The 217,081-nt window shown below is 42.9% G+C and carries 203 protein-coding genes and 1 pseudogene; 47 read left to right on the forward strand and 157 right to left on the reverse strand.

Annotation, left to right across the window (positions count from 1 at the left end):
* Nucleotides 1–174 precede the first annotated feature (174 nt).
* Nucleotides 175–333: a hypothetical protein gene (locus ACH0BF_RS04120; protein WP_182917028.1), complete on the forward strand. Its 159-nt coding sequence runs from the start codon at nt 175–177 to the stop codon at nt 331–333.
* Between the two features lie 177 nt (nt 334–510).
* Nucleotides 511–792: a late competence development ComFB family protein gene (locus ACH0BF_RS04125; RefSeq protein ID WP_120035044.1), complete on the forward strand. Its 282-nt coding sequence runs from the start codon at nt 511–513 to the stop codon at nt 790–792.
* Between the two features lie 61 nt (nt 793–853).
* Here ACH0BF_RS04125 and ACH0BF_RS04130 read toward each other — a convergent pair whose 3' ends face one another.
* Entirely contained in the window at nt 854–2,224 is a 1,371-nt protein-coding gene (locus ACH0BF_RS04130) for an aspartate kinase (protein WP_120035046.1), read from the reverse strand.
* A 229-nt stretch (nt 2,225–2,453) separates the two neighbouring features.
* Between ACH0BF_RS04130 and ACH0BF_RS04135 the strand changes: the two genes are divergently transcribed.
* Entirely contained in the window at nt 2,454–2,582 is a 129-nt protein-coding gene (locus ACH0BF_RS04135; protein WP_259455832.1) for a hypothetical protein, read from the forward strand.
* A gap of 145 nt (nt 2,583–2,727) precedes the next feature.
* On the opposite strand, the gene ACH0BF_RS04140 is transcribed toward ACH0BF_RS04135, so the two are convergent.
* On the reverse strand, nt 2,728–4,881 hold the full coding sequence (locus tag ACH0BF_RS04140) for a 5'-nucleotidase C-terminal domain-containing protein (RefSeq protein ID WP_406908907.1): 2,154 nt from the start codon (nt 4,879–4,881) through the stop codon (nt 2,728–2,730).
* 334 nt (nt 4,882–5,215) lie between these two features.
* Here ACH0BF_RS04140 and ACH0BF_RS04145 point away from each other — a divergent pair, with 334 nt between their 5' ends.
* Nucleotides 5,216–6,196 carry an S-layer homology domain-containing protein gene (locus tag ACH0BF_RS04145; protein ID WP_406908908.1) on the forward strand — a complete coding sequence of 327 codons (981 nt, stop codon included), beginning with the start codon at nt 5,216–5,218 and terminating at the stop codon, nt 6,194–6,196.
* Nucleotides 6,197–6,247: 51 nt separating this feature from the next.
* Here the strand turns inward: ACH0BF_RS04145 and ACH0BF_RS04150 are convergent, their stop codons facing one another.
* Nucleotides 6,248–7,084, reverse strand: coding sequence for a YihY/virulence factor BrkB family protein (locus ACH0BF_RS04150; protein WP_340852139.1), 837 nt, complete (start codon nt 7,082–7,084; stop codon nt 6,248–6,250).
* A gap of 277 nt (nt 7,085–7,361) precedes the next feature.
* Complete coding sequence (locus ACH0BF_RS04155; protein ID WP_406908909.1) at nt 7,362–8,753, reverse strand: O-antigen ligase family protein; 1,392 nt, start codon at nt 8,751–8,753, stop codon at nt 7,362–7,364.
* A 479-nt stretch (nt 8,754–9,232) separates the two neighbouring features.
* Here ACH0BF_RS04155 and ACH0BF_RS04160 point away from each other — a divergent pair, with 479 nt between their 5' ends.
* From ACH0BF_RS04160 to ACH0BF_RS04185, 6 genes are all read left to right on the forward strand, one after another.
* Nucleotides 9,233–10,303: a YARHG domain-containing protein gene (locus tag ACH0BF_RS04160; RefSeq protein WP_340852135.1), complete on the forward strand. Its 1,071-nt coding sequence runs from the start codon at nt 9,233–9,235 to the stop codon at nt 10,301–10,303.
* Between the two features lie 11 nt (nt 10,304–10,314).
* Nucleotides 10,315–11,262, forward strand: a complete 948-nt coding sequence (locus tag ACH0BF_RS04165) for an N-acetylmuramoyl-L-alanine amidase family protein (protein ID WP_340852133.1) — start codon at nt 10,315–10,317, stop codon at nt 11,260–11,262.
* A 124-nt stretch (nt 11,263–11,386) separates the two neighbouring features.
* A complete protein-coding gene (locus ACH0BF_RS04170; RefSeq protein ID WP_259455621.1) occupies nt 11,387–11,935 on the forward strand; it encodes a shikimate kinase in 549 nt (182 codons plus the stop codon).
* Nucleotides 11,936–12,381: 446 nt separating this feature from the next.
* The gene (locus tag ACH0BF_RS04175) at nt 12,382–13,812 is read left to right on the forward strand and encodes an S-layer homology domain-containing protein (RefSeq protein ID WP_406908910.1); all 1,431 of its coding nucleotides are present in this window, start codon (nt 12,382–12,384) and stop codon (nt 13,810–13,812) included.
* A 150-nt stretch (nt 13,813–13,962) separates the two neighbouring features.
* The gene (locus ACH0BF_RS04180; protein WP_120035064.1) at nt 13,963–14,424 is read left to right on the forward strand and encodes a competence protein ComK; all 462 of its coding nucleotides are present in this window, start codon (nt 13,963–13,965) and stop codon (nt 14,422–14,424) included.
* Between the two features lie 282 nt (nt 14,425–14,706).
* On the forward strand, nt 14,707–15,168 hold the full coding sequence (locus ACH0BF_RS04185) for a low molecular weight protein-tyrosine-phosphatase (RefSeq protein WP_406908911.1): 462 nt from the start codon (nt 14,707–14,709) through the stop codon (nt 15,166–15,168).
* A 96-nt stretch (nt 15,169–15,264) separates the two neighbouring features.
* Here ACH0BF_RS04185 and ACH0BF_RS04190 read toward each other — a convergent pair whose 3' ends face one another.
* The gene (locus tag ACH0BF_RS04190) at nt 15,265–15,639 is read right to left on the reverse strand and encodes a cytochrome-c oxidase (protein ID WP_340852128.1); all 375 of its coding nucleotides are present in this window, start codon (nt 15,637–15,639) and stop codon (nt 15,265–15,267) included.
* A 185-nt stretch (nt 15,640–15,824) separates the two neighbouring features.
* Here ACH0BF_RS04190 and ACH0BF_RS04195 point away from each other — a divergent pair, with 185 nt between their 5' ends.
* On the forward strand, nt 15,825–16,043 hold the full coding sequence (locus ACH0BF_RS04195) for a hypothetical protein (RefSeq protein WP_259455622.1): 219 nt from the start codon (nt 15,825–15,827) through the stop codon (nt 16,041–16,043).
* Nucleotides 16,044–16,131: 88 nt separating this feature from the next.
* On the opposite strand, the gene ACH0BF_RS04200 is transcribed toward ACH0BF_RS04195, so the two are convergent.
* The 4 genes from ACH0BF_RS04200 to ACH0BF_RS04215 all read right to left on the reverse strand — a co-directional run bounded on the left by ACH0BF_RS04200 (nt 16,132) and on the right by ACH0BF_RS04215 (nt 22,675).
* The gene (locus ACH0BF_RS04200; RefSeq protein WP_406908912.1) at nt 16,132–18,597 is read right to left on the reverse strand and encodes an S-layer homology domain-containing protein; all 2,466 of its coding nucleotides are present in this window, start codon (nt 18,595–18,597) and stop codon (nt 16,132–16,134) included.
* A gap of 296 nt (nt 18,598–18,893) precedes the next feature.
* Nucleotides 18,894–20,075, reverse strand: coding sequence for a M14 family metallopeptidase (locus ACH0BF_RS04205; protein WP_120035074.1), 1,182 nt, complete (start codon nt 20,073–20,075; stop codon nt 18,894–18,896).
* Nucleotides 20,076–20,193: 118 nt separating this feature from the next.
* Nucleotides 20,194–21,438 (reverse strand): polysaccharide deacetylase family protein, encoded by a 1,245-nt coding sequence (locus tag ACH0BF_RS04210; protein ID WP_406908913.1) that lies wholly within the window; start codon nt 21,436–21,438, stop codon nt 20,194–20,196.
* Nucleotides 21,439–21,736: 298 nt separating this feature from the next.
* The gene (locus ACH0BF_RS04215; protein ID WP_182917030.1) at nt 21,737–22,675 is read right to left on the reverse strand and encodes a lysozyme inhibitor LprI family protein; all 939 of its coding nucleotides are present in this window, start codon (nt 22,673–22,675) and stop codon (nt 21,737–21,739) included.
* Between the two features lie 570 nt (nt 22,676–23,245).
* On the opposite strand from ACH0BF_RS04215, the gene helD reads away from it, so the two are divergent.
* Complete coding sequence (helD, locus tag ACH0BF_RS04220) at nt 23,246–25,579, forward strand: RNA polymerase recycling motor HelD (protein WP_340852122.1); 2,334 nt, start codon at nt 23,246–23,248, stop codon at nt 25,577–25,579.
* 18 nt (nt 25,580–25,597) lie between these two features.
* A complete protein-coding gene (locus ACH0BF_RS04225; protein WP_340852120.1) occupies nt 25,598–26,218 on the forward strand; it encodes a metallophosphoesterase family protein in 621 nt (206 codons plus the stop codon).
* 200 nt (nt 26,219–26,418) lie between these two features.
* Here ACH0BF_RS04225 and ACH0BF_RS04230 read toward each other — a convergent pair whose 3' ends face one another.
* On the reverse strand, nt 26,419–27,825 hold the full coding sequence (locus ACH0BF_RS04230) for a purine-cytosine permease family protein (protein WP_120035083.1): 1,407 nt from the start codon (nt 27,823–27,825) through the stop codon (nt 26,419–26,421).
* A gap of 343 nt (nt 27,826–28,168) precedes the next feature.
* On the opposite strand from ACH0BF_RS04230, the gene speE (ACH0BF_RS04235) reads away from it, so the two are divergent.
* Both speE (ACH0BF_RS04235) and ACH0BF_RS04240 read left to right on the forward strand, forming a co-directional pair.
* Nucleotides 28,169–29,029: a polyamine aminopropyltransferase gene (gene speE / locus ACH0BF_RS04235; RefSeq protein ID WP_406908914.1), complete on the forward strand. Its 861-nt coding sequence runs from the start codon at nt 28,169–28,171 to the stop codon at nt 29,027–29,029.
* 74 nt (nt 29,030–29,103) lie between these two features.
* Entirely contained in the window at nt 29,104–29,661 is a 558-nt protein-coding gene (locus ACH0BF_RS04240; RefSeq protein ID WP_406908915.1) for an O-acetyl-ADP-ribose deacetylase, read from the forward strand.
* A 39-nt stretch (nt 29,662–29,700) separates the two neighbouring features.
* Here ACH0BF_RS04240 and ACH0BF_RS04245 read toward each other — a convergent pair whose 3' ends face one another.
* The 25 genes and pseudogenes from ACH0BF_RS04245 to ACH0BF_RS04365 all read right to left on the reverse strand — a co-directional run bounded on the left by ACH0BF_RS04245 (nt 29,701) and on the right by ACH0BF_RS04365 (nt 52,752).
* A complete protein-coding gene (locus ACH0BF_RS04245) occupies nt 29,701–30,498 on the reverse strand; it encodes a YwqG family protein (RefSeq protein ID WP_406908917.1) in 798 nt (265 codons plus the stop codon).
* A gap of 84 nt (nt 30,499–30,582) precedes the next feature.
* Nucleotides 30,583–31,359 (reverse strand): sulfite exporter TauE/SafE family protein, encoded by a 777-nt coding sequence (locus ACH0BF_RS04250; RefSeq protein WP_406908918.1) that lies wholly within the window; start codon nt 31,357–31,359, stop codon nt 30,583–30,585.
* Nucleotides 31,360–31,376: 17 nt separating this feature from the next.
* On the reverse strand, nt 31,377–31,475 hold the full coding sequence (gene cydS, locus ACH0BF_RS04255) for a cytochrome bd oxidase small subunit CydS family protein (protein ID WP_406908919.1): 99 nt from the start codon (nt 31,473–31,475) through the stop codon (nt 31,377–31,379).
* Between the two features lie 13 nt (nt 31,476–31,488).
* Nucleotides 31,489–32,502 (reverse strand): cytochrome d ubiquinol oxidase subunit II, encoded by a 1,014-nt coding sequence (locus tag ACH0BF_RS04260; RefSeq protein WP_406908921.1) that lies wholly within the window; start codon nt 32,500–32,502, stop codon nt 31,489–31,491.
* Nucleotides 32,492–33,829 (reverse strand): cytochrome ubiquinol oxidase subunit I, encoded by a 1,338-nt coding sequence (locus ACH0BF_RS04265; protein WP_406908922.1) that lies wholly within the window; start codon nt 33,827–33,829, stop codon nt 32,492–32,494. The genes ACH0BF_RS04260 and ACH0BF_RS04265 overlap by 11 nt, the downstream gene beginning before the upstream one ends.
* A 296-nt stretch (nt 33,830–34,125) precedes the next feature.
* Entirely contained in the window at nt 34,126–34,761 is a 636-nt protein-coding gene (locus ACH0BF_RS04270; RefSeq protein ID WP_406908924.1) for a response regulator, read from the reverse strand.
* Nucleotides 34,742–35,794 (reverse strand): PAS domain-containing sensor histidine kinase, encoded by a 1,053-nt coding sequence (locus ACH0BF_RS04275; protein WP_406908925.1) that lies wholly within the window; start codon nt 35,792–35,794, stop codon nt 34,742–34,744. The genes ACH0BF_RS04270 and ACH0BF_RS04275 overlap by 20 nt, the downstream gene beginning before the upstream one ends.
* Nucleotides 35,795–35,984: 190 nt before the next feature.
* On the reverse strand, nt 35,985–37,394 hold the full coding sequence (locus ACH0BF_RS04280) for a rhodanese-like domain-containing protein (protein WP_406908926.1): 1,410 nt from the start codon (nt 37,392–37,394) through the stop codon (nt 35,985–35,987).
* 27 nt (nt 37,395–37,421) lie between these two features.
* The gene (locus tag ACH0BF_RS04285) at nt 37,422–37,973 is read right to left on the reverse strand and encodes a helical membrane plugin domain-containing protein (RefSeq protein ID WP_406908927.1); all 552 of its coding nucleotides are present in this window, start codon (nt 37,971–37,973) and stop codon (nt 37,422–37,424) included.
* 23 nt (nt 37,974–37,996) lie between these two features.
* Nucleotides 37,997–39,190, reverse strand: a complete 1,194-nt coding sequence (locus ACH0BF_RS04290; RefSeq protein WP_406908928.1) for an NAD(P)/FAD-dependent oxidoreductase — start codon at nt 39,188–39,190, stop codon at nt 37,997–37,999.
* 283 nt (nt 39,191–39,473) lie between these two features.
* Entirely contained in the window at nt 39,474–40,415 is a 942-nt protein-coding gene (mdh, locus tag ACH0BF_RS04295) for a malate dehydrogenase (protein ID WP_340852104.1), read from the reverse strand.
* Between the two features lie 20 nt (nt 40,416–40,435).
* Nucleotides 40,436–40,819 carry a BMC domain-containing protein gene (locus ACH0BF_RS04300; RefSeq protein ID WP_406908930.1) on the reverse strand — a complete coding sequence of 128 codons (384 nt, stop codon included), beginning with the start codon at nt 40,817–40,819 and terminating at the stop codon, nt 40,436–40,438.
* A gap of 15 nt (nt 40,820–40,834) precedes the next feature.
* Nucleotides 40,835–41,107 (reverse strand): EutN/CcmL family microcompartment protein, encoded by a 273-nt coding sequence (locus ACH0BF_RS04305; protein WP_120035108.1) that lies wholly within the window; start codon nt 41,105–41,107, stop codon nt 40,835–40,837.
* 237 nt (nt 41,108–41,344) lie between these two features.
* Nucleotides 41,345–41,974, reverse strand: a pseudogene (pduL, locus tag ACH0BF_RS04310) (phosphate propanoyltransferase); the annotation flags it as partial.
* Nucleotides 41,975–42,006: 32 nt separating this feature from the next.
* Nucleotides 42,007–42,303, reverse strand: a complete 297-nt coding sequence (gene eutM / locus ACH0BF_RS04315; protein ID WP_041095247.1) for an ethanolamine utilization microcompartment protein EutM — start codon at nt 42,301–42,303, stop codon at nt 42,007–42,009.
* 19 nt (nt 42,304–42,322) lie between these two features.
* Complete coding sequence (locus ACH0BF_RS04320) at nt 42,323–43,849, reverse strand: aldehyde dehydrogenase family protein (protein WP_340852096.1); 1,527 nt, start codon at nt 43,847–43,849, stop codon at nt 42,323–42,325.
* A 38-nt stretch (nt 43,850–43,887) separates the two neighbouring features.
* Nucleotides 43,888–44,541, reverse strand: a complete 654-nt coding sequence (gene eutL / locus ACH0BF_RS04325; protein ID WP_120035114.1) for an ethanolamine utilization microcompartment protein EutL — start codon at nt 44,539–44,541, stop codon at nt 43,888–43,890.
* Nucleotides 44,542–44,556: 15 nt separating this feature from the next.
* The gene (eutC, locus tag ACH0BF_RS04330; protein WP_120035117.1) at nt 44,557–45,504 is read right to left on the reverse strand and encodes an ethanolamine ammonia-lyase subunit EutC; all 948 of its coding nucleotides are present in this window, start codon (nt 45,502–45,504) and stop codon (nt 44,557–44,559) included.
* A 12-nt stretch (nt 45,505–45,516) separates the two neighbouring features.
* Entirely contained in the window at nt 45,517–46,881 is a 1,365-nt protein-coding gene (locus ACH0BF_RS04335) for an ethanolamine ammonia-lyase subunit EutB (RefSeq protein ID WP_120035119.1), read from the reverse strand.
* Nucleotides 46,882–46,899: 18 nt separating this feature from the next.
* Complete coding sequence (locus tag ACH0BF_RS04340; RefSeq protein WP_406908931.1) at nt 46,900–48,345, reverse strand: ethanolamine ammonia-lyase reactivating factor EutA; 1,446 nt, start codon at nt 48,343–48,345, stop codon at nt 46,900–46,902.
* A 144-nt stretch (nt 48,346–48,489) separates the two neighbouring features.
* A complete protein-coding gene (locus tag ACH0BF_RS04345; RefSeq protein ID WP_340852094.1) occupies nt 48,490–48,984 on the reverse strand; it encodes a EutP/PduV family microcompartment system protein in 495 nt (164 codons plus the stop codon).
* Between the two features lie 13 nt (nt 48,985–48,997).
* Nucleotides 48,998–49,339, reverse strand: coding sequence for an ethanolamine utilization microcompartment protein EutS (gene eutS, locus ACH0BF_RS04350; protein WP_120035123.1), 342 nt, complete (start codon nt 49,337–49,339; stop codon nt 48,998–49,000).
* Nucleotides 49,340–49,350: 11 nt separating this feature from the next.
* Nucleotides 49,351–50,634 (reverse strand): ethanolamine utilization protein EutH, encoded by a 1,284-nt coding sequence (gene eutH / locus ACH0BF_RS04355; protein WP_120035125.1) that lies wholly within the window; start codon nt 50,632–50,634, stop codon nt 49,351–49,353.
* A 113-nt stretch (nt 50,635–50,747) separates the two neighbouring features.
* Nucleotides 50,748–51,323 carry an ANTAR domain-containing response regulator gene (locus tag ACH0BF_RS04360; RefSeq protein WP_120035127.1) on the reverse strand — a complete coding sequence of 192 codons (576 nt, stop codon included), beginning with the start codon at nt 51,321–51,323 and terminating at the stop codon, nt 50,748–50,750.
* Nucleotides 51,316–52,752, reverse strand: a complete 1,437-nt coding sequence (locus ACH0BF_RS04365; protein WP_120035129.1) for a sensor histidine kinase — start codon at nt 52,750–52,752, stop codon at nt 51,316–51,318. The genes ACH0BF_RS04360 and ACH0BF_RS04365 overlap by 8 nt, the downstream gene beginning before the upstream one ends.
* 731 nt (nt 52,753–53,483) lie before the next feature.
* On the opposite strand from ACH0BF_RS04365, the gene ACH0BF_RS04370 reads away from it, so the two are divergent.
* Together ACH0BF_RS04370 and ACH0BF_RS04375 are read left to right on the forward strand one after the other, a co-directional pair.
* Complete coding sequence (locus ACH0BF_RS04370; protein WP_120035131.1) at nt 53,484–53,978, forward strand: sigma-70 family RNA polymerase sigma factor; 495 nt, start codon at nt 53,484–53,486, stop codon at nt 53,976–53,978.
* A gap of 57 nt (nt 53,979–54,035) precedes the next feature.
* Nucleotides 54,036–54,581 (forward strand): methyl-accepting chemotaxis protein, encoded by a 546-nt coding sequence (locus ACH0BF_RS04375; RefSeq protein WP_182917031.1) that lies wholly within the window; start codon nt 54,036–54,038, stop codon nt 54,579–54,581.
* Nucleotides 54,582–54,624: 43 nt separating this feature from the next.
* Here ACH0BF_RS04375 and ACH0BF_RS04380 read toward each other — a convergent pair whose 3' ends face one another.
* The 6 genes from ACH0BF_RS04380 to ACH0BF_RS04405 all read right to left on the reverse strand — a co-directional run bounded on the left by ACH0BF_RS04380 (nt 54,625) and on the right by ACH0BF_RS04405 (nt 60,671).
* Nucleotides 54,625–55,494, reverse strand: a complete 870-nt coding sequence (locus tag ACH0BF_RS04380; RefSeq protein ID WP_120035135.1) for a LysR family transcriptional regulator — start codon at nt 55,492–55,494, stop codon at nt 54,625–54,627.
* 169 nt (nt 55,495–55,663) lie between these two features.
* Complete coding sequence (locus ACH0BF_RS04385; RefSeq protein ID WP_340852089.1) at nt 55,664–56,854, reverse strand: M20 metallopeptidase family protein; 1,191 nt, start codon at nt 56,852–56,854, stop codon at nt 55,664–55,666.
* Complete coding sequence (locus tag ACH0BF_RS04390) at nt 56,851–58,332, reverse strand: sodium:solute symporter family protein (RefSeq protein ID WP_340852087.1); 1,482 nt, start codon at nt 58,330–58,332, stop codon at nt 56,851–56,853. Before ACH0BF_RS04390 ends, ACH0BF_RS04385 begins: the two co-directional genes overlap by 4 nt.
* Nucleotides 58,329–58,529, reverse strand: a complete 201-nt coding sequence (locus ACH0BF_RS04395) for a DUF3311 domain-containing protein (RefSeq protein WP_120035139.1) — start codon at nt 58,527–58,529, stop codon at nt 58,329–58,331. Before ACH0BF_RS04395 ends, ACH0BF_RS04390 begins: the two co-directional genes overlap by 4 nt.
* Nucleotides 58,530–59,022: 493 nt before the next feature.
* Nucleotides 59,023–60,231, reverse strand: coding sequence for an MFS transporter (locus ACH0BF_RS04400; RefSeq protein ID WP_340852085.1), 1,209 nt, complete (start codon nt 60,229–60,231; stop codon nt 59,023–59,025).
* 11 nt (nt 60,232–60,242) lie between these two features.
* Nucleotides 60,243–60,671, reverse strand: coding sequence for a MarR family winged helix-turn-helix transcriptional regulator (locus ACH0BF_RS04405; protein WP_406908934.1), 429 nt, complete (start codon nt 60,669–60,671; stop codon nt 60,243–60,245).
* Nucleotides 60,672–61,035: 364 nt separating this feature from the next.
* On the opposite strand from ACH0BF_RS04405, the gene ACH0BF_RS04410 reads away from it, so the two are divergent.
* A complete protein-coding gene (locus tag ACH0BF_RS04410; protein ID WP_120035143.1) occupies nt 61,036–61,530 on the forward strand; it encodes a hypothetical protein in 495 nt (164 codons plus the stop codon).
* A gap of 141 nt (nt 61,531–61,671) precedes the next feature.
* Here ACH0BF_RS04410 and ACH0BF_RS04415 read toward each other — a convergent pair whose 3' ends face one another.
* On the reverse strand, nt 61,672–62,319 hold the full coding sequence (locus tag ACH0BF_RS04415) for a Bax inhibitor-1/YccA family protein (RefSeq protein ID WP_340852084.1): 648 nt from the start codon (nt 62,317–62,319) through the stop codon (nt 61,672–61,674).
* A 144-nt stretch (nt 62,320–62,463) separates the two neighbouring features.
* On the reverse strand, nt 62,464–62,976 hold the full coding sequence (locus tag ACH0BF_RS04420; protein ID WP_120035147.1) for a DoxX family protein: 513 nt from the start codon (nt 62,974–62,976) through the stop codon (nt 62,464–62,466).
* Between the two features lie 268 nt (nt 62,977–63,244).
* On the opposite strand from ACH0BF_RS04420, the gene ACH0BF_RS04425 reads away from it, so the two are divergent.
* On the forward strand, nt 63,245–64,690 hold the full coding sequence (locus ACH0BF_RS04425; protein ID WP_120035150.1) for an APC family permease: 1,446 nt from the start codon (nt 63,245–63,247) through the stop codon (nt 64,688–64,690).
* Nucleotides 64,691–64,764: 74 nt separating this feature from the next.
* Here the strand turns inward: ACH0BF_RS04425 and ACH0BF_RS04430 are convergent, their stop codons facing one another.
* Nucleotides 64,765–65,694: a helix-turn-helix transcriptional regulator gene (locus ACH0BF_RS04430; RefSeq protein ID WP_120035152.1), complete on the reverse strand. Its 930-nt coding sequence runs from the start codon at nt 65,692–65,694 to the stop codon at nt 64,765–64,767.
* A 94-nt stretch (nt 65,695–65,788) separates the two neighbouring features.
* On the opposite strand from ACH0BF_RS04430, the gene ACH0BF_RS04435 reads away from it, so the two are divergent.
* The 3 genes from ACH0BF_RS04435 to modB all read left to right on the forward strand — a co-directional run bounded on the left by ACH0BF_RS04435 (nt 65,789) and on the right by modB (nt 68,441).
* Nucleotides 65,789–66,880, forward strand: a complete 1,092-nt coding sequence (locus ACH0BF_RS04435; protein ID WP_120037978.1) for an ABC transporter ATP-binding protein — start codon at nt 65,789–65,791, stop codon at nt 66,878–66,880.
* A 96-nt stretch (nt 66,881–66,976) separates the two neighbouring features.
* The gene (modA, locus tag ACH0BF_RS04440; protein ID WP_120035155.1) at nt 66,977–67,783 is read left to right on the forward strand and encodes a molybdate ABC transporter substrate-binding protein; all 807 of its coding nucleotides are present in this window, start codon (nt 66,977–66,979) and stop codon (nt 67,781–67,783) included.
* The gene (gene modB, locus ACH0BF_RS04445; RefSeq protein WP_406908936.1) at nt 67,764–68,441 is read left to right on the forward strand and encodes a molybdate ABC transporter permease subunit; all 678 of its coding nucleotides are present in this window, start codon (nt 67,764–67,766) and stop codon (nt 68,439–68,441) included. The genes modA and modB overlap by 20 nt, the downstream gene beginning before the upstream one ends.
* 66 nt (nt 68,442–68,507) lie before the next feature.
* On the opposite strand, the gene ACH0BF_RS04450 is transcribed toward modB, so the two are convergent.
* The 20 genes from ACH0BF_RS04450 to ACH0BF_RS04545 form a co-directional block, all read right to left on the reverse strand.
* On the reverse strand, nt 68,508–69,842 hold the full coding sequence (locus tag ACH0BF_RS04450) for an ABC transporter permease (protein ID WP_406908938.1): 1,335 nt from the start codon (nt 69,840–69,842) through the stop codon (nt 68,508–68,510).
* On the reverse strand, nt 69,820–70,509 hold the full coding sequence (locus ACH0BF_RS04455) for an ABC transporter ATP-binding protein (protein WP_120035159.1): 690 nt from the start codon (nt 70,507–70,509) through the stop codon (nt 69,820–69,822). Before ACH0BF_RS04455 ends, ACH0BF_RS04450 begins: the two co-directional genes overlap by 23 nt.
* Before the next feature lie 118 nt (nt 70,510–70,627).
* Nucleotides 70,628–71,134 (reverse strand): VanZ family protein, encoded by a 507-nt coding sequence (locus ACH0BF_RS04460; protein WP_259455628.1) that lies wholly within the window; start codon nt 71,132–71,134, stop codon nt 70,628–70,630.
* A 71-nt stretch (nt 71,135–71,205) separates the two neighbouring features.
* Complete coding sequence (locus tag ACH0BF_RS04465) at nt 71,206–72,498, reverse strand: hypothetical protein (RefSeq protein ID WP_406908939.1); 1,293 nt, start codon at nt 72,496–72,498, stop codon at nt 71,206–71,208.
* A 79-nt stretch (nt 72,499–72,577) separates the two neighbouring features.
* A complete protein-coding gene (locus ACH0BF_RS04470) occupies nt 72,578–73,699 on the reverse strand; it encodes a DegT/DnrJ/EryC1/StrS family aminotransferase (RefSeq protein WP_340856325.1) in 1,122 nt (373 codons plus the stop codon).
* A 71-nt stretch (nt 73,700–73,770) separates the two neighbouring features.
* Nucleotides 73,771–74,418, reverse strand: coding sequence for an acetyltransferase (locus ACH0BF_RS04475; protein WP_340852071.1), 648 nt, complete (start codon nt 74,416–74,418; stop codon nt 73,771–73,773).
* The gene (locus ACH0BF_RS04480; RefSeq protein WP_120035165.1) at nt 74,415–75,017 is read right to left on the reverse strand and encodes a sugar transferase; all 603 of its coding nucleotides are present in this window, start codon (nt 75,015–75,017) and stop codon (nt 74,415–74,417) included. Before ACH0BF_RS04480 ends, ACH0BF_RS04475 begins: the two co-directional genes overlap by 4 nt.
* Complete coding sequence (locus tag ACH0BF_RS04485; RefSeq protein WP_340852069.1) at nt 75,001–76,257, reverse strand: glycosyltransferase family 4 protein; 1,257 nt, start codon at nt 76,255–76,257, stop codon at nt 75,001–75,003. Before ACH0BF_RS04485 ends, ACH0BF_RS04480 begins: the two co-directional genes overlap by 17 nt.
* Before the next feature lie 9 nt (nt 76,258–76,266).
* The gene (locus ACH0BF_RS04490) at nt 76,267–76,986 is read right to left on the reverse strand and encodes an acyltransferase (protein WP_120035169.1); all 720 of its coding nucleotides are present in this window, start codon (nt 76,984–76,986) and stop codon (nt 76,267–76,269) included.
* A 49-nt stretch (nt 76,987–77,035) separates the two neighbouring features.
* Nucleotides 77,036–78,199 (reverse strand): DegT/DnrJ/EryC1/StrS family aminotransferase, encoded by a 1,164-nt coding sequence (locus ACH0BF_RS04495; RefSeq protein WP_406908940.1) that lies wholly within the window; start codon nt 78,197–78,199, stop codon nt 77,036–77,038.
* A gap of 27 nt (nt 78,200–78,226) precedes the next feature.
* Nucleotides 78,227–79,330, reverse strand: coding sequence for a glycosyltransferase family 4 protein (locus ACH0BF_RS04500; protein WP_406908941.1), 1,104 nt, complete (start codon nt 79,328–79,330; stop codon nt 78,227–78,229).
* Complete coding sequence (locus tag ACH0BF_RS04505) at nt 79,327–80,619, reverse strand: oligosaccharide repeat unit polymerase (protein WP_340852065.1); 1,293 nt, start codon at nt 80,617–80,619, stop codon at nt 79,327–79,329. The genes ACH0BF_RS04500 and ACH0BF_RS04505 overlap by 4 nt, the downstream gene beginning before the upstream one ends.
* 29 nt (nt 80,620–80,648) lie before the next feature.
* On the reverse strand, nt 80,649–81,929 hold the full coding sequence (locus tag ACH0BF_RS04510; RefSeq protein WP_340852064.1) for a lipopolysaccharide biosynthesis protein: 1,281 nt from the start codon (nt 81,927–81,929) through the stop codon (nt 80,649–80,651).
* Nucleotides 81,930–81,950: 21 nt separating this feature from the next.
* Nucleotides 81,951–83,279 carry a nucleotide sugar dehydrogenase gene (locus tag ACH0BF_RS04515; RefSeq protein ID WP_406908943.1) on the reverse strand — a complete coding sequence of 443 codons (1,329 nt, stop codon included), beginning with the start codon at nt 83,277–83,279 and terminating at the stop codon, nt 81,951–81,953.
* 12 nt (nt 83,280–83,291) lie between these two features.
* Entirely contained in the window at nt 83,292–84,323 is a 1,032-nt protein-coding gene (locus tag ACH0BF_RS04520; protein ID WP_406908944.1) for a Gfo/Idh/MocA family protein, read from the reverse strand.
* Between the two features lie 17 nt (nt 84,324–84,340).
* Nucleotides 84,341–86,179 (reverse strand): polysaccharide biosynthesis protein, encoded by a 1,839-nt coding sequence (locus ACH0BF_RS04525; RefSeq protein WP_406908945.1) that lies wholly within the window; start codon nt 86,177–86,179, stop codon nt 84,341–84,343.
* Between the two features lie 15 nt (nt 86,180–86,194).
* Complete coding sequence (locus tag ACH0BF_RS04530) at nt 86,195–86,458, reverse strand: hypothetical protein (protein WP_406908946.1); 264 nt, start codon at nt 86,456–86,458, stop codon at nt 86,195–86,197.
* A 78-nt stretch (nt 86,459–86,536) separates the two neighbouring features.
* Nucleotides 86,537–87,307, reverse strand: a complete 771-nt coding sequence (locus ACH0BF_RS04535; protein WP_406908947.1) for a tyrosine-protein phosphatase — start codon at nt 87,305–87,307, stop codon at nt 86,537–86,539.
* A 112-nt stretch (nt 87,308–87,419) separates the two neighbouring features.
* Nucleotides 87,420–88,124 (reverse strand): CpsD/CapB family tyrosine-protein kinase, encoded by a 705-nt coding sequence (locus ACH0BF_RS04540; RefSeq protein ID WP_340852056.1) that lies wholly within the window; start codon nt 88,122–88,124, stop codon nt 87,420–87,422.
* On the reverse strand, nt 88,114–88,860 hold the full coding sequence (locus ACH0BF_RS04545) for a YveK family protein (RefSeq protein WP_120035190.1): 747 nt from the start codon (nt 88,858–88,860) through the stop codon (nt 88,114–88,116). Before ACH0BF_RS04545 ends, ACH0BF_RS04540 begins: the two co-directional genes overlap by 11 nt.
* 620 nt (nt 88,861–89,480) lie before the next feature.
* Between ACH0BF_RS04545 and ACH0BF_RS04550 the strand changes: the two genes are divergently transcribed.
* Nucleotides 89,481–90,161, forward strand: a complete 681-nt coding sequence (locus ACH0BF_RS04550; RefSeq protein ID WP_340852055.1) for a hypothetical protein — start codon at nt 89,481–89,483, stop codon at nt 90,159–90,161.
* A 175-nt stretch (nt 90,162–90,336) separates the two neighbouring features.
* Here the strand turns inward: ACH0BF_RS04550 and ACH0BF_RS04555 are convergent, their stop codons facing one another.
* From ACH0BF_RS04555 to ACH0BF_RS04580, 6 genes are all read right to left on the reverse strand, one after another.
* A complete protein-coding gene (locus ACH0BF_RS04555) occupies nt 90,337–91,266 on the reverse strand; it encodes an LCP family glycopolymer transferase (protein ID WP_120035194.1) in 930 nt (309 codons plus the stop codon).
* A 251-nt stretch (nt 91,267–91,517) separates the two neighbouring features.
* A complete protein-coding gene (locus ACH0BF_RS04560; RefSeq protein ID WP_406908948.1) occupies nt 91,518–93,587 on the reverse strand; it encodes a methyl-accepting chemotaxis protein in 2,070 nt (689 codons plus the stop codon).
* A 145-nt stretch (nt 93,588–93,732) separates the two neighbouring features.
* Complete coding sequence (locus ACH0BF_RS04565) at nt 93,733–95,568, reverse strand: WG repeat-containing protein (protein ID WP_406908949.1); 1,836 nt, start codon at nt 95,566–95,568, stop codon at nt 93,733–93,735.
* A gap of 226 nt (nt 95,569–95,794) precedes the next feature.
* On the reverse strand, nt 95,795–96,517 hold the full coding sequence (locus tag ACH0BF_RS04570) for an SH3 domain-containing protein (RefSeq protein ID WP_406908950.1): 723 nt from the start codon (nt 96,515–96,517) through the stop codon (nt 95,795–95,797).
* A gap of 303 nt (nt 96,518–96,820) precedes the next feature.
* Nucleotides 96,821–96,994, reverse strand: coding sequence for a superinfection immunity protein (locus tag ACH0BF_RS04575; RefSeq protein WP_340852049.1), 174 nt, complete (start codon nt 96,992–96,994; stop codon nt 96,821–96,823).
* A gap of 105 nt (nt 96,995–97,099) precedes the next feature.
* The gene (locus ACH0BF_RS04580) at nt 97,100–98,734 is read right to left on the reverse strand and encodes an S-layer homology domain-containing protein (RefSeq protein WP_406908951.1); all 1,635 of its coding nucleotides are present in this window, start codon (nt 98,732–98,734) and stop codon (nt 97,100–97,102) included.
* 395 nt (nt 98,735–99,129) lie between these two features.
* Here ACH0BF_RS04580 and ACH0BF_RS04585 point away from each other — a divergent pair, with 395 nt between their 5' ends.
* Nucleotides 99,130–99,630 (forward strand): competence protein ComK, encoded by a 501-nt coding sequence (locus ACH0BF_RS04585; protein WP_340852045.1) that lies wholly within the window; start codon nt 99,130–99,132, stop codon nt 99,628–99,630.
* 628 nt (nt 99,631–100,258) lie between these two features.
* On the opposite strand, the gene ACH0BF_RS04590 is transcribed toward ACH0BF_RS04585, so the two are convergent.
* The 8 genes from ACH0BF_RS04590 to ACH0BF_RS04625 all read right to left on the reverse strand — a co-directional run bounded on the left by ACH0BF_RS04590 (nt 100,259) and on the right by ACH0BF_RS04625 (nt 120,378).
* Complete coding sequence (locus tag ACH0BF_RS04590) at nt 100,259–100,468, reverse strand: hypothetical protein (protein ID WP_406908952.1); 210 nt, start codon at nt 100,466–100,468, stop codon at nt 100,259–100,261.
* A 132-nt stretch (nt 100,469–100,600) separates the two neighbouring features.
* Entirely contained in the window at nt 100,601–104,728 is a 4,128-nt protein-coding gene (locus ACH0BF_RS04595) for a S8 family serine peptidase (protein WP_406908953.1), read from the reverse strand.
* Between the two features lie 594 nt (nt 104,729–105,322).
* Nucleotides 105,323–108,379 (reverse strand): YhgE/Pip family protein, encoded by a 3,057-nt coding sequence (locus ACH0BF_RS04600; RefSeq protein WP_340852041.1) that lies wholly within the window; start codon nt 108,377–108,379, stop codon nt 105,323–105,325.
* A 1,651-nt stretch (nt 108,380–110,030) separates the two neighbouring features.
* On the reverse strand, nt 110,031–112,697 hold the full coding sequence (locus ACH0BF_RS04605) for an S-layer homology domain-containing protein (protein ID WP_406908954.1): 2,667 nt from the start codon (nt 112,695–112,697) through the stop codon (nt 110,031–110,033).
* A gap of 1,248 nt (nt 112,698–113,945) precedes the next feature.
* Nucleotides 113,946–116,690, reverse strand: a complete 2,745-nt coding sequence (locus ACH0BF_RS04610; RefSeq protein WP_406908955.1) for an S-layer homology domain-containing protein — start codon at nt 116,688–116,690, stop codon at nt 113,946–113,948.
* Between the two features lie 498 nt (nt 116,691–117,188).
* Nucleotides 117,189–118,298 carry a glycosyltransferase family 4 protein gene (locus ACH0BF_RS04615; protein ID WP_406908957.1) on the reverse strand — a complete coding sequence of 370 codons (1,110 nt, stop codon included), beginning with the start codon at nt 118,296–118,298 and terminating at the stop codon, nt 117,189–117,191.
* Nucleotides 118,299–118,354: 56 nt separating this feature from the next.
* Nucleotides 118,355–119,071, reverse strand: coding sequence for a WecB/TagA/CpsF family glycosyltransferase (locus ACH0BF_RS04620; protein WP_406908984.1), 717 nt, complete (start codon nt 119,069–119,071; stop codon nt 118,355–118,357).
* Between the two features lie 11 nt (nt 119,072–119,082).
* Nucleotides 119,083–120,378, reverse strand: coding sequence for a nucleotide sugar dehydrogenase (locus ACH0BF_RS04625; protein ID WP_120035216.1), 1,296 nt, complete (start codon nt 120,376–120,378; stop codon nt 119,083–119,085).
* Nucleotides 120,379–120,647: 269 nt separating this feature from the next.
* On the opposite strand from ACH0BF_RS04625, the gene csaB reads away from it, so the two are divergent.
* Nucleotides 120,648–121,754, forward strand: coding sequence for a polysaccharide pyruvyl transferase CsaB (gene csaB / locus ACH0BF_RS04630; RefSeq protein ID WP_406908958.1), 1,107 nt, complete (start codon nt 120,648–120,650; stop codon nt 121,752–121,754).
* Nucleotides 121,755–121,768: 14 nt separating this feature from the next.
* Complete coding sequence (locus tag ACH0BF_RS04635; RefSeq protein WP_406908960.1) at nt 121,769–122,935, forward strand: glycosyltransferase family 4 protein; 1,167 nt, start codon at nt 121,769–121,771, stop codon at nt 122,933–122,935.
* A 191-nt stretch (nt 122,936–123,126) separates the two neighbouring features.
* On the opposite strand, the gene ACH0BF_RS04640 is transcribed toward ACH0BF_RS04635, so the two are convergent.
* Complete coding sequence (locus ACH0BF_RS04640) at nt 123,127–123,951, reverse strand: STAS domain-containing protein (RefSeq protein WP_182917034.1); 825 nt, start codon at nt 123,949–123,951, stop codon at nt 123,127–123,129.
* 129 nt (nt 123,952–124,080) lie between these two features.
* On the opposite strand from ACH0BF_RS04640, the gene ACH0BF_RS04645 reads away from it, so the two are divergent.
* Nucleotides 124,081–124,563 carry a TspO/MBR family protein gene (locus tag ACH0BF_RS04645; RefSeq protein ID WP_120035221.1) on the forward strand — a complete coding sequence of 161 codons (483 nt, stop codon included), beginning with the start codon at nt 124,081–124,083 and terminating at the stop codon, nt 124,561–124,563.
* Here ACH0BF_RS04645 and ACH0BF_RS04650 read toward each other — a convergent pair.
* Nucleotides 124,544–124,816 (reverse strand): hypothetical protein, encoded by a 273-nt coding sequence (locus ACH0BF_RS04650; RefSeq protein ID WP_340852029.1) that lies wholly within the window; start codon nt 124,814–124,816, stop codon nt 124,544–124,546. The genes ACH0BF_RS04645 and ACH0BF_RS04650 overlap by 20 nt on opposite strands.
* A 199-nt stretch (nt 124,817–125,015) precedes the next feature.
* Here ACH0BF_RS04650 and murJ point away from each other — a divergent pair, with 199 nt between their 5' ends.
* On the forward strand, nt 125,016–126,542 hold the full coding sequence (gene murJ / locus ACH0BF_RS04655) for a murein biosynthesis integral membrane protein MurJ (RefSeq protein WP_340852028.1): 1,527 nt from the start codon (nt 125,016–125,018) through the stop codon (nt 126,540–126,542).
* A 5-nt stretch (nt 126,543–126,547) separates the two neighbouring features.
* Nucleotides 126,548–128,059 carry a hypothetical protein gene (locus tag ACH0BF_RS04660; RefSeq protein WP_340852026.1) on the forward strand — a complete coding sequence of 504 codons (1,512 nt, stop codon included), beginning with the start codon at nt 126,548–126,550 and terminating at the stop codon, nt 128,057–128,059.
* Nucleotides 128,060–128,155: 96 nt separating this feature from the next.
* Here the strand turns inward: ACH0BF_RS04660 and ACH0BF_RS04665 are convergent, their stop codons facing one another.
* The 5 genes from ACH0BF_RS04665 to ACH0BF_RS04685 all read right to left on the reverse strand — a co-directional run bounded on the left by ACH0BF_RS04665 (nt 128,156) and on the right by ACH0BF_RS04685 (nt 135,614).
* Nucleotides 128,156–130,144: an S-layer homology domain-containing protein gene (locus tag ACH0BF_RS04665; protein WP_340852024.1), complete on the reverse strand. Its 1,989-nt coding sequence runs from the start codon at nt 130,142–130,144 to the stop codon at nt 128,156–128,158.
* 147 nt (nt 130,145–130,291) lie between these two features.
* Entirely contained in the window at nt 130,292–131,314 is a 1,023-nt protein-coding gene (locus ACH0BF_RS04670; RefSeq protein ID WP_340852023.1) for a C40 family peptidase, read from the reverse strand.
* Between the two features lie 384 nt (nt 131,315–131,698).
* Entirely contained in the window at nt 131,699–133,636 is a 1,938-nt protein-coding gene (locus ACH0BF_RS04675; protein ID WP_406908961.1) for a S8 family serine peptidase, read from the reverse strand.
* Nucleotides 133,637–133,737: 101 nt separating this feature from the next.
* Entirely contained in the window at nt 133,738–135,147 is a 1,410-nt protein-coding gene (locus ACH0BF_RS04680) for an N-acetylmuramoyl-L-alanine amidase (RefSeq protein ID WP_259455631.1), read from the reverse strand.
* Nucleotides 135,148–135,419: 272 nt separating this feature from the next.
* The gene (locus tag ACH0BF_RS04685; RefSeq protein WP_120035233.1) at nt 135,420–135,614 is read right to left on the reverse strand and encodes a hypothetical protein; all 195 of its coding nucleotides are present in this window, start codon (nt 135,612–135,614) and stop codon (nt 135,420–135,422) included.
* Nucleotides 135,615–135,966: 352 nt separating this feature from the next.
* Here ACH0BF_RS04685 and ACH0BF_RS04690 point away from each other — a divergent pair, with 352 nt between their 5' ends.
* Together ACH0BF_RS04690 and ACH0BF_RS04695 are read left to right on the forward strand one after the other, a co-directional pair.
* Nucleotides 135,967–137,604, forward strand: a complete 1,638-nt coding sequence (locus tag ACH0BF_RS04690; RefSeq protein ID WP_406908963.1) for a hypothetical protein — start codon at nt 135,967–135,969, stop codon at nt 137,602–137,604.
* Nucleotides 137,597–140,386 carry a DEAD/DEAH box helicase gene (locus ACH0BF_RS04695; RefSeq protein WP_406908965.1) on the forward strand — a complete coding sequence of 930 codons (2,790 nt, stop codon included), beginning with the start codon at nt 137,597–137,599 and terminating at the stop codon, nt 140,384–140,386. The genes ACH0BF_RS04690 and ACH0BF_RS04695 overlap by 8 nt, the downstream gene beginning before the upstream one ends.
* 133 nt (nt 140,387–140,519) lie before the next feature.
* Here ACH0BF_RS04695 and ACH0BF_RS04700 read toward each other — a convergent pair whose 3' ends face one another.
* Nucleotides 140,520–140,669: a hypothetical protein gene (locus ACH0BF_RS04700; RefSeq protein WP_182917035.1), complete on the reverse strand. Its 150-nt coding sequence runs from the start codon at nt 140,667–140,669 to the stop codon at nt 140,520–140,522.
* Nucleotides 140,670–140,695: 26 nt separating this feature from the next.
* Entirely contained in the window at nt 140,696–141,061 is a 366-nt protein-coding gene (locus ACH0BF_RS04705; protein ID WP_120035239.1) for a single-stranded DNA-binding protein, read from the reverse strand.
* Between the two features lie 239 nt (nt 141,062–141,300).
* Here ACH0BF_RS04705 and ACH0BF_RS04710 point away from each other — a divergent pair, with 239 nt between their 5' ends.
* Nucleotides 141,301–141,735 (forward strand): YwpF family protein, encoded by a 435-nt coding sequence (locus tag ACH0BF_RS04710; RefSeq protein ID WP_406908966.1) that lies wholly within the window; start codon nt 141,301–141,303, stop codon nt 141,733–141,735.
* 123 nt (nt 141,736–141,858) lie between these two features.
* On the opposite strand, the gene ACH0BF_RS04715 is transcribed toward ACH0BF_RS04710, so the two are convergent.
* The 9 genes from ACH0BF_RS04715 to spoIIQ all read right to left on the reverse strand — a co-directional run bounded on the left by ACH0BF_RS04715 (nt 141,859) and on the right by spoIIQ (nt 147,997).
* Nucleotides 141,859–142,032 (reverse strand): hypothetical protein, encoded by a 174-nt coding sequence (locus ACH0BF_RS04715; protein ID WP_182917036.1) that lies wholly within the window; start codon nt 142,030–142,032, stop codon nt 141,859–141,861.
* Complete coding sequence (locus tag ACH0BF_RS04720; protein WP_406908967.1) at nt 142,032–142,430, reverse strand: hypothetical protein; 399 nt, start codon at nt 142,428–142,430, stop codon at nt 142,032–142,034. The genes ACH0BF_RS04715 and ACH0BF_RS04720 overlap by 1 nt, the downstream gene beginning before the upstream one ends.
* A gap of 258 nt (nt 142,431–142,688) precedes the next feature.
* Complete coding sequence (fabZ, locus tag ACH0BF_RS04725; RefSeq protein WP_120035246.1) at nt 142,689–143,111, reverse strand: 3-hydroxyacyl-ACP dehydratase FabZ; 423 nt, start codon at nt 143,109–143,111, stop codon at nt 142,689–142,691.
* A 14-nt stretch (nt 143,112–143,125) separates the two neighbouring features.
* Entirely contained in the window at nt 143,126–143,335 is a 210-nt protein-coding gene (locus ACH0BF_RS04730) for a DNA-directed RNA polymerase subunit beta (protein ID WP_120035248.1), read from the reverse strand.
* Between the two features lie 15 nt (nt 143,336–143,350).
* Nucleotides 143,351–144,169, reverse strand: a complete 819-nt coding sequence (locus ACH0BF_RS04735) for a flagellar hook-basal body protein (protein WP_120035250.1) — start codon at nt 144,167–144,169, stop codon at nt 143,351–143,353.
* 21 nt (nt 144,170–144,190) lie between these two features.
* The gene (locus ACH0BF_RS04740; RefSeq protein WP_340852012.1) at nt 144,191–145,027 is read right to left on the reverse strand and encodes a flagellar hook-basal body protein; all 837 of its coding nucleotides are present in this window, start codon (nt 145,025–145,027) and stop codon (nt 144,191–144,193) included.
* A 241-nt stretch (nt 145,028–145,268) separates the two neighbouring features.
* Nucleotides 145,269–146,270 carry a rod shape-determining protein gene (mreB, locus tag ACH0BF_RS04745; RefSeq protein ID WP_340852011.1) on the reverse strand — a complete coding sequence of 334 codons (1,002 nt, stop codon included), beginning with the start codon at nt 146,268–146,270 and terminating at the stop codon, nt 145,269–145,271.
* 208 nt (nt 146,271–146,478) lie between these two features.
* A complete protein-coding gene (spoIIID, locus tag ACH0BF_RS04750; RefSeq protein ID WP_120035257.1) occupies nt 146,479–146,760 on the reverse strand; it encodes a sporulation transcriptional regulator SpoIIID in 282 nt (93 codons plus the stop codon).
* A 322-nt stretch (nt 146,761–147,082) separates the two neighbouring features.
* Nucleotides 147,083–147,997, reverse strand: coding sequence for a stage II sporulation protein SpoIIQ (spoIIQ, locus tag ACH0BF_RS04755; protein WP_120035259.1), 915 nt, complete (start codon nt 147,995–147,997; stop codon nt 147,083–147,085).
* 175 nt (nt 147,998–148,172) lie between these two features.
* Here spoIIQ and ACH0BF_RS04760 point away from each other — a divergent pair, with 175 nt between their 5' ends.
* Nucleotides 148,173–148,607: a VanZ family protein gene (locus tag ACH0BF_RS04760; protein WP_259455632.1), complete on the forward strand. Its 435-nt coding sequence runs from the start codon at nt 148,173–148,175 to the stop codon at nt 148,605–148,607.
* Between the two features lie 24 nt (nt 148,608–148,631).
* On the opposite strand, the gene spoIID is transcribed toward ACH0BF_RS04760, so the two are convergent.
* From spoIID to atpD, 6 genes are all read right to left on the reverse strand, one after another.
* Nucleotides 148,632–149,642, reverse strand: coding sequence for a stage II sporulation protein D (gene spoIID / locus ACH0BF_RS04765; protein WP_406908985.1), 1,011 nt, complete (start codon nt 149,640–149,642; stop codon nt 148,632–148,634).
* Between the two features lie 276 nt (nt 149,643–149,918).
* Nucleotides 149,919–151,235 (reverse strand): UDP-N-acetylglucosamine 1-carboxyvinyltransferase, encoded by a 1,317-nt coding sequence (gene murA / locus ACH0BF_RS04770; protein WP_120035263.1) that lies wholly within the window; start codon nt 151,233–151,235, stop codon nt 149,919–149,921.
* Between the two features lie 29 nt (nt 151,236–151,264).
* A complete protein-coding gene (locus ACH0BF_RS04775) occupies nt 151,265–151,984 on the reverse strand; it encodes a YwmB family TATA-box binding protein (RefSeq protein ID WP_340852007.1) in 720 nt (239 codons plus the stop codon).
* Between the two features lie 210 nt (nt 151,985–152,194).
* Nucleotides 152,195–152,431, reverse strand: a complete 237-nt coding sequence (locus ACH0BF_RS04780; RefSeq protein WP_120035267.1) for a DUF1146 family protein — start codon at nt 152,429–152,431, stop codon at nt 152,195–152,197.
* Between the two features lie 118 nt (nt 152,432–152,549).
* Nucleotides 152,550–152,957, reverse strand: a complete 408-nt coding sequence (locus ACH0BF_RS04785; RefSeq protein ID WP_120035269.1) for a F0F1 ATP synthase subunit epsilon — start codon at nt 152,955–152,957, stop codon at nt 152,550–152,552.
* 22 nt (nt 152,958–152,979) lie between these two features.
* A complete protein-coding gene (gene atpD / locus ACH0BF_RS04790; protein WP_120035271.1) occupies nt 152,980–154,398 on the reverse strand; it encodes a F0F1 ATP synthase subunit beta in 1,419 nt (472 codons plus the stop codon).
* A 90-nt stretch (nt 154,399–154,488) separates the two neighbouring features.
* Between atpD and ACH0BF_RS04795 the strand changes: the two genes are divergently transcribed.
* Nucleotides 154,489–154,668, forward strand: coding sequence for a hypothetical protein (locus ACH0BF_RS04795; RefSeq protein WP_406908968.1), 180 nt, complete (start codon nt 154,489–154,491; stop codon nt 154,666–154,668).
* Nucleotides 154,669–154,735: 67 nt separating this feature from the next.
* On the opposite strand, the gene atpG is transcribed toward ACH0BF_RS04795, so the two are convergent.
* From atpG to ACH0BF_RS04875, 16 genes are all read right to left on the reverse strand, one after another.
* Entirely contained in the window at nt 154,736–155,596 is an 861-nt protein-coding gene (atpG, locus tag ACH0BF_RS04800; RefSeq protein WP_120035273.1) for an ATP synthase F1 subunit gamma, read from the reverse strand.
* 91 nt (nt 155,597–155,687) lie between these two features.
* The gene (gene atpA / locus ACH0BF_RS04805; protein WP_120035275.1) at nt 155,688–157,196 is read right to left on the reverse strand and encodes a F0F1 ATP synthase subunit alpha; all 1,509 of its coding nucleotides are present in this window, start codon (nt 157,194–157,196) and stop codon (nt 155,688–155,690) included.
* 76 nt (nt 157,197–157,272) lie between these two features.
* Entirely contained in the window at nt 157,273–157,812 is a 540-nt protein-coding gene (locus ACH0BF_RS04810) for a F0F1 ATP synthase subunit delta (RefSeq protein WP_120035277.1), read from the reverse strand.
* The gene (locus ACH0BF_RS04815) at nt 157,812–158,327 is read right to left on the reverse strand and encodes a F0F1 ATP synthase subunit B (RefSeq protein ID WP_120035279.1); all 516 of its coding nucleotides are present in this window, start codon (nt 158,325–158,327) and stop codon (nt 157,812–157,814) included. The genes ACH0BF_RS04810 and ACH0BF_RS04815 overlap by 1 nt, the downstream gene beginning before the upstream one ends.
* A gap of 284 nt (nt 158,328–158,611) precedes the next feature.
* The gene (gene atpE / locus ACH0BF_RS04820) at nt 158,612–158,824 is read right to left on the reverse strand and encodes a F0F1 ATP synthase subunit C (RefSeq protein WP_006838507.1); all 213 of its coding nucleotides are present in this window, start codon (nt 158,822–158,824) and stop codon (nt 158,612–158,614) included.
* Nucleotides 158,825–158,904: 80 nt separating this feature from the next.
* On the reverse strand, nt 158,905–159,630 hold the full coding sequence (atpB, locus tag ACH0BF_RS04825; RefSeq protein ID WP_120035281.1) for a F0F1 ATP synthase subunit A: 726 nt from the start codon (nt 159,628–159,630) through the stop codon (nt 158,905–158,907).
* Nucleotides 159,631–159,636: 6 nt separating this feature from the next.
* Nucleotides 159,637–160,026 (reverse strand): ATP synthase subunit I, encoded by a 390-nt coding sequence (locus tag ACH0BF_RS04830; RefSeq protein ID WP_340851983.1) that lies wholly within the window; start codon nt 160,024–160,026, stop codon nt 159,637–159,639.
* A gap of 6 nt (nt 160,027–160,032) precedes the next feature.
* Entirely contained in the window at nt 160,033–160,251 is a 219-nt protein-coding gene (locus ACH0BF_RS04835; RefSeq protein ID WP_120035285.1) for an AtpZ/AtpI family protein, read from the reverse strand.
* 527 nt (nt 160,252–160,778) lie between these two features.
* Nucleotides 160,779–161,918 (reverse strand): non-hydrolyzing UDP-N-acetylglucosamine 2-epimerase, encoded by a 1,140-nt coding sequence (gene wecB / locus ACH0BF_RS04840; protein WP_340851980.1) that lies wholly within the window; start codon nt 161,916–161,918, stop codon nt 160,779–160,781.
* Between the two features lie 21 nt (nt 161,919–161,939).
* Nucleotides 161,940–162,569: a uracil phosphoribosyltransferase gene (gene upp / locus ACH0BF_RS04845; protein WP_120035289.1), complete on the reverse strand. Its 630-nt coding sequence runs from the start codon at nt 162,567–162,569 to the stop codon at nt 161,940–161,942.
* Between the two features lie 198 nt (nt 162,570–162,767).
* On the reverse strand, nt 162,768–164,003 hold the full coding sequence (gene glyA / locus ACH0BF_RS04850; RefSeq protein ID WP_120035291.1) for a serine hydroxymethyltransferase: 1,236 nt from the start codon (nt 164,001–164,003) through the stop codon (nt 162,768–162,770).
* Between the two features lie 175 nt (nt 164,004–164,178).
* Nucleotides 164,179–164,754 carry a TIGR01440 family protein gene (locus ACH0BF_RS04855; protein ID WP_120035293.1) on the reverse strand — a complete coding sequence of 192 codons (576 nt, stop codon included), beginning with the start codon at nt 164,752–164,754 and terminating at the stop codon, nt 164,179–164,181.
* A gap of 16 nt (nt 164,755–164,770) precedes the next feature.
* Nucleotides 164,771–165,211 carry a ribose 5-phosphate isomerase B gene (rpiB, locus tag ACH0BF_RS04860; RefSeq protein ID WP_120035295.1) on the reverse strand — a complete coding sequence of 147 codons (441 nt, stop codon included), beginning with the start codon at nt 165,209–165,211 and terminating at the stop codon, nt 164,771–164,773.
* 77 nt (nt 165,212–165,288) lie between these two features.
* A complete protein-coding gene (locus ACH0BF_RS04865) occupies nt 165,289–166,581 on the reverse strand; it encodes a methyl-accepting chemotaxis protein (protein ID WP_182917037.1) in 1,293 nt (430 codons plus the stop codon).
* Nucleotides 166,568–167,038 (reverse strand): low molecular weight protein arginine phosphatase, encoded by a 471-nt coding sequence (locus ACH0BF_RS04870; protein ID WP_340851973.1) that lies wholly within the window; start codon nt 167,036–167,038, stop codon nt 166,568–166,570. Before ACH0BF_RS04870 ends, ACH0BF_RS04865 begins: the two co-directional genes overlap by 14 nt.
* An 87-nt stretch (nt 167,039–167,125) precedes the next feature.
* The gene (locus ACH0BF_RS04875; protein ID WP_406908986.1) at nt 167,126–167,665 is read right to left on the reverse strand and encodes a manganese efflux pump MntP; all 540 of its coding nucleotides are present in this window, start codon (nt 167,663–167,665) and stop codon (nt 167,126–167,128) included.
* A 197-nt stretch (nt 167,666–167,862) separates the two neighbouring features.
* On the opposite strand from ACH0BF_RS04875, the gene ACH0BF_RS04880 reads away from it, so the two are divergent.
* A complete protein-coding gene (locus ACH0BF_RS04880) occupies nt 167,863–168,636 on the forward strand; it encodes a DUF3891 family protein (protein ID WP_340851970.1) in 774 nt (257 codons plus the stop codon).
* A gap of 55 nt (nt 168,637–168,691) precedes the next feature.
* Here the strand turns inward: ACH0BF_RS04880 and ACH0BF_RS04885 are convergent, their stop codons facing one another.
* The 4 genes from ACH0BF_RS04885 to prfA form a co-directional block, all read right to left on the reverse strand.
* Complete coding sequence (locus ACH0BF_RS04885; protein WP_182917160.1) at nt 168,692–169,738, reverse strand: L-threonylcarbamoyladenylate synthase; 1,047 nt, start codon at nt 169,736–169,738, stop codon at nt 168,692–168,694.
* A gap of 226 nt (nt 169,739–169,964) precedes the next feature.
* On the reverse strand, nt 169,965–170,591 hold the full coding sequence (spoIIR, locus tag ACH0BF_RS04890; protein ID WP_120035304.1) for a stage II sporulation protein R: 627 nt from the start codon (nt 170,589–170,591) through the stop codon (nt 169,965–169,967).
* Between the two features lie 59 nt (nt 170,592–170,650).
* Nucleotides 170,651–171,514, reverse strand: a complete 864-nt coding sequence (gene prmC / locus ACH0BF_RS04895; RefSeq protein ID WP_406908987.1) for a peptide chain release factor N(5)-glutamine methyltransferase — start codon at nt 171,512–171,514, stop codon at nt 170,651–170,653.
* Nucleotides 171,510–172,580, reverse strand: coding sequence for a peptide chain release factor 1 (gene prfA / locus ACH0BF_RS04900; RefSeq protein ID WP_120035309.1), 1,071 nt, complete (start codon nt 172,578–172,580; stop codon nt 171,510–171,512). The genes prmC and prfA overlap by 5 nt, the downstream gene beginning before the upstream one ends.
* Nucleotides 172,581–172,715: 135 nt before the next feature.
* Between prfA and ACH0BF_RS04905 the strand changes: the two genes are divergently transcribed.
* Nucleotides 172,716–172,916, forward strand: coding sequence for a hypothetical protein (locus tag ACH0BF_RS04905; protein ID WP_406908971.1), 201 nt, complete (start codon nt 172,716–172,718; stop codon nt 172,914–172,916).
* A gap of 148 nt (nt 172,917–173,064) precedes the next feature.
* Here the strand turns inward: ACH0BF_RS04905 and ACH0BF_RS04910 are convergent, their stop codons facing one another.
* The 9 genes from ACH0BF_RS04910 to ACH0BF_RS04950 all read right to left on the reverse strand — a co-directional run bounded on the left by ACH0BF_RS04910 (nt 173,065) and on the right by ACH0BF_RS04950 (nt 180,579).
* Nucleotides 173,065–173,682 carry a thymidine kinase gene (locus ACH0BF_RS04910; RefSeq protein ID WP_120035313.1) on the reverse strand — a complete coding sequence of 206 codons (618 nt, stop codon included), beginning with the start codon at nt 173,680–173,682 and terminating at the stop codon, nt 173,065–173,067.
* A 103-nt stretch (nt 173,683–173,785) separates the two neighbouring features.
* Nucleotides 173,786–173,992, reverse strand: coding sequence for a 50S ribosomal protein L31 (gene rpmE / locus ACH0BF_RS04915; RefSeq protein WP_120035316.1), 207 nt, complete (start codon nt 173,990–173,992; stop codon nt 173,786–173,788).
* Between the two features lie 136 nt (nt 173,993–174,128).
* On the reverse strand, nt 174,129–175,412 hold the full coding sequence (rho, locus tag ACH0BF_RS04920) for a transcription termination factor Rho (protein WP_120035318.1): 1,284 nt from the start codon (nt 175,410–175,412) through the stop codon (nt 174,129–174,131).
* A gap of 365 nt (nt 175,413–175,777) precedes the next feature.
* Complete coding sequence (gene glpX / locus ACH0BF_RS04925) at nt 175,778–176,743, reverse strand: class II fructose-bisphosphatase (RefSeq protein ID WP_340851966.1); 966 nt, start codon at nt 176,741–176,743, stop codon at nt 175,778–175,780.
* Between the two features lie 105 nt (nt 176,744–176,848).
* Entirely contained in the window at nt 176,849–178,135 is a 1,287-nt protein-coding gene (locus ACH0BF_RS04930) for a UDP-N-acetylglucosamine 1-carboxyvinyltransferase (RefSeq protein ID WP_120035322.1), read from the reverse strand.
* A 119-nt stretch (nt 178,136–178,254) separates the two neighbouring features.
* A complete protein-coding gene (gene fsa / locus ACH0BF_RS04935) occupies nt 178,255–178,902 on the reverse strand; it encodes a fructose-6-phosphate aldolase (protein WP_120035324.1) in 648 nt (215 codons plus the stop codon).
* Between the two features lie 104 nt (nt 178,903–179,006).
* Complete coding sequence (locus tag ACH0BF_RS04940; RefSeq protein WP_406908972.1) at nt 179,007–179,147, reverse strand: hypothetical protein; 141 nt, start codon at nt 179,145–179,147, stop codon at nt 179,007–179,009.
* 85 nt (nt 179,148–179,232) lie between these two features.
* Entirely contained in the window at nt 179,233–180,096 is an 864-nt protein-coding gene (locus ACH0BF_RS04945) for a class II fructose-bisphosphate aldolase (RefSeq protein WP_340851964.1), read from the reverse strand.
* A gap of 120 nt (nt 180,097–180,216) precedes the next feature.
* Nucleotides 180,217–180,579 carry a response regulator gene (locus ACH0BF_RS04950; protein ID WP_120035326.1) on the reverse strand — a complete coding sequence of 121 codons (363 nt, stop codon included), beginning with the start codon at nt 180,577–180,579 and terminating at the stop codon, nt 180,217–180,219.
* A gap of 189 nt (nt 180,580–180,768) precedes the next feature.
* On the opposite strand from ACH0BF_RS04950, the gene ACH0BF_RS04955 reads away from it, so the two are divergent.
* Nucleotides 180,769–181,290: a DUF2529 family protein gene (locus tag ACH0BF_RS04955; RefSeq protein ID WP_340851962.1), complete on the forward strand. Its 522-nt coding sequence runs from the start codon at nt 180,769–180,771 to the stop codon at nt 181,288–181,290.
* Nucleotides 181,291–181,340: 50 nt separating this feature from the next.
* Here ACH0BF_RS04955 and ACH0BF_RS04960 read toward each other — a convergent pair whose 3' ends face one another.
* From ACH0BF_RS04960 to ACH0BF_RS05010, 11 genes are all read right to left on the reverse strand, one after another.
* Nucleotides 181,341–182,939 carry a CTP synthase gene (locus tag ACH0BF_RS04960; protein ID WP_120035333.1) on the reverse strand — a complete coding sequence of 533 codons (1,599 nt, stop codon included), beginning with the start codon at nt 182,937–182,939 and terminating at the stop codon, nt 181,341–181,343.
* Between the two features lie 196 nt (nt 182,940–183,135).
* Nucleotides 183,136–183,666: a DNA-directed RNA polymerase subunit delta gene (gene rpoE / locus ACH0BF_RS04965; protein ID WP_120035335.1), complete on the reverse strand. Its 531-nt coding sequence runs from the start codon at nt 183,664–183,666 to the stop codon at nt 183,136–183,138.
* 91 nt (nt 183,667–183,757) lie between these two features.
* On the reverse strand, nt 183,758–183,979 hold the full coding sequence (locus ACH0BF_RS04970; protein WP_120035337.1) for a hypothetical protein: 222 nt from the start codon (nt 183,977–183,979) through the stop codon (nt 183,758–183,760).
* A 212-nt stretch (nt 183,980–184,191) separates the two neighbouring features.
* Nucleotides 184,192–187,461, reverse strand: a complete 3,270-nt coding sequence (gene icmF / locus ACH0BF_RS04975) for a fused isobutyryl-CoA mutase/GTPase IcmF (protein ID WP_340851959.1) — start codon at nt 187,459–187,461, stop codon at nt 184,192–184,194.
* A gap of 12 nt (nt 187,462–187,473) precedes the next feature.
* Nucleotides 187,474–188,112, reverse strand: a complete 639-nt coding sequence (locus ACH0BF_RS04980) for a TetR/AcrR family transcriptional regulator (RefSeq protein WP_259455634.1) — start codon at nt 188,110–188,112, stop codon at nt 187,474–187,476.
* Nucleotides 188,113–188,255: 143 nt separating this feature from the next.
* Complete coding sequence (locus tag ACH0BF_RS04985) at nt 188,256–189,395, reverse strand: acyl-CoA dehydrogenase (RefSeq protein ID WP_120035341.1); 1,140 nt, start codon at nt 189,393–189,395, stop codon at nt 188,256–188,258.
* A 14-nt stretch (nt 189,396–189,409) separates the two neighbouring features.
* Nucleotides 189,410–190,546 carry an acyl-CoA dehydrogenase gene (locus tag ACH0BF_RS04990; protein ID WP_406908974.1) on the reverse strand — a complete coding sequence of 379 codons (1,137 nt, stop codon included), beginning with the start codon at nt 190,544–190,546 and terminating at the stop codon, nt 189,410–189,412.
* Nucleotides 190,547–190,579: 33 nt separating this feature from the next.
* On the reverse strand, nt 190,580–191,431 hold the full coding sequence (locus tag ACH0BF_RS04995; RefSeq protein WP_120035346.1) for a 3-hydroxybutyryl-CoA dehydrogenase: 852 nt from the start codon (nt 191,429–191,431) through the stop codon (nt 190,580–190,582).
* A gap of 18 nt (nt 191,432–191,449) precedes the next feature.
* Complete coding sequence (locus ACH0BF_RS05000) at nt 191,450–191,863, reverse strand: hypothetical protein (protein WP_406908975.1); 414 nt, start codon at nt 191,861–191,863, stop codon at nt 191,450–191,452.
* Nucleotides 191,853–193,031: an acetyl-CoA C-acetyltransferase gene (locus tag ACH0BF_RS05005; protein WP_120035350.1), complete on the reverse strand. Its 1,179-nt coding sequence runs from the start codon at nt 193,029–193,031 to the stop codon at nt 191,853–191,855. Before ACH0BF_RS05005 ends, ACH0BF_RS05000 begins: the two co-directional genes overlap by 11 nt.
* Nucleotides 193,032–193,239: 208 nt before the next feature.
* Nucleotides 193,240–195,420: a (Fe-S)-binding protein gene (locus ACH0BF_RS05010; RefSeq protein WP_406908977.1), complete on the reverse strand. Its 2,181-nt coding sequence runs from the start codon at nt 195,418–195,420 to the stop codon at nt 193,240–193,242.
* A gap of 212 nt (nt 195,421–195,632) precedes the next feature.
* Between ACH0BF_RS05010 and ACH0BF_RS05015 the strand changes: the two genes are divergently transcribed.
* The gene (locus ACH0BF_RS05015) at nt 195,633–196,826 is read left to right on the forward strand and encodes a phospholipase D-like domain-containing protein (protein WP_340851951.1); all 1,194 of its coding nucleotides are present in this window, start codon (nt 195,633–195,635) and stop codon (nt 196,824–196,826) included.
* A 43-nt stretch (nt 196,827–196,869) separates the two neighbouring features.
* Here ACH0BF_RS05015 and argS read toward each other — a convergent pair whose 3' ends face one another.
* Both argS and ACH0BF_RS05025 read right to left on the reverse strand, forming a co-directional pair.
* Entirely contained in the window at nt 196,870–198,540 is a 1,671-nt protein-coding gene (argS, locus tag ACH0BF_RS05020) for an arginine--tRNA ligase (RefSeq protein WP_406908978.1), read from the reverse strand.
* A gap of 83 nt (nt 198,541–198,623) precedes the next feature.
* Complete coding sequence (locus ACH0BF_RS05025; protein ID WP_340851949.1) at nt 198,624–199,067, reverse strand: YwiB family protein; 444 nt, start codon at nt 199,065–199,067, stop codon at nt 198,624–198,626.
* Nucleotides 199,068–199,227: 160 nt separating this feature from the next.
* On the opposite strand from ACH0BF_RS05025, the gene ACH0BF_RS05030 reads away from it, so the two are divergent.
* Nucleotides 199,228–199,569, forward strand: coding sequence for a hydrolase (locus tag ACH0BF_RS05030; RefSeq protein WP_120035360.1), 342 nt, complete (start codon nt 199,228–199,230; stop codon nt 199,567–199,569).
* 127 nt (nt 199,570–199,696) lie between these two features.
* Here ACH0BF_RS05030 and speB read toward each other — a convergent pair whose 3' ends face one another.
* Complete coding sequence (gene speB / locus ACH0BF_RS05035) at nt 199,697–200,584, reverse strand: agmatinase (RefSeq protein WP_340851948.1); 888 nt, start codon at nt 200,582–200,584, stop codon at nt 199,697–199,699.
* Nucleotides 200,585–200,616: 32 nt separating this feature from the next.
* Nucleotides 200,617–201,447 (reverse strand): spermidine synthase, encoded by an 831-nt coding sequence (gene speE / locus ACH0BF_RS05040; RefSeq protein ID WP_120035364.1) that lies wholly within the window; start codon nt 201,445–201,447, stop codon nt 200,617–200,619.
* Nucleotides 201,448–201,637: 190 nt separating this feature from the next.
* Between speE (ACH0BF_RS05040) and ACH0BF_RS05045 the strand changes: the two genes are divergently transcribed.
* Nucleotides 201,638–203,692, forward strand: a complete 2,055-nt coding sequence (locus ACH0BF_RS05045) for a transglycosylase domain-containing protein (protein WP_340851947.1) — start codon at nt 201,638–201,640, stop codon at nt 203,690–203,692.
* Between the two features lie 233 nt (nt 203,693–203,925).
* On the opposite strand, the gene ACH0BF_RS05050 is transcribed toward ACH0BF_RS05045, so the two are convergent.
* A complete protein-coding gene (locus ACH0BF_RS05050; protein ID WP_120035368.1) occupies nt 203,926–204,432 on the reverse strand; it encodes a YwhD family protein in 507 nt (168 codons plus the stop codon).
* A 27-nt stretch (nt 204,433–204,459) separates the two neighbouring features.
* Nucleotides 204,460–205,104 (reverse strand): site-2 protease family protein, encoded by a 645-nt coding sequence (locus ACH0BF_RS05055; protein WP_120035370.1) that lies wholly within the window; start codon nt 205,102–205,104, stop codon nt 204,460–204,462.
* Here ACH0BF_RS05055 and ACH0BF_RS05060 point away from each other — a divergent pair.
* Nucleotides 205,080–205,415 (forward strand): 2-hydroxymuconate tautomerase, encoded by a 336-nt coding sequence (locus tag ACH0BF_RS05060; protein ID WP_259455636.1) that lies wholly within the window; start codon nt 205,080–205,082, stop codon nt 205,413–205,415. The two genes, ACH0BF_RS05055 and ACH0BF_RS05060, sit on opposite strands and share 25 nt — an antisense overlap.
* A 167-nt stretch (nt 205,416–205,582) precedes the next feature.
* Here ACH0BF_RS05060 and ACH0BF_RS05065 read toward each other — a convergent pair whose 3' ends face one another.
* The 3 genes from ACH0BF_RS05065 to ACH0BF_RS05075 form a co-directional block, all read right to left on the reverse strand.
* Nucleotides 205,583–206,086, reverse strand: a complete 504-nt coding sequence (locus tag ACH0BF_RS05065) for a YwgA family protein (RefSeq protein WP_120035372.1) — start codon at nt 206,084–206,086, stop codon at nt 205,583–205,585.
* Nucleotides 206,087–206,119: 33 nt separating this feature from the next.
* A complete protein-coding gene (locus ACH0BF_RS05070; RefSeq protein ID WP_406908979.1) occupies nt 206,120–207,418 on the reverse strand; it encodes an HD domain-containing protein in 1,299 nt (432 codons plus the stop codon).
* Nucleotides 207,419–207,654: 236 nt separating this feature from the next.
* A complete protein-coding gene (locus tag ACH0BF_RS05075) occupies nt 207,655–207,879 on the reverse strand; it encodes a YuzB family protein (protein WP_340851945.1) in 225 nt (74 codons plus the stop codon).
* A gap of 218 nt (nt 207,880–208,097) precedes the next feature.
* Here ACH0BF_RS05075 and ACH0BF_RS05080 point away from each other — a divergent pair, with 218 nt between their 5' ends.
* Nucleotides 208,098–208,787, forward strand: coding sequence for an RsfA family transcriptional regulator (locus ACH0BF_RS05080; protein ID WP_120035376.1), 690 nt, complete (start codon nt 208,098–208,100; stop codon nt 208,785–208,787).
* 127 nt (nt 208,788–208,914) lie between these two features.
* On the opposite strand, the gene lipL is transcribed toward ACH0BF_RS05080, so the two are convergent.
* Together lipL and pta are read right to left on the reverse strand one after the other, a co-directional pair.
* The gene (lipL, locus tag ACH0BF_RS05085; protein WP_406908988.1) at nt 208,915–209,763 is read right to left on the reverse strand and encodes an octanoyl-[GcvH]:protein N-octanoyltransferase; all 849 of its coding nucleotides are present in this window, start codon (nt 209,761–209,763) and stop codon (nt 208,915–208,917) included.
* Nucleotides 209,764–209,851: 88 nt separating this feature from the next.
* Complete coding sequence (pta, locus tag ACH0BF_RS05090) at nt 209,852–210,826, reverse strand: phosphate acetyltransferase (protein WP_120035379.1); 975 nt, start codon at nt 210,824–210,826, stop codon at nt 209,852–209,854.
* Nucleotides 210,827–211,017: 191 nt separating this feature from the next.
* Between pta and hemQ the strand changes: the two genes are divergently transcribed.
* Both hemQ and gerQ read left to right on the forward strand, forming a co-directional pair.
* Nucleotides 211,018–211,764 (forward strand): hydrogen peroxide-dependent heme synthase, encoded by a 747-nt coding sequence (gene hemQ, locus ACH0BF_RS05095; protein ID WP_340851941.1) that lies wholly within the window; start codon nt 211,018–211,020, stop codon nt 211,762–211,764.
* Nucleotides 211,765–211,928: 164 nt separating this feature from the next.
* Nucleotides 211,929–212,345, forward strand: coding sequence for a spore coat protein GerQ (gene gerQ / locus ACH0BF_RS05100; RefSeq protein ID WP_120037997.1), 417 nt, complete (start codon nt 211,929–211,931; stop codon nt 212,343–212,345).
* 42 nt (nt 212,346–212,387) lie between these two features.
* On the opposite strand, the gene ACH0BF_RS05105 is transcribed toward gerQ, so the two are convergent.
* From ACH0BF_RS05105 to ACH0BF_RS05120, 4 genes are all read right to left on the reverse strand, one after another.
* A complete protein-coding gene (locus ACH0BF_RS05105; RefSeq protein ID WP_120035383.1) occupies nt 212,388–212,756 on the reverse strand; it encodes a DUF423 domain-containing protein in 369 nt (122 codons plus the stop codon).
* 10 nt (nt 212,757–212,766) lie between these two features.
* Complete coding sequence (locus tag ACH0BF_RS05110; protein ID WP_120035385.1) at nt 212,767–213,054, reverse strand: YwdI family protein; 288 nt, start codon at nt 213,052–213,054, stop codon at nt 212,767–212,769.
* A 317-nt stretch (nt 213,055–213,371) separates the two neighbouring features.
* Nucleotides 213,372–214,052 (reverse strand): uracil-DNA glycosylase, encoded by a 681-nt coding sequence (locus tag ACH0BF_RS05115; protein ID WP_120035390.1) that lies wholly within the window; start codon nt 214,050–214,052, stop codon nt 213,372–213,374.
* A 52-nt stretch (nt 214,053–214,104) separates the two neighbouring features.
* Nucleotides 214,105–214,830 carry a DUF4230 domain-containing protein gene (locus ACH0BF_RS05120; protein WP_406908981.1) on the reverse strand — a complete coding sequence of 242 codons (726 nt, stop codon included), beginning with the start codon at nt 214,828–214,830 and terminating at the stop codon, nt 214,105–214,107.
* Between the two features lie 137 nt (nt 214,831–214,967).
* Between ACH0BF_RS05120 and pdxK the strand changes: the two genes are divergently transcribed.
* From pdxK to bshB2, 3 genes are all read left to right on the forward strand, one after another.
* Nucleotides 214,968–215,777, forward strand: coding sequence for a pyridoxine/pyridoxal/pyridoxamine kinase (gene pdxK / locus ACH0BF_RS05125; RefSeq protein WP_120035394.1), 810 nt, complete (start codon nt 214,968–214,970; stop codon nt 215,775–215,777).
* A gap of 106 nt (nt 215,778–215,883) precedes the next feature.
* Entirely contained in the window at nt 215,884–216,237 is a 354-nt protein-coding gene (locus tag ACH0BF_RS05130; RefSeq protein WP_406908982.1) for a YojF family protein, read from the forward strand.
* A 38-nt stretch (nt 216,238–216,275) separates the two neighbouring features.
* Nucleotides 216,276–216,968, forward strand: coding sequence for a bacillithiol biosynthesis deacetylase BshB2 (bshB2, locus tag ACH0BF_RS05135; RefSeq protein ID WP_182917161.1), 693 nt, complete (start codon nt 216,276–216,278; stop codon nt 216,966–216,968).
* The last annotated feature ends 113 nt before the right edge of the window (nt 216,969–217,081 follow it).

A 217,081-nucleotide genomic window follows, 5' to 3' on the forward strand; every position in this document is an offset into this window, starting at 1 on the left:
ATTTCTTCCTGTTTATGTTATAATAGAAAGGAATGTAGTTTCACTGGCTTCTACCCGCTTTTTTAAAGCATTTTGCCCCTTTGTTACATACAGCAAAAGAAGATGAACGTTTCTATTTGATGGTCGTTGGGTAAATAGGATTAGACGAACTTTTAAGAACGGAGATGAAGAAAGATGAACGCAAAAAAATTATTGACTTATGGATTAGTAGTAGCGATCATGCTGCCAAAGATCAAAGAAAGATTGGAAACGCAACAGCTACGTAAATCCTATCAAAATGCGCATCGTGTGCGTATGAATCATAACAGCATTCTGGGGAAAATCTCCGGCTAAAACTAAAAATTAGGTAGTTGAACGGCAAACTCGGAAAGTACAAAAGTACTTTTCGAGTTTTTTATTTCTTTTCCAATGTTTGCTTTCCCTTTCACTTAGTAAAATGGTTTGTCAGTAAATTGCAGTTAATCTTTTTGAGACAAAGTGGTATAATTAGGAAAGATTGGAGGAGTACGTATGGCCCTGCATAACGTAATGGAGGATATTATAAGAGGAATCCTCTCGGATCAACTCGATCATTTGCATCTTTCCTGTAAATGCCAAAAGTGCCAGGAAGATATCTTAGCGCTTTCTCTAAATAAGGTGCCTTCAAGGTATATCGTCGACGACAAACGACAACCGTTAGTAAAAGCTAATTATATGATTAACACACAAGATCATGCCAATATAGTAGCGGCTGTTGCCCAGGCGGCGGCTGTTGTCTCTGCCAATAAACGCTGTACCATCCCAGAAGAATAGCCTATGGGTTAAAATGAAATATTTTCAAACAAAAAACCGCCCAAAAGGACGGGTTTTTTTGTTAGACGCCGAGAACAGCTGTTGTGCTAAAAAACTCTTTGTACAAGGCTTTTAAGACGTTATTCGTCTCTTCTTCCTTAATGCCAAAAACAAGGCTGACTTCAGATGAACCTTGGTTAATCATTTCAATATTTGCTCCAGCTTGCGAAATAGCAGTTGTCGCTCTTGCTGTTAAGCCTTTCGTATTGTTCATCCCTTCACCAACAAGAACAACCATAGCAAAATTATGTTCAATATGAACATCATCCACGTTTAATTCTTCGCGGCACTTTTTGATGATTCGTTCTTCTTTTGCTGGAGTGAGTTGGTGGCTGCGAACAATAACTGACAGATCGTCAATTCCTGAGGGAGTATGCTCATAGGAAATTTCTTCTTCCTCCAAGATTTGAAGCAGGCGTCGGCCAAAACCAAGTTCGCGGTTCATTAAATACTTGCTGACATAAATGGTAGAAAATCCACCATCTGCAGCGATTCCAATAACTGGACTGTTTGAATATTCACGCTCAGCTACAATCATCGTTCCTTCCGCAGAAGGATTGTTTGTATTTTTTATACAGACTGGAACAGAATGCTGGAATGCTGGCATTAACGCTTCATCATGAAAAACAGAGAATCCAGCATAAGATAGCTCTCGCATTTCCCGGTAAGTCATCCGTTTAATCTCGACCGGATGGTCAACAATCTTTGGATTAGCAGCAAAAACTGAATCTACATCTGTAAAGTTTTCATAAAGCTCCGCACGGATAGCTGCTGCTAAAATGGAACCGGTAATATCAGAGCCTCCGCGGGCAAACGTCATCATGATTCCATTCTTCGAGTAGCCAAAAAATCCTGGAAAAACAACAATCCCTTTGCGATCGCGCAAATTACGCAAATTCTCATATGCCTCAGGCAAAGCACGGGCTCGTCCAGGTTCATCGCTGACAATTAAGCCCGCTTCCTTCGGGTTAACATATTCAGCTTCCAGGCCGATGCTTGAGAAATAAGCAGCAATTAACTTGGCATTATTATCTTCTCCGCTCGCCTTCAATTGATCAACGAATAAATCCCGGTTTTCTTTGCTTTGTTTTACACGGTCACGCAAGTCTTGCTCAATTACTTCAACAATTTCGTTATCCAGACCGAGCTCGGCTGCTATATCTGCATACCGTTCTACGACCGCCTGTAATTCTTGCTCCGCATCCTTTTCAGAAAGGGAAGCTTCTGCCAGGCTGATCAGCAGGTCGGTTACTTTAATATCGTCATCAAAACGTTTACCTGGGGCGGAAACAACTACAATTTTTCGCGCAGCGTCTTCTTTAATAATGGCAGCAACCTTCTTGATCTGTGCTGCACTCGCTACGGAAGTCCCCCCAAATTTACATACCTTCATTCCCACTTCACTCCTTAATCGCTGTTAGATTTTCATGATGGAAAAAGTTTTATTTGAAAGATTATACCACTGTCTGCATTAAAAAAGAAGAAATAATCTGATATTTGCTCAAGCAATTAACAGTCCTCTCCCATGTCCCGCTTGTTTATTTCATTTAATTTAGGGAATATCTATTACATGTACGCTAGTATTGCTGCAAAACTGTCATAAAAGGAGAGTGCACACTAATATGAAAAAAAATAAATCTAGAGGCAATAAAGCAGCCATGACTGCTCTCGCTCTTGGCGCGGCCTACCTTCTCAGAAATGAAAAATCCCGAAGTAAACTGATGAATCAAATTAAGTCAATGGCAAAATAAATGTGCCTATATACTGCTGGAAAACAAAATATTCCCCACGGCTTGATCTGATTAAACCGAACGCCATCCGTCTGCTATCACACAATTTTTGCCAAGAATATTTTGTTACTTGAAAGCGCCGAGGAATGTCCCCGGCGCTTTTGTTTTATTGGTTACTATCTGTTATTCGATTTTCTAATCCCGGTGTGATATTTGGATGTGCTTGGAGATAATCTCTGAACATTTCCCAATCGACAAAGCCCGGTTCGCTGACACGGCCTTCTTCATATGCTTTGCCAAACATTTCGTAGCCGTCTCCACCTTTAGCTGTAAACGTGTTTGTCGCCACGACGTATGATTCATTGTCAGCAAGCGGCACATATCCTTCAGCTGTTTTCACTTCTGCTGTTTGCACCCGTTCACCGACCGGTTTGCTGCTGTCATAAGTAAATTTTAATCCAGACATTTGCAAAAAGCCACCGAACTGTGCTGGCGCTTCTTTAACGCTGTGTTCAAGAGCGGCACGAATTTCTGCTCCCGTCAAATTCATGATGGCAAGCGAATTGCCAAACGGCATAACTGTCAGTACTTCATCAAGCGTGATGTCGCCTTCATCAATAGAAGCACGGATGCCACCGCCGTTTTGCACAGCAATAACGGTATCTTTATTAATCGTTCTTGCTTTTTCGAGCATGCTATCTGTAACTAGATTGCCCAGATTGGTTTCTTTCGTCCGAGCATCGGCACGTTCACCGTTTAAAGCAACCGTTGTTTTACCAACGACTGTCTTTTTCTTTTCATCAATTGCCGGTTTATATTTGGCTAGAATTCCTGCTGCTTCCGCATCATCTTTGAGTACGTAGGTGCCATCTTCCTGCTTTGCATCAATTTCAATCAATTTGCCAGCATGCCCAATGACTTTCCCATTTTCATCAAACTTGACATCCAATGTGCCTAAATATTTATTGTATTCATTTGCTTGGACAATAACCGTCGGCTCTTTTCCTGTTGATTCCAACACAGGCTCTTCAAGCAGATCATGAGAATGGCCGCCAACAATAACGTCAATGCCTTCCACTTCTTTCGCCAGCGTCACATCATTATCGCCGCCCCCATCTTTAAAGCCAATATGCGTTAAAGCGATAATTTTATTGACTCCTTGCTTTTCAAATGCAGCAACGGTCTCTTTCGATCTTTCTAAATAATCTTCAAATGCAACCCCTGCACCAGGGCTAGAAATATCGACCGTTTCTGCTGTTGTTAAGCCAAAAATACCGATCTTTTCCCCATCCACCTCTTTGATAATACCATCGTACACTTTTCCATTATCCGGAAGAGCGGATATCCCGCCTTTAACAAATCCTTTAACATTTTCATCACTCGTAAAGTTGACGTTTGCACTTACAAAGGGAAACTTCGCCTTAGCAATAAAGTTAGCGAGCGGCTTTGTGCCTAAATCAAACTCATGGTTGCCGAATGTCATGGCATCGTAGTCGACTAAATTCATAAATTCTAAGTCAGCCTGACCTAAATACTCGTTAAAATAAAGGGTGCCGGAGAACACATCGCCAGCGTCTAACAACAAAGCATTCGGCTTAGCATTCCGCACTTCCTTAATAGCGGTTACTTTTCTAGCTATATTTTCGATGTGTGCATGTGTATCATTGCCATGCATAACTGTTAAATCAAATTCTTTAGCAGGCTTTTCAGACAAGCGATGGAGGAATAGTGCCCACTCTCCGCGCTTTAAATGATCATCTGCCCCGAAGCGGCTGCTCGTTTTTCCTTTTGTTACTCCGCTCTTAATAAGGACATCCACATACTTAGCCCATTTGCTGTTTACATCAGTGAATGAGGTTTTTGTAACGCTCTCATCAATGTTAAGGTTGTAAGCTAAAGCGAGCAGGCGGGCTGTCTCATTACGGGTAATAGGAGCAGCTGCACCAAATGTACCAGCTTTTTTCCCAGCTACAATCCCCTTCTCAGCGAGTGCATTGACTGCCCACTGACCTCGTTTTGGCACATCTGTAAATCCAGCATTTTTATATGTACCCTTTGGATCGATACCTAAAGCTAGAGCCAGCTGAATCGCTGCATCCACACGAGAAATTGAAACATCGGTGCCAAACTGACTAGCAGTTAATCCCTCTGTAATTCCCTTGTCCATTAAATAGGATACTGCTTCCGCATATCTAGCAGGCACATCCTTAAAGGAACTATTTTCGGCTGAAACCCCAATAGGGCTTACTGCCGGCACCACGATAGCAGCAGTTGCTGTTAAAGCTAGGAACTTTTGAGATGATGCATGTCTTTTTCCCAAATTCTACTCCTCCTTTTATGGAAAGAAACCTATATTAAAAGATTAGTAGTTTTCTGAAAAAAAGCAACCTATTAAGGATAAAACTTTAATTAGATGATTACTCTACTATAAACCATGATAATTTAACCAGGTATTTAGACTCTATATTTGCGTTTGAAGGATCATAAATCAAAAAAAAACATCTTTTTTCCTTGTTATCTTATTCATATATTTGTCTGCAACCTATTAACCTAGTGTTATCTGCTCATTTTGCAAAATAAGATATTAAAATATTTACTGTTTTGCTAAAATATGTATGTGACTAGACAGATTATACGTAAATGGGGTGTATCAAGTGAGAAAAGTAACAAAACTTTTAGTGGCTTCCTTATTGTCACTAACTCTTTTAGTGCCGTCTGTAAGTGCGGCATCGTCCGCAAGCCTGGAAGGAAGTTCAGAAGGCAAGACTTCGATGGATAGCCATGCGACAGCGGCAAACGCAACGAAAGCAGCATCATTTAGCGATGTGCCGAAAAATTTCTGGGCTAAGGATTCTATTGACTACCTTGTTCAAAATGGGATTATTTCCGGCTATAAAAATGGGAAATTTGGTGTGAATGATCCGATTAAACGCGAACATGCGGCAATCATTTTAGCAAAAGCACTTGGCGTGGATAAAGAATCTGCTCCAAATCCGGGATTTAGAGATATTCCTGTTACTCATCCTGCCTATGATGAAATTGCTGTTTTAACAAAATATGGTGTTTTCAGCAAGGCGAAATATTTTAACCCGAGCGGCAAGTTAAAACGCTCCCATATGGCTAAAATCATCACAGAAGGCTTTGGGTTTGACTATTCTTACCTAGTTTCCTTTAAAGATGTGAAAAGCAGTGATCCATTCTACAAATATATTGCTACTCTTGGCAGTGCTGGAATTGCTGGCGGCAGCAATGGCTATTTCATGCCAAATAAGACGCTTAACCGTACAGAGTTTTCCGTCTTTGTCGCTCGTGCTCTTGAACCGCGTTTCCGTACCGGCGTTCAAGTAGACGTTCAAAGCGTACAATATTTATCAGACGGCCGTTTGAAAATGAATCTGATCATGTATAACAATACTCGTCAGTCAGCGTTTAACATTAAAGGAAAATATGAACTTTATGCAGGCAGAACGCTCGTTGCCAAAACAAGCACAGCTAGAGAGTTCAAGAATGTAACTATCGGCGCTAACCAGAAAAAAGCCGTTACCTTCTATTTCTCAACAAGCGAGATAAAAAACAAAGTCAACTTGAAAGACATCTCTCTCGGCTATGAGCATTCTTGGAAATACTATCAGTAATCAAAAAGCAGGATCCATTCAGGATCCTGCTTTTTCTTTTTTAACAGCCTGTCAGTCCGGAGGGATAGGAGCCACTCCCCGTTCTCGTTCGGCATTGATAAGCCCGCCTATTAGAAGGACAATGGCAGTAAGATAAAACCACAGTGTAAGGATGATCACTCCAGCAAGCTGCCCATAAATACGCGTGTAGTTGACTGCACCGGCATATTCACCGAAGATAACAGACATAGCCTGCCAGCTGATCGCGGCAAAGACAGCGCCCGGAATCACAGATTTCAACTTTTGCTTGCCGCTCGGCAAAATTTTGTAAAACAAAATAAAAAAGCCAAATAAAAATAATGTTCCGAGCCCCCATTTGATCGCTGTCCAGGTTTTAAGAAAAGGGCTCGCGGTTTCAATCGTACCGATCACCTCTGCTGATATCAACAAATGAAGCAAATGCTCAGCCAAGGGAATAAGCAGGGAGAGCGGAACAAGAAACATAAAAATAAGCGTAACTCCTAGATCTCGTATCACCCCTTTTAAAAAACGAAGAGGGCGTTTGATTCGATACGCTTCATTTAATGAGCGAACTAGCGATTGAATAGCCATGGAAGACAGCCAAAATGTAGAAAAGAAGCTCAAAGAGATTAATTGACCTTTTCCTTTTTGCAAAATCGCTTCCACATTTTCATGAATGAGAGCATATGTGTTAGCCGGCGCATAAGGGCGTATAACACTGAGTATGTCGTTTTCCTTGATAGGAAGAAAGCTCACTAATGAAAGCATGAAAATTAGAAAAGGCACGATGGACAGCAATAAATAATAAGCTGTCTGAGCTGCATGGTCAAAAAACTGTTCAGTAAAAAAGCGAATGCCTAGCCGCTTTACGAACCTTATAAAACGCATGGATTCATCTCCCCCGCTTGCACTTTCTTAACAACAACTCTTCTCTAGTCAAATCTCTTATTTAAATTAGTATATCCCGGAAATTAACTGAACTAACGGCTATGTGATTGAATTTACTTAGAAGCATACAGGAAGAGTCCACGTATAGCTCCCACATACATTTAAGTATTTTGTTCTTTTAGCTCCGATATTTACCGTAAGCTCCACCACTAAGTATGAAAGAATATAAAAAGAGCAGAGAAATTCTCTCTGCTCTTTTATTAGTTCCGTTCATCTATTATCTTGGCTGGTCATCAATCGTTCCGCTGTGCACCATCAGCATGGACATCAGTGCAGCAACATAAATAGAGACCGCTGGTGCTGTCAGCACATGTCCCGCTGTTGTGGCAATGCCTAGCGCTAAAATAAAACCGACGCCATACATAACATAAGGGATGGTGAACGTTTCTCGTATTTGGGAAACGAAGTAAATGATAAAGCGAACAGCATAATATAATAGGGGGGCAATAAGATATAAAAAGCCGATAATGCCGAGTGAGAAGAAGAGATCGTAAAAATCCATCTCTATCATCTTAGGCTCTTTCCCTGGTTCCGGCATTTCATAGTTTCCGGCAAAGCCCATACCAAACATTTTCTGCAGGACGGGCGCTTCTGCAAAATCCTGCTTAAAATCGGCTAAGTATTTCTCCCGACTGCTGAATACAAGGTTTTGGAGCTGTTCCTCAGTAATCGTTGGCTCTTGCTGTGTATCTTCTGGCTCCTCTTCAGGCTCTTCTGTCACTTCCTTCTTCGGTTCCTCTTTGTTTATATCAATGTTCAGAATGCCAAGGTGAGCATACATATTATTAAAAACAGGTGTAAACGGAGTAGAAACCGCTAGTGCAGCAAGAAGAAGAAGAGAAACTAGCATATTTGCCCTCGTTTTTTTCGTCCGTTCCTTCGTTAAGTAAATAATCAAAAGAGAGATACACGCAGCGATTAGAACAATGACGATTCCCCCATAGCCTACTTTCGTACCGAGAAACAGCATAGAAATGGACAGTAAGATAAAGGGAATCCAGTAATAACTCGTTTTAAAAGATTTCGTTTTCTCGATCGCATAAACTGCGGTCACTGGTAAAATAATGGCCATGATGGCACCAATTTCATTTCCGGCAAAAAACCATCCAGTAAAACCGACTTTTGTATGGGAGTAGTTGGATAAGCTCGTACCAGTCAGAAAGGATACAATGAACACGGCACTGATAATAATGGAAGAATATAAGAAGTATGCTGTTGTTTTCTCTATCAATGGCACACGTTGCTTTTTCAGCTGTAAATACAACATATTAAAGCCTAAAAATAAGATTGGAAAGTAAATGACCTTATTGTAGAATTTTAATTCTTTAAATAAAAAGTATGGATCCTTTAAGTTCATGTTAACTGCAATATTGATCCCGATGACAACGGCTAGTCCAATTAAATAAAAAATGTACTTTTTTGCAAGCCGGCTTGAAAAAGCCAATTTCAGTAATATTAACAAAATTACCGCCATATAAAGTACGCGAACGATGACACCAACCGTAAGATTCACATTTAAAATCATGAGAGATGCCGTAGTCATTACGTCAATAACCGGCTGCAACACTAAAAATATAAGCAGCAGCAAAAATGTCTTCTGATTCAGCATGTTGATCTGTTCCTCTTCCCTTTCAATTTCCTTTTATATAAACGATTAAAATAATCTGTCAATCGTTGCTAATTTCTTATGTTGTTGCCATTCAAACCAGACAATAAAGCCTTAACGGCCCGGCCTATGTACAAAAAGCACCTTTTCCATTATATCACAAAAACGAAATAATCTTTCGCAAAATTTGAGCCCAAATTTAATTGCCGCCTTTGTATTCTATCATCTTTTTCTCTTCCATACTATCTATTTCATATGATAACTTTCACGTTTTAAACATCCTTTCTCTATCGTATTTTAAGATAAGGAGGCAGAGAATCGCCCGTTGCTCTTTTACGTCGCTTTTTGTCCTTTACAGCAACCATTCCCCCCTTTATTTCCCTAACATGCCACAGGAAAATCATTCAGTTTACAAGAGGCAATTGTAAGTTTTTCTATAATTTAGTAGTATAAATCTATCATGACAATCGGAGGGGAAGAAAATGAGAAAGTGTGGTGCTTGCGGGCATATAAATGAAGCAGACGGAGTATTCTGTTCCAAATGTGGAACTTCTCTAGATACCCAATCTTCACGCACTACCGGCCGTGAGGAAGCAAATAGCAAAAGAGGAAACTCGTCGAAAAAGAAAATCCCCCTTTTGCTGGCCTCAGTTGCCATTTTATTAATCATTCTATTTACCGGCTACCAAATGCTCAATAAAAAGTATAGTGAAGAAGCAGTCATTGAACAGTTCAAGACCGCTTTATCAAAAAAAGACAAAAATGCTTTAAAACAGCTGATCGTTCCAGCTGACTCTCGGATAAAGGTAAGCAGTGAAAGCTTAGACGCTTTATTCATGCTGATTGATAAGGAGCCTTCACTCGTTCAGGATATTGAAGAATCTCTACATAACGAAGGTCTGGGCAGTAACCTGTTTTATTTGCGGGAAGATGGCAAGCATTATGGCTTGTTCAAACGCTACGTCGTAGATACCCCCGGGTACTTTATTCATACAGATAGCACTAGTGAAGGAACCACTGTTTATTTAAATGATAATGAGATCGGCGTGTTGGATAAGGCAAAGGAAGCACAAGAGTTCGGTCCTTTTTTAGCAGGTTCTTATAAAGTAAAAGGAATGAAAAAATCCGCAGCTGGCTCAACAGAAGATGAAGTTGTCCTTGAACTGGCAGGGACGAAAACAGAAAAAGAAATCACCTTAAACACAGGCAATTCTGAAGAAGAAACAGAAAAGGAAGAAGTGAAGGAAAAAACAGTAGTAAAAGAAGTAATTAGGGAAGTTGCTCCCAAGTCATCACAGGCCAGCTATTCATACTATCTTATCCCTCATAGCGATTATGCCTACTTAACTTATGATGATTTATCCGGCTTATCCAAAAGCGAACTTCGACTCGCAAGAAATGAGATATATGCTCGACACGGTTATATCTTTAACTCAAAGGATTTGCAAAATTACTTTAGCAGTCAATCCTGGTACAGTCCAAACCCAGGATATGGCGGCAGCTTAAGTTCTGTAGAGAAGCACAATGTAGACTTCATCAAGTCATTTGAATAGGAGCTTTGCATATGAAAAAACTCTCTATCGCTGCCGTTTTGATCGCCTGTTTTCTATCATTTCTTCTTTTAAAAATAGATTCACGCTCGGAACAAGGACTTTTGAACAGCCTGTTCACTGAAGAATCGAAAGACAGCAGCCCGGCAATCGAAAAAAATGTGAACAACGAAACGAGCGAGAAAAATCAATCAATAGAAGAAACTCTCTCAGCTAATGAGCATCCGAAGGAAAACAAACACACGGAAGCTGTGGCAGAGGAACAAAAACCGAATGCCGCCACAAAGATTGACGATCCACCCGCACCTAAAGCGATTGATAAGCCGTTCCTTGTTGTTATCGACCCTGGCCATCAGGCAAAAGCAAACCTTGAGCAAGAACCCATTGGGCCAGGCGCCAAAGAAACGAAGTATAAAGTAACGGGCGGTACAACGGGGGCGGCTACAGGAAAACCAGAATATGTTCTTACTCTTGAAGCCTCTAACCTGCTCAAATCACAGTTAGAACAAAGAGGAATAAAAGTCATCATGACCCGCACCATGCATGAGGTAAACATTAGCAATCAGGAGCGAGCGGAAATTGCCAATAAAAACGGCGCCAATTTATTTGTCCGCATCCATGCAGATGGAGCAGAAAGCGCAGCTGTGAACGGATTTTCTGTTTTAGTGCCAGCAAAAGAAAGTCCGTACACTAAGTCCATTTTTGATAAAAGCTATCAAGCTGGCCAATCTGTATTGAAAAGCGTTTCCGCAGAGGTTCCTCTTCACCAGGGCGGTATTTTCTTCAGAAGCGATATGTCAGGCTTTAACTGGTCCCGCGTACCTGTCATTCTTCCAGAGATCGGATTCATGACGAATCCGGAAGAAGACCGAAAGTTATCCGACAGCGCCTACTTAACGAACTTAATGTCCTTGCTTGCCGACGGCATTAAAAATTATGCAAGCTCGACGGTTGATCAATAAATAATTAAAGCCGCCCTCTCCTTTAGAAAGAGGCGGCTTATTTTTTAACATTTCAAAAAATATTTACGTTGCCCCTTCCCTGTACTATACTAGAACAAAATAATGAGCAGAAAGAGTGTGTATTTTGAATAGTATACAAACGTCGTCCACAGAAAAAAGCATTGTATTTATCGGCTTCATGGGTGTGGGGAAAACAACCATTGGCTCCCTTGTCGCTAAAAAGCTGGGTCGCCCCTTTGTCGACATTGATGAAGAGATCGAAAAAGAATATAACATGTCCATCAATGAAATTTTTGCCGCACATGGAGAAAAAGGATTCCGCGAAATCGAGAAGCAAACCATCCGTTCCTTTTGCGAGCAGTCTTTAAAAGTCATCTCCCTCGGCGGCGGTGCCTTTATGCAGCCTGAAGTGCGAGAAATTTGTTTGGCCAATTGTCATGTTGTTTATCTGGATATGTCATGGGAACCATGGAAGGAAAGATTACATGATTTAATTGATAGCCGTCCGGTTCTTCAAGGCAAAGATCTGAAGGAAATCGAAGAGCTTTTTTATAAAAGAAAGAGCGCTTATGCCATTAACCATACCACTCTTCTTGTCGACTCACTAACCGCCGAGGAAGCGGCTGATTGCCTTATAGGCTCCCTGCAACTTGGAGAGAGTTTATCTAAATAAAGACCAATATCCGTTTGGAGCCATTCACTTTGATATTTGGTGTAGCTCAGGCGGGACGGGCTATGATGGCTCATATCCCGTTCTGCTCCCCTATAAAAAGCCCTCGACCACCTACCTATTCGTTTATTCATCCCCACAAGCTAAGATCATACCCAAAAATACCATATAACCGATCGTCCAGCAAAGCTTGTCTTTTGCACTCATGGCCGTCTTTATTTTCATAGGTTCTTCCCCCTCCCCTCTGGCTGCTTACTCGTTATTTCTAGGATGCAAATAACAACTGTAGTTTATGCGCATTTCTCCTTTCTCCACTACTTTTGGATGTTACTTAACTGTATAAAATTAGCGAATACCTAAATCTTTTTTCCTAACTCTCCCTATTATTTTTTGTAAAAATGTTCTATTATTACTATTGTTCGGCAAAAAAAGAGAGGAGAATTATTGAATTGAAAAAAGTTTTTGTTTCATTTTGTGCTTTTGTTTTAAGTTTTAGCCTGTTTATTCCTTTTGCTAAAGCCGCTCAATTTAACGATGTAACAAAAAATAATCGTTTCTATAAGGAGATCCTTTTTTTATCAGATCAAGGGATAATCAGTGGCTTTCCGGATGGAAATTTTAAACCCGGCCAAGAAGTCACCCGTGCAGCAGCAGCGATTATTATTGGCAAGGCATTGAATTTGAACGGTGAAAAACGACAAACCCAATTTAAAGATGTGACTCCTGCCAACATAGCAGCCGGTTACATTGCATCTGCTGTAGAAGAAGACATCATTTCTGGTTTCCCAGACGGTACTTTCCGACCAAATGAATTTGTCACACGAGGCCAGATGGCTATCTTGTTATCAAAAGCTTTTGAACTAACAGATGAAGACACCATTCAATTTTCTGATGTGCATCCTAAAATGGCTGCTTATCCTTATATAAAAAAAATGACGGCCGCTGGAATCGCCTCCGGTTATGAAGACAATACCTACAAACCTGATCTTGTACTCAAAAGAGAACAGTTCGCTGCATTTATGGCGCGTGCGCTCAATCCATTTTTCATTCCCGGCCAAGAAGCACCGGACTTTTCCGTCAGCTTTTTAAATGTAGGACAAGGAGACGCGACTTTGGTTGAATTTCCTGATGGAAAGACGATGCTCATTGATGCCGGTCCTTCTGAAGCAGCCATTAAGCAAGAGCTCGCTGCGCTCAATATAAAAAAAATCAATGTTTTTGTCGCTACGCATCCCGGTGATGATCACATTGGCGGCGCAGATTATGTCATTAATGAAATGAATGTCGAAAAAATATTTGACTCCGGTTTACCAGGAACAGATGAGGAATATCAGCAGTACGTTCAAGCAGCTGAGAGAAAAAAAATCGACCGGAAAATAACACAAACCGGTCAACAGCTCTCTCCTAACAGCCAGGTAGATGTTGAGGTTCTCCACGCTAATCGTCATGCCAAAAATATCGATGACGGTTCCTCTGTCATCCAGATCACTCATGGAGAGATTAGTTACTTATTAACTTCTGAAGCCGGAAAAGCGGTGGAAGACCAGTTGATGGCAAATGCTTCTCTCCAGGCAGATATCTTAAAGACGGCCAAGCATGGGGCGGAAGGAGCCACTTCACAGCCATTTATAAAAGCAGTCGATCCGCTTATTGCTATTTTTTCAACAGATGGACGCACAGGCTATCCTGACGAAAATGTAAAAAAACGACTCGAAGATCATAGGGCTGATCTCTTTTCTACTGCCAAGGGAACGATTGTTACTATGGGCTCTCAAAATAGCTTTTACATTTTTCAAGAAGATAGATCTAATGTAAGAAATAACGAATTTGCTAGTTTTTCAGCGTCCAGCTTAAAAAGATACACGCTGTCCGACAAGTAAAGCAGAAAAAAGCACTTTATCTGTAGTAAAGTGCTTTTTTTGTTAATTTAAAACATATTTTTACTTTTTTTAGATATTTCATCCTAGTAAAAATTGTTTATAACTGGTACAATGAAATAGTATAGTAGAATAAGGGGGATTTGATACAAAATGGAATTTATTGAAAATTACAAAATCACAACCAATACCATGGCGCTCGTAGAAGAATATCATCAAGACTATAACTCGATCGTTTATGACAAAAATGGCATCTACTACACAAAACAAACCGTACGTTCCCTATTGAACGAAGCTTGCATCGAGAGAATCTCTACCTATGATGGCAGGATTAAAGCGGTGCGCCAACGCTTTCCCTACCGCAAAAAAACACCTCTGGTTATTTGCCTTCAACAACGCATCTGCGCCTTCCCTACTACATCACCAGACAACTATGGCTGCAAATGGATCTTCCCGTATCATATTCATATGGGCACCATGAAAGATGGGCAGCTGGTCGCCTCTTTTAAAAATGGGGTCCAATTAACTCTCTCCTGTTCACTCTATGTTTTTAACCGCCAAAGAGAACGCACTGCCAACTGCCTTAATTATTTTGAAAGCAATTTATTGAGCTAAAAATAAGGGCCCGTCCTCTGCTGTTTTACAACTATGCAGGACGGGTCCTGCTGGATGTACGGATTAGCCGTTTACACAGGACCGCCTTCTTCCCCATTCCTCATATATTCGTCCGTACCCTTTGCTTTATAACCCCATGTAGTGTGGGAACCTTTTGCGGACAGGGACATTGCTTTAACATCCCTCTCTACTCTGACACTAAATAAACATAGAAAAATGACAGATTATGTATGGTTTGGTACGATTGTTTATTATGAATAGGGAAGAGAGGACTGTGTACACATGATCAATGTATTATTTGTTTGTCTCGGGAACATTTGCCGCTCTCCAATGGCAGAAGCATTGTTTAGGGATCTAGTAAAAAAAGAAGGCTTGAAGGATCAGATTGTTGTCGATTCTGCAGGCACTAGCGGATGGCATGTCGATTCTCCGCCACACGAAGGGACATTAAACATCTTACGAAAATATAAGGTTCCAGCAGAGGGACTTGCCGGCAGACAACTCAAAAAAGAGGATGCCGAAAAATTCGACTATATCATCGGCATGGATGAAAGCAACATACAAAATATTAAAAAGATGCTCGGCCAACCAAGACAGCCACATATCATTCGCCTGCTTGACCTAACAGACCATCAAAAAGATGTCCCTGATCCGTACTATACTGGCGACTTTCAAGAAACATATGATCTACTGAGTGAAGGTTGCAAGCGGTTATTAGAGAAAATTAAAGAAGAACAACTGTGAAACAGCCAAAGTTTCCTGCTGAGCTTTTAAGCTTTTAACGCATTTAAAGACAGCCGTCTGCTGCATAAAGCAGTGAACAGCTGTCCTCATTTATTTTTACCGGCTTGCTTTTAAGTTTTTTAGTATATTAATGACAAAGAGAAGGATACCTAGCACGGTCAGTGTAGCACCTGTGGCGACTCCTGCAGTGTAGGAAGAAGATTTTGTGGTAATCAGCAAGAATAAGGAGAGCATCATAATAGGCAAACCAATGTTGTGGAGCCAAACGTGGGCTTTTGCCATTCCATTATGAGCGAGAGCGGGGAAAAGATGATAAACAATACCTGCAAGCATTAAAGCAGTCCAGCCAAGAAGATTTACATGTACGTGCACACTCGTTAAGTCATAGGAATGAACGATAGACATGTAGTACCCCAATAGAACGCCTACCGCGAAGTACACAACAGAAATCTTAATTAACCGAATAGCCATTGTTACTCCTCCTTTCTTATCTTAATTTATTGTGAAAGTTCGCTATAAATGACTCATCTGAAAAAAATTTTTCATAAGAAACTGCCCTCGCTCATGCTTGTTTTAGTTAAAAAAGTAACCATCGTTAAACCTGTGCTAGACTATATATGTAAACAGCCGAAATTTAAATGAAAGGAAGCGAAGCATTGAAAAAGTTTACTTTTGTCATTCCCATCATGATTCTCGTTGGATCCCTCTCTTTGTGGATGCTTAACAAAGATTATTCGGAAATTCCCCTTCAAACAAGACTGTTAATTACAGCGGGTGCTGTCATTTTTTCAGGAATTATTTCTTATTTTTTACTGGGCAGCGATGGTGAGAATGCTACCTCTTCTTCCTCTGGAAAAAAAAGAAAAAGCAAATAGCCAATTCTTTATACGTAAAAAAGCGGACCCGAAGAATTTCGTGGTCCGCTTTTTATTCACCCTTTAACCTAGCAATCTACTCTGTCAGTTAGTTGACTTTCACATTGATTGATGAAGTAGCCAGCGCCACTTTTTCATCTTTTGGTGTAACATAAACCACTAACGTACCTTCCGCACCGTTAGCTATAGTACCTGCCACCATTCCTGAAGAAATGGCAGGAGCTACTGAGAAGTCAGAGGATTTGCCAGAATAACTAACCGTTAATTTTCCTAATACCTCTTCATTGTCTTTCTTTTTATTTTTATTGAGATCTACAAAGATATCTCCATTTGTATCTATCTGAGGCATTAACTCTCCATTGCTTAGCGTAACATTTTCTGGTTTTAGTACCACAACCTCTGTTAAAGCTCCTGCCTTCGTGATATCTTTCACTTCTTCAAATTTTACCGACTTAATTACAGGGGTAGAGTCCGTCACCGTAATTGTGACCGTTTCTCTTGTTACCGTTCCTTCTTTAACAATGATTTGAGCAGTTCCCGCTTTTTTGCCGGTAACGGTGACTGTCTTTTTGTCTTCGTTTACCGCAACACTTGCCACATCTTCATCTGAAGAAGAAACTGAGTAAGCTCCACCAGCTAAAGCTTCAGAACCAATTTTAAATCCGCCTTGATTATATGTGTTCCAAACCAGATTCACTTGATTGTCTCCAGAACCGAACGCCACGTCCAGCTTTAAGTCGTCTGTAGAATTAGCTGTTTCCAGCTTTCTGCTAGCGACTTTATTATCATCAGAAATCGAAACAGCAACAGTTTTTAAAACTTGCGCATTGTTGGCATCTTTGATTTCTAATGTTGTGTCTCCTTTAGCAGAAGCTTTTGATACCACCTTGAATTCAGCTTTGCCATCCTTTGCACTGATTGTTGGATTCTCAGCAGCTGCGATTTCTGGATTTTTAGATGATATATTCAACTTGCCTTCATATTCATCCCCATATTGGTCAGACACAGTAAGTGAAACTGTATCACTATTTTCATTGTATAGCTTAACAGAAGACACACTTGAAGCAGCCGTGGCAGCCGTACGCGCTCCACTTACAACCGTTAATGGAACTTCTACCTTGGCAGCATCAGCCGTGATTGTAAACACAACTGCACCGGGCTTGATTGGCGTGATTTTGCCATCGCCATCAATTGTAGCCACCGTAGGATTAGAAGACTTGTAAGTAAGCTTTGGTATGGCAATCGTAGCCCCACTTAGAGATGTGACCTTGCCTGCTGTCAATTGAGCCGCACCATCCTGGACAGATATCTTGCTGCTTTTTACAGTAACAGCCCCTTGGCTGACACCTGTTTCTTCAATAGACGATACATATTGATCAAAATTAAGGACTTTTGCTTCTTTCAGTTCAGACTCTACCTTCGTGTCTCCTTTTTTAAGGATAACTTTATACTTGAAAGTATCGCCTTCTTTAATTTTAGCTTCATCAATTTCACCCGTTGAAGCATCAGCTAATACTGAAGCAGTCGCTTGGAATTCTACTGTATATCCCGCTTGCTTTAATTGTTCAATATCAGCTGCTCCTGCCCCATTATTAATTGTAAAAGAAAGGTACTGTTTATCTTTAACTGCATCCAGACGAACATCAGCTACAGCAACGGAAGTAACCTTTAATGAGTAAGTAAACGGAAATTGAGTGACTTTGTCTGCTGCGCCTTCCACTTTCTCAATAAAGTTTAATTTTAATTCTTTATCGAGCTCGAACGGTTTTTCAAATGTGATGGTAGCCGATGATTTATTCTCACTTACTTTATAAGCTACAACATTGTTCCCTTCTAAATTAAAATTTTCAGATTTTAATTGATCAAGAGCAGAACCCGTAACTTTGATCTCCTTATTGCTTAATGCACTTATTTCTACTACTTCAGGAGCAGCTGGATTTTCGTCATTTAACGTTTCTAATTTATAAAGGAAGATAGCCAGTTCTCCGCGTGTGATCGGATCAGATGTACCAAATTTATTGTTTGCCTTTCCAGAAGTAATTTTGTTATCTACTAAAGCAGCCACAGCTTCAGTGTAACGGGAAGATACATCTGAGAATTTGACATTAGCTGTATTTCCTTTGACTTTATAGGCTTTCGCAAGCATAAGCGCTGCCTCGCCGCGTGTAATGGAAGCATCTGAGCCGAATGATGTAGCTGTTTTACCGTTGATAATGTTTTGTTCTTTTAACGCATCGACATAAGATTTGGCGCGGCCAGGAACATCTGTAAAACCAGAATCCTTCGCATTATTGATTTGCTCTTCAGTTAAAACGGCTTTCGCTACCATAGAAGCTACGTCTACACGCTTGATTTCTTTGGCTGTGCCAAACTGTGTCGAATTAATCCCATTTGTTATTTTATGGTCTACTAAATAATCAACTGCTTCCTTATAACGGCCGGAAACATCTGAGAAAGAGGCTGCTGCCATTGCAGGGGTAACAGCCGTTGCCACTAGCACAGCTGTTGCTGCTGTTGCAGTGAATTTTTGATACGATTTCGGTTGAAAAGCCATGTATACATTCCTCCAATATTATCTAACATTTTCACAAGTTACCATACATTCTACATTATACAACAACATGCAGTAGATTGTATTTGCTGCTTTATATCCCCAATTGCGGGTTAAACATAGACTTAATATGATACCTGTTCCTGCCTCTTGCTGCTTGTATTGATGATATTCTCCCTAATAAATGCATTTTTTAATAAATACATACAATGTTAGGTTTATAGTTTTTATCGACAATATTATAAATATTTAAAGGCCAGCTTTTCCCATTGTAAAGTAAGGAAAAACTGGCCTCTGTTCTATAGCAAGGAATGAATCAGTAATTTAGATACATCCTCGTAAATTTCATCAAATTGCGAAAGCGGAAGAGGATTTTCCCCTTCTCCGAGCTCAATTGTGAACCCTGGCTTGCGAAATTCCTGAATAAACCAATCTTTAAAGCCTGAATGGCTATCGACATAACGGACAGCTTTGTAGCCGCTCACCCGGGAAAATCGTTTGGCGAGCCCTTCAGATTCAGGAGGTTCTAATCCTTCATATCCCCAATAGAATTCTTTTCCTTGTGTATGGAGAGCAATTAGCCTCTCGAAGCTTTCCTTCCGCACTAAAGCAGCCATCGCTTTTGTCTCTGGTTCAGACAGTGGCTGGTCTCCCGGAAAATCCCGGGAGGACGGTGCCTTTGGCTTCCGTGTTGCTTCATATTCCCAATTAGCAGGAAATTGCTTATTTAAGTCTACCCCCCGTATGTTGGCTTTCCAGCCTGAGAAGTCATAGCCTCCTTTATTGATCGCCACTACTTTTTCCTCCACTTCAGGCTGTGGACCATTAAGCACTAAGTTTACTCCATCTGGATCAACCATCGGCACAGCTGATAGCTGTGTTTCCATATATACAGGAAGGGCCCTCACTTCTTTTATGGTTAATTGATTCGTTAACGAAAGCAAATATTCGTTTAAAAACTGCATCAAAATAGGAGTGGTAATCCATTCGTTCGCATGAAAAGAGGCGTTGATCTGTATCTTCCTATCTCCTCTGCCGATCCTCAAATCGTAAAGCGGCAAACCAAGGACACTTTTTCCAGCTTCCTTTCTTTTCATAAACGGATAAATGGTTAGCAGCCGATGCATATCCCTTCTCATCTGTTGAAAATCATAAGGTTGCTTGCCATTCACAATCAGTTCAGTAACTCTTACCGGAATACGCACTTTTTGTCCGATTTGCAGTTCATTAGGATTTATATGGGGGTTCAACAACAATAATGCATCTGCATCCATATCTTGAGCGGCAGCTAACTTCCAAAGCGTGTCCCCTTTTTGGATGGTCCGTATGGTTGCGGTGAACCCCGGAATTCGGATAGCCTGTCCAGGCTTCAATTTATTTATATCCATGTTTAGGTTTGAGTCAATGATCAGCGCAAGTGGAATGTCAAACAACTGGCTATAGTACCAGAAGGTGTCTCCTTTTCTCACAAGAATCTCCATACTGCCTTACAGCCCCCTTACAAAGACTTTTTACCATTGTATGTGGCCAACAGCAGAGCTATGACTAAGGGGTCGATCCTTCAACGCTTTATAGCGAGGAAGAATCGACCCCTTCTCTTCAATAAGTTCCTTCGATTTTTTTAATAAAGTCATCCATCGTATGAGCAGGGCTGATCCCCTGTCTTTTTAACGTATACGGATCATCCCCAAGCCTTACATTTCCTGTTTCGGTCGTAAAAGCAAGACGGATACCGGCTGCTTTGGCCGCTTCAATAGTATGAGGAGCGTATTGGCCCCACGGGTAAGCTAAATATTGGATAGAAGACGGGTCTTTAAGAGCTTGTCCAATATATTCCCGTCCCTTCACTAGATCCGCCTCAATTTCTGCCGGTGTTTTTGAAACTAAATAAGGTACTTGCGTATCTTTTTCTCTTAAATGCATCCCATGGGTATGATGTTGAAAACTGAAAACACCTTCTGTTTCACTTATTTCCTTATGGCCCATGTACTGCAAGGTCATCGGATCCCACGGCTGTGCCTGGGCTTTCACCTTTCCTCCGATAACAAATACAACTGCTTTTTGCTGATTTTGTTTCAAAATAGGGTACGCATACTTTTGAGTCGACAAGTAGTTATCATCAAATGTGACTACTGCGACTTTTCCAGGCAAGTTTTGATTGCGGGTTAAATAGGCATCCAATTCCTCCAGTGAAATCGTCCGCCATCCATTTTGTTTTAAATAATTCATTTGCTTTTCAAATTCCGCTACTTTGATGACCATAGAATTATTATAAAACGGCGTTTCCTGTGGATTCTCTACCATGTGGTGGTACATTAAAACCGGTATTCCCAAATCCTCTGTCACTTTATTCTTATGGATATAACCAACCTGACCAGCAAAATTTATAAGATACCAATCTCCTGATTTCCTTACGACCGGATAACGGATGTTGCCTTTAATTATAGCTATCCCTTTTTGCTCTTTATCGATTCTGTTATATACCACAGCTTCTGACTTTGTAATAATTGATAAATTGGTATTGCTTGCTGCTTTTGTCGGCAGGCTTTTTTGTACTTTCTTAGCCACTAAGAGGCTTGAACTTTTTTTAACAAAAGCCGTCCCATTTCCGAAAGAAATATAGTAATAGCCGTTGTCCTCTTTTAGCACTTCGTAAAATTGATTGGGTAAAAGTGTTCCGACGGCTAGCGGGTTGCCACTTACTTGTTCGTAAGCTGCAACTTGCTGTCTCGTAGTTATCCATTTTGAAGAATAAGCAGCTTCTCCCTTTTCAACGAAAAGGCTATTCATCAAGACAAAAGAAATACTAATAATTAAAGCGATTTTACTACATAACCCCTTCAAAATTCCCACTCTTTTCTATAAAATAGCTATATTTTATTAATCAAACAACCATACTATAGTAACATAAGAAACTACTAATAAAAAGAAGAACATGAAAATAATGCCTACCATCCCATTCCTCTCTTTTCTAGATTCTCTTAAAAAGCAAGGCTGTTTTTTCAATAATTGATTGGAGCAGAAAGCATCCGGCTGCAGGAAAAATCAACCACCGAATATAGCAGGGCCGTTAAATACATACATAAATAAACAAGGAGCCTGCTAATCAGACTCCTTGTTTATTCTTCCTCTATAATAGTAGTTATCTCATGTAAATATTAACGAGTTCATAGCATCTTTCCCTTGTGAGCCGTGCTTGCGTGATCACATATTGCACAGACGCAAAAGACCCTCCTTCATATGCCGCGGCTTCTGCATTGGCTGTACGATCTCTATATTTGATCCACTGGCGCTGCTTATCTCTCAAACTTTTCATTTCACTGGAAGAGAGCTGGGTCTTCAGCACACCATAAATCTCATTCAGCGCATCATCCCACTTTTTGTAGATAGCTCCCTGTGCTTCTTGCATTTCCGCTGTAGTACCGTTTTCATACATGTAGGTTAAATCTGCTAAGCTGCCGTCTATATTATATAACTTTTGCAGATACTTATCTTTTTTACTGGCAGCCGCCTCCGCCTCAGCACGCGCTCTTTCTTTTTCCTCTAAAGCCTCAGCTGCTTTCTGTTGTTGCAGCCGCTCATTGATAGATTCCTCAATGCTGCTTACCTCATCTGAAAATTGAGAGAGCTCTTGGTTTTTCTTCAGTTCATTGATAGAAGCCTGTGCATCATCATAATTGCCTTGCCCGATAGAATTCTTTATCTCTTCTAACTTTTTTGCTACCTCTCCAGATTGCTCTTTTTGACTCTTTGCTGTTTTAACATGCTGTTCTAATTCCTTTTTAATGCTTCCTGCCAAGTCTTCCTCTCTAAGCAGGCTATTTGCTTTCTTTATCGCATCTTCCCATTTAGCATCCTCTATCTCTTTCTTCACTTCATTATAAGCAGTCAAATCTTCATAAAGTCCTTTCGCTTCCTCATCTTTTGGCTTTTCATCCATCGCCAGTTCAAATGAAGCCTGCGCCTTATCAAACTCCCCGTTTGCCAATGCCAGTTTCCCCTGTTCCATTGCTTTATCATAGGTACCGTTACTGCATCCGGCTAACAAAATCAATGTCAATATTGCTCCTGCCCTCTTCATAAGTTCCTCCTGAATGATGATAATTGGTAAGTATAAAGTACCATAATCTATTAGCTGAGTATATAGGTTGTGATAAATTGGACACTTTCTGCAGCTGCCCTCCCAGCTCCTGCTATCATCTATACAAACGAGACTAGGAGGACAATCGATGACACCTCTCCTTCTGCCAAAACTGCAGCCGTTGAAGGCGGCAAAATCCTCACTGTCAGAAAAACCGTCAACTGGCTGGCTACCAGAAGAAAGCGGTTGATTTAACAGGAAAAGCATCGTGCTCCGATGGATTGCCGTGCACAGCCACTTTCCCGTCGCTGCCTTAAATGGCATAAAATAAGGGTTCAGCCTCCCTAGTCGCATGAAAACGATAGAAGACTAAACCCTTAATATCTCATATGCATGAATCGACAAGCATAGAAATCCATTCTAATACATTGAAAAAAATACGATCCTATGGTAAATTTATATAGATAAACATTGTATTATTAATTTAAGTATATTATCCCTATTTTAATTATATAATACAATCTGTTTGTTAGTCAACACTTATATTTATTTTTTTAAGGGGTGTTTGCTGTGAATTCAGAATTTCAGCAGGAGCAAAAACGAGTAGACAGTGTGATAGAAACGATTACGGAGCAAATCAGCAGATTGGAGAAAGAAACCTCCCGATACCGGAACGAAGTGGTTCAGATCCGCAAACACTTTTGGGATGAAGTCAAGGTGAATGTTGATACCTTCGACGATTTCCTCGAAACCATCATCGGCTTGAGGCAAGAAGCTCAAGCTCTGTCCGTAAGTCAAAGCACCCACAGACATGCATCGAAACGATTGTCTGCGCTACGACGTATGCAGGAGGTTCCCTACTTCGGCCGAATTGACTTTACGGAAGCTGGCACTTCCACTCCGGAACAAATTTATATTGGCATCTCCACCCTTACGGATGAAAGCGGTGATCATTTCCTGATCTACGACTGGAGAGCGCCGGTTTCGAGTGTCTACTACGATTGCCAGCCTGGCCCCGCTGAGTATGTGACACCGGGAGGCGTAATCGAAGGCAAACTGGAGAAAAAGTGGCAATATCTTATTCGCAGCGGCGTTCTCCATTCTATGTTCGATACCAGTCTCACCATTGGAGACGAGATTTTACAACAGGTGCTAGGTAAAGGTACTGACAAACATATGCACAATATAGTAGCGACGATTCAGCAGGAGCAAAACCGGATTATTCGTCATGATCGCGGAAGACTGCTCATTGTCCATGGAGCAGCTGGCAGTGGCAAAACATCAGCCGCCCTGCAAAGGATCGCTTATTTGCTCTACAAATATCGAGATAGCCTGAACGCTGATCAAATTATTTTATTTTCGCCTAATTCAATGTTTAACAGTTACGTGTCCAATGTGCTGCCAGAGCTCGGCGAAGAGAATATGCAGCAGGTCACATTCCAAGAATATTTGGACCATCGGCTAAGTAAACAGTTCCAAATTGAACATCCTTACGAGCAATTGGAATATGTGTTAACGGCAGAGAATACTCCTGCGCACAAGTCAAGGGTTGCGAGCATCCGCTTCAAAGCATCCACCGCTTTCTTCGAGGCGATCCACTCCTACAGGAAATCACTAGAGTTATCTGGAATGTTATTTAAAAGAATTAGCTTCAGAGGAAAGACCATTGTTACCGCTCAACAAATTGCCGACAGGTTTTATAGGAGCGACACCTCACTCCGCTTTCATAACAGACTGGAACAGTTGAAGGATTGGTTAATACAGCAAATAGATGAGGCCGAAAAAGCCGAACGGACGAAACCATGGGTACAAGAAGAAATCGAGCTGCTTAGCAACGAAGATTATCATAAGGCTTATACGTACTTAGCAAAAAAACGAGGCTTTAAAGAGGAAGCAATAGCCGATTATGATATGGAGCCTAAAGCACTCGCCCAGTTAATTGTTCGGCAGAAGTTTAAGCCTTTACGGAAACAAATTCGAGCCTTTCGTTTCATCGATATCAAGAGAATATACAAGCAGCTTTTTACCGATCCTCTGCGGATCAAACAGTGGCTGGAGGAAACACCCTTAGAGTGGATGGATATTTGCCGGTTGACGATGGACGCGCTGGACGAAGACAAACTATTATATGAAGATGCTACTCCATTCTTACTGATGAAAGAACTCATACTAGGCTTTCAGACGAATAGCTCCATCAAGCACATCATCGTTGACGAAGCGCAGGATTATTCTCCGTTTCAATTCGAGTTTCTAAAACGTTTGTTTCCTTTTGCAAGAATGACTGTGCTAGGTGACTTTAATCAGGCAATATTCGCTCATGCCAGCGAGATGGTTGATTTTCAAACGCTTGCCGGTTTATACGGATCGGCAGAAACAGAAGTGATCAACTTGACACGCAGCTATCGTTCCACAAAACCGATTATTGAATTTACACGAAAACTTATACCTAGCGGCGACCGGATTATCCCTTTCGAACGGGGCGGCGAGCTGCCTGTACTAACACCATTGTCTGATCACGCAGACCTGCACCGCTGCATCGCCTCCAAAGTCGCAGATTGGCGAAAGCTAGGCTATCACAGCATTGCCATTATCTGCAAATCAGCTGAGGAAAGTAATCATGCCTATGAAGCCTTGTCCAGCATCGAGGACATTAAGCTCTTGAAAAACGGCTCGATGGAATATGAACAAGGGGTGGTTGTCATACCTTCGTACTTGTCCAAAGGCATCGAATTTGACGCTGTCATCATTTATGATGCATCGAAGCAAGTATACGGCGATGAAAGCCTGCGCAGAGTTTTCTATACTGCTTGTACTAGGGCGATGCATGATTTACAGCTTTACAGCGTAGGTGAACCAAGCCCATTTTTACAAAACGCTTTGCAGGAAAATCTCATCCAAACTTGAGTTCATTGGTTTTTTACGATGAATAAGCAATCAAATGAACCGGCCGGCAATATGCCAGTTTTTCATCGCGACTTCCATACTGCCGGCTTTTTTATATGGAAAAAACAACATTATTCACTGGCTAAATACAGAATGGAGATGAAGACTTTGATAAAGATAGCTGTTTTATCGGATACGCATCTGCCGAAAAAGGGAAAACAACTTCCCGAAATAGTCATGGAGGGAATACAGGATGCCGATCTGATTCTTCATGCAGGAGATTGGACGAGCCTTGATGTATATGAGCAGCTACGGGAAATAGCCCCTGTTATTGGTGTCTTCGGGAATGTCGATCCGCCCGAGGTAAAAGATGTTTTTGAGGAAAAAAGAATCATCGAAGCTGGAAGGTTTCGTATCGGTATCACCCACGGCCATATCGGGAAAAAGAAAAAGACACCCGAACGCGCATGGGAGGCTTTCCAACAGGAAGAATTGGACGCCATTGTGTTCGGACACTCCCATATCCCTTACTCGCAAATGAACGATGACACGCTTTTGTTTAATCCCGGTTCCCCCACCGACAAGCGGTTTCAGCCCAGATTCTCTTATGGCATCATTGAAATAGGAGAAGCATTAGAAGCAAAGCATATCTATTTTTAAGAACAAAGGGACGGAGTCTGGGAATTTCCAAAAGTAGTTACTGTATACAGTCTGGATAAACAAGCCATCATTCTTGATAAATACTTCTTGATTCCAGATAAATAGCACTTCTTCCTAAATCTCCCCTCCAGTCTAGATAAATAGTACTTCACTCTTGATAAACACAAAAAGAGAGCAGGCCTAGCGCCTGCTCTTAACAGTTATGCGATATATTCATCTGCCTCTATGTCGTCAGCAGCTTTTTTGCTATAGTATTTGCCTTTTGTCACAATGGCGAGGACAATTGTCAGGACAAAGGCGATCACAGCCGCGAAGAAGGCAGCAACATTCTGCAAGAAGATTCCCATATATCCGAAGGCAGCTAAGGAGCCGATCACGCTAGCCACGATTAGAGAAACGACTCCAACCGGATTCCAGGCATACAAGTATTCCTGTCGATGTTCAAAATACCTCGGTCCGATTTTGAGTACCCTCTTCACAACGAAAGCATCGCATAAAAGCACAGCCGCCCAGGCAAGCAGGAAAACCCCCTGGAAAGTGAGCAAGCTTCCTAAATGATCCAACACACCGCCAAGCATTAAAACAATCGCTGCAATTGAAGTGAAAACCACCCAGAAATTCCGGCCCGGCTTAAATTTAAATACGTTCTCAAAAAAGTTAGCTAATGAAAGCGAACTGCTGTATAAGTTTGTAATGTTGATTCGGAGCTGTGTCAAGATCGTGAAGAGCGCCCCTCCAATGCCAAGAATTTGCACAAAGTAAACGCCCGGATTTTCTTCTCCCATCTGAACACCAAACCAAATCCCGATGACTCCCATAATAAAAAAGCAGACGAGCTGCGGTAAAAATCCTACAGCGAATACCCCAATTTTAAATTCTTCTTTTTTAATGAACCGCGCATAGTCTGACACGAGCAAAGCCATGATCCCCACGAGGCCATTCATAATCCCGATACAAGCAAGCAAAGAGGCTCCTCCGACTTCTCCTCCCTCCGGCAGAAACGTCCATATGCTTCCTGTGAAGGTAGATTTGTTTAGTACGATGAAAAAGCCTGCACCAAGCAAAAGAATGAAGAGAGGCAATGACCACTTTTGCAGCTTATCAAGTTGCTTAATCCCAAACCAGTTTAATGGAATAACAATCAAACCAAAAAAGATCATTAATCCCCATATAGGCACAAAGGAAATATATTCGTGGACAGCCGAAGCCATAATTGACCCTTCGATCGCACAGTACATAATAAAATTGAGTGCATAAATCAATGAAGTGATCGAAGCGCCAAAATAGCCAAATCCACCGCCTCTTGCCATTAAATTTACGTTTAACCCTGACTTCGCGGCATAAAAACAAATCCCTATTCCGACTCCCCCTGCTACGATTGTTGCATAAATCTCTGCCAGCAAGGCGTTCACTGCCCCAAATGAAATAGCCATTAAACTGCCCATTTGGATAAATAGCATAGCCGTTGCCACGCCTAGCGTGACATTTGTAATACTTGCCCAGCCCATCGTCCGGCCTTCTACAGGCACTTTTTCCAGTGAGAAGTCATCTTTTTTCTCTTCTCTGCTGATTTCTCCCTGCTCCGCTGGCTGTAATCTTTCTACCATCTCATCATCCCCCTACAAGCTTATTTGCATTTCTTCCTCATTTAAGAGTTAATTTCTATAAGCAAGTAACAAGCCAATTTATTGAATTTTCAAAATATATGTCAAATTATTTTTGATCCTTTCTTTGTACCTATTAAATAGCTCTTTTCTCTTGTTTTACATTTACAAAAATAGCAAGAACCGTTTCGTTTTCTTTCAAAATTGCAATCTCACTTTCAGTTTTGATGATTTTTCATGATGATAGAAGCCTATAATTTTTAAAACTAGGAAAAAGAATAGACATTGGACAAGGGATTGTATAAGATGGGCGGTAGAAACGAAAAAGTACTAGGAGGTTACCGTTATGAAGGAGGAAAAAGTTAACCAATACATAAAAAATATCGAGGGGGAAATGTGGCTTGTGGAAGATGATCGGGATAACTTAAAAGTAAGCTACCGTATCAAAGAGATCATTTTCACAGCGCAGTCTCCTTTCCAGCATATTATGGTTCTTGATACCTATGATTTTGGAAAAATGCTCGTGCTGGACGGAGTTGTACAATCAACTGAGAAAGATGGATACATTTATAATGAAATGATCACCCATGTTCCGCTCCATATCCATCCCGAACCGAAAAAAGTGTTAATTATTGGTGGCGGCGACTGCGGCGCAGCCAGAGAAATTATTAAGTATACAAGTGTTAAAGAGCTTTATTTCTGTGAAATTGATGAACTCGTTGTCAAAGCGAGCAAAGAGCACCTAAAAGGCGTTTCTGCCGGACTTGAAGACGATCGTGTCCATTATATTTTTGCAGATGGCATTCAATACATGAAAGAACACACAAACGAATTTGATGTGATCATTGTTGATTCATCTGATCCAGTCGGACCCGCAACTGAATTATTCGAATTCGGTTTTTATAAAAACGTCTTCGATGCATTGAAAGAAGACGGTTTGATGGTTTGCCAGAGTGAATCACCGATTTTCTATAAAGAAACAATGCAAAATACTTATCAATCTTTAAATCAGTTATTTCCTATTGTAAAACCATATACAGCTGTCGTTCCAACTTATCCCGGCGGCCTTTGGAGCTTTACTCTTGCCTCCAAAAAACATCAATCCTTTACTCAGCCAGACTATGAAGAAACGACGAAATATTTCAACAAGGGTATCTTAGAAGCAAGCTTTGCCCTGCCTCAATTCATGTTGAATGATAAAAAGTAATCAAACCGGGTACCGTTAAAATTAACGGTACCCGCTCTTTATTTCATGACAAAACTAATTAAGGGAGTGACACAATGGAAGTGAAGGTTAACGGCAATTCTCTGAAACTGGTGACAGGAGACATTACAAAACAAACGACAGAGGCTATCGTCAATGCGGCGAATGGAGCATTGCTCGGAGGCGGCGGTGTGGATGGAGCCATTCACCGTGCCGCTGGCAAAGAATTGCTTGAGGAATGCAGAAAAATTCGAGAAGAAGCATTAAAAGGAGCGTACTTACCGACAGGAGAAGCAGTTATTACAAACGGATATAACCTTCCCGCGCGCTATGTGATTCACACAGTTGGACCGATCTGGCACGAAAATACGCAGAATGAAGAAGCGCTGCTGTCAAACTGCTATCAAAACGCCTTACAGCTTGCTATGGAAAAGGAAATAACGAGCATTTCTTTTCCCTCTATCTCTACAGGCGTCTATCGGTTTCCTATTAGGCTGGCTTCAGCAACGGCTCTCCAAACGATCGTTCATTTTTTGCAAAATTATTCGTTTGGTGAGGTTGTAATGACGCTCTTCTCTCCTCAGGATTATCATGTGTACGAATCCGCACTTCAACCATTGATTGAGAAACATTAAAAAGAGATGAGGGGCTATTTAGCCTCTCATCTCCTTCAGTTAATAACAATCCCAGTTGTAGAGAACATTTGTGAAGTTAAGGTTCCGCAAATCTTCTTTTGTGATAAAAAAGTTTCCGACTCCACTGTCTCCCCACATGATATCAAGGTCCGTATCTGTATCCACCTGAAGCAGCAGCACATTGTGATTCCGATACTTTTCCCTGTAACTGCGCGGGTCTTCCTGAGTAAAAAAAGGATAGCCGCCGATTTTCGATCCTGTGGCTCCAAAGGCCTCTGCATAGATTTCACCCAATTCCGTGCCGCTGCTCATTTCCTCTAAATCAATGGAAAGTTGCTCCATGCGGTAATCACCTTCAGATATAGGCTCCTCATCTAATTCAAATGATAATTTAATTTCATGTGTCACCGGAAAGAATTCTTCTTCTCCGGGCTTTATGTAGTTAAAATCAGTTGTAAGCTTTGACCGATCATCCGTAACATCCGCATGGTAAAGAATTCGAAAATCCTTCTGGCTTGTTCCGTCCTCGAAATCCATTCCTAACAAATCATCCTCTGGCGCAATGTAAAATTGCAAGATGCCCTTCTTTGGAAAGTCCTTCATTGGCGGTACTTCGGCAAAGTTAATTTGAGCCAGCAGCTGGAGATAGACCCCGTTCTCATCTTTCGGATGCTCCATATTTTTAGGCAAATACGGATGACCGCCAAACTTACTATCAAGCAAACCCGTGCTCGTACGGAGGCCTGCAATCTTTACTACCGGCTCCACCGTCTGCTCCAGCTCTTCTCGATACGGTTCCAATTCTTTCGGCAAATTAAGGCTACGATCAGCAGACATAGAAAACACCCCTTCCCTGAATCACCAAATAGAAACATACGTTCCTATTTTATACTTGGAATTTTCCGATTGCAAGGAAAAGTTTTACAAAATATCGAGCCAAATTTTAATAGCTGTCGCGGCAATCAGGATCGCCAGCAGCCATTGTAAAGTTTTCGTATTCATTTTTTGGCCGGCTTTAGCGCCAAGCGGTGAGGCAATCACACTAGCAATAATCATAATAATGGCCGGCACGAACAGCACCTGGCCGGTCATGAGCTTTCCAGCCGTTGAGCCGATGGATGAAATAAAGGTGATAGCTAAAGAGCTAGCAATCGTCATCCGAGTCGGAATTCTCAAGATGACAAGCATAATCGGCACTAACAAAAATGCTCCGGCCGCTCCGACAATCCCCGCTCCAATGCCGACGACAAAAGCAAGACCGGCGGCGAGCCAGCCGTTAAACGTCACTTCACTCATCGGCCGGTCGTCCAGGTTCTTTTTCGGCACGAACATCATGATAGCAGCGAGTGCAGCCAACACGCCGTAAACGACATTGATGACTTCCTCTGACAATCTCTCAGAGCCAAAACCGCCGACAAAGCTTCCGAGCAGGACAGCCCCCCCCATGTATATAATCAACTTTTTATTTAAATACTCATTCTTTCGGTACGCCCAAACACCGGCAATGGTCGCAAAAAACACTTGCACCGCACTAATCCCCGACACTTCATGAGCGGTAAAAGCAGCAAATCCAAGAAGCGGCGGAATATACAGCAGCATCGGGTATTTAATAATCGAGCCACCAATTCCGACCATTCCCGAAATGAACGACCCGATAAAACCGATGAGAAAAATAACAAGCCAATAAGAAAGATCCATTTCTACCACTCCCATATTCAATCAAGTTTTTTCTGTTTCGCCCCCCAGACAAAAACGCTCACCAAGGAAGCGATCACTATAAGAACAGGAGTATACATAATCAAAAAATGATGCATGGGTCCATCCCTCCTATTCCATTCCTTTTACATATTGGCGGTTAAATAAAAACAGTCTCAGCAGCAGGTACAGCGCCGGAATTAAAAGCAGCAGTCCGGCAATAAACGCCACAACTAAATAAATCGCCATCGTTTTGTTCGTAAACCCATCGTAGATTGTCAGCACCGGGTACAGCAGATAAGGATAATGAGAGATCCCGTATGCCAGAAAAGCGGTGAAATACTGGAGCATGACCGCTAAAAAAGCAGTGCCGTATGCCTTTCGTTTGTAAAATAAAGCAAGCGCGGTAACGAAAAAGCCGAGCGAAGCAACGAACATCCAGGAAAAATCGACCATCCGGGCGAAGTGCTCAGAGTTATGTGAACGAAGAGCATAGAAGACGATAATCGCCGCGATGACCGAAGGAGCACTCCAGCCGAGCGTGTAGCGGCGGACAAGCTGTTCAGCCTTGTAATCCTCTGCCTTCCGTGCATAATATGTTAAAAAAGCAGCCGATATAAATAGCACACTTACAAGAGAAATCAACACAACGCTCCATGAGTATGAACTCGTTAACAGCTCTGTCATTTTCAAGTGAACACCGCTGTCCGTAATGTCCAAGAATCCCCCCTCGGAAATGGTTAACACTGTCGTCAGCGAAGCTGGGATTAATACACCGGTGATTCCGTATATAAAACTATAAAGCTTATTTTCTTTTGACCCGTACGTACCGAAGGCATAGTAGGAGCCGCGGATCGCCAGCAATATAATTGAAACGCTCGCTGGCACTAACAGGGCGGAACCAAAGTAATAGGCCGTCTTCGGAAAAAAGCCGACGATGCCCACAAAGAAGAAAACGAGAAACACATTCGTCACTTCCCATACCGGGGAAAGATAGCGCTGAATCATTTTGTGAAGAACATGCTTCTGTCCCGTCCAATCACTGTACAGACTAAAGAAACCAGCTCCAAAATCAACAGAAGCGACGATAACATAACCGAACAAAAAGAGCCACAACACACTGATACCTAACAACTCAAGAGACATGTAAATTCCCCCTTGCCTCTAGTTCCTCCTCTGCAGGATTGTTCTTAAACATGTTGCGCAGGACCACGACTGCCCCTACACCTAGAAGAACATATAAAGCACCGAATGCCATAATCATTGTATCCACATGAGGAGAAGACGTAGCCGCTTCCACTGTTTTCAAATAGCCACGTAAGATCCATGGCTGACGGCCCACTTCAGCGAAAATCCAGCCGACCTCAATGGCGATCAATGAAAGCGGAGCAGACAGTACAACCGCTCTCAGCAGCCATTTATTATACATCTTCTTTGGCTTCCATTTTGACAACACAACATAAGTGAAAGAAATCAAGAGCAACACCATGCCTAATGTGACCATAACATCGAACAAGTAATGAATATACAACGGCGGACGTTCATCTTCTGGAAACTCATTAAGCCCGACCACCTCCGTGCTTGGCAAGCTCCCTGCTAAAATGCTTAAAGCCCATGGAATTTTGACCGCACCGCTCACCTTTTGTTCTTCATCCAATTTCCCGAACAAAATTAGTGGGGCTTCTCCTTCCGTTTCAAAGTGCCACTCTGCGGCAGCAAGTTTCTCCGGCTGGTATTCTGCCAAGAACTTTCCGGATAAATCGCCGACAAGCGCCGTAGCGATTGAAAAAACTAATGCAGGAATTAATGTGATCCGCAACGCTTTTTTATAATAGCTATGCTTTCTGCCGCGAAGCAGATGATAAGCGGCAAGCGCCGCTAATATAAAGGCGGACGTCATGTATGCCGATACGAGCACATGCCCTACTTTCGTTGGGACGGCCGGATTAAACATTGCTTTAAGCGGTTTAACGTTCACAAACACTCCGTTGACAAGATCAAACCCTTGCGGTGTGTTCATAAACGCATTTACAGCTGTAATGAAAAAAGCGGACATGGAAGAGCCGATTACAACCGGAACAAGCAGCAGCAAATGAAGTTTCGGATTCTTGAACCGGTCCCATGTGTATAAGTAAATCCCTAAAAAGATCGCTTCAAAGAAAAAGGCGAACGTTTCCATAAAAAGCGGCAGCGCGATTAACTGTCCCGCTTGTTCCATAAAGGAAGGCCAGAGCAGACTGAGCTGCAGCCCAATCGCTGTCCCGGTTACAACTCCGACCGCAACGGTAATCGTAAATCCCCGTGTCCAGCGGCGGGCGAGCAATAAGTAGTGAGCATCATTATGCTTCAATCCCATCCACTGGGCGAGCGCGATCATCACCGGCACGCCGACACCGATCGTAGCGAACAAAATATGAAAAGCGAGTGTCATCTCGGTTAATATACGACTATATAAAACAGCATCATATGACATATTTCCCCCTCCTAGATCATCATCAAGCTGAGTATACTACCAAGAGCCACCATCATCGCTGTCCAGAAATAAGCTGTTTCTCTTTTTTTCATCGTATCTCTTCCTTTCTACTGTGATTGATAAGAAATCACCTTTCCCTTTCAGTATAGAAAGAAAGCGAGCACCGAGACATAGGGGCATCCCCCTATTCCTCTCGCGTTTTTGGCTACTTTATGAAGGTTTGGAGCGAAAGCATAAAAAGAGGATGTTCCTATGTTGCTTTGGAACACCCTCTTGAACACGATAGCCAGCGTTCTTTAATGAATATCGGAAAAATAGTTTTTAATGCCATATTGAATCATTTCATGTTTTTGCTTCAAATCCAGCTTGTTCATAATATTCGCTTTATGATTTTCGACGGTTTTTGCGCTAATATGCAGCTTTTCAGCGATTTCTTTATTCGTATAACCGAGCACCGTCAGCCGCAAAACCTCCTGCTCTCTTAGGGTTAACGGGGAAGACGGCTTTTCTTTTTCTTTCATCATCTTGTCAATTTGCTCTTCGCTTAAGTCGGTTCGGTAATAACGGTGCCCTTGATGCACATTATAAATTGCTTCATACAAATCACTCCCTTGGCTTTTCTTTAAAATATAGCCATGGGCTCCCGACTGGATCGCCTTGCGAATATACGCCTCTTCATCGTGCATCGTTAACAGCACGACTTTCATAGTTGGCTGCTGATGAAGAAGCTGTTTCGTTGTTGTAAACCCATCCAGTCCATTCGGCATGGAAATGTCCATCAAGACGACATCCGGCTCTTTCTGCATCGCCAGGACGAGCGCTTCGTGACCGTCTCCTGCATCAGCCACCACTTCAATATCCGCATAGCTTTCTAACAGTAAAATGATCCCTTTCCGGATTAAATCATGATCATCAACTACCATGACTTTCATCGATCTCTTCCCCGCTTTCATCTAACATCATTTTCGCTAAAATGGTTGTTCCTTTACCCGGTGCGGATTCAATATGAAAATGTCCGTTCAGCTGCTCGATCCGCTCACGCATATGTTCTAGCCCGAGCCCGCCTTTGGCCTGTTCTAGATCAAAGCCCTTCCCATCATCATGGACTTCTACAATCAATCGCCCTTGATCTTCTACGAGCAATAAATAGACTTTTTTCGCTTCTGCATACTTCACGACATTATGAAGACCCTCTTGTATAACTCGGTAGACATTGATCTCCACTGCCGAGGGCAACCGGCCGCTAATATTGGTCTTCAGTTCAATCGATAAAGAAGAAGTGGATTGAATTGTATGGATTAACGTTTCCAACGCGGAAACGAGTCCCAGCCCGTCCAAGCTCGTCGGCCGAAGCTGGTGGGAATACGCTTTAATGTCTGACATCGCGCGCTGGAGCTCTGCCCGCACCTCATTAACATAATCATGAAGCCGCTCATCAGCCTGAATGGTCGATTCAATCGCCTGCAATGCAACAGAGATAGTGTAGAGCGACTGACTGACGCCATCATGAAGCTCATGAGCCAGCCGCTTATGCTCCCGCTCCTGCACCTCGATCAAACGCTTAATCATCATTTTCGACAGCCGGACTTCCTCTTCCTTTTGCCGCAAGGTCTGATCGCGCAATACGAGCAAATACTCTTTTTCCTGGTGGTCCTGATCCTGGTAAATCAAAGCCGTGCTCATCTCGACGTCAAGCTTTTTTCCGTGGTAAACAGGCATTTGCGATAAAAAATATGGCACTTCATTGCGTGCAATTAAATAACAGCGGTTTTCGCCGGCTTCAGCCTTTCGTTCCTTACAATAAGAGCAAAAAGGAACATGCTCGCCGACCGCCCAGCCAGTGAGCCGACCGGCTGCAGGGTTCATCAGCAAGATTTCACGGTTTTGATCCATAACGATAATGCCGTCTTGAATATGTTCAAATATTTGATTCAAGTATTTTGGGTCTACCGGATACTGTTCCATTGGCCTGATCCTTTCATTTTTCTTTTCCACTATTGTAAGCGAAAAACCGCCGGTGATTCACGTCTGCCGGCGGTTTCGTTTATTCTTTTATGTCGGTCCTCCCAAGGAGAAGATTGATTTCCGCTTCTTGATCAACGATATGCTTTCTTAAAACTGATTGAACAAGCAACTGTCTTGTAGGAAAGAACCGTTATTTTACGAGCTGTGGCACGTCTTTCTTCCAGCGTGAAAAGCCCCCTAAAAGGTTTTTTACCTCTTTGAATCCCTTCGCCTGTAAAATGCTCGCCGCAATCGCAGACCGCACACCTGAACCGCATTGAATAAGAAGCGGCTGATCTTGCGGCACTTCCTCTAAGCGGTCCGGCAGTGTGCCGAGCATCATGTGAACGGCTCCCGGAATATGTCCGGCGTCCCATTCTGATTGATTCCGGACATCCAGTACAGCCACTTCTCCTTTTTCTACTGCTTCCTGCATTTCCACAGGCTCTACGTTCATATAACTTTCTAATTTAGAAGCTTGAGCTAAAGCAGTTTTCACATTCATATAGCCTTCTATACGGTCGATCCCAATGGAGCGAAGCCCTATTAATATCTCAGAAAGTTGACCTTCCTCAATCAACAGATAAAGCGGGGCTTCATAGTTCACGAGCCAGCCAGCCCAGTTTGTAAATGATTTATTAAACGGAATATTTACCGTTCCTGGAATATGTTCTTTAGCAAATTCAGCCGCTGAACGCGTATCAATAACCATATCTTGCTTAAGCCATTCATGAAGGGCAGAAGCATCCATCTCTTCAACAGGCACCGTCACATTCTTCAGCAAAGCCGGACCAACTTTGTTCACATGCTTCATGATAGCGAAATACTTAGGAGGCTCAGGCTGGCCATCGAGCAAAGCTTTCACAAAAGCCGCTTCATCGTTACATTTCATTGCCCAGTTAAACATCTTTTCATAGCCGACTGTCGAGGAGGGAATCGCCCCTAATGCTTTACCACACGCGCTTCCCGCTCCATGAGCCGGCCATACTTGTAAATAGTCAGGAAGCTGCTTAAAGCGTTGAATAGAGGTAAACATTTGCTTTGCCCCTTGATCTGCTGTTCCGCTGTACCCTGCTGCTTTTTCCAATAAGTCGGGGCGGCCCACATCACCGACAAACACAAAGTCGCCGGTAAAAATCCCCATTGGACGATCGGCACCGCCGCCGTGATCTGTCAGGATAAAAGAAATGCTTTCTGGTGTGTGCCCCGGTGTATGCATCACTTCCAATGTGATGTTTCCGACTTTGAACGTATCACCATCTTTCAACAGCTGATGATCAATCCTTTCAAGATTTTGGTATTTCCAATTTTCGTCCCCTTCATCGGATACATACATTTTTGCCCCAAACCGTTCGGCTATCTCACGAGAACCTGCCACAAAGTCCGCATGGATGTGTGTTTCTGCTGCAGCTGTCAGCTTCAGCCCTTCTTTGTTAGCCGTCTCGACATATTGTTCAATATTGCGGGATGCATCAATAACAAGTGATTCCCCTGTTTTTTGACAGCCGATTAAATACGAAGCATGAGCTAGCTTTTCATCATAAAAATAACGCAATAACATGTCCGTCACTCTCCCTGTTTTCTGCTTCTATTGAGTCTTTTTAGGCAATGTTTCAATCAGTGCTTGCACATAAGATAATACTCGCTGCACCGATGGATCTTTCATCCACTTTAATACGGTAAAGAGAGAAATATGCTGTGCATTCGCCTCTGCTTTTGCTTGTACTTCTTCCCATAGAGATTGACCTTTTTCCACTTTCTCACGAATCGGTTCTGTATATTCTTCCACACTATTTTGCAAATAAGCGATGGACTTTTCATCAGCTAATACATTTTCCACAAATTGAACAACTGTCTCCAGCTTTTCCATCAGTTCTAACAATAGAGGCAGTTTCTCCAGCAAACGAAGGGCAGCTTCCAGTGTGTTCATATCGATATTTATACCGTCAATCTTCTTTTTCACTTTTTCCATCGTATGTTCATCTTCCAGAACAGATTGTCCAAAGGTTAATAACTGGTCTGCCTGCTCTATCTTTGCTGTTAAATCAGGCAGTTTTTCAATCAGCTTTTGAAGAGAAGCCTGCACTTCCGGTTTGTTTAACTCATCGACCCAGTCCTGTTTTGAAATTGAAACCGTCATTTCTCTCCACTCCCTTCCCGCTGTTACATAATCCCTTTCAACATGCCATCCCAATATATAATGGGCAGCAAATCTTTTTTCATCATATACATACTGCGTCTTTCTTTCGCCTGATTGATCGGAAAAGATTCGCTCGGTATTTTTCCATATTTAAACTCCGCTAATACTAAGCTATTGTAGCCTGTTACAAGTGGACAAGAGCTATACCCATCATATGCTGCCTTCATCGGCTCTTCTTTTATGAGGGCAAGCATATTTTCCGCTACAACTGGAGCCTGCTTACGGATCGCTGCGCCGGTTTTGGACGTTGGCAGATCCGCACAATCGCCAAGGGCAAACACATTTTCATACTTATGGTGCTGAAGTGTATTTGGATGAACATCGACCCAGCCTGCTTCCCCTGCTAAAGAGCTTTCACGGATAAAGCCAGGCGCGCGCATGGGCGGAGTGACATGGAGCATGTCGTATTTCACTGTTGTTTGCTTTTTCGTATCTATATTTTCAAATACCGCTTCTTTTTGGGCTGACCGGATTTCAACTAAGTTTTCACGAAAGCGGGCATCAATTTTTTTGCGAGCCACCACTTTTTCTAATGTTTCACGGTATTTCTGAACATCAAAAATCGCCGGGTTGGCCGAACCAAAAATAACGTTTGTCTGTTCTCTCAGCCCCGTGCGGCTAAAATGATCTTCCGCCAAATACATAATTTTTTGCGGAGCTCCCCCGCATTTTACTGGTGTGGCCGGATGCGTAAACACAGCATTGCCGCCTTTAAATGTGCGGATCGCTTCCCACGTATAATCTGTATACTCATACGAATAGTTGCTGCAGACTCCGCCTTTGCCGAGGGCTTCTCTCAAGCCTTTCACGCCCTCCCAGTGGATTTCGATTCCAGCTGCTACAACTAAATAATCGTAAGAAAGAGACTCCCGATTCGCTAACTGAATCTTATTTTCTTCAGGAGTAAAAGAAGCAACGGCTTGTTGTATCCAAACGGCTCCTTCCGGAATAACCTCCTCCATGCTGCGTTCTGTATCTTCTTTCTTGGCTGCTCCCCCGCCAACTAACGTCCACAGCGGCTGATAATAATGCTTATCTGCTGGATCAATAATGGCTACATCGTTCGCAAGCGATTTCATTCCATTCAACAATCTAGCAGCGGTGCTAATGCCTGCTGAGCCCCCGCCAACGATGACAATACGATAGTGTTCACTCATCTTTATCTTCCTCCCAGTTAGAATAATGACAAGTACAAGCTCTGTCCCTGTGAGTAACTCTGTGCTTATATATTCATGATAGAAGATACTTATTCGTGATACTATAGGGGGTTCCCCCTATATTTAATAGGGCCAGCTTTTTCTGAAATAAAAAAACTCCTTTGTAGAAGTTGATTTGTTAATAACAAACAAATCTTCTACAAAGGAGTTTCCACTTTGACTATTAAACTGCAAGAGGGCCTTGATTTTCTGCTCTCCTCAACCATACTGCGAATAGTTTCTATCAATTTTCCAGAATAGCCATCACTTGTTTAACGGAATGAACCGATTTATCGAGAGCAGCTTTTTCTTCAGCGGTAAGCGGCAATTCAATGATGCTTTCAATGCCTTCTCCCCCGATAATCGTCGGCACACCCAGATATAAATCCCGGTAGCCGTATTCTCCCTCCAGATAAGCAATGGATGGAAGAATTCTTTTTTTATCACGGATGATCGCTTCCGCCATTGTCACAAGAGAAGCAGCCGGAGCATAGTACGCACTTCCGTTTCCAAGCAAGTTGACGATTTCGCCGCCGCCTTTTCTTGTTCTTTCCACAATGGCTTCCAGCCGATCACTCGGGATAATTTTTTCCAATGGAATGCCTCCCGCGTATGAATAACGGACGAGGGGAACCATATCATCTCCGTGTCCACCAAGGACAAATCCAGAAATGTCTTCCACAGAGATATTTAATTCTTCGGCAACAAATGTGTTGAATCTCGCTGTATCGAGTACTCCCGATTGACCAATCACCCTGTTTTTTGGAAAATTAGTTGTTTGGTAACAAACATATGTCATTGCATCGACTGGGTTACTTAACACGAGGATAAAGCTGTCCGGGGCATATTCCTTCACCTTTTGCGAGATGGAACGCATAATTTTAGCATTCGTCGAAACCAGGTCATCACGGCTCATACCTGGCTTTCTAGCAATGCCCGCCGTAATGATTACCATGTCTGCGCCTTGAATCTCCCTATAATCAGCTGTCCCTTTAATCTTCGCATTAAACTTTTGTACAGGGCCGGCTTCCAGCAAATCGAGCGCTTTTCCTTTTGTCGGATTGCTTTGTTCAGGTGTATCAACTAGAATAACGTCTCCCAACTCTTTTTGGGCGATCATTAAAGCAGTTGTTGCCCCGGTAAAGCCTGCACCGATCACCGCAATCTTTGGACGCTTAAATGCCATGGCATTTGCTCCTTTCTACCTTATTCTTCTTTTTTAGGGGCTGGTTCAGCTTTCTTCCGATTCGTACGATTAGAAGCAGGAGCCGGCTTAACAGCAGACTTTTCTTCTATTTCAGAAGCTTGATTTAGTTGCTTTCGTCGTTGAACCATCCCATATGTTTCTTCATCCATACGGGGGATGACATGGGCAGAAACCAACTCTCCAACACGTGCTGCTGCTTCTCTTCCAGCATCAACTGCTGCCTGGACAGCGCCTACGTCTCCTTCTACGAGAACGGTAACGAGGGCACCATCAATTTTTTCTTGATTGACTAATTCGACGTTTGCCGCTTTCAACATGGCGTCTGCCGCCTCAATTGAACCAACTAATCCGCGTGTCTCAATCATTCCAATAGCTTTTGGCATCCATCCCACTCCTTTCTACTGTTGTACAATCTCAGTGGAATCGACAATTCCAATAACGACAGCGTCAATCGGAAGAGGATTGTCCGGCATAATAAATCGGGCCGATCCTCCTTCTGTAATGATCACCTGATCACCTATGCCCGCTCCAATTCTATCAGCTGCAATAATTGGTGTATGGATAGATGAACCATCAGGATGGATAGGCTGGACAAACAATAGCTTTAATCCAGTAAGTCCATCTTCTTTTCTTGTCGCCCATACATTCCCAATAACAGTTCCCATTCTCATCTCCTCACCGCCTTACTTGTCGATCACCTGGATTTTTTTTCCTAACTCACGTGCTGTGTCTTTGGCTAAAGGGGTAACGATTGTTCCTTTTCCAACACGAATCACTTCTTCATTCATTTGTTTGACTTCATGCTGAGATAAGAGCTTGCCTTCAAAAACAGTGCTTAGCACTGGCTTTTCCTGCAGCACTACAGGAGCAGCTTGGACAGGCTGCCTTTGGCCTTCAACAATTATTTCGCCTACTTGTCCAGAGCGGATAAAGCCTGCATTGGCTTCATCAGTATCGATATGCATTTCTAAGCGGTAAGAAGGCGATACACGAATAAGTACCTTTTCAAAAGTGACCGGCCGTTCTGTTTCCGCCCTGACTTGAACGTACTGGCCATCCTGCACTTGAAAGCGCTCCGCATCCTCTGGCGCCATATGAATATGTGCCTGTGCAATAATCAATCCCTCTGGCAGATAGACACTGCCTTTCGGACCGATAACGGTAATTGGAGAAGATCCTTTAATATCACCAGATTGCCGGATCGGCGGCTTAAGTCCAAGTTTGAACGCATCTGTTTGACTTATTTCCACTTGGGTAAGATGGCGCGAAGGCCCGAGTACGCGAACCCGTTCGATCGCGCCTTTCGGACCTGATAAAATAACTGTTTCTTCTGCAGCAAACTGATTCGGCTGTGACAAATCACTTTTTTTCTTCAGTGCATAAGACGGGCCGAATAAAGCAGCCAAGTGCTGTTCAGACAGATGAACATGACGGGCCGATACAGCGATTGGAATGTGATTTGGCCTTTGTGCCAGCTCTTTTCTGCCCAACTGTTGGATTACCTCTTCCACAATGGATTGAATCCATTCTGAATCCATGAGCGTTCACCTCTCCTCTTACACTTCTTTGCTTACTCTACGATTTCTGGGGCTTTTGGCAAAATAGACTCCAATTCATTATGCGGGCGTGGGATAACGTGGACAGAATTCAACTCTCCAACACGCTGAGCAGCAGCTGCTCCTGCATCTGTTGCCGCTTTTACTGCGCCTACATCGCCGCGTACTAATACGGTAACGATACCGCCACCAACATGAACTTTTCCAACTAAGTGAACACTTGCTGCTTTCACCATTGCGTCTGCTGCTTCAATTGAAGCAACTAATCCTTTTGTTTCGATCATTCCTAATGCTGTCATTTCTCTTGCCATTTTACATTCCTCCTAATTTTTATTTGCTGTATTGTTCAATGACTTTATTGACTAGTTCCGCGACTTCTTCTACATTTACTTTTGCACTTTTTCCCATTGAAGCGATCACACTTTTTACAATCTGCTCGGTATCTGCGTTTCCTGTTGGCAAGCTGGATGATAATCCTCTTCCTTTTTTCGGAAGGTTCACCTCTTTAATTCCATAGGCCATCCGCTTAATATTGAGCAAATGACGGGCTGTGATATTGTCAGAGGTAATATTGCCACCAAATGACCCGCAGCCAAGTGTCATGGACGGGGCAAGCCCGGTCGTGCCGCCGACGGCTCCAACAGAAGATAATGTATTGACTAAAATTCTGGAGACTGGCATGTCAAGGGCAAATTCTCGTGCCAATGCGTCATCTTCTGTATGAATCGATAAGCTGTGGCCACGGCCACCTAAATCCAGAAGACGGCTGCATAATTGCTTTGCCTCGGCTTTGTTTTTTGCTGTATATAGCGCAAAAATAGGGGAGAGTTTCTCTAAAGAAAAAGGCACTTCCTTGCCAATTTCGGTTTCTTCTGCGACGAATAACCGAATGGAATCGTCAATATGAATACCGGCCAGTTCAGCAATGTATTGCGGGCTTCTGCCAACAATTTTCGGGTTGACCTTGCCAGGCACCGGAGAAATTACCTTTTCCATACGGGCCTTTTCTTCTTTATTCAATAAGTAAGCCCCATTGTTTTTTAACTCGCGCAGTGTGACAGCTAAGATGCTCTCGTCCACAATGATTGCCTGCTCTGTTGCACAAATCGTTCCGTAATCAAATGATTTGCTGTCTACAATCATAGCCACTGACTTTTCAATATTGGCTGTCTTTTCCAGATAGACCGGCACGTTTCCAGGCCCCACTCCGTAAGCTGGCTTTCCTGAGCTGTAAGCGGCTTTTACAAGCCCTCCGCCGCCTGTCGCCAAAATTAAGTGAACATCCGGATGCTTCATCAGTGACTGAGTTGCCTCCATCGATGCGTAGGATAGCCAGCCGATCAATCCCTCTGGTGCACCTGCTCCCACTGCTGCCTGCTCGCAAACCTTCAGCGCTTCAATCGTGCATTTCACCGCATAAGGATGAGGGCTAACAACGATGGCGTTGCGTGTTTTTAGCGCAATTAATGTTTTAAAGAAAGCGGTCGATGTCGGATTCGTTGTCGGAATAATAGCAGCCACTACGCCAAACGGTGCAGCAATTTCCACTACTTTCTTTTCCTTGTCTTCTCTGATGATGCCGACAGTCTTTTCATCCTTAATTGATTCATATACCGCTTTGGACCCTACTTCATTTTTTATCTTTTTATGTTCAGCTACCCCCATGCCCGTTTCCTCTACAGCCATCACAGCCAGCTCCTGAGACATGGCGAAAGCCGCATCGGCTACTGCTTTAACAATCTGGTCCACCTGTTCCTGTGAGTAAGACATATAACGTAACTGAGCTTCTTTTGCTTTCCTAACCGCTTCCCGCATTTCCTGAATGGCAAGCAAGTCGCGATCGATTGCTACAGACATACTTTCACACTCCTTCAAGGCTTTCCCTACTTAATCTGTCAGTAGCGAAGCGGATTTTTTGCCAGTTCGATAATCGTTTCCCGAAACGCATCGGCAGCTGCTCGGCAAGCTGATTGGCTTCCTGTTAACAAGCCGCCGCCATAATTCGTTTCCGAGGGAGGTTCGAACAGTTCGCAAATATCCACATCCGCTGCCTTCAATGCTGCATCCAGCCCGTAAATTGCTTCAAGAGGCGGAGCGATTAAATAGGCTAGCGCATCTCCTTCGTTAATTCCAGCTAAAGACGATAAATAGCTTCCGGTCCTTGAGACGACATGAGCGTATAATAGATGGCTTTCTTCCTCATTTAACGCTTCAAAGAAAGCGCCGGATTCAATTGTCGTCTCCACTGCTTCCAGTCCGCTTCTTACTTGCTCCGGCGTCGGTCCAGCCAGAATGCCGATCATTTCTCCAGATAATGGGCCAGACGAATAATTGGCTCCTGCATAAAAAGATTTGGCGTACACGACATCGACATCTGCGTACTTTGTCGCCTCGTCCAGTGCCGTGTAGCCAATGTCATCGCTCGTAACCGTAAACATTCCGAGGCTGCGGTGATGGCTTTTCAGCTTAAACTTTTCCGCCAAGCCTTGATCCACATTCGGAATAACCCGCACAGCGAGAATTTCAGCTTTTACACGAGGTAAGTGCATAGCTTGTTCCACCTCCTAGCCTTCTTTTTTGACGAGTGATACACCACTAGCTTGGTGTTTTAGGATTTTTTGAACGACGGTTCCGAGATAGGCACCTGCTTCAACCGGCGGAATGCCGCCTTTGTGAATATTGGAAACGACCATCCGGTCAGCTTCAATGACACCTTTTCTCGGCTTATAACACATGTAAGCACTCAGTGACTCTGCACTCACAAGACCTGGTCGTTCACCAATCAGCATAACGACCACATCAGGTGTTAGAATTTCACCGATTTCATCCATTAAAGCAACCCGGCCTTTGTCAACATAGAACGTCGTTCCTATATCGATCTTCAAGTTACTGAGCGACTGCTGTAAAGACAGGTAGACATCTTCTATATTTGCTTCCACCGCTTTAGCGCTCAATCCGTTAGAAATAACAATTTGTACCGTAGGCGAAGCTTGACAGCGTTCTTTAATTATCTCCCTCGCTTCGTCTGACAGCTGGCGGCCATAATCTGGACGACGAATATATTCTTCCTTATCCTTCACTCTCGTCTGAACAGAAAAAACGCCCAGGTTCTCTAATACATCGGGAGAGACTTCCCCGTATACCGCGTCTACTGCTGCTGCATGATCGAAACGAAACTGAAGCCATGTGCTCGTTCTTGGACGGCTGCCAGCCCGGCCAACAGCAATCCGCGATGGTGTTTTCTTGCGGAGCTCTTCAAGTTGCTGTTCCTTTTTTTCTAATTTTGCAGAATCAGAGAGCAGCTGCCTGGATACCGGATTGTCCCGCTTTGCCCGTTCCGCCTGAAGAGGTTTAAACTGAACCTTCTCCGGCCCTGATTGAACTGCTTCAGCTGGTGCAGGAGCTTTTGGCTTCTTGCTCCATAAAGAGATTTCGGGTTCTTCAGGCGGCTGTTCCTGGCTAAGCTTCTCTACAACGAGCTTCGTAATCGAAGCAATTAATTCTTCCTTCATTCCCCTCGCCCCCTATTTGAAAAATATTGTCGGATCACCTGCATATTTGCTCAGTCTGCCGTTCTCAAAAATCCCCATTTTCTCAAGCCATTCAGCAAATTCAGGAGAAGGCGATTTGCCGAGCGTCTGTCGCAATGTAGCGATGTCATGATAGCTCATTGACTGATAGTTCAGCATACAATCATCACCCATTGGAGTAGCAATAATGAAATTTACCCCCGCTGCTGTTAAGAGCACTCCGAGGTCTTCAATGTCGTTTTGATCGGCACGTATATGATTCGTATAACAAATGTCCACTCCCATTGGCAGGCCGTGCATTTTCCCCATAAAGTGGTCTTCAAGACCCGCGCGGATGACCTGCTTGTTGTTGTACAAATATTCTGGGCCAATAAAGCCGACAACCGTGTTTACAATATAAGGATTATAGTGTCTTGCAAATCCATAGTTTCTTGATTCAAGCGTCATTTGATCAATGCCGTAATGAGCTTCTGCTGATAACTCCGAGCCTTGTCCGGTTTCGAAGTAAAGACGCTCAGGACCCGAACTTGTTCCAAGTTTTTTGGCCATGTCTGCTGCTTCATGAAGGAGCGGAGCCGAGATGCCGAAGGAGCGGTTTGCCTTTTCCGTCCCAGCGATGCTTTGGAAAATCATATCAGCCGGGGCTCCTCTTTCGATGGCTTTCATTTGAGTAGTAACATGTGCAAGCACACAATTTTGTGTTGGAATCTTCCATTCCTCAATGAACTCGTGGCTCGCTTGCAACAGCCTTTTGACGCTTTCAACAGAATCGTCTACCGGGTTAATGCCGATTACCGCATCGCCAACTCCATAAGACAGACCATCCTTCAGCGAAGCAACCATTCCCTCGATGTTATCTGTTGGATGATTTGGCTGCAGTCTTGAAGCAAGTGTGCCTCGCTGTCCAATAGTAATATTACATGTAGATAAAATCTCCAATTTGCTTGCCGCATGAACAAGATCCAAATTGGACATTAACTTTGCGACGGCTGCGATCATTTCACTCGTTAGCCCCTGGCTGATACGCTTTAACTCCCTATCTCCGGTTTCGTCATCTAAAATATATTCACGTAGTTCAGCAACCGACCAGTTCTGCATGTGCTTATAAATGGGTTCATTTATATCTTTTTCAATAATGAAAGACACTTCATCTTTTTCTGCTTCAATAAGCGGATTGTTGCGAATATCAGCTAAAGTGATGTCACTTAAAACAGACTTAGCTGCTATCCGCTCTTGTACCGTTTCTGCTGCAATGCCTGCCAGCCGATCCCCGGATTTTTCCTCATTTGCTTTTGCGAAAAGATCTTTCAAATCGTTAAATTGAAAGGTCTTCCCGCCAATCGTTGTTTTAAGCTTCAATTTGCCTGCCTCCTTACTTTATGAATGGAAAGTGAGTGTTTTAATGACTACAGGCACTACTCCTGATTCAAGAACCTGGCCGATGTCCATGTAATCGCCTTGTTCCACCTCAATTTGATCGATGCACAGCACACTTTCATCCGGCTTTAACGCCTGCAATGTCTGTCCAAGAACTTTTGCATGATCACTCTGCAACGCAATAATGAACGGCTGCAGTGGGTTTGGCTTTAGCCACCGGCACCTGACAAGCTCCTGGGCAATAGACTGAACATCTCTAAATTTAAGATGCGGTAAATTAGTTAAGTAGAGGACAAAATTCTGCCCCTCGTTTCTAGGGTCATATATAGAAATGGCTTCTTCCATGCCGCTGCGCAACTTGGTTACCCCCGTTGAAGCTTCCCCTTCAAATGAAACTTCAAAGACCGGAAGATTTTTTTGAGGAAGCTGACTGCGCTCTACTTGAATGGTAGCTCCGCTAATATCAGTCGTTTGCGTCCCTGCTCCAAGAACAGTCGCCCGCACTGTTTCATCTGGCCTTCTCCACTCATAAAGCTTCAGGCTCTCTTCCTTCATCATCGCTTGGGCAATCTCTATGCCGATATCATCATAAACAGCAGGAGAAGCAGTTGGATCTTCTATTTGATACATGCACTCTGATACGCCGCCAGAAAAAATAATCGCGTCAATCTCGCCGGCCCATTGCGGAGGATGGCCTAACAAGAGAACTTCATCCCCGCTTATCATCGACTTGTTCAACACCCTTCCGATGACCGCTGCCATGTATTCTGTCACCTTATGAATATCAGGATGGTCTTTATTGTCACCCTCTTGCAGCGACCAGCCTTCCTGTCGGATCAGCCTTTCAACAGGTGGGGAAATGCTATGAACCTTTTTATCTTTGAACTCAATAAGTCGACCACCGATGTGAAGTGTGCACGTACCTGCCAGCTTGCCATCTTCATAGACAGCAAGATTGGCCGTTCCACCTCCAATGTCAATGTTAGCCACTGACTTCCCTGTTCGCTTCGAGTAGTTATAGGCTCCCGAGCCTTTAGCCGCAATGATGCCTTCTAAATCTGGACCAGCAGTTGCCACTAAAAACTCCCCAGCTACAGCAGACAAGTGATGAACCGTTTCCTCTGCGTTTTGCTTTGTAGCCGTTTCTCCGGTAATAATAACAGCGCCTGTTTGAATGTCATCTGGTTTTACACCCGCTTTCTCGTACTCGCTTTTCACGATGCTCTCAACTGCGTCCATATCGATGACTGTGGAGGACACTAACGGGGTCCGGAAAATCGGACTGTGGTATAGAACTTCTTTATCGATGATTTCAATTCTTGGCACGTGTGCTCCGCCGGCCATATTCATGAGCGAAAAACGGCTGATTACTAGTTTCGTTGTGCTTGTTCCCATATCAATGCCGGCACTTAGCAACGTTTCTACATGGGATGCTTGGCTTTTCACACTTTTGCACCACCTTAAAAAAACAAAAAACGCCCCTGAGAATCCGTTTGCAACGAATTCAACAGAGGCGCCTTTGCCTGTTTCTATACTTTTGTGAATGTAATATGTTAAATATAACTAAAAAGTCATCTGTTGTAAAGGTTTTCACCTGAAAATGAAATCAAGCTGCTGGTGTGCAGCGGCATACTCCTTCATTTCCTCCAGGGAGCAGCAGGCAGCAAGATCTCGTAATACATCGATGTTTTTTCCGGAAAGGGCGGATGTCACAATAATCGGCCCTTCCGCTATCGCTTGCTTTAGTTTCTGAATCGTGCTTTCTATATTAGCAGCAGGATGATCTGCTTTCGTAATCACCCCTACCGGCAACTTGGGAATTCCAGAGCTAAATCCTGGAGGGAACACCATTTTATCTCCTGTAGCATCCTGAATATAAAAGACGTGTGTCACTTCTAAAGCTGTCGCCATGATATTTTTATAGAATAAAGGATTCTCAGTATATTCACCAGGTGTATCTACTACCCAGTCATGGTAAACAAGAGCCTGCGTCTTCACCGCTTTCACTGGTTTATTTAACAAAGCATTGGTTAACGTAGATTTGCCTGCTCCGATGGAACCGATTAACATGACTCTATTTTTCATTCCACACCTCTCCTCACGATTTGGTTATTGGTGAAGAAGTGTAACCGAGCTGTTCGGAAAGAAAGCGATTAATTTCAATCATAGCCATTTCCACTTCCGACACACTGCCAACGATGACTAAACTGCCTGTAAAACGATCGAGAAAGCCAATCGACACACTGGCGGCCTTCGTAGCAAGGTCACCGGCGATGATGACTGTCTCGCTTGGCGTCAACGTCAGTATCCCTAAGGCGCCCGCTTCCTGGATCCCGAGCTTTGTATACATATCGGGGTCCGGATTGGCAATTAAGTGGCTGAGTGTTATTTGCTTGCCAGGAACGAATTCCTGGATAAATCGTTGTTTCTCTTCACCCATTTGTCTTCCTCCTATTGTGCTGTTTCTTGCGTTTGTGTATTCCCATCTACCACTACTTCTCCCTCTTCTAAATATTCACCCGGGCGGATCGTTCCGTTTGCACGGTCCTCTTCTTCCAGACGAAGGGCAGTCGGTACCGATAACCAGTAAGCCAGACCAATAGCAACGACCCCTGCAGAAATCTTCCCGATAAGAACAGGTAAAATTAAATTAGGCTGAAAGTTAGCTGTGAAAGATAAGTGATCACCTAAAAGAAAGGCTGCACAAACGGCAAAGGAAATGTTGATCACCTTGTCTTTTGGTCTCATGTAACGAACGAGCTGGAACATGGCCAATATATTGGCAATCGTCGCAAGCAGACCCGCGCTTCCGGTTGAACTAAGCCCAATTTTTCTGCCACCTGCTTCTAACGGCTTAGCTGCATATTTACGAAGCAAATATACCATTGGGAACGCTCCAGCCAGCATGATGCCAATGTACCCTGCTGTTTCTAAAGCACGGAATTGGTCTTTCTTATCAGCCATGATTGGATCAAAGCCCCATACGCCGAATAAAGTAGAGAAAAGACCAGTAAAGATTTCGACGATAGAGAAGACTAAGACAAGTTTAATTGCTGCATCCATCACTTTCCCAAAAATCATAAAGCCGCGAATCATTGCTTTTGGGAAGAATTTCAGCCCCGCTGCAATGGCCACTACAAAAATGAGCAACGGCAATAAATTCACTAATATTTTACCGTAAGATAAAGCAAACTCGTAAGTCGAATTACTAGTTGTATCAATGACATCACGAACTTTCGTATTAAATAAAAGCGTTAAGGCACTGGCGATAAATGCTCCAATCGGGATCGTTAATACTCCTGACATCACTCCGAGTGCCATGTATTTATGGTCTCGTTTATCCAGCATGGCAAGCCCCATTGGAATTGAAAACACAATGGTCGCGCCTGCCATGTAGCCGACGATCATAGCCATGATCCATCCTTCATATGTTTCCTTTAGCACGCTTGCTAATTGGTAGCCTCCCATGTCCGTTGCCAATATGGCAGTAGCTGCGAGAGCTGGATCCGCTCCGACAGAATTAAAAAGTGGCCCAATCACTGAATCAATAAATCGGGACAAAAATGGAATAGAGGCCATAATACCTGCAGCCGGGACAAAAATATGGCCGACAGTATGAAGGCCGTTCATAAATTCTTTTCCAAGCCCTTCCTCTGGATTGCGAATAGCTGCAAAAGCTCCCAGCACGGCACAGGTCATGATAATATACACGACAATATTTCCAATCATGCTCATATAACTCGCTCCTTTTTTAATAATTTAAATAAAATGCAATAAAAAAACAGACCCCTCCCGGTGGTTTCATACCATCGTTAAGCGTCTGTGCTTAATTATTTATTCACTTGTCATTAGACCTCTTTATATTTAGCAATAATTTTATCAGCTGTCTGGTTCATCGACAACCGGTGTTTCATGCTGAATTTCCTCATTTTCTGGTAGGCCTCTTCTTCGGAAATCACCAAGTTTTTCATGAGCAGCCCTTTCGCTCTCTCGACAAGCTTGCGTTTTTCCACCTGCTCATTCGCTGCTAAAATTGCTTCCTGCATCGATTTCATCTTAGCAGCCTGGTTCAGTGCCACTTCAACAGCTGGCAGCAAGTTCATCTCGGATACCGGCTTGACAAGATAGCCAACTACATTTGCCTGCTTGGACTTTTCCACAAACTCTCTTTGACTATAGGCGGTCACTAAAATAATAGGAACATCCAGCTTGCTGGAAATGATCTTCCCTGCTTTTAATCCATTTAATTTAGGCATTTTAATATCCATAATAATCAAATCCGGCTTGAGTGAAAAAGCTAGCTCCACCGCCTTCTCTCCGTCACCTGCTTCTCCGACTACTTCATACCCGTTATCTTGCAAAATAGAGGAAATATCTAAACGGATAAGCGACTCGTCTTCCACTAGTAAAATCCGTTTACTCATACTCTTTTACTCCCTCCTGCTCCAGTGTAAATGACACGATGACAGTGGTTCCTTGTGAGGAGGACCCGATATAATATTCTCCGGATAAATCATGCTCAATTAAGTTCTTTACAATATCTAATCCCAGTGACCGCTTTACTTCTTTCTTCATCCCCACTCCATTATCGGCTACCGTTAACGTGATCTTGCCATTCTGTTCAGTAAAGTTCACATCAATTGTTCCGGAAGTACGGTTTTTAAATGCATGTTTAATAGAATTTTGTACTAGCTCATTCACAACAAGTGCAATCGAGACAGCTTTTTTAGAATCAGCTAAGATCGGCTCTCCGCGACAATTCAACTGAAAATCCGCTTGGTCACAGCCGCCGTTTTGAATGATCATTTGGGCAATTTTGTTTGACAAGCCGACAATGTCTACTTCATCATCGTCCACGTTATCATTTGCCAAAATAATTTCATAAACAGAAGCAATGCTTAGCACGCGATTCAAGCTATCCGTTAAATAGCCTCGACTTTCTTCGGATACGCCTTTCCTGATTTGCAGTCGCAGCAAGCTCGCTACTGCCTGCAAGTTGTTTTTGACCCGATGGTGAATTTCTCTAATGACGACGGATTTAACAACGAGCTCTCTTTCTTTCATGCGCAAGTCTGTTACATCACGAATAAGGATCAACATGCCCGTCACGTTGTCATCCTTATAGATGTCTACTTTTTTTACCTCTAAAAAGAATTTAGATACTTGAATTTCCTTAATTACAAGGTCCTTATTAGAATGAATGACGGGTTGAATAAAAGGCAGGACCTGCTCTGCCGGTTCTCCTTCACACTTATCTAAGTTATAGACCTCAGTAATGAAACTTTTGGCCGATGGATTTGCATAGACTATTTTCATAGAAGAATCCACAAGGATAAAGTGCTCCTTCATAATATCTGACAAGGCAGGACGCTCATGATCCGTGCCGAAGAACAGCTCCCATAACATCTCGGTTGCATGAGAAAGCGATTTCATCTCCTGCACTTCCTTAGGATCATGCTCCTCTTTAATAAGCATGCCAATCACTTGGTTATCGTCATTTTTAATAGGGGCCACACTTTGTTTTACAAAAATCCCCCTTTGTGTCACGGCTTTATTAAAGAGAATGCTTTTTCCTGCTCTCATAGCCAAAAATACACTAGGCTCAAATTGCTCATAGACCACTGTACCAACATACGGCTCATGATAGAGCGTTTCACCAGTAGAAGGAGAAGCTTCCGCTACAACAATCGCATTAGTGGGTTCTTTCATCTGACAATCTATGAAGACATTCGTTCCTGTTAAATCGGCAATCAATTGAAGCTGCCGTGAAACTTCCTCAATCTTTTCGATATCCCTCTTGCCTAACAAAGTATGCTCGCGGCACAGCCTGCCAACTTGAGAACAATTTAACAATAGGACACAACCCTCTATTCCACCAATATTTATAAAATTCCAAATAATTATCCACAGTATAATTTAAAAATTAAGCAAGTGTCAATCATCCATTTTTAAAAAACTGACAAAATATGATGGGATGTTTTTTTGAATTTCTTCCTTATAAAAAGAAGATCCCCCTTCTCTCTTCTTTGCTGATAGTCATTCAAGCCTATAGAAACCTCTCCATCTGCGCCATAAATTCGCAAATACTCCAAAAAACAACAAAATATTATAAAACTATTTTATTATAAAAAATCATATATTTCCAGTTTTTTCGTACAGAAGACACCAAATGGCCATTCCTGTCGATTATGTAATTATTAGCATCTGCTATAAAAATATACCTTTATAAAAATACTTATGGAAAAGGAGAGAGCAATGAGATTTGAAAAAAATCGCCGTTATTTAAAATAGTTTTTCATTGTCGGATACTCTCTTAAAAACCGGCGCCAATATCTTCCGTGTATGTAATCTTTCTTAAACGGCCAGCACAATATTTGTGAGGAACTATGTTATTAGAGGACTTTTCTCCACTTCACATCACTTCGTTAACTTGCCATCATTAAAATCCCCATATCTCCCCACCGAATCTTACTATTGCTGATTGGAAACAACAGGTTAGCCGGGTCGATCTTAAAATATGATCCCGGCTATGCTTGTCTTGACCCGGGAATACGAGGATGCGCGCTTCCTAAAAGGAAGATTCAATGCCAAATTTTAATGAAACAGTGGCTCAGTTTACTCCCATGATTCATCATGTTATGAACACTCTGCACATCTATAAGGATAGAGATGAATTTATCCAAATCGGAAAAATTGCTCTTTGGCAAGCACAACAAAAATTCGATGAAAGCAAAGGCTTGTTTTCTAATTATGCTTATGCCTATATGAAAGGCGAGATGAAGAAGGCGATGACAAAAACCAACCAAATAGAAGAACGGCATGTGTATCCCGATGATCTTTTTTGGGAAGCAAGAGTAGATGAACAAGAGGAGAAATCACTTGAATTAGAATTATTGCTTTCTTATACAGAAGGCTTGAGCACAAAAGAAAAAAACTGGATTATCTATACTTTTTATTACCATTTGACTGCAAAAGAAATAGCTGCCCAAGAGAACGTATCTCTGTCCGCCGTCAAAAAGTGGCGCAAGCAAGCCATCGCAAAACTAAAAAGCAAAGGCTCCAGCCTGCTCACTGATTAAATAGCAAAAAGCTGGAGAGCAAGCTCTCCAGCTTTCTTCATGCGCCTGGTCTTTATTTTGCAACCGAATCCTTTATTTCTTGAATTGCAGTTTATTGCTGACAGCACCGAACAGCTTGGAAAAATCATCGGCGAGCTCAAATTTTCTTCTGACAAGATTACAAATATTATTGCCATAGTCAAACAAATGGCCGAGCAAACCAACTTGCTTGCTCTCAATGCTTCCATCGAGGCAGCACACGCTGGCATACATGGCAATGGCTTTGCCGTAGCGGCTCAAGAAGTCCGCAAGCTAGCTCAGCAATCCAAACAATCTGTCGAACAGATCACTACACTCGTTTATAATTCGGCTTCATTCACAAATCAGGCCGTTAGTACGACGGCCGACGTTAAACAAAAAGTTTCTCTCGGTTTAGAGAACTCGGCCCAAACCCAAAAGAAGTTTCGGCAGATTCTTTCGGCAATCGATCAAAATGACAAACACATTAATCGAGTGGAAGCAGATGTAACAGAGCTTATCCAAATTATTCATGCAATCAGCGGCGATACCCGCAAAGTAGCCGTAACTGCTGAAAGCCTATACCAAACGGCCAGTACCCTGTAAAATCAAAATCCTTCAAATGTTAGACACTTGAAGGATTTTCGTATTACCTGCTTATCGAATTCCACGTTTCCTTCACTAAACTGGAGAAGGTTTGAATGGGCCATTCCTTTTCCCGGCTTTTACGGTAAACGATAGACGTGTTGAGCTCTCTTGAAAAACGATGAAGAACCGTTAATGTTCCATCTTTTATTTCTTTTTCAACAGTGGCTGAGCCTAAAAGGCACACACCTATTTGATTGAGGACAGATCGTTTGATCGTCTCTTCACTGCTGCATTCAATAAGGGAAGGGGGAGAATAATTCATCTCCTCAAATAGTTTTTCTGATATGGCTTCCAGATTTTTATCGATTAAGATGGGGGAATGCTCAAGCACATGAGACACTCCCAACTTTTTCAATAATTCTGTTGAGGCAACAAATAAGAGAGCCTCTTTATCAATAATGACTGATTCAATGCCAGGAAGCTGATACTCAACCCCGACAATACCAATGTCCGCCTTCTTGTCATGAACCATCTTGATGGCTTCAACACTATTACAGGAAACCAGCTTAATATTGACCTGAGGATACCGGCTGACATAGTCTCTCATAATCAAATATAAATAGTGAGCACAATAAAATTCCGGGCTGGCGATAACAAGATTTCCCTGGAACTTATCTAGTTTGTTTAAATCCTCTTTCATCTCTTGCAGTTGAGTAAAAATCCTTTCTCCATGTTTCTTGAGCAGCTTTCCCGCTGGAGTTAGAAATGTTTTATTCCCTGAACGAGAGATTAAGGAGTGGCCAAGCTCTTCTTCTAATGCCTTGATTTGAATAGTAACAGTGGGCTGTGTATAGCCCAACTGTTCAGCTGCCTTCGAAAGATTCAATTGTTCAGAAACCACCATGAATGTTCTTAAATTTCTTAATTCCATCCTTCAGCACTCACTTTTCCTATCATAATGATTCATTTTACATGAGAAAAGGGAATAGCCAAACTTTTATTAACCGGCGCCCATACTGTAGGAAATTCGCTCACAAAGCTAAAAGGCCACACAGCTGGCTTTTTCCTTCTGTATGGCCTTTCTTTATTATTTATATTTTTTACGGACGGATACGGCCATCAGATAAATAATTCAGCGCAGCCGCGATAAATACTTTCCCAATCATTAGCATCGCTCTTTCATCTACATCAAACTTCGGATGATGGTGCGGAAATGTGGCGTTAATTTCCGGATTTTCTCCACCTGTAAAAAAGTAAGTGCCCGGGACTTCTTTTTGATAGTAGGCAAAATCTTCACTCCCCATCATTGGCGAAATCTTCTCTACTTTCTCTTCACCAAATAGCAGTGCAGCCATTTCTTCTACTCGGCTCGTTTCAGCAGGATCATTCCACATAGACGGCGCATCCCTATAATAAGTATACTCACAATCAGCCCCCGTTCCGTCACAAGTTGACCGAGCCACTTGACCGATTGTTTCTTCAATTAATGTGCGCGTCTCTTCGTCAAATGTGCGCACAGTTCCTTTGATAGTTGCCGCATCAGGGATTATATTGGGCGCACTTCCACAATTAATCGCGCCAACTGTTAGGACAGCCGACTTCAGCGGATCGACACGCCGGCTGATGATTTGCTGCAAATTCAGCACAAGCTGGCAGGCGGTAACGAGAGGGTCAACGGTTAAATGCGGCTGTGAGCCATGACCGCCTTTTCCTTGCACGATGATCTCAAACTCGTCTGCGGCAGTCGATGCATATCCTTCACACACCCCTACCTGTCCTACTGGAACGTCAGACATGACATGGGCTCCGTAAATCACATCCACTCCATCTAAACAACCGTCTTCAATCATTGGCTTTGCTCCACCCGGTGTAAGTTCCTCGGCAAATTGATGAATGAAAACAATGGTCCCGCTAATTTCTTCTTTTACTTCACTTAATACTTTTGCGACTCCAAGAAGGGCTGCCGTATGGAGGTCATGTCCGCAAGCATGCATCGCTCCCGGGATACGTGACTTGTATTCAACTTCCTTTTCGTCCTGAATGGGCAGCGCATCAAAATCTGCCCGCAAAGCGACCGTTTTCCCCGGCTTTCCGCCTCGCAACAAACCGACGACTCCTCTGCCGCCTACCTCCGTGCGAACTTCCAACCCTAACCCCTTTAAATAATCGCTAATTTTTTTAGGGGTCATTTCCTCTTGAAAAGAAATTTCAGGATACATATGGAGATCCCTTCGAAAAGTGACCATCTCAGGGTATATTTCATCTAATTTGGCTGATAATTGACCGATCATGACAAAGACTCCTTTCTGTCTGTTGCTTCTTTAGCGACAAAACCTTGCACTATAACACTAACAATAATCGTCACTAACGTATTTAATGCCAAGGCAACAATTCCGATATCCAAATCCTTAATAACTTGTGGCAGGGATGGGAAGAGTGTACCGAAAGACGAGTTGTTAAATGTTGTATACATAACAGCTGCTACACCGACGACCATTCCGGCAAATGCTCCGTATTTGTTCACAAAATTATGTTTCAAAAAGCTGAAAAGCAGAGCTGGAAGCAGCTGGGCAATAAATCCATAACCGAGCAAAAGCAGTGTAACGATTGTGTTGCCGCCATTCACAGTAAAATATGTGGCAGCTAGCGCAACGACCGGCACTAAATATTTCGCCACTTTTGTTACTTGCTTGCCTGTTGCAGATGGCACCATTGCCTTATATACGTTCAATGAAAGAGATGTACTCGTTGCCATGAGCAGCATCGACCCTGGAACAAGTGCTGTTAATAATCCGGCTGCGCCAATTAAGCCGATAAACCATGGATCAAATGTTTGAATCGATAACTTCAATAGGGCAAAATCGGTATCAGCTCCTGTTAATCCTGGTACTTGTCCGATAGCAGTAAATCCTACAAAAAAGACAAACAGCAGCATTAAAGAATAAATCGGTTGCATAATCGTATTTTTTCGTATCGCTCTGGAACTTTCAGAAGAATAGATGGCATTAAACAAATGCGGCCATACCATCCCCCCAATTGCACTCAATAACGTAGCAGAAATGAACCAGGAAATGCTCAGTCCCTCATCAGGCAAGTGAAAAAAGCCCGGCTTTATTTTTTCTACCGCCTCAAACATCGGCTGAACCCCGCCGTAATAATGAAGAGGTAAATAAATACCTAGAAAAAGAACAATAAAGAAAATCATAAAGTCCTTCAAAACAGCGGTCCAGGCAGAACCGTGGATCCCTGATACCATTACATAAACGGTAAGGGCTGCTGCTCCAATCACAACGGCAACGGAGGGTGAAATCGCTCCATAAGAAGCAGCCGAAACGATAATCCCGAGGCCCTTCAGCTGTAAAATGAGGTAGGGTACCATAGCAATGACACCGATTATAGCGACTAACACCCCTAAAAATGGACTATTATATTTGCTCGCAAAGAAATCTGGCTGAGATACTAATTTTTGAGACTTTGCATATTTCCAAATCGCTGGAGCAATCCAATACATCATAATAATGGAAAGCGGTAAATAAACGATCATATAAGCAGCAGGTGCCCCTTTGTCATATGCCCAGCCGCTTCCGCCGAGAAAAGTAAACGTCGTATTCATCTCACCAGCGAGCAAAATGAAAATAAGAAAAGCTCCAAAGCCCCGACCTCCAACCGCCCACTGGTCAAGATCCATCTGCTTGCCCTTTTTCGCTTTAATTCCTAAAAAGATGGACAGCACTAAAAATAATAAAATAACAATTAATGCACTATTCATTCGTCCACATCCTCCAGATTCCTAGGATCGAAGTGATAAATCAACCATAGAAACCCACTAATTAATACCGTCCATAGCACAACCCAAAAGAAAATAAACGGCATGCCAAGAATATACAAATCAACTTTGTTTACAAATGGCAATCCCCCTAATGATCCGATGAAAGGAATAATTGATAACAGGATAATTCGCTTCATACATGCGCTCCTCACGAAGTAATAAATTGATTGTTCCCTCACTCACATTATGCATAGAAATTGTATAAACCAAACTTCAGATAAATACCACTAACAGTTGTGAAGATTCAGTAAAGTCTGCTTATAGCCTACCGATGTAGCCGCTTACAACTATTGCGCAATAGCTTTCTGCTGTACAAGCTTTTACTCTGTAATCCTATCACAGTTTCTCAGGCTCCATCATTGAAGGTTTATATACTTGCTATAAAAAAAATTAATACTTACATAAACTTATTTTGAATCTATGAGAAAAATAGAGAGTTTTATCTGAATTTTAAATAAACAAACGAAAACCTGACTCCCCTGAACGAATAATCATTCTATAAAAATGTATATTTTTTCATTCAATCCTCCAAAGAAATGACACTCATCATTAACAAAAGAATGCTTAGAAGCTCAACAAGTCTTTTAAAATAAAAAAGAGTTCCAAACAAACGTTTGGAACTCTCCTTTATTACATTGCGGTCGATGCGCTCATTTCCTCTCTTAACTCCTTTTCCTTTCTGCCATATAGGAAGTAATAAAGAACAGAAAATGCAAGAACAGCAATGCCTAGAATCGTATAAAGTGCACTATAACCAGTATGCGGGATAACCAGCCCGAGCACATAAGGACCAAACCCAAGGCCGGCATCAAGAAAGATAAAGAAAGTCGATGTTGCCAGCCCCATCCGGTGAGGAGGTGTCAATTTTACGGCGATTGCCTGCGTGCTGGACTGCATGTTTCCAAAACCAAGCCCGATTAAGAAGCCTGCTGCCAGCAGAGCGAAGCCGTGTGCTGCGGTACTGAGCAGAAGCATTCCTGCTCCAAATAGCAAAAATGCAGGATACATGACAAAGTTAGCCCCTCTCACATCCATTAACCGGCCGGTAAATGGACGGGAGACTAAAACGGCTGCCGCATACACGATAAAGAAAAAGCTGGCCGCGTCCACCAGGTTGATCTCAATCGCATAAAAGTTAATAAACGAAAGAACGCTTGAGTAACAGAAAGCTACAGCCAGCGTGACGAAGGCAATGGGCAAAGCTCTTGGTTCAACAAAGCTCGAAAGCTTCAGACCTTTGGTTTCCGCTGCTTTTACAGCTGATTCTAACGGTGGAACCTTCACTAAAAAAGCAACGGCCAGGCTAATTAATCCGAGGACGAGACAAAAAGAGAAAATGATCGGAAAGCTTGTATGCTGGCTCATGAACAATCCGATAAAAGGACCGATCGCTGTGGCGAGCGTCGCACTCATCGTATAGTACCCGATCCCTTCTCCTTTTCGCGTTGCCGGTATAATTTGAGCTACAATTGTACCGGTAGCTGTACTTGCTATACCGAGTGTCAGACCGTGGACAAAGCGGTTAAACAACAGAAAAGTAATGCCTAAATCTACAAAATATAGAGCTGTTGCTAAAATGAAGAAAATTAGGCCAATAAATAATGTTCTCTTGCGGCCGATAGAATCAATCATCCGGCCGATAAATAAACGCCCGATCAACGTCCCGATAATGAAAATCCCTGTTACAAGCCCCGCCTGGCTGGTTGATGCCTCGAATTCATTGACGGCATAAACTGCGATAGTCACCATTAATAAATAAAAAATCAGCGTTAGGACAAAGTTAATAGAAGAAACAACAATAAAATCCTTGGTCCATAATTTTGGTTTTGATTGACTCACACTTTCATCCCCTATTTTAAAATGTTATGTTGAATGTCTTTCATCATACGAATGGCTGTTAACTGCTCTTCTTCAGAAATTCCCTCTAAAATCTCTTGTTCGAATGCATCTACAGTTGCCCGTACCTCCTTATACACCTCGTTGCCGAGCTCCGTCAGCTGCATTCTCTTTTCCCGTTTATCCTTTGTCGGCACAGCTTCTAAATATCCGAGCTCTTTTAAGCGATGAACCGTTCGGGTCATAGTCGGCTTCTCCACACTCTGATAGTTCGCTAGTTCCACAAGTGTGGCAGATCCAAAATTAAACAGATAATACAACACCGTCCATTGCGCCCTATAGAGCCCATGCTGGCCAAGAAGTGTGTTCAGCCGATTTTCAAACGGGCGGTATAGCATTAACAATTGATAAAAGAACTTTTGAAAAGTTTGAATTGAAATCACTTCCTACAAAAAATAGTTAGCTTAGGTAACTAATTTAATATAACAAATAGCCAAATCTTTGTCCAGTCCTCCATAAATATTTATAATAAGGATAAAAAAGGAAGGAAGATCAGAAGTGCCCTTCAGTGAAAAGAAAAAAAATCACCGTTATTCCCTGTCTAACCTTTTTCTCGATTTGCTCCTCGCCATTCCGGAATTGCTGCTGCTGGCTGTCCGCTCGCTCCTTATTGGATGTAGATATGCCGTGCGCTGGGTGTTAGAAATCCTCTAGTCCTCACTCTACTCCTTTTCATGGGCAGCAATCACAAAAAAACAAGGGATTGCATACTGTAAATGGAAGTTACTATGAAAGGAGATCAGATAGATGGATTATAGAGATTACTCTGATTACTATTCTTCCTTTCCTTTTGGAGGAGAAGATCAATTACTGGAAAGTGAAGCTTTATATGATTTTCCAGAAGACCGTCAATTTCTATTTCCAGGGTTTCCGGGAGTTTCCGGACCGACCGGCCAGCAGCCGACCTTCGGATTACCGGGAATGCCACCTGGTCCTCCTCCAGGAATTCCAGGAGGAGGGCCGGGTGGAGGAGCCCAGCCGGGTGGCCCGCCAACTTCACCGCCTCCCGCCTTTACCCCTCAGCTTCAACAAGGGGGCATTTCCCCCCTCGCCATTGATCCCGGCGCCATAAGAGGATGCTTGTTCCGCTACACTTATGTTTGGCTGACAAACGGTCAGAGTTTCTGGTACTATCCAACCTTTGTAGGAAGAAACTCTATAGCCGGATGGCGCTGGAGAAATTGGCGCTGGGTATATTTTGGCACAGACTTGCGAAGAATCCGTTCCTTCCAATGCTTTTGAGGATTCATATAGCCCAGAGCAGGCTGCCTTTAGGCAGTCTGTTTCTCCTGTTTGCAGCATCATACAACTCATTGGCTGCTATTCTCTTTTATGGAATATATACAAAAGGGTCAGTCTCTCTAAGAGACTGACCCTTTCTTTTTAATCTTCACTTAAAATTCCAATCACACGCAGTAGATTGATGAATAAGTTAACAAAGTCTAAATACAAGTTAAGTGCCAAGAGCGGAACCATATCTGCAGTAATAGTCATACGCTTCATTTGGTTAAAGTCATACATAACGTAAAGAGAAAAAAGGACGGTTCCAATGATAGAATAAACAAACATGGCAGTTGAAGAAAATGGCCAAAATAAGTTCATAATCGATAACGTAAGGAGTGCTAATAAAACCGTGAGCAACAAACCGCTTAAAAAGGATAAGTCTTTTTTTGTCTTCACGCCAGCAACGGCCATTGCCAAAAACACAACAAACGTAGAGGCTAAAGCCCCCAATACGACTTGTGCTCCGGAAGTCATTAAATAGTAAGCAACAATTGGATAAGTGGTGATTCCGGAAAGGAAAGTGAATACATATAAGAACGTATAACCTACCGCTTTTCTTTTACGCAGAAAAAAAGCACCAACCAACAAAAGAATTTCTAATACAGCCAAAGGTAAAAACAGCGCTGGCGGAACAACCGTACCGACGCTCATTCCAAAAAGCGCCACACCAAGAGACAGCACAAACGCCCGTAGAACAGCATTCATATGGTTATGATTCGACGCTTCAGGTATCGTATAAGACGACATTTCATGACCCCTCCATTAATTTTTACTAACCTATACGGCTTTTTTGCCAAAAAGTTTCAAAAAAGCAGGTAAAAAATAAAAATCATTTAGATTGCCTGAGGAATCATCTTCTCTTACGTCCAGAAGGAGTTGTATGATCCTGTCTCAGGCGCTTTTAGAAAGCGTGCCTGTCTCCGATTTTTTGGCAAATGCCTTTTTTGCATAAGGATAGATCCAGTGGTCAAAGCCTATTCTTCCAGCATTGATTCCAGCAGCCAAAATAAGCAACCCAATAATAACCATTTGCGGATTTGTACTTGTCGTGCCAGAAAGCATGTAAGAGAAATTCATAACAAGCCCCATCAATACTGCATAGGAAGTGAAGGCTCCTAAAATCAAACCGAGACCGACCAGAAATTCTCCCCAGGGCACCAGCACATTAAAAATTCCGATGTTCGGCAAGGCCACTTCTCTTAAAAACTCGCCCCACCACGGCTGTACAGCCGGGTGATCGCCGGACATTTGTCCAATTGCCCCGCTTAGGAAGCCTCCTGCATCAAACTGTCCGCCGCTGATTTTCTCCCAGCCGGCATGCAGCCACTGCCATCCAAGATATAAACGCAAAAAGAACAATAAACCGGCCGCATAACGATTCTCTTTCAAAAAATGAATAAACATAAAAATCCTCCTAAACTATTAATTGATAATGATTATCATTATCTTTTAAAGGGACAGTATCGTCAATATGAAAATGGTAGCAAAAACAATACGTGACTATTTGACGAAATATTTAGAATAAACAGAAACAATGTAATATAATAGAAGAAGACAACTTGTTTTACATATCTGGATACATATAGGGAAGGGGGTGCTGTTTAATTAGTAAAGTAATTCCAGTTCATTACCTCGTGTACGACTCTGTTAAATTTTGATTGGAGGAGAACGAATGAGTGAACAAAAATTTCTGAAGACGCTAGGAAACAGAGATGTGCTTTCTTTGGCATTCGGGGCGATGATTGGCTGGGGATGGGTCGTGACAACCGGGCTGTGGATCTCCGAAGCGGGTTCGTTAGGTGCCATTCTTGCTTTCGTCATTGGCGGAATCGTTGTGACGTTCGTCGGCTTAACTTACGCGGAGCTGGCTTCCTCTCTCCCGCTAGCCGGCGGCGAACATGTGTATAGCTATAAAGCGATGGGAAGAGTACCGAGCTTTATTACTACCTGGGCGATCGTACTCGGCTATGTATCCGTTGTTGCTTTTGAGGCGGTTGCTCTTCCAACTGTCTTTGAATATTTAATTCCAAACTACAGCAAAGGTTACTTATATACAATTGCGGGCTGGGATGTAACAATCACCTGGGCGGGTGTCGGCATTCTTGGATCGATTATTATCGCCTGGATTAATTACCGCGGCATTAAGTTCTCTATGGCCATTACCTTTATTCTCACACTCGTTATTGCCATTGCCGGAATCCTGTTAATCACTGGCAGCTCCATTTCAGGCAGCACTGCCAACATGCAGCCGTTTTTCGAAAAAGGGACGGCCGGATTATTAACCGTTATTATTATGACTCCTTTTATGTTTGTTGGATTTGATGTTATTCCGCAAGCTTCCGAAGAAATTAATCTCCCGCAAAAGCAAATTGGTAAATTGTTAATTTTTTCCGTTATGCTCGCTGTCGTTTGGTATGTTGCCGTTATATTCGGTGTTTCCCGCATATTAACCCCGGCTGAAATGGCCGAATCGAATCTCGTTACGGCTGATGCGATGGCAAAAGCGTTCGGAAACAGTCCAATGATGGGCAACATTCTTGTGCTTGGAGGAATCGGCGGCATTTTAACAAGCTGGATTGGATTTTATGTAGGCGGAAGCCGGGCCATTTATGCACTCGCCAAATCTGGCATGCTTCCGAAATCTCTCGGAGAACTGCATCCCAAGTATAATACGCCGCATAAAGCGATCCTCTTAATCGCTGTTTTGTCTACTGCCGCTCCGCTGCTCGGACGCCCGGCTTTAGTCTGGCTCGTTGACGCCGGCGGATTGGGATTAGTCGTCGCCTGGTTTATGGTTGCTGTGTCCTTTATTATCCTGCGTAAAAAGCTACCGACGATGCACCGGCCATTTAAGCTGCCCGGCGGCACCACACTCGGCTGGATTGCCGCTCTCATGGCGCTTGGAGTCTCGGTTCTCTATATGCCTGGCATGCCTTCTGCCCTTGTCTGGCCGTATGAATGGATCATCGTCTTCGCCTGGGTCATCATGGGCTTTGTGTTCTATAAAGTATCGATGTCTAAATACGGGACAGCTAACTCCGACAAGCATATGGACGAGGAAATTGACCGGGTGATTCAATATGAGGATGATCCTGAATTAGAAAAAAAGAGTCTTTAGACTGTCTGGGAGCTGCCCAAACCGGGCAGCTCCTCTTGGTGATCATGCAGCGGACAGATAAAGAGGGAGTTTCCCTACGATTCAAAAATGACCTTCCCTGTAAGACGAGTGTCGTAACCGTTTAACTGCTCTAGCTGAGATCGGTATTCAGGCGAAGAAACGGCTGCCTTTATGACTTTGATCAATTCTGCATTTTCTTTTGTTTTTAAAATCACTACATCATATTGCTCTGTAATGAGAGGAATAAAGTCAACATTGACCATTTTAGCGGCGCTTTCAATGCCTACGCCAGCATCAGCCTGCCCGCTGGCTACTGCGGAAGCAACGGAAAAGTGGCTCGTTACTTCTGTTTCATAGCCTTCGATTGACCTGGCAGAGAGGCCGTTTATTCGCAGCTGTTCATCGAGCAGCACTCTTGCCCCGGCTCCTTTTTCCCGATTGACAATCTTAACAGGCAGATGGGCCAGATCACTCCATGTGTTAATAGTTTTCGGGTTTCCTGGCTGTACATAAATCCCAGCCGTTCTGCAAACCAAATTAATAAGAATAAACGGCTGGCTGACTAATATGCGCTTTACATATGGGAGATTGTACTCGCCTGTGTCGCCATCATACAAATGCACACTTACGACATCACATTCTCCTTTATACATAGACATGAGGCTGTTTAAGCTGCCATTATACAGTCTTAAAGGCGTCAAAGAAGCATGAGATTCAATATATTTGCTCAGCATGTCCAGTACGATGTCCTGACCGCTGATGACTATTTGGCTTCTCGCTGGCCTAGCTTCCTGCCGCTCTGCAGAAGTCTCTCTTTCTTCACGGGCTGTACCTGTCCTTGTTTTCAATTTATACTCTTCAAGATCTTGTTCTTCTACCCTCATTTGCCGGCCAACCCGATAGGCAGGCAGCTCCTCTTTTTTGATTAAATCATAAACAGTCAGCTTTGATACTTTTAATAGCTTTGCCACTTCTTCAATTGTATATGATGAGTCAGAATTCATGCGCTCACCCCCTCTTTCTTCTAGTGACATGTTATTATAATAAGACATAAAGAGTAATAATTCATATAATTTAATATTCGAAAGGATTATGATGGTGGCTGAATTAAAATTACAACACATCTATAAAAACTACAATAGAAAGGTTACGGCTATAGAAGACTTTAACCTTGATATTAAAGAGAAAGAATTTATTGTATTCGTTGGCCCTTCAGGCTGCGGCAAATCGACTATTTTGCGAATGATTGCCGGACTTGAAACAATCTCACAAGGTGATTTGCTGTTAGATGGCAAACGAATGAACGATGTGCCCTCGAAAGAGCGCGACATTGCCTTGGTCTTCCAAAACTATGCACTCTACCCTCATATGAACGTCTATCAAAACATGGCATTTGGGCTAAAGCTTCGTAAATATGCAAAGGAGGAAATTGACCGCCGGGTGAAAGAAACAGCGTTCCTCCTTGGTCTTGAATCCTGCCTGGACCGCAAACCAAGTGCGCTCTCCGGGGGGCAATGCCAGCGGGTCGCACTCGGCCGTGCCATCGTTCGTGATGCTAAAGTTTTTTTAATGGACGAGCCTTTATCGAATCTTGATGCTAAGCTTCGCGTTCAGATGCGCGCAGAGATTATAAAGCTTCATGAACGCCTGCAAACAACGACCATTTATGTTACACACGACCAGACAGAGGCCATGACAATGGCTACCCGTCTCGTTGTTATGAAAGAGGGAACCATTCAACAGATTGGCTCCCCGAAAGAAGTATACGATAATCCAGTCAATACATTCGTCGGAGGTTTCATTGGTTCACCGGCCATGAACTTTTTTGCCGGTACTCTTTCAGAGCACGCCTTTCAGCTCGGAACGGTGTCCATTCCAATTCCTGAAAGAAAGCTGGCCTGCTTGCGAACGCAAGGATACGTAAATAAACCGATCATTCTTGGCGTCCGCCCGGAAGACTTTTATACAGAGCCTCACGGCGATGCGATGATTCAAGTAAAAGCGGAAGCCGTTGAATGGCTGGGAGCAGAAGCCGTGGTGCACGGAAAAATCTCCTCCCATTCCTTTGCTATCCGGTTTAATCCAAGAGCTGACTTTCAATCTGGCCAGACTTTGTCACTGTCAATCGATATGAACAAAGCTCATTTCTTCGACTCAAGTACAGAAACACGCATTCTCCTTGGCGAATAGAAAAAGCAATTTTTTAAAAAGTACAAAAAAACTATTTCCGTTTAGTTATAATTAGATATAATCTTTTATAACTAATTATAAAATAGGGGTGTGAGGATGAAAAAACATTTTAAGCTAACGGGCATTTTATTGTTTGTATTGATGCTAATGGCGGCATGCTCAAACAATAAGAGCGCTGAATCAGCGGACAAGAACGCTGTCACTGGAAAACAGAAAGAAGTAGAATTAACGATTTCCGCAGCTGCCAGTCTGAAGGATGCGATGGATGATATGCAGGCAGCCTATGAAAAGGAACATCCCAATATCAAGCTGAAATTCAACTTCGGCAGCTCTGGTTCCCTCCAGCAGCAAATCTCTCAAGGAGCGCCAGTGGACTTGTTTTTTTCCGCAGCAGAAGAGAAGTTTGACGCATTAGTGAAAAAAGGAAAGATCCGTAAGGAGGACGGACTGGATCTTCTCGGCAATGACCTTGTATTAATTGCTCCAAAACAAGAAAAGGCTCCTATTAAGAGCTTTAAAGATTTAGGAAAAGCCGGCAAGATTTCGATTGGTATGCCAGAATCCGTACCGGCTGGAGAGTATGCAAAGGAAACATTGGAAAAGATGAATCTGTGGAATACAGTGGAATCCAACATCGTTTACGCGAAGGATGTACGCCAGGTTCTCTCTTACGTTGAAACTGGAAATGTAGATGCAGGGATTGTCTATAAAACCGATGCCCTTGTTTCAAGCAAAGTAAAAATCGCGGCTACAGCTGATCCAAAAATGCATGGACCGATTATTTATCCGGTGGGGGTTATTAAAGACTCCAAACATTATAAAGAAGCCAAGAACTTCTATCATTATTTGCAAAGCGATGAAGCGCTAAAGGTGTTTAAAGACTATGGCTTCACTTCTCAATGAAGCATCCATCGAAGAATTCCTAAGTCCGATTTGTCTTTCTTTAAAAATAGCCATTACAGCCGGTGTTGTAGTGATCATAGCAGGAACATTAGCGGGACGGCTGTTAGCAAGAAAGAACTTTAAAGGACAAGCCGTTTTGGAAACCGTACTTATGCTGCCGATGGTGCTTCCTCCGACAGTGGTCGGCTTTTTTCTCATCGTTGTCTTTGGAAAAAACAGCCCAGCTGGAAGGGCCATTGAATGGCTCTTTCATCAACCGATTATTTTCACCTGGTGGGCCGGTGTGATGGCTTCGGCTATTGTCGCCTTTCCACTCATGTACCAATCCGCCAAATCTGGTTTTCAAGCTGTTAGCCGCGATATCGAAGATGCAGCAAGAGTCGACGGAGCGAGTGAATGGAAAGTCCTTCTATTCATTTCCATACCGCTCGCTTCTAAAGCCCTCATTTCTGGAAGCATCTTAAGTTTTGCCCGGGCTTTAGGAGAGTTTGGCGCTACCTTAATGTTCGCTGGCAACATACCCGGGGAAACCCAAACCATTCCGACAGCTATCTACATAGCCATCGATTCTGGCAATATGACCATGGCCTGGCTATGGGTGCTCTCCATCGTCCTCCTCTCTTTCGTTATGCTGCTCATCGTGCGGATGAGACAATAAGAAAATAGATCAATAGAGAGCTGTCTTACGAAAGTGGACAGCTCTCTTTTCACATCGCTTTCCTTATTACTCAAATCTCAATGCTTGGCTCGGATTCATTCTTGCCGCTTTCAATGCCGGATAAATGCCAAATAAAATACCAACGGCAAACGAAGAAGTCAAGGCCAGCTTCACAGCCCAGAGCGGCAGAACGAGCGAAAAGATAGAAATGGTGTCATTCCAGAGTTCAATAAATAAATAGCCGATCCCCAAACCAATCAGCCCGCCAAGAAAACAAAGAAGAAGCGTTTCAAAGAGAAACTGCACCATCACTTGAAATGTCGTCGCTCCCAGTGCTTTGCGAATGCCAATTTCCCGTGTCCTCTCCCTGACCGACATGACCATGACATTCATAATTCCTGTTCCACTAATAATGAGAGCTGTCACGGTAATCCCAGCGAGCATTGCTTGCAAAATCGCTGTGACTTTATTAAGTGCCTCCAACATCTGCTCTTGCTTCACGACGCTGAAGTCAATCTCCTTATGATTTTTTTTTATAGCCGCAAATACGTCACCGTCGACCCGGTCAATGACCGCGGTGCTATCCGCTTCCACGATCATTTTGTTTAAATTTTTCATATTTGTTTCCTGTAAAGCCGTTTCAATCGGCATCACGACATTGTTGTCAGTACTTGAACCAAGTGAGGCATTTGGCGCCATAACACCGATAACCTTGTAATTCGTCCCGTTCATCACGACTTCTTTGCCGATAAGTGAAGCTTCCTGCTTCTCGGCCGCTGCACTCTGTGGCGCAAGCGAAGAAAATAGCCGCTGCCACCATGGCTTGGTCGCTGCGTCTGCCGGTTCCCTTGTTTCTTCCGGCCTACTTTCTTTTCCAAGCAGCCCTTCATAAATATTGCTACCTAAGACGACAACTCTCGCTTTCGCTTTTTGCTCTTCCTTCGTAAAAAAGCGCCCTTCAGCAAGCTTGGCATGCTGCACTCTGCTGTATTGATCCGTGCTGCCGACGAGGACTGCCTGCAGCTTTTTTATATTCCTCCCTTCTCCCGTCTGTACGGTTGATACAGTTTCCAAGTGAGGTGTGACTGAGCGGACACGTTCCACTTTTTCTATCTCTTTCGCATCCTCATACGTCAGCGTGCTCGGCACGCTCGTTAATCCGCTCAAAAGATCTTTTTGCCCGCTCACGGTATCGAGCACTCGGCCGGGAATAACTAAAATTTGCTCCGCGCCAAGTCCCCCCATCTGCTTAAGTAGCGTATCTTTCACACCAATAGAAATCGAAGTCAGCACAATGACCGCAAACATTCCAATGACGACACCAGCCATTGAAAATAGCACCCGAAAACGATTCGCCCATAGCCCCAAACATGCCAGCTTAAATCCTGTAAGCAGCTTCATTGGCCGACTCCTTCAATATGCCGTTCTTCAATAAAAAAATACGTTCTGCCCGTTTGGCTACTTCTAAATCATGCGTAATCATCACGATGGTCGCCCCGTCTTTATGTACGTGTTCCATTAATTGCAATACTTCATCGGTGGTTTCTTCATCCAAGCTTCCCGTTGGTTCGTCTGCCAAAATCAAGCCTGGCTCATTAACAAGTGCCCTTGCAATCGCCACTCGCTGTTTTTCCCCGCCGGATAGCCGGTTCGGCTTTTGATTCTTTTTATGCAATAGCCCGACTGCGTCGAGCATTTGAAGCACCTTGGCTTTCTTTCCATTCCTTCTTTTCTCCCCATACGTAAGCGGCAAAAGCACATTTTGATAAACAGACAGATTGGGGATAAGGTGGAAGTGCTGAAAGATAAATCCAATCTCCTCATTGCGCAAAGCGGTCCGTCTGCGTGCACTCATTTGATGAACACCCTGCCCTGCCAACTCATATTCTCCACCATCAAGCACATCTAGCGTCCCTAACAAATTTAACAATGTACTCTTCCCCGATCCGGATTTGCCCATAATCGCCACATATTCACCTTTTTCAATATGCAGATTTACTCCTCGCAAGACGGGCAGCTTCTCTCCGCCGGAGCGGTAAACTTTTTGTCCGTTCCGCATTTCAATCATGACATAACCTCCTCTTCCTTTACTAAATATAAAAACCCCGTGATTATCCGGAGCTTATCCAGCATAATCACGGGGTTTTTTATTCGTCTCGATCATTGGCATTTGAAAAACTGTTCAATTACACGTTTATCTTGGGCAACAGTCTGTTTGGCCTTCTTATGTATAGAAATACATAAAGAGTGAGCGCTAACACTGCTCCAATCATATCCAAAAACACATCATTAAGAAGTGGTGTCCGCCCTCCTGTATAGAGCTGGTGCCATTCATCCATCCCGGCATACAGGAAGGTGCCAGCTAAAGCCACCAGTATGCCTTTCCTCACCCGATTCGGCTCCCATACTACGTATACCCGAAATAAGGCGACAGCTAATAAACCGAATAAAAACAGATGAGCAAACTTACGGATGAAAAACTCAAGAAAATAGTAGTATCCTTGCGTCTCAATAGATATCTCTTTTCCCCAATAGGTTACTCTGCAGGCGGACAGCACGCCGGAAAAAGGTTCTCCGGGAAGCACCTGCTCCAGAAAGGGCACAAGCGATTGCTCCTCATAGGTTTGTGAAGAAAAAGAATAAATGATCCCCGCCACAATCAGCAGCATCGCCATCCTTACTAAATACTTCATGAAAAACTCCTTCAGTATCATTGAGTATCCCATATCCTTCTATCATCTGCTGGACAACAATCGGTTGGCCATTATTTCATTTTTGAAGCCAGGACGGCTAAAATTTCCTTTAAGCCATTGTTATAAGTATTAGAAGCGGCAGCAGAGAAATGATTCGCCTTTGTCTTGGCAGGACCTGAATACAAGTCTACTGCCTCGTAAGGCAGTGGAAATTGTTTTGCCAAATCAGCGTATACGTATTTTATTCTGTCGGAGCCGAGAAATACCCACCAGCCCATCGTAAAAGTTCCTGACAGCTCGTATGGTCCGTATCCATTGTTCCGCGTAGTCGCATAATTCCATCTATACAGCCCGTTACGGCCATCCATGAAATTATTTAACTTGTAATAAGGCTTCTTGTCATCGGGATCAACAAGAACCTTATCAAAAAACTGCTTTTCGAGCCCTTGGCGAACGTTCAGAAATAACTCTCTTTGGGATGAGCCTTTCGGATAGGCCTTAATAAAACTTGTGATCCATAGCGGGAAACGGTGGAAATGGGATGAATCAGCCGCTATCCCCTCTACTGGCTTTGCTGCCTGAATATTTTTTTTGTTATGGTACCCAGCATATAAGTAATCCGGATGGTCACTCCATACGCCCGGCTGGAATAACCACCGTCCATCTGCGTAAAAATGACTCTCTTGCTGAAATACCTGATAGTTTATTTTTAAAATATCTTTAAGCACCGGATCATTTTGGAAGTGTCGGCTTAAATCAGCAGCAATCGCAAATGTAAAAAACTCTTCATCCACGAATGCCCGATAATAGTGACGGTCTACCTTTTCATTTTCAAGCTTCCATAATACCCGTTGTCTCATCCCGCCCCGAAAATCTTTTTCTCCCCATTGCCACGCGGGCACTTCCAGCCATAGCTGCTGGATTTCACTTAATAAGTAATCCGCCAAATCATTAATGTGCTGCTTGTCGGCACCTTTATTCTCTGCTAATACGATATATTGGCTGATTAAATAATAATACTGCAGGGTGGACAACCGCTCCCCTTCCGCATGAATATTCAGCTCTTTGTGCTCGGCTGGGTTAAAATGCTGGAAATATTCTTTAAAATCACTTGTAAGCTCCTCATTAGAAGAAGAGTAAGCATAATGAAGAGGAACCATGAGCAAGTGCCCTGCATCATAAAAATCACGGCCGGATTGCAAGTCCTTTTGTAAATACACACGGATTGTGCTGTTCCACAAACTCTGTTCCTTCTCATTTAGCTTGCGGTTCACATCTTCATCCTCATGCCTGTTAGTAAAGATCGTTATACAGGTGACTGCGAAAGTAACCAGTAAAATAAAAACTATTAACTTCTTATTCACGGTATTTAGTCCTTTTTATTTGGATCTATTACAGACGGAAACTGTTTCTGCTTTGATTCTCGTGAAAAGTATGCACTCGTCAGATGCTTATTTTTCCTTTTACTGTTTTCTTAATTGTATCAATCACTTTCTGTTGCTGGTCTTCAGTCATACTTGACCCTGAAGGCAGACATACACCCTTTTCAAATAGCTCATCTGAAACGCTTCTTCCTTTTTCATGGGGATAATAAGCTGCTCCTGCAAATACCGGCTGCAGGTGGAGCGGTTTCCAGACAGGGCGCGCTTCAATATTCTCCGCCGCTAACGCTTCTATTAGCTGTGAAGGGGACACTCCAAGCTGGTCCTCGTCCATTGTGAATGTTGTCAGCCAGCGGTTATGCACGGTTCCTTCAAGCTCAGGCATAAATTCCACCCCATTCACATGGCTAAGTTCTTGTACATACCGGTTGAAAATAGCTCTTCTTGCTGCTACACGTTCATCAAGCACCTCCAGCTGCGCTCTGCCGACCCCGGCTAAAATATTGCTTAGGCGGTAATTATGGCCTGTTTCGCTATGCTGGTAATGAGGCGCCGGATCGCGGGCCTGCGTCGCCAGAAAGCGTGCTCTGTGCAGTGCTTCCTCATCGTTTGATATAAGCATCCCCCCGCCGGACGTTGTAATAATTTTATTGCCGTTAAAAGAAAACACGCCGAATTTGCCGAACGTCCCGCTTTTTCTACCTTTATATTCAGCTCCAAGCGATTCTGCCGCATCTTCAATGACCGGCACGTGATAGTGATCACAAATCGCTAACAGCTCATCCATTTTTGCACTTTGGCCGTATAAGTTGACGATAACGACTGCTTTTGGCAAGCATCCGGCTTTCTCAGCATCAACAAAAGCACGCTTTAAAGCAGGCGGAGACATATTCCAGCTATCGGGCTCCGAATCAATAAATACCGGTTTTGCCCCTTCATATACAATCGGGTTTGCACTTGCTATAAAGGTCAGTGACGAGCAGAATACGATATCCCCTTTCTTCACATCAAGCAGGCGGAGAGCCAGATGAATCGCTGCTGTGCCTGAACTAAGCGCTACCGCTCCTCGCATACGCACATAATCCGCCAGCTCCTTTTCAAAGTTATCCACATTCGGACCAAGCGGGGCAATCCAGTTTGTTTCAAATGCTTCATTTATATACTTCTTCTCTCTTCCGCTCATGTGAGGCGGAGACAGAAGAATTTTCGATGACTGTACCAACGTTCTCCCTCCTTCTCTTATGTGTAAAACTTTTAATCAAGTGACTCATGTATATATTGAATAATCTTTGCCGGTGTACCGACTGCGGTTACTTCTTCTGGTATATCATTGATGACAGCGGCACCAGCCCCGACGACTGACCACGCCCCGATCCTTTTCCCCGGAATGACAACAGCCCCTGCCCCAATATGAACGCCTTCCTCGACATGCACACTCCCGGTAAGAGCGGCATTGGGAGAAATGTGGGCAAAATCTTCAATCTTGTTGTCATGCTCAATAACAGCCGCCGTATTAATGATGGCATGCCGGCCAACGAAAGTATCCGCATTTATGACGGCATAAGGCATGACAACTGTTCCTGCTTCTACAACAGCCGAGGGACTGATCACTGCCGAGGGGTGAATGAGTACGGCAAATTGCGCGTCTATAGATGCTAACCGTTCGGCCATTTGCTTTCTTATCCGGTTATCTCCAATTGCTATAACAAACCTCACCTCTTCTCCCGCTTGCTTGAGCTGTGATGCATACGAAACAGGAGCGAAAATCAATTCGCCCCTTTTCTCGGGAGACGGATATTTATCATCTAATAAAGCAACTATTTCATATTCTGCTCCCGCTCGAATAATATCCTGGATAACCTTGCTGTGCCCGCCTCCACCGACAATCGCAATTTTCTTCATTTCTCCACGCCTTTCGAACCTGTAAACTTCTCCATCGTCACATGCCCCGTCTGACTGATTCCTTCCGATTTAAATACTTTTAACACGGTCATGCCTAATATTTTCATATCCAGCCAGAAAGAACGATTGTCAACGTACCACACGTCCAGCAGGAATTTCTCTTCCCACGAAAGCGCGTTGCGGCCATTCACCTGCGCCCAACCGGTAATGCCGGGACGCACCTCGTGCCTCCTCGCTTGCTCCGGTGTGTAAAATTCTAAATACTCCATCAGTAATGGACGCGGACCGACCAGGCTGAGGTCACCTTTTAACACATTAAATAACTGCGGCAATTCATCGAGACTCAGCTTCCGAAGCAGCTGTCCAAAAGATGTCAGCCTCATATGATCAGGAAGCAACTGTCCGTTTTCATCATTCTCATCAGTCATTGTCCGAAATTTATAAACAAAAAAAGGCTTGCCATGCAAGCCGGGACGCTGTTGTTTAAAAAGGACGGGCGAACCCAGTTTTAAGCGGATCAAAAAAGCGGTCACCAAGAGAACCGGCGACAAGAACATTAGACCAAGGAAAGAACAAATAATATCAAACGATCTTTTCATTGATTTCTACTCCCTCTGTGTCTTGCAGCATGACAGCCTCGAGCTGACCGCCTAGCACTTCCCATGAATAATGCTCTTTCACGTATTCTCTCAGAAATCTGCCCTCTTCCTGGAGCTTCTTGGCAGAGTGGAAAGCGTCGACAATTACTTGCTTCAGCTTTTCTAAATCATCCTGTGCATGAACCCCTTTCACTCCGCTCAACGAACCTGAGAGATCCGGGTTAGCGATCATGACAATCGGAAGGCCAGCAGCCATATAATCATAAATCTTATTCATGCTGAACCCCCATTTGTAAAGCGGGGTATCCAATATTGAAATAATGCCCATCTGAACCTTGCTCAATAAATAAGGAATATGAGATTTCGGCACCGGGTCTTTGAAAGTGATATTGCGAAGGTTTTCTTTTTGCACCCGTTCCATTAATTCTTGCTTTTTTGCGCCTCCCCCGACTAACAGCAAATGAATATCCGGGTGATCTTGCAGCATGGAAAATAAATCAATAACAGGTTCTAAATGATTAGCGATTCCATGTGAACCGATATAGGCGACCACAAACTTGTTTTCCAGTCCCTTGAACATTTCATCGACATGAAGCGTCTTCTCTACTTGTTCATATGGAGACAAGTTCACTCCGTTAGGAAGATAGATGACCTTGTTCGGATCGACTCCCCTCGACTCTACGTAGTTTTTCGCCTTATCAAACAGCACGATAATCCGCTCGGCTTTTTCGTATAAAAAGCTTTCTAACTTATATAAAACGATGGCTAAAGGGTGAGTGGAAGAAATTTTTCCAAAGTCAACAAATGTTTGCGGCCATAAATCGCGCTCTTCAAAATAAAATTTACAATTCGCTTTTTTGGCTGTTAAATACCCGACAATGGCTGCTAAAGGATGAACGCTTGAACCGATCACGATATCAGGCGACTCTTCTGCACAGCTAGCTATAGCGATTTTATAGCTTTTTAACGTGTAGCTTAAAATGTTTTTCACTCGTCCTAGCGAATGGCGATAAGCCGGGGTGTTAATCCAGACATACTTTATTCCATTGATCCATTCCACTTCACTCGGCTTTTCTTTACTGTGGAAGACCATCTCCTTTTTGGAAAAGTGATTGAACGAAGATGCAAATATTGTGACCTGGTGCCCTCTGTCAGATAAATGCTTCGCCAAATCAAAATGCCTCGTTCCGCCAACATGCGCCGGAGTGGTTGCGTAATGATTAAAGATCCATATGTTCACTTTATACCCTCACTCTTGATTTCTTAATAATTGCCCGGCTGGCACTTCCCTTAATTTTTTGGCCGGTGAACCGACAACAAGCTCTTCCTTTTGTATATCCTTCGTTACGACGCTTGCCGCAGCCGCTGCCCCATCCTCATGAATAACTTTTCCCGGAAGAATGGTCGAATTTGCTCCGATGCGGCCGCCATCTTTAATCGTGACTCCCTTAAATTTATCGAATCTTTCCTTGCTTCTGCCCATATAGTTATCATTGGTTGTTACGACACAAGGAGCAACAAACACATCATCACCAAGTTCAGAATAAGCAGTAATATAACAATTGGTTTCCAGCTTGCATCGCTTCCCTACTTTACAGTCATTTTCCACTGCGACTCCGCGGCCAATAATCGTCCGCTCGCCAATCATCACTCGCTCACGAACAGTGGCTAAGTCAGCGATAAATACATCATTACTAATTTCTGCGTTCGCATAAATAATTGCCGATGTTCCAATCGTGACACCTGATCCAATGACAGCAGGCGGAAGCTGTGTCGTTTCCGGTAAGATCGAGGATTTTGCTCTCGTTGGCTGTTTTCCAATGACGGCATTATCCTGGATAATTACGTTGTTTCCAATCTGTGTTCCTTCATATATAACGACGTTATTGCCAAGCACTACATTGTCCCCAAAAGATACGTTCTTTCCAATAACAGAATTATGGCCTCTGCTTACGGACACATTCATCATTGATCTCTCCTTAGAAAAAACCGCCTGGTAAACAGGCGGTTTTGATAGTCTATTTTGTAAGTTCTTTTGTTGTTTCCACTGATTTCTGTTCCTTCTCAAAAGCATTCTCATAAAATGCCACTATCTTTTCAATGATATAATCTTGGTCGTCCTGCTTTAACTCGGGATACATCGGAAGCGAAAGGGCTTCTTTAGCCGCTTTCTCCGTTTCTGGCAAGTCCCCCTCCTCGTAGCCAAGCTCTTTAAATACCGGCTGAACATGAAGCGGCTGCGGATAATATACCATGGTAGCAACTCCCTGTTCCTTCAAGTATTGCTGCAATTCATCACGTTTCGGCACACGCAATGTGTACTGGTGGAACACATGGTAGTTCCCTTGTTTCTGGACTGGCGTTTGGACAATTCCTTCCAGTTTAGTCTCCAGCTGATCTGTATAATAAGCAGCGCGTTCGCGACGGCTATGAGACCACTTATCCAAATAAGGGAACTTTACATTCAAAATAGCAGCCTGCATCTCATCGAGACGGCTATTATAGCCTAAAACATGATGATAATATTTCGGCTTGCTGCCGTGTACTCGGATAACCCGGGCCTTTTCTGCAAGCTCTTCATCATTTGTGACAATCATTCCGCCGTCCCCGTAGCCTCCCAGGTTTTTTGTCGGAAAAAAACTGTACGTTGCGGCTGTGCCAAGCTCTCCGACGCTCTTGCCGTTTTGTTTGGCGCCAATAGCCTGGGCAGCATCCTCAATCACAACTAGATTATATTCATCAGCGATGTGCCTGATCGCTTCCATATCTGCCATTTGGCCGTATAAGTGAACAGGGATGATAGCTTTTGTCTTATCTGTAATGGCTGCTTCGATTTTGGCCGGATCAATATTAAAGGTAACCGGATCAATATCGACATACACAGGTACTGCGCCAGCGCGCGCGATAGCTCCCCCTGTTGCAAAAAATGTAAAAGCTGTGGTAATGACTTCATCGCCTGCTTCCACTCCTGCAGCCTGTAAGGCAATGTGAATTGCGTCACTGCCGTTACCGACACCCACTCCATAATTCACTCCGCTATACTTGGCTACATCGGCTTCGAGCTGTTTGACATTATCCCCTAAAATAAATTGAGAAGAGGACATCACTTCATCCAGCTTGGCCATAACTTCTTTTTTCATTGATTGATATTGTTCAGATAAATCGAGCATTTTAATCTTCATAACAAACTCCTTATGTATCTAAATTTATTAAGCGAGACTCTCATAAACCGCTAGCAGCTTCTCATTTTCCCTTTCCCAGTTATATTCTGTTTCCACCGCCTTGCGGCCATTTTCCCCCATTCGCTCTGCTTCCTCCGGATGATCTACTAACCATTGGATCGCAGAAGCAATTTGCCGCGGATTTAACGGGTCGACGCAAAGGCCGCATTTCCCTTTTTCCACGATAATCCCTTCCCATAGCGGGAAATTGGAGGCGATTACTGGCAAACCTGCTGCCATATACTCAAACATTTTTACTGGAAGGGCATCAACGTAGTTTATCGTCGGGTGCAAGACGACGAGTCCTGCCTTTGACTTCCGGTATATTTCTTTCACACCTTCCCGATTTACATAGCCCAACTCATCTACTTTTGCCCAGCCTGGCAGCGCAGCGACCATGTCTCTTTCCGAAGCAGTCACAAATTTTCCACCAAGCAGCAGGGAGACACTTTCTGTAAATTGAAGAGCCTCCACCATTTCACGAATCCCTCGGATAGCGGTGATGCCGCCAACATAGCAGGCTGCATTTTCTTTTTCTGCCCAGGAAACATTATCAATCTTCAACTCTTCCAGTATGGGATAGTTATTAACATCACGCGCTTGGCAGCCCAATGTTAGAAAACGGTCCCGAATATGAGGAGTAGCAGCTAAAATGGCATCAAATTTCCGTGCCGCCCTATTTTCAAATTGTTCAAAGGCAGCAGAGATCCCTTTTCGCAGATAACTCGGCAGCCATTTCTTTGATAAAATTTGCCGCGGCACATCTTCATGGACATCATAAATCACTTTTTTGCCAGCTTTTTTCAGCTTTAAGCCGGCAGGGATTAGTTCAGGGTCATGGAAGTGATAGACATCCGCATCTATTTCGAATCCCTTTTTCAACACACGGTCAACTGTTTTAGTCATCCGCCTTAAACGATTTCCATTTTCCTTGGATACGCCGTGCAGCTGTACTCCATCAATAACGGAGTCAGGCGCTCCCGGTACAACAAGATGCACCTCATATCCCGATACAGCAAGAGAGCGGCACTCTTTAATAAATATTCTTGTATCGTTATGAGGATGGACTGACGTTAAGTGACATATCTTCATTTTTTACTCCCTATCGTATTTATTTCATTTGTAAACAGACTGTTGGCAAGCCAAAGCATTAAAATGGCAAATAAAATTCCATGCGTCAGCAAGGAGGTGAAAAATGCCGCATTAATCAATGACATGGCAGGGATCACGAGAATAGACATGGCCAGAAAAGAAGGCACCGAAACAGATGCTGTATCGATGAGCTTTAATAAGAATGCAAGCAGCAATGAAAATCCTAGCACCCCTAACACTCCAAAATTCAAATAAGCGTCTCCAAAAAACCCGACGTTAGGGGCAAAGTTTTCCCTGTTGTAGTATGAGAGCGCCACTAATTGCACAGGCGTCATGTGATAGATGTTGTCATTGATAAAGCTTAAAAAAGAATGGGAAAGCTTGTACTTCTCTATCGGCTGAAAAAAGTGGTAATAGACATAATGCAAGTTGCTCGGTACGAAAAACAAACGTCGGATAAAAATGGATGCCATGTAAAACGAACCAAAAAAGTGATAAATCCCAATGCATATCGAGAGCAACAGTGAAGAGCCTAAAGACATAACGAGCAGCAAATTATCTCTTAGCTTCGTTTTCTCAAACAGTTGGAATCCAACCAAGACTAACGGCGCAAAAAGAAAGCTTTTAAAGTTAGTCATCGAAAAAAGAAATACTTGCAATAAGATAAATATCCCGGCAATCTTAAAATTCCGCTTGTACATCGCAACGGCGATAACCAGCATATTGACGACATGAGCCTGCCATGGCAGCAAATAGGCCAACACCTTGTTATTCGTATTGGCGTATGCCTCTCGCACTTGATAAATTTCCATTAAATTCAAATTAATTCGACCGAGGCCGCCTTGTGCAATTAACAGCCCATAAACGATAAGCGACATGCCGCCAATGATTATGAAAGTTAAGCTTTTTCCTTCCTTAAGCTTCACCAAGCGCACTTTTGAAAACGTGCTGACGATCAAAATGATGAGAGATAAGGAAATAGTAATTGAATAAATAAACGGCCGAGGCTGGTTTTGCAGCCAAAACAAGGCCGTTAAAGGAATATACAGCAGCACAATGATTAAATAGATAACAATTTTGCTCGGTGCTTTTTTGCTTTCCAACAAAGAGATAGCAACTAGGAAAATTATTGAAGCCAGTATGTAGGACTCAACCATTTTCGGAAAAGATTCATATAGAATGAAGCCCTCATAAGAGAAAATGGGATTAATAATCGTTGTATAGCTGTATTCCAAAAGAATTTTTAAAGCAAGTAAAGAAATGAATGTGACTGTCTTTGTTTTTATCATGTATCTCTCCAAACAACGAATATATTCATTTAGTCGCGCGTATGACCGGGATCCCGGCTAATGTTAAAAATGAAAAATAAATATAAGCTGTAAAAAAGCAGTTCGTGAATGGAATATACGAAGACCACTCCTTTTATATTCAAGTAGACCGAGCTAATCCAAAGCACCGAAAGGGTAGAAACTGCCCTTATTCCTTGAATGAGAGAAAGCAGCTTCACTTTTTGTTTCACAAAAAATACGACACTGAGCGGAGAGACAACAAACTTGGCGTAATAGCCAAAGGCTAAGATTTGCGACAGCTCTCCTGCCATCCGCCATTTTTCACCGAATACAAGCGCAAATCCCCACGGCCCCGCAACAACAAGCAGAATGACAGGAAGAACGCCAATACCTGCAAGCAGCATGAGAACTTTTTTTAACACATGCAAAAAAGATTTTCCTTCAGCGTGCAACTCAGCTACTTCACTTAAAAACACTTGCGCCACCGAAGCGGAGATAAGGGAAATCGGCATGGCCGCTACCCGTATCGTTAAACTGTAAAATCCAACAATGGCTTCGGAAAAAAAACGCATTAAAATAAACACCGGAGCCTGGACAGCCAGGTTGTCAAAAAAAGCGGATGAGCTGTTGTACAACGGATAATGCTTATGCTTTGCCGCCGTCTTCCATAATAATGGAAAGTCGTATTGGCGAAAATCAAATAAAGAACCGATCTTTTTTATTCTCGTCTGATACATATTGGAAACGACGTAACCAAGTACATTTCCTAAAATCAGCCCAACCGATTGAAGGCCTGTCCAGCCGAACACGATGGAGGCCCCGCTGGTGACAGAGCTCCGGAGCACCTTCCCTTTAGAAAGCACTCCGAATTCCTTATGCTTGTTCAAATAATAATTTAACCCCTGAGAAATCCCCATGACGAGAAGTGTGAGCGGGATATATAACAGGAGCGACGAGGCTTTCTCCAGCTTAAATAAGCGAAGTACCGGATCATGAAAGAGCTGTTCCACTGCCAACAGAAGAACAGTAAAAAGTATAGAAGAAACGAAGACTACCTTGAACAGCTGTTGGCTTTCTTCCTCTGATTTCACCGTATTGATGGCAAACTCATATCTGCCTGTTGTATACACAATCAATAAAGCGCAGACAGACAAATAAAAGCTAAAATAACCGAACTCCTCCGGGCTGTATATTCTTGTCAGCACCGGTGAAGCCACAATATTAATCAATTGAGCAAACAAGGTAGCGGAAAATAAAGCTGCAAAATTTTTAAGAAAACGATTGGCATTTAACCTTTCCATTGCTATCATTACAGGCACTTCCCCGGCTATTTACAATTTTAAATATTTGCTCTGTTCCTTATTTCTGTAAGTGTTGCGCGTATCAAATATAGCCTGTGACTTTCTCATAATCGTCTGATAATCAAACGAGCTATGGTTCGTGGCAATGACTGTCAAGTCAGCTTGCTCAAGCAACTCGTCCGTCAAATGCGCCGTGGTATGTAACTTTCCTTTTAGCTTAAATTCCCGGACATGCGGATCGACAGCAGTCCAGTTAGCCTCAGCCTGGGTCATTTTCTCAAGAATAGGCAAGACCGGTGATTCCCGGTAATCATCAATATCTTTCTTATAAGCCACACCTAACACAAGAATATTAGAGCCTTTTAAAGCTTTTCCGCGCTCGTTCAAAATTTCCATACAGCGCTGAATAACAAATTCCGGCATGCTGTCATTAATTTCACCGGCTGTCTCAATTAGCTTTGTATGATAGTTATATTCGCGCGCCTTCCAAGTGAGGTACCATGGATCAATCGGGATGCAGTGGCCGCCAAGCCCCGGTCCCGGATAAAATGGCATAAAGCCGTATGGTTTCGTTGCCGCAGCATCGATGACTTCCCAAACATCTATGCCCATCTTATTGCACAGGATCGCCATTTCATTTGCCAAAGCAATGTTAATGTTGCGGAACGTATTCTCAAGCAGTTTTTCCATTTCAGCCACAGCCGGACTGGACACTTCATGCACATCACCTTCCAATACAGAGCGGTACATCGTAGCCGCTACTTTTGTACAGGTTTCTGTCATGCCACCAACGACTTTCGGTGTGTTTTTCGTGTTAAAGTCTTTATTGCCGGGATCGACCCGCTCCGGAGAATAAGCAAGAAAAAAGTCTTCGCCGCACACTAATCCGTTCTCTTCAAGAATTGGCTTAATTAATTCCTCTGTCGTGCCCGGATAAGTCGTGCTTTCCAACACAACGAGCGTTCCTTTTTTAATATGCTTGGCAATAGCTGTGGCAGAGCTTTGGACATACTCCATGTTCGGCTGTTTATAAACGTCCAGCGGCGTCGGCACACAAATGGCCAAAGCATCTACTTCTTCAATAAATGAATAATTAGAAGTAGCTTTTAGCTTGCCGGAGTGAACAAGTTCCTCCAGATCCGCGGCGACTACATCGCCAATGTAATTCTCCCCTTGATTTACCTTCTTTACTTTCTCTTGCTGCACATCAAATCCGATAACATCGTAGCCGGCTTTTGCCTTCTCTACCGCCAGCGGCAGCCCTACATATCCAAGGCCGACAACCCCAATGACGGCTGTCTTGTTTTTCAGTTTGGTGATAAGCTGTTCGGCTGTATTAGTGATCGTTTGTGTTGTCATAATTACTCCCCTTTACATACATACTTTGACAGGCTTCATATAAATTGGTTCATTTCTCGCAGCTGATTCGTAAAAAGCAAGAACAAGCTCCAAGGCTCCCCTGCCGTCTTCTCCTGTAACAGCCGGTTCTTTATTCTCTTTTACTGATTCCATCATGTCCTCAATAATGCACTGATGTCCCGGTGTTCCCCACGGATCAGATTTAACTTTATTTAATATCTCTTCGGTTTCTTCCTCGGACATGCCCTCAATTGTTAAGCATTCAAAGTAGAGGGCATTCGGACCGCCAATTTTCACTGTGCCTTTCTCGCCAAAGATCGTAATCGATTCTTCAAAATTGCTTTGATACACCGTTGTAGAAGCTTCCACTGTTCCAAGGGCTCCTGATTCAAAACGGATCAATCCGGTTGACACATCTTCCGCTTCGATGTTCCGCAAGCGCGTCGCTTCCATGCTGAAGATTTGTTCAGGCTGTCCCATGAACCAAAGCAATAAATCGAGAGTGTGAATCGCTTGATTCATCAACACGCCGCCGTCATACTGTTTCGTGCCGCGCCACGGAGCCTGGTCATAATATGCCTGATTTCGGTTCCAGTTGACGGTAGCATTAGCATGGCTGATTTTCCCCAGCAGCCCCTTGTTCAAAATATGTTTCAGCTCTTGCACAGCTGGACGAAATCGGTTTGGGTGAACAACCGCCAGCTTGACGTTATGCTTCCTACAGGCATAAATGATTTGATCCGTCTCCCTTAAATTCATCGCCATCGGTTTTTCCAAAATAATATGCTTCCGTGCTCTCGCCGCCTCTTCAGCTAATGGCGCATGTAGGCCGCTCGGTGTGCAAATGCAGACAATATCTATGTCCTCTCTTTGCAGCATCTCCGCAAATTCGCTAAATGGCTCTGCCCCGTACGTGTCTGTATAATATTCCATAGCTTCTGGCACCTTATCGCACACAGCGACAAGCTTTGCCCCTTGTATGTTTTCAATAGCTCTAGCATGTTTTTTCGCAATAAAGCCACAGCCTGCAATAGCAAAATTCATGACTAAACTCCTTCTTTCTATATTAGTAATCCGCTAACTTCCTTCATTAACTGCTGCAGCCCGTCTTTCGCGTTCGCGATATCTATTAACTCTTTTTTCAGCATCCGGCTGTTTTTTGAAGGAAGAGTATCAATAAATTCCCACAGCACTTCCGGTTCCACCTGAGCTGCCTTGCCGACATGGATTTTCGGGAAGACCTGTTCGGGATGAATTTCATTTTTGTTCAGCAATTCCTCGTACATTTTTTCACCTGGGCGTATCCCGGAAAACTTAATGCCTACCTCTTCCACGCTGAATCCTGATAGTTTAATAAGGTTCTTGGCAAGATCCACGATTTTGACAGGCTCTCCCATATCAAGAACGAAAATTTCGCCCCCTTTAGCAAGCGCACCCGCTTGAATCACAAGCCTGGATGCTTCTGGAATGGTCATGAAGTAACGTGTCATTTCGGGATGGGTAACGGTGACCGGTCCCCCTGCCTGAATTTGTTTTTTGAACAGTGGAATGACGCTTCCTCTTGAACCGAGCACGTTGCCAAACCGGACAGCGACAAAGCATGTGTTGCTTTGTTTATCAAGCTGCTGAATGATCATTTCAGCAAGGCGCTTCGTTGCCCCCATCACATTTGTCGGGTTTACCGCCTTATCGGAAGAGATGAGGACAAACTTATTTACACCAGCAGCACAGGCCGCTTCTGCTAAATTTTTTGTGCCGAAGATATTATTTTTAACAGCTTCCTCCGGATTGTGTTCCATGAGTGGCACATGCTTATGAGCAGCGGCATGATAGACAACATCTGGACAGTAGTCCTCCATGACCCGGAACATGCGCTCACGATCCTGAATGTCGCCAATGATGGGGATAATTTCAATCGTTTCCTTGTAGCGAGTGCGCAATTCCAAATCAATTTGATAAATGCTGTTTTCTCCATGCCCGACAAGGATGATCTTCCGCGGCCGGAACGTGCTGATCTGGCGGCAAATCTCCGAACCGATCGACCCGCCTGCCCCTGTGACAAGCACGGTTCGGCCGGTTACATATTCTGCGATGCTTTCAATATTAAGCTCTACTGGGTCCCGACCAAGCAAATCTTCCACTTGCACTTCGCGAAACTGGCTAACCGGCACCCGGCCAGTGATGACATCTTCAATGAGCGGCATAATCTGGACCTTCGCGCTCGTCTTAGCGCATTGTTTGTAAATATGTTGAATTTCGGAGCGTTTCAATGAAGGAATCGCAATAATAATGTGGTCTATTTTCCACTGCTTCACCAATCTCGGTATATCCGCTGTTTTCCCTGCTACAGTGAGTCCATGAATTTGCAGCCGCTGTTTGTTGGTATCATCATCTACAAGCACAACCGGATGGAAATCAGCATCGTTATGATTAAGCAGCTGCCGGACGACCATGGAACCACCGGAGCCTGCTCCCACAATTAACGCTCTCTTTTTTCCCTTACCCCTTGCCATAAAATGATTGCGGTACAAGCGCCAGGAAAAACGGGAACCGCCGATTGATAAAATATGCAGCATCCACGTAATTAAAAGCACGCGCACATAAATATCCTGAAAAGCAACGAGTTGAATAACAGCTGTCGTTATAACGGATAAGGTGACCGCTTGTACAATAGCTATCAATTCATGGACACTCGCATATTCCCAAGCTTTCTGGTAGAGCCTGTAAAGAGCGGCAAACAAATGATGGCTCGCTAAAAGTGAAATCGAACTAATAGCTAAGGTGCCTGCATTATAGATGTTCATGTAAGGATGCAGCAGGAAATAGCCGATATAGATGGAGAATAAAACGATAGCTGAATCAAGCGCAGCTAACAGCGACAGCCTTTTTTGATACGTCAACGCCATTCACCTCTCTCAATTTTCAAAAGTCATAGTGTTATGCAAAACAACTAATAGAAAACCACTCTCCAAATGGGCTTTTATTAATTGTCTTTCCAAATGCTGATCGCCAAGCTGAATAGATGAAGCTTGTAAAGAAAATTGGGCATCTAACCCACCCTCACGCTGCACTATTGACGACTCGCGTCTAAGGTCCCGGATATTCCAAACCCACAGTACAGCCGAGTGCCTCCATTGATAACGGTTAGGAGGCATCACCAGTTTTAAACACAAATACATTTTTACTGCTTTTTTTGGATATTTATCCAATCGTTTCAGTGAAAAAAATAAGCTGGATGAAATCCTGCTATTTAAAAGTTAGAAAATGCCTAAAAGCTTCTTCTTTTTATAAATTTTCTCCGGTGGATTTTTATGAAGATGTTCCCCATTTACGAGCAGCTCAGCATTTTCCTGAAAATAAGCTACATAGTCGCTTCCCAGCTTGCCCGCTAGCCGTGTATAGGCCTCCGTCATTTTAAATGTGCGCGTAGTTGTATTGTGAGCGTCTGAAGCGAGCAAATGTGTTAAATTAGCTGTGATAAGCTGCTCGGTGAATTGTTGGACTTTCCTCCCAAACTTACCGATATAAGAAGCGGCAGTAATCTGTGTAGCTGCTCCGCTTTTCACGAGATCGTACAGCCGGTCTGGCTTCTGGATAAACTCAAAGTTGCGCTCCGGATGAACAATGATAGGAAGCAAGCCCTTCATTTGAATATCGTAGAATAGCTGTTCGGTGTAATGCGGGACGGTGCTGGCAGGGAATTCAATAAAAAGATAAGCAGAATTTCCCGAAGCAGTCAGAAGCTCCCCCTTTTCATAGTCCCCCAGCAATTCTCCGTAAATCCTGATTTCCTGTCCCGGCAGTATGTTCACGTTCACGCCGGCTTTCTTCAACTCCTCATTTAAGTGATCAACACTCGCCAATATGTGGGCCCTTGTATTGTCGTATGCGCCATTCTTATGATGAGGCGTAGCGATAATAGAGGTAATTCCTTCTCTTTCTGCCTCTTTTGCCATAGCAATACTTTCTGCAAGCGTGGAGGCTCCGTCATCAATACCGGGCAATATGTGACAATGGAGGTCAAACATATGCTCATTCCCTTCTTTTCTACTTGACAAACAATGAAAAAAATCACATAATTATCCTATTAGGACAGGTGTCTATTTGCTTAGTTTTTAGTTGGTTACCAATTTTAAAGGTTCACTTGTTCCCATAATAATAGTAGTAGTTGGTTTCCTTTAATTTCCGGTTGTTTAACACGACCCCAAGCGGCTTCGCTTTTGCAGCCTGAAGCAGCTCTTTCGCTTTAATAGCGCCATCTACTTCTGTTTTGCCGCTATTAATGACGAGCAACGTCCCATCGCATTGGTTTGCCAATACCTGGGCGTCAGTTACCGCAAGCACTGGCGGTGTATCAAAGATAATCGTTTCATAGGAACGATAAGCTTCTTTAAGAAACTCTGCCATCATGCGGGAACCTAGCAGTTCGGCCGGATTAGGCGGAATGGGACCTGACAGCAGAACAGCAAGGTCTTGCACAGTAGTTTCTTTTACTGCGGCAGCCAAACTCTTTTGTTTGGCAAGAACATTTGTTAATCCGACTGTATTCATAAAGTTAAATGTATAGTGCATAGTCGGCTTCCTCATATCTGCGTCGACAAGCAATACCTTCTTTCCTTGCTGGGCAAATACAATGGCCAGATTGGCCGCTGTTGTTGATTTTCCTTCACCGGGGCCAGCGGAAGTAACGAGCAGTGAACGGATTTCTTGATCAACTGCCGAAAATAAGATGTTTGTACGGATTGTTCGGTATTGTTCAGAAATCGGCGATCTCGGATCCATTTCAGTAATTAGGTTCCGTCTCGTCTGACCAGGAGTCTCATTTTTCTTTCTTTTAAGAACCAATGCTTTCACTCCTCACAACTGCTTTTTTCTCTATGGAAGCATGACCTTTTTCTTTTTTCGCTGCGTGAATTACGGTCACACTTCCAAGCACAGGAAGCTCAAGAAGCTTTTCAACATCCTGCTCGGTTTTTACAGTGTTATCCATGTACTCAAGCAAAAATGCAAGACCGATTCCCACCATTAATCCAACGACCAAAGCGATAACGATATTCAAAAGAGGTTTAGGTTTGACAGGCGATAAGCTGTCGCTCGCTTCTGCTTCAGCAAGAATGCTCACATTATCGACATTCATAATCTTAACGATCTCATTTTGAAATACACGAGCCGTTTCATTTGCGATATCGGCCGCGATAGTTGGATCTTCATCCTGTACAGCTACATTCACCACTTGTGAATCCTTTTCACTTTGAACGTTAATCTTCCCGTTTATTTCTGCTGCTGTCATATCCAAATCAAGATTTCGAACGACTTTATCCAAAATAGCCGGACTTTTAATAATGACATTATATGTATTAATTAACTGCAGATTTGTTTGAACCTCAGCCGGATTGTATAGCTGCTGCTCTGATTTCGCCTGGTTCACAAGCAACTGAGTAGATGCCTGATAAACAGGGCTAAGAACGAAATAACTGATGACTCCACTAATCAAAGCTGCCGCAAATGTAATAAGCAATATCAGCTTGAATCGCTTCTTTAACGTACCTACTAGTTCTCGCAAGCTAATGGTTTCTTCCATAAAATCCTCCTAAGTAATTGTCGAAAAAGGAATTAATTATCGAAATTGTAGCACATGAAGAATAAATTTCCATAAGTTATTATCTGAAGTTACGGAAAATTAATATTATTGTAATGTTTCTTGTAAATATTACATATACGGAAATTACGAGGGTACTGGAAAAAAAGATATTTTACTTAGAAATGAATCGCTCCACTTCCTTCTGTTAGCCTCTGAATGACTTGCTCTTCATCCTTAATCTGCGATGTTACCCACTAACAATTGTCCTTCTCTTCACAGCCCACAATCTTCGACAACACTTTTTCTCTTTCTCTTATCCGCTTTCTTGTTTAAGGATTTTTCTATATTACTGCCAAAAAGTCTCTCCCCCTCTCCTTCTTTCTTGCTCCTGCATGATTTACTAATTTTTTTATAATCAAATAAAGAATAATTGGAACGAAACCCGATTATTCCCATAAAAAACTATAGACATCGTATCTCATATTTTTATGAAATTCAAATATTAATAAATAAATAGTTATATACTACCAACTTTATGTATATATTACTTTTTGAACTATTATTTGCTAATAGCCATGCTATACTATGTTAAAAATTAATTGGCGGAGGCTGGTAATTGTATGAGGAAGTTTGTCAAACTCGCTTTAGCAGCTTTTCTGATACTGGCTATTGGCGCCGGAGCTGCAATCTATTACTTTATGAAGGTAAAACAGTACGATGTAGCGGATCGAAAAGTAGACGAAATTACTGAAAAACAGTATAGCATTCAACTGCCGAATGGGACCCCACTCCCGGAAGGAATTAAAACAGATGAGGATGGTAGTGTTTGGATCGATAAAAACGGTCATTATATACTAGAGGACGGCAGCACGGTGGATCCGCAATCATGGATGACAAAAGATCGTCCTGCAAATAATGGAAAAAGTCCCAATGAAACAGTTAAAAAAGCAACAGTCGAAGAAATTAAAAAACGCTATGCACCTACGTTCAGCCACTTAGAAAGGCAGGCAAAACAGCAACTAGGTGCTTTAGTCGGGCAAGCTAAAAATGAGTATTCGGAAAAGGCTGCTAAAGGGGAAAAAATTAACCCTGCTTATTTTTATCAAAAATATACCGGTGCAGCAGACACGGTCGAAGCTAAAACAGATGCAGCATTTAATACTGTATATCTTACACTGGAAAATGAATTAAAAAGCAATCACTATAGCGCTTCTCATGCCAAGTCATTTAAAACAAGCTATGAAAATGCCAAAAAACAACAGAAGGAGGCATTGCTGTCGAAGGTTGCTGGCCAGTCATGAGAATAGAGAAGGGAGCGTATCTCTATACAGAGATACGCTCCCTTCTCTTCATCGTTCTCTCACTTCAAAATAAAAATATAAAAATCAGGTAATTATATGTATTTTTATATGTAGAAAAAAGCCCCATAAAATGGGACTTTTTAAATAAAGACAAACATCTACAAAATAATTAGGTTTATTGCAGATTTAAGTGCTCTTTAAATATAGTAGACACTCTTTCTTTTTCTTCATCAGGCACAATATAATAGTAGATACCGTCTATTTTCTTTCCGGTTCCTTCTATCTGCTCCTGCTTAATGTTATTCCGGGCACCGGCATAGTTCTTTTGAATGGCTCTCATTTCATCTACGGACAAATTCGTTTCCATATTCGTTTTCAACGCATCTAATATGTCGTTATACTTCCAAATTGAATTGATGCTTGCCCCTTTATTAAGGATACCTTGTATCACCTGGCGCTGACGGGCTTGTCGACCAAAATCGCCTTGTGGGTCTTCTTTACGCATTCTTGTGTACTCCAAAGCCTGCTGGCCGGTTAAATGGATCGTTCCCTTGTCAAAGCTCTCGCCCCCATAAGAGAAGGCAAATGAATTTTCGACATCTACACCGCCGACGGCATCTACCATTTCCTTAAATCCGTCCATATTCATTTCTACATAGTAGTCTACTGGAATATCCAGAAACTCTTCCACTGTTTTTGCAGACATGTCTACTCCGCCAAAGGCATAAGCATGGTTAATCTTATCCTCTTTTCCTTTACCTGCAATATTTACGCGTGTGTCCCGAGGGATACTTAACATTTCCACAGAGTTTTTCTCACCATTTACGGACATTAAAAGCATCGTATCCGAGCGTCCCTTATCTCCTTCACGTTCGTCTACGCCAAGCAGCAAGACCGTAAAGGCATCTTTATTTTTCAAGGACACGTCCTTCTCACGCTTCTCCGATTTTTCCAGCGCTGATTTATTTACGATATTTTTAAGAGCACTGTTAAACGAAGAATATACATTAAATGCGAAAACCGCTCCAATGACTAATATGATCAATAATATAAGGCTAACAAACTTTCTCTTTTTTCGTTTCTGTCTGGTCCTTCTTCTTTCCATTTTTCCATTCTCCTTTTTAGTTTCCCCTATGCACAATTTACTACTTTTCTAGATTATCACGGAATTATGATTTAGCAAGAAAAAAGGACAGGAATCTTCTAAATAAAACAAAAAGACGCAGGCAAACGTTTGTCAACAACTCAGTTCCTTATGCCTATTCTTTTGGATAAGAAAAAGCAGAGACTGCCTATTTTCTCTGCTTATGAACATGGCCGTTTTTGAAAAACTCCCTCTCTCTCCAGAAAATTCTCCTAAATCTTAAATTGATGAATCGCTTCCTGTAACTGTTCGGTATGCTGGGCTAATTGAGCCGCATGCTGGGCCAACTCATTAGAGGAAGCTGCTTGTTCTTCCATAGAAGCAGCAATCTCTTCTGACGTAGCGGCGGTTTCTTGGGAAACGGCGGATATTCTTTCGATCGCTTTCACAATATGATCTTTTTGCACTTGCAGCTTATCGATGGAGTTTGTTTCCTTCTGAATGATCTGAATCATATTTTGCATAAATGCCATTAGTTGTTCATTAGATTGGGTAACTGATTGGACCGCCTTTTTTTGCTCATCACTAATCCGGTTTGTCTCAGCCATGACTTGAACCAGTTCCTCTGTTTCTACGAGCACGCGGTTGATCGTTTGCTGAATGTCTTCCGCCGAACTCTTAGACTGTTCCGCGAGGCTGCGAACTTCATGTGCGACAACCGCAAAGCCTTTCCCGTGTTCACCGGCTCTTGCCGCTTCAATCGAAGCATTTAGAGAAAGCAAATTGGTTTGCTCAGAAATTTGCGAGATAGCAGAAGTCACTTCCGATATCGACTTTGACTTTTCGTTTAAAGCTGCCACAAGTCTTGTTACCTTCTGAAATGCCTGTTCGAGAAGATTGGAAGAATCGCTTAATTGTCTTACCTTCCCACTGGCATTTTCCAGTTGTCCCGACGCAGCATCCAAAGCTCTTTCTGTTAATTGCGCTTGTTCCAGCAATTGGTCAATCTCCCAATTTAACGACTGAACAGTGCCAACGCCCCGTTCGATTTCCTCCGTTTGATGACCGGCTCCATTGGCAATTTCCTCAACAGAGCGGGAGGCGTTAGCAATAGCCGAACTGTTCTCAGCCGCAATCGTGTTCAGTCCAACGGTCGATTTATTGACACGCTGTACGTTCCGCTCGACTTGTTGAATAAGGCTTCTCATCTTATCAATCATCTGATTATAGCTAACGGACAAATCACCAATTTCATCATTGGATTGTACGATAAATTGTTCCTGTAAATTGCCTTCCGCCGTTTTATTTAACGTGCGTCTTAAGTTAGAAATAATTTGAACTAACTTTCTAGCTAAGAACATTGCAAAGAGGATGCCAATCAGCAAACCGACAGCCATGCTCAGCATACCCGTTTGTTGAATGTCCTTCATCTTGCTGGCAAATACACTCTGAGGAGTAAAAGAAATCACTTTCCAATTCAGCTCTGGAATAGTGGAGGTGTGTGCTTTGTATTCCTTTCCTTTCCATGTGAAAGTGTGGGGCCTGTCTTCTTTTTTATAAAGATCCGTAATCCAGCTGAATTGGGAATGGAAATCCGCTGAGTCTTTCATTACATCTTCTACACCCGCGATCTCGCCGCTTTTGGCAGGATTCATGTTCTTCCCTTCGGACCCCTCGATAAAAGAAGAAACAATTACCCCCTGGGCATCGAGAATCGCCAGTTTATTTCCTGTCGACTTTTCAATCTTCTCTCGAGCTTCCCCAATTGTAGACAGGTCTACATCATAGCCGAGACCGCCCACCATTTTGCCGTTAGACATAACGGGCGTAATAATAGATGTCATGACCTTATTAGACCCTTCTTCTCTGTATACATCCATCCATAGCGTTTTCTTATGCTTGGATAATTGTTTATACGTTCTTGTTTCACGCACATCTTTATTGAAGTCGGCGTACGGTGAAATATGAATCTTGCCTGTCTTCCAATCCATGAAATAAGCGGACATGATCAGCTCATTATTTTCCTCTACCGTCTTCATAAGAGCCTCAATGGCAGGAATGGCATTTTTCTCTTTTAATTGATTGGAAACGATAGCAGAAAATTCTTCAGCTGATTGCTCAAATGTTTGAAGATTCATTCTTACCTGATCCGCAGTCATACCCGCATTGCTCTTGTTTGATTGGTTATCGTCTTTTTCTAGCATATCGCCAACCGTTTTGTACATAAACAAAATAGTCGCTGCAAGCGATAAAAAAACAGCCAAACAAATAGCGAAACTCCATTTTACACGGAGAGGGATTCTTTTCTTTCTTTTCTTCTCTGATGTAGCTCGTGTGCGCATCTGTTCTTAAGCTCCTTGATGAAATTTCCTGCATGTTGTTACTTAGGATAAATGTTTTATCGGCCTGTCTCCTCACATTTAAAGTAGTTTTATCAAGGAATAAAAAATAAGAATTTTCTATACAAGGCAAAGAATCTTTCTTGCCTTAATTATTTTTTTTAAAGGACTTTTTAAATTCCAAATATTGATCTTTGTATTCTTCATATGTGTCCCAGCTGTCAAACTTCAGCCCTACGATTACTTGTGAGCCGTCGGGATATACTGTTCGCTCATAGACACGCGTGTATGATTGGTCGTTTGCATCTATTCGATACCACTGAACGTGAGCCTTTTCCGTTTTTTCATTCTTTACATCACTTAATGTCTCCAGTGATGGATTTAACGCTATTTCCTCGGGATCTTTTTCTGCTGATCCTGCGAAAGCGAAGAAGGAAACCGGTGAATGTTCTGCCACAAACGTAACCATTTCAAAACCCGAGCCTTCGTCATTTTCATACGGATAAGAAGGCTCTGCTTGGAAATGTTCAGGACAGTCAATCGAAAAATAACCGGCATCAAATTGTGTGCCTCCTTCTGAGGTAACGACTCTTGAATCGGTATCGCCCCTCTCTACTGCTGACTCCTCTTCCCTATCCATAATGTTTTGATACTCTCCTGTATAAGGATTAAAATCAAAGAAGCCGTACGTCGCAGTATGTCCTTCTCCTGTTTTTGAATCGTCAATAACAAACTCATGAACCCAAAAGCGGTAGTTTCCCTTTTCTGTCATTCCTTCAAAATAAACTTTATATTTAGACTCAGCTAATCTAAACTCTTGGTAAAGCCGTGTTGCCGCTTCTTCTTTGCTGATCGGTTCTTGCTCCTTTGTCTTTTCTGACGGCAAGTCGCTTAGTTTAATTACATATTTCCCTTTAGAATTAATGTAACCTGTGTTTTGTCCGACTGTTACTTCTGCCAATCCTCCTCGAAAGGGCTCAGCACTTGTAAATTGAGGAGAGATCACCATTTCTCCTGCCTCATTTGCATACCCCCATCTTCCGTCTATCTTTACTGCTGCTAACCCATCCGAGAAAGTGGAGGCTGATTCAAATGCCGGCTCTTTAATCCACTCGCCTTTTTTGTTGATGATCCCCCAGGAACCGCCTGATTGAGCAAGGCTCGCCTGATTGCCAAATTCAAGTGCATCATCATACTGAAAAGGTATCGCTTTTTCTCCTTGCTTATCAATATAGCCCCAGTGCTCCTCACCTGTAGCTTCATCTAGAATCATCGCTGGAGCTAAGCCGTTGTGGAATGATTGAATGACTTGGTAGGTGTCTTGGGAAAGGATTTTCCCCTCTTTATCTATTAAATAAGCGTGGGCATACTGGCTTGGAAGAATAACGGCCCGCCCTTCACTAAACGGCAAAACAGTCGTTGTATTTCCTGCAGACAGGTTCGGCAGCTTTTTCATATCTCCATTCGTATCAATCAAATGGACCTCCCACTCTTCCTCGGCATCATTAGGATACACTCCAAGAGCGAGCCCTTCCGAAAAAGAGGAAGCAGTAAAGTATACTGGATGAATCTGAAGATTCCCCTTCTTATCTATATATCCATAACGGGGCATCGTCTCATCTTTACCGGCATTTGCTGAAATGAGCGCATAGCCATTAGAAAAAGGTTCAACTGCCTCATACTTGGACGTGAAAACTTCATCTCCTTTCTTATTAATAAAGTACGTATCTCCCCCTTTCGATACTTGAGCCAGTCCGTTCGAAAACGGAGCGGCAGAGTCAAATGGCCCCGATATGGCGATTTTGCCGTTTCCATTCACATAATGATTTCCTGTATCTAATTGCACGGGAACAGGCAGCCGTTCTGCTCCCGCTCTGTCCTGTTCACCTTTCACTTGACTGCCTGAATGAGAAGCGCTCGATCCCTCTTCTCCACATCCTCCCAGTAGCAGAAAAGCTCCTAATGCTACATACAACCGTTTCATTTCATCCCACATCCTATTTTTTACTTAAAGCGGTGAATCAGAAGAATTCTCTGCTTTGCTGTCCTTGTATACTTTGGCGTAAAGTATGATCCTTTAAAAGCTTGATTCTTTCCATTCGATGTCTTTCAAATTGATTTCATACGCTAAACAAGCGGAGGGAGTCCCTCCGCTTGTTTCTCAGCAACCCATTATCGGCTATCCTTTTCTCTACAGGCTGCTATACTACTTACCACTGGTAACTATATATTTTCCAGCTCGATTTCGAATATTGTTTAATCAAAAAGAGCTTTTGCTCGTATTCGTACATATCATCTTCGCTATTTTGATACACATTTAAGTATTGAGCGCCATTTTTTGTGTAATATGTAACGGTTGGAGGTTTGGGTGCGTCTTGAGCATACCAGTCAAATCCCCATATTCTGAAGGCTGGAAAGTCTGTAGCAATCCATTCATATAAAGGGTTGCCATATTTATCTTTTTTGCCTGTCGGCCACATGTCGTATTTAATCAGTGCATCAATATAAGAAGCCGTGTAGCTAGTGGCCAGAACAGAATGGATTTGCTTTCTCGTGTAAGAGCGCTCATAGCTCAGTTTGTCCATTGTGCCAATAGCCCGGTCTGTAATCCGTTTTGCCTCTTGATTAGACATCTGACTATAAAAACGCAAATATCCGGTGGAAACATACCCTTTCTTGTTATTCACCCTTGTTTCTGACCAACCATTCTTTGTTTGTGAATAGATCGTCAGCTTCGTGTTATTTTTTAAGGTTGCTATTACTTTGTAACTGCCGCCTGGACCGCTGCGAACATTGAGAACCCCTGATTTAATATCCACATACCCTGTTTTTGTCCCCGCTGCTTCTACATTAGATGAAAATATAATTGAGAAAGCCAAGGCAGTCATCAGCATAGCCAGAACTGTTCTCTTTATTTGTTTGCTTATCCCCATTCTCTCTCCCCCTTAAAATTAATAATTCTATTTTACTAGTACCAATTATCTAAGTAAATATTAACTTTTCTTTATTTTTACACTTTTTAGTTTTCTATTCATTATCTTTTTACTTGTCTGCGTAAAAGGCTCCATTATACTTGTTTGTTGATTTTGCCCGCTGGCGGACGCCTTCTGCTACAATTAACTATCGAAAAACAATATTCTTCAAAAAGTCTTACATAATATTAGATTTTATCCCCTGATGTCCTACTCTCTATAACGACTAAGTTTTCTCATCAAAATTTTTTCGTTGATTAACTATTAGTCATGGGTTAATGCCCATACGAGCGATACGACCCAGCCAACGAGAGACCAGCCAAGGAAAAAATTTAATGCGAAGATCGCTACTTTGTTTCGCTTGTTTCTTATAAAGGCGATAATCGTAGGAATTAAATAAAAGCATAAAGCAATGAATGCAACAATAAATAACGACATGATTCTATCTCCCTCAACCTATTTATTTGACTAGCCTTACTAAAAAAGGGCTGTTCAAAGTCAGGGATTAACTGACTTCAAACAGTCCTTTCTAATCCTTATGCATTATTTTGTTGATAAACGGTACAGAAAAATCGCTAACTGGCCGCGTGTTAATTTTTGGGACACACCGAAGGATCTAGCAGAAATACCATTTGTCACTTTATTAGCTACAAGGGCATCTACTGCGTCTCTGTACCGGTCAGATACATCCGTAAAAGAAGAAGAGCCGTTTCCGGACAGCTGATACGCTCGCTGTAAGATAATTGCAATTTCACCGCGTGTTAACGAATCATACGCGCCAAATCTCGTGTCTGTTTTTCCGCCAACAATGCCTTCTTCTTTCAAAGCATTTACCGCGCCAACGGCTCTTGCTGGCACATCAGCAAACCCTGAGTCTCTAGCTGTTTCTGTATTTAAATTCAACGCTTTCGCTAACCAGACAGCTGCATCTGCACGGCTGATGTTTTTGGAAACACCGAATTCTGTTTTAGACAGGCCATTTGTAATTTGGTGGCGGACTAAATAATCAACAGCTGGCCGATAAGCAGAAGAGACATCCTTAAACTGAACCGTCACCGGCTTTAATTCAGGAATGTCTAATGTATAGATTCCTTGAGAATTTGAAGAGTAGCCGCCGACGCTCACAAAATAATCTTTGTTAGGCGTCAGGCTATACGTGATAATTTGTGTATGAGGATTGTCTTCCTCTCCATTATACGTAGTTACCCGGTCGAGCTGTTCCCCATTTTCGTCAAGCAGCAACACTTCCGAATAGAAAAATGCACTTGCTTTGATATTTACTTTCGTAGGGGATTTCACGCGCAATTTGTAATAATCAGCGCGGTCGTTCCAGCTGATCAGCCCTTTTACCGTACCGGTACTTGGAAATGGCTGGGCAGTCACTGTCCCGTTGTTCCCTTCCGTTTCTGTATTGCCGGCTGCTGTGTGCGAGACCTTTAATTTGTATTTCCCTGTGTAGCTGGATGAATACTTGCTCACTTTCGCGTAATACTTGCCTGGCTCAAGATAAACTGTGAAAAATTCCTTTTTAGGTGTTTCCGGTTTTCCTCCCCGAACGCTCGCATCATCCCACACTCTTTGATCTGTTGTGTGATTGATTAGGCTGAAGGAAACTGCTTCAAGATAAGAATCTAGCTGAATGGTTACTTTCCCAGCCTGTTTTACGTCGAATTCATAATAATCCTCAGCATCATTCCAGCTAAGAAAACCAGTAACCGGTTCATGAGGCAAGGTAATTTTTTGGGCAGCCTCTGTTCCATTATTAGGCTCCATTTCATTCGCTTGTGAGCTTACAAAATCAGCCGTGACTCGATAGCTTCCGTTATAGGAAGAAGAGTATCGTTCAACAATAACGGTGTAGCTCCCCTCTTCTAAATCGACAGCATAATTTTCCTTAGCTGGATTATCAGGTTTTCCACCGCGCACGCTGTGAGAAAATACTTCTTTGTTATTTTCATCTACTACTTCGATAGACACCGCTCCAAGATAAGATTGCAAATCGATCGTAAACGTACCCGAATGGGTCAATGTATATGTATAGCGATCCTCGGTATTCGTATCTGCAAGCGTTCCGCTGTATGCCTGTCCAAATTCATTCTGGGCTGCAGAAACGGGCCCTGCCTGAAAAAGCACAACCATAAACAATAAAGCAAAAAAAACAGCAAAATTTCTTTTCATCGTATCCCTCCCAAACTTTTATACTAGTTCTTTTTAACTAACAAGATTATTTTACATTAGTAGGGATATTTTGCAATACGAAATATTTTGAGGATTTGCATCGAATATTCTTCCTAATGAAACGAAAAAAGTTTCAACATAAATCAACAAGATGAGCAAATGCCTTCTATTTCTTACCATTATTTTCTTTAAAACGATAAATTTTTACACCAATAAAAGAAAAAGGGCTATTTAACTGCCAATTTGCTATGATGTCGAAATAAAAAGAATACGTATATTTACTTAGATAAAAGTATTTTATGTATTTTTTTCAAAATATTTGATGTTTTTATACTAGTAAAAATATACCAGTTTGTTATAATGAAGAGGATATTGTTAAGAAGGGGGTTATATTGATGAATATAATGAAAAATTATGAGATTTCAATGAACACCATGGCTCTCGTCGAAGAATATCATCTAGAGTACAACACGATTATTTATGATGTAAACGGCATTTATTACACAAAGCAGACCGTCAAGTCCTTGCTTGAAGAGGCTTGTATTAAGAGATTCTCCACTTATGAAGGCCGGCTGAAGCCTGTCCGCAAGCTGCTTGATTACGTCCAAAAGACACCTTTGCTTATTTGCCCCAACCAGCGCATTTGTGCTTTTCCAATCACATCGCCACAAAAATACGGCTGCCCCTGGATCCTGCCCTACCACGTACAATCCTATGAAATGAAGAACGGCAAACTGATCGTGACCTTCAATAATGGCATACAGCTGCCACTTAACTGTTCACTGCGGATCTTCAAAAATCAGCTGGAACGGACCGCTAATTGTCTTAATTACTATCAGCGGATGATGTCCATGTTAAGCAACTCTCCTTTTGATGAGCTGTCTACCCACTTATAATTAGCGTCGTATGAATAAGAGTGTTAAAAGGGCTTGCAATCTATTTTTTAGCGAAAACTTATACATACTAAATGAGAAATCTTGTTTTATTTAGAAGAAGAGCTATCGTCTTATAAAAATACTAAGAAAGCCGCTTTTATAAAAAAAGCAGCTTTCTTTTCCTAGCTTTATCTGTTCGTATTAACACCCTTAAATTCTTTAATTGTTCTGCTAACTGGCACCGTCTGTACTTTATGTTTTTATCTCTATAGGGAATGCTTCATATAAAAATAGAAAGAAAGGCTCTATTCCCTGCAGAGGCTTTCTTATAAAATAATTTTCTTCCGTCAGATTGAAGGGATAATAAGACGATCTATTACAAGCTCACATAGAATTATTTAAATTAAAAGACCAGCAATTTATGCTTTATTTACTGGAATACAATAATCCGGATTGCTTTTGTTCTGCTCTTCATCTTGGTCAACTGTACGGTTGATGATCGTGTTTACATTACCGTCCCTTCAATAGCCTTCAATAATAAAGACTTTGTTAAAAATAGAGCCTGCTATTTAGCAGTTTTTTATCGTGTTATCATCCGAATGGGTAAAAAAAACCTCACCTAAAAGGTGAGGTTACAATCTTCGAAAGATTAGAAGTGTTTACTTCCATTTGATTCTCTTACTTTGACAGTATCGTCAATTGAATTTCCATCTTTATTCTTTATTAATCTGTGTGGAGTAAACTCAATATAGAAATCCGCATTAGCATCACCATTGGCATCTGGAAAAACATTATATAGATTCCTTGTAGAATCAAGTTCTATATAGTCTACAGAAGGCTCATTGCTCTCTATAATCACATTTCCTACAACCCTAAATGTGAAGAGATTAAACTCACCAATCAAAGCTCATTGTGTCTGACCATTGGTTGATCCCGATTGCTAAATGATTAGTCCCCGCAATATCTAGTTGGTTTCTTATTACTTGGGAATTTATTCTATTTTTTTATTTACTGTAATAACTGTAGATCTTTTATTTCCTACCTTGTCCTTCGCTTCCATTGTTATTCTTGTGCCGGCTGCATACTCTCTATCCAGCTGGATCGTAAAACTGCCATCTTCATTCGTAGCCGTTTCACCTGCTACGTTGTTATTTACTTTCACTACAACCGTTCCAGGCTCATTCAGTTTACCGGAAATGGCCGTCATTTTTTCGCTTACTACAGGCATAATCAAAAATACAGGAGCAGCCATGTCTTTTAATACATTCGTATAGACTGGTTTGCTTTCCTGGCCCGCCTGGTCTTTCGCTTTTACCATCACCTTCGTGTTGGCAGGCAATTCAGTTTGCAAAGAAACGGTGAAATTCCCCTGCTCATCTGACAAACCTTCGCCCAGTTCTTCGACAATCTGAAGACGGGCATCAACCCGATAAAGTTTGACTGACGCTCTTTCGGATACCTTGCCGCTCACAAAGCTGGATGTATGATAGATCGGGTTTACTTTTGCAAGAATAGGGGCCGTTTTATCTTGAACGGTAAGCACTTCTTCTTTCTTCAATCCAGCATAGTCTGTGATAGCAACCGTTACGTTTGTTCCAGCCATCAGCTTTCCGACAGGAATTTTAAAATTCCCTTGTCCGTCTGTCGCAACCGGTGTTTTAGTCATCGGCAATGAACCGGCTTGCACATAAATTTTTGCTTCTTCGCTCACTTTTCCTTCAAAAAGGGAGCTAGCATCATTCAATTTAATAGTATCAGCAAGCAGTTGAGGAGCTACTGTATCTTTTTCTACTGTGACAGTCACTGTCTCACTTTCCAACGCTTTCGGTTTAGCCAGATCTTTAGCTATTAATGTAATTATAGTACCTGGAGCTCTTCGATTTACTAAAATATTGAATCGCCCAGTCGCATCCGTTTTAGCTGTGCCAACTGCTTTTCCATCAATCAAAGCTGTAACTGTAGCGGCTTCACTCACTTTTCCTTCTACATATTTAGAAGTTTCATAGATTGGCTGAACAGAGTTTGTTTGAATAACTGGATTGGTTCCATCCGTCACCGTAACCTTTTTCTCAGACTTGGCTGTGCCGCTGTCCCAGAAGATAAAAGTGACCGGTGTATTAGCAGCCAGCTGCGGCACTGTAACTGTGAAATTTCCATCTTTATCTGTCGTAACTGATTTAATCTTGTTCTCGCCCACCTTTACTTCCACCCGGCCTTCTTCACTTAATTGGCCGGTTATCACTTGCTCACCTTTATCGGTCAAAACAATAGTTTGCGGTGAAAGCAGCTTAGGCGGAATACGGTCTTCTATTACCACTGCACTCGTTAATTTGCTTTTGTTTTGTGCTGTATCTGTTGCCTCTAAAGAAAGCTTCGTGCCTTTTGGCAATTTTTCTACAAGTTGAAGTTTAAACGAATTATTTTCACTTGTTGCTGTTCCAAGTGTTTTTTGAACAATTCCTTTTGAATCGACGACAGAAATTTTAACTGTCGCTGCTTCATTTACACTGCCTTCAATGTAATTGGAAGTATTGTAGACAGGATTTACTTTTCCGATTACCGGAGCTGTTTCGTCTTTTACTTCAGTCTCAACGGTTGTTACATTTGGTTCTTTGGCATTATCTTTAATAATAAGTTTAACCTGATCGCCTGCTTTTAACTTGCCGGCCGCTAATTTAAAGTTGCCATTTGCATCGGTTGCTACTGGCGTTTTCGTCAAAAGCGTATTTCCTATTTGCGCCTGTACTTTTGCTTCTTCACTTACTTGCCCTTCAATCAACGTCTTTGCATCTGAAGCGAGGACCTTTTGCAATACAGGAGCTACTGTATCTTTTAAAACAGCCACTGTTTTTTCTTCTGTTTGTTTTGTACCGATGGCCGCTTTCACAGTAACCATTGAGCCAACAGGCAAATAGCCAATTTTAATTTTAAAGTGGCCCGCCACATCAGTATTCTGGGTAACTACTTTACCAGTACTATTGACTTTCACTGTCACTTTCGCTTTTGCACCGATGTCCCCTTCAACATACTGAGAACTGTCATACAGTTCATTCACTGCGATAATTTCAATAGGCAAGTAGGCTTCCAATGCTTTCTTGGCGTCAATCAATTTTCCGCTAGCAACATAAGCTCCTCCTGTTGTCATCGCCTTGCCGGTTGTTTTTAATGCATTCATTATTTCTGCAGGTGTACCGCTGGAATGGACGCCCATCATTAAAGCAGCAACACCTGTGACATGTGGAGCAGCCATTGACGTTCCATTCTTGTACTCATACTCATTAAATCTAATGACTCTCTCTGGATATTCTAAATTCACTTTTGTCGTTGCTGGATTTAGCGAAGAATAAAAATCAGCATAAGGAATAGAACGAACCTGATAATTGCTAGATTCATAGGCTGTTCCACTCACGCCTTCTACGTCACCGGCGTAAAACTCATCGATGACATGAATCCCTAACATATCGGTAACAAATGAGCTTTCTTCATTGCCCCAAATCGCATCACGACCTGAAAGCAGCAAGCTGCCCCCGTCATTCATATACGTTTCCAAGGAATAAGTATCTGTGCTGGTCAAAGGAAATTCATCAGCTGTCCCATAAGCATCACCGGTAAACCAAATGACTGTTTTATATTCCTTTAACGTGTTGGCATCTGGTCCATTTTCTGATTGGTTGATTGTTTGAGTTGTATACGTATAACCCAGAGACTTTAATAACTCTTGATAAATAGATAGGTAAGAGCCCATATCCGCATCTGATTCATCATCATCCACTAACAGTACTGGAGACGATTTGTCTCCCAAGAAATTCATTGCTTTTTGAAAAGCCGCTTTTCTCTCTGTGAGGCTGGCGATATGTTCAAAACCAAACCCATTGACGATTGCTTTGTAATTGCTTCCTTTTACTTCTACTCCTGCTCCGAGGCGGGGCAAAGAAACGGGATCACGATGAGGAACTGTACTTAATATTGATACGCCAGGAGCTGACACATCGACTGACGACTTGCCATAGTTGGAAAAGCCCGCTAGTCTCCCTTGATTATCAACTGCTGCTACCGTAAGGATATTTTCACTCTTGTAACTGGCTGGATAAGAAGGCATCGAATCAATATTGCGCCCATCATTTCCAGCGGCCGCAACAAATAACATTCCTGAATCAGCAATCGCCCGTTCTAATGCATCTCCCGCAGTGCCATCATCACCACCCCAACTATTGTTGGAAATTTTCACTCCCATACTCTGCGCATATTCAATGGCTTGAATGGCATCAAACGTTGACCCGCCATCGGGACCAAGAAATTTAAGCGGCATAATTTTAGCATTCGGCGCAATGCCGGCAACTCCTTGTGCATTATCCATGCTTGCTGCGATGGTGCCGGATACGTGCGTTCCATGTTCGTCCCCATCTTCTTCATCATAGACAGTATTATCATTATTAAAGAAGTCCCAGCCATGAATATCATCTACATACCCGTTGCCATCGTCATCGACATGAGGCTGGCCGTTCTTTTCCTTTTCATTCGTCCATATCTTATCGGCCAAATCTGGATGATTAATGTCTGTTCCTGTGTCAATCACAGCAACCACTGTTTCCTGCAAATGTTTATCCTTAATGAAATTCCAAGCTTCTGGCAGGTTAATATCCATGTCAGACTTACCTGTCTGCCCTAAAATTGTCTGTCCTGTATTATTTAATCCCCATAACTCATTGGAATAAGAATCATTTGTGAATCCCGCTGCCGCATACTGATAGTTAGGCTGCACATGGGCAATCGACTTATCCTGGATAAGAGTCTTCATTAGCCCTTTGGCCGTCTGTTTTTTTGCATCAAATGTAACGAGGGCTACATTCTTATTTTTAACCTTCTTATTTACTTTGAGGCCATGAGTCTTTAAGACACTTTCCGGCTTCATCCCTTTCTTAAACTGAACAATCAACTCTCCCGGAACGCTCTCTTGCTTTTTCTTCTCTCGATCCGGCAAAGATAAAGAATGCACGTTTCCTTCTTTTAATTTATCCATTGCTGTGTTCTCTTCTTCTGCTTTGACCGGACTGGCCCCTACAGAAAATGCAGAAAACAAAAGTACTCCCGCTAATGCCGCTGAATATATGTTTTTCACTGCCTTTCCTCTCTTTCAATTAGGAATAAAAGCTTTAAAGTTACTTATATATCGGCATATATATCTATTACTTTTAGCATTAGTTTCTTTTTATTTAATAAATATTTCGACAAATATATAAAAGAATGGTCAGCAATAAATAAAAACAGAGAGTTGATAAACAACTCTCTCTTTTTAAACTCCTATTTAATTGTAAATTGCCGCTAGTTGTCTAGTTTCGCTTGAATACGAATATAGTTATAAATATAGAAACTCATATAACTTGGCCATTATATATAGAAAGCTGCTTGGAAAAAATCCCCCAATAGATAAGATTACTGTAGAAGAGAGTTATGGTACCCGTACTATAATTTTAGCAGTAAACTCTAGAAAGTGTTGACCAAAACTGCAATCCTGATCTAGAATTGGCAACTATACATGAGGACCGCTTTAGTACTGGTTATCACAGCTAAGCCTCCCCTTCTTATTTGAACTTATTAGAGGATAAAGAGCTTTCCTCTGTATCTTGAAAGGCGCTCTATGTCCCTTGAAATAAAGCAGGTAGAGAAAAAGTTACTTTTTCTCTACCTGCTTTGAATTAATAAACGGATACGGCTAAATAACAATCTTACTTTTCTTGGCTTTTTCCATAAATTTATCACTAGACTTATTGAAGAATTTTTTCAATCCTATCCCCATGATCAAGGCAATGATAAAGTAAACCACTAGATAAATAATTTGCTTCCACGCAAATCCCCATATGATTCCTCCCACTGCCTCTCTTAAAAGGGCAATCGCATGTGTAAATGGCAAGAAGGAATGAATATGTTGAAAGAACGGCGGGGCCATTTGAACAGGGAAAGTTCCTCCTGATCCACCAAGCTGCATAACCATTAAAACAATAGCTAATACTTTCCCTGTGTTCCCGAATACAGAAACTAACGTGTATACAATTGTGACAAAGACTGCGCTTATCATAATGCCAAACAAGACATACAGAAATTTATCTACTACATAGGTGTGCATAATAAACAAATTTCCGGTTGTTACAATGAGGGCTTGTGTAATACCAATCCCCACAAAAGTCAATAATCTGCCAAGGTAAGTTTCGTAACTCTTAAATTCTGCCTTTTCGTCGATATCTACTTTTAACGACGAAACGAGAAGTAAAGCACCTACCCATAATGATAATACGCTATAAAAAGGATTCATTGCCGAACCATAGTTCGGGATTGGATAAAGTTTATGCTCATCTAATAATACAGGTTTTGCAAGGAAATTACTTACCCCTGACGGATCCTTTTTCAAAATATCAATTAATTGGTCTAAGTCTCCCTCTTCCTCTAACTTCCGAATCTTTTGAGCGATATCGCTGACTGTATCTTTTGCTTTAGGAAAATATTTATTGGCTAATTCAAGCTTTTCTTTTCCCTCATCTACCCCCTTAGATGCTTTTTCAAGTATGGTACGAACTTTAGGAATTTTTTTGTTTACTTCATCTAAAACATCAGATACATCATATAAAGCGCTTGTTGCATCTCTTGTTATAGCTTTATATTTTCTAGAAAGATCACCACTAATAAATTGGATCATATCTTCTATCGAACTATCGATTTTTCTTGATAATCGATTTACATCTTCTAATTTATCTTTACCTGTTGATTTAGCCTCTTTAATGCGGGCAATTACCTGATCAATAGACGTTTTTGTATTTTTAAGATTATCCTGTATGGTTTTAATTCGTTCAATTTCCTCTGTAACAGTATTTGAGTCAATAAAATCTTGAACGTTTTGCAATCCATTTTGAATAGAATCAATAGAAGTTAATCCGCGATCGACTCGACCGACCATTCTCTCTAAAACAGCGATGGTTTTCTCAGGATTTTCAGCCGTTTCTAACAAATTTGCTAATTTATTGTCTACGGTGGTTTGCGAATTTTGAAGTTGATTGAACTTTTCTCGCATATTTTTGTCTATTTTTTGCAATTCTGACACTGCCTGATCCAATGCATTTTTGCTGTTCACATCATACTTTTTAATTGCTTCATCTATACGCGCCTGCGTTGTTTTCAAACTTTCCTCAAGTTGAGTTAATATTGTCAGACTTGGGCTTTCTCCCTTTTCTGCCATCTCTAAAGCCTTATCAACAATTTGTTGAGCTTTCTGAAGTTGACTTTGTAAGGATTTGAAGTTTTCTTCTAATCCAGCTATCCGTTCACTGTTCGTAATGTCACTGGCAATTCCTAACAAGTTAACTATTTTATTTACTCTTTCTAAATTACTCTCAATCAAAGAAGAAGTGTTTTCAAGCTCTTGTTTTACTAATTCAGGGTCGATTTTCTCTCTGTTTTCTTTTAGTTTTTGCACTGCATTTAAGGCTGAATTATTTATCTTGCTAGCACGCTCCATAATATCGGCCATTCCAGTAGAAAGTTCGTTTAACTCTTTAATAAGTGTTTGCACTCGCGGATAAAGCGTTGTATCGTAGTTTTCACTTAATGTATCTAAATTATCGGCTAGCTTGTCAGAAAGACTTTGAGTTTGCTTGATTATATCCACAGCAGGGTTATTTCCTGACTTTAAATCTTTAATCATTTGTTGAAGATTAAGTTTTAATTGTTTTAAGTCCTCCTCATTTTGTTCCAACGATTTTTGTAAATCTTTTATTTTTGAAGAATTTTTGAGACTTTGATCTTGTTCTTTTAAATATTTATATATATCCTCCAAACGATTAGATGCTTCATCTAATTTATTTTGTTTTTCTCGGAGAGAACTAATGAGTTGGTCTAGATCCTCACCTTTTTCCGATAAGTCATTTGTAAATTGAGGAACTTTCCTAAACGCTTTTTGAGTACTGCGTAAATTAGTGGTAATGGCATCAATAGTCTCATTTACTGTCTCTTCATTGTCTTCCAGCTTTGTAATTAATTGCTTGTTCAGTCTCTGTGCTTTATCATGTATATCATCCATTCGCTCGAGTGACTCTCCCGATTTGTCAACCGCGGCATCAGCCAAATCTAAATCACGCCCTGCAAGTTGTAATTTAGAATAAATGTCTGGCATATCCTCTTCTAAACGAAAGATGGCATTTCTGACTTTTTCAATATTGTCCTGATTACTTTCTAGTTCAATCCCAAGTGAATTAAAAACCGTCATAATTGTTTTATTTGCTTCTTTAATAAAATTGCTTTGAATATTTTCAACTACGGCAGAGGCACCTGATTTTGTTACTTTAGGAGAAATTGCATTGACTTTTTCATTGATGTAGTATTCAATCTTCGGTTTTTCAATGTCATCTGTCGTTACACTGATCAATTTCTTGGAAAAATCTTTTGGAATGATAATAGCAGCATAGTAATCTCCATGCTTCACGCCTTTAACGGCTTCATCCTTAGAAACGAATTTCCAACCTAAATTTTTATTCTTTGTTAAAGAAACTATCACTTCATCTCCAATATTGAATTCCTTATCCTGAATTTTCGCTCCTTTATCTAAACTTACAACAGCAATGGGCACACCCTTTGTATTTGAGTAAGGATCCCAAGAGGCAGCGATATTAAGCCAAGCGTAAAGAGAAGGCAAAAAAGCAACGGCAGCGATAACAATCAACGCCGCCGGGTTTTTAACAATATTTCTAAAGTCTGTTTTAACGATATAGAAAATATTCTTCATATATAAACCTCATTTCAATAACATTTCTCTATAGCAATCTATGAGCTATCAATAGCCTTTAATGGCTGAGTGAAATAGCGCTAGATCCATTTCGATGATGGCTTAAAGCTCTTTTTCTAACATCTCTCACTCTCCTAATACTCTTTTCCATCGCCTCAGAAAAACCCACATATGAAAAAACTAGACCCAATTCTGCATTAGCCATTGGATTGTTCTAAATAAGAGAAAAACTATATACTCTTTTTACGAATAGACGTTCTGTAAATATGGATAGCGCTAGTAACCTTTGTTCAAACAAATCATTTCTTGTATAAATGAATCGGCTAAGGAATTCTTTACTAGAACATTCTTTTGACAAGTGGCCTCATCACAAAAAAACGTTAAAAAATGAGCTTATAGCTGTAAACCTGCCTAATGGTAAAAAGCATTAAGCCGATAGATAAAACGCATCAATTATGTAAAAAAGTTCATTAATCGTCCCATGCTGATAAATAAACGTTAAAAAGAAAGCTTTTGTCACTTTCGTGCTATTAGACGATTCCTCTTCTCGTTCATAATCTATATTAAAAAAACATTTCAGAAATACCTTCATTAAAACAATATGAAAATCACCTTAATCAACCTGTTGTAAATCTATGCCATTTACTTAGCGCTCTTATCATTCTATAATAAATCAATTAAAGAAACTAGTAAACCATCTTTAGGCTTTCGGAGGAGTGCCCTTATAGATTCAGTTATAAGGGTAATTAATAAGAAGCCATTTATTTTGAATAGCTAGGTTATAAAAGCAAACTTTTATATTAGTATAGAGTTGATGCATTCACATATAAATCAATTCATGTCCGTTTGTTTTTTTAAAATCCTCCCAGAAAAGTCAACTTGTAAAAAGGATTATTTTAAAATAAAAAGATAGAATGGTCTCGTCCATTTCATCTAGACGGCAAGATGTTATATGCGCATAAAGGATATCCGCATTTACACATTCTATTATGGATATGTAAGAATGCCCTATTGGCAAGGCACTAGCCTGCCTCTTCTCATAGGACTTCAAACGTTCCGTTCATTCTGTTCCTTCTTTATTTGTTGAATGAATTAGCTTATATGACAGCTATCAACTCCATTTGGTTGATTCTTTGTATCCAAACAATCTATCCACATATCACAAAATAACGACGATCCCCTTCATTATCTTTAAACTCACGATATTCGCTTGTTTGACCGGTATTCTTTTCTCTCTTTCCTTTATACTCAGCCACTCTATTTGTTCTATTTCCCGTTTTTCTATATGTTCATTCCTATTTTTTCTAAATATAGAAATACCCCTCACTCTACAATGGAGTCAGGGGTATATGATTAGTTCATAATTATTATATCTATTTAACTTTTTTATTGGTTCTGTTATATTTAATTGTTGATTTTCACTGCAGGAGAACGCTTTCCGTTACAATCAACGATTAAAAAAACAACATTTACCTTTAACAGAGCCTTTTTATTAAAGCGGTTTTTGAGCAAAAAACCCTGTAAAGATCTCTTCTTCTCCGTCAGGAAGATGCCATCAACACATATTAGGCGATGGCAGTGATTCTCTTTCTACCCACAGAACTTATCAAACGTCTTTCGATACATTTCAAAAAGCAACAGACACTTCTCCTCAACTTTGAGATATTTCATTGAGAATTCCTATAATATAATCTGATGCTTGTTCACGTTGCTCCAAATCTTGTACCGCATAATTTGAATTATGTGTGTAAATTAATTTAGCAGAGGAATAGTCCTTTTTTTTGAAGGTCTTACTAGTAAAGATAACGTCAAATACATTTCTCGCATCATTTTTAGCTAAAGCAATGGTAGATCCTGTGCCAAATGCATTTCTCTCTGTACCAATAACATTAAATTGTTTGGCTACCTCTGCAGCTGTTCCTGCTTTAGCATATACAGCTTCACTGTAAGTAATTTCAAGTGCTCCTGATGCCAAATCTATTACTTTTGCACCGATAATGATGGGAGCAGCATAATCGTATACGTTTGTATCGTTAACTGCCACTTTATACTCCATTCCTTCATTTTCAATCCCATTTACATCTTTAAGTGTATCTGCCCCGATTGATACTATGAGTTCTCCGCTTTCGACAGCACCCGTTTGGAATTTAACCGAATCAGAGGTCGGGGTAATCGTTAATGTATCTTCATTGACTACATACTTCAGCAAGCTTGAACCTGTTAATGTGGCTGATTGGAAACGCCCGCCTATAGATTTTATAAACCCTTCCACTTTAAGATTAGACTCATCTAACCCGGACGCTACAATCTTTTCATCAAATTGAACTGTCACTTTTTCAGCGGAATGTAATATTACCTTTTTTATTTTTGGGGCTTCTATATCAACCCCTTTAACAATCGTTTGTAAATCAGCTTGATTCGTTTTTCTATTAAAATCAGCTACAGGGGCAGTTGATTTCGTTACACCTCTTTCGATAAGAACCCGGTAGGATTTTTTAATATCTGGGATAAACTTAGTAGCAATATCTGTATGGTCCCTTGCAAAAGCACTAGCGACATCTTTAATTACTAGTGTTTTACCAGTAGGGTCTCCACCGTAAACGCTGACTGTAGTTCCACCCGCAATTAGGTATCTTTCTCCGTAACCATCGATGTTAATGTCCCCTGCCTCAACGTCTTCAATAGCCACTGGCTGATCAAATGTCAAACGTAAATCCGCCTTTTCTTTGTTATCCACCTGTTGGATAAATTCAGCATTCACGATCGTAGCTGCCTCGTTTTCAGCCGCCATGGCTTTTATGTTACGAATCTCATCATTTACAGCATTACGAAATCTATCATTAACCGCCACTCCAGATGGTAAAGAAATCGTATAAGTCAATCCCTCATCAAAGGTGTCTTCTTCATTTGTCGTTATTACTAAACTGTCACCTGAGAAACTGACTTTACTCACGTCCATAGTTGTACCGTTGGCTCTTTGAATCGTAAAAAGATATACATTTACCAAAACTGAATCAGAAAGGTCCTGATCAAACGCAACCGTTATTTCATTTGTCCCTGTTACACGCGCCAGTTCCACTTTAGGCTTCGCTTTAGAAATTGTAGGGGTATTGAATGTTATAACCAGTTGAGAAGGAGGCAATGCAGAGCCGTTATCCGCTTCTAAATTAGGATTCGTTTTGATTTTATATGTTGTACCAGCTTGCAATACGCCTGGGTTAATTTTGAACTTAACCGCTGTTTTTGTCGTTGCGTCTACCCATGCAGAATCTCCAAGTACACCATTTACTTTTACGCCATAAGCATCGAACACTTCATAATTTGCTATATTTCTTGCCTCTTCATCCATCTTTTGATCGAATTTCACGACCACATCATTTCCATCTACCTTTACTTCAGGCAGTTCCAGGCCTTTTAAAAGAACAGTCGGATCGGATTTCACCTTTACATCCACGAATTGTAAATATCCCGTGTGTTCGCCCACTAAAGCCACTGTGTATGCTTTGCCTTCCACCAGCTCCTGTTCACGTTGATTCAGCTTATTGGGTTTTAAAATAACAATCGCCGTCTTTCTGTCCTCACTAAAGCTGAGCATTTCAGAAACGAAGTTGGCTGTCCGAGCTGATTCAGAACCATCAAATGCAACTATCTGATTTCCAGCCTTTTCAATGTAGGCAGCCAGCTCTGCATCAACCGCTTCATCAAAAGTGACTTCAATTTGTCTTCCATTGATCGCCTTTACTGATTCAATTGCAGGAAGAAGGGCTTCATCTTTAATCTGAGCGGCTCTATATAAGAAAATAGCAAAGTCCCCACGGGTAGCATAATCACGTGTCCCAAACGTGGTTTCCGATGTTCCCTGTGTAATTCCATACTTTACTAAAGCCTTTACCGCATACATGTATTGGCCCCCTACGTCAGTAAAAACAAGTTCTGTATCATCCGCCTCTAGCTTAAAGGCATTTGCAAGCCATACAGCCAGTTCCCCGCGTGTGATATAATCTTGAGAACCAAAAGTAGCTTCTGTTTTTCCGTTGGTGATCCCCGCTGCTTTAAGAGCATTTACCTCTTTGATTGCACGAGCTGGTACATCAGTAAAACCGGAAGCCGGAGCAGATTCACTATCAAGTCCCAGTGTTTTCACAACAAATATGGCTGCATCAACACGTTTGATAGGTTCATAGGTTCCGAATGTCCCATCTATTTTTCCTTTCATTCCTTTAGCAACTAAAAAATCGACCGCTTCTTCATATCTGCCTCCCGCATCAGGAAAACTCGCAGCAAAGGCAGATAGAGATAGATGAGCTGATGCGATCATAACTATAACAACACTTATAAAAAGTTTATAAACAAATTTTTGGAAAAGCATTTATGTAAGAAAACCCTCCAATACTTTTCAAATTTATCTTCATTTTATTCATCGTGAAAACAAATCACTTACAACATAAAGATCGTTAGAGATAAAATAGAATCAACAGAATTAGATGAAGCATACATCCATTTTAATAATAAAAAACAGCATTTTTCCATGGTACATATATCCAGTGACAAGGAATAATTATTTATCTTATGGCCTTTGTCAATCTAGACATGAAGCTTGTCCTTTCCATCTCATTTCATTGTTATTCTCCAGTTTAGCCCAGTCACACTATCCAATTGTTCTTTACGTCCATACTTTTCGCTTAACAAAAAAGCAGCAGTCCAAATGAATGGCCCACTGCCTTATTAATTATCAAATATATGGAGGTTACCTGACACCCTATCTTTGTTCCTCCATAGAAACTGTGACATTTTCTTCTGCACACAGAAAATCATCTTCTGCTTTTCTAAACTTAATACAAACATTATATCCGTTACCGGTGTTAAGTCTCCTAATATTTGTCTTGAAGCTTGTCCTAGGTCTTCATTATACTTAATATTTTCAAAAAATTAGATATTGTTATAACCCTCACTATCATTTCAACTTACAGTAACTGAAATTGTTGTGGTCTCAGTGGACAATTCAATTAATATAACTGAAAGCTCACAAGTTTAGAAAAAGGAAACGGTAACTTCTCCACCATCTATAAATTATAGCATAACTCCCAAATTTTCTTTTTGAAAATAAACCACCACATACAGCGTATCATCAGGAATAGTTTACTTACTCTAAAATAATTTTATAAAAAAAGAGCAATCATAAAAGTATGATTGCTCTTTTAAAGCCTTTTATTCAAGAAACGAATTTTAGGGAAATAAGTTTCTTATAGAACACCACTGACTGGGTCCCTTCGCTCCCACATGTTTTCTCCTTCTCGTATGTTACCATACAAGTCCAAACGGCATGTGATCCACACTACTATGAACCCACTGCCATCTTATCAGTCTCAAAAGCCCTACTTCGCCCCCTTTGAGTTATTAGGCTCATAACCATAGGCCGTTGTTATTATTAGAGGTTTCAACTAATATTTAGAATAACAGTTAAAAATAACGCCCCACGAATAAACTTAGAGTTTAAACATGAGGCGTCATTTCCACTTCTTTGACTAGAATACTAGTTTATGAAGTAACGTTTCGTTTATTATGATCAAGAAGTAACCTTAGCTGCACCTGTAAGTGTTTGTGATTTAGCTTTATTAGTTTTGCTATCTTTCACCTCTACTCCTGTTTTTGGAGCATATTTAATGTTAAGGTTTGGATAGTTTTTATCTAGTTGTAGAACTTCTACAGCTGTGCCTTCAGCATCTTCAAAGCTGAATGTTGCTTCGTTAGAAGTAGTGCTTCCAGCAACTGTTCCATAATTTTTAAGCTCTAATCCTTCAAATGTGAATTGGCTTGCAAACTCTTTATTGTCAGTAACAATTGGTAAAATGTTTTCTGAGTACGTAACTGTTAAGCTAGATTTCGACTCAACTTCCGCACCTACCATTTCTGGTGCTGCATTATCTACGAATAAGTAATCCTCAGATGTACCATTCTGTCCAGCAGTTGTAGTAGCTGTAGCAGTGATCGCATTGTTTTCTACACCATTCGCACCGACAAACTTGTTAGCATCAATTGTGATCTGTTGTTCACCAGTATTGAATTTAAGGTCAGAACGGTTCGTTTTAATTGTAACTTTCTTACCGCTAGTTGACACTGAAATATAGTTCGAATCACTAATTGTATCTTCTATAGCCACGGCATTGCCATCACGCTCAATAAGATACGCTTTTGCAATTTTAACGTCTTTCGCTTTAAGATCTTTTACTTCTTTATCAAAAGTAAGAACAATTTCATTCGCTGATACTAATTCCATACGGTCTACCTTTGGAGCTGTAACATCAATGTTAGATGAAATTGTTGCTTTAAGGTCCTCGCGGTTTGTTGGTGCGTTTGCTGAATCTGTTGCGATCTTTCCAGCTTTTGCTACGATTTCGTATGATTGACCATTTTCAAGTTCTAAACCATCGAATGCTGTTGCAACATTTTTAATTTTTAATTGTTTGCCGTTTGCACCATATTCAACATCGGCTGAGTCAATGAGGCTGTATGTTTTTCCATTAACTTTAATTTCAATTGCACCTGCTCCAAGTACATCTTGAACGTTTTGGTCAAATGAAAGAACTAAGTTTGCTTCTTTATCATTCTTTACATCACGTTCAAAAGCAGCCTTCATTGATTTTACAGCTACGTCATCTTGAGATTCAGCTTTAACGCTACCAGCTTTGTTTAATGCATTGTAGAAATATGCGTTTGCTACTACGTTTTCTGGTAAGCTTACTGTGTAACTGATTGTTTTATCAAGGCTGTTCTTTTCATCACCAAGTGTAGTAATTGTAACTTTTTTACCATCTACAGCAATAGCACCTGATTCAGCCAGCTTGATTTCTGTACCTGTCGGTGTCTTTACTTTAACGAGCTTTGCTAAGCTATTGGTATCTAAATTTTCATCTAAATCTTTATCAAATACTAAATCAATTTTACCTGCTGTATTTGCTCCAGCTGTTGTTACAGTAGCAAATTTCACCGTTGGACGTGCATTATCTGCTGAAGGTGTTTTGAACTCAATTACTTGGTTCTTTTCAGATAATTTATCGCCGTCGTCTGTTAAGATTTTGTCAGCTGCAGCAGCAGCAACTTTAATTTTATATGTTTTACCTGCTTCTAAAACGGTATTTGGTTTGAGTTGGAATTCAACTTGGTCTTTTTTAATCTTGTCGACCCATTCACCATCAGCACCATTATCATTAACAACAACTAAATCAGCTAAATTAGTTTTGATTTCATTACCTTTTTCGTCATGTAATGAATAGCTTGCTGCCTCAAAGAGCTCTGCAACATTGCCATCCATTTTTTGCTTGAAGTTGATTACAAGTTTATCTTGATCAGCATTTACTGTAACGTCTGGAACTTCTGCACCTTTTACAAGCACTTGTGGTGAAGATTCATAAACAACCTTAGCTGTTGTATTGTTATCTCCATCCATTAATGCAACACGATAGTTAACATCTGTTTGAGGAGTAGCTTTTAAAACAATTGTTGCTACCGTTTTATCTGCATTAAATGTTACTGTTTCAGCTACAATTGCTGCACTTGAGTTAGCATTTTGTCCACCGTGGTAAGCGATGAAACGGCTAGGTTCTTTTTCAATTTCACGTGCTACGTCAGCATCGATTGCTTTACCGAATGTTACTTCGTAGCGTGTATCGTTAATCGACTTTACCCCTGTAATCCCAGTAACTATTGGATCTACCGGCGGGTTCTCAGCTTTAAATACGAAGATTGCGAACTCACCACGTTTGATTGGGTCAGCTGTGCCGAATTGAGTTGGTGTTTTACCTTGAGTGATGCCAGCTGCAACTAATTTAGATACGGCATCAGTATAGCGATCAGATACATCGGTAAATCCTACTTCAGCTTTGTCTGTTAATTTATAAGCTCTAGAGATAATGATAGCCATTTCTCCACGAGTTAATTCATCATCAGCACCGAATCGTGTATCAGTTTTACCGCTGATAATTCCAGCTGCTTTAAGCGCATTAACCGCACCTTGAGCACGCTTTGGAACATCTGTGAAGCCAGCGTTTGGAGCGGCTGTAGTGTTTAAGTTAAGAGCTTTAGCAAGCATAACTGCTGCGTCCACACGTTTGATTTGCATGTCAACACCAAATTTCCCATCAGGGAATCCTTGAGTGATGTCATTTTTCACTAAGTAATCAACCGCTTCTTTATAACGGTCAGATACATCCGGGAAATTTGCAGCAAATGCTGGAGTTACTGCAGATGCTACCATAGTAGCTGTTGCCGCAGTAGCAACAAATTTACGATAAGACTTTGGTTGGTAAGCCATGTAATAGTTCCTCCTGTTTTGTAAAATATTCTTTAAATTTATGAAACCAACTAGCAAAAAAACCAGTTGTTCATTACATCGGTTGATGTCGAGAAATCTTTAGTCCCAATTTAACAATATTACGTAATTTACGTAATGTTTGTATTGGTTGGAAGATTTAAACTCAAAATCTATTCTACCAAAGTGCTATTGTTTTTCAACCATTTTTTTGCTATTTCCATATTTTAATAAAATTGTTACATTTGATATAAATATGAAAATAACTCGCCTGTTTTTGGCGATTCTTGTAGATAAAATTATAATTTGTGGCATGAAAAACCATAGCTTTCTCATTATATACCAATTAAGCAGGAAATTGAAAGGATTTTTACCAATAATTTTGTCTCTTTTCTGTTACAGTTGTAGAAAACTTGGAAGGGAAAGCGTTTTTTTGGCGCTATCTTTCTTAAAAAATCACAGAAAAAAACCTGAAAGGATGTCTTTCAGGTTACGTTTATTTCACTTTTGCCGGGCTGCTAGCTTTGTATACAACGCCCGGGTTTGCTGTTCGAGCTGCTCTAAAGAATAATGACTGGACGCATATTGATATAATATTTCACCCATTGCCGCGAGCCGTCCTTCTTCCTGGCGGCTCATGGCCTGGCGCAGGGCTTCGGCATAGGCCGATGGGTCTCCTACCGGCACGATCCAGCCCGTCTTCCCTTCCTCAACTAGTTCTTTCACCCCGCCGACATCCGTCGTCACGATCGGTACGTGCTGATTGGCTGCTTCCAGAAGAGCGAGCGGAAAGCTCTCGCTGTAGGAAGCGAGCAGCGCCAGGTTGGAGGCGGCGTAGATTTGATCCACGTCGGAACGAAAGCCGAGAAAGTGGACATGGCTATTCAGCTGTCGCTTCTCCACTTCCTGCTCCAGCTCCTGTTTGATCGGCCCATCCCCTACAAGCAACAAGTGCGGACGCTTGGCTGCTTCCATTTTTTGCATTGCGTCAAAGACAACGGTATGGCCCTTGATCGGGTGAAGGCGGGCAACCATTGTCATGACGAAGTCCTCATCGGTCAGCCCCCATTCGGTACGCGGAAGCGGCTGGGCCGTTTCTTTCGTAAAATGGATGCCGTTGTAAACGGTGTGGATTTTATGGCCGTCGATGCCGAGCTTCATCAGGTTCTGCTTAAATCGCTCGGATACGGCAAAGTAGCTGTCCATTCTCTTGACGGCATACATGCTGAGCGCCGTGAAAACTTTCCCCTTTACTCCGGACTTCACAAAATCAAGGGACGGGTCGCTATGGACGGTCGTCACCCAGCGGATGCCGGCTTTCTTTTTTAAGTAAATGCCGAACAGGTTGGCGCGCGGACCGTGTGTATGTAAAATTGTGAACTTCTCTGATTGGATGAAGTGGACGAGCTTTTTCAAAATGGAGAGATCGTAACGAGAGCTCTGGGTAAACACTTCCGTACGGATGCCCTTCGCTCTCGCCTCCTCCGCAAACGGACCCTCTTGCATGAGCGCCAGAACCGCTTCCTCTTGAGCGAATTGCTCCAGCAGCGTAATGACATGCTTGCGCGAGCCGCCTGTTTCGGCTCCTGTAATAAGATGGAGTACTTTCATGACATGCCTCCTTAAAAAAAGTGCCTGGCCTCTGGAGAGATGCCGGGCACTTTGTATTATTTTTGAAATAAAATTTTGAGCAAAAACTGCGGAAGCGCCATTTGACGCTTGAGCCGCTTCGGCTCTTTCATGAGACGATACAGCCACTCCAGGCCGAATTTGCGGTAAAAAGCGGGTGCCCGCTTGACCTTGCCGGAATAGACATCGAAGCTGCCACCGACGCCCTGGAAGACCTTCACGTTCGGCAGCTTCGGCATGTTCTCTTTAATCCATAGCTCCTGGCGCGGACTGCCGAGTGCAACAAATAGCAGAGTTGCGCCGGATTCACGGATTTGCTTCACGAGAGCTTCCTGGTCCTGTACGTAGCCATTGGCATAGCCAGCCACACGCAAGGAAGGAATTTTCTCTTCCAGCTTCTCTTTCGCTGTCCGAACGACCTCTTCCTTTGCCCCGTAAAAAAAGACACTATGCCCTTCATCGGCGGCAAATTGCAGAAGGCGCCCCATCATATCCACACCAGTAACCCGCTCACGCAGCTGGCCCTTTTTCAGCTTGGAAGCGATGATCATGCCGATCCCGTCAGCAATCTGGTAGGTGGAATTGTTAATCAATTCTTTAACGAGCGGATCGCGGCCGGCGGTCATCACTTTTTCCGGATTTACCGCAATGACTGTAGACTGCTCCCCGTTGGCTATTCTCTTTTTCAAATCAGCGATAATCTGCTCATACGTGTAGGGCGAGACAGACACGCCTAAATATTGTTCTTTTTCCATTCCAGACATCCTCAGCTATTGATTGGCTTAACCGCAATGGCTTGCAGGCCAGTCACGTCACCGATGCGATAGACCGTAAGCCCTTCTTCCTGCTCCAGGTTCGTGCAGTTCTTCGTATCGAAGACAACTGCCGTTTCCATTTCGGACAGCAGGACGTTTTTGTCCATCTGTTTGAATTCATTGTGATCCGTTAATACGACGAGCAGATTCGCCCCTTTCACCGCTTCTTCGAAGGAAACGAGCGGGAACGGCACTTGTTCTTCTCTGACGTGCGGATCATGAACGCGCACATCATAGCGCGGGTTGGCCAGCACTTTTTCCACGATTTCGATTGCCGGGCTTTCGCGCACATCATCAATATTGCCTTTGTACGTTAAGCCGAACAGCGCAATTTTTGGCTCCTTCAATTCAGACGTCAGCTTGATGATCTGCTCGATCACAAAGTCCGGCATCGAATTATTAATATCGCGGGAAAGCTGGATCATCAGCGCTTCTTCTGGTGCTTTTTCCACGATAAAATACGGGTCAACAGCAAGACAGTGGCCGCCGACGCCTGGTCCCGGCTGGTGAATATTCACGCGTGGATGCTTATTGGCAAGCTCAATGACTTTATGGGCATCGACACCAAGACGGGCCGAAATCTTCGCCAATTCATTAGCAAGCGCAATGTTCACATCACGGAACGTATTTTCCATCAGCTTTGACATTTCCGCTGTCACCGCTTCTGTTTCAATAACATCGCCTGTGACGATTTGACGGTACACATTCGCTGCCTTTGTTGCGGCTTCCGGCGTAAGGCCGCCGACGATGCGTGTATTTTCTACCAGCTCAATTAAAATCCGGCCCGGCAATACGCGTTCCGGACAGTGGGCAATCGCCACATCCTCTTTCGGGTTAAATCCGGCCGCTTCGATGATCGGCGCTACTACATCATCCATGGTGCGCGGTGGAATCGTGGATTCGACGATAACGACGTTCCCTTTTTTCAAGTAAGGAACCACGGCTTCTGTCGCACTCCGAACATAGTCCACGTTTGCCGTGCAGTCCTCATGAATCGGCGTCGGTACAGAAATAATGAAGGCATCTGCTTCCTCCGGTTCCAGAGAAGCACGCAGCTTGCCGGAGTCCACTACCTCTTTCACCACTTCTGGAAGGCCGACCTCCTCAATAATAATCTCACCTTTATTTAAACGCTCAACAACTTGTTTGTTGACGTCTACTCCTACGACCGAAAAACCGGCACGCGCAAAAACAGCCGCTGTCGGCAGACCAATATATCCTAATCCAATGACGCAAATTTTTTGCATGTGAAAAAATCCTTTCTAACAGAAGTTGTTCAAAACGGGCGGATTACTATGAATGGTTCCCCTGTATTCCTACAGCCATCGCTAATTGCTTGAATTTCTTTTCCTGCCGTTTTGAACGTCTATCCTATGCCAGTATAATTGAATTTCATTGCTTCCAATAGTATAGCAAATTCACTTTCAGCTTGCACTAATTTCATTGAATGTCCTTGCTATCAATGATAGAATGATCTGTAGCTTTTTAAGCATTTGATTTGAAGGAGGACATCCGTTTGAAGGTTGTGATTTCGGGATTTTATGGATTAGGCAATACTGGTGATGAAGCGATCCTGGAAGCGATTGTAGATAATTTACGAAATGAGATAAAAGACATAGATATTACTGTGTTTTCCTTGTCGCCAGAGCAGACGGCAAAAGAGCACAATGTCAAGACCGTCTACCGCGGCTGGCGCCATGATAACAAAGGAAAAATCCGGGCGCTGCGGCAAGCGGATCTATTGATCAGCGGCGGCGGCGGCTTGCTGCAGGATACATATCCGACGAAGTTTTTGTTCGGCCCGCTTCCTTATTATTTGCTTATCGCTTTTTTAGCAAAGCTGTGCGGAGCGAAGGTCATGTTCTTTTCACAGGGCATTGGACCCGTCACTTCGACATGGGGCAAAATTTTAATGAAAGTGTTCGCCAACCGTGCTGATTTCGTGACAGTGCGCGACCAGTACTCCAAAGATTACTTGCATAACCTCGGTGTGAAGCGGCCGGAAACGGTTGTAACAGCGGATATCGTTTTTGCTTTCCAAAAGAAGCCGGACGATTCTTGCTTGAAGAGCCTGCCGCTGAAGGGCCATGAAAAGCTTGTAGCCGTATCGACACGGCCTTGGTTTGAACACGATGATTATTATGGCAAGCTCGCTGAAGTGCTAGATGAACTCATTGCGACAGAAGGCATCACCCCGGTATTCGTACCGATGGAAGGCCACCATGATGTGGATGCGTCCAAGCGCGTCATGCAGCTGATGACACGGGCGGATGACTGCTTCCTGCTCGGCGGGGACTTTACGCCGAACCAGTATTTGAATTTTATCGGCGAATGCGAAATGACGATTGGCCTGCGCCTGCATTCCTTGATCTTCTCGGCGCTTTCCCATGTGCCTCATATCGGCATCAGCTACGATAAAAAAGTGGAAAGCCTCTTAAAGCGCTCCGGCATGTGGGAATATTCTTTCCCTTTAGAAGCATTTGATCCGGCAAAAATGAAAGAAAATTCCCGTTACGTGCTTGCCAATCGCAGTGAGCTCAGTAAAGTGGTGGCCGGCAATGCAGCTGAAATGCGCAGAGAGGCCTTAGAAAATATCGAACTATTAAAGAAAAAATTTATGTGAAGCGAGGGTTTTTGATGAAGATTTTGCTTGCGACGGTCTACCATTATCCACATACAGGCGGCTTGTCGGTTCACGTGGCAACGCTGAAAGCCGGGTTAGAGGCGCGCGGCCATGAAGTGGATATTCTTTCTTTTTCTGATATACCCGAGTTTGAACAAAAAGCGAAGGTGCGCGGCCCAGGCTTTTTAATGAATAAACTATCTAAAGGAAAAGGCTTTGTGTACGGCTTGAAGGCACGGAAAAAAATGCTGCAAAAGCTGATGGAACAAGTGAAGCACAAAAATTACGACATTGTGAACGCCCAGGAAGTATATGCGACATTCGCAGCGCTCGATGCCGGGCTTCCAGTTGTATCCACAGTACACGGCTACCTAACATATGAGGCACTCAGTGCCGGCAACATTTTAAAGGATAGCCCGGAAGAACGCTTTTTAATGGAAGAAGAAGTAAAAGCTTACCGCAGTACGCGTGCGATCATTACAGTGGATACGCGCATTAAAGAATATGTAGAACGGGAGGCGGGCGTGACGGGTACCGCCATCCGCAATTTCATTAATGTAGACGACTTCCGCCCGGACACAGAAAACAAAGCGGCCTACCGCAAGAAGCACGGTGTATCCGACGACGCTCCTGTCTTTTTCGTGCCGCGGCGATTAACGAAGAAAAACGGCGTCATCTATCCGATTCTCTCCTTGCCGGCTGTATTGGAGAAATACCCGAACGCCCAGTTGATCTACGCGGGAACCGGTGAAGCAATGGATGAAATGAAGCGCTTGATCGCTGAAAGAAAGATTGAAAACAATGTGACATTGCTCGGAGCGATTCCGCATGATGTCATTAAAGAGTATTACGCACTGGCAGATGTTATTTTAGTGCCGAGTGTTCACTCTGCCGGCGTGGAAGAAGCTACATCGATTTCCGCCCTGGAAGCCATGGGCTCCGGCCAGCCGCTTATCGCCTGTGCTGTCGGCGGCTTAAAGGAAATCGTCGATCATAACGTGGACGGCCTTCTCGTCGAGGAAAAAAATGTGGAAGAGTTATCCGCTGCTATGGTTGAGCTGCTGGATGACCCAGAAAAAGGACGACAGCTCGCTGAACGGGCCCGTGCGAAGATTGAAGCTGAATACTCGCACCTTGCAGCTGCTGAAAAATATGAACAAATTTACCTTGGAGCAAAATAATGAATCCCCCGCGCCGATTGGCCGCGGGGGGTTTTCTTTAGTTCGTCCCTTTTCTAATAAAAAGGAAGCATGTTGTATAGCCAGGCTTCCAGTTTTTGAGTCCTTAACGGGATGACCCGCTTTTTATGATCGTTTTTTACTCTTTTCCTATAGAAAGAGCTCCGAAAGATCTCTCTTCCGGAGCCTGATGTTTAAAAATTAATCGCTCGTGCTAATGTGCTAACCGTATGAATAGCCTCAAAATCAAGCCCCAGCTGGACAGCTGTCTGGGCAATTTCTGGACGGATGCCAGATAGAGTGGATTTGACTCCAATCAAATTTAGGGCTTCAATCAATTGGAACAGCTGGTAAGCCACCATCGTGTCGATCATGACCACACCTGAGATATCAATCAGCAGGTGACTCACTCGCAGCTTCGCACACTGCTTTAATGTATTTTCTAAAATAAACTTGGCTCGTTGCGTGTCAATGTCACCGACTAGCGGCAACAGAGCTGTTCCGCCTTTTAGCATAATGACCGGCGAGCTAAGTTCATTAATCATTTCTCGCTGAGCCTTAAGCATTTTTGATTGATACATATACGTTTCTTCAGTAAATTTGAGGATAACGTTATCAAACGCTTTGACGAACTTGTCCTTCCACTGATCCACAAGCTCATCGCTGACATCCTCATTGTTTCTGGCGAATTCATGGATAAATTCCATATAGAGAAGGCGCACCCTCATAAACTCGCGGATAATAAAGTGAATCGGTGTATTGAGGTGTTCCTTGCTTCGGGATACTTCAAAAATCCAGTCATCAAACTTCTTATAAAAAACAGATTCCTCTTCAATGAGGAGATTGCACAAATATCCATGGAACTTAAAATTTTGTTCCTTTAACTCAGCAATCACATCAGGGTCATTGGAAGCGTACACACCGGATGGATCACTTTTATCTAGCGAATCATACCATTCTTCTGTCAGTTGTTTCGCCTTTCCTGTTAAGAAATCATACATTCTTTTATTTAATTCCACTCGTTTCCCCCCTAACCGGCATATTTCTCTATCGTTCATTATATATCAATTAAAAAGACGAAACCAAAGAAAAGTTTAAACAGGCCAAAAGAAAGAAATAGATAGAGTAACAACTGTAGGAGGGACTGTATGGAATTGTTAAAGGTAGACGGAAAAGTGAACGTGGGAAAACTAGCATCGAGTGTCCTATTGCCTGTGGTCGGCGGATCCATCGTCGGTTTTCTGGCGACAAGAAACGCCAAAAAAGAATATAAAAGCTTAAAAAAGCCAAGCTTTGCTCCTCCATCGTGGGTATTCCCAGCAGCCTGGACAGGGTTATACACAACGATGGGCATTGCGCGTTACCGGGCGTCAGCAAAGGTAGAACAGAAAGAGCGTCTTCTCCCCTATGATATCCAGCTCGGTCTGAACTTTCTCTGGTCGTTCTTGTTCTTTAAATGGGAACTGCGCGGGGCCGCTTTTGCAGAAATTGCACTGCTCCTCGGGATGATCACGTTAACCGCCTATGAGTTTTACCAATTGGACCACACTGCCGGAAATTTAATGATCCCTTATGCCGCCTGGGTCGCATTTGCCCTCAGCTTAAATTATTCTATGTGGAAAATGAACTAAAACGCCGCGCCATGCGGCGTTTTAGTTTGTCGACAAAAGGGGAGCGGAATAAGATCGTTCCAAACCCTGTTGGTTGGAATGGAAGGCGCAAAGACTCCTGCGGGATCAGCGGGACAGGTGAGACCCCGCAGGCACTTTCGCGGCGAGGAGGCTCACCGCCTGCCCCGCGGAAAGCGAAGCGCCTGGAACGAAAACCAACAGCCCGATTCACAAGCAAAATAAAAACGACTGCAGACAAACTCTCGAATTTCATTGAGTTTGTCTGCAGTCTGAAACGCCGCGCCATGCGGCTTTTTTTATGAACGGCCACCAGGAATGAAGATGCATTCTTTTGTTCATTATGAGCGAATCGATCTACTTGATGATCACAGCAGACGCTTAACTTCCCAGCTGATTTACGGTATTATTAAGTATTGGGTTTTTCATTCCTATTTTATATTGAGGTGGGTTTTGTGTCGTTGAAAAAGACGGCTCTCTGGCTTGGTTTGCTTGCGCTTGTTGTCAAGCTTTCCGGCTTTTTGAGAGAGAGTATTATTGCAAGGGAGTTTGGAGCCAGTCATTATACAGATGGATACTTGCTGGCATTTTCATTTATCACGCTTGTGATTGCTATGATTTCCGGCGGATTTAATAATGTGTTTTTGCCTATGTATGTCAAAAACCGGAAGGACGAGCCTGAGAAAACAGAACGAAACGCAAACGCGATCATGAACTTGACCGTTCTGCTCTTCCTTGTCATTTCTGTTGTCGGGTGGCTGCTGGCCCCTTACTTTGTGCCGGTCATCTATGGCAAAATGCCGCCGGCTACAGCTGAAATTGCCATTTCGGTTACCCGTTTCTTCTTCCTGTTTATGAGTGCGATCGCGCTCAACGGAATTCTCGATTCTTATTTGCAAGGACGGCGGATTTTTGTGCCTTCCCAAATCTCCAAGCTGTCCGCTACACTGATGGGCGCCATCTTTGCTTTGCTCTTTTCCGATCAGTGGGGCATTAACAGCCTGGCATACGGATTTATTTTCGGTACAGTTCTCGGTATTCTCATTCAGCTCTTCTTCCTTTGGAAAAAAGGCTGGCGCTGGCACCCTGCATTGAAAGTCGAGGAGCAATTTCAGCGGGCTTTTCTCGTATTGCTCGTTCCTTCTTTGCTTAATTCAGTAGTTGGCCAGATTAATATGTTTGTCAATAAATCGTTTGCTGTTAGTACCATTCCCGGGGCAGCCACTTATTTAAATAACGCGTCCCTGATTACGAGCATTCCGCACACGATTTATGGAACAACGATTGCGGTTATTATTTTTACCTTATTGTCTGAACAAGTCGATGAGCAGAAAAAATTCCAAAATACCTTTTTTATGGGCATGCAAGTTTCCCTGCTCACTTTAGCCCCTATCGCAGCCGGGTTGTTTTTAGTCGGACAGGAAGCCATTTCTTTCATCTTTGAGCGAGGAAAGTTTACCGCTCAGGATTCGTATAACACGTATCTCGCTCTCGTGTACTACTTGCCGACCATTGTTACTCAAGGACTTCAGTACATTGTGTCGAAATCAATGTATGCACGCGGGAAGACAAAAGTGGTTTTCCGGATTAGTGTCACGACTATCGCTTTGAACGCGCTTTTAAACTGGCTGTTCGTCGGTCCTTTCGGCTATCCTGGACTGGCGCTGACAGGATCGTTTGTATCGATTTATTATTTAGTTGTCAGTACGATATTCGTATACAAAGACTTTGAGAAAAATGAAGCAGCACGGCTGCTCGGTCTCGTTGTTCGCGTACTGATTGTGACAGCCTTCATGGTCATTCCGCTATATCTATTAAAAATATTTACGCCGATTTCCCAATTGTATTCACTCTGGCAGCTCGCTATTATCGTTCCGCTCGGCGTGCTACTTTATATAGTCGGTCTCTTCCTCTTCTATAAGGAAGGATTTAATCAATTACTGAACCTTCTCAAGCGAAAAACACGTGCACAAGGCAGGTGAACAAAATGAAAGGTTGGATGTTGGCGGCCTTTGCAGTCATTCTCCTGCTAGCAGGCTGCTCGGAAGAAGACAACAGCAGCCAGGCTGCAGCGACGGTGACTGTGCCGCTCGGCGAGTTGAATCTCATTCTCGCTCAACATTTACCACTGCAAAATAAGAAAGAATCCAGCCTCTCTTCTTTTTATAAAGATGTGCTTTACACTTATAATTGGGGGGATCGCGGCCAGTTAAAGGTGAAGGTGCGCACGCTTAACAACGGGGATCGCTTCGTAATGATGCAGCTGAGGAATATGTCGAACGCACCGCTTTCCCTGGAGGCCAAGGTGAAAGACCCTCGAGCAGACGATTACTACTTTATCAATTGGCACCGGGAGATAAAAGCGCGAAAGCATGATCCAGTGATCGGCAACGATGTGACAACCCCTCCTTCCGGCCTGCTTCGTTACTCGGTGGATGGCGACTTTTTATATGAGGCAGTCGTCAGTAAACAATATCATTCAAGGACAAAAACACAGTTGTATGATAATGGGGAACAAAGCGTCGTGCGGGAACTGACAGCCGAAAAAGAAGCCCTTCAGCATGATGCATCTGGTTTCTCTTTTTCACTGGAAGCACCGCCGAAGCAAATGGCGGAGCAATGGTTCTTACTGGCGAAAGAACCTTTATTTAAAGCCGGGGATCACTTAAGCAGCTGGATTGACTTCCAGCATGTTCATTATAAAGAAGTAAATAACTGGTTCACCGTCAACGGGGCCATGAAAAAACTCCCGTGGTCGATTGAGCCTTTTACAAAAAAAGGCTATGGCCGCCACCTCGGTACGCTAATTGAAAAAGAAGCGATTGATCGCTATTTTAAATTCGGGGATCGCTATTTTTATGATTTGATGGTCCAATCAACAGCTAATTTACTCGAGTACCGCCAAGAGCAAAAAAGCTCAGTCTGGAAAACAGAATACACGAGCACTTGGCTGAAACAAAAGTACGATATTACTTCTTCTTATGTAGATACACGTCATAATGAATTAATCTCTTTATACTTATACCGGATCGGCAAAGAATTTGATGAAAAAGAACTAATGAAGGCTTTGCCAACTTATGCGGATTACTTGTTGAACTTAATTGCGATTAAGAATATTGTTCCTACTACAGAAGGCTATTTGCCTGCTGATTACTATTCGCCACACCAGGGCAAGCAATTTATCCATACATCGCTTAATCACGCACTCGGTGAAGCAAATATGTTTATCGACGCGTATAAAGCGACGGGCAATAAAAAATACTTGCTCGCTGCCCGTGAAATCCGTCTTGGCATTGAATCACTCGGCACGAAATGGATTCGGCCTAACGGAGATCTATGGTACCAGGTCAATCGTGATCTTACCTTTGATGGCAATGATTATGAGCAGCTGACGTTAGACGATCTTGAACGCCACGAGAAAAGGTGGCAGGCGCTCGGCGGTAACAAGAGCCCTGTTCTGCAAAAATTAATAAAAAGCAAACGAAAAGCCATCCGGTAATTTCCGGATGGCTTTCTTTGATGAGCGCCCCCTGTTTTTATGCACAAGGCTTTAGGCATACAAATCCCCCTCCAAAGTGATGGAGGGGGATGTCATTTATTTGGCAATTGGCAGCGGCGTCACGTATTGAGAGAACACATAAGCCTCTTTATAGCGCAATTCGTCAGAAATGATCTTTTGCCATCCAGAAGCAGGAGCACCGATCATAACGACCGGCATACCAGCTTCTCTATACTTGAATTGGATCGCACCGTTCGGAGTAGAACGAACGTTTAATCCTTCGACATTCGTTAAGCCAATTTGGTATTTTCCGAAGTCTTTTTTCCCTAAGGCTTGGTCGATACGATACATGTGGCCGGCAACTTTTCCGCCCCATGCAATATCAGATGCATATTTCACATTAATACCGACACCTTTATTCCCGGCGGCCGCACCGTTGGAAACACTTTGTTTCCAAGCTCCCACAGGGTTCGGCACAACATAGCGGTCATTCAGATAGCCATCGGCTAAATGGTTAACACTGGCTACTGGAGATGGGAACGACTTTCCTTCTTCTGGCTTGCTGTCGTAGACGGCAATGCCGAACAAGTTATTATTTACTTGTGCATGTCGGCTCATGCCGTAATCACTTTCATGAATGGCCATTGCCAAGACTAACAAGGCATTGATACGTTTTTCGGCTTCTACCTTCTTAAGCGTAGCGCCAAGGCCGATTAATTTGCTCTTTTTCGTTGCGTCCTTATATTTGGCAAGCCCTGTCGCTTGTCTTTCTGCTAGAGCTTTTTTGATATAGCTATCAAGCTGTGCAGCTGTATAGTTTGTCGTCGTACGGGCGGATAAAAATTGGAAATATTGATAAGCCGTACCGACTACCCGGCCTTGATCATTATAGAAAGTGGCATTGTCCCAGCTATAGTATTTCTGATTGGCATTCAGGAAGCTCGGTGCTTTTCCAGCCACATAAGATACAGGGCTTTTCGATCCAGGCTGATACATAAAATGCTGCAATTCCCCATTGCTCACCCGATAATAACTGCGGCCCGATGCTCCTTCAAAAGGAACAAGCGTGCTATCGCTGTGCTTCATGTAATAGTCTCTGCCTCCGAGCGACGCTTTTACATAGCTGTCGGTTGAAGTAATATATTTTAGTTCGGCTCCTTTGACAGCATAAGACCGAGCTGTAACGAAACCTGGTTCACTGTACAGGTTAACGGTTGCGCCGCTGTTTCCAGCAAACACCATGCCGCCATTTGTCGGCATATAGATGATTTTTTTATTCTTCAAGACCAACTCTTGTCCCCGTTGCTCCATCACTTGTTTAGCCGCAGCGAAGGTGCTGTACGAACCGGAAGCATAGGTCAGCTTGCCGCTCGCATCAATGGTCGCCACCTGATAAGCTCCCGTTGGGGATGGTGTTGGCTCTTCTTTCGGAGGGTCAGGCGTTGGAACAGGCGGTGGCGTTGGTTCCGGTGAAGGATCCGGCTCCGTGCTGCCCGATGTTTTCTTTGCTTCTAACAGGCGGTAAATAAAGGCGGCCGCATGATCGCGTCTCGCGTTTTCCATAGGATTAAACGTGGTCGCGGAATAGCCACGAATAATATTCAACACATAGTTTTTGCCAATTGCCACTTTATGGGCGGAGCTTAAATCCTTAATATCGGTAAAAGGGGCCGCCGTGTATTTCACATCCATTTTTAAATAGTCCAACGCATTGCTGATCATTAAAGCCATGTCTTTTCTTGTAATTAAATCGTCTGGATGGAACCGTCCATCTGATCCACCGTTGACAATTTTCGCAGCGGCGGCCGCATTAATGCCAGCGGAAAGCTTTAATGAAGGCGATACATCTTTAAAGACCGATGGACCTGAAGGCAAGTCAAGTGCTCTCGTTAAAAATGTCGCAAACTCTGCCCTTGTTACGCTTTGATGCGGTCTAAAATCCCCGTCCTGATAACCTTGCATAATTCCCTGGTCAATCATTGCTTGTATTTCATCCTTCATGGCCGCTTGCGGGTTTAAAGGCGCGATAGCCGGGAATAATAAACTTAATGATATAGCTAAAGCAATCGCTTTTTTCTTTTTCAAAGTAATACTCCTTTCTAGGAACTAGTCTTTTGCACTCTCTTATTCTATCGGTCTCATTCAAGAATTTAATAGAATAAATGGATAATTTTTATAGAATGCTGATTAAAAAATAGCCCCGGAATAATTTCCAAGGCTATGATTCTTCTATTATTTTGCATTCATCGCATTATAGATAGCAGCTGAGAATGCCTCACGAGTTGCACGGTGATCGCCATAGTATTTTTCAGTTTTAAAGATACCTGTTTTATCGATCACGCTCATTGTCACAATTGGTTCATATGCCCAGTAACCGCTTTTGATTTCAGCGTATGGATTAGAGGCAGCAGCTGCATTGCCAAGCTTTAATTCAAAAGCTTTTTGGACAATAACGGCCATCTCTGTCCGGCTCATGTAAGCTTCTGGACGGAATGTTTTATCAGGGTAACCATTGATGATGCCAGCTTCACGAATAGCGGCAATGTCTACTGCAAAGCGGTTAGATTTCGGTACATCTTTGAAATGGCTCATAATTTCCGGCTTGCCCTTCAATACACGGTTGATAATCGCTGCGGCTTGTCCGCGTGTAACCGGCTCATCTGGTCTGAATGTATAATCATCAAATCCTTGGATGATATTTTGATCTGTCAACGTTGTAATGGCATCGTACGTAAGAGCTGTTTTTGGTACATCCTTGAAACCGTCAAAATACTCAACAACACGTTTTGAGCCCGCATATTTTGGACCCCAATAGTTATCATTTAAAGAAACTAAAGCAATTCCTTTACTAGAGGTTGCATTTAATACCATATTGTTTCCTGCATAAATACCAACGTGGGAAATCCCCGCTCTGTAAGTGTTTTTGAAGAAAACTAGATCTCCAGGTACTAACTCGCTCTTTGAAACAGCTGTACCGATTTTATATTGTTGATCTGTTGTTCTTGGAATAGAAATGCCAGCTGAGTGCTTATATACATATTGAGTGAAGCCGGAACAATCAAATCCTCTTGGCGTTGTTCCACCAAATACGTAAGGGACACCCATGAATTTCTTTCCGTACTCTACTAATGATGCTCCAATTGACGTTGCTGCTTGTGCTTCTGTATGTGAAAGTGCTGGTATGGCGACTGGTGCGGTTGTCATTAACATAAACGAAGCTAATCCACTTGCTACGATTTTTTTAAATTTACCCACTGTAAACCCCCTGCATAGTTTAAAAAGTTTTGTCTTTTTTTCCTGTTTTTTCTCACTGAGGCTATTGTAACAAATATAAGTCTGCTATTCTTTTACGTTTGCATTACATTCATATGTTCCTATGTAACTTGCAAAAACACTGGTTTTACAACGCTTCCAAACTCTCCATATTTAGGAATTCAACAAGTTTGCAGGAAAACGGCTATTTTTCAGCAAAATATACATATTTGCGTAACATTGAAATATTTATGTAATAAAACTGATTATTCAGTCTTTTAATTAGTGACTTCTTTTTAAGAGCGGATGTCTAATAAATGAATTGTATTCCCTCCCAACTAGAAAAGCTGCTTGTCGATGACAAGCAGCTTTTCTGAAGGGCCTTCTTTATCTAAGTTGTTCATTTGTCGTCTTAGCCAGGAAGGCGGCAAAGCCAGCCCGATTGATCGCTGTAGATGGCCGGAATGTACCGTCTTCGAAGCCACTAATAATCTTCTTGGCGGCAAGGCCGTTAATATACTCATAACCCGTCACTTTTGAATTAATGTCTTTGAAAGGACCTGTTTGCTCGCCGGCAATATGATAGGCCTTTGCAATTAAAATGGCCATTTCTGCCCGGGTAACCGGCTCATTTGGTCGAAACGTGCCGTCCGGAAAACCGGAGATAATCTTTGCTTCAGCTAGTGACTCAATGTAGCCAGATGAGCTGACAGCAGCCGTCACATCTTTAAAGCGAGTATCCTTTTTGGTGCCGTCCAGCCCCAAGGCACCGCCAAGCAAAATGGCTGCCTCGCTTCGCAAAATAGAGCGCTCAGGCCGTATTTCTCCGTTCGAATATCCTTTCATCACACCTTCATGGTACAAATACGTAATAAAGCGGTTATACCATTTATCCAGCGCAACATCTTGTAACACGGGGGCTGGATTTTCGACCCGCAGGGAAAGAAAATCAGAACTTTCCTTGCCATTCACAACTGGGTGGAAGTAATACTGTACAGAGCCTTTTGTGGCGTAATCCGTCAGCTCTAAAGCCGTTACTTCCTTACTTATTAGCGTATCAAAGCGATACACATTATAAGTAGTGAATTTAGCAGCGGCTGTGCTTGTGTCGATGGTGATTTTCCCCTTGCCATCTGTACTGTAAGGTAACGCGACAGCTGAATCAACTGCATTTTTGTCGGTCCGTGCAAGGCCGTAACCATAGAAGTCATCTTTGCCAGGTGCACCGAGATCTAATGCATTTTTCTGTAGCAACAGGCGAATATGTTTGTTCGTCATGTCCGGATATTTTTCTTTATACAAGGCAGCAAGGCCGACGACATAAGGCGAGGCCATCGAAGTGCCTGAAAGTGTCTTGTATCCGGTTGGCTCATTGGTTCTTATAGTAGTTGGATATGTACTATAAATCTTTTCGCCTGGTGCCGCCAGCTCTACTTCTTTGCCGATGGAAGCCAGTGCGCCGTGACTTTTATTCTCGTCCACTGAAGAAACAGCGATAACTTCTGGGAACTTAGCCGGGTATTGAACGGATGAAAGTTCACCGGTTAAAGGCTTTCCTTCATTTCCTGCAGCAGCGACAACAAGAATGCCGCTATCATAGGCGCGCTTGATCATGCGGTGAAGATATTCATCCTCATAAGGTGACGTGATACTAATATTGATAATGTCCATTTTATTTTTAATGGCCCACTCCACTCCGGCCATCATCGTCGACGTGGTGCCCTCACCTAATTTATCGAGCACTTTCACTGAATAAATTTGAGCATTAGGTGCAATACCGACGACTCCAATGGAATTATCCTTTGCTGCAATAACGCCAGCGACATGAGTACCGTGCCCGTTATCGTCGTTATAAGAATTTTTACAGCCATCGATCCTCAGCACCGTCATCAGACAGGCTCCGCCGGCTACTTGAAGATCGGGGTGTTTCGTATCAACGCCTGAGTCGAGAATTCCGACTTTTACCCCTTTGCCAGTTAATGTACTAGGAACGCGCTTATCCGCCTCTATGGCCTTATAGCCCCATTCTACGCGCTGCGCACTTTTTTGTACTGGCTTGTCGTATTCGATCGAATGAATGCCCGGATAAAACTCTAGCAACTTCTTCTGAGCATCTGTTAATTCGACAGTCGCCGCTGGCAATTCGTTAAATACATAATTTACGTCCACCGTGTATTTTTCCAGCAGCTGTCGATCGACTTTCTCATTAAACAAAATAATAGCTCTCTTTTTCTCAAGCACGTTTGCATTTGCATCTGTAGGAAAAACATGAAGAAAGAGAAGCGCAGCAAACAATAGAAGAGAGTATTTTATCGTCTTACTCAAAGCGACCACCTCTCTTTTTGCAGAAATAAAATAAAGGAGACAGCAAGCTGTCTCCCCTAATTGTAACTTTTATTTTGATAGAATTCTATTTTATAAATTTCCTATTTTGCCACATCGTACAATGGATCAACTTGGTAACCTTTGGCTTTATAGTAGTCCAAAGTCCCGTAATAGATCGCTTTGGCAGCTGCGTTTCTCCAGTAATCAGAACGAAGCATATCGTTGTCCTTTTTCGTGTCAATGAAGCCAAGCTCCACCAAAACGGCAGGCATGGTATTTTCACGAATAACGTGGAAATTACCATTTTTCACGCCGCGGTTTGCTAAATTCCATGCCGCAACCATACGGGCTTGAATCTTGGATGCTAGCAGCTTGCTGTCTGTAACATTTGGATTCTTGTAAGCGGAATAATAATAAGTTTCTGATCCTGTACCGCCGCCGGCATTCGCATGAATGCTAATGAAAGTATTCGCACCGGCAGATTTTGCAAAGCTCACACGATCTCTTAATTCGACAAATTTGTCTGTCGAACGTGTCATTTTCACTTGGAAAGGTGTTTTCTTAAATAAATTGTTGAGCTTTAATCCTGTGTCAAGCACGACATTTTTTTCATAAATTCCAAATCCAGTAGCACCGGAATCATGTCCCCCATGGCCTGGATCAAGAACAATGACTTGCTTGGCAATACGCGGATCCACATTGCCGGCATTCGTTGCTTCAGCCGTGTTACGCAAATAAGAACCATGCACAAATCCTTCAAGAGAGCCATATTTAATGTAATTCCATGAACCCACTTTATAAGCGCTCTTCACTTGTTCATCTTGTTTAACTGCTCCCACTTTCGGATAAGCATCGCTTGGTCCTGTACGGACATTTAAGCTGTCTACGTTAATCCAGCGGGCATCTTTAAACGTCACTGTGTTGTCGACTAAACGGAATTGCGGATTAATAGCGCGCGCCAAAAAGACGGAGAAGTCCGCACGAATAATCAGTTCATCCGCACCAAAAGAGCCATCTGCTTTCCCTTGAGCAATGCCGCGAGATTTCAGGGCATTTGCTGCACCAGACAGCTTGTTGCCATACTCATATCCAAACGCTTTGCTAATCATTACCGCCATTTCACCGCGGGATACTTCTTGGTAAGGATGGAACGATTTGTCGCTGTACCCGGCAAGGATGCCTTTGTCAGCAGCAGATTGGATATAGCCTGAAGCAAACATTCCAGAACCGACATCTTTAAAAGAAGTTGGCCGTTTCGTACCATTCAGCTGAAGCGCACGTCCGATCAGCGTAGCCGCCTCTGCTCGAGTCATCCGTTTATTCGGACTGAACTGAGTAGCCGAAGCCCCTTGAGCAATTCCACCTTGCGCCAAATAGTAAATTTCTTTTGCCGCCCGGTGGGAAGCACCTACATCTGTAAAATTCGTTGCAGCCTGAGCTGTATTATTAACTCCGAATAGAGGAATGACCAATAGAAATGACAAAAAGACTAAAAAAGCACTTTTTTTCACACCTCTACCTCCTTTCTTATTTTTTTCCATTTTAACATATTCATTTTAAAACAAACGCCAATCTCAAAATCTACTTTTTAAAATTCATTGAACAATATTACTATCAAATTAAATAAAAGTATTTTCACCCTTAATTTGCCATAATGTCGTAATAACTGTAATTATGTTGAAAAAATACTAAATATTCTACCTGTTACCCATTCATCTATTTTCTTGCAAGAAAACCTCTATTCTCCTGCATAGACATTCCAATTTCTCTCAAGATTAAAGAACTATTCTCCAGGGTATAGAGTCATATATTCGTTGGCTGTATATCGTTTATCAGTTGATTTTCTTAAAAAATTTGTAACAATCCCTGCTAGTTCGCACGGGGGTTTCGCTCTCTGTCGGAGTTTGACGAGCGGTTCTTCCACATGCCCCCATGCTGGACAGCGGACTTCCTGCTCCTCCTTCCGATCAGTCAACATCGAATCGCTGTCGCTCTTCGTGTTTCCTTTATCGCATATGGAGCCGTCCAGTCTCTACGCCGCTGAACAAGCGCCTTCCGCTTTTCTTTGGCCAGCTATGAGCACCATCGGCTCGAGATCATAAGCCCATCCCGTTAGAAGGTTACAGGACAACCTTCTACCCGGCTCGTCTTATGCTTGTCGCCGATAGGCGGGTGCTCTCCGCTTTTCTTAAACCATCTTTTTTCTGTTGCTTTTTTGTTTTATAATGAAAAGATATGAAATTTCTATGAGAGCGGCTTTGTAATAAAGATTTTTTCCTGTTTCTTGTAGAAAGAACCCTAGTTTTCCTAGGGTTAAGGAGGTCTCAAATATGGCGGTTGAGTTAGAAACATTGAAGGGTCAACTGGATGCTTTCGGCGCAGAATTAAAGATAGAATTGAGCTCTGCTCAATCTAAGGATCAAGAAATTATGGAAGCGGGGTTCCGTCAATATTCAAACGAGCAGGTGGCGCTCAATCACCTGTCCACCGGCCTCATCAGTGGTTCGGTCGCACAGCCTGATGGCGAATCATTTCAAGTACACCTCGATCTCTCGTCCCCTCATTTAAGCAGCTGCACCTGCTCCCAAGACGGCTGGTGCGCTCACCAACTGGCAATTTTCTTCGAAGCTCGCCAGGAGACGGCAAAGTCTGCTTATGACTTTTTACGTGACTGGCAAACAGTAAAGCCTGATCCGGCTGCGATTCCTGGTGTGATGCGGGCCAGCGATTTATTAAAAACAACGATGGCGGCCAATGATGGACCAGAAGCTTGGATGAAGCGTATAGAACACGCAGCAGAGGAGCGTCTGGCGGCCCGTTCTGTTCATAAAAACCCCTATATTGTTGAATATGAAGGGAAGCAATTATATGAGTATTTATTAAAGCAGCGGCCAGCGAAAAGAGAATGGCAGCCGCTCTATGAATTGTATGTAAGCTTTGGATTGCTGACCTTTACCACAAAGTTGTTTAGCGGAACGACACTTTCTAAAGAATTGTTGCAGCGCTCCTGTTCCTCTTTTTTATTTTATATTGTAGAAGAAGCAGCCGATGCGGCTGAAGATATCGGGATGCACGCTCTGCCGTTTGAATTCGATCCATATATTCATTACTTGCGTAAGGAAACGGCTTCCCTTCTGGCTTCCGAGAGCACGGTGTTTACTGCCCAGCGCATCGATCTGTACCGTCAGTTATGGACTACTCTTTTCAAACGAGAAGCGTGGCGAAACGAAGAGCGCCAGCGACTGCAATCGCTGCTTCAGGAAAAGCAAGAGCTGACCGTATCTATTGGCTACTTGCACCACCTTTATTTGGCAGACGAGCTGGATACCTTTATGGCCTTTGCTAAACATCTACCTGATACAGGAGTCGATTTATACCTTTTCTGGCTCATGGAAGCATCCAATGGCAAATACTATGAAAAGGCACGAATGCTGATCAAAATTATCGATCAAAAACTGGAAGGCTATTTGCAGCAGCTTGAACAAAGCGGCAGCATACAGAGCCGGCGATTTGTCCATTGGTTTTTAACCTATATCGATTCTGATTGGCTCATCGAAAAAGAACCTGTGCTGTATAAAAGCCTGCTGGAACGCATGCTTCCCTACAGCTATTCAGAGCTCAGCTTCTATTTCATTCAGACCGAACGATACAGAGAATGGGTAGAGTTACAATTATGGATGGATAGTGAGCTGCCGGATCTTGACCGCAACGGGCTAAAGGAAGCAGCTAAGCAGGCGCCACAGGAGGTATTGCCGCTTTATCATCATGGTATTCTTCGTTTAATTGAAGAGCGCAATCGCGCCAGCTACAAAAAAGCGGTTCGCTATTTAAAACGGCTGCGGACATTATATAAAAAGTTAAAACGTTCCGATCGCTGGGACGTCTACATTCATCTCTTACTGGAAAAGAAAAAACGGCTGCGGGCTTTCCAGGAAGAATGCAGAAAGGGTCAGTTAACGGATGCTTAAAACGAGAAAAATCATAATTCATATGGAATGGCTTGAGGATAAACATTTTTTTCTCCGGGCAGCCGCGGAAAATGGCCGCCCTCTCCCTCCCTCTGAGTGGGTAAAGCAACTGTTTCTCAGTCATGAAGAGAGCTTTTATGGTTCTCTGCTTGAGGAGGCTTCTTACCATGGGGAAGCAGGGATTCTTCTCTCTTCCTGGCAATGGGTCACCCTATTTAAAAATGAACAATTCAACCGCTTTATCCGTTGGGAATGGGATGAAGTGGGGGATTTCAGCCTTGCTGCCGCTCCGGCTATCTATGAAGCGATTACCGATGGGAGTTTCGTGCCTCACTTTACAGAAGAGGGCCTCTCTTTTCAAGTGCCGGACTCCGTTTGGGAAGAATTCGCCCCTGACTTTTGGGAGGAAGCGGTTGTAGGAATAAGCAATCGCGAGCTGGTCGCTGTACTTTTTCAAGCGTGTGCGGAACAAGCATTTAAAGAAGCCGGTGGCGCTCAGGCAAAAGTCAGCCGGCTAGCTGGCGGAAAATTGACACCGGAGGAGCTAAACCGCTATTTCGATGCAGACCGCTGGCAGGAATGGCTGAACATGGAGGACAGCGCCACTCCGTTCTCTACCGGTCTGCGTTTGACAGAACCCGAAAATGATCATGATCATTGGACGCTTGAGTGTGTGCTCATTAGTCGGAAAAACAATGAAAAAATTTATCCTCTGGTTGGAAAGATCCCAAAGAGCTGGCAACTTTATCTTTCAGAAGCCGAGGAAGAACAAGCACGCTGGCTGCGGCTCTTCCCTTGGTTGGAGGAAGAAGGATCACTTTGTTCGAGCTTGTCGGAAGAGCTGGCTTTTCTCTTTTTGACGGAAGCAAGTGAAAAATTGATCCAGCTTGGCATTCCGATTCTTTTGCCTTCTTGGTGGGAGTCCATCCGGAATACATCTTTGTCATTATCCGCAAAAGTGTCTACCACAGCAACGAGCAGGCCATCATTTGTGGGCTTGCAGGCTATTCTTGACTTTAACTGGCGCCTGTCGATGAACGGCGCTGATTTATCTGAGGAAGAATTTATGGAGCTGGCTGCGAACAATCGCCGGCTGGTAAAAGTAAATGGAGAATGGATTCAGTTAGACCCGGAAATGGTGCGCAAGATTCAAGGGCTAATGAAAAGAGCCAAAAAGGAAGGCTTGCGGCTGCAAGATTTGCTGGAGCAAGAGTTCGTTCCTGAAGAAGAGCCAACTGATGACTGGAGCGATCCACGGCTATTTGCTCATATTCAAATTGAACTGAACCGGTCATTCCGTAAAATGATGGCCCAGTTAAAAGACACGTCTTCTATTCCGCTCATGTCTGTCCCTGCTGATTTACACGCTGAATTGCGGCCATACCAACAGTTTGGCATGAGCTGGCTGTTGTTCTTGCGCTCATGCGGATTTGGCGCAGTACTCGCAGACGATATGGGTCTTGGAAAGACCATCCAGCTCATTTCTTACTTGCTTCATGTCAAAAGCCAAGAACAGCCTACAGCTCCGGCGCTGATTGTTTGTCCAACCTCTGTTCTTGGCAACTGGCAAAAAGAGCTGGAGCGTTTTGCACCAAATCTACGGGTCATGCTTCACTATGGAAACAGTCGGAAGCAGGGAGAAAGCTTTGAACAGCTCGCCAGTGAAACAGACGTAGTTTTAACCACATACAGCCTGTCTCACCTCGATTTTGAAACCTTGTCAGCCATTGAATGGAATACCGTAGCGCTCGATGAAGCTCAAAATATAAAAAATGCCCAAACAAAACAATCCCGTGCTGTGCGCAAACTAAAAGGCCGACATCATATTGCATTAACCGGGACACCAATGGAAAATCGACTCGCTGAACTGTGGTCCATCTTTGACTTCACAAATCATGGTTATTTAAACAGTCTCGCTCACTTTCAGAAACATTACATTGTACCGATCGAAAAAGATGGGTTAAAAACTAGAATTGAACAGCTCCAAGCAAAAATTCGCCCGTTTTTATTGCGGCGGACGAAAAATGACCCGGATGTTGAATTGAATCTTCCTGAAAAGCTGGAGCAAAAAGAATATTGCCCGCTTACAACTGAGCAAGCGGTGCTATATGAACAGCTCGTTAATGAAACAATGGAAGAAATCCGAAGACTGGCGGCTTTTGAACGCCGAGGGCTCATTTTGCAAATGCTCAATAAAATTAAACAGCTGTGCAATCATCCAGCACTTTATTTGAAAGAACAGGAGCCGGCACATATTGTAGAACGTTCAGAAAAGATGAATAAGCTGATCGAGCTGACGGGAAATATTATTGAACGTCAGGAAGCCTGTCTGGTTTTCACTCAATATATTGGCATGGGGGAAATGATCAAGCAAGAGCTTGAAAAGCAATTTGCAATTACTGTTCCTTTCCTGAGTGGAAGCACGTCCAAGGATCAGCGTGACCGCCTCGTTGCCGAGTTTCAAGAAGGCCGCTTCCCAGTCTTTTTACTTTCGTTGAAAGCAGGTGGCACTGGACTGAATTTAACCGCCGCCAATCACGTCATCCATTTTGACCGCTGGTGGAATCCAGCCGTTGAAAACCAGGCAACCGACCGAGCTTACCGGATCGGCCAAAGCCGGTTCGTTCACGTGCATAAGATGATCACAACGGGAACGCTGGAAGAAAAGATTGATGCCATGCTAGAGAAAAAACAAGCACTGAATGATGAAATTATTAGCAGCGACCAGTGGATCACAGAAATGACTGATAATCAATTGAAGGAACTTTTAGAATTGAGATAGCCCATGCGAAAGAGCCAGCTCTGAGGAAGAGCTGGCTCTTTTATGAAGGACTATTTCGAGGATTCGTTATGCGTAGAGCCTGTTCGGCTAAATTGAATGGATGATTGAGGTATCATCTACAACGGATCATGGATCATTGTGCAGCCGGCTGTGGATTTTTCTGAAGGTGCTGATGTTCTAAACGTTTTAGTTTTTCTTCAACGACGCGGAGTCTGGCAAGGGTTTTGCCGAGGCAGTAGGTTACTTCTTCTAATCTTTTTTCCAGGCGTTCATTTGAAATCATTCTTTTCTCCCTCTTCTCTTTTCCATCTAAGGTATGGGCAAAATCGGCAGGAGCTCGGAAGAAGTGCCGGAGCGTTTCTTATCCATAAATCGGACCGTATGAACGCTTACTTCTGTTACATACACCTTTTTCCCATCCTTATTTTCATAATTCCGTGTCTGAATGGTACCAAGCACACCGATTAACGATCCTTTTTGACAGTACTTGGCCGTATTCTCCGCTGAATGGTTCCAAACCGTACAATAGATAAAATCGGTTTCTGCTATCCCCTCTTGATTGCGGTACGGGCGGCTTACCGCCACCGTCATATTTAAGAATGGACGGCCATCCGCCGTATATTTTACTTGGGGATCTTTCGTCAGCCTGCCAACGAGTGTCACTTGGTTAATCAACCCTGTCCCTCCTTTCTGTTAAGATGCTTTTATCATAATCAAGCGGGCATGAAGAGTAAAAACGACATTTCAGATATAAGCATCCATATTTTACAAATAATTGACGTTTATCTGCAAAAAGAGACAAATGCTTCTTTAGAACGTAAAAAACCCACCCATTCAAGTTTGTATGGTTCTTTATGGGAACGTGCTATACTTTCTATTAGGAAGCCATTGAAAAGGAAGGGAGCGTTATTTGCATGAAAACCTTTAAAATTGCCGGCTTTTATCTTGCCGGGCAAAACGAAGCCCAAGAAATCGAGTTACTAGATGGGTTGATCATTAATAGAGAAGATGACAAGCGTTCCTGGCTGATTGAACTATTTGTTCATCCAAAGTACGAAGAAGTATTCCATCAATGTAAAAAACAAGAAGACGAGCTAAAGGTTGAGGTGCTGATTACTCATCCGAATAATGACCCAGCACTCTTTTTCGCCCAAGTGAGAGGATTAAACCATTTAGAGGGCGGTCTCAGCATCCTCCTTGAAGGACGGCTTCGGCAAATGAGAAATGAATACGCTAAGCAGGTTCTTTCCGATCTTGTACACAAAGGATTAAGCGGGGAAGATCTAATCGATTCATTTAATACTTGCTTGAAGCAGAGAAAAAATGCTCCATCCGTGAAAAAAAACTAAAAGCCATCCGGCCTGATTATCAGACCGGATGGCTTTTTCTATTGACCCGGCTCATAATTGATCCTCTGAGTGTGGACGAGCAGAAGGCTATAAAAAAAGAGCTGGCTTTTCTGCAGCCGCTCTTTAGTGGATAAGGCCAGACTCAAGGTCATTCTGGCCAGTATCGATTGTATGATAGAGTTTTTGGATTATATATTGAATGTCCTGCTTTCGATAGGCGCGGACCGGTAATTCTTTCTCATAGACCTGATAATAAAGAATGGCAGCAAGAGATAGCTCTAATTCATTAGCTGGCATCAGCTGCTCTTCTTTTTTTTTAGCTGATCAGTTAAAAGCTCAATATAAAACTTTGCTTCTGATCGGCAGGAAAAGTCAAAATCAGTACCCATTTTCTTTTGCAAAACAGCAAGTTCTTGGAGCTGCTCTGCTGTAGGCTCTTCCGAAAAGACTTTTTCAATGACTTCATTAATCTTTGCAGCCAGCTCTTCATGGAACTCGGGGCTTGATTTCATTTCGCTGTCCACCTTGCTATACCAAGAGGAGCTTGTATGAATGTAAGTTCTCCACTCATCCATGAAATCTTCAAAGCGATATGCTTTTTCATCCCATGAAATTTTAGCCATATATTGTTCAAATGCTATTTTAATTGAACGAGTGATACTTATTTTTATACCTTGCGATAAACTGCTTAACATTTACAACAAGTACCTCCTAGAGAGTCTTGATGAAACCCTGTGAAAATGGTAACATCTATTACTTTATCACATCTATACAGGATTTGACAAAGTTTTTTCAAAAAAACAAATGTAGGAAAATTTTAATGGCTTTCAGGAAAAAGGGCTGGCTCGGCTATAGTGCTGCCTGCCTATAATCTTTAAACTATCATATCATTCTCTTATATAAATGCCAAAAAATAAAAACAGAGAGCAAGAGTCTCTCTGTTTTTATTTTACTTATTTTAAGGCAAATGTAATTTCAGCTTCACAAGCAAGTTCACCATTTACTGTTGCAACAGCTTTCCCTTTTCCAACAGGCCCCCGCAAGCGCGTCATTTCCACTTCAAGGCGCAGCTGATCACCAGGTACTACTTGGCGTTTGAAACGGCAACTGTCAATGCCTCCAAAGAAAGCAAGCTTGCCACGGTTCTCTTCTTTCATTAACATGGCCACCGCTCCTACTTGGGCGAGAGCTTCAACAATTAACACGCCGGGCATCACCGGATAGTCCGGAAAGTGGCCATTAAAGAACTCTTCATTGGCTGTTACATTTTTTATACCGACCGCTCTCTTTCCTTCTTCTACTTCAAGGACTTTATCAACAAGCAAAAATGGATAGCGGTGCGGGATAATTTCTTTAATCTGTTGAATATCTAGCATCTTTTTCCTCCAGGTCATAATAAGCTATTTACCAGTACCTCTACTAAGTGTATCCATGTTGCGGGCAGAAAAACCTCAAGCGGGTTTCCATTCCCGACGACACTGTAGCCCACTATGGCTCCTACTGTTGCAAAGAGTGCGAGCAAAAACAAATTCACGACAAACCGGCCAAGAGGTGTGAGCCTGGTACGCTTTTTTTTCTTTCTTTGCAAATCTTCAGTCACATTGTTTCGTCCCCTCTAGCGTACGCCGTTAATCAGCCCCATCATTTGGTCGGCCAGAGAGATTGAGCGGGACTGAAACTGATAGGCCCGCTGCACGTTTGTCAAATCTGCCATTTCCTTTGCAAAATCAACATTCGATTTCTCGAGTGCACTTTGCTGGAGGGCAACATTTGTCCGATTAGCTGCGGTTACTTCCTGTACAATTTCATTTTCTGGGACAGCCGGATTATCAGGCATCGTCAATAAATTCGACCCTACCTGCGTTAGAAATTGCGGCCGTCTGACTTCTACTACTCCAATGTTAAATGCTTGTCCACCAACGCGCAACCTGCCGCCCGCCTCAAGCGTAATATCCCCATTATTCGGATTGAAAGTAATTGGTTGATTGTCTTCTCCGAGAACAGGATGGCCTTCTTTAGTCACAAGCATGACTTCGTTGTTATTAACGGGAGTAACTGCAAATGATCCATCACGCGTATAATGAACTTTGCCTTGTCCATTTTCCTGAACGAGTACTTTAAAAAATTGATTTTCTTTTGTGAAAGCAAAGTCTAGTTTGCGGCCAGTCTGCGCTATACTCCCCTGCACACCCACTAATTGTGACTGGCTAATCTTTGCGCCAGTTCCGACACGAATACCATTTGGTGTTAAACGGCCACCCTCTGCGTCTGTGCGCAGCATATTGTTTACATTCTGGTTTATCAGATCTGTAAAAGAGGCTTCTCGGCGCTTGTATCCGTTTGTATCAAGATTGGCAATATTATGGCTTAGTATATCGAGCTTTTGCTGCAACTGACCTAATGTATTAGCAGATGTAATTAATGTTTGATTCATTCAGTATCCTCTCCCGGAAGATTAATTCACTCGGCCGATTTCATTAGCGGCCTTTTCCATGCTGCGATCATAAGCAGCTAATACTTTTTGGTTCGCTTCAAATGTCCGGTAGGCAGACATCATATCCGTCATCGTCCGGGCAGTGTCTATATTGGAGCCTTCCAGAAACCCCTGCTGCATGCGGAATTGCACATCATTACGGGCATCCACTTCAGGAAGCGTGCCATTCTCCAAACGCAGCAGGCCGTTTCCCTCTTTTATTAAAAGATTGGGATTTTCCGCAAAAGCCAGGCCGATCCGGCCAACTGGTGCCCCTTCTTCTGTAATCTGGCCATTTTCATCAATCATTATATTGTCTGAATTTAGCTGAATACGGTTTCCAGCTGGATCAAGAACATAATGACCACCCGCTGTTGTTAGAAAACCGGCGTTATCCAATGTGAAATTGCCATTTCGCGTATAACGCTGAACGCCGTCTTGACCTTGTATTTTAAAGAATGTCATTCCCCTTTGTCCAGTATCTTCATTCACAGGTACATTGACATCTAAAAGAGCTACATCCGTCTTTAAGCCTGTTTCCCGTAAATCTCCCTGAGAAAAGTCAGGCATCGTTTCCTGCATATATACTCCAGTATTCAAGGAACCTATTTGCTGGTGAAACGGGAGATTCAACTGTTTCTGAATAGGCACAGATCCTTGATCGATCCGCTGCAAGAGCATTTCCGGAAAAGCGCGCAAGGAAGAACGATCCGCTTTATAGCCGGGAGTATTGGCATTTGACATATTATTAGAAAGCATTTCAGTTCGCCGCTGCTGGGCAATCATACCCGAAGCTGCTGTATAAAATCCGCGAAACATATATCCACCTCATCAAAAATAAGATCTTCTCTTGACATTGACATTCCAGAAACCGTGAAGCAACTCGCAAGTGCTGATCTTTCTTCTATATAACTTCCATCTCAGTCTATCTACTTAATTTTTAGTCCTATGTTTGCTTTATTATATCACTCTTTTTCATCGGCCAAAAACTAGAAAAAGTTAATAACATTTGCTCATTTAAATAAAAATTTAAAAAAACGAGATGAGCCGCTCATCTCGTTTATGCTAACTTTACTTTTGACAATTTATCTATGTTATCAAGCATGATGCCCGTTCCTACTGCTACGCTATCCATTGGATTTTCTGCAATAAATACCGGCACCTTCAACTCTTCGGCCAATAGCTGATCAATGCCGTGAAGCAACGCACCGCCCCCGGTTAAAATCACGCCGCGGTCAATAATGTCAGCGGATAACTCAGGCGGCGTCTTTTCAAGCACATCTTTTGCCGCTTTCACAATTACAGCTATCGACTCTCTAAGAGCTCCTTCAATTTCCTCCGAATTAACCACTAACAGGCGCGGAAGACCAGAAACCATGTCACGGCCGCGAATTTCCATCTCTTCGCTGCGTCCGCCTGGATAGACGCTGCCGATTGTAATTTTAATGTCTTCAGCTGTGCGTTCCCCGATTAACAATTTATACTCTTTCTTAATGTAATTTAAAATTTCATTGTTAAAATTGTCACCGGCCATTTTAATAGAAGCAGCTGTCACGATCGAACCCATGGAAAGAACAGCGACATCCGTCGTACCGCCGCCGATATCAACCACCATGTTGCCGCTCGGTTCGAATATATCCATTCCTGCTCCAATCGCTGCCACTTTCGGTTCTTCTTCTAAATAAACAGTTTTCCCGCCGCTTTTTTCAGCAGCTTCACGGATCGCTTTTTGCTCCACGCTCGTAATGTTCGTTGGACAGCAGATCAAGATGCGCGGCTTTGAAAGCAAACCTTTTAAGTTCAGCTTGTTCATAAAATGCTTTAGCATCGATTCTGTTACGTCAAAATCGGCGATCACCCCATCCTTTAGTGGACGGATAGCTATAATGTTTCCTGGCGTTCTACCGACCATACGGTGTGCCTCTTCACCTACAGCAAGGACCTTATTCGTATTTTTATCAATGGCCACGACTGAAGGCTCGTTTAATACAATTCCTTGGCCTTTCACGTGAATCAATACATTTGCTGTCCCCAAATCAATTCCAATGTCCTTTGAAATCATTAGAGCAGCCCCCCTTTTTTTATTAAATAGTTTTTATTTATTTCCATCTTTTTATGTCTATTTTCGTATGAATCAGAAAGAGTTCCCAATTTTTTATTCTACCATACTTGACATGAAAAAGCCGGATTATTTGTAAATTTTCTCATTTCTTCACACGCAAAAAAATCCGCCCCACGAGGCAGATTTCCTTTTTTATTTATGCGAATGATCATACTTCAGCTCCTGAACCACTTGCTTTTCTTAATGCGTCTGAATACTTTTTCTTTGTCGCTTCACCCCCGCGCAGGTGACGAATAGATTTGTGATAATCCAGAATTTCTTTCACCTGCTGAGCAAGTTCTGGGTTCACTTCCGGCAGCCGCTCCGTCAGATCTTTATGCACAGTACTTTTCGATACTCCAAACTCTTTTGCGATCACCCGCACGGTTTTCCTTGTCTCCACGATATACTTACCAATTCTGATTGTCCTCTCTTTGATGTAATCGTGCACACCGCTCGCCTCCTTCATTGGATGTGAGACGTGTGAAATGAGACTCGCTTTCGCTTGAATGAAATAATATAAACCCGCATGCAGCAGTGCCTGCACGCGGAAAGAAAGCTCTCACTTTCTTCTCTTCGGCAACTAGACTGCTCTTGTTATCATCAGGTATTTGTTCGTCTAACGACTCCTCACCTCAAACCATCCCTTTTGCTTTATACAGGTTTTATTATTACTATATTGGGGTTGGCAGGAAAATATGTACAGGAGTAGGGAATTTTAATTAAAAATGGCCAGGTTCCATTTGCATAGAATAAATAAAAACAGCAGCCCATTATGAGCTGCTGTCATCCTTTTCAATCGTGCTGCTATTCTGTTCTTGACTAGAAGGACTTTCTTCTGTTTCTTCAACTGACTCTTCTGTCGCATTGTCAGTGGATTCCTCTGTCGTACTGTCGGTAGATCCCTCTGTTGCACTGTCAGTGGACTCCTCTGTCGTACTGTCGGTAGATTCCTCTGTTGCACTGTCAGTGGATTTTTCTGCTTGTACCGGCTTAATTGATTCTTCAATCGCCGCTACCGTTTTATTAAAACATTCAAGTGGGTTGATAGCTACATTATCTTTGCGCACTTCAAAGTGCAAATGAGTGCCTGCTTTTTCGTTAAAGAGACTTTTACCAGCTTTTGCGATAACATCCCCTTGGGAAACTTGATCGCCTTCTGCTACTTTAATATCTTTTACTGATTGATACTGCGTGACAAAACCATCAGCATGTTCAATCACAATAACGTTGCCCAGCAAAGCATCGTTTTCCTGTACCTTCGTTACTTTTCCGCTTAAAGCGGCTGTAACATTAAATGTTTTGCCTTCTTTTGTTGCATAATCAATTCCTGTGTTTGGCTGGTACGTATTATTATAGACTACAAGAGCTTCTTCTTGTTGTTTTTCAGAGGCCTTCTCATCATAAAAGTTGGTTTTGATGACTGCTTTGTCTTCATCTTTTAAAGGCAAAGCCATTTGCTCCACAGATGAATTGACTTCTTCCGCCGGCTGATTAAACATTTCCTCATCTACAGCACTTTCTTTCGGGCCTTTCACTTGCTCTTTCCCCGGGCCTGCCATTTGGTACCAGACAATGCCTGAAATTAAAATTGCGGCACTCATTAAGTAGATAGCAGGGAACACCCAGCGGTTTTTAAAGATTTTTTTCAGTTTTTGAGAAGTGTTTTTCTTTTCTCCCTCTCTCATGTTCATCACCTCAGCAACCAGTGTGAACACTTTCCAATGAATCTATACCTCCATTTGGAAAAATTTTCGTTTTTGGAAAAAACGTTATAAATATGCCACAAAACCGAAAATGAGAGAGTGACAAATCATGATAGAATGGGATAAATCTTATAATCAGTTAAGGTGGTGTATCTATTTGAAAAGATTGGCAAAAAGCTTGTCCACTATTGCTCCTTTTCTCTATATGGCAGCCGTATGGATGATGTCTAGTATGCCGGATAATGTGATCATTGAACTCCCTCAAAGTGAGGTAGACCGCTTTTTTAAAGAATCCCTACATTTAATTGAATTTGCGATTTTATATAGTTTAATTGTTAATGCTTTTTTAGCCCATGGGCGCTTCACAAGCACCGTTCACTTGGCGGCCGCTTTAATTGCCTGCTTCTATGGATTTATTGATGAAATTCATCAGGCGTTTGTTCCGTCGCGTTCCGCTACGGTCATTGACGCAGTAAAAGACGTGACAGGAGTACTCGTCTGCTTTTTTATCGTTCAATTTACGTATTTTCAGCGGCCGGACAGTTTAATCAGTCGTCTAATGAACAAGTTCACTCATTGGGCAAGCTCCTAACTCCTTGTGTCAGATAACAAGGAGTTATTTTTTTGCTGTCACTTTTTCTTTCACAAAGCTTTCGGCGCTCTCTATTTTCGTCTGCTGATAATAATGAGCGATAATTTGTTTGTAGTTTTTCCCTTCTTTTGCCATGCCATTTGCGCCGTATTGGCTCATTCCCACTCCATGTCCATAGCCTTTCGTCGTAATAATCATATTCCCCGACTTCATGACCCAGCTGAAATCAGACGAAGCTAGTCCGAGTTTTTCACGTACTTCCCTTCCCGAAAACTCTTTTCCGCCAATCTTTACTGAGGCAATGCGTTTTCCTGGAGTACGAGCAGTAATTGTACCCGCCTCTGCTGTTTCTTTTACAGATACCCCCAGTTTCCTTTCAAACTCGGCGAGCGGCATCACCTTTTTAGAACTATATTCAGGAGAAGCTTTATCCCAAGGACTTGCTACACTCTTTAAATAAGGAAGCGGCTCATTCCAGTAGTCTTCTGAGTTCTCTGTGTAGCCGTTACTCGTTGAAAAGAAGGAAGCGGTAATCGGGGTGCCATTGTGCGTGATAATTTGTCCTGCTGTTTCTTGTACAGCCTCATCAATTTTTTCGGATTTCCATGTAAAATCATTCCCCCAGACTTTCTTTAACTCTTCCTTTGTTTTAAATACTTGGTGAGCAACAGTGTCTGTCACATTTGCCTGGCCATTGACTTTACTGCCACTCATGATCTGCTTGACCACAAATGTTCTCGCTGTTAAAGCTTGGGCTTTTAGTGCTTCCTTTTCAAATGAAGCTGGCATTTCTGCCGCCACTACCCCGGCTACATATTCCTCAAGCGGAAAAGTTTCCGTCTGCTTAGTATTTGAGCGAAATACTGCTACTTCTACAGCCGGCTCCTGCAAAGCTGCTTCAGGTGTTTTTTTCTTGGTTGTTTCGGCTGCTTCCTCTTCTTCTGATGAAAACAAAATAACGAGTAGCGAGGGAACAATAACAGCAACTGCAATGAGTCCAGCAAGGAGAAAGGAGATAGAGTGTCGTTTTTTCATCAAAAAGAGGCCTCCATTTATAGTATTGAGCACAAAGTGAATGCTCACATTTAAGAATATGGCAGGCACTGTATCGATATGACTTTTTTCTTTCTCCCTTACTTTCTGATGTTGGATCAAGGCTTTTGCTTGCTGTTTCTATCCGCATCATACATCCACATAGATCCGCTTGGCCAAATGGTTCATGTATTAGGTAAGTAGTAGTCACCTTTTGCTGCAAAATGAATAAATAAAAAGAAGCTGCTCTGCAAACTAGCAGAACAGCCTCTTTGAAAATTAAGCATTAATATCTGTAATGATTTTTTCAGAAGATGAAGTCGGCATTTCTTCCTCTTCTTCCTTTACTCGAATAATATCTGCGCCGAGAGCGGCCAACTTGCCGTGGAAATTAACATATCCACGATCAAGGTGCTTCAGCTCTGTTACGCGTGTATAACCTTCTCCAACAAGGCCTGCTAGAATTAACGCAGCGGCTGCACGCAGATCAGTGGCTGCCACCTCTGCACCTTGAATGTCTGCCGGGCCGTTAATGATGACCGAACGGCCTTCAATTTTAATATTGACGTTCATGCGGCGAAACTCTTCTACGTGCATAAAACGATTTTCAAATACCGTTTCAGTAATCATGCTCGTGCCTTGTGCTTTTAGCAGTAGAGCCATCATCTGCGATTGCATATCTGTCGGGAATCCTGGATGAGGCATTGTTTTAATGTCAACGGCCTTCAAAGCTTCAGGACCAACCACGCGCACACCGTTTTCTTCTTCTGTAATTTGCACGCCCATTTCCTTCAGCTTGGCAATTAATGAAGACATATGTTCAGGCACAGCCCCTTGAACAAGTACATTGCCGCCTGTAATAGCAGCAGCTACCATAAAGGTTCCAGCTTCAATACGGTCAGGAATGATTGTATGGTCAGCTCCCTGAAGCTCATTGACACCTTCAATTCGAATCGTTTCCGTACCGGCACCGACTACTTTTCCGCCCATCGCATTCAGCAGGTTAGCAAGGTCTACAATTTCCGGTTCTTTAGCTGCATTTTCAAGTACAGTCGTGCCGTCAGCTAAAGCAGCGGCCATCATAATGTTTTCCGTGGCCCCTACGCTTGGAAAGTCAAGATAGATTTTTGCTCCTTTTAATCGTGTTGTCACTTCAGCCTCAATGAAACCATTTTCTACTCTTACAACCGCACCCATCGCTTCAAATCCCTTTAAATGCTGATCGATTGGGCGCGAGCCAATGGCACAGCCGCCTGGCAAAGCCACTCTTGCTTTTCCTGTACGTGCAAGCAATGAACCCATGACAAGAACAGACGCCCGCATTTTGCGTACATACTCAAATGGCGCCTCAACGAACAACTCTTCAGATGCGTCTACGGTTACTGTATTATTTTCAAAGTGAACCTGACAGTTTAGATGACGAAGTACTTCATTTATTGTATATACATCAGAGAGAGTCGGTACATCCCGAATCACACTCTTCCCTTTACTGGCTAATAATGTAGCGGCGATGACCGGCAGAACTGAATTTTTTGCGCCTTCTACTTTCACAGTTCCGCTTAATTTATGACCGCCGCGGACGATAATTTTTTCCAAACTTTTCCCCTCCGCATCCAATTTATATATTAATATTCAATCGTAATGAGAGGCGTGCCTATCACAAAATTCGTCTCAGTGCCTCTCTGTTTTTTTCTTAGTCCAACTTGTACATTCATTTCATGATCCGAGAGCGGAAGATTGCTCGTGAAACGCTCCGAATAAATAGATAAAGAGTAGAAGTCCGTTTCAGAAACAGCTTCTCTTTTTTCAGCTTTCCAGTTCGATAGTAATTTATCAAGTTGATTTGACAAAACTTCTTCAAGTGTACCATCAAACTTCCCTTTGATACAAGTAAAAATCTGTGGCGTTCTATGGAAAATCTGTGAATATGTAGATTGAAACTCTTTTGCCAAGAAGGATCTAATCTCCTTTTCATCGGCTGCAGTGACAGAATAGAGCATGTAGGCAACACCTCCGGCTGTGTCAGAAGAAATCACTTGGATCCTCTGTTGAACGGTTCCTTGTGTGTGTTCAAAAAGATAGCCATGAGTATTTGCCGTATCAAGAGACGTAACTTTCCATTCGGTTAAGAAGGCTTGAAGTCTGTGAGCCGCCACATCCGGCTCTTCTGTCAAGCGTTCGCGAGTATGTAAGGTCCATTCTTCGATCGATCCATTCACACCATTCACACTGTCAGTTAAGAGCAGCAAAGAACTGCCTTCGCCACTTGCAGTTGTGTTATTCCCCATTAAAAATACAATGAAACAAACTATTAACAGATAATATCTACTTTTTAATAGATTCATTGATATCCTCTCCCTTACTACCAGTGTGACCTGGGTGGGAAAAGATAAACAGGGAAAAACACGACAAATTACATGCTTTGTCGACAATGCCAATTGTTCAAATATTCACTTGTGTTTATATAGAAGCCTTGAGAGATATAAATCTCCCTAAAGAAATAATATACAAAATAGAAAAAAATACAAGCATGTAAGAAGAACTATTTTCAAATTTTATTGGAATAAAAGCGGCAATTGGCGGGACCACATGAAGTAATCAAGGAAGAAATTGCTGACCGATGAACCGATCGCAATGGATAACACTATAAATAACAGGCGCGCTTGGAACACATGGTTGGCTTTAATCAATTGATCCAACCGAATAGCCTGCAGTGCCCAAAAGGATAAACCGATAAAGACAAGATGTGACAAGATACTGAACAATGCATCCTGCCCAAAATTTGCCATCATTTGCACCCCTCCCTCATTGACTAGATTTATAACAATTTTATATTAACGATAAGAAGAGCAGACAACTTTCCTTCTCTTTTAGAGGAAAAACCTCCCGTTTCCGGAAGGTTTTTCATTGTTATACTCTGCCTTCATAAACGTCAATACGGTTAGTTGCCCGTTTTAATGCTAATTCAGCACGTTTAAAATCTATATTGTCTTGTTTATTGCTCAGTCGGCTTTCTGCTCTTGCTTTAGCCTCTTTTGCCCGGGCAATGTCAATATTTTCCGCTGTTTCAGCCGCTTGTGCTAATATCGTCACCTGATCTGGACGGACTTCTAAAAATCCGCCGCTGACCGCGACCAAATCAGGTTTTCCAGCGCCTTTGTTTAAGCGAACAGCGCCAACTTGTAAAGGGGCGACCATTGGAATATGCCCTGGTAAAATACCAAGCTCACCTGTCTGAGCTTTGGCACTTACCATTTCAACATCCGATTCATACGCCGGGCCATCAGGAGTGACGATACTGACTTTAAATGTCTTCATTGTTTAACCCCCTGGTCCCTTATTATACCTCTACGCCCATTTCTTTCGCGCTGGCAATTACATCTTCAATGCCACCGACTAAGCGGAATGCATCTTCAGGAAGATGGTCATATTTGCCGTCAAGAATTTCTTTGAATCCACGAACAGTCTCTTTAACCGGCACATAAGAACCTGGCTGGCCAGTAAATTGCTCCGCTACGTGGAAGTTTTGTGATAAGAAGAATTGGATACGGCGCGCACGTGCCACGACCAATTTGTCTTCTTCTGAAAGCTCATCCATACCGAGGATAGCAATAATATCTTGAAGCTCTCTGTAACGTTGCAATGTTTGCTGCACTTGGCGTGCTACACTATAGTGTTCTTCCCCAACAATTTCTGGAGAAAGGGCACGAGATGTAGAAGCAAGTGGATCCACCGCTGGGTAGATACCCATTTCTGAAAGCTTACGCTCAAGGTTTGTTGTTGCATCTAAGTGAGCGAATGTTGTAGCTGGAGCCGGGTCAGTATAGTCATCGGCTGGTACGTAAATCGCTTGGATAGATGTAACAGAACCCACGCTTGTAGATGTAATGCGTTCTTGCAATTGACCCATTTCAGTAGCAAGTGTCGGCTGGTAACCAACCGCAGAAGGCATACGGCCTAAAAGGGCAGAAACCTCAGAACCTGCTTGTGTGAAACGGAAAATGTTATCGATGAAGAAAAGAACGTCCTGACTTTGCTCATCACGGAAGTATTCTGCCATTGTCAAACCTGTTAAAGCAACACGCATACGTGCACCAGGAGGTTCGTTCATTTGGCCGAAAACCATCGCTGTTTTGCTAATAACGCCAGAATCGCTCATCTCGTGATAAAGGTCATTTCCTTCACGAGTACGCTCTCCAACACCAGCGAATACAGAGATACCGCCGTGCTCTTGAGCGATGTTGTTGATCAATTCCTGAATAAGAACGGTTTTACCTACACCGGCACCACCGAAGAGACCGATCTTACCACCTTTAATATATGGAGCAAGCAAGTCTACTACTTTAATACCTGTCTCAAGAATTTCAACTTCTGTAGAAAGCTGTTCGAAGCTAGGAGCTGCACGGTGAATCGCATTGCGCTGTGCAGTTGCAGGAATCTCTTCATTTAAGTCAATTGTTTCACCGAGTACGTTAAATACACGGCCAAGTGTAATGTCTCCTACTGGTACAGAGATCGGCTGACCCATGTCTATTACTTCTGTATTACGCTGTAAACCGTCTGTTGAATCCATGGCAATCGTACGCACTGTATCATCGCCTAAATGGATAGCTACCTCAAGCGTTAACTCAACGGCGTCTTTATCAGCTTGTGCAGCAATTTGCACTTTTAACGCGTTATAGATCTCAGGAAGTTGGCCGCTTTCAAACTTCACGTCAACGACCGGACCCATAACTTGAAGAACGCGTCCTTTGTTCATCTCTTTCCCTCCTGTCGTAATCGCTCAATCTATCATGTTGTGATCATTCATTACATGTAATATTGTCTAGCTGCAGGCGCTTAGCGGCTAGTGGACTTCCTGCTCCTTCTTGCGATAAGTCAACATCGGATCGCTCACGCTCTTCGTGTTTCCTTTATCTCATGCGGAGCTGTCCAGTCCATACGCCGCTGGATAAGCACCTTCCGCTTTTCTGGTCTAGCTGCAGCGGCCAGCCCGTACGGCAGTTTTGGTCTCTCTGTCGGAGTCTGAAGAACGACTCCTTATCGAGCCCTCCAACCTCCTATCGGGCTGATCAGGCCGCTTTCGCTTTTCAAGACTACTCTAACGCTGCTACGCCGCCGACAATCTCTGTAATTTCTTGTGTGATTGCCGCCTGACGTGCACGGTTGTATTGCAATGTTAATGTATCGATTAATTCTTTTGCGTTGTCTGTTGCAGTTTTCATCGCAGACATCCGGGCAGCATGCTCACTGGCTTTGCCGTCAAGAAGCGCACCGAAAATCAAGCTTTCCGCATATTGCGGAAGAAGAACTTCCATAATTTCCTCAGCTGCCGGCTCAAATTCATAAGCCGTAAGCTTTTGGGAAGACGTAGCAATATCCGTTAAAGGCAGCACTTTCTTTTCTGTTACATCCTGCTGAATCGCGCTGACAAAGTGATTGTAGTACATGTAAAGCTCGTCGTACATTCCTTCTGAGAAGAAGCTGACCGCTTTGTTTGCGATATCTTTAATGTCAGAAAAAGAAGGCTGATCAGGCAAGCCGACGATGTCTAAGCCCACGTTCATTCCCCGATGAAGGAAGAAATCGCGGCCCATACGTCCAACTGCAATAATTACGTATTCATCTTTAGAAGAATGACGTTCTTTAATTTTGTTGCTGACAAGGCGAAGAATGCTGCTGTTATAAGCTCCCGCCAAACCGCGGTCAGAGGTAATAACCAAATACCCGGTTTTTTTAACGGGGCGGGAGACTAGCATCGGATGTGTTACATCTTTGCTGCCAAGAGCAATGGATGCGACCACTTCCTGAATTTTTTCCATGTAAGGAACAAATGCTTTGGCATTTGTTTCGGCACGGTTCAATTTAGAAGCGGAAACCATTTCCATCGCTTTTGTGATCTGGCTCGTCTTTTTAGTAGAAGTAATCCGAGTCTTTATGTCGCGTAACGATGCCACTGGTTCTCACCACCCTTTTTTATGTTAGAAATTTACCTAGAAAGAGGGAAGGATCATTTCGACCCACTCCCGCTTTTGACTATCTGGATAATTATTCGGACTTCGCGAACGTCTTTTTGAACTCGTTGATGGCTGCTTTCATTTCATCATCAGAAGCAAGTTCTTTCGTTGTGCGAATATGTTCTAACACGTTTGTATGGTTGTGATCTAACCAGCTTAACAGTTCATCTTCGAAACGTCGGATATCTCCTACTGGAATATCGTCTAAAAGACCGCGTGTCAACGCATAAAGAATAACTACTTGCTTTTCAACTTTAAGTGGCTTGTTCAAGTCTTGCTTTAACACTTCAACAGTACGCGCTCCACGATTTAATTTTGCTTGGGTAGCTTTATCAAGATCAGAGCCGAACTGTGCAAACGCTTCGAGTTCACGGTAAGCAGCTAAGTCCAGACGAAGAGTACCGGCTACTTTTTTCATCGCTTTAATTTGAGCGGACCCACCAACACGTGATACAGAAAGACCAGCGTTAATCGCAGGACGTACGCCTGAGAAGAACAAGTCAGACTGCAAGAAGATCTGTCCGTCAGTGATAGAGATAACGTTCGTTGGAATGTAAGCAGAGATATCGCCTGCTTGTGTTTCAACGAATGGAAGAGCTGTAATTGAACCTGCTCCTAATTCATCGTTCAATTTAGCTGCACGCTCGAGTAAACGGGAGTGCAAGTAGAAAACATCACCAGGGTAAGCTTCACGACCTGGAGGACGACGTAATAATAAGGAAAGTTCACGGTAAGCTGCCGCTTGTTTAGATAAATCATCATACACGATCAGAACATGTTTACCGTTGAACATGAACTCTTCTGCCATCGTTACTCCAGCATATGGAGCAAGGAATAGCATTGGAGCTGGTGAAGACGCGGAAGCAGTTACAACGATTGTATAATCAAGCGCTCCATGCTTACGAAGCGTTTCAACTGTTCCACGAACAGTAGATTCTTTTTGTCCAATAGCGACATAGATACAGATCATATCTTGATCTCTTTGGTTAAGAATTGTATCGATCGCTACAGTTGTTTTACCAGTTTGGCGGTCACCGATAATCAATTCACGTTGACCACGGCCAATTGGCACAAGTGCGTCAATCGCCTTAATTCCTGTTTGTAAAGGCTCATGAACAGATTTACGATCCATAACTCCTGTTGCCTTGCTTTCAATCGGACGAGTTTTTGTTGTATTAATCGGGCCAAGACCATCTACAGGCTGTCCAAGAGAGTTTACAACGCGGCCGATTAATTCTTCCCCAACAGGGACTTCCATGATGCGGCCTGTGCGACGTACTTCATCACCTTCACGAATATCTGTGTAAGGTCCAAGGATGATAATACCTACGTTGTTTTCCTCTAAGTTTTGTGCCATACCCATGACACCGTTTGAGAACTCAAGCAGTTCTCCAGCCATGACATTGTCGAGGCCATGAGCACGAGCGATACCATCACCTACGTGAATAATTGTACCGACATCGTTTACTGTAATGTCTGACTGGAAGTTCTCAATCTGCTTTTTAATCAGCGCACTGATTTCTTCAGCTTTGATGCTCATGAATTTCACCCCTCATATAATTGTAGTAGTTGTATTCGAACAAGAAACAAAATACAGATATTTTGCTTTTCATTCGTTATTTTGCTATTAATTGTTTTTCAAGCCGATCTAATTTCCCACGCAGGCTACCATCAAAAATACGGTTGCCAATGCGCACCTTTAAGCCGCCAAGTAACTGCGGATTGATGATATTCGTAATTTCCAGAGCTTGTTTGCCCACTTTCTTGGCAAATTGAGTGGAAATTTGCTTCGTCTCTTCGTCTGTTAAAGGACGTACAGACTCAACAGTTGCTTCAGCGAGACCTTGCTCTTCATGAGCTAGATTCGTATACGCATCAACTACGGCAATAATATCTCCTTCACGATGACGCGAGATTAAAAGCATTAATATGTTAGTCACATAAGTAGAAGCCTCTGAAAAAGCATTCTTTATCAGTGCTTGTTTTTCTTCAATTGTTAGCTTCGGAGAGTCAAGTAGAGGAAGCAAGTTTTTGTTTTCCTGAAAAACGGCTTTCACTACCTGCAGCTCTTCTCCGATCTGCTGAAGTTGCTGATGTTCTTTGGCAATTTTGAAAAGAGCCAGCGCATAGCGTTTTGCCACTACGGAATCACTCATCACTTTTCCCCTGCCTCTTGGATATACTCGTTAATCAGTTTTTCTTGATCTGCTACACTTAAATCTTTTTCAATTACTTTAGAAGCAATCAATACAGATAAAGAGGCTACTTGCTCACGAAGAGATGCCATTGCTTGTTCAGTCTGCTGCTCAATTTCCATCTTAGCAGACTCTTTTAAGCGCTCGGCTTCTGCACGAGCAGCCGCAATGATTTCTGCTTTTTGACTGTCGCCCACTTTCTTGGCATTCTCAATGATTTCTTGAGCTTGCTGGCGAGATGCTTTTAATTCTGCTCGAGTTTCTTCTAATAATTTATTTGCTTCAACCCGGCTTTTTTCTGCCGCGTCAATTTCTGATGCAATATGATCTTCACGCTGTTGCATGATTCCCATTAAAGGTCCCCAGGCAAACTTTTTAATCAGCGCTAGTAAAATAATAAACATGATCAATTGGAACAAAATGTCCCCGCCGTTAAAGCCGGCTGACGATCCAAGTACGAATGCGTTTGCTAACACGCCCACTTCACTCCTTTCAAGAGTTTCCCCCCTCCCCTTCTTGAGGAAAAGGTCTGTATAAAAAGAATGGAACTGCTTGTTACACTTCGAACATAAAGCAATGGCGAAGGTTCGCTTGGAATGATCTTCGCCATTGGAACAAAAATCCCTTAATATGTTTACCTTGTCCAGCTGTAGCGCCTAGCCGCTCGAGATCACAAGTCAATTCGGCTGCATGGCTGAAAAGCGCCATTCTGCCAAATCGCCTTATGCTTGTCGCGGCTGGACAGGCGCTTCCGCTTTTCTTACTGACCTTGAACCATGAACGCGATAACTACAGCGATGATAGGAATCGCCTCTACTAACGCTACCCCGATGAACATTGTTGTTTGAAGCATACCGCGAGCTTCTGGTTGACGAGCGATACCTTCAACTGTTCTAGATACGATAAGACCGTTACCGATACCTGCACCAAGTGCGGCTAAACCGATTGCGATTGCTGCTGCTAAAAGACCCATTTTAAAATTTCCTCCTTTAAATGTATAAATAATGTATTTGTTTAAAAATAGGTTTGTTCATTAGATGAACTGGGTATATTTTAATGGTCGCTGCTCACTTTGTGAGCAATATAAACCATTGTTAACATGGTGAAGATAAATGCCTGGATTCCACCGACAAAGACGGAGAATCCTTGCCATGCTAATGTTGGAAGGATGGCAGCTAAATGTCCGCCCACTCCTGTAGCAAGGCTTCCTGCTAGCAATCCAAGAAGGATTTCACCAGCAAAGATGTTTCCATAAAGTCGAAGGCCAAGAGTCAGCGTATTAGCAAACTCCTCTACAATTTTCAACGGGAATAAGAATCCCATTGGACGGAAGTAATCCTTTCCATACTCTGTAAAGCCCTTCATTTTAATTCCATAATAATGTGACAGAGCGACAACCATAACTGCTAATGTTAGAGTGATCACCGGGTCTGCTGTTGGAGATTTCCACCAGAGCACGCCATCTTTTACCACTGAAAATGGAAGACCAAGAAAGTTGGAAACTGCAATGTACATAAGCAGTGTAATTCCAAGAACATGGAAACGTCCTCCCGTTTTCCAGTCCATGTTACTCTTGACGATCCCTTTCACAAAGTCCATGATCCACTCAAAAAAGTTCTGCAGCCCGGTAGGCTTCATTGCCAGTTTTCTTGTGGAAATAACTGCAATTAAGAAAACGATTGCACTGGCAACAGTGATCATTAATACGTTGGCTAAGTTGAAAGTTAAAGTAAAACCGTCAAATACTTCCCAATGATATAATGGATTTTCGTGATGCAACTGTTTTCACCTCTCTTCCCCGGTTTTTCTTTTTATTAGAAAATGAATAAAAAAATCTATCATAATGACAATATAGGATGCCATTAATCCCAAAACTGTACTGATAATGTTGAAATGATCCGGATAACGAAGGGCAATGAGAGCAGCTGCGCCAGCGGATGCCATTCGTGACATCGTGCCTAGCGATTGGACTTTATTGCCGCGCTCAAGTGCGGTGTTGAAACGTTGCATCCGCTTCAACATTAACCAGTGGTTGAACAAGCTAAAAGCTGTTCCAAGAATGAGGCCGCCGAAAATCGCCTTGTAAGGCATAATTCCCCAGCAGAAAACAAAGATGGCGAGCAAATATAATAAATACTTTCGATGTCTGGAAAGTGAGTGCTGGAGTTCCCCCATAATTTATTAATCCTCCGAATTGAAGTGGTTAACCGTCTTAAGCATAGAAAAAACGCCCGCAGTTAATCCTAAGAGCAGTCCGATGATTAAAAAAAGTGGTTCAGTTTTCCATTTTTCATCAAGCCAGCGTCCGGCAAAAATCCCGATGAGAATAGATCCTGTCAACTGTGCCAAAACTGCACTGTACAAACTCATCGCCTTAAACGCACTTTTACGGCTCTTCATGTAAAACACTCCTGCCCACCGTGGGTTCTACCTAAAAAAAAAGCGTTTACGCTCAGTTCATAGTATTTGCTCTTTTCCCTTTGTAAGCATACAATAGGGGTATTTTAATGTCAACGCATACTAAAAAAAACCTCAAAAATTGTATGTTACATTTCACAAATTGATCAAAATTTAAATCTTTCCATAAGAATTACTTATCACAGGTGATAAGTAAAAAATAATTGTAAAAACATACCCTTTTCTGAATAAAAATTTCTTTTCTTTCCCTCGGAAGTTCATTTGATTTCGGCTTATTCTCCATTGCCAATCCTCAAGTCTACCAAAGATCTGCCGATTGGCCATTAAATAAAAAAAGGAACTGTCAGGGCAGTTCCTTTTTTTATTTAAGTTTCTGTTAATGATAAGCGTTGATTTGCACTCGTCTTCTACTGGCTCCCCTCCCCCACATGATGAAACTATACGAATGTAAGATGGAGGAGCCTTTGCGACTTTCGCTTCAATCAACATAGACCTTTAACAGAGCCTCTTTAAAAACGGTCCGGCTTTTGATCCGTTGCTTTAAAATGATAAAGGATCGCTTCGCAAATGCGACGGGAAGCTTCCCCATCTCCATATGGATTGGAGGCCTTAGACATTCTCTCATATTCAGCCTGATCGTTCAGCAATTCAGTCGCCATCCGATAAATGGCTTCTTCATCTACACCGGCAAGCTTTAATGTACCGGCTTTAATTCCTTCTGGACGTTCAGTGGTATCGCGAAGGACAAGAACAGGCACACCAAGAGAAGGCGCTTCTTCCTGCACGCCGCCAGAGTCAGTTAAAATCAAGTGTGCTCTCGCCGCAAAGTTATGGAAGTCGATTACGTCAAGCGGTTCGATAAGATGGATGCGCGGATCATTGCCGAGAATTTCACCAGCAATTTCACGGACGACCGGATTCATATGCATCGGGTAGACCACTTGAATATCGTCGTTTTCTTCAACGAGTCGCTTGATTGCACGGAACATGCTGCGCATCGGCTCACCAAGATTTTCACGGCGGTGAGCAGTCATTAAGACAAGGCGATCGCTGCCAAGCTTATCCAGCACTTCATTGCTGTAGCTCTCTTTCACTGTTGTTTTTAGCGCATCAATGGCTGTGTTGCCTGTTACAAAGATGGTTTCTGCTTTTTTTCCTTCATTAAGTAAGTTCTCTTCCGCTTCATCTGTAGGTGAGAAATGAAGATCAGCCATGACTCCTGTTAATTGACGGTTCATCTCCTCCGGAAACGGAGAGTATTTATTCCATGTGCGCAATCCTGCTTCAACATGGCCAACGGCAATTTGATTATAGAAAGCAGCGAGACTTGCAACAAATGTAGTCGTTGTATCTCCGTGTACGAGCACAATATCCGGCTTAACTTCTTTCATTATTCCGTCAAGCCCTTCCAATCCACGCGTCGTTACATCAATAAGTGTCTGACGATCCTTCATAATATTTAAATCGTAGTCTGGAGTGATGTTAAAGATCTCAAGCACCTGATCGAGCATTTGCCGATGCTGCGCCGTTACAGTGACAATAGATTCAAACTGCTCAGGATATTTCTGCAATTCCAGAACGAGCGGAGCCATTTTAATCGCTTCAGGGCGCGTTCCAAAAATGGTCATTACTTTAATCGGGCGGTTCATCTTCTTTGCACCTACTTCTAATTATTTTGTTCCAAACAGGCGATCGCCTGCATCTCCCAATCCTGGTACAATGTAGCCTTTTTCATTCAGCTTTTCATCCAAGGCAGCAATGTAAATATCAACATCTGGATGGATTTCCTGGATAGCCTCTACACCTTCAGGAGCCGCTACTAAGCACATAAATTTAATATTCTTTGCTCCACGCTTTTTCAAGGAATGGATCGCTTCTACTGCTGATCCTCCTGTAGCAAGCATTGGGTCTACTACGATAAAATCACGCTCTTCCACATCCGTTGGGAGCTTTACATAATATTCAACAGGCTTTAGTGTTTCCGGATCACGATATAGCCCGACATGGCCTACTTTAGCAGCCGGAATTAATTTTAAAATTCCATCTACCATGCCAATACCAGCACGGAGAATGGGAACAATGCCTAGCTTTTTGCCAGCAAGAATTTTAGCATTCGCTTCACATACCGGTGTTTGAATGGCTACTTCTTTAAGAGGCATGTCCCGTGTAATTTCAAAAGCCATCAGCGTAGCCACTTCATCTACTAATTCACGGAATTCTTTCGTTCCTGTTTCTTTGTCGCGAATAATCGTTAACTTATGCTGGATTAATGGGTGATCGAACACATATACTTTTCCCAAAATTATCGCTCCCTTATGTTAATATCTCAAATTATGCCATAAAAGCTTCCGATGGCAAAAAAATAAGCCGCACACGCAGCCATTCTTCCACTTCTTTCAGCAAGCTTCCATCTAATTTTACATAAAAAGCAGAAGAAGAACAAATGGGAAAATATAAAAAACCCGGGAATGATACATTTCTTTCCCGGGCGGAGCCATTTAGCTGTATAAAGGATATTTTGCTGTTAAATCAGCTACACGCTGGCTTAATTCCTTAAGCTTTTCTTCATCTTCATGGTTTTTAAGTGCTGCTCCGATAAGAGCTGCTACTTCGTCCATTGCCTCTAGATCAAAGCCACGTGAAGTGACCGCTGCTGTACCGATACGGATGCCACTTGTTACAAATGGGCTTTCCGGATCAAATGGAATCGTATTTTTATTAACCGTAATACCGATGTCATCCAATACTTTTTCCGCCACTTTACCTGTTAGGCCAAGAGTTTGCAGATCGATAAGCAGCAAGTGGTTGTCTGTACCGCCTGATACGAGATTGATGCCTTCTTTTACTAAGCCTTCTCCCAAACGCTTGGCATTGTCGATGATTTGCTGTGCATAGGTTTTGAAGCTCTCATCTAACGCTTCTCCGAAAGCTACAGCTTTCGCTGCAATGACGTGCATGAGCGGGCCACCTTGGATACCAGGGAAAATAGACTTGTCGATTTTCTTAGCAAATTCTTCTTTACAAATAATCATACCGCCGCGAGGGCCACGTAATGTTTTGTGTGTCGTTGTTGTTACAAAATCAGCGTATGGAACAGGGCTTTCATGAAGTCCAGCTGCTACAAGGCCGGCGATATGCGCCATGTCAACCATTAGATAAGCGCCTACTTCATCTGCAATCTCACGGAATTTAGCAAAGTCGATCGCACGCGGATAAGCGCTCGCTCCTGCTACAATTAACTTCGGCTTATGTTCGATTGCCTTTTGGCGAACATCGTTATAATCAATTTGCTGGTTTTCTTTGCTTACTCCGTATTCAACGAAGTTGTATTGCACACCGCTGAAGTTTACCGGGCTGCCGTGTGTTAAATGGCCACCATGAGATAAGTTCATTCCGAGAACTGTATCACCGTGCTCCAGGATAGTGAAATAAACAGCCATGTTTGCCTGAGCGCCAGAGTGAGGCTGCACATTCACGTGATCGCCGCCGAAAATTTCTTTCGCCCGGTCGCGAGCTAGATCCTCAACAACGTCAACATGCTCACAGCCGCCGTAATAACGCTTGCCCGGATAGCCTTCCGCATATTTATTGGTTAACACGGAACCTTGTGCTTCCATGACTGCCTGGCTGACAAAGTTCTCAGAAGCGATTAATTCAATTTTAGACTGCTGGCGTTTTAATTCATCTTGAATGGCTTCAAACACAGCCGTATCTTGTTCTTTAAGGATACTCATTTTCAAACCCCTTCCATTTCTAAGAATGATATATGTCTTTATGTATTGCTAATTTTTAAAATTCATTTATATTCTAACATGTTTTTGGCTTGTTTTAAATCAAATAAATATAAAAGCCGATCTTTTTTATAAAAAAAAGCCGACTTTATTATTAAAAGCCAGCTAAAACTTAACATTAACCAGAGCACTTCTCGTTGGCATTCGTTTTTTCATACACCGCTCTGGCTCCTCCGATTAACTTCGGCCGGGTTCTGGCCATCGTAACATGCGCATGCCCTACTTCTTTCACACTTGTCCGCAACGGGACAGCGACATGCTTCAAATGCATGCCAATAAACGTATCGCCAATATCTATGCCTGCATCAGCTTTAATAAATTCAACGACGGCGCTATCTTTCTTTTCATTAAAGGCGTAGGTAGCCATCGATCCCCCTGCCTGACGAACTGGCACCACTGCCACTTCCTCAAGCTGCAGTCGCTGAATTTGCTCGCGGTCTACTACAAGCGCACGATTTAAATGTTCACAACATTGGAAAGCAAGATACAGCCCGTATTCATCTGCAAATGCCTGCAATTGTCGGTACACCATTTCAGCAATCTCCAGCGTGCCGGCTGTTCCAATTTTTTCTCCGGCAATTTCGGAAGTCGAACAGCCAATGACGACTATCTGTCCTTTTTGGAGACCGGCCTGTTGCTGAAACTCTTGCAACAGGCGACCGAGCTGCTGTTCCCACTCTTTAAGCTGCAACAAAGCTCATCCCTCCAGTTTATTTTTCTTCATACGCTTTAATTTTATTAAGACGGTTTTCATGTCGGCCGCCTTCATAGTCAGTTGTCAGCCATACTTTCGCAATTTCACGGGCAAGACCCGGACCAATGACCCGCTCTCCCATAGCAAGCATATTGCTGTTGTTATGCTCTCTCGTTGCCTTTGCACTAAAGACGTCATGAACGAGGGCGCAGCGAATCCCTTTCACTTTGTTAGCCGCAATACTCATTCCAATACCTGTGCCGCATATTAAAATACCACGGTCAAATTCCCCGTTGGCTACCTTTTCAGCTACAGGAACAGCATAATCTGGGTAATCAACAGATGTACTGCATTCACACCCAAAATCTTCATATTCAATGCCGAGCTCATCCATCAGATCTTTTATTTCTTTTCGAATGTTTACTCCACCATGGTCAGATGCAATGGCAATTTTCATGTTGATAATCTCCTTTTGGCTTGATCAATTTTTTTCTATTTTGTCACAATAGGAGACAAATGAAAAGCCCGATGTCTCTAAAGCTGGAATTGTGTAATCGTTGATTTTAATTCTTCCGCTTGTTTTTTCAGTTGAAGAGCAGCCTGTTCAATATCATGCATCACTTTGGTTTGGTCTTTTGTAGCCTGTGTCACTTCAACAGCCCCAGCCGATGTTTCCTCCGCGATTGCTGCTACTTCCTCAGATTGGTTGGATGTATCTTGGATGCTGCCAAGCTGCCTGTCCACCAGCTGAGAAATAATTTGTACAGCCTCTGCTACTTCATGGATCTTTCCAGTCATCTGTTCAATAGCAGAATTGGCTTTAGACCCCTTTTGAACCTCTTTATTGACAGTTTGTACTTGTGAAGAAATCTTTTGGACAACTTGATCTACTTCCTGCTGAATATGCTGGATCAGCTCTGAAATGCCACTGACAGCCTTTGCGCTCTCATCAGCCAATTTACGGACTTCTTCTGCTACAACGGCAAACCCTTTTCCATGTTCGCCAGCACGCGCTGCTTCAATTGAAGCATTGAGCGCTAGAAGATTGGTCTGAGCTGCAATGTCACCGACGAGCTGAATAATCTGTTCAACTTTACGTGCATTTGTCTCCAGTCTCTTAACCGCCTCGAGTGACTGTTCATTTTCTGTAGATAATTGTTCCATACCCGAAATGAGCGATTGGAAAATCTCTTTATTGATCTTCAGCTCTTCTACCATTTCTTCAGCTTGAGCGGCCGAATCCTTTGCCTTTGTTTGCACTTCAGCAGCGAGATGCGTGACATCTTCAATCGATTCTGCCGTAGACTGAATAGCCACTGCTGAATTTTCAGCTCCAGCAGAAATCTCATCTACCGTCCGAAAAATTTCTTCGGCTCTTTCGGAAGCCCGGGTTGCTTCTGTCGATATGCGCACAACACTTTCATTGGTTAAAGAAAAATTATTATCAATGCTATGGACCATGCTTCTCAAATTGCTAAGCATGTGATTAAAAGCAATACCAAGGGAACGGATTTCATCTTCACTTTCAGGAAGTTCTACATCCTCCTTGATATTGCCTTGCGCTGCTGCCAGTGTAGCTGCTTCTAATCTCTTCAACGGCCGGACAAAATAGCCCCCAGCTACATAGGCAAGAATCCCCGACCAAATAATACCTAACAGTAAAGTAGTGACCGTGAACAAAGTTTCGTTCATCCAAGAAAAATAATTAGGATAAATATAATAGATAAAAAAGCCGCTCGTCGTATAAGTAATTAAAGCTAAAATTGTGACGAGAAAAACAAGTTTCTTTCTTAATCCAAATTTCGCTTCGCTTCTATATCTCATCATGACCCCTCTCCGGAATGTCTCCTGCCCGGCTTTGCATTTTTTTTAATGCCTCGGTGATTAATTCATCCAATTCCACATAAGTTTGACGATAATTTTCAAGTGATCCCCCGTACGGGTCAGCGACATCTCCTTGCTCCCCATAGACAAACTCTTTCAATGTCCATAGCTTGCCAGCAGAATGAGGAAACGAAGAAAGAACCGCCTGTTTATGGCCGGTTGTCATAGTAAAAATAACATCCGCCCAATCGACTATCTCTCTAGATATCCCTTGAGACAGATGTTGAATAGGAATGCTATTTTCCTGTAACACTTGAATGGCATGCCTGGCTGCCCGGTCACCTGCTGCTGCATAAATCCCTGCAGACCGTACATCCCATCCTTGCTTCTTATGCTTCATAATTGCTTCTGCCATCGGACTTCTACATGTATTTCCTGTACATACGAACAATATGTTCAACCGTTTTCACCCTCCAGCTGTTTTCTTCTCCTCTTATTATATAAGATTTTTATCAAAGAGGGTAAAAAGTTCTATATATTTTTCCAATTAAAGAAAAAGAAGTTTAAAACCAAACGCCAGCAAAATGCAACCGCCAAATGCTTCGCTGTAAGCCCCAAGCCAACTGCCCGCCTTTCTGCCAACCAACAGTCCGCTCCAAGTTAAACCAGCTGCAATGCCGCCGAACAGAAGCAGTACAAGCAAAACTTCTGCTCCATAAATCCCTAATGTAAGGCCAACCGAGAAGCTATCCAGACTGACGATCAAAGAGAATGCCATCAATCTCCAACCGAAAGGAACCGACCTTTCTTCCTCCTTTTGTTGAAAAAAAGCAACAATCATTTGAGTACCAGCAATTATGAGCAGCAAGCCTCCAATAAGAGAAGCAATTGTCCCAAATGTATCTGTAACAAATCGGCCAGCTATTATGCCAAGAAGCGGTAAAATAATATGAAAACTGCCGATAATGATTCCAATATAAAAGATCCGCTTTAACCTGATTGGCGCCATGCCTATTCCTAAGCTTGCTGAAAAAGCGTCCATTCCTAACGCTAAAGCCAGTGTACTCAAAGTAACGACTTCACCCATCTTTGCTTCATTCCCTTCCTTGTTGGACGTGCCTCTTTTCAACATATGCAGGAATGCTCGAATACTTTCTTGAATAGATGCCAAATGAGAAAGCGCAGTAAAGACATGGCGGAATACTTTTAAAACCAAAAGCAAGATTGCCAGCACACGATAAGGGAATAAATAAAAAAATACTAAACTTGAGAGGGTGAGCACGAATGATCGTTAGAGAGCGTAAGAACGAATTTGTACTAATTGAACAGGATCATCACGCACAAATTTCTGGAATCATCATGTCCTATTGGAAAGATTCACTGTTTTCTGCTCCAGAATTCAGGCGCTCCGTCGAATATGCCATTTTTCAGCACGACTGCGGCTGGAAACCATTTGACACAGACCCCTTCTGGAATGATAAAAAAGAGGCCCCGTATACGTTCGTTGATTTTCCAGTGCTGCCAAAACTTGTACTTTACAAACAAGGAATTGATGAGGTGGAAAAAAACGATCATTACGCTGCTCTCTTATGCAGCATGCATTATTCGGCTTTTCTTAGAAACGAGGCTTTAGATGAAGTAAAACCATTTCAAATAAATGAAGAACAGCGCCGGGAGCGGCTCATTGCTTCTCTTAAAATTCCAGACCCATCTTTGCCCGATTCACATTACAGACTGTTACAGCTCGGGGATAATCTTTCTTTATATATTTGTCTGAACGAGCCCGGGACAACGAAAGAGCAGGAACATCCCTTCTTTTGCAAAGGAATTCCTCTTTCTGCCGCCTTCAACAAAATAGAGAAAGATAACATTCAGCTTTATTGGCAAGACAAACAAACCATCGCTATGGACCCTTTCCCTTTTAGAGATAAAATTCTTATCACACTTAAACAGAAGACTCTGTCAAAAGACCAGATTGCTTCCCAAGGGTTTCTTGAAAGCTATAAAAAAACCAGCTTTTGTGAAACACCCATTCAACTCATGCCATCATATAAATAATTAAAAAGGAAACCAGAAAAAGCGGCAGTCGCCGCTATCCGGTTTCCTCTTTTTTCTATTCTTCACATACCCAGCGATGAGCGGCTGCTTTTTCCAGCCGGTTCATAATGGCTAAACCAACCCCCGACGTGGGGAAAACTTCGGAATAGATAATATCTACATCTGTCTCATTAAAAGCGCGCAATACATCGTAAAGAGAATGCGCCACTGTTCTTAAATCCTGGCGGCTTCCACATGGAAAAACAACATCCGCTTCGTAGAAGGAGAGATTCTCCTCTGTTGTTAACACGCCAACTTTTTTCCCTTGCTGCCGCTGCTCATCAATATTTGACTGAATCCATTTACGGCTGCCATCTAGCAAATAAACAGGAGCTTCCGGGGCATAATGTTTATATTTCATTCCAGGCGACTTGGGCCGCTGCTTTGCATCCGTCAACGCCGCATCAATCCCAGCTTCCCCGGCAACCTCCTCAATTTCTTCTTTTGTAATGCCACCTGGCCGCAAAATAACAGGAATGTCTCCTGTACAATCCACAACTGTAGATTCTACCCCTACTCCAGTATCGCCGCCATCTATAATTCCCGCAATCATTCCATCCAGATCATCTCGTACGTGCTTTGCAGAAGTAGGGCTCGGCTTGCCTGATCGATTAGCGCTCGGTGCTGCAATTGGCAAGCCCGCTTCCCGGATGACAGCCATAGCTACAGGATGATCGGGCATGCGGACCGCTACCGTTTCAAGCCCTGCCGTAACCACTTCCGACAGCCGGTTTGGCTGCTTTTCCAAAATAATAGTGAGCGGACCTGGCCAGAAGGCTTCCATTAATCGTTCAGCTGTTTCTGATATGTTGACCGCTACGTCTGCTACCTGTTGCTTTGAAGCGATGTGAACAATTAGTGGATTGTCAGCTGGGCGGCCTTTTGCAGCAAATATTTTAGCAGCCGCTTCATCTGATAAGGCATTTCCTCCTAGTCCGTATACCGTCTCAGTTGGAAAAGCCACCACCTCATTTTGCTTTAATAAATCAGCTGCTTCCTCAATTTGTGGATATGTGTCTAAAAAATCCACACCCTTATCCACATACCAATGTTTTGTTTGCATTTTGCTCATTTATCTTTCATTCCTTCTTTTTTTGTACGATTTCTGTGTTTCTTGTTAATAAATCAGACACTTCTGGAAAGATATGCACAAAATCATACCCATTATCCACATTGTGTGGATAACTTTTTTAGTTTTGTTTATAAGTCTGTGGGTAAATGTGGATAAATTTCTGAAAAATCAATCGTTATTATTTTTATCCACAAGATGAAAAAGCCATCCTCACTTTTTACTTATTCTTCTTGAAAAGCTCAACGATAGCGAACTTTACTTTTGGAACTTGCTCCTCACCTTCTGCATAGACTGGTACTTTCTGCTGGTCTGAGTGGTTGTTCTCTTCCACCCCGGGACTAATGGCTGTACCATTTGAAAAATCAAGAAAACAAAGCGGGGGATAGAGCACACACCACCAGTTCGCCCCATTTCCTTCACCAATTGTAATAACGATTGCCTCATATTCACCAGCAGGGTAAAGAAATTGCCCATACAGCTTCGTTGGAAACTTTGCTTGTCCAAAATTAACCTTAATGTTTGTTTGTATCCCTTCCTCCCTCGCACGCTTTATAGCAATCTCTTGAATTTCCGGCAGTTTGCTTTTTAAAAGGCGGCGGGCTTCCGGCAAAGATTCCAGATTGGATACCCACTTTGTAATCTCTTTATTCACATCGTCTCTGATCTTTCTTTTTAGTTCCTGGTCAGTCGCATTATCGCTATTCGCAAGAATTCTCAGCCTGATCGCTTCCTTTGGAATCACGATGGTTTCTTCCGCTTCTGCTGCTTGATCAGGAATATATAAACTCATTATTGTACCGATTGATAAAATTAGTAAATAAATGCCTGCAATTAATCTATTCATTGTTTTCCCCTCCTGGCTATCAGTCTGTCCAGAAAAGAAAAACTTAAACAATGAAACTATTAAATTTTCACAAAAACCATTCTGTCTTTGCCATTAATATCATTTTTAACGCTGATGACCGCTTCTGGAAAAACGCTTTGCAAAAGATCAGATACCGCTTTTCCCTGGCCCCCTCCGATTTCAAACCCAATCAATGCTTTTGCATTCAATACATGGGGCAGCTGTTCACATAACCGACGGTAAATATCAAGGCCATCCTCTCCTCCAAATAAAGCCAGTTCCGGCTCATGATCAACCACAACGGTTGATAACTCTTTTTTATCAGTTAACGGAATATAAGGAGGATTAGACAGAAGAATATCCAGTTTTATTCCCTCCTCAATAAAAGGAGCCAGCAAATCTCCATGCAAAAACTGAATATTAGCCTGCAATGTCCTGCTATTCTGTTTGGCTGTCTGCAGCGCTTTTTCCGAGAGATCCGAAGCATACACGGTAAGCTGCGGACGTTCAAGCTTCATCGTAATAGCGATAGCTCCGCTTCCCGTCCCAATATCCGCCATTACAAGTTCCTGATCCTCTTGGAAATGCTCGCTTATCCCTTCTAGCGCATGCCAAATCAATTCTTCCGTTTCCGGCCGGGGAATCAGCACATTCCCGTTTACAGCGAAAGATCTTCCATAAAATTCTTCTCTTCCAATCATATGCTGGATGGGAATACCTTCCCCATGCCGGCTGACCATTTCCTTAAAGGTTTGCTGTTGCTGCCCTGTCAGCTGCGCATGCATATTTGCCAGCAACTCTGAGCGTTTCATCTGCATAACGTGCTGCAACAGTAGTTCTCCCGCATTCTCATCCCGCTCTTTCTCTCTTAAAAAAGAAGAAGCCCATCGAAGGGCCTCATATATTTTTTGTGTCATATTAATCCTGCAAATTCTCAAGCTTGGAAGACTGTTCTTCCATAATAAGTGCATCTAGCACTTCATCTAGCTTGCCTTCCAAAATTTGATCAAGCTTTTGCAGAGTTAGACCGATGCGGTGGTCAGTCACACGGTTTTGCGGGAAATTGTATGTTCGGATACGCTCAGAGCGATCTCCAGAACCGACAGCCGATTTTCTTTGCGCGTCATATTCCGCCTGGGCTTCCTGTTGGAACTTATCATATATACGGGCCCGGAGAACTTTCATCGCTTTTTCCTTATTCTTAATTTGGGACTTCTCATCCTGACAGGAAACAACGATCCCTGTCGGAAGATGCGTCAAACGAACAGCTGACATCGTCGTATTAACACTTTGGCCGCCCGGTCCGCTCGAGGCAAATGTATCAACTCGAATATCTTTGTCGTGGATATCCACTTCCACATCTTCCGCCTCTGGAAGACAGGCTACCGTAGCTGTAGATGTATGAATCCGTCCACCTGATTCCGTTTCTGGAACACGCTGCACACGATGGGCACCGTTTTCATATTTCATCTTGGAGAAAGCACCTTTTCCGTTAATCATGAAAATAATTTCCTTATAACCGCCAAGGCCCGTGGAGTTGGCTTCAATGACCTCTGTTTTCCAACCTTGCATCTCCGCATATCGGCTGTACATACGATATAAGTCACCGGCAAACAAAGCCGCTTCATCTCCGCCCGCTGCCCCGCGAATTTCCATAATTACGTTCTTATCGTCGTTCGGGTCTTTTGGAATCAAAAGAATTTTCAACCGTTCTTCCAGCTGCTCAAGCTGATCTTCAAGCTCCCCTATTTCTTCTTTCACCATTTCACGCATGTCAGCATCAAGCTTTTCATCAAGCATTGCCTTGGCATCCTCGTATTGCTGCTTTGCTTCTTTATATTCACGATACACAAGCACAGTCTCTTGAATGTCAGACTGTTCCTTTGAATAATCTCTGAGCTTGCCAGGATTATTCACAATTTCCGGATCGCTTAACAGTTCATTTAACTTTTCGTAGCGGTCTTCCACCGCCTGTAAACGGTCAAACATAATGTCACCTCAAATTTCGTCCATAATGTTTTCATTATAATATATCGAAAAAACCAGCACAATGTAAAAAGAAAAAGCGGAGGGTGCTTGTCTAGTACGATAGAAGGTTGGAGGAATACCTAAAGGAGTCGTTCTTTGACTTCTTTAGGTATTTCGAAACCGCCGTACGCACTAGCGTCCGCAGCTGGACAAAAGAAAAGCGGAGCCGACTGTACTCCCCCGACAAGCATAAGACGAAATGGTGAAGTGACGTTCTTTAGCCACACAACCAGATCGGCTTATGTCCTCGAGGGGCAAGGAGGCTCAGCTGGACAAGAGAAAAGCGGAGGTGCTTGATTCGCGGCGTATGGACTGGTTCACCTTTTACTGACAATACGTTTTTCCCGGAAAAGAAGCTGTTATCTGGAAAAGCATTGTTTTTTTCTAAAAAGAAGAAGAGGACGTCCGATGGACGCCCTCTATGAATTTGTAGTCAGGCTAAAACCTATTGGGTTTTTTCAACAGCTGCTTTCTGCTTATGTACAGAGGTAAGCGGCACTTCGTGATGGTGGCGGCAGCGCGCTTCATAACTTTCAGCGGCTCCAACTAAGATAATGGGATCGTCATATCCCGCCGGCTGTCCATTAATCAAACGCTGTGTCCGGCTAGCTGGTGATCCGCAGACCGTGCAAACAGCTTGAAGCTTTGTAACGAGTTCAGCAATCGCCATTAATGCCGGCATCGGACCAAACGGCTCTCCCCGAAAATCCTGATCAAGGCCGGCTACAATCACACGATGTCCACGGTTGGCGAGCAACTGGGCAGCTGAAACAATGCCCTTATCAAAAAATTGAGCTTCGTCAATCGCAACGATATCCACATCAGGCGAGACAGCTGCTAAAATATCAGCCGACTCTGCTACCGGTACTGCAATCACAGCAGACCCATTATGGGAAACGACTGAGTCTTCGCTATAACGATTATCGATTTTTGGCTTAAACACCACGATTTCTTGCTTTGCAAACTGCGCTCTCCTGACACGGCGGATCAGCTCTTCAGATTTTCCCGAGAACATGCTGCCGCAAATCACTTCCACCCATCCGGTTTGTTTCATTACATACATTGAACAAGCCTCACTTTCAACATTCCTTCTTAAAAATAGTCCCAAAAGGCAAAAAACAGGCAAGCAGTTAATAAATAACTCCTTGCCTGTTTTCATTTTTAACTTACTTATTCTTCATGCCGTATTTTTTGTTGAAGCGATCAACACGTCCGCCAGCATCAGCGAATTTTTGACGGCCAGTATAGAATGGGTGGCACTCAGAGCAAACCTCTACGCGAATTTCCTCGTTTACGGAACCAGTTTCAAACTCGTTGCCGCATGCACATTTCACCATTGCTTTTTTATAATCTGGATGAATAGCTGCTTTCATTCTTGTCATCTCCTTCCGCCCTGAATCATTCTGAAACAGAGTTGTCTATACGAAGTACGGAGTTAGTTCTCCATACTTATAGGCTGAACACACTGGTATTATTATAACAAGTATTTGTCCAAAAATCAAATACCAATTATAAAATCCGTTTAGATGAACCGCCTGCTTTAATTTCCTCTACTAATTGCTCAATAAAGTCCTCGTTTGATTTCGTCTGGCGCAGGCGACGCAGGAATTTTTCGGCAAGATCTGGTGAATCGGACATCGTCTTGCGGATAGACCAGATCATATCAAGCTGACCTTTCTCAATGAGCAGCTCTTCCTTACGCGTGCCAGAACGTTTAATATCAATAGCCGGGAAGATCCGACGCTCAGCAAGCGAGCGGTCGAGGTGGAGTTCCATATTTCCTGTCCCTTTAAATTCTTCATAAATGACATCATCCATACGAGAACCTGTATCTACAAGAGCCGTTGCTAAAATCGTCAAGCTGCCGCCTTCTTCGATATTCCGCGCCGCTCCGAAAAAGCGCTTCGGACGGTGAAATGCGGCTGGGTCAATCCCTCCGGAAAGCGTGCGTCCGCTCGGCGGAATAACAAGATTGTATGCCCTTGCCAGTCTTGTAATACTATCCATTAAAATAATTACATCGCGCTTGTGCTCTACAAGACGCATCGCTCGCTCCAGCACAAGCTCCGCTACTTTAATATGATTTTCCGGCACTTCATCAAACGTTGAACTGATAACTTCTGCTTGAACAGACCGCTCAATATCAGTTACTTCCTCCGGACGTTCATCAATCAGCAGAACGATTAACTCTGCTTCTGGATGATTGGCAGTGATAGAATTAGCAATCTCTTTCAGCAAGATCGTTTTTCCTGCTTTTGGCGGTGCCACAATTAATCCCCGCTGACCAAAACCTACAGGAGAAATTAAATCCATGATTCTTGTGGAAAGATTTTTTGGACTGGTTTCAAGCTTAATTTGACGATCCGGATATAAAGGAGTCAATGCTGGAAAGTGGACACGCTCTTTAGCAGATTCAGGATCGTCCCCATTTACTGCTTCGACGTGCAGGAGGCCATAGTAACGCTCGTTTTCCTTCGGAGGACGTACTTTACCTGATACTTTATCGCCGTTTCTCAAATCAAACCGGCGAATTTGTGAAGCAGAAATATAAATATCCTCGGAACTTGGCGAGTAGTTGATCGGTCTTAAAAATCCAAAGCCCTCAGACTGAATAATCTCAAGAACGCCTTCCATGAAAAAGAAGCCTTGCTCCTCCGCGCGCGCTTTCAAAATAGCAAAAATTAATTCTTTTTTCGTTAGCTTACTGTAATAAGAAATCTTGTACGTACGCGCAAGCTCGTAAAGTTCCTTTAATTTTAAATTCTCTAAATAAGAAATTGTTAGTTCTTCCATTTCGGCACCACACTTTTATTTAATTCTCACCCTATGTAAGTAAGATGAGCCGTTCTTTCTTTATTTAGCTGCGCCTTATTCGGGTTCGAATCTAGGCCGTTATATGCTTTCCGAGCCTGTCCCATGCTAATTGCTCTAGGCATCGGCTCTGCTTTTCTTTAAAATAATATCTATTTTAACCTGTTAGGGTAATTGCCGCAATAATTGAATAAAAAAGGAGGGAACATTGCGTTGATACACATTTTCTGGGCAATATTGTGAGTGGCGTTGAAAAACAGCAAAGGCAGGCTGAAGAGCCGGTCACTCCCGGCATAAGCCCGCTCCGTGCTGTTGAATGAATTAAATAAAAACAGTTTCTTTATATGTTAAGGCTTCATAACTAAGTTCGGCTTCTTCTCCAAGCTGTGACGGCCATCAATAAAACGAACCGTACCAGATTTTGCTCTCATAACGACAGAATGAGTCTGTCCATAGGAACCTTTAAATTGAACACCACGCAGCAGCTCACCATCTGTTACGCCTGTTGCTGCAAAAATTGCATCGTCCCCACGTACGAGGTCTTCCATACGAAGCACTTGTTTCAAATCGATGCCCATTTTTTCGCAACGCTTGATTTCTTCATCATTTTGCGGAAGCAATCTTCCTTGGATCTCTCCGCCAAGACATTTTAACGCTACCGCTGAGATGACTCCCTCAGGAGCACCGCCGGAACCAAATAAAATATCGACGCCTGTTTGATCAAAAGCAGTATTGATCGCAGCTGCTACGTCGCCGTCTTCAATTAATTTAATACGCGCACCTGCTTCACGAAGCTGGGCGATGATATCTTCATGGCGTGGACGATTTAGCACTGTGGCTACCACGTCTTGGATATCTTTATTTTTCGCTTTAGCGACAGCTTTTAAATTATCGAGAACGGATGCATTGATATCGATTTGCCCTACAGCTTCAGGTCCTACTGCAATTTTGTCCATGTACATGTCAGGAGCGTGCAGAAGGTTGCCATGATCTGCTATAGCAAGAACAGCCAATGCATTCCATCCACCTGATGCAACAATGTTGGTACCCTCCAGCGGATCGACTGCAATGTCTACTCGAGGACCATAGCCTGTTCCGAGCTTTTCACCGATATATAGCATCGGAGCTTCATCCATTTCACCTTCTCCGATTACAACCGTTCCTTTCATTGGGATGGTATCAAACACATCGCGCATAGCAGTAGTTGCCGCATCATCCGCTTCCATCTTCTGCCCTCTCCCCATCCAGCGTGCAGAAGATAAAGCAGCTGCTTCCGTTACCCGGATAAGCTCCATTGATAAACTTCTTTCCATCTTATATTTTCCTCCCGTATTAGAGCTGCAATTTAATAACTTTAAAAGTATAACCTAATTAACATATATATTGTAACACATTAACGGGAAATGAGGGGGAAGAATTCAGCCACTTTTCATTTGTCCTATATCTTCTTCTGACAAGCCTTCGCGCCAGAGCTCTGCACCGAGGAGGCTGAGTTTTTCCACAAGCATGCTGTAGCCCCTGTCAATATGCTCAAGCCCTGTTATTTCTGTTAACCCTTCAGCCATCAAGCCGGCAATCACGAGAGCAGCCCCTGCCCGCAAGTCGCTCGCCTTCACTTTCGCTCCTCGGAGCTGGACAGGTCCATTAATAACAGCCGATCTTCCTTCCACTTTCATGATTGCATTCATTCTTCGCAGCTCATCGGTATGCTTAAAACGGGCAGAGTAAATCGTATCCGTAACAATAGAAGAACCTTCTGCTTTTGTTAAAAGTGAGGTAAAGGGTTGCTGTAGGTCGGTCGGAAATCCTGGATATACAAGCGTCTTTACGTCAACAGCCTTAAGCTTATCCGCTCGGCCTACAAAAATTTTGTCATCTCCTATTTCTACGGGGACATTCATTTCTCGCAGCTTGGCGGTTAGCGATTCCAGATGAAGCGGGATGACATTGTCAATCACGATACCATCTCCTGCTGCAGCTGCCAAAATCATAAATGTTCCTGCTTCAATTCGATCGGGGATAATTGTGTGGCGGCAGCCATCGAGCTTGTCCACGCCTTCAATACGAATAATGTCGGTGCCTGCTCCTTTAATTTTAGCTCCCATGTTATTCAACAGGGTAGCTACATCAATAATTTCTGGCTCTTTTGCAGCATTTTCAATAACAGTCTGCCCCTTTGCCTTGACAGCAGCCAGCATAATATTGATGGTAGCGCCGACACTGACAACATCCAGGTAAATCCGGGCTCCCCTTAGCTCATTCGCCCGCAAGTAAATAGCTCCCTGCTCATTTGTTACTTCCGCTCCAAGCGCTTCAAATCCTTTAATATGCTGATCAATCGGCCGTGGCCCTAAATGACAGCCACCCGGCAAGCCGATTACCGCTTTTTTAAACTTTCCGAGCATGGCTCCCATTAAATAATAGGAAGCACGCAGCTTTTTTACTTTACCATTTGGCAAAGGCATGGCCACCATACTCGTTGGATCGACAATCATTTCACCATTTTTAAAAGTGACTCTTCCGCCGATCTCCTCGAGCAATCCTTTCAGTATATGAATATCGGAAATATCGGGCATTCCTTCAATTGTTACTGGAGATTCCGCTAAAATAGTAGCTGGCACTAAAGCAACTGCACTGTTTTTGGCTCCATCTACTTTAATTGTGCCTTTTAACGGACGTCCTCCCACAATCTTCAGCTTTTCCATTTTATGCTCCCTTCTTTCACGCACTGGCTAAGCATCGAAAAAGAACTGCTTCATCATACGCTGACTATTTTCACTAAATATAGTTTATCCCACTGAAGTAAAAACATGTAAAAAATGTTTTATTTTACTTGACGTTTATCCCAATCAGCCAAAAACGCCTCAATTCCTTTATCTGTTAGCGGATGGTTAAACATTTGCTTCAGCACTTTAAATGGTACAGTTGCAATGTGGGCGCCACGTAAAGCTGCATCTGTAATATGTTGTGGATGGCGGATAGAAGCAGCAATGATTTCTGTATCAATGCCGTGAATAGCAAAAATAGAAGCAATCGTTTCAATAAGATCCAATCCATTATGGCCGATATCATCAAGACGTCCCAAAAATGGCGAAACATAAGAAGCGCCTGCTCTCGCTGCTAACAATGCTTGGTTTGCGCTGAAAATTAACGTTACATTCGTTTTAATACCTTCTTTAGCGAAAACAGAAACCGCTTTTAATCCTTCTGCTGTCATCGGAACTTTTACCGTGATATTCGGTGCAATCTTTGCTAATTCACGGCCTTCTTTGATCATTCCTTCTGCATCAAGCGCAATCACCTCAGCGCTGACTGAATCACTCACCAAATCAGTAATTTCCTTTAAGCGCTCTTCAAAAGGAACAGATTCCTTCGCCACTAAAGATGGATTTGTTGTCACACCTGATAGAATGCCCCAAGAATGGGCTTCTTTGATTTCTGTCATGTTAGCTGTATCGATGAATAATTTCATTATATAATCTCTCCTTTAATTAGTTGGCTATTGCAGCGCCTGCTCCTCAGGGTTATAAGTTCGTCCAGCTGTGTGGCTAAAAGACGCCACTTCACCGGCCCATCTTATGCTTGTCGGAGCCATTCGGGCGCTTCCGCTTTTCTATTGTCCAGCTGCAGCGCCTGCTCCTCGAGGTCATAAGTTGGCCCAGCTGTGTGGCTGAAAGACGCCACTTCGCCGGCCCATCTTATGCTTGTCAGAGCCATTCGGGCGCTTCCGCTTTTCTAAATTGAAACCGCCTTACTTCAATAAGGCGGTTTCTTTTATGCATCTTTATAGGATAAATAAGCTTTACGCTTTTCCAGAGGAACCAAATTCACGCATTTTTCCTTTAACGGTTTCTTTGATTGTCTCGCGTGCAGGTCCTAGGTACTTACGTGGGTCATATAAATCTGGTTTTTCAGCGAGAACTTCACGCACCGTTTTTGCTGATGCTATTTGGTTTTCTGTGTTAACATTAATTTTTGCTGTTCCAAGGGAGATCGCACGCTGAATGTCTTTTGTTGGAATACCAGTACCCCCGTGAAGTACGAGTGGAACGCCGGTCAAATTCATTACTTCCTCCATGCGGTCAAAGCCCAATTTCGGTTCGCCTTTGTATGGACCATGAACAGAACCGAGAGCTGGAGCAAAGCAATCCACACCTGTTTCACGGACTAATTGGTCACACTCTGCCGGAATGGCATAAGCAGCTTCCGCATCTTCCACGATCAAGTCATCTTCCTGTCCGCCAATACGGCCGAGCTCTGCTTCAACAGATACACCGTGAATGTGGGCAAGCTCTACTACTTTTTTTGTTAGCTCAATGTTTTGCTCTAATGGATGATGAGAGCCATCGATCATAACGGAAGTGAAGCCTGCTTGAATTGCTTTGGCACACATTTCAAAGCTGGAACCGTGATCAAGATGAATAGCTACCGGAACGGTTACTTCATACTCTTCCATTAGGGCCTTTACCATAGCAACGACAAACTTGAAACCACCCATATAACGGGCTGCTCCTTCAGAAACCCCAAGAATGACTGGAGACTTTTCTTCTTCAGCCGCCTGCAAAATAGCTTGAGTAAATTCAAGGTTGTTGATGTTAAACTGTCCAACAGCATACTTTTCTTCTTTTGCTTTATTTAGCATATCTGTCATGGAAACTAAAGGCATGATTATTTTCCTCCTCGATGAACTAAGTACACATCTTAGTATACACTTACGAATAAATTTACATTTGTATCATACCAAAATAACCGGCCCTTTACCAATGGAAAAGCAGCCGGTTATCCTTTAGGAAAATATGTATTCTTTTACTGTTGTGCGGATATCATCAATATCAAATGGTTTGGCAAAGTGCGTGAGCGCCCCAAGATCCTTTGCTTTTTGAATCATATCCAGCTCTCCGTAGGCCGTCATAATAATGACACGGATGCTTTTATTTTTTTCCCTCATACGTTTTAAAATTTCGATGCCGTCCATTCCTGGAATTTTCATATCCAACAACACTAAATCAGGTGAATGATTATCTACAATTTCGAGAGCTTGTATGCCATTCGCTGCCTGAAATGTTTCGTACCCCTCTTTTTGAAGAACTTCATTTAGTAAAATGCGTATACCAAATTGATCGTCTACAATAAGTATTTTCCCACTCAATTGCCTCTCCCCCTGATCTTAATTGTCTTTCTATTATGTTATGTATGGTTTAAAACAACTGACTATTTCTTGCTCTATGTTTAATTCTTGTTCGACACTCGAAATTCCTGCTTACGGAAATAATTTATGACTTTTGCTCCCGAGTTAAAAGACATGTATAATATACTTCACGATTAAGGAGGACGAACGATGTTAAAAATGTTTACCACTCAATTAAATGGTCTTTTCCAACGGATTGCCGATAAAGAAGCGGAACAAATGGAAGATGGCGCCCGCCTTCTGGCCCAGGCAGTAATCGGAGAGGGACGAGTTTATATAAAAGGATTTGAAGAAATGAAAGCCGTAGAGGCAGAAGCAACGGCCGGAGCTGAAGCGCTCTCCTGCTTCCAATCGTTTGAAGCCACCGATAACATAACAGAAAGTGACCGGGTGCTTCTCGTTAGCCGTTTTTCCCATGACTCCGAAGCTGTAGCTTTAGCTGCTGCTCTTGAGGAACGAGGCATTCCCTTCGTTGCAATAGCCGGACTTGTGCCCGAGGAAGAGCACTCACTTCACGAAAAAGCCGATGTGTTTATAAATACAAAGGTTACGAAAGGGCTTCTTCCTGACGAAAATGGCGGCCGTACAGGCTTTCCTTCTAGTCTCGCTGCCCTATATATTTACTTTTCCCTTAAGCTTACCATCGATGAAATTTTGCAGGAACAAAATTAAACAATGAAAAAAGCCTTTAAAGCACACATGCTTTAAAGGCTTTTTCTTTCTTATTTATTAGCCAAAGTCGCTTCAATGAATGCACGGAAAAGCGGCTGCGGGCGAGTTGGTCGTGACGTAAATTCCGGATGGAACTGAGCTGCTACAAACCACGGATGATCAGCAAGCTCGATGATTTCCACGAGACGGCCATCTGGACTTGTACCAGAGAAAACAAAGCCTTTTTTCTCCATTGCTTCACGGAACTCATTGTTAAATTCATAGCGGTGACGATGACGTTCGTAAACGACTTCATCTTGATAAGCTTCATAAGCCTTTGTTCCTTTTTGTAATTTACATGGATACAAGCCAAGACGAAGCGTTCCGCCAAGATCTTCAACATCTTTTTGTTCTGGCAGCAAGTCGATGATCGGGTATGGAGTTGTTGGATCAATTTCAGATGAGTTGGCACCCTCTAATTGAGCAACGTTTCTTGCATATTCAATAGAAGCAAGCTGCATGCCAAGACAAATACCAAACAACGGAATCTTGTTTTCACGAGCATATTTAATTGCCTCAATCTTACCAGCAATACCACGATCTCCAAAACCGCCTGGAACGAGAATGCCGTCTGCACCCTTCAAGCGCTCTTCCGCATTTTCAGCGACTAGTTCAGCAGCGTTGATCCAGTCAATTTCAATATCCGCGTCAAATGCGTAACCGGCATGACGCAAAGCTTCTACAACTGAGATATAAGCATCTTGTAGTTCTACATATTTACCAACAAGCGCGATTTTTGTCTTTTTCGATAAAGTACGTACTTTATCCACGAGCGCTTTCCAGTCATCCATTTCCGCATCATGGCACTGAAGTTTTAAATGACGGCAGACAAGCTCGTCCATTTTCTGTTCTTGGAGAGAAAGTGGGACAGCATAAAGAGTATCGGCGTCCATTGCTTCAATAACCGCTTCCGGAGCAATATCGCAGAAAAGAGCTAGCTTATCTTTCATTTCCTGTGAAACAGGCAACTCCGTACGAACAACGATAATGTTTGGCTGAATTCCAAGACTGCGAAGCTCTTTCACACTATGTTGTGTCGGCTTTGTTTTCATTTCACCGGCAGCTTTCAAATATGGAATAAGCGTACAGTGGATATACATTACGTTATCGGCACCGACATCGCTCTTGATTTGACGGATAGCCTCTAAGAATGGCAAGGATTCAATGTCCCCTACTGTTCCACCAATCTCTGTAATAACAACGTCAGCTTTTGTTTCTCTGCCTGCAAGGAACACACGGTCTTTAATTTCGTTCGTAATATGCGGAATGACCTGAACCGTACCACCCAAATATTCACCACGGCGTTCTTTGCGCAAGACTGTTGAATAAATCTTACCTGTAGTGACATTGCTGTACTTATTTAAATTAATATCGATGAAACGCTCGTAGTGCCCTAAATCCAAGTCTGTTTCTGCTCCATCGTCAGTAACGAATACTTCTCCATGCTGGTAGGGACTCATTGTTCCCGGATCGACGTTAATGTATGGATCAAACTTTTGAATAGTCACCTTTAATCCACGATTTTTTAACAAGCGTCCCAGGGAAGCAGCTGTGATCCCTTTACCGAGAGAAGAAACAACCCCGCCTGTTACAAAAATATATTTAGTCAACTTGAAAAGCCCCCTTCAATCTATTGTTTCTTTATATTATTAAATGAATACACTTATTTTATCGGGGCAAAAAACAAAAACGCCCCAATTACTTAAAAGTAAAGGGAGCGTTATAAGCATAAAAACGTCTCTTTAAAGAGCCCAAATAAAATACTACAATTTGAAATAAAGGAAGTCAAGAAAAGATTAATTTTCTTTATTTTAAATCTTCTTCCTCATCGTCGTCCAAATCATACTCATCTTCTTCGCCAAGATCATCTTCGAATTCGTCATCTTCATCCAACTCATCCAGATCTTCAAGCTCTTCTACTTCATCAAGATCTTCGAGATCCTCATCTTCAAAATCGAGATCTTCTTCAAGTTCGTCCACTTCATCCAATTCGTCTTCATCGAAGTCTGGTTCTTCTTTTGCTGCTTTTTTCGTTTTCTTCTTTTTCGCTTTTACAGTCGGTGTAGCTTCCTCTTCTAATTGATCGACTGGATACCAAGCACGCAAACCCCAGCGATTTTCTCCAAATGTAATAAACCGGCCATCGATATTCAGGTCAGTATAGAATTGGATCATTCGCGATTTTAACTCGGCATCGCTCAATTCTTGATATTGCTGAATTTGAGAAAGCATGTCCTGAAATACTACCGGTTCTTTGCTTTCTTTTAAAAGAGCGTAAGCAATTTCAATAAAGGACATTTCCTTCAATTCTTCTTTAGATAGTTGCTTCAAATTCACATCCGCACTTCCCTTCTCTATTTACGCACTCCACTGGAGTGAAAAGGTCATATTCACCATTATAAACATCGACGCTTTCATTATGCCATATTTATGTAACGATTTCCGCTTTTTTTTTGTCCGCCTTTTTCGACACGTCCTCTTCAGACGGCTTTTCTGCCAAACTTTTCTTCTTCATTTCCACATATGTCCGATAAAATAGAAAAAATGACAATAAAATAAAAGGGATGGCTCCAAGCTGGATCTGATAAAGCCAAAAAGCTGCGGGCACACAGGCGCCTAGCCATATATAGTTCAACCACTGCTTCATCATTCCACATCCCGCCTTTTACCCTTCCCTTATTGTATACTTTCTGGTAAACATTATAAAAGAAAATAAGTGATCATGTAAAAAAACTTTACATCATGAATGTATAAAAGCGGTCTTTTCCCCATTACGTTACCCTTTATTTTACAATTATAATCTTTCTTCGTGAAAAAAATACCGTGAAAGAGAATACCTGTTTCTTCCACGGCTGTTGTTACTCACATATTTCTTCTATATTGTCCGCCTACTTCATAGAGAGCTGTTGTAATTTGCCCAAGGCTGGCAACTTTTACTGTTTCCATTAGTTCAGCAAAAATGTTCCCTCCATTCACAGCAGCTTCCTTCAACCGTTTTAACGCTCGCTCGGCCTCCTGTTCATGCTTTTGCTGGAACGCATGCAACTCACTGATCTGATGCTCTTTCTCTTCTTTCGTTGCTCTTGCTAATTCCATGCTATTGATCTCTTCTTCGGATGGCGGATTTGGATTCAGATAAGTATTAACACCAATGATTGGCAATTCACCCGTGTGCTTCAACATTTCATAGTGCATCGACTCTTCCTGGATCTTCCCTCTCTGATACTGAGTCTCCATTGCCCCAAGCACGCCCCCTCGATCATCCAGGCGCTCAAATTCCTGCAGCACGGCTTTCTCTACAAGGTCTGTCAACTCTTCAACGATGAAGGAACCTTGCATTGGGTTTTCATTTTTTGATAATCCATGCTCCTTTGTAATAATGAGCTGAATCGCCATAGCACGGCGCACTGATTCCTCAGTAGGTGTAGTGATAGCTTCATCATAAGCATTTGTATGAAGTGAATTACAATTATCCTGCAAAGCCATTAGCGCTTGCAGTGTCGTCCGAATATCATTAAAATCAATCTCCTGCGCATGGAGTGAGCGCCCGGATGTTTGAATATGATACTTAAGCTTTTGCGACCGCTCATTGGCACCATATTTCTCACGCATCGCTACTGCCCAGATTCTTCGGGCAACGCGGCCAATTACTGTATATTCCGGATCTAGACCGTTTGAGAAAAAGAAAGACAAGTTCGGTGCAAAATCGTCAATCGCCATGCCGCGGCTTAGATAATACTCTACATAAGTGAAGCCATTCGCCAAGGTAAAAGCAAGCTGGGAAATCGGATTGGCTCCGGCTTCAGCAATATGGTAGCCGGAAATCGAGACAGAATAGTAATTGCGAACCGAATGATCAATGAAATATTGCTGGATATCTCCCATCATACGCAGAGCAAATTCCGTGGAAAAAATGCAGGTATTTTGCCCCTGATCCTCTTTTAAAATATCAGCCTGCACGGTTCCTCGAACTGTTTTTAACGTTTCAGCCCGCACATCGGTAAATTCTTCAATTGTAAGTATGCGGCCAAGCTCTTCTTCTTTCCGCTTTACCTGCTGATCGATTGCCGTGTTCATAAACATCGCCAAAATAATCGGTGCGGGCCCGTTGATCGTCATGGAGACCGAGGTAGACGGATGACAAAGGTCAAAACCGGCGTACAGTTTTTTCATATCTTCCAGCGTACAGATACTCACGCCGCTTTCGCCGACTTTCCCATAAATATCCGGGCGGTGATCCGGGTCTTCCCCATACAGGGTAACCGAGTCGAAAGCCGTGCTTAACCGCTTTGCTGCATCATCTTTGGACAAGTAATGAAAGCGGCGATTGGTTCTTTCGGGCGTGCCTTCCCCTGCAAACTGCCGTTTAGGGTCTTCTCCTTTCCGCTTAAACGGAAAAACACCGGCTGTGTAGGGAAAGAAACCTGGCCTGTTCTCTTTATATACCCAACGAAGAATCTCTCCGTAATCAACAAACTTCGGCAGCATCACTTTAGGAATTTTAAGTCCTGATAAGCTCGTTGTTGTCAATTCTGTTACTATTTCTTTGTCACGAATTTTGGTGACGTATTCAGAAGCCGCATATGTCTCTTTTAACTCCTTCCACCCGGCAAGGATCTTTTTCGATTCAGCGGTCAGCTGCTCCTCAACAGCCGCTTTAAATGTTTCAAGCGGTCGAATGACTTCTTTGCCAGCGCCGTTGGCTCTCGCTTCCTTTAATGCCCCCTCAAGCTGGAACAGCCGGCGGGCAATTTGTTCCTGTTCTTCTGCTTTTTGATGATAGCGCCTCACCGTTTCAGCAATCTCTCTCAAATAGTAGCGACGATCATTAGGAATAATAACGTTTTGCTTTTCCACATCTACTTCTTTACTGAAGGATACTTTCCAGTCGGTGCCAGCTTTTTCATTAATCTTTTCTACGAGTGCGGCAAATAAAGCATTCGTGCCCTGGTCATTGAATTGACTGGCAATCGTTCCATAGACCGGCATATGATCGAGCGGCTCATCAAATAGGTTGCGGCTGCGCTGATATTGCTTCTGTACCTGGCGTTTAGCATCCTCCGAACCTTTTCTTTCGAACTTGTTAATAACAATTAAGTCAGCATAATCAATCATATCAATCTTCTCAAGCTGGGAAGGTGCCCCGAACTCACTCGTCATTACATACATGGACAAATCGGAAATTTCAGTAATTTCTGCATCTCCTTGCCCGATTCCGCTCGTTTCTACAATGACAAGATCATAACCAGCTGCTTTTACAACACGGATCGCATCTTTCATAGCGAGTGAAAGCTCAGAACGGGAATTTCGGGTAGCAAGACTGCGCATAAACACCCGGTCAGAGAAAATGGCATTCATGCGAATACGGTCACCAAGTAGCGCACCGCCTGTTTTTTGCTTTGTTGGATCGACAGATAAAATAGCGATTTTTTTGTCGGACAATTCATTGAGGAAGCGGCGGATCAGTTCATCGGTCAAAGAGCTTTTCCCTGCACCACCTGTCCCGGTGATACCAATGACTGGGGCTTCATTGCTTAAAGACTGAATTTGTTCAAACGCAGCAGCTGCTTCGGCTTTTTCTTCCTTATTAGCCCCTATTTGATTCTCCGCTAGTGAAATCAATTTTGACACAGCCGTAATATCCCCGTCTGGCAGCTTGTTAATGACTTCTCCCAGGTTGCCAGATACAGTAGAAAAATCACATTCTTTCAGCATGATATTGATCATGCCTTGCAAACCATTAATCCGGCCATCCTCAGGTGAAAATATCCGCGCAATCCCATAATCATGAAGCTCTTTTATTTCCCGAGGAATGATAACGCCGCCTCCACCTCCGTAAATTCGGATATGCGGGCAGCCTTTTTCTTTTAACAGATCATACATATACTTAAAGTATTCCACGTGGCCGCCCTGATAAGAGGAGATAGCAATCCCCTGTACATCCTCCTGGATAGCAGCGTTTACAACCTCTTCGACCGAACGATTATGGCCGAGGTGAATCACTTCTGCACCGCTCGCCTGCAAAATCCGGCGCATAATATTAATCGATGCATCATGCCCGTCGAAAAGGCTGGAAGCTGTCACAAAACGAATATGATGTTTTGGTTGATAAACCCCCACTGTCTGACTCATTTCTTGTCCCCCTTATTGTTTCGCTTTGTAGCCGTTAATGCCTAAGAACAGCAAATCCGTCTGTACATTGGTATAATCTTCAATCGTAAAGTTTTTTTGCAATGTCCAGCGTCGAAACCCCCACATTTGTCCCTGCACAAAAATATTTTGGGCGAGCATATGAATCTTTTGTTCTTCGATATCAAGCTCTCCATTCTCTACACAACGGCGGATCAGCCTTTCAAACATGCTCACCATATCCATTTCCTTCTTAAGAACGTAAGGCAAAGCATCTTTTGAAAGAGATTTCGCTTCCTGATACATAACAAGCACTTCATCCTGCATATCATCTACGACTTTAAAATAATAGCCGATGCCAAGCTTCAAGCTTTCCAGTGTACCTGCCTCTAGATCAATTTGCTGCAAGCGATCTTTTACCTGATCATAAATGCTGTCACATACAAGATAAAGAACATCTTCTTTTGTGCGAATATATTCATAGAGCGTTCCGATACTAAACCCTGCCGCTTTTGCAATTTCTCTCGTTGTTGTTCGATGGAACCCTTTTTGTTTAAAAAGATGAACGGCCCCTTTAATCATTTCAGAACGTCTTTTTTCGATTAATTGCTCGTCTTTTACAGATGCGTGTACTTTTCTCTTGCCCGCATTCAATGTTATCAACCGCCTTTAATAAATACATAGCAAGAGCAGAAGAAGCGGTACTCTCCTCATCTGCTCTTACATTTGCTGTTATTTTACTCTTTTAAATTTGCTGTTTAACATTATAACCGATTTTGTCCGGGCCAGAGCTTTAATTATTTTGTAACCATTCTCGAAATGACTAATCTTTGTATTTCTTGCGTGCCTTCATATATTTGGGTAATTTTCGCATCACGCATATAGCGTTCAACCGGATAGTCCTTCGTATAGCCATAACCACCAAAAATTTGTACCGCTTCGGTTGTAACCTTCATTGCTGTATCACCGGCCATCAGCTTTGACATCGCCGATTCTTTTCCATATGGCAAATTGTTTGATTCAAGCCAAGCAGCCTGATAAGTGAGCAAGCGGGATGCTTCGATCCCAGTGGCCATGTCAGCTAACTTAAAGGAGATGCCTTGATTCGCAGCAATCGGTTTGCCGAATTGTTTGCGCTCTTTCGCATATTCAACCGCCGCATCAAGCGCTCCCTGGGCAATGCCGACTGCCTGGGCGGCAATGCCGTTACGTCCGCCATCTAAGGTCATCATAGCAATTTTAAACCCTTCTCCTTCCGAGCCAAGGACATTCTCTTTCGGCACGCGGCAGTCTTCAAAAATAATCTCTGTTGTAGGTGATGAACGGATGCCAAGCTTCTTTTCTTTTTTGCCGACAGAAAATCCCGGAAAATCTTTTTCTATAATAAATGCTGTTGTACCACGTTGTTTCGAAGCTGGATCTGTTAAGGCAAATACAATATAGATATCGGCGATACCGCCATTTGTGATAAAGATCTTCGAGCCATTCAAAATATATTCATTGCCCTCCAGACGGGCTGTTGTTTTCATGCCGCCTGCATCAGAACCGGAGCCAGGCTCTGTTAATCCGTAGGCGCCAATCTTTTCCCCCTGGGCCATCGGCTTTAAGTATTTTTGTTTTTGCTCTTCAGTGCCGAACTTATAAACCGGCCAGCCAGCGAGTGACGTATGGGCGGACAGGGTAACACCTGTCGATGCACAAACTCTTGACAGCTCTTCTACAGCGATACAATAAGCTAAATAATCGCTCCCAATGCCACCGTACTCTTCTGGCCAGGGAATGCCCGTTAATCCGAGATCTGCCATTTTGCGGAAGAGCTCCATGTCAAAGCGCTCTTCTTCATCTCGTTCCGCTGCTGTTGGAGCGACTTCATTTTTAGCAAAATCCCGTACCATTTTGCGAATCATTTCATGTTCTTCTGTCAGTTGGAAGTTCATCTTGTTCCCCGCCTTTATTTGATTAACTGTTTGCTGATAACGATCTTTTGAATCTCGCTCGTACCTTCATAAATTTCTGTTACTTTTGCATCTCTGAAGAACCGTTCCACGGCATATTCTTTCGTATAACCATAGCCGCCGTGTACTTGAACAGCTTCGATTGCTACATCAACGGCTGTCTTTGATGCATACAGTTTTGCCATTGCAGCCTCTTTGCCACAGGCAAGCCCTTGTGATCGCAAACCGGCTGCACGGTAAACGAGCAATTTTGCTGCTTCCACACTTGTTGCCATGTCAGCAATTTTAAAGGCAAGCCCTTGTTGAGCGGCGATCGGTTTTCCAAACTGCTTGCGCTCTTTCGCATATTGTGTAGCTTCCTGCAGCGCTGCTTCGGCAATCCCCAATGCCTGGGCAGCAATGCCGATACGACCGGCATCCAGATTTGCCATTGCAATTTTAAATCCTTCACCCTCTTTTCCAAGCAGCTGCTCGTGCGGCACTTTCATATCTTCAAAGGTTAACTGCACGGTGCGAGAGCCATAAAGGCCCATTTTATGCTCATCTTTGCCGATGATCAGTCCCGGTGTATTTTTTTCCACTATAAAGGCTGAAATGCCCTTGGAACCTTCTGCCGGATTGGTTGAAGCAAAGACGATATATGTATCTGCTTCTCCCCCGTTTGTGATAAATACTTTTGAACCGTTTATCGTATAATAATCCCCTTGTTTGACTGCTTTTGTTTTTAAATTGGCTGCATCCGACCCAGCTCCTGGTTCGGTCAGGCAAAAGGCCCCTAAATACTCTCCGGTCGCCAGCTTCGGTACATATTTACTCTTTTGCTCTTCTGTGCCAAAATACAGAATTGGATTGGTGCCGACAGATGTGTGAACGGATAAGATAACCCCGACTGTAGCACTGACTTTTGACAGCTCATTTATCGCAATAATATAAGAAATAAAGTCCATCCCACTGCCATCATACTCCTCAGGAATTGTAATTCCCATTAAGCCCAGCTCAGCCATTTTCTTAATCAATTCACGAGGAAACTCCCCCTTCTCCATGCGTTCCACAAACGGTGCGATTTCACTTTCTGCAAAATCCCTTACCATTTTCCTCATCATCTGCTGCTCTTCTGAAAATCGCAATTCCATATTTTTTCCTCCTGTTGTTTAAGGTTAGGCGCTTTAGTCGTATGTGTAGAAGCCGCGACCGGTCTTTTTGCCGAGCCAACCGGCTTTCACATATTTGCGAAGCAATGGGCAAGGACGATACTTATCATCGCCGAAGCCATCATGAAGCGTTTCCATAATGTATAAGCATGTATCAAGGCCAATGAAGTCAGCCAGCGTTAGCGGTCCCATCGGGTGATTCATACCGAGCTTCATCACTTCATCAATCGCTTCTTTTGTTGCTACTCCCTCATACAATGTATAAATTGCTTCATTAATCATCGGCATCAGTACCCGATTTGCTACAAAACCAGGAAAGTCATTGACCTCAACCGGCACCTTGGAAAGGGTTTTTGTTATATCCTCAATTGCTTGATACACTTCATCTGCTGTTGCTAGACCGCGGATAATTTCAACAAGTTTCATCACGGGTACAGGATTCATGAAATGCATGCCGATCACTTTTTCTGGACGATTTGTAGCAGCCGCAATTTCTGTAATCGGAAGCGAGGAAGTATTGGTTGCTAAAATTGTATGTGCCGGCGCAATTTTATCTAATTGGGAGAAGATTTTACACTTTATGTCCATGTTTTCTACCGCTGCTTCAATAACAAGGTCTACCTCATTCGCATCCTGCAAGTCTGTTGATGTAGAAATCCTCCCGATTATTTCGGCTTTTTCTTCACTTGTCATGCGCTCTTTTTGTACTTGACGAGAGAGATTTTTCTCAATGACTCCTATCCCGCGTTCAATAAATTCAGTTTTCAAATCATTTAAAAGCACTTCATAACCAGCCTGGGCACAAACCTGGGCGATACCCGATCCCATTTGTCCAGCTCCAATAACCATTAGCTTTTTTACTTCCATAATTTCCCCTCCCATTGTTTAATTTGTGCGCAAATATGCCCTTTTGTCAGTACCATTTGGAATGGATAAGCGCTGGCTTAAAAATGGTGCACACCTTCTACAAGGATCCAAGAACCACGCCTCTTGAAATTTCCCCAATCCCCTATCGTGCTGAATGAGCGCCTTTCGCTTTTCTTTTGTCCAGCTGCAGGCGCTAGCACGTACGCTGATTTCGCTCTCTCTATCGAAGTCTGAAAGACGACTTCTCGTCGAGAGCTCCAATCCGCTAGCGTGCTGAGCTAGCGCCTTTCGCTTTTCTTTTGTCCAGCTGCAGGCGCTAGCACGTACGCTGATTTCGCTCTCTCTGTCGAAGTCTGAAAAGCGACTTCTCGTCGAGAGCTCCAATCCGCTAGCGTGCTGAGCTAGCGCCTTTCGCTTTTCTTTACACTTCAATCATGATGGCGTCGCCTTGGCCACTTCCGCTGCAAATAGCCGCAATTCCAATGCCGCCGCCTCTTCTTCTCAGTTCATAAGCAAGTGTCAGAATAATTCTCGCTCCACTTGCCCCGATTGGATGACCAAGGGCGATGGCTCCACCGTTTACGTTCACTTTCTCAGGGTCAAGATCAGCAATTTTACCACTTGCAAGTGCAACGGCAGCAAAAGCTTCATTGACTTCAAATAAATCAATGTCCTGGAGGGACTTTCCTGTCTTTTTTAGAATTTCATTAATGACAAGCCCTGGAGTTTGCGGAAACTTGCTCGCTTCTACGGCTACTTCCGCATGACCGATCACTGTGGCAAGGGGCTGTTTCCCTTCTTTTGCAGCCCGCTCGTCACTCATTAGGACGAGTGCCCCAGCTCCATCGTTAATTCCTGGCGCATTGCCCGCTGTGATCGTTCCATCTTTACCAAACGCCGGGCGCAGCTTTGCCAATACCTCTTTATTGGTATCTTTGCGAGGAGCTTCGTCTTGCTCTACTTTGACAGGGTCTCCTTTTCTCTGTGGCACTTCAACTGCGACAATCTCTTCTGACAAGCGGCCATTTTCAATAGCAGCTATTGCTCGTTCATGACTGCGACCCGCCCATTCATCCTGCTCTTCTCTCGACAGACCAAATTCTTCAGCTGTTTGGTTTCCATAATTCCCCATATGGACCCCCGTAAAGCTGCAGGATAATCCGTCATGAATCATCAAATCAACCATCGGCGCATCTCCCATCCGCATTCCCCATCGTCCTTTAGGAAGCGCATAAGGAGCATTAGACATGGATTCCATGCCGCCCGCAACAATGACCTCTTCATCGCCTGCTCGGATGATTTGATCGGCCATCGTGACGCTTCGCAAGCCAGATGCACACACTTTATTAATGGTTTCTGTTTTCACTTCCCAAGGAATCCCTGCTTCCCTAGCTGCCTGTCTAGAAGGAATCTGTCCCTGTCCTGCCTGAAGAACGTTCCCAAAAATCACTTCATCCACTTGATCAGGGCTTACCCCTGCGCGTCTTAAAGCCTCTTTAATCGCTATTCCCCCAAGCTGTGAAGCCGATAATGTGCTTAGTCCCCCACCAAATTTTCCAAAAGGCGTACGAGCCCCATCGATAATTACTGTTTTTGCCATGATTATTTCCCCCTTCACCCATTTTAAAGAAAACGCTTTCACCACTTTGACTGAACGCTCGCTCGAAAATTCCCCATAAGAAAAGGGACATTTTTCCCTTTTATACTCTTATATTCTTTTATTTTAAAGAAAATAAATTAAAAATCAAACGAAAATAATGAACATTCAAAAAACAAAGGAGCGAGAGAGGAATTTCCTCTCTGCTCTATTATTTTTTCTCTTGTGTATCAGCAGCTGTTTCAGCGACGACTGCTTTACGCTGCTCTTCAGCCTGCTCTTCTTCCGGAAGTTCCTCCACTTTTTGTGGACCGATAACAGCTTTCTCTAGCAATTCGGCTACATCATAAGTGGCGACGGTTTCTTCCACTTCCTTCGCTTTTGTGCCGTCGGAGAGCATCGTCAGGCAGTAAGGGCAGCCGGAGCTAATGACAGATGGGCTGACTGCCAGCGCCTGCTCCGTGCGTGCTACGTTAATGCGATGGCCAGTATCTTCCTCCATCCACATCAGTCCGCCGCCTGCTCCGCAGCACATACCGTCCTGCCGGTTGCGGGCCATCTCTACCAGTTTTACACCTGGTATCGCCTTTAAAATTTCCCGCGGCGGGTCATAGACGTCATTGTAGCGGCCCAAATAGCAAGAGTCATGGAAGGTAATTGTCTCATTGACCGGATGCTGCGGCTTCAGGCGCCCTTCTTTCACAAGCTGCGCAAGCAGTTCTGTATGATGATATACCTCTGCTTTGAAGCCCATCGCCGGATATTCATTTTTGAAAATATTGTACGCGTGCGGATCAATCGTGATAATTTTCTCTACACCGTTTTTCTCGAACTCAGCTATATTCGCTGCCGCCAACTCCTGAAATAAAAATTCATTGCCCAGACGGCGCGGCGTATCGCCAGAATTCTTTTCTTTGTTCCCAAGGATCGCAAACTTTACCCCAGCCTCGTTTAACAAACGAGCAAACGAAAGAGCAATTTTCTGGCTGCGGTTGTCAAATGCGCCCATTGAGCCGACCCATAACAAGTATTCAAAGTCCTCTCCTGCTTTTTTCATCTCTTTCACTGTTGGCACATGGACATCGTCGCGTAGATCACGCCAGTTTTCTTTTTCCTTTCGATTGAGCCCCCAAGGGTTCCCCTGACGTTCAATGCTTTGCATTGCCCGCTGGGCTTCCGGGTCCATTTTTCCTTCGGTTAAAACAAGATAGCGGCGCAGATCAATAATTTTATCGACGTGCTCATTCATAACCGGACACTGGTCTTCACAGTTGCGGCACGTCGTACATGCCCAAATCTCCTCTTCGGTAATCACATCGCCAATCAGGCTGGGGTGATACATAGCAGCTGCTGCTTCTGCCCCACCAGCCAGCGCCAGCTGGTTCCCTTGTGTGTTGGCAAAAGCAAATGCCGGCACCCATGGCTGTTTCGATGTCACGGCTGCCCCTGTGTTCGTTAAATGGTCGCGCAGCTTGACAATTAGGTCCATCGGCGAAAGCATCTTCCCGGTACCGGTAGCCGGACACATATTCGTACAGCGCCCACATTCCACACAAGCGTAAAAATCAATCATTTGCAGCTGATTAAAGTCCTGAATCCTTCCGACACCAAAGGTTTCTTGCGTTTCATCCTCAAAGTCAATTGGCTTTAATGTTCCCGGACGATCCAGGCGATGAAAATACGTATTGACTGGCCCGAAAATTAAATGAGCGTGTTTGGATTGTGGCACATATACAAGGAAGGTGAGCAAAACAAGTAAATGCACCCACCAGGAGACATAGAAAAAAGCAATGGCCACCTTGGTGCTGATTCCTGAAAAGACTACAGCAATAGTAGAAGCGACTGGTTCGATCCACGTCCAGTGAACATCTGCTCCTTCATGCCAGATGAGATCCAAGCCGTTTCCAATTAAGACAGACAGCATTAAGAGTCCGATAAAAATCAGAACGAGGCCATTTTTCCAGCCGCGCTTTAAGCGAACAAGCTTCTCTACATAACGACGGTAAAATGCCCATACGACGGCTACAAGAATCATTAAGGTCACTAGTTCCTGAAAAAACTTAAACCCTCCATACAGCGGGCCAAGCGGCAGATGTGCCCCTGGGACAATACCCTTGATAATAAAGTCAATGGCACCAAGCTGCACGAGCAAAAACCCGTAAAAGAACATGACATGAATGGCACCGCTTTTTTTGTCTTTCAGCAACTTTTTCTGCCCGAACACGAATACCCAAATTTTCTCCAATCGCTTCTTCACATCGTTGTCAAATGCTTGTTTTTTGCCCAACTTCATGTATTCATAACGAGTTTTTAATAAATAAACGAATAAATACACCCCGTAAGCGATTACAAAAATAGTTGCAATTAAGTTGATCCATAGCAGTCCGTTCATAACCCCTTCCCACTCCTTTCTAAAGTAGCTGCTTCTTACCCCTTTGCAAAAACAGTATTACTATTCAGAATGTTTATACCTTTATTATATTATGAATGAGCATTCAGTCAACCTCTAATTAAAATATTTTTTACGCAATTCCTATGAGAGTCTTTTTTTCTTTTTGGGAAGCATAGAAGTAATGCTGCTTTCTTTAAGGAGGAAAAAGATTCATGAGGATACTTTTCTGGCTCGCTCTCTTCGCTTCATGGCTTGGGCTGGATCTTTATTTCGGCCAAAAAAACGCAGAAAGACAATCTTTCCAGCGAACGTACCCAAAGAGAAGGGGATCGATTGATTTTATCTGCAGCGGCCCTGAGTTTTTTCAGCAATTTTTTTTCGATATAAAAAATGCTCGTAAACGTGTGTACTGCCTTTTTTATATTGTAAAAGACGATAGTGTTACACGAGAGTTTTTTCACCTATTGAAAGAGAAGGCAAGCAGCGGCATAGAGGTATATCTACTCATGGATTGGCATGGGAGTTTAAAAGTAAAAAGACGCCATCTGGATGATTTAAAACAGTCCGGCGTACAAGTGAGCTTTTTTGGTAAACCCCGGCTTCCTTATTTCTTTTTTACTCTTCAGCAGCGGAATCACCGAAAAATCACCGTCATTGATAGTACAGTTGCCTATCTTGGCGGCTTTAACGTCGGTCGCGAATATATAAATAAAAGCAAAAACCCGCAGCTTTCTCCATGGCGGGATTACCATTTACGCTTAACAGGTCGCAGTGTTATTGATTTAGAAGCAGAGTTCATTGCTGATTGGAACCAGGAGAATCGTCCTCATCTTCGGCAAGTGGAGACAGATTTGGAAAGCGAAAGCGGAGTGGAACATGTTATTTTCCCTTCTGGAAACGGAAATCTTCAAGAAAAATTAATCAATCTCATCCAGCACACCCAGCACTCTATTTTTATTGGAACGCCTTACTTTATTCCAACGAAGCCTATCTTTGATGAGCTCCTCCGCGCACTGGAGCGTGGTGTCTGTGTTACGGTTCTGATTCCCGGTAATGAAGATCATCCGCTTGTAAAAGAAGCTGCCTGGCCATTTTTAAGAGAGCTGCTGCTTTTTCCAAATGCCCGTGTTCAATCATTTACAAACGGGTTTTACCACGCGAAAATTATTATTTTCGATGATAAGGTATGTGATCTTGGCACAGCAAACTTTGATGCCCGTAGCCAGATCATCAACTTTGAGTGTAACTGTTTTATTTACAGTGAGGCATTCATTCATCAAATTCGGCCTTTTCTTGAGGAAGATCTAAAAAACAGCCGACCGCTTGCAATAAAAGATTTGTACCCTTTCACTTTTAGCGAAAAGGTGAAAACAAAAGCTGCCCATTTATTGAAGGATTTTTTGTAATAGAAGAAAGCTTGCCCTGCAGTTTGCAGGGCAAGCTTTTTCTTTACATTTTTTCAGGTGCGGATACACCAATAAGCTGCAGAGCATTTTTTAATGTAATCTGTACAGCTTTTACTAAAGCAAGGCGAGCTTCAGATAATTGTTTATTATTTGGATCTAACACTTTTTCCGCATTATAGAAGCTATGGAACGCAGCGGATAGTTCTTGAATATAGTTAGCAATACGGTGTGGGATACGCTTCTCAGCAGCTTCCGCCACCACTTGTGGAAAATCGCCGACTTTCTTTAGCAAGTCGATCTCTTTCTCAGCACCGATGAGTGACAAGTCTGCTTCTTTGTTAACTGTGATCTCCTGTTCTTCTCCCTGGCGCAAAATACTGCTAATACGGGCATGTGCGTACTGTGCATAGTAGACAGGATTCTCATTTGACTCAGATACAGCCAGATCGAGGTCAAAGTCCATATGTGTGTCACCGCTTCTCATAGCAAAGAAATAGCGAACAGCATCTAATCCAACCTCTTCAACAAGCTCCCGCATCGTTACTGCTTTTCCGGTCCGTTTGCTCATTTTCATTTTCTCGCCGTTTTTGTATAAATGAACAAGTTGAATAACCTCAACTTCTAAATTATCCGGATTATAGCCAAGTGCTTCTACCGCTGCTTTCATTCGTGGAATGTAGCCGTGGTGATCGGCTCCCCAAATATTGATTACTTTTTGGTAGCCGCGCTCAAATTTGTCTCTATGATATGCAATGTCTGGCGTTAAATAGGTGTAGGTGCCATCATTTTTCACTAAAACGCGATCTTTGTCATCCCCGAATGCCGTTGAGCGGAACCAAACCGCCCCATCCTCTTCATAAATATGGCCTTTTTCACGTAAGGCAGCAAGCGCTTCATCAATCTTTCCATTTTTGTAAAGGGAAGTTTCCGAATACCAAACATCGAATGGAACACGAAAATTCTCCAGATCAGTTTTTAGCTTTTCCATTTCATACTTCAGGCCATATTCCCTGAATGCCTCATATCGCTCTTTCTCCGTCATTGCAGCGAACTTATCACCAAACTCATCAGCTAACTTTTTTCCGATGCCAACGATGTCCTGACCGTGGTAACCGTCCTCCGGCATTTCCTTGTCTTGGCCGAGCGCCTGGAAATAGCGGGCTTCAACAGATAAAGCCAAATTGTTGATTTGGTTGCCAGCATCGTTAATGTAATATTCTCTGGTAACGTTGTAACCGGCTTTTTCAAGCACGTTGCACAAAGAATCGCCGACAGCGGCTCCCCTGGCATGACCAAGATGCAAATCTCCCGTTGGGTTGGCAGATACAAACTCCACTTGAACCTTTTCATTGTGACCAGCGTCTGTTTTTCCATAATCCCCGCCTTCTTTTAATACAACTGGAATCAGGTCGGTTAAATACGCGTTGTTCATATAAAAGTTAATAAAGCCAGGACCAGCAATTTCAATTTTTTCAATGGAGGCTTTTGAGAGATCAAAGTGAGCAATAATCTCTTCTGCAATGGCACGCGGAGCTTTCTTCGCCACGCGAGCCAGCTGCATCGCCATGTTCGTTGAATAGTCACCGTGTGCCTTTTCCTTTGGCGTTTCTAATACTACAACGGGAATTTCTTCTTCCTGAGCTAAACCGGCCTTCAACACTGCCGCCTTTACTTCCGCCTTTAACTCCTCCTGTACCTTCTCTGCTACGTTCATTTCTATGATACCTCCTCGATATTCTTCGATGCTTTAAAGAATGGGAAATGCCCCTTGTTATGTTCCTCCTATGAAACGTTTCTCTATGTACTTTTAAACGTAAGATCCAGTGTATAACTGCCCACTGCTATTCCCTGCATAAGCAAATGGTAGTCAAGCTGGAGCGCTCCTTCAAGTTGCGATTCTTTGTATGTATGGCTGTGCGACAGCTTGTTTGTTCGAGTTGACATAGCCAATGTGCCTTGAGGACTCTCGTATGAACCATTCATTTGTTCCTTCTCGTTAAACGGCAGTCTCATCTTGATAGCACCGCTGCGTAAAATAACAGCGCCTTTGTCAGAAAACTTCACAATCGTTTGAATCGTGCCCTCTTCTTGAACTTCATTATACTTCAAAAAAAAGGACCCATTCTTTTCCTGAAATTCCCCGGAGAGCATAAATTCAAAAACTTCCTTCTCTCCCTCATGTTCAATGCTTGTTGTTAAATGGATATCGACAGGAACAGATGCTTGCGGATTCTGTACCAAGCTGTTCACATCCTTTTAAAAATTCTTCCTTATAACTTATTAAGTATAAAAATGTTTATTTAAAAATGCAATGGACATCGTTTAAATTTCGCTGAATGCATGATTAAAGGGGGATCACTTGTGGTACATCAATAGAAAAAGGGATTGGAGTTGTTGAACGATGGAAGAGGTAAAAAGAATATACTATGTAGATCCTGCCAGTAAAGAAGTGTTGCCCACCGCTGCAAGTGAAGGCAATTTCAGAATAGAAGCCACTGATCAGGAGGCCGCTTTTATCAAGCGTGTCTTTGAAGAAGAATATGGAGCTGAGATTGAAACCTTTGTCCGCGCTCATGTTCCTTATCTCGATTATTCTTACAAAGAAAAAAATGATAAGTATGACCGGGCGCTTATCGCCATTTACGGTTTGATTTATAAATTTGGCGACGAGCAAGCCCGACGCCATATTGATGAGATGGGCATTTTAGATGAATACCGCCTCAATGATAGAAAAGACTTTTAATTATATTTCCCAAAAGAATTAAGCACCCGGCAATCTCGTATGCCGGGTGCTATTTTAGAAGGCTAACCAATCGGCCTCCCCTGATTGAGTACAACGTCTCATTCTATTCTCTCTAACCGAACGGCTCTTACTTTGCCTTGTTCACTAAGCCCCAGCCAAGCAGCATTTCACGAATTAGCTTAGCGGCAGTATTGGCCGTTTGTTCGGAAGGATCGTAGATTGGAGCGACTTCTACAAGGTCACCGCCAACAACGTTCACTTCGGAATGGGCAATTGCATGGATAGCCGCCAGCAATTCCTTGGAAGTAATTCCTCCTGCGTCCACCGTTCCAGTTCCCGGAGCATGAGCTGGATCAAGAACGTCAATATCAATTGTGACATATACCGGCCGGCCAGCAAGCTTCGGCAAAATTTCTTTCAGCGGCTCAAGTACTTCAAATTTAGAGATATGCATCCCATTTTTCTTCGCCCATTGAAACTCTTCTTTCATTCCGGAACGAATACCGAAGGAGTAAACATTTTCAGGATGAATCAATTCAGCAATCTTTCTGATTGGCGTAGAGTGGGAAAGCGGTTCGCCTTCATACTCTGTACGGAGATCTGTATGGGCGTCCATATGAATAATTGCCAGATTAGGATATTTTTTTGCGATAGCCTTCATGACCGGCCAGGAAACAAGGTGCTCGCCGCCCATGCCAAGTGGAAATTTTCCGTCTGCTAATAGACTGTCAATGTAGTCCTCGATTAAATCCAGACTTTTTGCTGCATTGCCAAAAGGCAGCGGAATATCCCCCGCATCAAAATAATTAACCTCCGCCAGTTCGCGATCCAGATAAGGACTGTACTCCTCCAAGCCAATTGATACTTCACGAATACGCCCCGGGCCAAAACGGGAACCTGGACGGTAGCTGACTGTCCAGTCCATTGGCATGCCGTATAAGACTACCCGGCTGTTCTTATATTCCTGCTGGGCACCAATAAAGATGTTGCCCGAATACGCTTCATCAAAACGCATAACTTTCCCACCTCTTTTATCAAAATAGCCGATTACTCAGTTAAATCTTTTACAAATTTCGGTAGAACGAACGACGCCTTGTGCAGTTCCTTCGTATAATATTTCGTCTCAATTTCGTGGAAATGCTCATCGCTCACTTCCAACGGATCATATTTTTTTGAGCCGATGGTGAATGTCCACATACCACTCGGATAAGTAGGGATATTCGCTGTATACAAGCGTGTAATTGGGAAAATTTCTTTTACATCACGCTGTACTTCACGAATTAGATCTGCTTTGAACCAAGGATTATCTGTTTGTGCAACAAAAATACCATCCTCTTTTAGTGCTTTGGCAATGCCGGCATAAAAGCCCTTAGTAAACAAGCTTGCTGCCGGGCCAACTGGTTCTGTTGAATCAACCATGATTACATCATATTCATTTTCACTCTTAGCAATATGCATAAACCCATCATCTACACGTACATCCACACGCGCATTGTCCAGTTCCCCTGCAATTTCAGGCAGGAACTTCTTTGAATATTCGATTACTTTACCGTCAATATCAACAAGTGTTGCTTTTTTCACTTCCGGATGCTTTAACACCTCGCGGATGACACCGCCGTCCCCACCACCGACAACTAAAACATTTTCCGGGTTTGGGTGAGTAAACAATGGTACGTGTGCCACCATTTCATGGTAAACAAATTCATCTTTTTGAGATGTCATAACCATGCCGTCTAAAAACAGCATGTTGCCCCATTCCTCTGTCTCCATCATTTCTAAATATTGAAAATCGGTTTGCTCTGTATGAAGCGTACGCTTAACCTTCATTGTAATCCCAAAGTTTTCCGTCTGTTTTTCTGTATACCAAAGTTCGCTCATGTCATCTCTTCCTTTCTGCAAATGAATGTTTTCCAATTGCACTGAAAAAAGTATAGTGGAATCCCGCAAAAATTCAAGTTATTTTTTCCGCCGGTTCCATCTGTATGAAAATATCCCTCTACTACGTTTAAAAATTAGGAATTTTTTTCATACTATGTGTAATTATTCTTTTTAAGGCAGGTAACCTTATATGACAGTCATTACCCTGTCAGGCTATCACAAAACAGTTAAATGGATACGCGCAGGATTGTTTCTCGGTCTTTTTGCTGCGGCTGGCCTGTTGCTGCTTATTGGAGCCGGTTTTTTATACGTAAAGATGCTGGGCGAACCGGAAGTGGCCGTCCCGCAGTCTACAATTTATTATGCCGCTGACGGACAGGTGATCGGTGAAAGCTATACCGGGGAAAAAAGGTATTGGGTCAGTCTTGATAAAGTATCCCCCTACCTTGTTCAAGCTACTCTTGCTGTAGAAGATAAGAAGTTCTTCGAGCATAATGGCTTTGATTTTAAACGAATGGCAGGAGCGGCCGTCGCTGATGTGAAAGCCATGGCTAAAGTTCAAGGAGCCAGCACGATTACCCAGCAATACGCCCGAAACCTGTATCTTTCCCATGATAAAACATGGAAGCGTAAATTGTCTGAAGCGCTCTATACCGTTCGGATTGAAATGAACTATACGAAGGAACAAATTTTAGAAGGTTATTTAAATACAATTTATTATGGACACGGGGCCTATGGCATTGAAGCTGCCAGCCAATTCTATTTCGGCAAGAGTGCAAAAAACCTGTCATTAGCAGAAGCCAGCATGCTCGCCGGCGTACCAAAGGGCCCCTCTATTTATTCGCCCCTTTCGTCACTAGCAAAGGCTAAAGAACGACAAAAGGTAATTTTAAATGAAATGGAAGAGAGTGGTGTGATTACACCTGAGCAACACCAGAGAGCAGTTGCAGATAAAGTGCACATCATTGGTGAGCATTTGCATACCGATTCGGAAGCAGCTCCCTACTTTCGGCAAGCTGTCCAGCAAGTACTCGCTAATAAGCTAGGCGTGGATGAACAGACCATTGCACTTGGCGGACTGCGTGTTTACACTACGTTAAACAGGGAGCATCAATACATTGCCGAGAAAACCATTAAAAAAGTGATTCCTGACGATTCCGACATTCAGCCCGCATTCGTTTCCATTGAACCGAAAACACACTTTGTCACTGCTCTTGCTGGAGGAAAAGACTTTAACGAGAGCTCTTATAACCGGGCAACCCAGGCTATTCGCCAGCCAGGATCGACATTTAAGCCATTTTTATATTATGCGGCACTTGAAAACGGCTATACTCCCGCCACCCGGCTAACAAGCGAAAAAACAGCCTTCCAGTACGATAATGGCCAAAAGGTATATAAGCCAAGCAATTTTAACCAACGCTATGCTGACGGAGAGGTAACCATGGAACAGGCGCTTGCTGTTTCAGATAATATTTATGCCGTTAAAACACACTTGTTTTTAAAGCCAGAAACCCTTGTTAAAACAGCAGAGCGTTTTGGAATATCCACCCAGCTAAAACCACTGCCGTCACTGGCACTGGGTACATCCGGGGTCCGTGCGCTCGAAATGGTGAATGCTTACGCCACCATAGCAAACGGCGGAAAATACGAAGAGCCTATTTTTATTCAGCGGGTAGAGAATGCGAACGGAGAGGTTCTTTACGAACATAAACCGGACAAAGAGCAGCGATTTGATAAAAAACAAACAGCCGTACTCACTCATATGATGACCGGGATGTTCGACAAAAATCTAAGTAGCTATGCTAGTGTGACCGGCGCTTCGCTCGTGCCGAAAATGACACGTCCCTACGCCGGCAAGTCAGGGTCAACTACTTATGATTACTGGATGATCGGATTCACTCCCCAGCTGGCTGCCGGCATATGGACAGGATATGACGATGGCAGGGAAATAAGGAAAGTTGAGGACAAGCATTATGCCAAAGACATGTGGCTCAGTTTTATGGAGAATGCTCACCGAGGCAAAGCGGTGAAGAAATTTCCAAAGCCTAAAGGCGTCATCGCCGTAGATATCAACCCGGAGAATGGAAAGATCGCGAGCAGCCACTGTCCAGTAACGAGAAAAATGTATTTTATAGAAGGGACCGAGCCAGAAGAATACTGCACGGATCATTTACCGAAAAAAGAGAAAACCAAAGAAAAGAAAAACGAGGAAAGCTGGATGAAGCGTCTATTTCCTCTTTTCTAGACAAAAACTCTACTATTTTTACCCTTTTTGTCTTTGTCAAATGATGCGCTCACCTAACTAAAATAGGACAAGAAAAAACCCCGGATGTGCGGTCCGGGGCTTTTTCTTGTCCTAGCTTATGCAATTTATGCATTACCTTAAGTGTACTTTCTTTCTAGTTATTGGGCAAGATGTGAACATCATTTTCAAAAAACGTTCAAATATTGTTCACTAAAAAGGGAATAAAAGGATAATCAATCTGTTAAGTCTTCCTTTAACTTTGCAGAAGAGTTTTCCCACATTTCAGCATTATGATTTTGTAAAAAAGCTTTCAGCACCTCTTTCGAAGGAGCATCCATATGTTCGACAATCACATGGCTTTTCAACGATTTATCCATGCGATTCACATGTTCGGGAAGCGACTTGTAGCCGCGACGTTTTTCACGATTGACCGTTAACTCGCACGCTGTGACACCTGCATAGAAGGGGCCCTTCTCTCCCTGGTCTACCGTTACCCAGACGAGCCAGTATGGCTTGGCGCCTTCCGGAACCTCTTCTTTGTTTGAGAGGAACTTAATTCCTTTTTCTACAGCACTGCGGGCGTGCATAGCACCTACATCAATGAAGGCTTCTCTCTCCTCCACGTCGATAAAGACTGGAGAAACATTCTCCAGGGAAAGAGCTCCTTTTCCAAAGCCTTTGTGACCATCTGTTGGATCATTTTTAATAATATTAAAGCCAACCTTTTTCTTTTTTTCCATAAGACATTCTCCTTTCTTACAGTCGCATTAACCAAACAGTATCATAAAAATCGTGTTAAAGCCTTGAATGATGGAAGGCAACACAAAACTAAAAATTGGCTGGATTGTGTATTGATAAAGCGGTGTAATGACAAGAATCAAAAAGATTAGCGTGCCATACTGCTCGTACTGCGTTAACTTAACCCGGACAGATGGCGGGACGATATCCTCGATAATCCGGTAACCGTCAAGCGGCGGCAGCGGCAACAGGTTAAACACGAATAAAACAACATTGAGCCAAACCATCATATTAAGCAGATCAATAAAAAATGGCGGCAGCCCTGCACCAACAGAAAAAAATAAAATTCCGTAAGCAATGGCGGCAATTAAAAAATTGCTCAGAGGGCCGGCAAGTGATACTAGTATTCCTGCAAGGCGGGGATTTTGAAAATTTCGGCGGTCAACCGGTACTGGCCTTGCCCATCCGAATCCAGCAATTAAAAGTAAAATTGTCCCGATAGGATCGAGATGATGAACAGGATTGAGCGTTAGCCGGCCTTGGTTCTTTGCCGTATCATCCCCGAATTTATGAGCAACATACGCATGGGCAAATTCATGGAAGGTGAAGGCCACAATGAGCGTAATCACGACAAACGGCAGTTCCTGCAATGAAAAAGCTAAAAATCGGTCCAAATGTTAAACCCCTTTATTTTATTTTAGTAGAGATTTTCATCTTGATATATTGCTTGTCCCCTTTGAAAAGCATACAATTTGGTTGTATTGTTATTGAACCATATGGAAGGGAGCCAAGAAATATGCCTTACGTAACTGTAAAAATGCTAGAGGGCCGTACAGAAGAGCAGAAAAAGGCGCTTGTCGAAAAAGTGACAGCCGCTGTGACGGAAACAACTGGCGCTTCTGTGGACAAAGTAGTGGTTTTCATTGAAGAAATGTCTAAAAACCATTATGCTGTTGCCGGTAAAAGACTCAGTGACGAAGATTAATGGCTTAATCGGTAAAAGAGTCCGTTTGAAAGCGGGCTCTTTTATTGCCCCATTCCGTGCTCCTTGAAGACTTGAGGCTATCAGCCACTCTCGTTACATGGCTGCAAATCATCATTTCATCAACTCAGCCTAGGCTTCTCATTCCTTAGCATCGGGTTTTGCTTTCCTTATTGCAGTTGGGCTTTTAACTGCTCAATATAAGTATAAGCTTCTTCAATCTCTTCCTCGGTGTAGCGCTGTTTTCTTTTTAATGTAAAAATCTTTTCTGCTACTTCCTCTCTCGTCAGTGCATCGAAGTAAAGAACGGTAGACACAAGCTCAAGGAATCGGGCGCTTTGGTTATTCATTTCTGTGACCGCTTCCTGTAAATGCGGTATGTCTACTTCAGCATGCTGAAGAAAAGCTTTGCCTTCTTCTGTTAACGTATAACGGTATTGATAATAACCGCCTTTTTTCTCTCTAACTTCATCAATAAATTCCATGTTGCATAATTCTTCCACTCGAAGCGTTAGCTCTTCTGAATAAGGGCCATAAAAATGAAACTCAAATTTCTCCTGAAAAGGAAATGAAATTTTCTTCGCAATGTAGATCATCTTTTGCAGTTTTTTCCGCCCAATGACTTCTCCGCAGGCCGCAAAGACCCCCATCAATTTTGCATGCTCTTTTAACAACTTTTCTCAACTCCCACTGTATCATTCCCGGCGTCAGATTTCTAAAATGGATCGTATTTGCCGTTTAATATTGCGTTTTGACGAATCGTCATTTAATAAATCGGCAGGAAAATATAACTTATGGTCTGTTCGTCTCTTACCTGAAATGGCATCAACAATATCCGACTCACGTGATAGTTCGCGCAGCTCCCCTGTATTCATCAACAAGTAAATCGGCAGCCGCTCCTCTTCTTCTCCCGGCCGATAGAAATCGTAAGGAAGGTCCGACGAAGAATCAAACACAAGATAGTATTCCGGGTCAATGCCGGCTTTTCTAAACAATGCTTCCAGCTCGCTATGCTTGCGGTACTCTTTAGCAGGGTCAAATTCGACGTACTTAAATAAATCTCGATTGACAAATCGGCGGCACAAGTCACTTAGAATCGGATCTTTTTCTTCCTGCCAAACTTGAAAGTAATACAGCATGACCGCTTCATCGAGTTTCAAGTAGTCTGCAAGACTATATTGCTCTTGAAAGATGGAGTAAAAATGCAAAGGTGCATATGTAAAAGCGTAGCCTTGGCGGTCCAGCTCTTTCGCCCGATGGAGAATTTTTGTCAGCAGAACTTCTGCACTTCGGGTTACCGGATGGAAATATACTTGCCAATACATTTGATAGCGGCTCATAATATAGTCTTCTACCGCATGCATCCCGCTTTGCTTGAAGACAACTTGATCCTCACGCGGCCGCATCACACGCAGCAGGCGCTCCATATCAAAATGTCCGTAGCTGACCCCAGTGAAATATGCATCACGCTGGAGATAATCCATTCGGTCTGCATCAATCTGGCTCGAGATTAAACTGACAACAAGCTTGTTTTCATGAGTTTTGCCAATGACTTCTGCCACTTGTTTAGGAAAGTCTTTACTCACTCTTGATAACACAGCATTCACTTCAGTTTCTCCAAGAATAATCTGTTTCGTAAACTCTTCATGATCGAGCTGAAACACTTTTTCAAATGAATGTGAAAACGGTCCATGTCCGACATCATGCAAAAGAGCGGCACACAACGAAAGCAGGCGGTCCTCCTTGTTCCATTCTGGACGCTCTGCAAATACATCGTCGACAATGCGTCTAACAATCTCATAAACGCCTAGTGAATGATTAAAACGGCTATGTTCCGCTCCATGGAACGTCAAATATGTCGTTCCAAGCTGACGAATCCGACGCAGCCGCTGGAACTCTTTTGTACCGATCAAATCCCAAATAACTAAATCGCGAACGTGGATATAACGGTGAACAGGGTCCTTAAACACTTTTTCTTCTTTCAGCTTGCTCTTTGCGTACTCCATTTTGTCCCCCCTATTCATACTTATTCATTATTTTAATTATAGCGAAGAAATTATGAAGATAGGAGGAAGAAACCTTCTTTCTCCTGCATATAGTGAAATAAAGGGGGCGTTCTATGTGCTCTTTGTCGAAGAAATACCGGTAGGAAACGAAATTCATAGAATCATTCACCGATTCTGGAGCCGGTGCTTCTTAAACAAAAAATCACCTTATCCAACATCCGACAGGTGATTCATCTTTATCTCTTTAGCTTCTTCTTTACTTTTTCCATAAGTTCTTCTTCAGTTAAAGCAGCAACCGGTCGGTTATTGACAAAAGTAAATGTTTTTTTACGGCCAGGGCCGCAGTAAGACTGACAGGCTACGTCGATTTTTGCTTCTGGATCGATGCCCTTCAGCTTTGGCACAAGAGTTTTCAAGTTAACTGCCTGGCAATCATCGCAAACTCGAAATTCGTTTGCCATCTATATACAATCCTTTCTTAAATAAGGTTAAGCTAAACGGTATTTTACATCGAAAAAAAACGGTTGGCAAGCACTCGAATCGTCCCTGAAGCTTTCGTGTGCCGGCTAAACAGGGAAACTAGCAGAAAAAAATTATTTTTTAATATTGGTATAAATCTAACGTATTTGGATCATCCTGTCAGTAATTAAACTTTTACTAAAACAAGGAGTTGAATGTAATGAAAAACAGACAAGATGCATGGTCAGAGGAAAATGATCTATTGCTCGCTGAAACAGTATTGCGCCACGTGCGTGAAGGAAGTACACAATTAAATGCGTTCGAGGAAGTGGGAGATCAGCTAAACCGGACTTCTGCTGCCTGCGGCTTTCGCTGGAACGCAGTTGTTCGCCATCAATATGAAAAAGCACTCGCTCTCGCTAAAAAACAACGCAAACAACGCAACCGACTGCTTGGAAAAGAACAAGGCGGCAAGAAAAAATTGTTGTATCAGCCTCCTGTTCCTTCTATTGAAGAAGTCGAGGCTATGTCTTTGCCGCTTCCTAATGATATAGAGATAGAAACTGAACAGCTGCCGTATGTGTCACCGGTGAACAATGAAGAACTGTCTATGGAAAAAGTGATTGCCTTTTTACAAACTCTGTCTAGCACTACTTACCAGTCAGACCGTCTAAAACAAGAGAATGCAAGATTAAAGCATGAAGTAGAGCAGCTGACAAAAGAGAAAGCCGCATTGGAAGAAACTGTACGCGAGCTAGAGCAAAACACTGTCACTATGCAAGAAGACTATGAAACACTAATAAAGATAATGAACCGTGCCAGAAAGCTCGTTCTCTTTGATGAAGAAGAGCCTAGTCCTACAGCCTTTAAAATGGACCGCAACGGCAACCTGGAAAAGCTAGCTGAATAAATAAAGGTGTCCCGAGAGCTTCGTCTTTCGGACACCTTTCTTTTTTGACAGCCTGCTGCTGATTGAATACATGAATATGAGAAAAGAATATAGAAACCTTTTAGAGATGCTGCTTATCTGTTTTTCTTCAGCTTTCTGCGGTCAAGGCTTTTTCATTGCGTTCGGTTACGCGCTGTAAATACCCTTGGTAAAGATCCACTTCTTCTCCATGCAGTGAACTCGCATAGAGACGGCCGGCATGTTGATGAAGAGTATTTAAAAACCGCAGCATCACATCTTGGACAGTAAGTTTGCGGCCCAGCAGTTCAGACAATGAAGCCATCACCTCGGGCTGGATATCAGGGTAATCCCACTTGGTTATTTCTGTTTTTTTGGCTGTCTCGTAGAAGCGGCGGATAAGTGATGCTCTTTCTGAGCCGCTGCCGCTTACACATAAATAAATCTGAACAGCCACTCCACGGCGAATGCGCCGTTGGGAAATGCCAGCAAACTTTTTTCCACCGATGCTTAAATCATAACTTCCCGGACAATAAGAGCCTACAATTTCATAGGCGTCAATCCTTGCAGAAAAGCCGGAAAACATTTGTTTAATCAACAGATACATCGCTTCATAGCCACGATCAATATCAATCCCTTTTTCTGTATCAGGAAAAATAAGCGATAAATTAAGCACACCCTCATCAAGTGCTACAGCAAGCCCCCCCGAGTTACGAACGATAACTTGTAAACCAGCTTCTTGTAAAAGCTTGATTCCCTCCTGCAGGAAAGGAAGTTTTGTGTCCTGGATACCGAGCACTACGGTGCTATGGTGAACCCATGCTCTCGCAGTCGGTGGGCTGGAGCCAGCACCGACTGATGTACATAATGTATCATCGGCGGCAAACGACTGAAGTGCGCTGAACATCGGCCCTAAGCTTGACTGATCAATCAGGCGCCACTCCGGCTGCTTAAGTAATTGTAGCGATTCATTCATAATGTGTTCTCCTTCTCGATAGTCACATCAAAAAAACCGGCAGACGCCGGTCTGACCTTACTTTATCGGGAACAGTCATTCAATGCAACTGTTATTTTAGTGACTGGGCAGCAGTAATCAGCGCCAGTTTGTACACATCTTCTTCACTGCAGCCGCGGGACAGGTCATTCACCGGCGCATTCAATCCTTGCAAGATCGGTCCAACCGCTTCAAAGTTACCAAGACGCTGGGCAATCTTATAACCGATATTCCCTGCTTCTAAGCTTGGAAAAATAAAGACATTGGCATCTCCTTGAATGACCGAATCCGGCGCCTTCTTCCTAGCAACAGACGGAACAAATGCTGCATCAAATTGAAATTCTCCGTCAATGACCAATTCTGGTTCTCTCTCTTTCGCTAATTGGAGGGCTTCTTCCACTTTTTCCGTTTCCGGGGACTTCGCCGATCCTTTTGTCGAGAAGCTTAGCATAGCAATCCGCGGCGAAAGGTCAAACATTTCTGCCGTTTTGGCACTCTCAATGGCAATTTCCGCTAAATCATTGCTATCTGGAGCAATATTGATCGCACAATCAGCAAAAACATATTTCTCTTCTCCACGTACCATAATAAACACACCAGATGTTTTTTTGACTCCTTGCTTTGTTTTGATAATTTGTAAGGCCGGGCGAACCGTATCAGCTGTAGAATGGGCAGCCCCGCTTACAAGCCCTTCGGCATAGCCTTTGTAAACAAGCATTGTACCAAAATAATTTTCATCCATTAAGATATTCTGTGCTTCCTCTTCTGTTGCTTTGCCTTTCCGGCGTTCAACGAATGATTGAACAAGTTCATTAAGACGACTGTCGCTTGCAGGATCAACAATTTCGATTCCTTCCAGTCCTGCTTGCAGCTGGGAAGCCTTCTGCTTAATTTCCTGCTCATCGCCGATGAGGATCGGTGTTAACAGATTTTCTTTCGCCAGCCGGCTCGCAGCAGCTACTATGCGTTCATCATGTCCTTCCGGGAAAACAATTCTTACGTTCTGTCCGGAAAGCTTGTTTTCTAAAGCCGTAAATAAATCACTCATTCCAATTCCCTCCTTATCCCTTCCTATACTCAGGATACCTTCTACAGTTATGATTTTACATAATAAAATGTCTCTTCTCCATCATTCCCTCTCCTTTTTATGTTCACACACCCGTCAAAGCACTTTTATGGATTGCCTCCAGATGTATGTTATATTAATAACTGAAAACATTTACATAAGGAGTGAATAAGATGAGTGAAGCTGCAAAAACAATTGACGGCTGGTATTGTCTGCATGATTTTCGTCTGATTGATTGGACGACTTGGAAGTTGCTTTCAAGTGATGAACGTCAAACAGCTATTTATGAGTTCCAGCAATTTCTCAATAAGTTAAATGCCGTTCACGAGGCAAAAGAGGGAAGCCATGCGTTTTACAGCATCGTTGGCCAAAAAGCTGATTTTATGCTGATGATTCTTCGCCCGACAATGGAAGAGTTAAATGCTATTGAAACGGAATTCAACAAGTTAAAAATTGCCGAATTCACAATCCCAGGCTATTCTTACGTATCTGTTGTCGAATTGAGCAATTACTTATCCAGTGATGAAGATCCATATCAAAACCCGCAGATTCGTTCCCGCTTATATCCTGAGCTGCCAAGAGCAAAGCATGTTTGCTTCTATCCAATGGATAAGCGCCGCCAAGGAGAAGATAACTGGTACATGCTCCCAATGGAAGAGCGCGGGAAACTTATGCGCAGCCATGGCATGATCGGCCGCCAATATGCTGGCAAAGTGAAACAAATTATTACTGGGTCTGTCGGTTTCGATGATTATGAATGGGGCGTTACACTATTCGCTGACGATGTGCTTCAATTTAAAAAACTTGTATATGAAATGCGGTTTGATGAAGTCAGCGCCCGTTACGGCGAATTCGGAGCGTTCTTTGTCGGCAATCTGCTCGATGATTCTAAGTTGGAGCAAATGCTGCAAATTAATTAAAAAACTGCCTAAAGCCTTTTCTACATTTTAGAAAAGGCTTTTTATTTTGTCATGAAACTCAAATTTCCACATACACATTAATTGACAACCGATTTGAAAAATCTATTCGTTCAAGGAGGGTTCCTGTGAGTCCATCAACTGCTAGTCCATATAGGCAAAGTGGTATGCCATCTTATTATTATCAGCCCTATCCAATGTATACAGCCCCTACTACTCCAAGCGTACCTCCCGGGGGCATATCATCTTCACCAGGAGGCGGAATAAATGTCCCTGGCATGCTGCCTTCAGAACAGTCATACATCGAGAATATTTTTCGTCTGAACCGCGGAAAACCAGTAACAGTCTACACAACGTTTGAAAACAACCGTGAATGGAATGCGAAAATCTTTAAAGGAATTATTGAAGCTGCCGGACGTGACCACTTAATCTTGAGTGATCCGCAAACAGGAATGCGCTATTTAATCCTGATGGTCTCTTTAGATTATGCTACCTTTGATGAGCCGATAGAATACAATTATCCGGTCCCTGGTGGAGCGGGGGCAGGAACAGGTGGCGGACTTGCTTCCTATCCGCCACGTTAATTAATAAAAGCTGCTCTCTTTTTTCAGAGAGCAGCTTTTATATTAGAATTTTATAGCCGCTAAAACGAGCAGCACCCAGCCCACTAGAAAAGCAACACCGCCAATTGGCGTGATAGCTCCTAGCACTTTGATCCCCGACAGCGTGAGAGCATACAAGCTGCCTGAAAAAATAACCGTTCCGATAAGCATCATCCAGCCAGACCAGTTCAACATAGAGCTAAACTGGACTTGCCCTATAAGGATACCAACTAGAACCATTCCTAAAGCGTGAAACATTTGGTATTGAACACCGGTTTTCCAAATTTCCAAGTACTTCGGCTCTACTTTCCCTTCCAAGCCGTGGGCGCCAAACGCGCCAAGCGCTACAGATAAAAAGGCATTGATTGCCCCAATGATAATAAATAGTTTCATTTTCTTCTCCTTAAAAATCAAATATAGAATCGCCATTTGCCCCATCGTCCGTTTGAAGCTTTTCAGCCTGGCTTAATGCTGGTTGCGCCGGCTGAGAGGCTACCTGCCGAATCGGCAGTGACTCAGGGAGGACAGCCGCTGCTCCTGTCTTGTCTGACTCATCAAGCAGCACTTCACATAACGTCCGGACGGTGTAAATATGCTGCTTCATCATGCCACTTTTTTCAGCAAGTCGTGCCTGCCGGATCTCTTCTTCTATTTTATTTAAGACGGATAAATGAGAAATGTTTATTTTCATGCACCTCCTACTACTTTTTAACGAGCTTAGGCGTGAATTGGCGGCATGGATGACCAGAAGCCTGCAGAACGAATGCTGACGGCAGCTGCCTCGTCTTAAAACCGTATGCCCGACAGCCGCGCGGGCTTTTGTGGTCCCACGTAACAAAAAAGTATTTGCACTGAAAACAATTCACCTTTTCCATTTATCCGCTCACGCCCCTTCTGCTTTTCATTCTAACAAATTTTATCCAATCGGAATAAGAATTCTTTTTGACAAAGGCGAATGCTGTCATTTATTAGCTTTGTTTCACGTGAAACAGCGTATATTGACGAAATTTATTGATCGTTTATTTCCCAATGAATCGGCTCTTCTCCAAACCTCTCCAGACATTCATTGGCTTTTGAAAAAGGACGGCTGCCAAAGAAGCCTCTTGAAGCCGATAGAGGACTTGGATGCGGTGCTTGAATGATGCAATGTTTCTTTTCGTCAATCAGCACAAGCTTCTTTTGAGCTGGCTTTCCCCATAAAATAAACACAACGGGCTTTTCACGGCTGCTGATCAAGGAAATAATCCGGTCCGTCAGCCGCTCCCAGCCTTTTCCTTGGTGGGAATGAGCTTCACCTTGTCGCACAGTCAGCACGGTATTGAGCAAAAGCACCCCTTGCTCTGCCCATGGCACCAAGTAACCGTTGTGCGGAATGGGACATCCTAAATCGCTATGCAGCTCTTTAAAAATATTTCGCAGGGAAGGCGGCACTGGAACATCCGGCTTCACTGAAAAACTTAATCCATGCGCTTGTCCAGGACCATGATAGGGGTCCTGGCCGAGAATAACTACCTTTACGTCTTTATAAGCTGTATAACGAAGAGCATTGTAAATATCATCCATATTAGGGTAAATTGTTTTTGTTGCATATTCCTTTTTGAGAAATTCACGCAGCTCCTGGTAATAAGGTTTCTCAAACTCTTCCGCCAGCAGCTCGCCCCAGTCGTTTTGCAATATTTTCTTTGTCATTCCCACCACTCCTTCTCCATCATCCTGATAATTGTTAGAATCTGGTCTCTTACTATCCTGAAATCTTTACAGTTGCTTTATACCCGATATGCTCAAAAAATTGCTCAAGCGATTGTATGGCATTTTCTTCGGCTTTTTGAAGCAGCCCCTGCTCAACCGCTTCTTTTTTAATTAACTGCCTAGCTTCATCTGCAAGGGTATACCCTTCTTTCCAATCCACCTTCTCCCGAAAGATTCCTTCCACTGAGAACAGCTTTACTTGATCAGTCATAAGAGCCGGCTCTTGCAAAATTTTTGCTCTGGGGATATGGATTTTAATTGTTTTATTCTTTTCATCCACTTGAATATCCGCTTTTGATAGTTTACTTAAATCCACACCTGCGAGCACTTTCCCAGGCACAATTAACAAAACTTTCCTTTTTGTTCCCAGCACGTCTACACCAATCTTTTGTCCAAAGAGCTTATTGTCTTCCTGTTCAATTACTGCCTTTACATAAGCTTCTGCCGTAGCCAGTGAATTTAAATTCTTGATTTGTTCAACAAAAGCAGCCGGCTCTCCTTGCCCGGAATCAGAATATAAAGATAGGAGACCAAACGTTCCAAGGGCAAGCATAACTAACACAAAGAGAGCGAGCAGCCATCTTGTTGCTTTTCCTGTCAAGAACACAGGCAGTCCTCCTGTTGCCGCTGCTGTAGATGCTGTCTCACTGCGCCCGGCCTTTAGTTCTTTTATAAGTGCTTCCAGCTGCTCCAGCTTTTCCCTTTCCTTGCGGTCCATCTCATCCCTCCTATATGGGTTTATTACCCTTATCTTAACAGCCATGCGCGCCAAAAGGCTTGTACAAAATGTTTTAATTTTTTAAAATGTTAATAGCAACTTATATCGCTATACACTCAAAGGAGGATTTTTGCAGCATGGAAATGAAAAAAGTATTAACCATTGCAGGATCAGATACAAGCGGCGGCGCAGGCATTCAAGCAGATTTGAAAACATTTCAGGAGCACGGTGTCTATGGAATGACGGCGCTGACAACCATCGTGACGATGGACCCCGACAATCATTGGAGCCATGGTGTTCACCCGCTATCTATTGATACACTAGAAGCCCAATTAAAAACTGCCATGTCTGTCGGAATTGATGCTGTAAAAACCGGGATGCTGGCAACTGCTGAGATCATTGAAGTAGCAGGCAAGCATATTAAAGCCAATGGACTAGATAAAGTCGTGATTGACCCAGTTATGGTATGCAAAGGGGAAGATGAAGTCTTAAATCCGGAAGCACCGGTTGCTATGCGTGAATTTTTACTGCCGATCGCTACCGTTGTAACACCGAACTTATTTGAAGCCGGACAACTTTCTGGAATTGGGCCGATCCGTACATTAGAACAAATGAAAGAAGCCGCTAAAAAAATTCATGACTTGGGCGCCAAAAATGTCGTTGTGAAAGGCGGCAAACAGCTCGAGCATGAAAAAGCAGTCGATGTCTTCTATGACGGCAATGAATTCACTGTATTAGAAGCCGAAAAAGTAGCCACTACTTACAATCATGGAGCTGGATGTACATTTGCTGCTGCTATTACAGCCAACTTGGCAAAAGGACAAGATGTAAAAACGGCCGTATCTAATGCGAAAGATTTCGTCAGCGCAGCCATTCGCCACGGCTTCAAGCTAAACCAATATGTCGGTCCAGTTATGCACGGTGCTTTCAATCAAATTAGAAACTAAGAAATTTTAAGCCATCCATTGTTAAAAGGATGGCTTTTTAGGCTCATTTTTCGCAATCCCTAATTATTTCTTGTAAAATGTTCATTACAGGTGCTTATGGAGGTGGATGAACGTGGAGCCAATTATTGTAGCAAAGGTTCAAGAATCGATTGACCGATTTGCTCAGAAGGAAGTATATATCCATTTAGAAACGACGAATGGAGCTTATGCCTCTCACTTTGATGAGAAGTTTTTTTCAGCAGGTGCTTATATACGCAATGCTAAGCTCGTTTACGAGCATGGAAAAATAGTTGGGGAAGGCCCCTACCGCGTCGGGCTGAAACTATCAATTGGCTGGGTATATGCAGAAGGACTGACCCATTTCGGCTTCGATGAAAACGGCAGGCTGCTTCTTGCCGGCCATGGCTTTGACGGAAAGCTCGCTGTTGCTTTGCAAATAGGCGAAGAACCGTTTAAATAATTTGTAAAGGAAGGTGATTCTCCCATATGTTAACGGAAATTGAAAAAGAACAGCACGTACTCGTTATTTTTCCGCATCCTGATGATGAAGCCTTTGGTGTTTCTGGCACTATTGCTACACATAGAAAAAGAGGGACCCCTGTTACATATGCTTGTCTGACACTTGGGGAAATGGGACGAAACCTCGGGAATCCGCCGTTCGCTACCCGGGAATCGCTGCCGGATATCCGTAAGGCTGAGCTGATAAAAGCTGCCGAAGCAATTGATATTCAAGATTTGCGCATGATGGGATTACGTGATAAAACGCTGGAATTTGAAGATGATACGAAAATGGCCGATCTCGTTTCCGGTTTGCTTGCTGAGTTGAACCCTTCTCTTATCATTAGCTTTTATCCCGGCTTCGCCGTGCATCCCGATCATGAAGCTACCGCGCGCGCCGTTATTCGTGCCGTTCGCCGGCTCCCAGAAGATAAACGACCGAAGCTTCATCTCGTTGCGTTTGCCAATAATACAGACACAGATCTTGGGGCACCGGATCTTGTCTATGATATTTCAGACGTTTTCGAGCAGAAGATGGCTGCCTTGCGCGCTCATATCTCTCAAACGGCCTGGATGCTAAAGGAAATGGAAAAGCTGCTTGCGCAAAATGACGAAGCAACTATTCAGCGCATAAAGTTTGAACGCTTTTGGAATTATCGCTGGGACGATGACAAGGTAAGCGAGCTGCAATAAATTAAACAAGAGGATGACCAAATAGGTCATCCTCTTGTCAGACTGTAGACAAACTCAATGAAATTCTAGAGTTTGTCTACAGTCCTTTTTATTTTGCTTGTGAATGGGGGCTG

This window comes from Pseudobacillus sp. 179-B 2D1 NHS (genome assembly GCF_045370945.1).
GTDB lineage: Bacteria > Bacillota > Bacilli > Bacillales > Domibacillaceae > Pseudobacillus.

Bases quoted from the DNA above. Each gene is read 5' to 3' on its own strand.
- ACH0BF_RS04120 (WP_182917028.1), top strand. From the start codon at position 175: ATGAACGCAAAAAAATTATTGACTTATGGATTAGTAGTAGCGATCATG.
- ACH0BF_RS04125 (WP_120035044.1), top strand. From the start codon at position 511: ATGGCCCTGCATAACGTAATGGAGGATATTATAAGAGGAATCCTCTCG.
- ACH0BF_RS04130 (WP_120035046.1), bottom strand. From the start codon at position 2,224: ATGAAGGTATGTAAATTTGGGGGGACTTCCGTAGCGAGTGCAGCACAG.
- ACH0BF_RS04135 (WP_259455832.1), top strand. From the start codon at position 2,454: ATGAAAAAAAATAAATCTAGAGGCAATAAAGCAGCCATGACTGCTCTC.
- ACH0BF_RS04150 (WP_340852139.1), bottom strand. From the start codon at position 7,084: ATGCGTTTTATAAGGTTCGTAAAGCGGCTAGGCATTCGCTTTTTTACT.
- ACH0BF_RS04155 (WP_406908909.1), bottom strand. From the start codon at position 8,753: ATGCTGAATCAGAAGACATTTTTGCTGCTGCTTATATTTTTAGTGTTG.
- ACH0BF_RS04160 (WP_340852135.1), top strand. From the start codon at position 9,233: ATGAGAAAGTGTGGTGCTTGCGGGCATATAAATGAAGCAGACGGAGTA.
- ACH0BF_RS04165 (WP_340852133.1), top strand. From the start codon at position 10,315: ATGAAAAAACTCTCTATCGCTGCCGTTTTGATCGCCTGTTTTCTATCA.
- ACH0BF_RS04180 (WP_120035064.1), top strand. From the start codon at position 13,963: ATGGAATTTATTGAAAATTACAAAATCACAACCAATACCATGGCGCTC.
- ACH0BF_RS04185 (WP_406908911.1), top strand. From the start codon at position 14,707: ATGATCAATGTATTATTTGTTTGTCTCGGGAACATTTGCCGCTCTCCA.
- ACH0BF_RS04190 (WP_340852128.1), bottom strand. From the start codon at position 15,639: ATGGCTATTCGGTTAATTAAGATTTCTGTTGTGTACTTCGCGGTAGGC.
- ACH0BF_RS04200 (WP_406908912.1), bottom strand. From the start codon at position 18,597: ATGGCTTTTCAACCGAAATCGTATCAAAAATTCACTGCAACAGCAGCA.
- ACH0BF_RS04205 (WP_120035074.1), bottom strand. From the start codon at position 20,075: ATGGAGATTCTTGTGAGAAAAGGAGACACCTTCTGGTACTATAGCCAG.
- ACH0BF_RS04215 (WP_182917030.1), bottom strand. From the start codon at position 22,675: ATGAAGAGGGCAGGAGCAATATTGACATTGATTTTGTTAGCCGGATGC.
- ACH0BF_RS04225 (WP_340852120.1), top strand. From the start codon at position 25,598: ATGAATAAGCAATCAAATGAACCGGCCGGCAATATGCCAGTTTTTCAT.
- ACH0BF_RS04230 (WP_120035083.1), bottom strand. From the start codon at position 27,825: ATGGTAGAAAGATTACAGCCAGCGGAGCAGGGAGAAATCAGCAGAGAA.
- speE (WP_406908914.1), top strand. From the start codon at position 28,169: ATGAAGGAGGAAAAAGTTAACCAATACATAAAAAATATCGAGGGGGAA.
- ACH0BF_RS04240 (WP_406908915.1), top strand. From the start codon at position 29,104: ATGGAAGTGAAGGTTAACGGCAATTCTCTGAAACTGGTGACAGGAGAC.
- ACH0BF_RS04245 (WP_406908917.1), bottom strand. From the start codon at position 30,498: ATGTCTGCTGATCGTAGCCTTAATTTGCCGAAAGAATTGGAACCGTAT.
- ACH0BF_RS04250 (WP_406908918.1), bottom strand. From the start codon at position 31,359: ATGGATCTTTCTTATTGGCTTGTTATTTTTCTCATCGGTTTTATCGGG.
- cydS (WP_406908919.1), bottom strand. From the start codon at position 31,475: ATGCATCATTTTTTGATTATGTATACTCCTGTTCTTATAGTGATCGCT.
- ACH0BF_RS04260 (WP_406908921.1), bottom strand. From the start codon at position 32,502: ATGTCTCTTGAGTTGTTAGGTATCAGTGTGTTGTGGCTCTTTTTGTTC.
- ACH0BF_RS04265 (WP_406908922.1), bottom strand. From the start codon at position 33,829: ATGTCATATGATGCTGTTTTATATAGTCGTATATTAACCGAGATGACA.
- ACH0BF_RS04270 (WP_406908924.1), bottom strand. From the start codon at position 34,761: ATGAAAGTCATGGTAGTTGATGATCATGATTTAATCCGGAAAGGGATC.
- ACH0BF_RS04275 (WP_406908925.1), bottom strand. From the start codon at position 35,794: ATGGAACAGTATCCGGTAGACCCAAAATACTTGAATCAAATATTTGAA.
- ACH0BF_RS04280 (WP_406908926.1), bottom strand. From the start codon at position 37,394: ATGTTATTGCGTTATTTTTATGATGAAAAGCTAGCTCATGCTTCGTAT.
- ACH0BF_RS04285 (WP_406908927.1), bottom strand. From the start codon at position 37,973: ATGACGGTTTCAATTTCAAAACAGGACTGGGTCGATGAGTTAAACAAA.
- ACH0BF_RS04290 (WP_406908928.1), bottom strand. From the start codon at position 39,190: ATGAGTGAACACTATCGTATTGTCATCGTTGGCGGGGGCTCAGCAGGC.
- mdh (WP_340852104.1), bottom strand. From the start codon at position 40,415: ATGGCATTTAAGCGTCCAAAGATTGCGGTGATCGGTGCAGGCTTTACC.
- ACH0BF_RS04300 (WP_406908930.1), bottom strand. From the start codon at position 40,819: ATGCCAAAAGCTATTGGAATGATTGAGACACGCGGATTAGTTGGTTCA.
- ACH0BF_RS04305 (WP_120035108.1), bottom strand. From the start codon at position 41,107: ATGAGAATGGGAACTGTTATTGGGAATGTATGGGCGACAAGAAAAGAA.
- eutM (WP_041095247.1), bottom strand. From the start codon at position 42,303: ATGGCAAGAGAAATGACAGCATTAGGAATGATCGAAACAAAAGGATTA.
- ACH0BF_RS04320 (WP_340852096.1), bottom strand. From the start codon at position 43,849: ATGTCTGTAGCAATCGATCGCGACTTGCTTGCCATTCAGGAAATGCGG.
- eutL (WP_120035114.1), bottom strand. From the start codon at position 44,541: ATGCACTTACCTCGTGTAAAAGCTGAAATTCTCGCTGTGCGGGTTATT.
- eutC (WP_120035117.1), bottom strand. From the start codon at position 45,504: ATGAAGGAAGAATTAATTGCTTCGATTACGAAGCTCGTTGTAGAGAAG.
- ACH0BF_RS04345 (WP_340852094.1), bottom strand. From the start codon at position 48,984: ATGAAAAATAGAGTCATGTTAATCGGTTCCATCGGAGCAGGCAAATCT.
- eutS (WP_120035123.1), bottom strand. From the start codon at position 49,339: ATGGGTGAAGAGAAACAACGATTTATCCAGGAATTCGTTCCTGGCAAG.
- eutH (WP_120035125.1), bottom strand. From the start codon at position 50,634: ATGAGCATGATTGGAAATATTGTCGTGTATATTATCATGACCTGTGCC.
- ACH0BF_RS04360 (WP_120035127.1), bottom strand. From the start codon at position 51,323: ATGAGTAAACGGATTTTACTAGTGGAAGACGAGTCGCTTATCCGTTTA.
- ACH0BF_RS04370 (WP_120035131.1), top strand. From the start codon at position 53,484: ATGCCAAATTTTAATGAAACAGTGGCTCAGTTTACTCCCATGATTCAT.
- ACH0BF_RS04380 (WP_120035135.1), bottom strand. From the start codon at position 55,494: ATGGAATTAAGAAATTTAAGAACATTCATGGTGGTTTCTGAACAATTG.
- ACH0BF_RS04385 (WP_340852089.1), bottom strand. From the start codon at position 56,854: ATGATCGGTCAATTATCAGCCAAATTAGATGAAATATACCCTGAGATG.
- ACH0BF_RS04390 (WP_340852087.1), bottom strand. From the start codon at position 58,332: ATGAATAGTGCATTAATTGTTATTTTATTATTTTTAGTGCTGTCCATC.
- ACH0BF_RS04395 (WP_120035139.1), bottom strand. From the start codon at position 58,529: ATGAAGCGAATTATCCTGTTATCAATTATTCCTTTCATCGGATCATTA.
- ACH0BF_RS04410 (WP_120035143.1), top strand. From the start codon at position 61,036: ATGGATTATAGAGATTACTCTGATTACTATTCTTCCTTTCCTTTTGGA.
- ACH0BF_RS04415 (WP_340852084.1), bottom strand. From the start codon at position 62,319: ATGTCGTCTTATACGATACCTGAAGCGTCGAATCATAACCATATGAAT.
- ACH0BF_RS04420 (WP_120035147.1), bottom strand. From the start codon at position 62,976: ATGTTTATTCATTTTTTGAAAGAGAATCGTTATGCGGCCGGTTTATTG.
- ACH0BF_RS04425 (WP_120035150.1), top strand. From the start codon at position 63,245: ATGAGTGAACAAAAATTTCTGAAGACGCTAGGAAACAGAGATGTGCTT.
- ACH0BF_RS04430 (WP_120035152.1), bottom strand. From the start codon at position 65,694: ATGAATTCTGACTCATCATATACAATTGAAGAAGTGGCAAAGCTATTA.
- modA (WP_120035155.1), top strand. From the start codon at position 66,977: ATGAAAAAACATTTTAAGCTAACGGGCATTTTATTGTTTGTATTGATG.
- modB (WP_406908936.1), top strand. From the start codon at position 67,764: ATGGCTTCACTTCTCAATGAAGCATCCATCGAAGAATTCCTAAGTCCG.
- ACH0BF_RS04450 (WP_406908938.1), bottom strand. From the start codon at position 69,842: ATGAAGCTGCTTACAGGATTTAAGCTGGCATGTTTGGGGCTATGGGCG.
- ACH0BF_RS04455 (WP_120035159.1), bottom strand. From the start codon at position 70,509: ATGATTGAAATGCGGAACGGACAAAAAGTTTACCGCTCCGGCGGAGAG.
- ACH0BF_RS04460 (WP_259455628.1), bottom strand. From the start codon at position 71,134: ATGAAGTATTTAGTAAGGATGGCGATGCTGCTGATTGTGGCGGGGATC.
- ACH0BF_RS04470 (WP_340856325.1), bottom strand. From the start codon at position 73,699: ATGAGCGGAAGAGAGAAGAAGTATATAAATGAAGCATTTGAAACAAAC.
- ACH0BF_RS04475 (WP_340852071.1), bottom strand. From the start codon at position 74,418: ATGAAGAAAATTGCGATTGTCGGTGGAGGCGGGCACAGCAAGGTTATC.
- ACH0BF_RS04480 (WP_120035165.1), bottom strand. From the start codon at position 75,017: ATGAAAAGATCGTTTGATATTATTTGTTCTTTCCTTGGTCTAATGTTC.
- ACH0BF_RS04490 (WP_120035169.1), bottom strand. From the start codon at position 76,986: ATGATGAATGTGTCCGTAAGCAGAGGCCATAATTCTGTTATTGGAAAG.
- ACH0BF_RS04495 (WP_406908940.1), bottom strand. From the start codon at position 78,199: ATGAAGATTAAAATGCTCGATTTATCTGAACAATATCAATCAATGAAA.
- ACH0BF_RS04500 (WP_406908941.1), bottom strand. From the start codon at position 79,330: ATGAAGATATGTCACTTAACGTCAGTCCATCCTCATAACGATACAAGA.
- ACH0BF_RS04505 (WP_340852065.1), bottom strand. From the start codon at position 80,619: ATGATAAAAACAAAGACAGTCACATTCATTTCTTTACTTGCTTTAAAA.
- ACH0BF_RS04510 (WP_340852064.1), bottom strand. From the start codon at position 81,929: ATGATAGCAATGGAAAGGTTAAATGCCAATCGTTTTCTTAAAAATTTT.
- ACH0BF_RS04515 (WP_406908943.1), bottom strand. From the start codon at position 83,279: ATGACAACACAAACGATCACTAATACAGCCGAACAGCTTATCACCAAA.
- ACH0BF_RS04520 (WP_406908944.1), bottom strand. From the start codon at position 84,323: ATGAATTTTGCTATTGCAGGCTGTGGCTTTATTGCGAAAAAACATGCT.
- ACH0BF_RS04530 (WP_406908946.1), bottom strand. From the start codon at position 86,458: ATGTATTTGTGTTTAAAACTGGTGATGCCTCCTAACCGTTATCAATGG.
- ACH0BF_RS04535 (WP_406908947.1), bottom strand. From the start codon at position 87,307: ATGTTTGACCTCCATTGTCACATATTGCCCGGTATTGATGACGGAGCC.
- ACH0BF_RS04545 (WP_120035190.1), bottom strand. From the start codon at position 88,860: ATGGAAGAAACCATTAGCTTGCGAGAACTAGTAGGTACGTTAAAGAAG.
- ACH0BF_RS04550 (WP_340852055.1), top strand. From the start codon at position 89,481: ATGAGGAAGTTTGTCAAACTCGCTTTAGCAGCTTTTCTGATACTGGCT.
- ACH0BF_RS04555 (WP_120035194.1), bottom strand. From the start codon at position 91,266: ATGGAAAGAAGAAGGACCAGACAGAAACGAAAAAAGAGAAAGTTTGTT.
- ACH0BF_RS04560 (WP_406908948.1), bottom strand. From the start codon at position 93,587: ATGCGCACACGAGCTACATCAGAGAAGAAAAGAAAGAAAAGAATCCCT.
- ACH0BF_RS04565 (WP_406908949.1), bottom strand. From the start codon at position 95,568: ATGAAACGGTTGTATGTAGCATTAGGAGCTTTTCTGCTACTGGGAGGA.
- ACH0BF_RS04570 (WP_406908950.1), bottom strand. From the start codon at position 96,517: ATGGGGATAAGCAAACAAATAAAGAGAACAGTTCTGGCTATGCTGATG.
- ACH0BF_RS04575 (WP_340852049.1), bottom strand. From the start codon at position 96,994: ATGTCGTTATTTATTGTTGCATTCATTGCTTTATGCTTTTATTTAATT.
- ACH0BF_RS04580 (WP_406908951.1), bottom strand. From the start codon at position 98,734: ATGAAAAGAAATTTTGCTGTTTTTTTTGCTTTATTGTTTATGGTTGTG.
- ACH0BF_RS04585 (WP_340852045.1), top strand. From the start codon at position 99,130: ATGAATATAATGAAAAATTATGAGATTTCAATGAACACCATGGCTCTC.
- ACH0BF_RS04600 (WP_340852041.1), bottom strand. From the start codon at position 108,379: ATGAAGAATATTTTCTATATCGTTAAAACAGACTTTAGAAATATTGTT.
- ACH0BF_RS04605 (WP_406908954.1), bottom strand. From the start codon at position 112,697: ATGATCGCATCAGCTCATCTATCTCTATCTGCCTTTGCTGCGAGTTTT.
- ACH0BF_RS04610 (WP_406908955.1), bottom strand. From the start codon at position 116,690: ATGGCTTACCAACCAAAGTCTTATCGTAAATTTGTTGCTACTGCGGCA.
- ACH0BF_RS04615 (WP_406908957.1), bottom strand. From the start codon at position 118,298: ATGAAAGTACTCCATCTTATTACAGGAGCCGAAACAGGCGGCTCGCGC.
- ACH0BF_RS04620 (WP_406908984.1), bottom strand. From the start codon at position 119,071: ATGGAAAAAGAACAATATTTAGGCGTGTCTGTCTCGCCCTACACGTAT.
- ACH0BF_RS04625 (WP_120035216.1), bottom strand. From the start codon at position 120,378: ATGCAAAAAATTTGCGTCATTGGATTAGGATATATTGGTCTGCCGACA.
- ACH0BF_RS04635 (WP_406908960.1), top strand. From the start codon at position 121,769: ATGAAGATTTTGCTTGCGACGGTCTACCATTATCCACATACAGGCGGC.
- ACH0BF_RS04645 (WP_120035221.1), top strand. From the start codon at position 124,081: ATGGAATTGTTAAAGGTAGACGGAAAAGTGAACGTGGGAAAACTAGCA.
- ACH0BF_RS04650 (WP_340852029.1), bottom strand. From the start codon at position 124,816: ATGAAATTCGAGAGTTTGTCTGCAGTCGTTTTTATTTTGCTTGTGAAT.
- ACH0BF_RS04660 (WP_340852026.1), top strand. From the start codon at position 126,548: ATGAAAGGTTGGATGTTGGCGGCCTTTGCAGTCATTCTCCTGCTAGCA.
- ACH0BF_RS04685 (WP_120035233.1), bottom strand. From the start codon at position 135,614: ATGTTGACTGATCGGAAGGAGGAGCAGGAAGTCCGCTGTCCAGCATGG.
- ACH0BF_RS04690 (WP_406908963.1), top strand. From the start codon at position 135,967: ATGGCGGTTGAGTTAGAAACATTGAAGGGTCAACTGGATGCTTTCGGC.
- ACH0BF_RS04695 (WP_406908965.1), top strand. From the start codon at position 137,597: ATGCTTAAAACGAGAAAAATCATAATTCATATGGAATGGCTTGAGGAT.
- ACH0BF_RS04700 (WP_182917035.1), bottom strand. From the start codon at position 140,669: ATGATTTCAAATGAACGCCTGGAAAAAAGATTAGAAGAAGTAACCTAC.
- ACH0BF_RS04710 (WP_406908966.1), top strand. From the start codon at position 141,301: ATGAAAACCTTTAAAATTGCCGGCTTTTATCTTGCCGGGCAAAACGAA.
- ACH0BF_RS04715 (WP_182917036.1), bottom strand. From the start codon at position 142,032: ATGCCAGCTAATGAATTAGAGCTATCTCTTGCTGCCATTCTTTATTAT.
- ACH0BF_RS04720 (WP_406908967.1), bottom strand. From the start codon at position 142,430: ATGTTAAGCAGTTTATCGCAAGGTATAAAAATAAGTATCACTCGTTCA.
- fabZ (WP_120035246.1), bottom strand. From the start codon at position 143,111: ATGCTAGATATTCAACAGATTAAAGAAATTATCCCGCACCGCTATCCA.
- ACH0BF_RS04735 (WP_120035250.1), bottom strand. From the start codon at position 144,169: ATGAATCAAACATTAATTACATCTGCTAATACATTAGGTCAGTTGCAG.
- ACH0BF_RS04740 (WP_340852012.1), bottom strand. From the start codon at position 145,027: ATGTTTCGCGGATTTTATACAGCAGCTTCGGGTATGATTGCCCAGCAG.
- mreB (WP_340852011.1), bottom strand. From the start codon at position 146,270: ATGATTTCAAAGGACATTGGAATTGATTTGGGGACAGCAAATGTATTG.
- spoIIQ (WP_120035259.1), bottom strand. From the start codon at position 147,997: ATGAGAGAGGGAGAAAAGAAAAACACTTCTCAAAAACTGAAAAAAATC.
- spoIID (WP_406908985.1), bottom strand. From the start codon at position 149,642: ATGAAAAAACGACACTCTATCTCCTTTCTCCTTGCTGGACTCATTGCA.
- ACH0BF_RS04775 (WP_340852007.1), bottom strand. From the start codon at position 151,984: ATGAATCTATTAAAAAGTAGATATTATCTGTTAATAGTTTGTTTCATT.
- ACH0BF_RS04780 (WP_120035267.1), bottom strand. From the start codon at position 152,431: ATGATGGCAAATTTTGGGCAGGATGCATTGTTCAGTATCTTGTCACAT.
- ACH0BF_RS04785 (WP_120035269.1), bottom strand. From the start codon at position 152,957: ATGAAGACATTTAAAGTCAGTATCGTCACTCCTGATGGCCCGGCGTAT.
- atpD (WP_120035271.1), bottom strand. From the start codon at position 154,398: ATGAACAAAGGACGCGTTCTTCAAGTTATGGGTCCGGTCGTTGACGTG.
- atpA (WP_120035275.1), bottom strand. From the start codon at position 157,196: ATGAGCATCAAAGCTGAAGAAATCAGTGCGCTGATTAAAAAGCAGATT.
- ACH0BF_RS04810 (WP_120035277.1), bottom strand. From the start codon at position 157,812: ATGAGTGATTCCGTAGTGGCAAAACGCTATGCGCTGGCTCTTTTCAAA.
- atpE (WP_006838507.1), bottom strand. From the start codon at position 158,824: ATGGGTCTTTTAGCAGCAGCAATCGCAATCGGTTTAGCCGCACTTGGT.
- ACH0BF_RS04830 (WP_340851983.1), bottom strand. From the start codon at position 160,026: ATGGGGGAACTCCAGCACTCACTTTCCAGACATCGAAAGTATTTATTA.
- ACH0BF_RS04835 (WP_120035285.1), bottom strand. From the start codon at position 160,251: ATGAAGAGCCGTAAAAGTGCGTTTAAGGCGATGAGTTTGTACAGTGCA.
- wecB (WP_340851980.1), bottom strand. From the start codon at position 161,918: ATGAACCGCCCGATTAAAGTAATGACCATTTTTGGAACGCGCCCTGAA.
- glyA (WP_120035291.1), bottom strand. From the start codon at position 164,003: ATGAGTATCCTTAAAGAACAAGATACGGCTGTGTTTGAAGCCATTCAA.
- rpiB (WP_120035295.1), bottom strand. From the start codon at position 165,211: ATGAAAATTGCCATTGCATCTGACCATGGTGGAGTAAACATTCGAAAA.
- ACH0BF_RS04865 (WP_182917037.1), bottom strand. From the start codon at position 166,581: ATGATGAGATATAGAAGCGAAGCGAAATTTGGATTAAGAAAGAAACTT.
- ACH0BF_RS04875 (WP_406908986.1), bottom strand. From the start codon at position 167,665: ATGGGTGAAGTCGTTACTTTGAGTACACTGGCTTTAGCGTTAGGAATG.
- ACH0BF_RS04880 (WP_340851970.1), top strand. From the start codon at position 167,863: ATGATCGTTAGAGAGCGTAAGAACGAATTTGTACTAATTGAACAGGAT.
- ACH0BF_RS04885 (WP_182917160.1), bottom strand. From the start codon at position 169,738: ATGCAAACAAAACATTGGTATGTGGATAAGGGTGTGGATTTTTTAGAC.
- spoIIR (WP_120035304.1), bottom strand. From the start codon at position 170,591: ATGAATAGATTAATTGCAGGCATTTATTTACTAATTTTATCAATCGGT.
- prfA (WP_120035309.1), bottom strand. From the start codon at position 172,580: ATGTTTGACCGTTTACAGGCGGTGGAAGACCGCTACGAAAAGTTAAAT.
- ACH0BF_RS04910 (WP_120035313.1), bottom strand. From the start codon at position 173,682: ATGTATGTAATGAAACAAACCGGATGGGTGGAAGTGATTTGCGGCAGC.
- rpmE (WP_120035316.1), bottom strand. From the start codon at position 173,992: ATGAAAGCAGCTATTCATCCAGATTATAAAAAAGCAATGGTGAAATGT.
- rho (WP_120035318.1), bottom strand. From the start codon at position 175,412: ATGGAAGAACTAACAATTTCTTATTTAGAGAATTTAAAATTAAAGGAA.
- glpX (WP_340851966.1), bottom strand. From the start codon at position 176,743: ATGGAAAGAAGTTTATCAATGGAGCTTATCCGGGTAACGGAAGCAGCT.
- ACH0BF_RS04930 (WP_120035322.1), bottom strand. From the start codon at position 178,135: ATGGAAAAGCTGAAGATTGTGGGAGGACGTCCGTTAAAAGGCACAATT.
- fsa (WP_120035324.1), bottom strand. From the start codon at position 178,902: ATGAAATTATTCATCGATACAGCTAACATGACAGAAATCAAAGAAGCC.
- ACH0BF_RS04940 (WP_406908972.1), bottom strand. From the start codon at position 179,147: ATGGCTCTGACAAGCATAAGATGGGCCGGCGAAGTGGCGTCTTTCAGC.
- ACH0BF_RS04945 (WP_340851964.1), bottom strand. From the start codon at position 180,096: ATGCCTTTAGTTTCCATGACAGATATGCTAAATAAAGCAAAAGAAGAA.
- ACH0BF_RS04955 (WP_340851962.1), top strand. From the start codon at position 180,769: ATGTTAAAAATGTTTACCACTCAATTAAATGGTCTTTTCCAACGGATT.
- ACH0BF_RS04970 (WP_120035337.1), bottom strand. From the start codon at position 183,979: ATGATGAAGCAGTGGTTGAACTATATATGGCTAGGCGCCTGTGTGCCC.
- icmF (WP_340851959.1), bottom strand. From the start codon at position 187,461: ATGAGTCAGACAGTGGGGGTTTATCAACCAAAACATCATATTCGTTTT.
- ACH0BF_RS04985 (WP_120035341.1), bottom strand. From the start codon at position 189,395: ATGAACTTCCAACTGACAGAAGAACATGAAATGATTCGCAAAATGGTA.
- ACH0BF_RS04990 (WP_406908974.1), bottom strand. From the start codon at position 190,546: ATGGAATTGCGATTTTCAGAAGAGCAGCAGATGATGAGGAAAATGGTA.
- ACH0BF_RS04995 (WP_120035346.1), bottom strand. From the start codon at position 191,431: ATGGAAGTAAAAAAGCTAATGGTTATTGGAGCTGGACAAATGGGATCG.
- ACH0BF_RS05005 (WP_120035350.1), bottom strand. From the start codon at position 193,031: ATGGCAAAAACAGTAATTATCGATGGGGCTCGTACGCCTTTTGGAAAA.
- ACH0BF_RS05010 (WP_406908977.1), bottom strand. From the start codon at position 195,420: ATGAACGGACTGCTATGGATCAACTTAATTGCAACTATTTTTGTAATC.
- ACH0BF_RS05015 (WP_340851951.1), top strand. From the start codon at position 195,633: ATGAGGATACTTTTCTGGCTCGCTCTCTTCGCTTCATGGCTTGGGCTG.
- argS (WP_406908978.1), bottom strand. From the start codon at position 198,540: ATGAACGTAGCAGAGAAGGTACAGGAGGAGTTAAAGGCGGAAGTAAAG.
- ACH0BF_RS05030 (WP_120035360.1), top strand. From the start codon at position 199,228: ATGGAAGAGGTAAAAAGAATATACTATGTAGATCCTGCCAGTAAAGAA.
- speB (WP_340851948.1), bottom strand. From the start codon at position 200,584: ATGCGTTTTGATGAAGCGTATTCGGGCAACATCTTTATTGGTGCCCAG.
- speE (WP_120035364.1), bottom strand. From the start codon at position 201,447: ATGAGCGAACTTTGGTATACAGAAAAACAGACGGAAAACTTTGGGATT.
- ACH0BF_RS05045 (WP_340851947.1), top strand. From the start codon at position 201,638: ATGACAGTCATTACCCTGTCAGGCTATCACAAAACAGTTAAATGGATA.
- ACH0BF_RS05050 (WP_120035368.1), bottom strand. From the start codon at position 204,432: ATGGAAAAAAAGAAAAAGGTTGGCTTTAATATTATTAAAAATGATCCA.
- ACH0BF_RS05060 (WP_259455636.1), top strand. From the start codon at position 205,080: ATGAAAAAGCTAAAAATCGGTCCAAATGTTAAACCCCTTTATTTTATT.
- ACH0BF_RS05070 (WP_406908979.1), bottom strand. From the start codon at position 207,418: ATGGAGTACGCAAAGAGCAAGCTGAAAGAAGAAAAAGTGTTTAAGGAC.
- ACH0BF_RS05075 (WP_340851945.1), bottom strand. From the start codon at position 207,879: ATGGCAAACGAATTTCGAGTTTGCGATGATTGCCAGGCAGTTAACTTG.
- ACH0BF_RS05080 (WP_120035376.1), top strand. From the start codon at position 208,098: ATGAAAAACAGACAAGATGCATGGTCAGAGGAAAATGATCTATTGCTC.
- pta (WP_120035379.1), bottom strand. From the start codon at position 210,826: ATGAGTGATTTATTTACGGCTTTAGAAAACAAGCTTTCCGGACAGAAC.
- hemQ (WP_340851941.1), top strand. From the start codon at position 211,018: ATGAGTGAAGCTGCAAAAACAATTGACGGCTGGTATTGTCTGCATGAT.
- gerQ (WP_120037997.1), top strand. From the start codon at position 211,929: ATGCCATCTTATTATTATCAGCCCTATCCAATGTATACAGCCCCTACT.
- ACH0BF_RS05105 (WP_120035383.1), bottom strand. From the start codon at position 212,756: ATGAAACTATTTATTATCATTGGGGCAATCAATGCCTTTTTATCTGTA.
- ACH0BF_RS05110 (WP_120035385.1), bottom strand. From the start codon at position 213,054: ATGAAAATAAACATTTCTCATTTATCCGTCTTAAATAAAATAGAAGAA.
- ACH0BF_RS05115 (WP_120035390.1), bottom strand. From the start codon at position 214,052: ATGACAAAGAAAATATTGCAAAACGACTGGGGCGAGCTGCTGGCGGAA.
- ACH0BF_RS05120 (WP_406908981.1), bottom strand. From the start codon at position 214,830: ATGGACCGCAAGGAAAGGGAAAAGCTGGAGCAGCTGGAAGCACTTATA.
- pdxK (WP_120035394.1), top strand. From the start codon at position 214,968: ATGGAAATGAAAAAAGTATTAACCATTGCAGGATCAGATACAAGCGGC.
- ACH0BF_RS05130 (WP_406908982.1), top strand. From the start codon at position 215,884: ATGAACGTGGAGCCAATTATTGTAGCAAAGGTTCAAGAATCGATTGAC.